Source organism: Saccharopolyspora sp. NPDC050389 (assembly GCF_040655595.1).
In the GTDB taxonomy this organism is placed as follows: Bacteria; Actinomycetota; Actinomycetes; order Mycobacteriales; family Pseudonocardiaceae; genus Saccharopolyspora.
Window position 1 is genome coordinate 1 of the sequence record NZ_JBFAKG010000005.1, and the last position, 192,373, is coordinate 192,373.

General features: G+C 70.2%; 180 protein-coding genes and 7 pseudogenes. 80 read left to right on the forward strand and 107 right to left on the reverse strand.

Annotated elements, in window-relative coordinates:
• Positions 1-411: 411 nt before the first annotated feature.
• Positions 412-603 carry a hypothetical protein gene (locus AB0I53_RS04360; protein ID WP_358596261.1) on the forward strand — a complete coding sequence of 64 codons (192 nt, stop codon included), beginning with the start codon at positions 412-414 and terminating at the stop codon, positions 601-603.
• Between the two features lie 11 nt (positions 604-614).
• On the opposite strand, the gene AB0I53_RS04365 is transcribed toward AB0I53_RS04360, so the two are convergent.
• Positions 615-1,166 carry a helix-turn-helix domain-containing protein gene (locus AB0I53_RS04365; RefSeq protein ID WP_358596264.1) on the reverse strand — a complete coding sequence of 184 codons (552 nt, stop codon included), beginning with the start codon at positions 1,164-1,166 and terminating at the stop codon, positions 615-617.
• 119 nt (positions 1,167-1,285) lie between these two features.
• On the opposite strand from AB0I53_RS04365, the gene AB0I53_RS04370 reads away from it, so the two are divergent.
• Positions 1,286-2,068: an oxidoreductase gene (locus AB0I53_RS04370; protein ID WP_358596267.1), complete on the forward strand. Its 783-nt coding sequence runs from the start codon at positions 1,286-1,288 to the stop codon at positions 2,066-2,068.
• Positions 2,069-2,190: 122 nt separating this feature from the next.
• Here the strand turns inward: AB0I53_RS04370 and AB0I53_RS04375 are convergent.
• Both AB0I53_RS04375 and AB0I53_RS04380 read right to left on the reverse strand, forming a co-directional pair.
• Positions 2,191-2,400: pseudogene (locus AB0I53_RS04375) on the reverse strand (endonuclease NucS domain-containing protein); the annotation flags it as partial.
• Positions 2,401-2,692: 292 nt separating this feature from the next.
• Positions 2,693-3,862, reverse strand: a complete 1,170-nt coding sequence (locus AB0I53_RS04380) for an epoxide hydrolase family protein (RefSeq protein WP_358596270.1) — start codon at positions 3,860-3,862, stop codon at positions 2,693-2,695.
• Positions 3,863-3,965: 103 nt separating this feature from the next.
• Between AB0I53_RS04380 and AB0I53_RS04385 the strand changes: the two genes are divergently transcribed.
• From AB0I53_RS04385 to AB0I53_RS04410, 6 genes and pseudogenes are all read left to right on the forward strand, one after another.
• Positions 3,966-4,541 carry a CGNR zinc finger domain-containing protein gene (locus AB0I53_RS04385; protein ID WP_358596273.1) on the forward strand — a complete coding sequence of 192 codons (576 nt, stop codon included), beginning with the start codon at positions 3,966-3,968 and terminating at the stop codon, positions 4,539-4,541.
• A gap of 148 nt (positions 4,542-4,689) precedes the next feature.
• Positions 4,690-4,800: pseudogene (locus AB0I53_RS04390) on the forward strand (sigma factor-like helix-turn-helix DNA-binding protein); the annotation flags it as partial.
• A gap of 511 nt (positions 4,801-5,311) precedes the next feature.
• Positions 5,312-5,932 (forward strand): hypothetical protein, encoded by a 621-nt coding sequence (locus AB0I53_RS04395; RefSeq protein WP_358596276.1) that lies wholly within the window; start codon positions 5,312-5,314, stop codon positions 5,930-5,932.
• A 119-nt stretch (positions 5,933-6,051) separates the two neighbouring features.
• A pseudogene (locus tag AB0I53_RS04400) lies at positions 6,052-6,135 on the forward strand (transposase family protein); the annotation flags it as partial.
• Between the two features lie 22 nt (positions 6,136-6,157).
• Positions 6,158-6,742 (forward strand): annotated as a pseudogene (locus AB0I53_RS04405) (ISL3 family transposase); the annotation flags it as partial.
• Between the two features lie 391 nt (positions 6,743-7,133).
• Entirely contained in the window at positions 7,134-7,301 is a 168-nt protein-coding gene (locus AB0I53_RS04410) for a transposase (protein WP_358596766.1), read from the forward strand.
• Between the two features lie 111 nt (positions 7,302-7,412).
• Here AB0I53_RS04410 and nucS read toward each other — a convergent pair whose 3' ends face one another.
• Together nucS and AB0I53_RS04420 are read right to left on the reverse strand one after the other, a co-directional pair.
• A complete protein-coding gene (gene nucS, locus AB0I53_RS04415; RefSeq protein WP_358596279.1) occupies positions 7,413-8,072 on the reverse strand; it encodes an endonuclease NucS in 660 nt (219 codons plus the stop codon).
• 104 nt (positions 8,073-8,176) lie between these two features.
• Positions 8,177-8,311, reverse strand: a pseudogene (locus AB0I53_RS04420) (endonuclease); the annotation flags it as partial.
• A 99-nt stretch (positions 8,312-8,410) separates the two neighbouring features.
• Here AB0I53_RS04420 and AB0I53_RS04425 point away from each other — a divergent pair.
• A complete protein-coding gene (locus AB0I53_RS04425; protein ID WP_358596282.1) occupies positions 8,411-9,823 on the forward strand; it encodes an amino acid permease in 1,413 nt (470 codons plus the stop codon).
• 74 nt (positions 9,824-9,897) lie between these two features.
• Here AB0I53_RS04425 and AB0I53_RS04430 read toward each other — a convergent pair whose 3' ends face one another.
• Positions 9,898-11,529, reverse strand: coding sequence for an alpha-amylase family glycosyl hydrolase (locus tag AB0I53_RS04430; protein ID WP_358596285.1), 1,632 nt, complete (start codon positions 11,527-11,529; stop codon positions 9,898-9,900).
• 336 nt (positions 11,530-11,865) lie between these two features.
• On the opposite strand from AB0I53_RS04430, the gene AB0I53_RS04435 reads away from it, so the two are divergent.
• A complete protein-coding gene (locus AB0I53_RS04435; RefSeq protein WP_358596288.1) occupies positions 11,866-13,215 on the forward strand; it encodes a DUF222 domain-containing protein in 1,350 nt (449 codons plus the stop codon).
• A 178-nt stretch (positions 13,216-13,393) separates the two neighbouring features.
• The gene (locus tag AB0I53_RS04440; RefSeq protein ID WP_358596291.1) at positions 13,394-13,543 is read left to right on the forward strand and encodes a hypothetical protein; all 150 of its coding nucleotides are present in this window, start codon (positions 13,394-13,396) and stop codon (positions 13,541-13,543) included.
• A 57-nt stretch (positions 13,544-13,600) separates the two neighbouring features.
• Here the strand turns inward: AB0I53_RS04440 and AB0I53_RS04445 are convergent, their stop codons facing one another.
• A complete protein-coding gene (locus tag AB0I53_RS04445; RefSeq protein ID WP_358596294.1) occupies positions 13,601-14,005 on the reverse strand; it encodes a hypothetical protein in 405 nt (134 codons plus the stop codon).
• Positions 14,006-14,116: 111 nt separating this feature from the next.
• Here AB0I53_RS04445 and AB0I53_RS04450 point away from each other — a divergent pair, with 111 nt between their 5' ends.
• Positions 14,117-14,698: a peroxidase-related enzyme gene (locus AB0I53_RS04450; RefSeq protein ID WP_358596297.1), complete on the forward strand. Its 582-nt coding sequence runs from the start codon at positions 14,117-14,119 to the stop codon at positions 14,696-14,698.
• 29 nt (positions 14,699-14,727) lie between these two features.
• Here AB0I53_RS04450 and AB0I53_RS04455 read toward each other — a convergent pair.
• A pseudogene (locus tag AB0I53_RS04455) lies at positions 14,728-15,003 on the reverse strand (hypothetical protein); the annotation flags it as partial.
• A 26-nt stretch (positions 15,004-15,029) separates the two neighbouring features.
• On the opposite strand from AB0I53_RS04455, the gene AB0I53_RS04460 reads away from it, so the two are divergent.
• The 3 genes from AB0I53_RS04460 (at position 15,030) to AB0I53_RS04470 (ending at position 18,358) form a co-directional block, all read left to right on the forward strand.
• Positions 15,030-15,431, forward strand: a complete 402-nt coding sequence (locus tag AB0I53_RS04460; RefSeq protein WP_358596300.1) for an SDR family oxidoreductase — start codon at positions 15,030-15,032, stop codon at positions 15,429-15,431.
• A 506-nt stretch (positions 15,432-15,937) separates the two neighbouring features.
• On the forward strand, positions 15,938-16,948 hold the full coding sequence (locus AB0I53_RS04465) for a tryptophan dimethylallyltransferase family protein (protein ID WP_358596303.1): 1,011 nt from the start codon (positions 15,938-15,940) through the stop codon (positions 16,946-16,948).
• Between the two features lie 33 nt (positions 16,949-16,981).
• Positions 16,982-18,358: a tryptophanase gene (locus AB0I53_RS04470; RefSeq protein ID WP_358596306.1), complete on the forward strand. Its 1,377-nt coding sequence runs from the start codon at positions 16,982-16,984 to the stop codon at positions 18,356-18,358.
• Between the two features lie 62 nt (positions 18,359-18,420).
• On the opposite strand, the gene AB0I53_RS04475 is transcribed toward AB0I53_RS04470, so the two are convergent.
• The 5 genes from AB0I53_RS04475 to AB0I53_RS04495 all read right to left on the reverse strand — a co-directional run bounded on the left by AB0I53_RS04475 (position 18,421) and on the right by AB0I53_RS04495 (position 23,761).
• Positions 18,421-18,969, reverse strand: coding sequence for an ATP/GTP-binding protein (locus AB0I53_RS04475; RefSeq protein ID WP_358596769.1), 549 nt, complete (start codon positions 18,967-18,969; stop codon positions 18,421-18,423).
• Between the two features lie 79 nt (positions 18,970-19,048).
• Positions 19,049-19,408, reverse strand: a complete 360-nt coding sequence (locus AB0I53_RS04480; RefSeq protein ID WP_358596309.1) for a DUF742 domain-containing protein — start codon at positions 19,406-19,408, stop codon at positions 19,049-19,051.
• Positions 19,409-19,410: 2 nt separating this feature from the next.
• Positions 19,411-19,827, reverse strand: a complete 417-nt coding sequence (locus tag AB0I53_RS04485) for a roadblock/LC7 domain-containing protein (protein ID WP_358596312.1) — start codon at positions 19,825-19,827, stop codon at positions 19,411-19,413.
• A gap of 37 nt (positions 19,828-19,864) precedes the next feature.
• The gene (locus tag AB0I53_RS04490) at positions 19,865-22,396 is read right to left on the reverse strand and encodes a nitrate- and nitrite sensing domain-containing protein (RefSeq protein WP_358596314.1); all 2,532 of its coding nucleotides are present in this window, start codon (positions 22,394-22,396) and stop codon (positions 19,865-19,867) included.
• 324 nt (positions 22,397-22,720) lie between these two features.
• Positions 22,721-23,761, reverse strand: coding sequence for a right-handed parallel beta-helix repeat-containing protein (locus AB0I53_RS04495; RefSeq protein ID WP_358596317.1), 1,041 nt, complete (start codon positions 23,759-23,761; stop codon positions 22,721-22,723).
• 292 nt (positions 23,762-24,053) lie between these two features.
• Between AB0I53_RS04495 and AB0I53_RS04500 the strand changes: the two genes are divergently transcribed.
• A complete protein-coding gene (locus AB0I53_RS04500) occupies positions 24,054-24,890 on the forward strand; it encodes a polysaccharide lyase (protein WP_358596320.1) in 837 nt (278 codons plus the stop codon).
• Positions 24,891-24,990: 100 nt separating this feature from the next.
• Here the strand turns inward: AB0I53_RS04500 and AB0I53_RS04505 are convergent, their stop codons facing one another.
• Genes AB0I53_RS04505 through AB0I53_RS04520 form a run of 4 tightly spaced genes read right to left on the reverse strand, consistent with a single transcriptional unit; the run spans position 24,991 to position 30,901 of the window.
• Positions 24,991-27,306, reverse strand: coding sequence for a polysaccharide lyase 8 family protein (locus AB0I53_RS04505; RefSeq protein ID WP_358596323.1), 2,316 nt, complete (start codon positions 27,304-27,306; stop codon positions 24,991-24,993).
• Between the two features lie 16 nt (positions 27,307-27,322).
• Positions 27,323-28,462, reverse strand: coding sequence for a hypothetical protein (locus AB0I53_RS04510; protein ID WP_358596326.1), 1,140 nt, complete (start codon positions 28,460-28,462; stop codon positions 27,323-27,325).
• A 1-nt stretch (position 28,463) separates the two neighbouring features.
• Positions 28,464-29,375 (reverse strand): 5-dehydro-4-deoxyglucarate dehydratase, encoded by a 912-nt coding sequence (locus tag AB0I53_RS04515; protein WP_358596329.1) that lies wholly within the window; start codon positions 29,373-29,375, stop codon positions 28,464-28,466.
• 32 nt (positions 29,376-29,407) lie between these two features.
• Positions 29,408-30,901, reverse strand: a complete 1,494-nt coding sequence (locus AB0I53_RS04520) for a sodium:solute symporter family protein (protein WP_358596332.1) — start codon at positions 30,899-30,901, stop codon at positions 29,408-29,410.
• Between the two features lie 144 nt (positions 30,902-31,045).
• Here AB0I53_RS04520 and AB0I53_RS04525 point away from each other — a divergent pair, with 144 nt between their 5' ends.
• The 3 genes from AB0I53_RS04525 (at position 31,046) to AB0I53_RS04535 (ending at position 33,550) form a co-directional block, all read left to right on the forward strand.
• Complete coding sequence (locus tag AB0I53_RS04525; protein WP_358596772.1) at positions 31,046-31,834, forward strand: IclR family transcriptional regulator; 789 nt, start codon at positions 31,046-31,048, stop codon at positions 31,832-31,834.
• 20 nt (positions 31,835-31,854) lie between these two features.
• On the forward strand, positions 31,855-32,652 hold the full coding sequence (locus tag AB0I53_RS04530) for an NAD(P)-dependent oxidoreductase (protein ID WP_358596335.1): 798 nt from the start codon (positions 31,855-31,857) through the stop codon (positions 32,650-32,652).
• 94 nt (positions 32,653-32,746) lie between these two features.
• Entirely contained in the window at positions 32,747-33,550 is an 804-nt protein-coding gene (locus AB0I53_RS04535) for an IclR family transcriptional regulator (RefSeq protein WP_358596338.1), read from the forward strand.
• Positions 33,551-33,566: 16 nt separating this feature from the next.
• Here AB0I53_RS04535 and AB0I53_RS04540 read toward each other — a convergent pair whose 3' ends face one another.
• Complete coding sequence (locus AB0I53_RS04540) at positions 33,567-34,514, reverse strand: AraC family transcriptional regulator (RefSeq protein ID WP_358596341.1); 948 nt, start codon at positions 34,512-34,514, stop codon at positions 33,567-33,569.
• Between AB0I53_RS04540 and AB0I53_RS04545 the strand changes: the two genes are divergently transcribed.
• Positions 34,479-36,056, forward strand: a complete 1,578-nt coding sequence (locus tag AB0I53_RS04545) for an MFS transporter (protein ID WP_358596344.1) — start codon at positions 34,479-34,481, stop codon at positions 36,054-36,056. The two genes, AB0I53_RS04540 and AB0I53_RS04545, sit on opposite strands and share 36 nt — an antisense overlap.
• A gap of 53 nt (positions 36,057-36,109) precedes the next feature.
• On the opposite strand, the gene AB0I53_RS04550 is transcribed toward AB0I53_RS04545, so the two are convergent.
• Genes AB0I53_RS04550 through AB0I53_RS04560 form a run of 3 tightly spaced genes read right to left on the reverse strand, consistent with a single transcriptional unit; the run spans position 36,110 to position 40,609 of the window.
• Positions 36,110-37,663 (reverse strand): hypothetical protein, encoded by a 1,554-nt coding sequence (locus AB0I53_RS04550; protein ID WP_358596347.1) that lies wholly within the window; start codon positions 37,661-37,663, stop codon positions 36,110-36,112.
• On the reverse strand, positions 37,660-39,273 hold the full coding sequence (locus tag AB0I53_RS04555) for an amidohydrolase (RefSeq protein ID WP_358596350.1): 1,614 nt from the start codon (positions 39,271-39,273) through the stop codon (positions 37,660-37,662). The genes AB0I53_RS04550 and AB0I53_RS04555 overlap by 4 nt, the downstream gene beginning before the upstream one ends.
• 28 nt (positions 39,274-39,301) lie before the next feature.
• Entirely contained in the window at positions 39,302-40,609 is a 1,308-nt protein-coding gene (locus AB0I53_RS04560) for an MFS transporter (RefSeq protein ID WP_358596353.1), read from the reverse strand.
• Positions 40,610-40,730: 121 nt separating this feature from the next.
• On the opposite strand from AB0I53_RS04560, the gene AB0I53_RS04565 reads away from it, so the two are divergent.
• A complete protein-coding gene (locus tag AB0I53_RS04565) occupies positions 40,731-42,281 on the forward strand; it encodes a PucR family transcriptional regulator ligand-binding domain-containing protein (protein WP_358596356.1) in 1,551 nt (516 codons plus the stop codon).
• 60 nt (positions 42,282-42,341) lie between these two features.
• Complete coding sequence (locus AB0I53_RS04570) at positions 42,342-43,106, forward strand: glucose 1-dehydrogenase (RefSeq protein ID WP_358596359.1); 765 nt, start codon at positions 42,342-42,344, stop codon at positions 43,104-43,106.
• Between the two features lie 52 nt (positions 43,107-43,158).
• Here AB0I53_RS04570 and AB0I53_RS04575 read toward each other — a convergent pair whose 3' ends face one another.
• From AB0I53_RS04575 to AB0I53_RS04585, 3 genes are all read right to left on the reverse strand, one after another.
• A complete protein-coding gene (locus tag AB0I53_RS04575) occupies positions 43,159-43,485 on the reverse strand; it encodes a LapA family protein (protein ID WP_358596362.1) in 327 nt (108 codons plus the stop codon).
• Positions 43,478-43,765 (reverse strand): hypothetical protein, encoded by a 288-nt coding sequence (locus tag AB0I53_RS04580; protein WP_358596365.1) that lies wholly within the window; start codon positions 43,763-43,765, stop codon positions 43,478-43,480. The genes AB0I53_RS04575 and AB0I53_RS04580 overlap by 8 nt, the downstream gene beginning before the upstream one ends.
• 119 nt (positions 43,766-43,884) lie before the next feature.
• On the reverse strand, positions 43,885-44,187 hold the full coding sequence (locus tag AB0I53_RS04585; RefSeq protein ID WP_358596368.1) for a hypothetical protein: 303 nt from the start codon (positions 44,185-44,187) through the stop codon (positions 43,885-43,887).
• Positions 44,188-44,293: 106 nt separating this feature from the next.
• Between AB0I53_RS04585 and AB0I53_RS04590 the strand changes: the two genes are divergently transcribed.
• Both AB0I53_RS04590 and AB0I53_RS04595 read left to right on the forward strand, forming a co-directional pair.
• Entirely contained in the window at positions 44,294-45,124 is an 831-nt protein-coding gene (locus AB0I53_RS04590) for a helix-turn-helix transcriptional regulator (RefSeq protein ID WP_358596371.1), read from the forward strand.
• Positions 45,125-45,142: 18 nt separating this feature from the next.
• Positions 45,143-45,337, forward strand: coding sequence for a DUF397 domain-containing protein (locus AB0I53_RS04595; protein WP_132480966.1), 195 nt, complete (start codon positions 45,143-45,145; stop codon positions 45,335-45,337).
• Between the two features lie 59 nt (positions 45,338-45,396).
• On the opposite strand, the gene AB0I53_RS04600 is transcribed toward AB0I53_RS04595, so the two are convergent.
• Positions 45,397-46,056 (reverse strand): hypothetical protein, encoded by a 660-nt coding sequence (locus tag AB0I53_RS04600; protein ID WP_358596374.1) that lies wholly within the window; start codon positions 46,054-46,056, stop codon positions 45,397-45,399.
• A 180-nt stretch (positions 46,057-46,236) separates the two neighbouring features.
• On the reverse strand, positions 46,237-48,402 hold the full coding sequence (locus AB0I53_RS04605; protein ID WP_358596377.1) for a tetratricopeptide repeat protein: 2,166 nt from the start codon (positions 48,400-48,402) through the stop codon (positions 46,237-46,239).
• A 595-nt stretch (positions 48,403-48,997) separates the two neighbouring features.
• Here AB0I53_RS04605 and AB0I53_RS04610 point away from each other — a divergent pair.
• On the forward strand, positions 48,998-51,253 hold the full coding sequence (locus tag AB0I53_RS04610; protein WP_358596774.1) for a LuxR C-terminal-related transcriptional regulator: 2,256 nt from the start codon (positions 48,998-49,000) through the stop codon (positions 51,251-51,253).
• An 84-nt stretch (positions 51,254-51,337) separates the two neighbouring features.
• Here the strand turns inward: AB0I53_RS04610 and AB0I53_RS04615 are convergent, their stop codons facing one another.
• Complete coding sequence (locus AB0I53_RS04615; RefSeq protein ID WP_358596380.1) at positions 51,338-52,357, reverse strand: Lrp/AsnC family transcriptional regulator; 1,020 nt, start codon at positions 52,355-52,357, stop codon at positions 51,338-51,340.
• Positions 52,358-52,515: 158 nt separating this feature from the next.
• Here AB0I53_RS04615 and AB0I53_RS04620 point away from each other — a divergent pair, with 158 nt between their 5' ends.
• Positions 52,516-54,018, forward strand: coding sequence for an AbgT family transporter (locus tag AB0I53_RS04620; RefSeq protein WP_358596776.1), 1,503 nt, complete (start codon positions 52,516-52,518; stop codon positions 54,016-54,018).
• Between the two features lie 29 nt (positions 54,019-54,047).
• Entirely contained in the window at positions 54,048-55,196 is a 1,149-nt protein-coding gene (locus AB0I53_RS04625) for a M20 family metallopeptidase (protein ID WP_358596383.1), read from the forward strand.
• Between the two features lie 42 nt (positions 55,197-55,238).
• Here AB0I53_RS04625 and AB0I53_RS04630 read toward each other — a convergent pair whose 3' ends face one another.
• From AB0I53_RS04630 to AB0I53_RS04640, 3 genes are read right to left on the reverse strand one after another with little or no spacing between them, the layout of a single operon-like run.
• Positions 55,239-56,030, reverse strand: coding sequence for a TIM barrel protein (locus AB0I53_RS04630; protein ID WP_358596385.1), 792 nt, complete (start codon positions 56,028-56,030; stop codon positions 55,239-55,241).
• A 7-nt stretch (positions 56,031-56,037) separates the two neighbouring features.
• Positions 56,038-56,958 carry a sugar phosphate isomerase/epimerase gene (locus AB0I53_RS04635; protein ID WP_358596388.1) on the reverse strand — a complete coding sequence of 307 codons (921 nt, stop codon included), beginning with the start codon at positions 56,956-56,958 and terminating at the stop codon, positions 56,038-56,040.
• A 2-nt stretch (positions 56,959-56,960) separates the two neighbouring features.
• Positions 56,961-58,091, reverse strand: a complete 1,131-nt coding sequence (locus tag AB0I53_RS04640; RefSeq protein WP_358596391.1) for a Gfo/Idh/MocA family oxidoreductase — start codon at positions 58,089-58,091, stop codon at positions 56,961-56,963.
• A 161-nt stretch (positions 58,092-58,252) separates the two neighbouring features.
• Between AB0I53_RS04640 and AB0I53_RS04645 the strand changes: the two genes are divergently transcribed.
• The 6 genes from AB0I53_RS04645 to AB0I53_RS04670 all read left to right on the forward strand — a co-directional run bounded on the left by AB0I53_RS04645 (position 58,253) and on the right by AB0I53_RS04670 (position 64,534).
• Entirely contained in the window at positions 58,253-59,488 is a 1,236-nt protein-coding gene (locus tag AB0I53_RS04645) for an ROK family transcriptional regulator (protein WP_358596394.1), read from the forward strand.
• Between the two features lie 130 nt (positions 59,489-59,618).
• Positions 59,619-60,866 (forward strand): ABC transporter substrate-binding protein, encoded by a 1,248-nt coding sequence (locus AB0I53_RS04650; RefSeq protein WP_358596397.1) that lies wholly within the window; start codon positions 59,619-59,621, stop codon positions 60,864-60,866.
• Positions 60,867-61,787: a sugar ABC transporter permease gene (locus AB0I53_RS04655; protein ID WP_358596400.1), complete on the forward strand. Its 921-nt coding sequence runs from the start codon at positions 60,867-60,869 to the stop codon at positions 61,785-61,787.
• The gene (locus AB0I53_RS04660) at positions 61,787-62,680 is read left to right on the forward strand and encodes a carbohydrate ABC transporter permease (RefSeq protein ID WP_358596403.1); all 894 of its coding nucleotides are present in this window, start codon (positions 61,787-61,789) and stop codon (positions 62,678-62,680) included. The genes AB0I53_RS04655 and AB0I53_RS04660 overlap by 1 nt, the downstream gene beginning before the upstream one ends.
• Positions 62,681-62,708: 28 nt before the next feature.
• A complete protein-coding gene (locus AB0I53_RS04665; protein WP_358596406.1) occupies positions 62,709-63,794 on the forward strand; it encodes a Gfo/Idh/MocA family oxidoreductase in 1,086 nt (361 codons plus the stop codon).
• Positions 63,791-64,534 carry a ThuA domain-containing protein gene (locus AB0I53_RS04670; protein ID WP_358596409.1) on the forward strand — a complete coding sequence of 248 codons (744 nt, stop codon included), beginning with the start codon at positions 63,791-63,793 and terminating at the stop codon, positions 64,532-64,534. The genes AB0I53_RS04665 and AB0I53_RS04670 overlap by 4 nt, the downstream gene beginning before the upstream one ends.
• 84 nt (positions 64,535-64,618) lie before the next feature.
• Here AB0I53_RS04670 and AB0I53_RS04675 read toward each other — a convergent pair whose 3' ends face one another.
• On the reverse strand, positions 64,619-65,818 hold the full coding sequence (locus AB0I53_RS04675; RefSeq protein ID WP_358596412.1) for a helix-turn-helix transcriptional regulator: 1,200 nt from the start codon (positions 65,816-65,818) through the stop codon (positions 64,619-64,621).
• 83 nt (positions 65,819-65,901) lie between these two features.
• Between AB0I53_RS04675 and AB0I53_RS04680 the strand changes: the two genes are divergently transcribed.
• Together AB0I53_RS04680 and AB0I53_RS04685 are read left to right on the forward strand one after the other, a co-directional pair.
• A complete protein-coding gene (locus AB0I53_RS04680) occupies positions 65,902-66,141 on the forward strand; it encodes a zinc finger protein (RefSeq protein WP_358596415.1) in 240 nt (79 codons plus the stop codon).
• Positions 66,128-66,598 (forward strand): hypothetical protein, encoded by a 471-nt coding sequence (locus tag AB0I53_RS04685; protein WP_358596418.1) that lies wholly within the window; start codon positions 66,128-66,130, stop codon positions 66,596-66,598. The genes AB0I53_RS04680 and AB0I53_RS04685 overlap by 14 nt, the downstream gene beginning before the upstream one ends.
• Positions 66,599-66,741: 143 nt before the next feature.
• On the opposite strand, the gene AB0I53_RS04690 is transcribed toward AB0I53_RS04685, so the two are convergent.
• The 11 genes and pseudogenes from AB0I53_RS04690 to AB0I53_RS04740 all read right to left on the reverse strand — a co-directional run bounded on the left by AB0I53_RS04690 (position 66,742) and on the right by AB0I53_RS04740 (position 79,744).
• Positions 66,742-67,764, reverse strand: a complete 1,023-nt coding sequence (locus AB0I53_RS04690) for a PQQ-dependent sugar dehydrogenase (RefSeq protein WP_358596420.1) — start codon at positions 67,762-67,764, stop codon at positions 66,742-66,744.
• 92 nt (positions 67,765-67,856) lie between these two features.
• Entirely contained in the window at positions 67,857-68,780 is a 924-nt protein-coding gene (locus AB0I53_RS04695; RefSeq protein ID WP_358596423.1) for an oxygenase MpaB family protein, read from the reverse strand.
• A gap of 174 nt (positions 68,781-68,954) precedes the next feature.
• A complete protein-coding gene (locus tag AB0I53_RS04700) occupies positions 68,955-70,268 on the reverse strand; it encodes a hypothetical protein (protein WP_358596426.1) in 1,314 nt (437 codons plus the stop codon).
• Positions 70,269-70,298: 30 nt separating this feature from the next.
• On the reverse strand, positions 70,299-70,568 hold the full coding sequence (locus AB0I53_RS04705) for a hypothetical protein (RefSeq protein WP_358596429.1): 270 nt from the start codon (positions 70,566-70,568) through the stop codon (positions 70,299-70,301).
• Positions 70,568-70,921, reverse strand: a complete 354-nt coding sequence (locus AB0I53_RS04710; RefSeq protein WP_358596432.1) for an SAV_915 family protein — start codon at positions 70,919-70,921, stop codon at positions 70,568-70,570. Before AB0I53_RS04710 ends, AB0I53_RS04705 begins: the two co-directional genes overlap by 1 nt.
• Positions 70,922-71,091: 170 nt before the next feature.
• The gene (locus tag AB0I53_RS04715) at positions 71,092-72,315 is read right to left on the reverse strand and encodes a TIGR02679 family protein (RefSeq protein WP_358596435.1); all 1,224 of its coding nucleotides are present in this window, start codon (positions 72,313-72,315) and stop codon (positions 71,092-71,094) included.
• Positions 72,308-76,330 (reverse strand): TIGR02680 family protein, encoded by a 4,023-nt coding sequence (locus tag AB0I53_RS04720; RefSeq protein ID WP_358596438.1) that lies wholly within the window; start codon positions 76,328-76,330, stop codon positions 72,308-72,310. The genes AB0I53_RS04715 and AB0I53_RS04720 overlap by 8 nt, the downstream gene beginning before the upstream one ends.
• On the reverse strand, positions 76,327-77,538 hold the full coding sequence (locus tag AB0I53_RS04725; RefSeq protein WP_358596441.1) for a TIGR02678 family protein: 1,212 nt from the start codon (positions 77,536-77,538) through the stop codon (positions 76,327-76,329). The genes AB0I53_RS04720 and AB0I53_RS04725 overlap by 4 nt, the downstream gene beginning before the upstream one ends.
• Positions 77,535-79,043, reverse strand: a complete 1,509-nt coding sequence (locus tag AB0I53_RS04730; protein ID WP_358596444.1) for a TIGR02677 family protein — start codon at positions 79,041-79,043, stop codon at positions 77,535-77,537. Before AB0I53_RS04730 ends, AB0I53_RS04725 begins: the two co-directional genes overlap by 4 nt.
• 193 nt (positions 79,044-79,236) lie before the next feature.
• A pseudogene (locus AB0I53_RS04735) lies at positions 79,237-79,500 on the reverse strand (HepT-like ribonuclease domain-containing protein); the annotation flags it as partial.
• 28 nt (positions 79,501-79,528) lie between these two features.
• On the reverse strand, positions 79,529-79,744 hold the full coding sequence (locus AB0I53_RS04740) for a nucleotidyltransferase domain-containing protein (protein ID WP_358596447.1): 216 nt from the start codon (positions 79,742-79,744) through the stop codon (positions 79,529-79,531).
• 126 nt (positions 79,745-79,870) lie between these two features.
• On the opposite strand from AB0I53_RS04740, the gene AB0I53_RS04745 reads away from it, so the two are divergent.
• From AB0I53_RS04745 to AB0I53_RS04760, 4 genes are all read left to right on the forward strand, one after another.
• Positions 79,871-80,101 carry a hypothetical protein gene (locus tag AB0I53_RS04745; RefSeq protein ID WP_358596450.1) on the forward strand — a complete coding sequence of 77 codons (231 nt, stop codon included), beginning with the start codon at positions 79,871-79,873 and terminating at the stop codon, positions 80,099-80,101.
• A gap of 69 nt (positions 80,102-80,170) precedes the next feature.
• Entirely contained in the window at positions 80,171-80,452 is a 282-nt protein-coding gene (locus AB0I53_RS04750) for a metal-sensitive transcriptional regulator (RefSeq protein ID WP_358596453.1), read from the forward strand.
• Between the two features lie 26 nt (positions 80,453-80,478).
• Positions 80,479-80,838: a hypothetical protein gene (locus AB0I53_RS04755; RefSeq protein ID WP_358596456.1), complete on the forward strand. Its 360-nt coding sequence runs from the start codon at positions 80,479-80,481 to the stop codon at positions 80,836-80,838.
• A 79-nt stretch (positions 80,839-80,917) separates the two neighbouring features.
• On the forward strand, positions 80,918-81,538 hold the full coding sequence (locus tag AB0I53_RS04760; RefSeq protein ID WP_358596459.1) for a DUF305 domain-containing protein: 621 nt from the start codon (positions 80,918-80,920) through the stop codon (positions 81,536-81,538).
• Positions 81,539-81,620: 82 nt separating this feature from the next.
• Here the strand turns inward: AB0I53_RS04760 and AB0I53_RS04765 are convergent, their stop codons facing one another.
• The gene (locus AB0I53_RS04765) at positions 81,621-81,902 is read right to left on the reverse strand and encodes a metal-sensitive transcriptional regulator (RefSeq protein WP_358596462.1); all 282 of its coding nucleotides are present in this window, start codon (positions 81,900-81,902) and stop codon (positions 81,621-81,623) included.
• 240 nt (positions 81,903-82,142) lie between these two features.
• Here AB0I53_RS04765 and AB0I53_RS04770 point away from each other — a divergent pair, with 240 nt between their 5' ends.
• The 3 genes from AB0I53_RS04770 (at position 82,143) to AB0I53_RS04780 (ending at position 84,953) form a co-directional block, all read left to right on the forward strand.
• Positions 82,143-82,433, forward strand: a complete 291-nt coding sequence (locus tag AB0I53_RS04770) for a WhiB family transcriptional regulator (protein WP_358596465.1) — start codon at positions 82,143-82,145, stop codon at positions 82,431-82,433.
• A gap of 354 nt (positions 82,434-82,787) precedes the next feature.
• Positions 82,788-84,050, forward strand: coding sequence for a multidrug effflux MFS transporter (locus AB0I53_RS04775; RefSeq protein ID WP_358596468.1), 1,263 nt, complete (start codon positions 82,788-82,790; stop codon positions 84,048-84,050).
• A gap of 93 nt (positions 84,051-84,143) precedes the next feature.
• Positions 84,144-84,953, forward strand: a complete 810-nt coding sequence (locus AB0I53_RS04780; protein WP_358596471.1) for an SAM-dependent methyltransferase — start codon at positions 84,144-84,146, stop codon at positions 84,951-84,953.
• On the opposite strand, the gene AB0I53_RS04785 is transcribed toward AB0I53_RS04780, so the two are convergent.
• The 5 genes from AB0I53_RS04785 to AB0I53_RS04805 are packed head-to-tail and all read right to left on the reverse strand — an operon-like array spanning position 84,954 to position 90,535.
• Positions 84,954-86,519: a D-aminoacylase gene (locus AB0I53_RS04785; RefSeq protein WP_358596474.1), complete on the reverse strand. Its 1,566-nt coding sequence runs from the start codon at positions 86,517-86,519 to the stop codon at positions 84,954-84,956.
• 14 nt (positions 86,520-86,533) lie between these two features.
• Positions 86,534-87,967, reverse strand: a complete 1,434-nt coding sequence (locus AB0I53_RS04790) for a Na+/H+ antiporter NhaC family protein (RefSeq protein ID WP_358596477.1) — start codon at positions 87,965-87,967, stop codon at positions 86,534-86,536.
• Complete coding sequence (gene menC / locus AB0I53_RS04795) at positions 87,964-89,082, reverse strand: o-succinylbenzoate synthase (protein WP_358596480.1); 1,119 nt, start codon at positions 89,080-89,082, stop codon at positions 87,964-87,966. The genes AB0I53_RS04790 and menC overlap by 4 nt, the downstream gene beginning before the upstream one ends.
• Positions 89,079-89,753, reverse strand: coding sequence for an SIS domain-containing protein (locus AB0I53_RS04800; RefSeq protein ID WP_358596483.1), 675 nt, complete (start codon positions 89,751-89,753; stop codon positions 89,079-89,081). Before AB0I53_RS04800 ends, menC begins: the two co-directional genes overlap by 4 nt.
• Positions 89,750-90,535 (reverse strand): hypothetical protein, encoded by a 786-nt coding sequence (locus AB0I53_RS04805; protein WP_358596486.1) that lies wholly within the window; start codon positions 90,533-90,535, stop codon positions 89,750-89,752. The genes AB0I53_RS04800 and AB0I53_RS04805 overlap by 4 nt, the downstream gene beginning before the upstream one ends.
• Before the next feature lie 140 nt (positions 90,536-90,675).
• Between AB0I53_RS04805 and AB0I53_RS04810 the strand changes: the two genes are divergently transcribed.
• Complete coding sequence (locus AB0I53_RS04810; RefSeq protein WP_358596489.1) at positions 90,676-91,809, forward strand: M20/M25/M40 family metallo-hydrolase; 1,134 nt, start codon at positions 90,676-90,678, stop codon at positions 91,807-91,809.
• A 307-nt stretch (positions 91,810-92,116) separates the two neighbouring features.
• On the opposite strand, the gene AB0I53_RS04815 is transcribed toward AB0I53_RS04810, so the two are convergent.
• The 7 genes from AB0I53_RS04815 to AB0I53_RS04845 are packed head-to-tail and all read right to left on the reverse strand — an operon-like array spanning position 92,117 to position 99,709.
• Positions 92,117-92,893: an SDR family NAD(P)-dependent oxidoreductase gene (locus tag AB0I53_RS04815; protein ID WP_358596492.1), complete on the reverse strand. Its 777-nt coding sequence runs from the start codon at positions 92,891-92,893 to the stop codon at positions 92,117-92,119.
• Positions 92,890-93,864, reverse strand: a complete 975-nt coding sequence (locus AB0I53_RS04820) for a DUF4432 family protein (protein WP_358596494.1) — start codon at positions 93,862-93,864, stop codon at positions 92,890-92,892. Before AB0I53_RS04820 ends, AB0I53_RS04815 begins: the two co-directional genes overlap by 4 nt.
• Positions 93,854-94,636, reverse strand: a complete 783-nt coding sequence (locus AB0I53_RS04825) for an enoyl-CoA hydratase/isomerase family protein (RefSeq protein ID WP_358596497.1) — start codon at positions 94,634-94,636, stop codon at positions 93,854-93,856. The genes AB0I53_RS04820 and AB0I53_RS04825 overlap by 11 nt, the downstream gene beginning before the upstream one ends.
• Positions 94,633-95,811: a CoA transferase gene (locus AB0I53_RS04830; protein WP_358596500.1), complete on the reverse strand. Its 1,179-nt coding sequence runs from the start codon at positions 95,809-95,811 to the stop codon at positions 94,633-94,635. Before AB0I53_RS04830 ends, AB0I53_RS04825 begins: the two co-directional genes overlap by 4 nt.
• A gap of 30 nt (positions 95,812-95,841) precedes the next feature.
• Positions 95,842-97,221 carry an AMP-binding protein gene (locus AB0I53_RS04835; RefSeq protein ID WP_358596503.1) on the reverse strand — a complete coding sequence of 460 codons (1,380 nt, stop codon included), beginning with the start codon at positions 97,219-97,221 and terminating at the stop codon, positions 95,842-95,844.
• Positions 97,218-98,345: an extracellular solute-binding protein gene (locus AB0I53_RS04840; protein WP_358596506.1), complete on the reverse strand. Its 1,128-nt coding sequence runs from the start codon at positions 98,343-98,345 to the stop codon at positions 97,218-97,220. Before AB0I53_RS04840 ends, AB0I53_RS04835 begins: the two co-directional genes overlap by 4 nt.
• Entirely contained in the window at positions 98,342-99,709 is a 1,368-nt protein-coding gene (locus AB0I53_RS04845; protein ID WP_358596509.1) for a sugar porter family MFS transporter, read from the reverse strand. The genes AB0I53_RS04840 and AB0I53_RS04845 overlap by 4 nt, the downstream gene beginning before the upstream one ends.
• A gap of 70 nt (positions 99,710-99,779) precedes the next feature.
• Here AB0I53_RS04845 and AB0I53_RS04850 point away from each other — a divergent pair, with 70 nt between their 5' ends.
• Complete coding sequence (locus AB0I53_RS04850) at positions 99,780-100,832, forward strand: LacI family DNA-binding transcriptional regulator (protein ID WP_358596512.1); 1,053 nt, start codon at positions 99,780-99,782, stop codon at positions 100,830-100,832.
• The gene (locus AB0I53_RS04855) at positions 100,829-101,239 is read left to right on the forward strand and encodes a RidA family protein (protein ID WP_358596515.1); all 411 of its coding nucleotides are present in this window, start codon (positions 100,829-100,831) and stop codon (positions 101,237-101,239) included. The genes AB0I53_RS04850 and AB0I53_RS04855 overlap by 4 nt, the downstream gene beginning before the upstream one ends.
• A gap of 118 nt (positions 101,240-101,357) precedes the next feature.
• On the opposite strand, the gene AB0I53_RS04860 is transcribed toward AB0I53_RS04855, so the two are convergent.
• Complete coding sequence (locus AB0I53_RS04860; protein ID WP_358596518.1) at positions 101,358-101,573, reverse strand: DUF397 domain-containing protein; 216 nt, start codon at positions 101,571-101,573, stop codon at positions 101,358-101,360.
• Between the two features lie 122 nt (positions 101,574-101,695).
• On the opposite strand from AB0I53_RS04860, the gene AB0I53_RS04865 reads away from it, so the two are divergent.
• Positions 101,696-101,923 carry a zinc finger protein gene (locus AB0I53_RS04865; protein ID WP_358596521.1) on the forward strand — a complete coding sequence of 76 codons (228 nt, stop codon included), beginning with the start codon at positions 101,696-101,698 and terminating at the stop codon, positions 101,921-101,923.
• A gap of 616 nt (positions 101,924-102,539) precedes the next feature.
• Positions 102,540-103,736: a cytochrome P450 gene (locus AB0I53_RS04870; protein ID WP_358596524.1), complete on the forward strand. Its 1,197-nt coding sequence runs from the start codon at positions 102,540-102,542 to the stop codon at positions 103,734-103,736.
• Here AB0I53_RS04870 and AB0I53_RS04875 read toward each other — a convergent pair.
• The 5 genes from AB0I53_RS04875 to AB0I53_RS04895 are packed head-to-tail and all read right to left on the reverse strand — an operon-like array spanning position 103,714 to position 108,979.
• The gene (locus tag AB0I53_RS04875; RefSeq protein ID WP_358596527.1) at positions 103,714-104,598 is read right to left on the reverse strand and encodes an NAD-dependent epimerase/dehydratase family protein; all 885 of its coding nucleotides are present in this window, start codon (positions 104,596-104,598) and stop codon (positions 103,714-103,716) included. The genes AB0I53_RS04870 and AB0I53_RS04875 overlap by 23 nt on opposite strands.
• Positions 104,595-106,097, reverse strand: a complete 1,503-nt coding sequence (locus AB0I53_RS04880) for a class I adenylate-forming enzyme family protein (RefSeq protein WP_358596530.1) — start codon at positions 106,095-106,097, stop codon at positions 104,595-104,597. The genes AB0I53_RS04875 and AB0I53_RS04880 overlap by 4 nt, the downstream gene beginning before the upstream one ends.
• Positions 106,090-107,241: a cytochrome P450 gene (locus AB0I53_RS04885; protein ID WP_358596533.1), complete on the reverse strand. Its 1,152-nt coding sequence runs from the start codon at positions 107,239-107,241 to the stop codon at positions 106,090-106,092. Before AB0I53_RS04885 ends, AB0I53_RS04880 begins: the two co-directional genes overlap by 8 nt.
• A complete protein-coding gene (locus AB0I53_RS04890; protein WP_358596536.1) occupies positions 107,238-107,984 on the reverse strand; it encodes a glycosyltransferase family 2 protein in 747 nt (248 codons plus the stop codon). Before AB0I53_RS04890 ends, AB0I53_RS04885 begins: the two co-directional genes overlap by 4 nt.
• A complete protein-coding gene (locus tag AB0I53_RS04895; protein WP_358596538.1) occupies positions 107,981-108,979 on the reverse strand; it encodes a ketoacyl-ACP synthase III in 999 nt (332 codons plus the stop codon). Before AB0I53_RS04895 ends, AB0I53_RS04890 begins: the two co-directional genes overlap by 4 nt.
• A 392-nt stretch (positions 108,980-109,371) precedes the next feature.
• On the opposite strand from AB0I53_RS04895, the gene AB0I53_RS04900 reads away from it, so the two are divergent.
• Entirely contained in the window at positions 109,372-110,187 is an 816-nt protein-coding gene (locus tag AB0I53_RS04900) for an alpha/beta hydrolase (protein WP_358596541.1), read from the forward strand.
• Positions 110,188-110,261: 74 nt separating this feature from the next.
• Positions 110,262-110,990: a FadR/GntR family transcriptional regulator gene (locus AB0I53_RS04905; protein ID WP_358596544.1), complete on the forward strand. Its 729-nt coding sequence runs from the start codon at positions 110,262-110,264 to the stop codon at positions 110,988-110,990.
• A gap of 33 nt (positions 110,991-111,023) precedes the next feature.
• Here the strand turns inward: AB0I53_RS04905 and AB0I53_RS04910 are convergent, their stop codons facing one another.
• Positions 111,024-111,341, reverse strand: a complete 318-nt coding sequence (locus AB0I53_RS04910) for a hypothetical protein (protein WP_358596547.1) — start codon at positions 111,339-111,341, stop codon at positions 111,024-111,026.
• Positions 111,342-111,605: 264 nt separating this feature from the next.
• On the opposite strand from AB0I53_RS04910, the gene AB0I53_RS04915 reads away from it, so the two are divergent.
• Both AB0I53_RS04915 and AB0I53_RS04920 read left to right on the forward strand, forming a co-directional pair.
• On the forward strand, positions 111,606-111,911 hold the full coding sequence (locus AB0I53_RS04915; RefSeq protein WP_358596550.1) for a hypothetical protein: 306 nt from the start codon (positions 111,606-111,608) through the stop codon (positions 111,909-111,911).
• Positions 111,912-112,021: 110 nt separating this feature from the next.
• A complete protein-coding gene (locus AB0I53_RS04920) occupies positions 112,022-112,918 on the forward strand; it encodes a nitroreductase (protein WP_358596553.1) in 897 nt (298 codons plus the stop codon).
• On the opposite strand, the gene AB0I53_RS04925 is transcribed toward AB0I53_RS04920, so the two are convergent.
• Positions 112,863-113,084, reverse strand: a complete 222-nt coding sequence (locus AB0I53_RS04925; RefSeq protein WP_358596556.1) for a hypothetical protein — start codon at positions 113,082-113,084, stop codon at positions 112,863-112,865. The genes AB0I53_RS04920 and AB0I53_RS04925 overlap by 56 nt on opposite strands.
• Positions 113,085-113,424: 340 nt before the next feature.
• Between AB0I53_RS04925 and AB0I53_RS04930 the strand changes: the two genes are divergently transcribed.
• On the forward strand, positions 113,425-114,609 hold the full coding sequence (locus AB0I53_RS04930) for an acyl-CoA dehydrogenase family protein (RefSeq protein WP_358596558.1): 1,185 nt from the start codon (positions 113,425-113,427) through the stop codon (positions 114,607-114,609).
• A 519-nt stretch (positions 114,610-115,128) separates the two neighbouring features.
• Here the strand turns inward: AB0I53_RS04930 and AB0I53_RS04935 are convergent.
• The 8 genes from AB0I53_RS04935 to AB0I53_RS04970 form a co-directional block, all read right to left on the reverse strand.
• Positions 115,129-115,650 carry a flavin reductase family protein gene (locus AB0I53_RS04935; protein WP_358596561.1) on the reverse strand — a complete coding sequence of 174 codons (522 nt, stop codon included), beginning with the start codon at positions 115,648-115,650 and terminating at the stop codon, positions 115,129-115,131.
• A gap of 7 nt (positions 115,651-115,657) precedes the next feature.
• A complete protein-coding gene (locus AB0I53_RS04940; RefSeq protein ID WP_358571369.1) occupies positions 115,658-116,005 on the reverse strand; it encodes a cupin domain-containing protein in 348 nt (115 codons plus the stop codon).
• A gap of 9 nt (positions 116,006-116,014) precedes the next feature.
• Positions 116,015-117,466 (reverse strand): 4-hydroxyphenylacetate 3-hydroxylase N-terminal domain-containing protein, encoded by a 1,452-nt coding sequence (locus tag AB0I53_RS04945; protein ID WP_358596564.1) that lies wholly within the window; start codon positions 117,464-117,466, stop codon positions 116,015-116,017.
• A gap of 2 nt (positions 117,467-117,468) precedes the next feature.
• Complete coding sequence (locus AB0I53_RS04950) at positions 117,469-118,149, reverse strand: DUF2848 domain-containing protein (protein ID WP_358596567.1); 681 nt, start codon at positions 118,147-118,149, stop codon at positions 117,469-117,471.
• Between the two features lie 58 nt (positions 118,150-118,207).
• Complete coding sequence (locus AB0I53_RS04955; protein WP_358596570.1) at positions 118,208-118,852, reverse strand: GntR family transcriptional regulator; 645 nt, start codon at positions 118,850-118,852, stop codon at positions 118,208-118,210.
• Between the two features lie 19 nt (positions 118,853-118,871).
• Entirely contained in the window at positions 118,872-120,179 is a 1,308-nt protein-coding gene (locus AB0I53_RS04960) for an MFS transporter (protein ID WP_358596573.1), read from the reverse strand.
• Positions 120,180-120,486: 307 nt separating this feature from the next.
• Positions 120,487-121,233: a UbiD family decarboxylase gene (locus tag AB0I53_RS04965; protein WP_358596576.1), complete on the reverse strand. Its 747-nt coding sequence runs from the start codon at positions 121,231-121,233 to the stop codon at positions 120,487-120,489.
• Between the two features lie 36 nt (positions 121,234-121,269).
• Complete coding sequence (locus AB0I53_RS04970) at positions 121,270-121,854, reverse strand: UbiX family flavin prenyltransferase (RefSeq protein ID WP_358596579.1); 585 nt, start codon at positions 121,852-121,854, stop codon at positions 121,270-121,272.
• Between the two features lie 104 nt (positions 121,855-121,958).
• Between AB0I53_RS04970 and AB0I53_RS04975 the strand changes: the two genes are divergently transcribed.
• Complete coding sequence (locus AB0I53_RS04975) at positions 121,959-122,417, forward strand: MarR family transcriptional regulator (protein WP_358596582.1); 459 nt, start codon at positions 121,959-121,961, stop codon at positions 122,415-122,417.
• 8 nt (positions 122,418-122,425) lie between these two features.
• Here the strand turns inward: AB0I53_RS04975 and AB0I53_RS04980 are convergent, their stop codons facing one another.
• From AB0I53_RS04980 to AB0I53_RS05005, 6 genes are read right to left on the reverse strand one after another with little or no spacing between them, the layout of a single operon-like run.
• Positions 122,426-124,372 carry a hypothetical protein gene (locus AB0I53_RS04980; protein ID WP_358596585.1) on the reverse strand — a complete coding sequence of 649 codons (1,947 nt, stop codon included), beginning with the start codon at positions 124,370-124,372 and terminating at the stop codon, positions 122,426-122,428.
• Positions 124,369-126,546, reverse strand: a complete 2,178-nt coding sequence (locus AB0I53_RS04985) for a hypothetical protein (RefSeq protein ID WP_358596588.1) — start codon at positions 126,544-126,546, stop codon at positions 124,369-124,371. Before AB0I53_RS04985 ends, AB0I53_RS04980 begins: the two co-directional genes overlap by 4 nt.
• Positions 126,543-129,665, reverse strand: coding sequence for a tubulin-like doman-containing protein (locus tag AB0I53_RS04990; protein ID WP_358596591.1), 3,123 nt, complete (start codon positions 129,663-129,665; stop codon positions 126,543-126,545). The genes AB0I53_RS04985 and AB0I53_RS04990 overlap by 4 nt, the downstream gene beginning before the upstream one ends.
• 15 nt (positions 129,666-129,680) lie before the next feature.
• Positions 129,681-131,930, reverse strand: coding sequence for a vWA domain-containing protein (locus AB0I53_RS04995; protein WP_358596594.1), 2,250 nt, complete (start codon positions 131,928-131,930; stop codon positions 129,681-129,683).
• Positions 131,923-134,679 (reverse strand): CHAT domain-containing protein, encoded by a 2,757-nt coding sequence (locus tag AB0I53_RS05000; RefSeq protein WP_358596597.1) that lies wholly within the window; start codon positions 134,677-134,679, stop codon positions 131,923-131,925. Before AB0I53_RS05000 ends, AB0I53_RS04995 begins: the two co-directional genes overlap by 8 nt.
• Complete coding sequence (locus AB0I53_RS05005; protein WP_358596600.1) at positions 134,676-137,429, reverse strand: hypothetical protein; 2,754 nt, start codon at positions 137,427-137,429, stop codon at positions 134,676-134,678. Before AB0I53_RS05005 ends, AB0I53_RS05000 begins: the two co-directional genes overlap by 4 nt.
• A 308-nt stretch (positions 137,430-137,737) precedes the next feature.
• Between AB0I53_RS05005 and AB0I53_RS05010 the strand changes: the two genes are divergently transcribed.
• Together AB0I53_RS05010 and AB0I53_RS05015 are read left to right on the forward strand one after the other, a co-directional pair.
• Positions 137,738-138,517, forward strand: a complete 780-nt coding sequence (locus tag AB0I53_RS05010; protein WP_358596603.1) for a hypothetical protein — start codon at positions 137,738-137,740, stop codon at positions 138,515-138,517.
• Positions 138,514-140,253 carry a hypothetical protein gene (locus AB0I53_RS05015; protein WP_358596605.1) on the forward strand — a complete coding sequence of 580 codons (1,740 nt, stop codon included), beginning with the start codon at positions 138,514-138,516 and terminating at the stop codon, positions 140,251-140,253. Before AB0I53_RS05010 ends, AB0I53_RS05015 begins: the two co-directional genes overlap by 4 nt.
• Positions 140,254-140,274: 21 nt before the next feature.
• Here the strand turns inward: AB0I53_RS05015 and AB0I53_RS05020 are convergent, their stop codons facing one another.
• Complete coding sequence (locus AB0I53_RS05020) at positions 140,275-142,248, reverse strand: hypothetical protein (protein WP_358596608.1); 1,974 nt, start codon at positions 142,246-142,248, stop codon at positions 140,275-140,277.
• Positions 142,249-142,350: 102 nt separating this feature from the next.
• On the opposite strand from AB0I53_RS05020, the gene AB0I53_RS05025 reads away from it, so the two are divergent.
• Both AB0I53_RS05025 and AB0I53_RS05030 read left to right on the forward strand, forming a co-directional pair.
• Entirely contained in the window at positions 142,351-143,331 is a 981-nt protein-coding gene (locus tag AB0I53_RS05025; RefSeq protein WP_358596611.1) for a hypothetical protein, read from the forward strand.
• A gap of 147 nt (positions 143,332-143,478) precedes the next feature.
• Positions 143,479-143,715, forward strand: a complete 237-nt coding sequence (locus AB0I53_RS05030; RefSeq protein WP_358596614.1) for a hypothetical protein — start codon at positions 143,479-143,481, stop codon at positions 143,713-143,715.
• A gap of 63 nt (positions 143,716-143,778) precedes the next feature.
• Here the strand turns inward: AB0I53_RS05030 and AB0I53_RS05035 are convergent, their stop codons facing one another.
• Complete coding sequence (locus AB0I53_RS05035; RefSeq protein WP_358596617.1) at positions 143,779-144,096, reverse strand: DUF6191 domain-containing protein; 318 nt, start codon at positions 144,094-144,096, stop codon at positions 143,779-143,781.
• A gap of 44 nt (positions 144,097-144,140) precedes the next feature.
• The gene (locus AB0I53_RS05040) at positions 144,141-145,241 is read right to left on the reverse strand and encodes a hypothetical protein (RefSeq protein ID WP_358596620.1); all 1,101 of its coding nucleotides are present in this window, start codon (positions 145,239-145,241) and stop codon (positions 144,141-144,143) included.
• 378 nt (positions 145,242-145,619) lie between these two features.
• Between AB0I53_RS05040 and AB0I53_RS05045 the strand changes: the two genes are divergently transcribed.
• The gene (locus AB0I53_RS05045; RefSeq protein ID WP_358596623.1) at positions 145,620-146,483 is read left to right on the forward strand and encodes an NAD(+)/NADH kinase; all 864 of its coding nucleotides are present in this window, start codon (positions 145,620-145,622) and stop codon (positions 146,481-146,483) included.
• A gap of 8 nt (positions 146,484-146,491) precedes the next feature.
• Here AB0I53_RS05045 and AB0I53_RS05050 read toward each other — a convergent pair whose 3' ends face one another.
• Together AB0I53_RS05050 and AB0I53_RS05055 are read right to left on the reverse strand one after the other, a co-directional pair.
• Positions 146,492-147,385 carry a phosphotransferase gene (locus AB0I53_RS05050; protein ID WP_358596626.1) on the reverse strand — a complete coding sequence of 298 codons (894 nt, stop codon included), beginning with the start codon at positions 147,383-147,385 and terminating at the stop codon, positions 146,492-146,494.
• 42 nt (positions 147,386-147,427) lie between these two features.
• Positions 147,428-147,895: a DUF6194 family protein gene (locus AB0I53_RS05055; RefSeq protein ID WP_358596629.1), complete on the reverse strand. Its 468-nt coding sequence runs from the start codon at positions 147,893-147,895 to the stop codon at positions 147,428-147,430.
• A 181-nt stretch (positions 147,896-148,076) separates the two neighbouring features.
• On the opposite strand from AB0I53_RS05055, the gene AB0I53_RS05060 reads away from it, so the two are divergent.
• Together AB0I53_RS05060 and AB0I53_RS05065 are read left to right on the forward strand one after the other, a co-directional pair.
• Positions 148,077-149,540 (forward strand): FGGY-family carbohydrate kinase, encoded by a 1,464-nt coding sequence (locus AB0I53_RS05060; RefSeq protein WP_358596632.1) that lies wholly within the window; start codon positions 148,077-148,079, stop codon positions 149,538-149,540.
• An 81-nt stretch (positions 149,541-149,621) separates the two neighbouring features.
• Positions 149,622-149,972, forward strand: coding sequence for a DoxX family protein (locus AB0I53_RS05065; protein ID WP_358596635.1), 351 nt, complete (start codon positions 149,622-149,624; stop codon positions 149,970-149,972).
• 88 nt (positions 149,973-150,060) lie between these two features.
• Here the strand turns inward: AB0I53_RS05065 and AB0I53_RS05070 are convergent, their stop codons facing one another.
• The gene (locus tag AB0I53_RS05070) at positions 150,061-150,495 is read right to left on the reverse strand and encodes a hypothetical protein (protein ID WP_358596638.1); all 435 of its coding nucleotides are present in this window, start codon (positions 150,493-150,495) and stop codon (positions 150,061-150,063) included.
• Between the two features lie 111 nt (positions 150,496-150,606).
• On the opposite strand from AB0I53_RS05070, the gene AB0I53_RS05075 reads away from it, so the two are divergent.
• From AB0I53_RS05075 to AB0I53_RS05085, 3 genes are all read left to right on the forward strand, one after another.
• Positions 150,607-151,779, forward strand: a complete 1,173-nt coding sequence (locus AB0I53_RS05075; RefSeq protein ID WP_358596641.1) for an AI-2E family transporter — start codon at positions 150,607-150,609, stop codon at positions 151,777-151,779.
• Between the two features lie 72 nt (positions 151,780-151,851).
• The gene (locus AB0I53_RS05080) at positions 151,852-152,262 is read left to right on the forward strand and encodes a phage holin family protein (RefSeq protein WP_358596644.1); all 411 of its coding nucleotides are present in this window, start codon (positions 151,852-151,854) and stop codon (positions 152,260-152,262) included.
• Positions 152,259-152,543, forward strand: coding sequence for a hypothetical protein (locus AB0I53_RS05085; RefSeq protein WP_358596647.1), 285 nt, complete (start codon positions 152,259-152,261; stop codon positions 152,541-152,543). The genes AB0I53_RS05080 and AB0I53_RS05085 overlap by 4 nt, the downstream gene beginning before the upstream one ends.
• Before the next feature lie 7 nt (positions 152,544-152,550).
• Here AB0I53_RS05085 and AB0I53_RS05090 read toward each other — a convergent pair whose 3' ends face one another.
• Positions 152,551-152,736, reverse strand: a complete 186-nt coding sequence (locus tag AB0I53_RS05090; protein WP_358499564.1) for a hypothetical protein — start codon at positions 152,734-152,736, stop codon at positions 152,551-152,553.
• A 168-nt stretch (positions 152,737-152,904) separates the two neighbouring features.
• On the opposite strand from AB0I53_RS05090, the gene dgoD reads away from it, so the two are divergent.
• Both dgoD and AB0I53_RS05100 read left to right on the forward strand, forming a co-directional pair.
• Positions 152,905-154,050, forward strand: a complete 1,146-nt coding sequence (dgoD, locus tag AB0I53_RS05095; protein ID WP_358596649.1) for a galactonate dehydratase — start codon at positions 152,905-152,907, stop codon at positions 154,048-154,050.
• A gap of 279 nt (positions 154,051-154,329) precedes the next feature.
• Complete coding sequence (locus tag AB0I53_RS05100; protein ID WP_358596652.1) at positions 154,330-154,560, forward strand: hypothetical protein; 231 nt, start codon at positions 154,330-154,332, stop codon at positions 154,558-154,560.
• A 112-nt stretch (positions 154,561-154,672) separates the two neighbouring features.
• On the opposite strand, the gene AB0I53_RS05105 is transcribed toward AB0I53_RS05100, so the two are convergent.
• From AB0I53_RS05105 to AB0I53_RS05130, 6 genes are all read right to left on the reverse strand, one after another.
• Positions 154,673-155,731 (reverse strand): LLM class flavin-dependent oxidoreductase, encoded by a 1,059-nt coding sequence (locus AB0I53_RS05105; RefSeq protein ID WP_358596655.1) that lies wholly within the window; start codon positions 155,729-155,731, stop codon positions 154,673-154,675.
• On the reverse strand, positions 155,731-156,249 hold the full coding sequence (locus AB0I53_RS05110) for an SRPBCC family protein (protein WP_358596658.1): 519 nt from the start codon (positions 156,247-156,249) through the stop codon (positions 155,731-155,733). The genes AB0I53_RS05105 and AB0I53_RS05110 overlap by 1 nt, the downstream gene beginning before the upstream one ends.
• A gap of 106 nt (positions 156,250-156,355) precedes the next feature.
• Complete coding sequence (locus AB0I53_RS05115) at positions 156,356-156,853, reverse strand: helix-turn-helix domain-containing protein (protein ID WP_358596661.1); 498 nt, start codon at positions 156,851-156,853, stop codon at positions 156,356-156,358.
• Positions 156,854-156,940: 87 nt separating this feature from the next.
• Entirely contained in the window at positions 156,941-158,353 is a 1,413-nt protein-coding gene (locus AB0I53_RS05120) for a cytochrome P450 (protein ID WP_358596664.1), read from the reverse strand.
• Positions 158,354-158,783: 430 nt separating this feature from the next.
• Positions 158,784-160,403 (reverse strand): amidohydrolase, encoded by a 1,620-nt coding sequence (locus tag AB0I53_RS05125; RefSeq protein ID WP_358596667.1) that lies wholly within the window; start codon positions 160,401-160,403, stop codon positions 158,784-158,786.
• Positions 160,404-160,550: 147 nt separating this feature from the next.
• Positions 160,551-161,105: an FxsA family protein gene (locus tag AB0I53_RS05130; protein WP_358596670.1), complete on the reverse strand. Its 555-nt coding sequence runs from the start codon at positions 161,103-161,105 to the stop codon at positions 160,551-160,553.
• Positions 161,106-161,226: 121 nt separating this feature from the next.
• Between AB0I53_RS05130 and AB0I53_RS05135 the strand changes: the two genes are divergently transcribed.
• Positions 161,227-162,306, forward strand: a complete 1,080-nt coding sequence (locus tag AB0I53_RS05135; RefSeq protein WP_358596673.1) for a GDSL-type esterase/lipase family protein — start codon at positions 161,227-161,229, stop codon at positions 162,304-162,306.
• A gap of 259 nt (positions 162,307-162,565) precedes the next feature.
• Here the strand turns inward: AB0I53_RS05135 and AB0I53_RS05140 are convergent, their stop codons facing one another.
• From AB0I53_RS05140 to AB0I53_RS05170, 7 genes are all read right to left on the reverse strand, one after another.
• Entirely contained in the window at positions 162,566-163,036 is a 471-nt protein-coding gene (locus AB0I53_RS05140) for an Lrp/AsnC family transcriptional regulator (RefSeq protein ID WP_358596676.1), read from the reverse strand.
• Positions 163,033-164,175 carry a Xaa-Pro peptidase family protein gene (locus AB0I53_RS05145; protein WP_358596679.1) on the reverse strand — a complete coding sequence of 381 codons (1,143 nt, stop codon included), beginning with the start codon at positions 164,173-164,175 and terminating at the stop codon, positions 163,033-163,035. The genes AB0I53_RS05140 and AB0I53_RS05145 overlap by 4 nt, the downstream gene beginning before the upstream one ends.
• A gap of 238 nt (positions 164,176-164,413) precedes the next feature.
• Positions 164,414-164,686 carry an HPr family phosphocarrier protein gene (locus AB0I53_RS05150; protein ID WP_358596682.1) on the reverse strand — a complete coding sequence of 91 codons (273 nt, stop codon included), beginning with the start codon at positions 164,684-164,686 and terminating at the stop codon, positions 164,414-164,416.
• Between the two features lie 46 nt (positions 164,687-164,732).
• Positions 164,733-166,190, reverse strand: a complete 1,458-nt coding sequence (locus AB0I53_RS05155) for a fructose-specific PTS transporter subunit EIIC (protein WP_358596685.1) — start codon at positions 166,188-166,190, stop codon at positions 164,733-164,735.
• Positions 166,187-166,639 (reverse strand): fructose PTS transporter subunit IIA, encoded by a 453-nt coding sequence (locus AB0I53_RS05160; RefSeq protein ID WP_358596688.1) that lies wholly within the window; start codon positions 166,637-166,639, stop codon positions 166,187-166,189. Before AB0I53_RS05160 ends, AB0I53_RS05155 begins: the two co-directional genes overlap by 4 nt.
• Complete coding sequence (gene pfkB / locus AB0I53_RS05165) at positions 166,636-167,580, reverse strand: 1-phosphofructokinase (protein ID WP_358596691.1); 945 nt, start codon at positions 167,578-167,580, stop codon at positions 166,636-166,638. The genes AB0I53_RS05160 and pfkB overlap by 4 nt, the downstream gene beginning before the upstream one ends.
• A complete protein-coding gene (locus tag AB0I53_RS05170; protein WP_358596694.1) occupies positions 167,577-168,338 on the reverse strand; it encodes a DeoR/GlpR family DNA-binding transcription regulator in 762 nt (253 codons plus the stop codon). The genes pfkB and AB0I53_RS05170 overlap by 4 nt, the downstream gene beginning before the upstream one ends.
• A 111-nt stretch (positions 168,339-168,449) precedes the next feature.
• On the opposite strand from AB0I53_RS05170, the gene AB0I53_RS05175 reads away from it, so the two are divergent.
• The 4 genes from AB0I53_RS05175 (at position 168,450) to AB0I53_RS05190 (ending at position 173,081) form a co-directional block, all read left to right on the forward strand.
• Positions 168,450-170,087: a putative PEP-binding protein gene (locus AB0I53_RS05175; RefSeq protein WP_358596697.1), complete on the forward strand. Its 1,638-nt coding sequence runs from the start codon at positions 168,450-168,452 to the stop codon at positions 170,085-170,087.
• Between the two features lie 255 nt (positions 170,088-170,342).
• Positions 170,343-171,182 carry an NAD(P)H-binding protein gene (locus AB0I53_RS05180; protein WP_358596700.1) on the forward strand — a complete coding sequence of 280 codons (840 nt, stop codon included), beginning with the start codon at positions 170,343-170,345 and terminating at the stop codon, positions 171,180-171,182.
• Between the two features lie 25 nt (positions 171,183-171,207).
• Positions 171,208-172,131 (forward strand): alpha/beta fold hydrolase, encoded by a 924-nt coding sequence (locus AB0I53_RS05185; RefSeq protein ID WP_358596703.1) that lies wholly within the window; start codon positions 171,208-171,210, stop codon positions 172,129-172,131.
• Between the two features lie 29 nt (positions 172,132-172,160).
• Positions 172,161-173,081, forward strand: a complete 921-nt coding sequence (locus AB0I53_RS05190) for a 5'-3' exonuclease (RefSeq protein ID WP_358596779.1) — start codon at positions 172,161-172,163, stop codon at positions 173,079-173,081.
• 121 nt (positions 173,082-173,202) lie between these two features.
• Here the strand turns inward: AB0I53_RS05190 and AB0I53_RS05195 are convergent, their stop codons facing one another.
• From AB0I53_RS05195 to AB0I53_RS05240, 10 genes are all read right to left on the reverse strand, one after another.
• Positions 173,203-173,790 carry a TetR/AcrR family transcriptional regulator gene (locus AB0I53_RS05195; RefSeq protein ID WP_358596706.1) on the reverse strand — a complete coding sequence of 196 codons (588 nt, stop codon included), beginning with the start codon at positions 173,788-173,790 and terminating at the stop codon, positions 173,203-173,205.
• Positions 173,791-173,887: 97 nt separating this feature from the next.
• Positions 173,888-175,081, reverse strand: a complete 1,194-nt coding sequence (locus AB0I53_RS05200) for a GNAT family N-acetyltransferase (RefSeq protein ID WP_358596709.1) — start codon at positions 175,079-175,081, stop codon at positions 173,888-173,890.
• Positions 175,082-175,124: 43 nt separating this feature from the next.
• Positions 175,125-175,712, reverse strand: coding sequence for a DUF4333 domain-containing protein (locus tag AB0I53_RS05205; protein ID WP_358596715.1), 588 nt, complete (start codon positions 175,710-175,712; stop codon positions 175,125-175,127).
• A gap of 163 nt (positions 175,713-175,875) precedes the next feature.
• Positions 175,876-178,653: a DEAD/DEAH box helicase gene (locus tag AB0I53_RS05210; protein WP_358596718.1), complete on the reverse strand. Its 2,778-nt coding sequence runs from the start codon at positions 178,651-178,653 to the stop codon at positions 175,876-175,878.
• 189 nt (positions 178,654-178,842) lie between these two features.
• Complete coding sequence (locus tag AB0I53_RS05215; protein WP_358596721.1) at positions 178,843-179,724, reverse strand: YegS/Rv2252/BmrU family lipid kinase; 882 nt, start codon at positions 179,722-179,724, stop codon at positions 178,843-178,845.
• A gap of 43 nt (positions 179,725-179,767) precedes the next feature.
• Complete coding sequence (tatC, locus tag AB0I53_RS05220; RefSeq protein WP_358596724.1) at positions 179,768-180,724, reverse strand: twin-arginine translocase subunit TatC; 957 nt, start codon at positions 180,722-180,724, stop codon at positions 179,768-179,770.
• A gap of 19 nt (positions 180,725-180,743) precedes the next feature.
• On the reverse strand, positions 180,744-181,016 hold the full coding sequence (gene tatA / locus AB0I53_RS05225) for a Sec-independent protein translocase subunit TatA (protein ID WP_358596727.1): 273 nt from the start codon (positions 181,014-181,016) through the stop codon (positions 180,744-180,746).
• A gap of 78 nt (positions 181,017-181,094) precedes the next feature.
• Positions 181,095-181,295 carry a bacteriophage holin gene (locus AB0I53_RS05230; protein WP_358596730.1) on the reverse strand — a complete coding sequence of 67 codons (201 nt, stop codon included), beginning with the start codon at positions 181,293-181,295 and terminating at the stop codon, positions 181,095-181,097.
• 18 nt (positions 181,296-181,313) lie between these two features.
• Positions 181,314-182,285 (reverse strand): WYL domain-containing protein, encoded by a 972-nt coding sequence (locus AB0I53_RS05235; protein WP_358596733.1) that lies wholly within the window; start codon positions 182,283-182,285, stop codon positions 181,314-181,316.
• On the reverse strand, positions 182,282-183,265 hold the full coding sequence (locus AB0I53_RS05240) for a WYL domain-containing protein (protein ID WP_358596736.1): 984 nt from the start codon (positions 183,263-183,265) through the stop codon (positions 182,282-182,284). The genes AB0I53_RS05235 and AB0I53_RS05240 overlap by 4 nt, the downstream gene beginning before the upstream one ends.
• 145 nt (positions 183,266-183,410) lie before the next feature.
• Between AB0I53_RS05240 and AB0I53_RS05245 the strand changes: the two genes are divergently transcribed.
• From AB0I53_RS05245 to AB0I53_RS05290, 10 genes are all read left to right on the forward strand, one after another.
• Positions 183,411-185,045: an SMI1/KNR4 family protein gene (locus AB0I53_RS05245; protein ID WP_358596739.1), complete on the forward strand. Its 1,635-nt coding sequence runs from the start codon at positions 183,411-183,413 to the stop codon at positions 185,043-185,045.
• Positions 185,046-185,323: 278 nt separating this feature from the next.
• The gene (locus AB0I53_RS05250; RefSeq protein WP_358596742.1) at positions 185,324-185,701 is read left to right on the forward strand and encodes a VOC family protein; all 378 of its coding nucleotides are present in this window, start codon (positions 185,324-185,326) and stop codon (positions 185,699-185,701) included.
• Positions 185,702-185,856: 155 nt separating this feature from the next.
• The gene (locus tag AB0I53_RS05255) at positions 185,857-186,303 is read left to right on the forward strand and encodes an ester cyclase (protein WP_358596745.1); all 447 of its coding nucleotides are present in this window, start codon (positions 185,857-185,859) and stop codon (positions 186,301-186,303) included.
• 19 nt (positions 186,304-186,322) lie between these two features.
• The gene (locus AB0I53_RS05260) at positions 186,323-187,168 is read left to right on the forward strand and encodes a methyltransferase domain-containing protein (RefSeq protein WP_358596748.1); all 846 of its coding nucleotides are present in this window, start codon (positions 186,323-186,325) and stop codon (positions 187,166-187,168) included.
• A 93-nt stretch (positions 187,169-187,261) separates the two neighbouring features.
• A complete protein-coding gene (locus tag AB0I53_RS05265) occupies positions 187,262-187,708 on the forward strand; it encodes an ester cyclase (protein ID WP_358596750.1) in 447 nt (148 codons plus the stop codon).
• Between the two features lie 36 nt (positions 187,709-187,744).
• On the forward strand, positions 187,745-188,212 hold the full coding sequence (locus AB0I53_RS05270) for an ester cyclase (protein WP_358596752.1): 468 nt from the start codon (positions 187,745-187,747) through the stop codon (positions 188,210-188,212).
• A 103-nt stretch (positions 188,213-188,315) separates the two neighbouring features.
• Positions 188,316-188,915 (forward strand): flavoprotein, encoded by a 600-nt coding sequence (locus tag AB0I53_RS05275; protein ID WP_358596755.1) that lies wholly within the window; start codon positions 188,316-188,318, stop codon positions 188,913-188,915.
• Positions 188,908-189,882, forward strand: a complete 975-nt coding sequence (locus tag AB0I53_RS05280) for an ATP-binding cassette domain-containing protein (RefSeq protein ID WP_358596757.1) — start codon at positions 188,908-188,910, stop codon at positions 189,880-189,882. Before AB0I53_RS05275 ends, AB0I53_RS05280 begins: the two co-directional genes overlap by 8 nt.
• Positions 189,879-190,679 carry an ABC transporter permease gene (locus AB0I53_RS05285; RefSeq protein ID WP_358596760.1) on the forward strand — a complete coding sequence of 267 codons (801 nt, stop codon included), beginning with the start codon at positions 189,879-189,881 and terminating at the stop codon, positions 190,677-190,679. Before AB0I53_RS05280 ends, AB0I53_RS05285 begins: the two co-directional genes overlap by 4 nt.
• Positions 190,680-190,809: 130 nt before the next feature.
• Positions 190,810-192,081, forward strand: a complete 1,272-nt coding sequence (locus tag AB0I53_RS05290) for a cytochrome P450 (protein ID WP_358596763.1) — start codon at positions 190,810-190,812, stop codon at positions 192,079-192,081.
• Positions 192,082-192,373: the final 292 nt, after the last annotated feature.

Consider the following 192,373-nt stretch of genomic DNA (forward strand, 5'->3'; position numbering starts at 1 on the left):
CGCCGCGCCAGATAACCAATACCCAGCACAAAAACGAAATACAACGCCAACAACGCAAAATCCACCGCGTTGGCATCCAGCAGCTGACCCTGAGCTAGCAGCACCGCCACGCCACCTCCAGACCCAACAAAGTCGAACGACAACCACCACACTCGCGACAGCAGCCGGACAGTACCGCACAGTGGAGCGGATCACATCGCGCCGATATCATTTCGTTGGATCTCGACACTAAATCGATCAGGCGATTTCCGCCGGGCGGACTGCCCGTTCGTGCGCCTCGCGGCACACGGGGCGTAACGAGCCGCGCGATCCGGCAGGGCCATGCGAGTGATATGCGAAAATCCGCTCCCCGCAACGGAATGTGACCGGTACCGTCACTGTTGGCACATGCGCAGCGACGGGGGTGGAGCTGTGAACGCCCGGATCGATCTGGCGATCATCGACGGACTGGCGACGGACCCGAACGACCAGACCAAGAACGACGTGCAACGCGTCCGCGACCGGTCGGACCAGTTCTGGCGACACCTCGCCCTGCTGCTGACTCCGTGGACCTCCGTGCGGCTGCGGCCGTGCGGCTGCCACGGCAAGCCCGACCGCGGCTGACGGCGCTCCCGCTACGCGCCAACGCCTTTCAGCAGGGTGTCCACGACGCGCGCGGCCATCTCGTCGGTGTCGGCGCCCGCCTTGCTCTCCTCGGCGGCCTCGTGGATCAGGGCGTAGTAGACCCGCCTCACCCACTCCAGGTCGGCGTCGGCGCGCAGCGCACCGGCGTCCCGGGCGCGGCGGATGAGCCGAACGCACGCCTGCTGCACCTCGCCGTGGATGCGCTCGACCTCGCCGCCGATCGCGCGACTCATCGCGAATCCCCAGCCGGCCTTCACCCGCAACACGTTCGCGGTGGCCTGGTGCAGCGCGACCAGCGGCGGAGCGACGTCCGGGCGAGCGGCCCAGACCGCGTCGCGGAACTGCTCGGCCGCCCAGACCGCCATCGCCTCAACCAGCGCTTCCCGGCTGGCGAAGCGCCGGTGCACCGTCGTGCGCGCAACCCCGGCCGCCTTGGCGATCTGCTCCATCGGCGCCGCCGGGTCCTCGCGGAGCACCCGTTCGGCCGCCTCCAGGATCAACCGCGCGGTCCGCTCGGAGTCCGCTCGCATCGCTCGTGCCACAGCCACCTCCCAGCCGCCGGAAGACTACACCGCAGTCCCATCTACCCACTTACTTGCAACATTGATGTTGCATCTATATCTTCTGTTGCATCACCACAGATGCAACAAGGAGTCGGGACATGGACCTGGTGTTAGCCGGCAAGACCGCACTCGTGACCGGCGCCAGCCGCGGCATCGGACTCGCGGTCGCATCCGCGCTCGCCGCCGAAGGCATGCGGGTCGTCGCCGCGGCACGCACGATCACTCCGGAACTCGCGGAAACCGGCGCGACCGGCATCACCGCCGACCTGTCCACACCGGACGGACCGGCGGCCCTCGTCGAGCAGGCCGTCGCCGCAGCAGGTGAACTCGACCTGCTCGTCAACAACGTCGGCGGCGGCGACGGCGGGCTGCTCGCCGGATTCGCCGACCTCACCGAAGAGCACTGGCAGCAGACCTTCGACCTGAACTTCTTCAGCGCGGTCCGCACCACCCGCGCCGCGCTGCCGAGCCTGCTGCGCAACCGGGGCGCGATCATCAACATCTCGTCGATCGGCGCCCGCGCACCGCACTCCGGGCCGATGCCCTACACCACCGCCAAGGCCGCGCTCACCGCGTTCAGCAAGGCGCTCGCCACGGAGGTCGGGCCGCAGGGCGTGCGGGTCAACACCGTCTCCCCCGGGCCGGTGCGCACGTCGCTCTGGGAGGCCGAGGACGGGCACGGCGCGGCGATCGCCGATTCGCTCGGAGTGCGGCTCGACGAACTGCTCGCCCAGCTCCCCGCCGAGGCGGGCATGACCACCGGGCGGCTCGTCGAACCGGCGGAAGTCGCCGCCCTGGTCGCCTTCCTCGCCTCGCCGCACGCGGCGAGCACCGCGGGAACCGACCACCTGATCGACGGCAACGCGATCAAAACCGCCTGATCAGAGCCGTTCCCAGGCTCATCCCGCACGGCGGCGCCGCAGCGGTTCGCGCCGGGTGAGCATGGGAACCTTCCTGTCACCCCCGAGCCGACGAAGCCCGGAGGCTGACCGGAAAGGATGAATCAGAACAGCCGGTACTCGTCCGGCTCGATGCCGCGCAGCTGGTCGTAGTCCAGCACCACGCAGCGGATCCCGCGGTCCTCCGCCAGGGTGCGGGCCTGCGGCTTGATCTGCTGCGCCGCGAACACCCCGGTCACCGGCGCCAGCAGCGGATCCCGGTTCAGCAGCTCCAGGTAGCGGGTCAGCTGCTCGACGCCGTCGATCTCGCCGCGCATCTGCGCCTGGCCTCAACACCGAGATCGCTGCGTTCTGCGAACGCTCACTGGCCTTTGAGGATTGGGAGGTTGGAGCGCAAGCTGCCGCAGGTTGACATGCCTATCTCCGCCGTCTCGAGCCAATGCTCAACAGAGCGCCTATGTCAGAAGACCGGGCACACAACGACTGGGAAGAAACCCACGAACGCTACGCAAAGGTTTTTAACCTAGCCCCCTCGCCGGGCCGAGCATTCGGCGCGCAGCTCAGATCCTCGGGCTAATTGCGAATCCCGGCACCCAGCCGCGTTCATCAATTAGCGGCCAGCACTGCCGCGAGGCCTTCTTGCAGATCCTTGACGAAATACTCGGGAACCTCCAACGACGGGAAATGTCCCCCGTTTTCGGGCGCCCTCCATCGGACGATCTGTCGGTACCGCTCCTGCGCCCAGGGGCGCGGACACTTCTCGACGTCGCGGGGATACATAGTGAGTGCTGACGGGACGTCGACCCGAAGTTCGGGATCGAGCGAGTTGTGGCTTTCGTAGTAAATGCGGGCCGCCGATGCGCCGGTCCGCGTCAGCCAATACAGGGTGACGTCGTCAAGAATGCGGTCTCTGGAAATCGTCTCGAACGGGCTGTCTTCGGTGTCTGACCACTCAGCGAACTTGTCAAGGATCCAGGCAAGAAGCCCGACCGGTGAGTCGACGAGCGAGTAGCCGATGGTCTGCGGTCGGGTCGCCTGCTGCTTCGCGTACGCCGCGCGGTGGCGCCAGAAATCGCGGGTTTCCTCGGTCCACTTGCGCTCGACCGCCGTCAGCCCGTCCGTTGTCAACCCGGGCGGTCCCTCCGCGAACGTTGTGTGGATGCCGAGAACGTGCGCCGGGAACCTGCCGCCGAGAACCGTGGTGATATTGCCTCCCCAGTCGCCGCCGTGGGCTGCGAACTTGCTGTAGCCGAGCCTTCCCATCAGTTCCACCCATGCGGCCGCGATCTTTTCGGTTCCCCACCCGGTGGTGGCCGGCTTGTCGCTGTAACCAAAGCCTGGTAGCGACGGAACCACGACGTGGAACGCTGGCGCGTCTGCGTCTTTCGGATCGGCCAGCTCGTCTACTACATCGATGAACCGAGCAATGCTGTCTGGCCAGCCGTGCGTCAAGATCAGAGGAGTGGCATCTGCGCGCGCGGATCGGCGGTGCAGGAAGTGGATTCCCAGATCATCAATGGTCGTGCGGAACTGGCCGATCCGGTTGAGGCGCGCTTCGAACGACCGCCAGTTGTACCCGGTGCGCCAGTAGTTCACGACATCGACGAGGTCGGCGAGAGGAACGCCCTGTTCCCATCGGCGAGGGTCGGGCGCGGCGCGATAGACCGTCTCGGCCTCCGGTAGCCGCGCGGCGGCTAGTCGCGCGCGCAGGTCGTCGAGGTCAGCGTCAGTTGCGTGGGCTTCAAATGCTTGCACGTCGCTGGTTGGACGGGGCATGAGACCTCCTGGCCATCGCGGAACCGGCTTGGGCCTGTCTCGAACCGGCTAAGACGGTTCTAACATGTCTCGATGTCAGCGTGCAACCTGCTAAGGTGGTTCCATGCGTGCTGGGTTCCCTGACTTTCGCCTCGGTAACGTGCTAGCGACCAGCTTCACGGGGACTCTGACGGAGCGTCGTGGCAACGCTGTGGAACGCATTCCCACGCCGCAGCGACTCGTCGACTGGCTGGTAGTGAATGGCCTCGCCGTGGACTCCTGCACTACCGCCCAGCTCGAACTCGCTCGGGAACTGAGGGAATCAATTCACGCCGCCGCGACAGCGGCCGCGATCCAAGACGCTCTCCCTGCGTCTGCTGTCCAAATCATCAATGACTGCAGCATTCAGGGTCGGGCCGCGGCTATCCTGACGCCCGAGGGCAATCGGCGATGGCGACTCAGCTCGGCTTCCGGCGTAGAAGATGCCCTAGGCGTGATCGCCGCCGACGCGATCAGCATCATCGCAGGCGAACGAGACGGAAAATTAGCCTTGTGCGCTTCGCCAACCTGCCAAGCCGCCTTCTTCGACACCAGCCAAAGTCGTACCCGCAGATGGTGTGAAATGAACACGTGCGGGAATCGTCAGAAGAAAGCGCGCTTCAATGCCAACCAGAGCAAAAACCCCAACTCAGCAAAGTAATCGTTACCCTCGGTACATCCAGGTGGGCCCCACGTCTGCGACACATCCGTCGCGTTGGGTGCACCCCAACGGCACCACTAAGCGCCATCCGTCGCCTTCCACCAACGTGCTCAATCAGTACGTCTACGTGTACTGATCGGGGACGTTTATCAAGCCCTTGCATCGTGGTGAGGGCGTTCCGATCAGGGAGATCGCCCGCCGGTTGGGTGTGTCTCGGAATACGGTGCGCGCGGCGTTGGCGTCGGATCGGCCACCGCGGTTGTTGATGCGATCCGCACACACGGAGCACGCTGGCTCAGCTTCGAAGGACGCGGAGTCGCACCGGGGAATGCCGAACCCACGCAGCCCGCTACCGCCAACATCCTGTTCACCGCCGCACTAGACGGGCCATCCCTTCGCCCGCGCCGACGGACACAGCACCCACCTCACGATCCTCTAGACCCACCTCAGCCGCGCCATCCGACGTGAAACGGTGGCCCCAAACTCTGTGCATATGCTGGGTCCAAAAGACTTGACGACGCTCACACCCGAGGGCATCGGAATATAGGCGCCTCTGGCGCGACCGGCACAGACACAGTCGGGCGACTGACTCCGAGCAGTTCCCAAGCCCGCTCATGAGATTCGCCGCGTTCAACCAAAGCCCCAATCACGCCCATCGGCGCTATGGTGCGAACCTGCTTGAGGTGGAGCCGTTGGCCGTCATCAAGAACCACGCCTTCCCTGTCAGTGTTCTCTAAGCCGGACGGCCCCCTGCCCTATCGTAGGCCGGCATGGGGGCGGCCGAGGGCCGTTCCTGCCCCGGCCGTCAGGAGGTCGACGCCACTGTGACCGATGCCAGCATCCCTTCCCTGCCTGTACTCCGGCCCCGCATCGCCGCCTCGGGTCTCGTCTTCGTCGAGCGGCACCTTTTCCGGCTCTCCGACCCCGAGGCGCCAGCATTACGCAGGGCACCGCTCCCCGCCGCGGACTCTCCCGTCACCACCGGAGCCGGCCCGGACTTGGTGCTGTTTAGTAGCGTCCTGGAAGATGGCCTCGTACACGCGGATCTGGAGCTTTGGGAGCATCCCGTGCCTGAGCCGTCCGGTCCGTGGGATCTGACGGCCCTCCGCGAGTTGGAGATCGCTGGTCCGCACATCGTCCTCGCCTCGTTCGTCTCCGGCCTCGTTGGGGACTGCGTCATCCCGGTGCCGGCCGGCATCTACACCCTCAGGGCCTGCTGCCGTGGACGAGCCGCAGCACACGCGGCCTTCCTCACCTGGCTGGACGCGGAGGAGGAAGAGGAAGAAGCGGAGGAGGGGGCAGAGCCGGCGGCCGAGCTTGGGCCATCTGACGGCATCGAGCGCTGGCTCCTACAGCTGTGGCCCACGCCTCCAGCACCGACCATCACTTGACGCAGCAAACCCTCCTGCCCCAACGCCTGCTGCCGCACTTGGCGGGCGTGCTGATCGAGCGGGTCGAGCAGATCCGCGACGCGGTGTGGTTGTGGGCGCGTCCTCATGCTGAGTTGGCGGTGTGCGCTGGTTGTGGCCAGGAGACGGCGCGGGTGCACAGCCGTTATGAGCGTCGGGTGGCCGACGCTGCGGTAGTTGGCCAGCGGGTGATGCTGTGTTCTGCGGGTGCGCCGGTTTGTCTGTCGTACCACCAATTGCTCGGTCAAGACGTTTGTCGAGCAGGTCAAGGGCCTGACCACGCGCTATGGTCGGCGGACCGTGCTGCTGGCGGAGATGGTGACTGCGATCGGGGTGGCGTTGGCCGGTCGCGCCGGCGCGCGGCTTGCCGCTCGGTTGGGTCTGGCCACCGGCCGTAATGCGTTGCTGCGCCTGGTGCGTCGCCTGCCCGATCCCGAGGTCGGCCCGGTGGCGGTGTTGGGCGTGGATGACTTCGCGTTGCGCCGCAACCGGCGCTACGGCACGGTCCTGATCGACATGGACACCCGCCTCCCGGTCGACGTGCTGGCCGACCGGGAGGCCAACACGTTCGCCGCCTGGTTGCGCGAACATTCCGGCACCGAGGTGATCTGCCGGGACCGCGCCGGCGCTTACGCCGAAGGCGCCCGCGCGGGTGCACCAGAGGCGACCCAGGTCGCGGACCGGTGGCACTTGTGGCACAACCTGGCCGAGCAGGTCGAGAAGACCGTCGCCGCTCACCATGGTTGCCTGCGCAAGGAGGAGACACAGCCCGAGGCATCGGCGGATGCACCAGTCGAGTCGGAGACCGCGGATTTGATCGCGGCGGCCGAGGCGCTCCACGCCGACCGCCGAAACAACTCCAGCCTGGGCACTCGCTCTACGGCCCGGTTCGAGCAGATCCAAGCGCTCAAGGCTCAGGGCAAGGGCATCAAGCCGATCATGCGAGAACTCGGGCTGGCCAAGGAGACCGTCCGCAAGTTCTACCGCGCAACCAGCGTGGAGGAGGTGACCGCGACCTCTCGCGTCGGCCGGCCCAGCCTGCTCGATCCCTTCAAGCCCTACCTGCACGAACGGTTCAACGCCGGGATCACCAACGTCAGCGCACTGTTCCGCGAGATCCGCGAACGGGGCTACCGAGGCAGCCGCGGTCGAAGCCGACGACCTGCCCCACCTCCACCGGTTCGTGCGCGGAATCCACCGCGACTACGACGCGGTCCTCAATGGACTCACGCTGCCGCACAACTCCGGTGCGGTGGAGGGCAACGTCAACCGCATCAAAATGATCAAGCGACAGATGTACGGACGTGCCAACTTCGACTTGCTACGCAAGCGCATCCTGCACGCCGTCTGACCAGCGAGGGGTCGATTCGATCACGAAATACGGGCCAGAATCACCTCTAGTTGACATGGACATGCGGGGCCGAACATGATCGCCGACACGAGTACACCCTGGCGGCGATCGTCAGAAGAGCCGCAGATCGTCCGATTCGGTGCCGCGAAGTGCGTCGTAGTCCAGCACCACACATCTGATGCCACGGTCCTCGGCCAGCGTCTTGGCCTGCGGCCTGATCTGCTGAGCGGCGAAAATCCCCTTCACCGGTTTCAACAACGGATCACGGTTGAGCAGTTCCAGGTACCTGGTCAGCTGCTCAACGCCGTCAATCTCGCCCCTCCGCTTGATCTCCACAGCCACCGTCACGCCAGCATCGTCGCGACACAAGATGTCCACCGGACCAATAGCGGTCGGGTACTCGCGACGGATCAGCGAATACCCATCGCCCAGCGTCGCGATGTGCTCAGCGAGAAGTTTTTGCAGGTGCGCCTCGACTCCATCCTTCACCAAGCCGGGGTCAACACCGAGTTCGTACTTGAAATCGTGCACAACTTCGTCGATCGCGATAACGAGCTTTTCCCCCGCCTTGTTTTCCACGATCCACCTGTCGGGTTCTTCAATCAACCAACAGGGAGGCGACATCCAATTCAAAGGCTTATAGGAGCCGCCATCCGAATGCACCAGCACGGAGCCGTCCGCTTTCACCAGCAGCAACCGTTCGGCCATCGGCAGATGCGCGGTCAGCCGGCCGACGTAGTCCACCTGGCAGCGGGCGATCACGAGCCTCATCGGCGATGTCCTCCAACGACAATCGAGCATCCAACGGCCATGCGGACGACGGTCCGTGCCCACCTCGCGAACCGAGACAGTTGTCTCGACCCCGGATAGAACAACTTGTAGGCGCGGTCGTCGGAGTGCACCGACACCGACCCATCGGCCTTGACCAGCAGCAGGCGCTGCGCCATGGGCAGGTGCGCGGTGAGCCGGCCGACGTAGTCCACCTGGCAGCGGGCAATGACAAGTCGCACCCGGCACAGAGTACGGGCGTCGATCCAGAAGTCGAGCACCCCTGCGGCGAACCGGGTCGGACCTCGATCTTCCCGCTGACCGAGATACCGTTACGCCTCGTGTCCTTCGCCCGAACCCTGCTGCGCGTCAAACCCGCCGAGCAACTCGCCGACGACGGCTCGCACTCCCAACTGCGCCGGACCCTCGGCCTGGTGCCGCTCGTGGCGCTGTCGGTCGGCGCGACCCTCGGCACCGGGATCTTCGTGGTGCTCGCCGAGGCCGCGCCCGCCGCCGGTCCCGCCGTGGTCGTCTCGTTCGTGCTGGCCGGCGTGGCCGCGCTCTGCTCCGCGCTGTCCTACGCCGAGCTCGCGGGCAGCGTGCCGGTGTCCGGCTCGGCCTACTCCTACACCTACGCCACGCTCGGCGAGCTCGTCGCCTGGATCTGCGGCTGGTGCCTGCTGCTGGAGTACGGGGTGTCGGTCGCCGCGGTCGCGGTCGGCTGGGGCGGCTACCTGAACGAGTTCCTGCAGGGCACCATCGGCGTCACCATCCCCGAGATCTTCGCCGCGCCGCCCGGCGACGGCGGCGTGTTCAACTTCCCCGCCGCGCTGATCGTGCTGCTCGCCACGGGCGTCCTGCTGCTCGGCGTGCGGGAGAGCGCCAGAGCCACCACGATCACCACCCTGCTCAAGATCGCGGTGCTGGTGTTCTTCTTCGCCGTGGCGATCACGGCGTTCCGCTCCGAGAACATGACTCCGTTCGCCCCGGCCGGATTCGCCGGCATCTCGGTGGGCGCCTCGGCGGTGTTCTTCTCGTTCATCGGCTTCGACGCGGCATCCACCGCCGGCGAGGAAGCCCGCAACCCGGCCCGCGACCTGCCCCGCGCGATCATCCTGTCGCTGGCCATCGTCACCGCCATCTACGTGCTGGTCGCCTTCGCCGCGGTCGGCGCGGTCGGCGTCGACGTCCTCGGCGGATCCGACGCCTCGCTGGCCGCCGCGCTGCGCATCGTGACCGGCCAGGGCTGGCCCTCGGTGGTGCTCGCGTTCGGCGCGGTGATCGCCATCGCCTCGGTCGTGCTGACCGTGCTGTACGGGCAGACGCGGATCCTGGTGTCGATGTCCCGCGACGGCCTGATGCCGGGAATGCTGTCCAAGGTGAACCGGCGCGCGGTGCCCGCCCGGAACACCGTGGTGGTCGGCGCCGTGGTGGCGGTGCTCGCCGCCGTCGTGCCGCTCAACCAGCTCGCCGAGGCCACCAGCATCGGCACCCTGGTCGCGTTCGGGCTGGTCAACATCGGCGTCCTGGTGCTCCGCCGCACCCGGCCCGACCTGCCGCGCAGCTTCCGCACCCCGCTGATGCCGGTGGTGCCGCTGCTCGGCCTCGCCCTGTGCGTGTACCTGATCTTCGGCCTCGACGCGGTCACCTGGGTGACCTTCGCGATCTGGTCGGCGGTCGGCCTGGTCGTGTACTTCGGCTACGGCCGCCGCAAGTCCCGGCTCAACGAGAGCCGCACCGAACCCGCGAAGTGAGCATGGGAACCTTCCTGTCACTTCCGGCGCGCTGAAGGCGGCCCGGCGGTGACAGGAAAGTCCCCATGCTTTCGTCAGGGCTGGCGTAGCCAGACCGTGGTGTCGGCCGGGAGGAAGCCTGCTTCGAGCGGGGCGCTCGACAGCAGGAGTTCCCCTGGTGGGAGCGGGACGGCCGCAGGGCCGGTGTTGACCAGGACCAAGACGTCGTTCCCCCGCCGGAACGCCAAGACGTCGCCGACGTCGTGGCAGTCGTCCCAGCCGAACCTCTCGTCGCCGCTGAACCCGCGCCGAAGTCGCAGCGCGGCGCGGTAGAGCTCCAGCATCGAGCCGGGGTCACCGCGCTGCGCCTCCACCGAGTACCTGCCCCAGTCGGCGGGTTGCGGAAGCCACGGCAGCACGTCGCCGAAGCCGAAGGACACCCCGTCCCGGGTCCACGGCAACGGCACCCGGCAGCCGTCGCGCCCCTTCACCTTGTGCTGGGAATGCACCCACTTCGGGTCCCGCAGGACCTCCGCGGGCAAGTCCGCGACCTCCGGCAGCCCGAGTTCCTCGCCTTGGTACAGGTACGCGGAACCGGGCAATGCCAGCGCGAACAGGATCGCCGCCCGCGCCCGCCGGGTGCCCACCTGCAGGTCCACGGGCGGTTCGGTGCCGCCCGACGCCAGCCAGACCCGCGGGTCGACGCCGGCGGGCAGCCCCAGCGCCGACACCTGCCGCACCACGTCGTGGTTGGCCAGCACCCAGGTCGCCACGGTCCCCACCGAAGACGCCCCCGCGATTGACTCCGACACGATCCGCCGGTACTCCGACGCCTGCCAACGCACCCGCAGGAACTCGAAGTCGAACGCCTGCTGCAGCTCGCCCGGCCGGATGTAGCGGACGCGCCGGTCACCGCGCGCCCACACCTCGGCCACCCCGACCAGCGGCGGATCGAACTCGTGGAACACCCGGTTCCACTCGCGGTACACGTCGTGCACTTCGGGCCGGTCCAGGAACGGGTGGTCGGGGTTGGCAGCGAAATCGTCCAGCCCGGTGCTGCCCTCCCCGCCGACGACCTCGCGCAACGGCTCGCGCAGGTCCTTGACCAGCGCCGCGGCCACGTCCACCCGGAAACCGTCGACACCGCGGCGCCCCCAGAACCGCAGGATGTCCAGGAACTCGGCGCGCACCTCCGGGTTCGCCCAGTTGAGGTCGGGCTGCTCGGGGGCGAACAGGTGCAGGTACCACTGGCCGTCCGCCACCCGGGTCCAAGCGCTGCCGCCGAAACGCGACTCCCAGCCGCTCGGCGGGCGCGTTCCGCCCGGCCCCTTGCCGTCGTGGAAGACGTAGCGGTCGCGATCCGGGGAACCGGGGCCCGCGGCCAGGGCCCGCCGGAACCATTCGTGCCGGTCCGAGGTGTGGTTGGGCACGAGGTCGATCAGCACCCGGATGCCGAGCTCGTGCGCGACGGCCACCATCCGGTCGAAGTCCCGCAGGGTCCCCAGGCTCGGGTCGATGCCGCGGTGGTCGGTGATGTCGTAGCCGCCGTCGACCCACCGCGACGGGTAGCAGGGTGTCAGCCAGATCGCGTCCACGCCCAGCCAGGCCAGGTAGTCCAACTTGGACGTCAGCCCCGGGAGGTCGCCGACGCCGTCGGCGTTCGAGTCGGCGAAGCTGCGGGGATAGATCTGGTAGGTCACCGCGTTTCGCCACCAGGGGTGGGGCACTCGGGCTCCTTTGGGCTTGGGTCGTGGTGTTGAGGTTCTCAGCTTCCTGTTGGGTTCGCCTGGTTTGGTCGGGGTTTTGGGTGGTTGGGCACTGGTTGAGTGGTTGGGACTTGTAGAGGTTCCGCATCGCATCTTTTGGGGCCATCCCCGCGATGGGTGGAGGGTGGGGGTTCGGTTTTGGGTTGATCCGTCGCAGGGGTTTGTGTCGCCTTCGGCGTGTCGTGAAACTTTTCCGTTGCCATGGCGGGGTTTTCATGGGCTGCGATCGGTGTTTCACCTGATCAAGCGACTCTAAAAAACGTGCGAACGCGTGTTCGAGTCAGGGAGAATGGAGGCATGACACCGCTGACGCACACCCAGGATGCGACCGGGGACCTCGCAGGTCCGTGGTCGGCGGTGTCCTGCACCGACACCGAACTCGCCACCCGCATCCAAAGCTTGGAACAAGAGATGCGGGTGTTGATGTGGGAGCAGTTGCAATACATCGCCGAAGCCGACCACCGGGGCATCCACGCCGAGACCGGCGCACGATCACTGCAAGTCTGGTTGCAAGGGCTGCTCAACATCGATGCTCGTGACGCGAAAACCCGCGTGACAGTGGCCCGCACTGTTGAGGACCGGCACACCCTGCACGGCGAGCTCATGCCCGCCGACCTGCCTCACACCGCTGCCGCTTTGTCCGAGGGTGCGATCGGGCTGGAACACGCACGCGTCATCGTCAACGGAATCCGCCGGTTGCCCGAATACGCCCGCTGCCACCAAGCCGGCGAGGTCGAAGCGACGCTCGCGGGGTATGCGCGCACGATGTCGCCGCGCGAGCTGGAGAAACTCGCCGAACGCATCCGCTACCTGCTGGACCAAGACGGAGCCTACGACGACGAAGAAACCCAACACGAAGCACGGGAACTCCACTACGCGACCACCCGGGATGGCATGACCATCATCAAAGCGAGGCTGGACCGGGAAACCGGCGCGAAGTTCGCCGCGTTGATCGAGCCCCTCGCCGCGCCCCGCCCCGAGATCGACGGGGAGAAAGACCCCCGCACCGTCGGGCAGCGCAACGCCGACGGATTCTCCGCGTTGCTGGATTTGGCGTTGGATCATGACGGCATGCCGCGCACGGGTGGGCAGCGGCCGCAGATGACCATCGCCATCGACTTCGACGACCTGAAGCGGAACTTGGGGTTCGTCGACGAGTACGGCATGCCTGGCACCTTGAACACCGAACGCGCCATCACCGCACAGAACGCACGCAGGATCGCCTGCGACGCCGAAATCCTCCCGATCGTCCTCGGCGGTGACAGCCTTCCGTTGGATGTGGGTCGGGCGAAGCGGACCGCGCCCACGCATATTCGTGCGGCGTTGCTGCGTAGGGACGGGGTGTGCGCGTTCCCCGGATGCGACCGGCCGCCGGGAACACCCGAAGCACACCACATCCAACACTGGGTCGACGGCGGCGCAACCAACCTGAACAACATGGTCATGCTCTGCGGCCACCACCACCGCACACTCCACAACCAACGATGGGACATCACCATGCACAACGGACGACCCGAGTTCATCCCACCGCCCACAGTGGACCCCAGACGAACACCCAGACCAGGCGGCACAGCACTACCCGCCCAACACCGCGAACACCTCCGGGAGCTCATCCCCACACCACGGGACCCGGCGGGCGAATCGTGACGCCCGAATGCAGGTTGGGTCGCTCTGGTCGGCGTTCGGAGATTGGTGCGTCGCCCGCCGCAATGGCGCGGGAAGGCGGCGACGGATCGTTCAGCAGGCCTTAACTCTCCGTAATTCGAACACAGTGACGACAAGATCGGATCAGCGCCATGATGAATCCAAACCGCCGCAGCCCTGCTTGATCGGCACTGTCGTCGCGGCGATCTGGCTGCTCGTGATCTTTCTCTTGATCGACGGTCAGCCGTTCGCCGCCGCGATAGGGAAAATGATCTCGGCGGCCACCCACGCCCTGATTTGCGGGCCACCGGCGGCAAGGTCGCACTGCTGAGGTTAAGGCGCTCAAGCTGCCGCTCGTCGCGGCCCCGTTACGACCGGAGGGCGTTGGTCAGCGGCGCGCGCCGGGACGCCCGCCGGAGGGGCGCTGCTGCGGCCTGGATCCCTGTGCCGGGTTGCGACGCGGCTGGTTCGCGACGCGCGTTGCGCCGTTTCGGGGCGCGCCTCCGCGCGGGGCTGCCGCGCGCTGGGGCGGGGCCTGGCGCGCCGGCCTGCGGGCGGGCTCGCGGCGGGGCGGTTCCGGCTGGCGGCGCGGCTGGGACTTGCGGCGGCTGTTCACCCACAGGTCGAAGCCCACGAGCACCAGTGCGCCGATCAGCAGCATCAGGCCCAGGAGCGGCACTCCCATGAGCACCGTCACCAGCGCCAGGACCAGCATCGGCACCACGGGGATCCAGACGAAACGATCGATCCGGCTCAGGACCCCGGAGCCATTGCGGTCCCCATCACGTGCCATCAAGACTCTCGCTTCCACTCTTCGCCCCTGGCCGAAGAAGTCTACCGGAGTCCGTCCGACACCAGCCCCGACACCATCGACTGCGCGCCGCCGCGGTAATACCGTACCCGCATGGGCGAAGAGATCAGCAGGTTCGGGTCGGTGCGGTTGGCGGACCTCCCCGAGGACCTCCGGGAACGGATCGGCGCCATCGCGGAGAAGTCCGGGTTCGTGCCCAACGTGTTCCTCGCGCTCGGCCACCGGCCCGCCGAGCTCCGCGCGTTCTGCGACTACCACGACGCGCTGATGGAACGCGACTCCGACCTGTCGAAGGCCGAGCGGGAGCTCGTCGTGGTGGCCACCTCGGCGGCCAACCACTGCACCTACTGCATCGTCGCGCACGGCGCGATCCTTCGGGTGCGGGCCAAGGACGAGCAGCTCGCGGACCTGGTGGCCGCGAACCCGTGGGGCGCGCCGCTGAGCGACCGGCAGCGAGCCATCGTCGACCTGGCGCTGTCGGTGGCCCAGGATTCGGCGCGCTTCGGCGAGCGCGAGCTGGCCGCGGCCCGCTCTGCGGGGTTGTCGGACGACGAGATCTGGGACATCGGCGCGATCACCGCGTTCTTCGCCATGTCCAACCGGCTGGCGCACCTGATGGCGCTGCGGCCGAACGACGAGTTCTTCCTGATGGGGCGCGTGCCGCGGGAGAAGTGAGCCCGCCCCAGTCCCGGCTCAGTCCCGGCTCATCTGGGCCAGCAGGTCGCGCAGGAGGCCCTCCAGCTGCCGCTGATCGTCAGCTGGCATCCCGGCGAGCAACTGCCGCTCCCGCCGAGCAGCACCTCGATGTTCCGTTCGATGACCTGGTGCCCTCGCGGCGTCAGCTCGACGGTCACCGTCCGCTTGCCGGACGCCGACCGCTGCGAGTGCACCAGGCCCGACTCCTCCGCCCTGGTCACGCGCTGCGTGATCGCCCCGCCGCTGACCAGGCAGTTCTCCGCGATCTCGGCCGGGCTCAGCCGGTACGGCGGCCCGGCGCGGCGCGAACGTGCTCAGCGCGGTGCTGATCACGCACGCGCTACTGCCCCGGCTTGCCGACAACGCCCGCATCGTCAACCTGGGCTCGGTGACCGCGCGATCCGGGCAGGGCAGCTACGGCGCCGTCAAGGCCACGTTGGAACCCTGGACGTCCGAACTGGCCTTCCAGCTCGGCGCCCGTGGCATCACCGCCAACGTCGTCTCCCCCGGCCCGACCGAGGGCACCGACTTCCTCCGCGGCGGCGACTTCCCCGCCGCACGCCGAGAGTTCGTCGCCTCGCGGTCCGCCGACGGCCGACTCGGCCGCGTCGAGGAGGTCGCCGCGCTCGTCGCGTTCCTGGCCTCGCCCGAGGCCTCGCACATCACCGGTCAGGTCCTGCACGTCAGCGGCGGCATGCACCTCGGCCGGTGAGCCCGGCGGCCCCGGCGGGCCGGGCCGGCCGCCCGCCGGGGCCGGATTCCGGACGTTGTCATCGTCGAGGTAGTCGACATTACGCCGAGTCCATTGTTGACCCGGCCAACCAATCGGCCGTGAACATGACCTACCGGAACAGTCAAGTCGCGATGAACTTCGAATATAGTTACCGGCCGTGATTAACGAAAACTCCAATTGGAGTCCCTAGCAGTTTCAATCCGCGTAGTGAACCTTAGTTTCATTACAAGTTGATCTCGGAGACGTGTCTGCAAGCTGCCGTAACGCAGCGTATTCACACTGAGTTCCATCAGGCGGATTAAGAGATGCGAAAGATCACCCCATGAGGGGTGGCGGCCTCGGAACGCGCGTATTATCGTGACCCGCCGTCACGTGAATCCGACTTGTCTCATGACGAAATCACACGGATCGGGGTTCCAATGCGCGCTATCGGTGCCACGCTGGGTGAAGTAGCCAAAAACCAGTTACACAACCTCTGTCGTGTAGTGGGCATCGACGAGACCGATCCCGTCCGCTTGCTCGGGGACGTCCTCGCGGCCGCCGATTCCAGGCCGCTGTCCCAGCCTCCCCTGTGGCCGTCCGATGTGGCCGACGACGGCACCCCGCTCGAGTTCTCCGTCCAGTTCGAGGACAACGGCTCGCGGCATCTCCGGATCCTCGCCGAGACCATCCCCGCCGCCCCCGGCCCCGCCGCCAACCTGCAGGCCGCCCGCGACCTGATCGACGCCATGGCCGACCGGTACGACTTGTCCCTGGACCGGCTGCGCTCCGTTCAGGACCTCTTCTCCAGCGCCGAGCCGCAGGGCAAGTTCTCCTGGTGGTTCTCGCTGATCTTCACGCCCGACGGCGCGCCGAAGTTCAAGGTGTACTTCAACCCCGGGGTGTGCGGCGCGGAGTCGGCTCCGCACCTGGTGGAAGAGGCGTTCGCCCGCCTCGGCCTGCCCGAGGCCTACCCGACGATCAACAAGTACGCGCTGCGGCGCGGCGGGCTCGACCGCCTGACGTTCTTCGCCGTCGACCTGGACCACAGCCCGCAGTCGCGGGTGAAGCTCTACGTCAGCCAGCACGACGCGCGGCCCACCGATGCCGAGTTCGCCGCCTCCGGGGTGCCCGGCATCGACCCCGGGCTGGTGCGCGACCTGTGCTCGGTGCTCGCCCCTGGCACCGAGGTCTTCGCCGGGCGGCCGCTGATCTCCAGCTACTCCTTCGTCGAAGGCGACCAGGAGAAGCCCAGCAACTACAGCCTCTACCTGCCGATCCGCGACTACGTGCCGAACGACGCCGTCGCGCGGGACCGGGTGCAGCAGCACCTCCGCATGCACCGCATCGACCCGGCCGTGGTCGACGAGGTGATCGACGCGGTCACGGATCGGCGGCTGGAGGACAACGCGGGCCTGCTCGCGCACGTGTCGCTGCGGCTGAGCCCGAACCGGACCGGGACCACCGTGTACGTCTCATCCGAGGCGTACGGCGGGACGCCCCGGCAGGCCCGGTAATCCACTCCGAATCCACTTAGGAGCAACGCCAAGATGCCGCACCTCCGCCCATTCGTCGCCGCCGTCGTGCGGCCGATCCCGATCACCACTCGGGAACAGCGGATCCAGGAACTGGACCGCGCCGGGCACAACCCGTTCAACATCCGGGCCGACCGGGTCAGCATCGACCTGCTGTCCGACTCCGGCACCGGCGCGGTGTCCATCGACCAGCAGGCCTGGGCGCAGCGGGCGGACGAGCGGTACGCGGGCGCGGAGTCGTTCTACCGGTTCCACGAATCGGTGCGCGACATCGTGCCGTACCGGCACGTGCTGCCGGTGCACCAGGGCCGGGCCGCCGAGCGAGTGCTGTTCACCGCGCTGCTCGGCCCCGGCAAGATCAGCCTCAGCAACACCCACTTCGACACCACCCGGGCCAATGTGGAGCGGCTGGGCTCCGCGGCCTGGGACCTGCCCTGCCCGGAGGCGCAGGACCTCGACGCCGACCTGCCGTTCAAGGGCAACATCGACGTCGAAGCGGTGCAGAGCATCCTCGCCGGCCCGGACGGCCACCGCGTCGGGCAGATCCTGGTCACCATCACCAACAACGGCGGCGGCGGGCAGCCGGTGTCGATGGCCAACCTGGAGGCGATCAGCGCGATCGCCCGCGCGCACGGCGTGCCGCTGATCCTGGACGCCGCCCGCTTCGCCGAGAACGCTTGGCTGGTCACCCAGCGGGAGCCCGGCTACGAGCAGTGGAGCCCGCGGGCCGTGGCGCGGCGCGCGTTCGAGCTCGCCGACGGCGCGGTGGCGAGCCTGAAGAAGGACGGCCTGTCGCCGGAAGGCGCGTTCATCGGCGTGCACGACACCGAGCTGGCCGACCGCTGCGAGGTGGACATCATCGCCACCGAAGGCTTCCGCACCTACGGCGGCCTCACCGGCCACACCCTGGAGCAGCTCGCCCAGGGCCTGCGCGAGGTGCTGGACCCGCACTACCTCGCCGACCGCGAGCGGGAGGCGGCGTTCCTGGCCGACCGCGCGCGCGACGCCGGGGTGGACACGGTGCGCCCGTCGGGCTTGCACGGCATCTACCTCAACGCGGGCCGCCTGCTGCCGCACCTGCAACCGCGCCACTTCCCCGGCCACTCGCTGGCCAGCGCGCTGTACCGGGAGGGCGGGATCCGCGCCGCCGAGCTGGGTTCGCTGTACCTCGGCGAGCTCGACGCGAACAACGAGCTGGTCACGCCGGCGCCGTTCGAACTCGTCCGGCTGGCGCTGCCGCGCCGCGTCTACGACCACAGCCACCTGGAGTACGTGGCCGAAATCCTGGCCGGTATCGCCAAGAACCCCGAGCGGGTGCCGGGCTACCGCATCAGCCACGCGCCGCCGGTGCTGCGGCACTTCCGCTGCCGGACCGAACCGATCGCGGTCTGAACCATCGAAAAAAGGGGCGTGGCCGGGAAGATCCCGGCCACGCCCCTTTTCACGTGCACGCCTCAGCCGACGTCCGCCGGCGTTCGGTCGATCGCGTGGCGCACCAACGTGATCAGCGCGTTCTTCGCGAGCTCGCGGTCCCGGGCGTCGCAGATCACGATCGGCACCTCCGGCGGGATCACCAGCGCCTCGCGCACCTCCTCCGGCTCGTAGTGGTACGCGTCGTCGAAGATGTTGACCGCCACCACGAACGGGATGCCGCGCCGCTCGAAGAAGTCCACTGAGGCGAACGCCTCTTCCAGCTTCCGCGTGTCGACCAGCACGACGGCGCCGACCGCACCGAGCGCCAGGTCGTTCCACAGCGGCCAGAACCGGTTCTGGCCCGGCGCGCCGAACAGGTACAGCACGATCTCTTCCGAGATGGTGATGCGCCCGAAGTCCAGCGCGACCGTGGTGGTCTCCTTGCGTTCGACGCCCGTGAGGTCGTCGACGCCTTCGCTGGCGACGGTCATCTCCTCTTCGGTGGTCAGCGGCGGAATCTCGCTCACCGCACCGACGAGGGTCGTCTTCCCCACCCCGAAACCGCCCGCGACGACCAGCTTCACGGGGATCGGCGCCGCATTGGACTCGCCGCCGCGGTCGGACGGCGAGCCGCCGTCTCTGTCCTGGGGTGACCGGCCTCCGGCCAATCTAGAGTCTGCAAAGCCCACGGTAAACCTGCTCCAAGATGTCTCGGCTGACTTCTGTACGAGGCGAGCGCACGAAGACGACGCCGTGGTCGAGCAGGTCGCTGCACAGGACCCGGACCACGCCCAGCGGCTGGGTCAGCACGACGCTCAGCTCCGCCAGCGACACCGGACGCATGCACGCGTCCAGGATCAGCCGGTGCTCAGGGGTCAGCTCCAGCCTCGGTGCCTCCGGACGCGGCTCGGCGGTGATCACCTGCGTCGCCGTGTCGAGCCGCGTGTGCTTTCCGGGGGTGCGACCGCGCGTGATCGTGTATGGGCGGACTATCGGTCCCGCTTCATCGTCATACCACGCCTCGTCCACGGTCAGGCCCTTTCCGCCGCCACGCCACGAAGTTCCCGCGGAGCGGCCGACAAGAAGGTGCCGACCCGGGTGATCAGCCGGCCCATCTCGTAGGCCACCAGCTCGATGTCCGCCTCGGACGCGCTGAGCACGGCCAGACAGGCACCGTTGCCGGCGGCGGAGATGAACAGGAAGCCTCGCTCCATCTCGACGTGCGTCTGCGCCACCACGCCGCGACCGAAGTCCTTGCTGACGCCCTTGCCGATGCTGCGCATGCTCGACGAGGCGGCCGCCAGCTTGTCGGCGGAGTCCCGGTCCAGCCCGGCGGACTTGGCGATCACGAGGCCGTCGTTGGACAACACCACGGCGTGGTCCGCGCCGTGCACGCCCTGCACGAAGTCGTCCAGCAACCAACTCAGTTTCGAAGCTGTTTCGGTCATGCCCACCTCACACACACTTGCTTTTCATCTGGTCTGCTCACGAGCGGTCGTCGGGCGTGTCGCCGAAGCCGCCTCGGAACGCCCGCCGGAAGCCCGCCAGCTTGCTCGGAGAGGCGACGATGGCCTGCTCCTCCTGGTCCGGGTCGTCCCGCAGCCCATCCGCGAGGTGGGTCTGCGGCACGCGCTTCGGCAGCGGCGGACGGCCGCCCGCGGCCCGCCGCCGCTCCGACGAAGGCATCGGTGCCGGGGCCGGGGCTGCTGGGGCCGGGGCCGGGGCCGGCTCCGGTGGCAGGGGCTCGAACTGCGTCGTGGCTGGGTTCGCTTGCGGGCTCGGCTCCGACACGGGCCACTCGTAAGTGGTTTCAGCCGGTTTCGGCTCCGGTGCCGAGGGCGTTTGGGTGGGCTGGTCGGTCATGACACCATTCCAGCTCAACTCCCGCGGCCGCGGCACCATCGTCGGTTCGGCGAGTTGGTGTTTGCCGCCACTGTTGGCGTGCCCGTTGTTGCTCCCGTTGCCGTTCACCGGGGCGTTGCCGCCGGTGCTGGGCGGGAACGCGCCGCCGGCGTTGCCGCCGCCGTTGCTGGTGGTGACCGACGTGTCGGCCTCCAGGATGCGGTCCGGGAACAGCACGGTGGCGCGGGTGCCGCCGTAGGCCGAGACGCCGAACTCCACGGCGATCTCGCGGCGCTGCGCCAGCCGCGCGGCGGTGAACAGGCCCAGCTGCTCGGCCTTGTTGTTCTCCAGCACCAGCCGGTCGAACTCCGGCGGCTCGGACATCATCGAGTTGGCCCGGTCGCGGATCGCCGCGTCCATGCCGAGGCCCTGGTCGGCGATGTCGACGGCGACACCGCGCGCCACCGCGGTGGCGTCGACGTGCACCTGGGTGTTCGGCGGGGAGAACGCGGTGGCGTTGTCGATCAGCTCGGAGATCAGGTGGATCGCGTCGCCGACGGCGGCGCCGTTGACCATCACCTCCGGGACGTGCCCGATGACCACGCGCGAGTACTGGTCGATCTCGGAGACCGACGAGCGCAGCACGTCCATCAGCGCGACCGGCCGGCTCCACCGGCGACCCGGCTGCTGGTCACCGAGCACCAGCAGGTTCTCCACCGTGCGCCGGGCGCGGGTGGTGGAGTTGTCCAGGTCGAACAGCTTCGCCAGCTGCGCGGAGTTCTCCTCGTTGCGCTCCAGCTGGTCGATGGTGCCGTGCATGTGCCGCAGCAGCCGCTGGATTCGGTGCGCCATGCCGACGAACACCACACGCGCGCCCTGCCGGGCCCGGGTCTCGCCGACGGCCGCGTGGACGGCTTCCTCCTGGAACAGCTGGATGGCTTGCGCCACCTGGCCGACCTCGTCGGTGCCGTAGTGCGCCAGCGGGACCATCTCGGATTCCACGTTGACGGACTCGCCGTCGCGCAGCCGACTCACGACGTCGGGCAGCTTCTCGGCCATCGCCAGCGATTCGGTGCGCAGGTCCTGCAGCCGGGTCAGCAGCGCCTCGTCGACGACCGTGCGGTAGACGCGGCGGGCGAAGATGAACGATACGACCGCGACGCCGAGGGCGGCGAGGCTGCCCCACAGCACGTTCCACAGCGTGTCCGTACCGCTGGCGACACCGCTCTGCGAAACCTCGTCGGCCTGCTTGAACACCAGGCCGGACATGCCGGCGCCGACCTCGTTGGTGATGCGCTGCCAGTCGTCCGGCCGCACCGGCGGCGCGCCGCCCTTGAACGAGCCCTGGGCGATGAGCCGGTTCTCGGCGTCGACCAGCTGCTGCCAGGCCGGGTTGTCCAGCAACCGCTGGTAGTCGGCCTGCACGCTCGGCAGGAGGCTGTCGCCGTTGACCGCCATCGTCGTGTGGTGGGCGTCGATGTAGTTCACCAGCAGGCGGTACTGCTCGGGCGTCAGCTCACCGCTGGTCAGCGCGGTGCCGACCAGCGCCGCCTCCCGGGAGAACATGTCCGAGGCCCGGAACAACGAGGTCGCGGCGAGGCCGCCCTGCAGCGTTTCGGGATCCGGGACGATCCGGGACTGGACGTCGAACAGCCTGGTGGCGGTGTCGAAAAGCCCGTTGTAGAACTCGTTGATCTCGTTGGTCGACGCCTGCCCGCTGGTGATCCGGGCACGAAGGTTGGGCAGCCGCTCGAAGTAGCCGGTCAGCTCGCGCATCGGCTGCTGGACTTCCGCCGGGGCGGAGTCGATCAGCGAGCCGGCTTCCTTCTGCATGGCGGCCAGCGCCTCGTCGGTTTCCCGCTGCTGCGCCGTGAGTTCGGCGCCGCCGATGCCGGGCCGGGCGATCAATTCGAGGCTGCGCAGACGTTCCCGCTGCACGTGGTCCAGGGCCGTCACCGCGGGCAGCGACATCTGCCGGACGCTGGCGGCGACCTGCTGGGTGTAGATGGCCTCGAAGGCGAACAGCGAACAGCCGACGACCCACAGGACGCCGACGACGACCCACGGGATGGCGACCGCCCACGTGAGCCGGGATCTGATCGAGGTGTCGGAGCGTTTCGCCCGGCGTCTCCTCGCGTTTCCAGGGGGTGCGAAAGACTCGTTTTGGGTAGTCACTTCCAAGCACTTTCCATCGTTTTGCCTCGCCCGCGCCCGGGCGAGCCGATCTGAACGTCGTGCGGACGCGTGTCATGGCACAGTGATGTCGGCGGGGCGCTCCTTTCCACTTACACGTCCGTGTCCCCCTGGTGCGAACGCACTGTATCGGATCAAGATCACTCGATCGAGATCGGAGTCACGCGTTCTAGTCGTTACTCCGGGCACATCGCGTACGGAACGTTAAAGTTCACCGAACCAGCCCTGTTCTGTAACCGGATCGGTGGTCTACAGACGCAGAGGGCGGCCCCGGGACGCACCCGGGACCGCCCGCGAAGCCGTCGGTCAGCCGATCGGCTCCACATCGGAGAAGCCCGCCCCTGCGTTGAGCACCGTGTTGTCCCGGTAGACCTCGTTGCGCTGGTCGCCGCACCGCTTGTCGTGCGGCAGCTGGAAGCCGTAGCCGGCCGCCTGCACGTCGGCGTGGTTGTTGTGGAACACGTTGCGGCAGCCCCAGCCGTCGAGCCGCTGGATCACCTTGAACCCGTGCTCGAAGGACTTCACCCCGCGGTTGTCGGAGATCTGGTAGTTGTTGCCCTTCGCGCTGACCCAGCTCTCCGCCGAGTTCTCCCCCGTCATGCCCTGCCCGTCGAAGGAGTTGCGCAGCACCTGGCCGTCGGTGGTGCCCTCCTTGATGTCCACGTGCTCGGCCCGGACGTTCGGTCCCAGCCGGTTGTCCAGCGCCTGGTTGCGGTCGCTGCGGTCCGGTTGCCCCGGGGTGTCGCCGTACTTGTCCCAGTTGCTCTCCGCCGAGCCGAAGTAGACGCCTTCGCCGTACTGCGGCTGCTCGGTGCCGGTGTCGTGGACGAACGAGTGCTGGATGACGTTGTCGGAGCTGGTGGCCCGGAAGTGCACGCCCTCGTCGCGGGTGTTGCGCACCTCCACGTCGTCGATCACGTTGTTGCTGGATCGGTCGAGCACGATGCCCTTCGCCGAGTTCTCCACCGTGAAGCCCTTGAGGTTCCAGTGGTTCGCGCCGTTGAGGTGCAGGCCGTAGCCGCAGTACGTGACGTCGCGGCCGTCCGGGATGTTGGGATCGCAGCCGTCCTGTGTGTTGGACAGCAGCGCCTCCTTCGGGCCGGTCAGGGTGATCGGCGCGGATTCGGTGCCGCTGGCCGTGGTGAAGAACGCGCCGTCGTAGCCGCCGGGCGCCAGTTCGATCGTGTCGCCGGGCTTTGCCTGCGCGAGCGCCTGGGTGAGCTCCTCGGCGTTGGTCACCGGGATCGCCTGGCGCTCGGCCGCCGAGGCGGCGCCCGTGACGGCTCCTGCCGCGAGGGCCAGCCCGGCCGTGACCGCCGAGATCCGCCGCAGTCTGCTGGTCGACATCCGTCCTCCTGGGGTGCTGGGAATCGACGTCGGAACCGGTCGTGCGGCGGGGGTGGCGGCGGTCGGCCCACTGCCGGAGAAATCCGGCCGACGCCGAATACGATGGCGCAGCGCGGAAAAATCGTCAATGCCGCGATCACATTCTTGAACGGCACCGAAATTCGGGGCGGAAACCGTTGCCGGGGTTGACCGATCGCCCGTTTCTGGTGTCTGCTTTGCGATTGCCGGGATTCTCCCGGCGCAGACCGTCCCGCCGCCCGGTCGACGTCGAATCGGATGCGAGGTGTACGACGTGAGGAAACGACGTGGCTTCCGGCGGATGAGCGGTCTCGCCGGGTTGTCGATGGCCGCCGTGCTGGCGCTGGCCGCCCTGCCCGCGGCCGCGGCTCCCGGTGCCGATGCGCCGGCCGCCGAGCCGTGGACCGGCGGATTCGCCGATTTTCCCGGCGATTCCTGGAAGCAGCAGTGGGGTTTCGTCGCCGAGGGCGACTGGGGCTTCGACCGGATGAAGCCGCAGGGCGAGGAGCTCGACGTGTTCTACGGCAAGGGCTCGTCGGCGCCGTCGTGCGGCGACTGCCCGAGCGAAGGCGGCGGGCAGTTCTACACGGACTTCCGCTCGATCGGCCGCGACGACCTGGCCGACGCTTCGGTACTGAACCTCAGCTACCAGGTGCGATTCCCCAGCGACTGGGATTTCGGCGAGCGCGGCGGCAAGCTGCCCGGCCTCTACGGCGGGCCGCCCGGGCAGGCCAGCGGCGGCCAGCACGGCGACGCGTGGTCGACCCGCTACATGTGGCGGATCCGCAGTGACGAGCCCAAGGCGACGGTGTACGTCTACGACCCGTCGCAGGGCGACGGCTACGGCAAGGACGTCGGGCTGGGCTCGTGGTCGTGGCAGGCCGACGGGCAGTGGCACACCGTGGAGCAGTCGGTGGACCGCAACGGCGGCACCATCACGATCCGGTACGACGGCCAGGAGGTGCTGCGCGAGCAGGGCATCCAAGACGTCGGCGGAATCCCGTTCTCGGGAATCTTCTTCTCCACATTCTTCGGCGGCCACGACACTTCTTGGGGCCCGAGCCGGGACGTGCACGCGCAGTTCCGCGACTTCCGGGTCAGTGCGGGTTAAGCGCGGTTGATATCGCAAGCCGTGAGTCTTTTGGGCGGCTATGGCAGCCCAAAAGACTCACGGCCGGATAACGCAATTCGACCGCCAATTCGCGGGGTGTTCAGCCGATGGTCAGGACCTGGGTGGCGCCACGCGCACCGGCCACCGAGACGTCGACGACCACGCCGCCGGGCAGCGTCACCTGGATCACCTCCTGCCGCTGCGTCGGATCGGCGATCGCCAGCCGGCGGCTGCCCCGGTAGGAGCCGAGGACCAGCGACGCCGGGCCGGACACCGCGACCTCGTCCACGGCGCCCGCGGCGTAGAAGTTCGCCATCAAGAGGTTCTCGCGCCGCGACCGGATCGCTTGCAACACCGGGTCGTTCGCCCGCAGCTGCCAACGGGCGCGCGCGGCGACGGTGTCAGTGCTGGAAGCGCCTGGCAGCACCGCGTAGGCATAGCTCGCGTCGGTCGGCCGGGCGCCGTGCTCGACCAGGATCTTCTGGTAGCGCCGCGTGTGCGGCGTGGTCGTGCCGCCGGTGTTGGCGCCCTGGTCGACGTCGCGCCAGGAGCCGGTGCGGTCTTCCCGCACCGCGGTCACCGCCGCGTCCGCCAGGAAGACGTAGCCGCCCACGCCTTCCAGGTGCAGCCAGCCGGGATTGCGCAGCTCGGCGCGCTCCGGCACCGGAATCCCATCGGCCAGCAGCACGCCTCGGCCGCCTTCTCCCAGGTTCCGGTTCTCCACGGTCGTGCGGACCGCTGCCCCGGTGCCGTCGGTGATCCCGGCGCCCAGGCACACCACGCCGTCCGGGGTGAAGAACCAGGACTTCCGCGCGGCCAGCGTGCCGTCCTGCGACGCGAAGTCGAGGCCCTGCGCGCCGAACCGGTCGTCGTAGCGGGCGCCACCGGCGAAGTCGTGCGGCGCCAGCGGGGTGTCCGCCAGCTCCGGCGGCGCCGCGTCCTTGGTCGTGGTGCCCGGCAGCAGCGTCGCGTCGACGGTCGGCCAGTAGGCGTCGCTGTAGTGGCCCTGGTCGGTCGGCAGGAACACGTACAGCACGCCGTCGCCGGTGTACCAGCCGTGCAGGTTCATCTGGTTGATCGACTCGTAGCGGCAGAGCCGGCTGGAGCCGGTGCCCAGCGACGCCGACCAGCCGGGCGTGGCGTGGACCATCCGGTCCTGCTGGCCGAAGACCCGGTGCAGCGCGGCGGTTTCCGGCCGCTCGGGGCCGGTGTCCAGCAGTTCCTGGGCGTATTCGACCTCCGCGACGCCCACCGGGTGCAGGCCGCCGGAGAACCGGGCCAGGCCGGACACCTCCAGGTACGGCGCCCAGGTGCCGGCGTCGATCCAGCTCGCCGCCAGCCCGGCCAACCGCGACCGCACGGGCTCGGGAGCGGTGCGCGCGAACAGCACGGCGGCGGCGGTCAGCTGGTGTCCGGCGTCGTGCGCGGTCTCGCCCTGCCGGGACAGGAACCTGCCGCGCACCGACTCCACCATCGAGCCGGCGAACACGAACGGCGCGCAGCCGTCGATCAGCGCTGCACAGCCCTCCTCGCGCACTTCCCGGGAGAACTCCCACTCGGTGCCCTGGGTCAGCGCCATCAGGCCGGCCAGCGACGTCAGCAGCACCAGCGCGTAATGCCCGGCGTAGGGCACCACCTCGTGCTGCAGGAACGACCCGTCGGTGTGGAAGCCGTCGCCTTCGGTCACCCGCCGCACGAGGCTCGCCGCGCCGCCGCCTGCGACGTCGGTGACGGCGTCGATGCCGAGCCGGATCCGGTCGGTGTCGCCGAGCATCGCCCCCGACACGACCGCGATCAGCGCCTTGTCCGAGCGGTTCGCGCCGGTCTCCACGACGGACGGGTCCTTGGCGCGCCGGTTGGGGTCGGCGACGAAGCGCAGCACCGGCCGCAGGTAGCGCTGCCGCTCCTCTGGCGTCAGCACCTCGCCCAGCGCCGCGATGATCTGCAGCAGCCAAAGCGGGACGCCGATCTCGTAGACGTACCAGTTGCCTTCTTCGGCGGTGTTCTCGTCGTACTGCATGCGGTAGAGCGTGCCGAGCGCGGTGCGCAGGCGTTCCGGCAGCTCGGGCCGGGTGGACAGCGCCGATCCAGGGGTGGCCCAGGCGACCGCGATGCACCGCAGCCGGTAGTACATCTTCGGAAAGTAGGTGCTGCCGGGGCCGGTCGGGAGGTCTTCCCAGAGCTGGTCGGCTGCCGTGTTCATGGCGGCCTCGTAGGCCTCGGCGAGCTCGTCGAGCGCGGCCACCGCCTGGTCCCGCTCCGGCGTCCGGCGCCCTCGGCCCACCTGGAGTTCCCGGTACCTCGCGACGATCTCGGCGGGCCCGGCGCTTGCCGCGGCGGGCAGCGCAGCGCCGGTCGACAGCAATCCGACCGCCAGCACGCCGCCGAGCACGAAGCCCCTGCGGTTCAACGACATCGTTGCTCCTCCCGGCTCATGCCGGCCGGTCGTGGGCCTGCTCGACGGCTCGGCGCAGGTCCGGCCAGCGGGCGGGCCCGGCCAGCCCGAGGTGGTAGAGGTGCAGTTCGCCGGCGCCCGCCCGCCCGAGCTCCCGGACGTATTCGGCGATCTCGGGCACTTCTGGTCCGGCCGCCGTCACGTAGACGCCGATGTCCACTGTGGACGGAAGCGATCCGGCCGCGGCGGCGACGTTCGCGATCGTCGTCGCGCCGGGCGCCCAGCAGGGCAGCACGACGGCGTCGACGTCGTCGGCGGCCTGCGGGGTGAGCCCCGGCAGCGCTCCCGTCACCCACGGGTCGACGGCGGCGTGCAGCACCACGCGGCGGTCGCCGCCGATCTCCTTGAGCACGTCCTGCCGCAGCCGGTCGGTCGCCCGCTGCCGGGTCGACAGGAAGGCAGCGCGGAGTTCGCCGGGCAGCCTGTCCTCGGTGGAGGTGAGGTCACCTTCGGCGACGAGCCGCCGGACCTCCTCCCGCAGCAGCGCGCGGGCGTCCTCCGGCAGCACACCGTGCTCCGCCCAGCCAGCGGCGCACGCGGCGCAGCAGCACACCGAGAGCAGCCTGGCAGCGGCGGGCGACCACACCGCGTCGGTCTTCTCGTGCTGGTGCTGGTGGATCGCCCCGAGCTGCCCGCACGCCTCCAGCACGACGGACCGGACATCCAGCTCCGCCAGGGATTCCGCGGTCAGCCGAGCGGCGAACGCCCGCACCTCCTCCTGCGCCGGGCACAACGCCCAGGGATAGGTCTCCCCGAAGCAGTTCTGCACCGCGAACTCGGGAAACTCCGTGCCCAGCAGGGAGTTGTGCGTCAGCACCAGCCACGCGGCCGCCGGGATCCCGGCGGCCGCCAGCGCGCGGATCGCGTCTCCGGCGCTGTCGGCCGAGCCGACCCAGTCGGCGGGTGCGGGCCTCAGCCTGCCCCACCCGTCGCGGATCGGCCGGTAGAGCGCCGCGTGCCGGGCGGTGACGCTGGTGCCCTGCTTCGACCACGGCGTCGCGGCCCGCGCGCTGTGGTACGACACCGCGACCGCGACTTCGTCGACGCCGAGATCCCGCACCCGGTCGGCGAATTCCGGCCCCACGTCCCACGGGTAGGCGTAACCCGTCACGTGCATGTCAGCCCACCTCGGCCAGCGCGTCCAGGCCGCCGGCGACGATCCGCTCCAGCCGTTCGAGCTGCGACGCGCTCGGCTCCCCCAGCGGCGGCCGGACCCCGCCGACCTTCTGCCCGCGCAGCCGCGCCCCGGCCTTGACCAGCGAGACCGCGAATCCCGGTGTTTCGTCGCGCAGCGCCACCAGCGGCAGGTAGAAGTCGGCCAGCAACCGGTCGACCACCGCGTCCTCGCCGTCGCGCAGCGCCCGGTGGAACCGCCCGGCGATCTCCGGCACGAAGCAGTGCACCGCCGAGGAGTAGCGCGCCACGCCGATCGCCCGGTAGGCCCGCGCGGAGATCTCGGCGGTCGGCAATCCGTTGAAGAACAGGAAATCCCCGCCTCCGGCGGCGCGGATCGCGGTGACGATCCGCGTCATCACGTCGACGTCGCCGAACCCGTCCTTGATGCCCACCACCGACGGGATGCCCAGCAGCCGCACGGCGGCGTCCGGGCCGAACACGCCGGGCGTCCGGTGGTAGACGATGACCGGAATGCCGTTGTCGCGCAACGCGAACCGCACGTGGTCCACCAAGCCGCTCTGCGGCCCGGTGACCAGATACGGCGGCAGGAGCAGCACGCCGTCGGCGCCTTCGGCCTGCGCCATCGCGACGCCGCTGCGCGCCTGCGCCGGCCCGCCGCCCGCGCCGACCCAGATCGGCACCCGCCCGGCCACGACCTCCCGGGCGCGCCGCAGCACCGCGCGCAGTTCGTCCGGCGACAACGCGCTGAACTCGCCGGTGCCGCACCCGACGAACAGCGCCCCGACGTCCGCCGCGAGGTGCGACTCCAGGTGGTCGGCGTAGGCGTCGAGGTCGAGCTCCAGGTCGGCGGTGAAGGTGGTCAGCGGAAAGGCCAGCAAACCTTCCAGGGACATGCGCGGGCTCGCTTTCTGTTGCGGTGACCGGGTCATCGAGCGGTCACCGGTGCAGCGGCATTCGGCTCCTGGTCCAGGATTTCGAGCATCTCGTCGACCTGCTCGGTGCGCTCCGAGGCGACCAGGCCCAGGCCGACGTACAGCGCCAGCGACACCAGGATCGGCGTGGCGACGGTGGCCGTCGGGCTGGCGTCGAGGCCGTAGTAGAGGACGCCGTAGGTGAGCAGTCCGCCGGCCCAGGACACGATGGCCGCCCGCGAGCCGCACCGCCGGAACCACGGCAGCATGCCCAGCAGCAGCGGCACCGAGATCGGGCCCATCAGCGCGGCGACCCAGGAGACCACGATGGACAGCACGCCGCCGAGGTGCTCGGCCTGGGTGGCCACGACCATGCTCAGCGCGATGAAGCCGAAGGTGGCGATGCGGCCGGTGCGCAGCCGCTGGAACTCGTTGAACTCGCGCGCCTTCCGCCACAGCACCGGCAGCATGTCGCGGGTGATCACCGAGGAGATCGCGTTGGCGTCCGAGGCGACCATGGCCATGGTGTGGGAGAACATCCCGGCCAGCACCAGCCCGATCATGCCCGGCGGCAGCAGCGCCTGGGTCATCGCCGCGTACGAGGTGGTCGGGTCGGCGAGGTCCGGCACGAACAGCGGCGCGGCGAACATCGGGAACATCAGCACCAGCGGCCAGACCAGGTACAGCGAGGCGGAGAGCACCGCGCCGCGCCGGGCGGCGTGGGAGTCGGGCGCGGCCATGTAGCGCTGCGCCAGGTTCCACATCCCGCCGTTGTACTCCAGGGTCTTCACCAGCACGTACACCAGCAGGAACACCGTGGTGTACTGCCCGGTGACCGGCGAGGTGTGCCCCGCGGGCAGCCGGTCCCAGAGCGTCCACAGCCCGGAGACGCCGCCGAGTTCGGCCAGCACCGCCCAGATCATCACGATTCCGGCCGCCGCCTGGATGACGAACTGGCCGAAGTCGGTGAGCGCGTCGGCCCACAGCCCGCCGGCCGTGCAGTACAGCAGCGTGACGGTGCCGGTGATGACGATGCCCCAGATCAGCGGCAGCCCGGCGAAGGAGTGCAGCAGCACCGCCACCGCGAACCACTTGGCCGCGACGTCGAAGACCTTCAGCGACGAGCCGCTCCAGGCCAGCACCTGCTGGGCGGGGATGTTGTAGCGGCGGGCCAGGAACTCCAGCGGCGACGCCACGCCGAAGCGGGCCCGCAGCCGGTTCCAGCGGGCCGCGAACAGCCACGATCCGATGGCCACGCCGATGCCGATGCTGGCGAATCCCCAGAAGTACACCGTGATGCCGTCGGTGTAGGCCACGCCCGCGTAGGCGACGAACAGCACCGCGCTGTAGCCGGACATGTGGTGCGAGATCCCGGCCAGCCACCAGGGCATTCGGCCGCCGGCGATGAAGAAGTCCTTGTCGGTCTTGACCCTGCGGTGCGACCACCAGCCGATGACCAGCATCAGACCGAAGTAACCGCACACCATTGTCCAGTCGAGAGCATGCACTGGCCGACCCTCCGGCGTTCACATACTTGAATGAATACTTGGTTTGTGAATAGATTCGACTATCGGAAATCTGCCGGAGGACGCTAGTATGACCGCGATCACATGTCAACCGGCGTCTGGGCGCTGCCCGGAGAGGAGGTCGGCATGCCGGCCCGCATCGCCACCGCGACGGACTCGGCCGGGGTGAAGTCGGCGCGACGCACCATCGAGCTGCTGGAAACCTTCGCCGGGCACGAATCCTGGCTGTCGCTGGCCGAACTGCACGCCCGCACCGGCATCCCGCGCTCCAGCCTGCACGGTCTGCTGCGCACCCTGCTGGAAACCGGCTGGCTGCAGGCCGACCGCACGGAAACCCGCTACCGGCTGGGAATCCGCACGCTGATCTGCGGCACCGCCTACCTGGACCGCGACCCGGTGGTGCCCTACGCGACCGAGGCGATGGAGCAGGTCCGCGAGCAGACCGGCTTCACCACGCATTACGCGCGCCGCAACGGAAACGAGGTCGTCTACCTGGAAAGCCGGGAGTCGCGGCGCTCGGTGCACCTGATCTCCCGCGTCGGCCGCACGCTGCCCGCGCACGCCACCGCCCTGGGCAAGGCGCTGCTGGCGGAGCTGACCCGCGACGAGGTCGCCGCGCTCTGCGCCGGCCCGCTGCACGCGCTCACCGCCAACACCATCGTCGAACTCCCCACCCTGCACGCGGAATGCGCGTTGATCCGCGATCGCGGCTTCGCCGCGGAGCTGGAGGAGGGCACCACGGGCATCCGCTGCGTGGCGGCGGTGGTGCCCTACCGCATCCCCGGCACCGACGCGATGAGCTGCTCGATGCCCACCGACCAGGCCACCGACGCCGACGCCCGGCACGCCGCCGAACTGCTGGTGCGCACCACCGCCGAGCTCGGCCAGCGCCTGCGCCGAGCCGGAATCCGCTGAACCCAGAAGGGAAAGCCACGTTGCAGCAACGCATTCTGATCACCGGCGCGGCCGGGATCGTCGGCACCATGATGCGGTCCCGGCTGCGCCGCGAGGGCCGCGTCCTGCGGCTGCTCGACCGCGCGCCGCTGCCGCCCGCCGAGCCCGGCGAAGCCGTCGAGGCGATCACCGGCACGCTGACCGATCCGGACGTGATGGCCGCCGCCTGCGAAGGCGTCGACGCAATCCTGCACCTCGGCGGTCACAGCCGGGAGAACTCGTGGGCGGAGACGCTCGCGGTCAACATCGACGGCACGCACACCGTGCTGGAAGCGGCCCGGAAAACCGGTGTCGGCCGGGTGATCCTGGCCTCCAGCAATCACGCCGCCGGCTTCCGCCAGGTCGCCGACGCGGGGCCGGACGGCCTGCCCGCGGATTCGCCCGCGCGGCCGGACACCTACTACGGCGTGAGCAAGGCCGCGATCGAAGCGCTGGGCAGCCTGTACCACTCCCGGTTCGGCATCGACGTGATCTGCATCCGCATCGGCGCCTGCTTCGAGCGCCCGTCGGACGTGCGCGCCCTGTCGTTGTGGCTCTCCCCCGACGACGCGGCCCGCCTCTTCGAGGCGTGCCTTGGCCACCCGTCGCCGGGCTACCGCGTGATCTGGGGAGTCTCGGGCAACACCCGCCGGGTGTGTTCCCTGGCCGAGGCGGAAGAACTCGGCTACCGCCCGCAGGACGACTCCGAGGCGTTCGCCGCGGAGGCCGCCGCGTCCGGCTCCTCGTCCCGCTACCTGGGCGGCCCGTTCACCACCGCCCCGCTCGGCGAGCCGAACTGAGTTCGCCAGTGGGTTGAATGCGATTCATGTATGCGAACGCGAGGCGCGGCTGGCTAGGATCGGTGCACTGCCGTCTGCGAAGGAGGATGCCGCGATGCCTCAGCCGGCCGATGTTTCCAGCGCGGTGGGCGGTGCCGACGCCGCCGGCGTGAAATCCGCCCGCCGCGCGATCGACCTGGTCGAGACCTTCGCCGCGCACCCGTCCTGGCTGTCGCTGTCCGACCTGCACGTCCAAACCGGATTCCCGCGCTCCAGCCTGCACGGGCTGCTGCGCACGCTGCTGGACGCGGGCTGGCTGGAGGCGGATTCCAGCAACACCCGGTACCGGCTCGGCGTCCGCGCGCTGATCTGCGGCACGGCCTACCTCGACCGCGACCCGGCGATCCGCTACGCCACCGAGGCGCTGGAGGAGCTGCGCGAGCGGACGGGCTTCACCACGCATTACGCCCGCCTGATCGGCAACCAGGTGATCTACCTGGAAACCCGCGAGTCGGCGAACTCGACGTACCGGACGTCGAAGATCGGCCGCACGCTGCCCGCGCACGCGACCGCGCTGGGCAAGGCGCTGCTGGCCGAGCTGACCCGCGAGGAGGTCGCCGAGCTCCTCCCCGACCCGCTGCCCGCGCTCACGCCGAACACGCTGGTGTCGCTGGACGAGGTCTACGAGGCGTGCGCGACGGCGCAGGAACGCGGCTACGCGGCGGAATTCGAGGAGGGCACGCTCGGCATCCGCTGCGTGGCCGCGGTGGTGCCATACCGGATTCCCGGCACCGACGCGATCAGCTGCTCGATGCCGATCGAGCAGACGACGGACGCCAAGGCGAGGAAGGTGGGCGAACTCCTGGTGAAGGTCACCACGCAGCTCGCCCAACGCCTCCGCCGCGAAGGCATCCGCTGAGGCGGCCGGCTCGCGTTCAGCAGGAGGATTCGTTCGCCCGGCGCCACATCGAGGGGCTGAGACCGCGGACGCGCTTGAACGCCACGCTGAAGGCGAAGGCGTCTTCGTACCCGACTTGGCGCGCAACGGTGGCGACGGTCGCCTCGGTGTCCCGGAGCACGTCTGCGGCCAAGGTCATCCGCCAGCTGGTGAGGTAGGTGAGCGGGGGTTCTCCGACGAGATCGGTGAAACGCGCGGCAAAGGCGGCACGAGACATCCCGATCTTGGCGGCCAGTTCGGCGATCGTCCACCGGCGGGCGGGGTCGTCGTGCAAGAGGCGCAGCGCGTCGCCGATCGCGGGATCGGCCAGCGCCCGGCACCAGGCGGGCAGCGCCGCTTCCGGCCTGGCACACCACGCCCGCAGGGCCAGCACCAGAACGAGATCCAGGAGCCGGTGCAGAACGGCGTCTTGGCCAGGTTCGTCGCGGGACACCTCGGCGGCGAGCAGATCCAACGCCGCCTCGGTCCGCGGCCCGGCCGATACCACCGCCAGCGGCGGGAGCATGTCCAGCAGCCGGTCGCCCATCTCTCCACGTAGCTCGTAGGCGCCGCGGAGCATGATCGTGGCCCCGGGCAGGCCATCACCGTAGGTGCGGGGCGCCAGGCTCTGGTGGTCGCCTGCCACCTCACCTCCGCCGACGACGTACTTCTTCCCTCCTCGGATCACGAACTCAGGCGGCGTGGTCGGGCTGTCGGCGATGGTGTAGCCGCCTGTCCTGCCGATCAGCGCGATGTCACCGGCACCGATGCGCACCGGTTCGGCGGCGCCGTCGAGCCGGATCGAGGCCGGGCCGGCGAGGGCGGCCACGACCGTGAGCGGAGGAGCGTCGGCGTAGGTCATCGACCACGGCGGCCGCCGGATGAGCTGTTTGACCAGTGCATCTTTGGCGTGGGCGCGGTGCAGCAGATCGCTCAGGACATCCATGAACCCGACTGTAGGAGACGATGGCAAATGCATCGTCGACGTTCGCCCATGGATGGTCGTGCCTGCCAGGAGTTCTTTGAGTGCATGACAAATTCCCTCGATCCCGGCGCCGGCGCCAAGATCGGTCGTCCCGATGCGACCGGCGCGGCGGGACGCTGGCTCGTGCTGGTCCTGACATGCGCTGCGCAGTTCATGTGCGTGCTCGACGACACGATCGTCAACGTCGCACTGCCGTCCATCCAGCACGACCTCGGCTTCTCCAACGCGAGCTTGGCGTGGGTGGTGAACGGCTATCTGGTGACCTTCGGCGGATTGCTGCTGCTGGCTGGGCGCGCCTCCGATCTCTTCGTCCGCCGCACCGTGTTCATGACCGGGCTGGTCGTTTTCGGCGCGGCCTCCATGACGTGCGGGCTGTCGAATACCCCGGCGATGCTGGTCGCATCCCGAGTCGCGCAGGGCGTGGGGGCGGCGTTGATGTCGGCGGCGGCGCTGGCGATCCTGGCCGTGACGTTCACCGGTGCCGAACGCGATCGCGCCTTTGGCGTGTGGGGAGCCCTCTCGGGCGTGGCCGGGGTGGCGGGCATGCTCCTCGGCGGCACGCTGACCAGCTGGCTGAGCTGGCGGTGGGTGTTTCTGATCAACGTGCCGATCGTCCTCGCGGTCGCCGTGCTGAGCCCACGATTCGTTCCCGCCGGACGCGCAGCCCGGAGACCGGCGCTCGACCCGCTCGGGGCGATCACGGTCACGGCGGGGTTGGGCCTGCTCATCTTCGCGATCGTCCAAACCGAGCGAGTGGGCTGGGCTTCGGTCGTCACGCTGACCTGCATGGCGGGGGCGGCGGCGCTGCTCGCCCTCTTCGTCGTCGTCGAGGCGCGGCACCGGGCACCGATGCTGCGGTTGGCGGTGTTTCGCCTGCGCAACGTCAGCGGCGGCGTGGTCTGCGGGATTCTGCTGGCCAGCGCGATGCTCGCCCTGTTCTTCTTCCTCACGCTGTACATGCAGCGGGTTCTCGGCTACAACGCGTTCGAGACCGGCCTGGCCTACCTACCGATGTCCCTCGCGGTGATCCTGGTCGCGGGAGGCTTGGCCTCCCGCCTGATCAGCCGTTTCGGCTTCAAGCCACTGCTGGTTCTGGGATTCGCCCTGATCGCCGGCGCCTTGGTGTGGTTCGCCCAGATCGATGTCGGCAGCAGCTACGTCTCCGACCTGCTCTGGCCGGCCTTGATCGCTGGAACGGGGCTCGGGACGACGCTGGTCAGCGTTGTCACCACGGTTATGCACGCACTCAGCGGTGAAGGTGAGTTGGGGCTCGCCTCGGGCCTGGTCAGCACAACCCAGCAAATGGGTGGGGCGCTCGGCATCGCGGTGCTCTCCGCCATCGCCTTCTCCCGGGCCGACGCTGCCAACGGCGGAGCACCCGCCGAACCTTCCGACCTCACCGAAGGGTTCCAAGTTGCGTTCTACGCAGCAGCAGCGCTCGCCCTTGCCGGAATCGTCGTCGCTCTAGTCGTCACTACATCGGGCAGAGCACGGCAACGGTAATCGACGGCGAGGACGCCCACTCGGTCAACGGGCCTGGTGGGCGTCCTCCTCGCCTAGGCTCCCTGCCAGCCCGAACCTCGGGCGGTGGTCACGTACTCCGGCCACGGGAAGTCGTGTGGGGCCTCGAAGTCCTGCGGTAGCAGCGGTTTCGGGCCGTTCGCGCGGCGTTCGTCGAACTCCGCCCGGGCCGCCGCCAGGACCTCCGGGCTGCGGGCCAGGTCCAGGATGGTTCCGGCGATCGTCTTGGCCGCGCAGACGATCGTGGGGTCGATCGTCGCCGGGATGCCGCCGAGGGCGTTCATCGCCCAGCCCGGCGTGGGGCGGCCGTCGATCGGGGCCAGCGCCGGACGGGCGATGTAGAGGCGGGCCGTCGGCGCGTAGTGAGTCATCTCGACGTAGTCGTCGGACGTCCAATTCCGTTGCGACGGCGGGATGTTCTCGCGCAGCCGCCGTTCCGCCTCGACCGGCTCGATCAGCTGGGAGCACTCGCCGAGCAGCGGGTTCTCGGTCGGCTCGACGCCGAGCGAGCGCTGCACCTCGCGCGCCACCTCGACCGCCTCCGGGCCATACTCCGGCGGCCCGACCTGCGCCAGGTTGCGGTAGGTCACCTCCGCCATCGCATGGTTGGCCAGGCCCGGCCGGTTCCGCGACACCCAGCGGGTTTCCAGGCCGCAGTGCGCGGTGCGGGCGGCGGCCTCCGCGTTCGCGTCGAGCACCCGCAGCACCTGCTCTGCCGTGGCGATGTCCGGGCAGCGCCAGGAGTACTGGATCTGGGCGATCCCGGCCGGGAGGTTGTCCGCGGTGGCGTTGCCCGCGCTCAGGATCGCCTCGGAGAGCGACCAGCCGCCGAACGCCGGGGCCATCGAGTCCTGTGTGGACTTCGTCAGCGAGTACATCGTCATCAGCGCGGCGTTCGCGCCGGGCGCGCGGGCCGCCGAGTGGGAGGCCGGGATCGGGCTGCCCGGATCGGCGACGCCCCAGGTTTCCGGCTCGTCGCAGCGGAAGCTGTAGATGCGGCTGTAGTACGCGCCGCAATGCGTGTCCCACCGGACGGTGTTGCACAGCGGCAGCATGTAGAACGGGTGGAAGCTGATGATCGCGTCCACGCCGTCGTAGTAGCCGCGCAGCCCGTGCACGACCTTGGAGCCCTGCACCTTCTCGGCCGGCTCGCCGGTGTACCGGATCGTGCCGCCGATCCCGTTGCGCTGCATCGCTTCCTTCGCCGCCAGAACGGCGCCCAGGGTGCTGATGCCCAATGCCGAGTGCGGGTCGGTGTGCCCGGGCGCGTGCAGGCTGACGCCGGGCCGCGGTTCGGGGCGCGGCGTCCCGGCCTGGCAGTTACCCGGCACCGCGTCGTACTCGGCGTAGGTCAGCAGCGTCGGCCCGGGACCGTTGCGCCAGGTCGCGGAGAACGCGGTGGGCATTCCGCCGCTGCCTTCCTCGACCTCGAAGCCTTCGCTCCGCAGCAGGTCCACGTACCAGGCCGCCGAGCGGTATTCCCGCCACGCGGGCTCGGCCAGCTCCCAGATCCGGCTGTGCCATGTGGACAGTCGGGATCGGTTGCGCTCCACCCAGTCCCACGCGGCGGTCTTCGCGGTGTCGCTCATGCCCGGTATGCCACCTCTCCGTTGAGGATCGTGCAGTGCGCGTCGACCTTCCGCAGGTCCTCGTCCGCCGTGGTGCGCAGGTCGTGGTCGAGCACCACGAGGTCGGCGAGCTTGCCGGGCGCGAGCGAGCCGAGCCGGTCCTCCAGCCGCAGCGCGTAAGCGGCGTCCAGGGTGTGCGCGCGCAGCGCCTCGTCCAGGCTCATCGCTTGCGCAGCGCCGATCTCGCCGCCCTCCCGGGTGCGGCGGCACACCGCGTTGGCGATCGTCTCCATCGGGCGCAGGCTGGAGACGAACGAGTCGCTGGACAGCACCGGCACCACGCCCGCGTCGAGCTCCTCGCGGATCGGCTGCAGCCGGTGCGCTCGCTCGGGGCCGAGGCGGCGCACGAAGTCGGTGCCGCTGTCGTAGAGGAAGTTCGGCTGGTTCACCGCCACCGCGCCGAGATCGGCGAGCATCCGCACCTGTTCCCGGGTCGGGTAGCCGCAGTGCTCGATGCGCGGCCGCGGGTCGTCGCCGGCCACCCGCACGGCCTCGACGAGCCCGTCGATGGTGTTCTGCATCGCGAGGTCGCCCTGCGTGTGCACCGCGACCTGCCAGCCCGCTGCCGACGCCCGGCGCAGCAGGTCGGTGAGCTGCTCGGGCTGCCAGTAGGAGCTGCCGGTGAACTCGCCGCGCTCCCCGTACGGCTCGCGGAACAGCGCGGTGCCGCCGAGCAGGCTGCCGTCGGAGTAGAACTTCATCGCCCCGAGCCGCAGCCAGTCGTCGCCGAACGGGCCCGCGAGGCCCAGCGCGGTGAGCCCGTCGAGCTGGTGCGACAGCGGCATGCAGACGGTGCGCAGCGGCAGCGTGCCCGCCGCCTTCGCCGCCCGGTAGACCAGCATCTCGCGCCGGGACACCTGCGGGTCGCACACCGTGGTGACGCCGGCGGACAGGTAGCTGTCGCGGGCGTCGGCGAGCCAGCCGATCAGCTGCTCGTGCGGCAGGTCGGTGTGGAAGTTGGGGCCGTGGCAGCCGATGTCGGCGGCCAGCGGCAGCAGCAGCTCCATCGCGGTGTCCAGCACCATCCCGGTCAGCCGGCCGCCCGCGTCGCGGACGAACGCGCCACCCGCCGGGTCGGCCACGTCGGAGGCGATGCCGCGCCACTTCAGCGCGGCGCTGTTGACGACCGCCTGGTGGCCGGAGACGTGGTAGATGATCACCGGGTGCTCGGTGGTCGCGCCGTCCAGCTGGGCCCGGGTGACCCGGCCCTCCGGGTACTTCGCGTCATCCATGCCGAACGCCCTGATCCACTGGCCCGCCGGGGTGCTCGCGGCCGCCTTCGCGATCGCCGCCACCAGATCGGCCGCGCTGGACACGCCTGGGCTGCGCACGTTCACCGCCGCCAGCGACTCCGCGGTGGACAGCAGGTGGTTGTGCGGGTCGATGAACCCGGGCACCACGGTCCGGCCGCCGGCGTCGAGCTCCACCGCGTCGGGGCCCGCCGCGGCGCGGGCCTCGGATTCCGCGCCGCAGAGCAGGATCTTGCCGTCGCGGATCGCAACGGCCTCCGCGCGCGGCCGGCGCTCGTCCACGGTGCGGACGTCGGCGTGCGTGATGACCAAAGTGGACACGGTTGACCTTTCGAATCGTTCGGGAACTTCAGGCGCGCTGGGCGATGGCCGTCGGCTCGTCGCTGACCTGCCGCGCCTTCGCCGTGCAGGCGATCGCGACCAGGCACATCACCACCAGCAGCACCACCACCGGGGTCGGGGTGCCGAACGCCGCCAGCAGCGCGGTGCAGGCGATCGGCGCCAAGCCGCCGAAGATCGCCCCGGCGATCTGGTAGGACAGCGAGATGCCGGTGTAGCGGACGCGCGGTTCGAACATCTCCGACAGGATCTTGGGCAGCGGGCCGTAGGTGCCGGACATGCCGACGCGCATCACCAGCAGCAGCGCGACGATCAGCGCGACGTTTCCGCTGGGCACCACCAGGAACTGCGGCGCGGCGAGCACCGCCACCGCGATCAGCCCGCCGATCACGATCCGACGCGCGCCGACGCGGTCGCCGAACCAGGAGGTGATCAGCGTCGCGACGATCTCCAGGAACGCCGCCGCGCTCAGCGCGTTGAGCATCGTCGTCTCGGAGACGCCGATCTCCGGCGTGGTGGCGTAGGCGAGCAGGAACGTCGTGACGATGTAGTAGCCGCCGACGGCGACCGGCAGCGCGCCGATGCCCATCAGCACCGTCCGCCACGAGGTCCGCAGCACTTCCTTCACCGGAGCTTCCTGCGAGGTGTCGTGCGCGCTCAGGGCCTCGACGAACACCGGGGACTCCTCCACCCGCAGCCGGATCACCAGCCCCACCAGCACCAGCACCGCCGACGCCAGGAACGGGATCCGCCACGCCCAGCTCAGCAGCGCCTCCTCGCCGAAGGCCGACACGATGCTGAACGCGCCGGTGGCCAGCAGCGCCCCGGCGGAGTTGCCGATCTGCGGGAAGGAACCGAAGAAGGTCTTGCGGTGCTCCGGCGCGTGCTCGACCGCGATCAGCGCCGCGCCGCCCCACTCGCCGCCGACCGCGAGGCCCTGGATGAACCGCAGCACCACGAGCGCGATCGGCGCGAACGGCCCGATGGCGTCGTAGGTGGGCATCAGGCCGACGAGGAAGGTCACCCCGCCCATGATCAGCAGCGTCGTGACCAGCGCGGACTTGCGACCGACCCGGTCGCCGAAGTGCCCGAACACGATGCCGCCCAGCGGCCGGGCGAAGAACCCGACGGCCAGCACCGCGAACGAGGCCATCATGCCCACGAACGGGTCGGCGGTGGTCGGGAAGAACAGCTTGCCGAGCACCAGCGAGGCGGCGGTGGCGTAGACGTAGAAGTCGTACCACTCGATGGTCGTGCCCACGAACGATGCGAACGCGGCTCTGACGGCCATTCGCGGTGAAGCGGTCGAATCGCTCATGAAGTCCTCCGTCGGCGCTGGGAGCGAGTGCAGCGACTGTAGGACCACGGGCGAAAAAACACCCTGGGCGAACCGTACACTTTCGCCATCTGAGTTGGGCGATTCGCACAAGGGTTGATCAATGGCGCTGCGGATGGCGGACGTGCTGGGCCTGCCGGGACTGGATCTGCGCCTGCTGGCCGGGTCGGGCGGGCTGCACCGGGAGGTGCGCTGGGCGCACGTCATCGAGCTGACCGACCCGGTGCCGTGGCTGCGCGGCGGCGAGCTCGTGCTGACCGTCGGCCTCGGCCTGCCGGAAGACCCGGAGGGGCAGCGCGCATACGTGCGGCGGCTGGCCGACGCGGGCTGCGCGGGCCTCGGATTCCCGCCCGGCGAGATCCGCACCGAACTGCCGCCCGCGGTCCTGCGGGCCGCCGACGAATGCGACTTCCCGGTGGTGGCGGCCATCGAGAGCACGCCGTTCATCGCGATCACCGAGGCGGTCGCCCAGTGGTACGCGGACCACCGCTCCCACCAGGAACGGCAGGCACTCAAAGCACAGGACGCGATGGCGCGGGCGGCGCTGCGCTCCGGGCCCGCCGGGATCGTGCGCGAGCTCGCCGCCGGCACCGGTGGCGAGGTGCTGCTGCTCGACTCCGCCGACCACGTGCGCGCGGCGGAGCCGCCGGAGCGCCGCGACTGGCACGAGGCGGTGCGCGCGGCCGTGCGGCGCGACACGCGCGGAGCGCTCGGAATGACGTTCGGCGACCTGGAGATCCACGTGGCGAGCACCGGCATTTCGGGCAGTCCGAGCGGCTGGCTCGCGGTGGCGTCCGCGCCGCCGGTGGCCGCGCACGTGCGGATCCTCGCCAACCACGCGGCCAACCTCGTCGGAGTCGGAGTCGAGGGCGTGCGCGCGGCGCGCGCGAAAACCCACCAGCAGCGCGCCGCGATCTTCGCCGCTGCGCTGGAGGAGAACTCGGCGACGCTCTGGAACCGCCTGGAGGACGCCTGCCCGCTGCCGACTCCGCCCTACGAGGTCGTGGCGCTGCGCGCGGACGACGCCGAGCCGCCGAAGCTGGCGCGCATCGTGCTCGACACCCTCACCGAGGTCATCGACGACACGGCACTGGAAGAACGACTGGTCGTCTGCCCGCTGCCGGAAGCACTGGTCGTCGTCCTCCCTGACACGAACCCCAGGACGGGCCGCGCACTCGCCGAGCGGCTGAGCACACGAGCCGGGCAGGTTCACGCGGGAGCGGCGACCGCCCGCGATCGGGCCGAGCTGCCCGCGACGATCTACCGTGCCACGAGCGCGCTTTCCCGTTCCGGAGACGTCTACCGGCACGCCGACGAGCTCGCCGCGAGCGCCCTGTTCCAAGGTGTCTTCGACGGCCCGGCGGTCGACCGCTTCGTCGACTCCGTGCTGGAACCACTGCGCCGCCAGGACGAACGCCGCCGCGCGGGCACCCCGAGTCTCGTGGAGTGCGTGCGAACGTTCCTCGACGAAGGCCAGAACCTTGAGGCAGCGGCGCGAAAACTCGACATCCACCGCAACACGCTGCGAACCCGCCTGCGGACCGCCGAACGCGTCACGAACCGGTCTCTCGACGAACCCCAGGACCGCCTGGAACTCTGGCTCGCGACCACCCTGGAACGTCGGGACGCGACGGCTGATTACCGCCAGACTTGATCCGCGTTCGCCGGAAGTATTGGACTCGTCCGAGAAAACGGCGAAGCGATCGAGGAAGAAATGAACACGGCACGTTTCGAGTCCAAAGTGGTCGTGGTGACCGGGGCGACCTCCGGGATCGGCGAGGCGACGAGCCGGCGGCTGGCCGCCGAAGGCGCGGCGGTGGTCCTGGGCGCGCGGGGCAAGGAGGCCGGCGACCAGCTGGCGGCCGACATCCGCGCCGCCGGGGGCCGGGCGCTGTTCGTGCCCACCGACGTGACGGTGGAGAGCGAGGTCGCGGCGCTGGTGCGCGCGGCGATGGACGAGTTCGGCCGGCTGGACGGCGCGTTCAACAACGCGGGCGCCGTCAGCGCGTTCGGCGCGGTGCAGGACATCGACGACAACAGCTGGCACGCGGAGATCGACCTCAACCTGAGCGGCGTGTTCTACGGGATGAAGCATCAGGTTCCGGCGATCCTCTCCTCGGGCGGCGGCGCGATCCTCAACAACGCCTCGAACCTCGGCGTGGTCGGCATGGGCAGCGTTTCGCCTTACGTCGCGGCGAAGCACGGCGTCGTCGGTCTGACCAAGGCGGTGGCACTGGAGAACGCGGCGCAGGGCATCCGTGTCAACGCGATCGCCTCCGGCGCGGTGGACACCCCGGCGTTCCGCAGCAGCATGGGCGCGACTCCGGAAGGAGAGGCGCAGATCGTCGGTCTCCACCCGGTGGGCCGGGTCTCCAAGCCCGAGGAGATCGCCGCGTTCGCGGCGTTCCTGCTCAGCGACGAGGCCAGCTTCATCACCGGCGCGAACCTGTCGATCGACGGCGGCTTCACCGCGCAGTGAGCAGACGTCCGTGGTCGGCGGCGACCCCCCGCGCCGCCGACCACGGCATCCGTCATTCCGGCTTGCGCAACCGGTGCTTGGCGGAGCGCCGGAGCTGCAGGATCCGCGCCGTGCCGACGAGTGCGATCAGCAACGCCCCGGCGAGCACGGCGAAGATCATCGCCACGCCCAGCGGCAAACTGCCCGCGGTCCACAGGAAACGCACGGTCACGCTCTCGAAGTTCTGCACGATGAAGACGAGCACGAACACGAGCACGACCACCGCGATGACGGCGGAAACCCAGATCCCACCGGTCCGGGTCCGCTCCAGCCGCTCTTCCTCCAACCCGTGCCCGGCACCACCGGCTCGCTCGGCCTTGCCAACTCCGTTCTCAACCATGCGGATCATCATCAACGCCGGTCGGCCCGAAATACCCCACGCGCGCCGCCCCATCCCCCGATCGAGTAAGCACGAAAGCCGACCGTCGCAGCGCGTGACGCCCGTAGGCTTCGGCTTCCATCTCCCGCTGCCGCTCCGCAGCAACCTGCGCACACAGCTGCCAAACGCCTGTCGCGCCGTCACCTGATCCACCGTGCTGGCCGGATTTCCCTCTGCGCCAGCAGACGATTCCCGTTGCGAACAGGAAGGCGGTGATGGCGGATCCGAGGAGAGCGGCCATGCCGAGAGTCCCTTCTGGAGTGTCCGGCGGGGGCGAGGACGGGGGAGGGAGCCCGCCCCCGCCGGACGGGCCTCGCCGCGCCGGGGCGAACACTGCGGCGAGGCCGGACTGGGGGTTGATCAGAAGTCCCAGACGGTGGAGGGCGAGCCGCGCAGCCGGTATTCCGCGACGCAGCCGTCGCACTGGATCGTGACGCTGGCGGTTCTCGGTGTCGCGGGATACGGAGTGGCGAGCGGGATCTTCACGCCTTCTCCGCACAGCGCAACGACTTCCGTACCGGCGGGCCAGCGACCGGGCTTGTCGGTGATGCCGTGCCGAACCTTCGCACCGGACGGCACGATCCAGTAAACGATGTCATCCCGCCGAGCCAACAGAGAAGCCGCATCGAACTCCGCCCACCACGCCACGCCAATCAGCTCCAATCAGCCCATGATTCTGACACTGTCAAAGATATTGTTGATAGTGTCAGATCAACAGTCGATGGATCGGGTGAATGATCAACGGTTCGTTCGCGCATAAGGTGGCGGCATGTCAACTGCACGGCGGCGGCAGCTGGGATCTTGGCTGACCAAACTTCGAAACCAAGCAGGCTGCAGCGTCGAAGACTCAGCCGAGCGCCTCGGCTGCTCGACATCGAAAATTCGCCATCTTGAGGCGGGGCGAAGCAAGATCAAAAAGATCGAGCTCACGAAGCTGCTCAACCTGTACGAGGCCAGTGACGAGGTCAGGGCCCAACTTGACGAGACGCGCAAGCAGGCCGAGGAACGCGGCTGGTGGTCGAGCTACCGTTTGCCCGAGTGGTTCGAGCCCTATGTCGAATTCGAGTCGACGGCCGTGGAGGTCGCAAACTTCGAACTCGACCTGATTCCTGGTTTGCTTCAGACAGAGGAATACGCGCGCGAGATCCACCGAGCTGGGCGCTACGACACCGATCCCCGCGACATCGATCGACGTGTCAAAGCGCGGATGACTCGGCAGAACCGCCTCTCATCTGATCCGCCTCTGCAGCTGCGCGCAGTCGTCAGCGAGGCCGCCTTTCATCGTCAGGTCGGCGGCCTTGACGTGATGAAGGAACAGATCACGCACATCATCGAGCAATGCCAACGCCCGAACGTGATTCTCCAGCTGCTGCCCTACGAAGCTGGCGCACATGCGTCGCCGAGTGGGACATTCGTCATCTTGTCCTTCCCTGACCAGGAAGAAAGCATCGGCTTCCTCGACACCCCACTTGGCGGGAACACGGTCGACGACGAGGACGAGGTGTCGGCCCTGCGCTACCTGTTCGACGAGCTGAGATCTGTAGCTCTGTCTGGCCCCGCATCGCTCGACCGGCTACGTAGGCTGGTCCAAGCTGATTAGCAGGCGCGGGAGGACCAAATGGAGCTCTTACCAACAAACTGGCGGACATCGTCGCGTTCGAAGAGCGGTGGCCAGTGCGTCGAGGTCGGACGGGTGGCGTTAGACGCGGCGGTGCGGGACAGCAAGGACCGCGCCGCCGGGTACTTCACCGCGACTCGCGCGCAGTGGTCGGCGTTCATCGCCGCAGTGAAGGACGACCGCTTCCCTCGTTGACCCCGATCGTGCCTGGGTGAGGGGCACCCTTAGCCAAGTAACTTGGTTAAGAGTGCCCCTCACTTGTTGAACAGCACCGAGCGGATCAGGTTCCAGAGTTCGAAGAGGACCATCAGGTCGACGATCGCCAGCGTCAGGTGGGCTCGAACCCAGTTCCGGCGGTCGCTTTCCTTGAGGAGCTTGAAGATGCGGATGCTCTGGATCACGCTGCGCGGCGCGCAGGATGCGAGCCCGACGAGTGCGCCGACCGTGGCAAGGTCGCTGATCAGGCTCGTCACCTTGACTCCCGCCGCTTCCGCTCGGCCGGCGACCATCAGGGCCAGGAAGGTTCCGGCCAGGGTGCAGATCGCGGTTCGCGACAGCATCAGTTCGGTCAGCTGGCGGGTCGAACGCACTTCCGCCGTCTGTTGAACGCGGGACGCGCCGAGCCACTGCGTGGCGCACAGGCCGCGCAGGATCAGCCAGATCGCGAAGAGACCGACTGCGAGCGCGCCGGTTTGGGCCCATTCAGGTGCTTGGTCTCGCGACCACGTCAGCCAGATGTCGGGCTTGATGACGGCGAAACAACCCAACGCCAGAACAAGAACGAGCCACGGCGGCTTGGGGCTGGACGAACGCTCTTCGGAAACCTCTTCAGGCTCCGGAATCGGCCGGGTCGGAGCTGTGGTCGTCCTGCCGGCAGGGCCGCGTTTTTGCTTCTTCCGCTTGTTGTTCGCCACGTGCCCCGCTATTCACCAGCCCCGATCTTTCCGTCGACCGAAACTACCAGCCGCGAGTGCTTGTTCTGGCGAGATTCGGGCACTCACTCACAACCGGTTTACCCAGTGCTGCAACCGTACTTCGCCAATCGGGCATCGGTCAGGTGCGCGGCTGGTCGGAGCAGAAGGTTTCAGAACACGCTAACCGGTCGCGCTTGGTCCTGGTGTGCCGGCGTCCAAGTCGTCGAGTTGGGCGCGGACGGTTTCGGCGTCGGGGTGCCCGAGCTCGTCAAGAAGGACGAGTGCCGCCTGCCAGGCTTCCCGAACTCCTTCCACATCACCAGTGGCGTGTAGGGCCTCGCCGAGCTTGTTGAGGCTGGTCACCTCGCCCAACCGGTGGCCGATGGCGCGACAGTGCTCCACGGCCCGGCGGTAGGTGCGCACCGCGTTGTCGATATCTCCGGCGCGGAGGTAGGCGGATCCGAGGTAGCCCAGCGTGTAGCCCTGCAAGAACTGATCAGAACTCGTTTCGAGGGAGCGGTGCAGGTGGGTGAACGCTTCGGTGAAGTCACCGAGGCAGGCCAATGCGTGTCCGAGAACTGCATCGGCTGCTCCTGGGTCAATGATGACCTGGGCGTCAGAGTTGTCCTGCATTCGTAGCGCGGCCCGCGCGGAGGCGGCCGCGTCCGCGTAGCGCTCCAAGCCGAGGAAGGTCTCTCCAAGGATGACGTGCATCAAGGCTTCCCAGTGGTGTTCGCCTAGCTCGGCGAACAGCTCGACGGCAGATTGGTGGTAGCGGACAGCTGAATCAAGTTCACCGCGAAAGTGGTGCGCTGTGCCGAGGTCCATGAGTATCCGCGCCTGTGCGGGGCGGTCTGCGTTTTCCTGTGCACCGTTGAGCCCGTCGGTACTGCTGGCCTTCAATTCGTCGATCAGTCCGCGCAGTTTGAACAGGTAGGTGGCTACGTGTGCCAGCCAGGGGCCTCGGGGCAACCGGAGTGTCATCGCCTGCCGGATAGTGGCGAGCACGCTGTTGTGCTCAGCGTCCCACCAGGCCAGGGCCTCTTCGTTGGTGGCGAAGTCGCGCCTTAGCTGCTTGTCGGTGTAGTCCAGGTCGGGCAGGAGCCGGGTGGGTGCTAATCGTTGGTTGGCGGTATAGGTGGTGTAGAGGTGGTGGTCGAGCAGGCGTTGTAACGCCGTGGTGCGTTCCTGTTCGCTGTCGTCGGTGTGTGCGCGCTCGCGCGCATAAGCACGCAGCAAGTCATGGAAAACGTAGCGGTCTCCCGCGCGTCGGGTGAGCAGGTGTGCCCGGGAGAGCTCGGCCAGCACCCGGCGAACGCGGTGCTGGTCCACCCCGGCCAGAGCGGCAGCCGCCCCGGAACTGATGTCCGGCGAGTTGGGTAGTCCGAGCAAGCGGAACAGCCGAGCGGCTTGCGGGGAAAGCGAGCGGTAGGACCACGAGAACACCGCCCGGATACCGGTTCTTCCGCCCACATCGAGAGCATCGAGCCGGTCGCGCTCGTCGCGCAGGTCGGCGGCGAGGTCGTCCAGTGGCACGTCGGGCTCGGCGGCGGCCTGTACAGCGACCAGCGTCAGCGCCAGCGGCAGCCCCGCACAATGCTCCAGCAGAGCCGCAGCCGCCTCCGGCTCATTGGCCAGGCGCTCGGCACCGAGAAAGCGCGCCAGCAACTGGCGACCTTCGTCGCGGGTGAACGTAGTCAGCGAGAGCCGCTGCGCCCCGTGGTGGGCGACGAGCCCGTCCAGTCGCTGGCGGCTGGTGACGACTACAAGGCACCCGGACGAGCCTGGCAGCAGCGGCAGCACCTGCTCGGCATCGCGGGCGTTGTCCAGCACGAGCAGCATCCGCCGCCCATGCAACAGCGTGCGAAACTGCGCCGCGCGGGCATCTTCTGCGACGGGCACCGCCTCCGGAGCCATTCCCAGAGCGGTAAGAAACCCCGCCAAGGCCTCAGCTGGAGCCATCGGCTCGGCGGCCGGATCGAAGCCCCGCAGGTTGACGTAAAGCTCCCCGTCGGCGAACTGCTCCCGCACCTGGTGAGCCCACTGCACCACCAATGTCGACTTACCCACCCCAGCGAGCCCATCAACAGTCGACACCAGGACCGTGTGGTCACTGCCAGCGCCCTTGAGCAACGTGGTCAACGCGTCTTGTTCAACGGCGCGGTTGATGAAATACCGCACCGTCGCGGGCAACTGACGCGGCACCACACGTGAACCCGACGAACCAGCCGAGCCGTGAATGTGCACATCTCCATGCACGTTCTGGGCCTGGACGACGTTCTCAGCGGCCGACGCGTTGTTTTGTGTGCCCTCGTGCGGAGATCCCACGCTGACCCTCTCGTGCATGCGGTTCCGGCGACCGAACTTACCAGCCAGGAGTGCTCGCTCTGGCGAGGATCAGGCACACACTCACGACCGGTTTCCCCAGTGACGCGGCCAGCAAAGAAAAACGAATTCATTGGATTGTTGCATGTATCGTCTCGGGCGGAGACGGAGGCGACTAACTTAAAAGTACCACCGAAATCGGAGGGGGCGCGTCAGTCCATGCCTGCCGGTTATTGGTGACGGCCATCGGGACTCCCGATTACGGAAGTGCCCCTGATGTCTGACGTTGCGAACGACACCGTGGTCGGCGAGCTGGACGAGCAGACCGATGGGGCAGGCTGTGGGGCTTGCCCCACAGCCTCGTAGAGACCGTGACCGGCCGAGGTACCGGCCGCCGCGCACCGCTGCCGGTCCTCAGTCCCGCAGGACGGATTACACCGCTCCTGACGTTGTGTCTCCACCGGAGCGAACCGGGCCGCTATCCCAGCCGCCGAGAGGGAGCGGTATATACTGAGAGCAGTCTCTGAATCGAATGAGCCTGATGATTAGGATGGCAAGTCAACGGGTCGGTGACTTCGCTGGCGACCTGAGCAGTTTTGTTGGGCGCTGTCGAGCAATGGCCGAAGTCAAGGGGCTACTGTCGAGGGCCCGGCTAGTGACACTGACCGGGCCCGGCGGTGTAGGGAAGTCGCGTTTGGCGTTGCGTCTTGCGGAGGACCTGCGGCGGGCTTTCCCGGACGGTGTCTGGCTGGTCAAGCTTGCAGAGCTGGACGACGACTCGCTAGTGGCTCGCGCAGTGGCATCGAGCCTCCAGTTGCGCGATCGCACGGCTCGTGCACCTGAAGATGTGCTTGTTGACCACCTCGCAGACAAGCAATTGCTACTGGTGTTGGACAACTGCGAGCACTTGCGTGATGCCTGCGGCTATCTCGTCGCCACCCTGCTCGAAGCCGCACCGAAACTGCATGTTCTTGCAACCAGCCGCGAACCGCTAATGATCGGCGGCGAGCACATCTGGCAGGTACCGCCGATGTCCGTGCCGACCGACAACACCCTGGTACAGGGTACTGCTCGGGAGTACGAGGCGCTGAAATTGTTTGAAGATCGCGCCTCGGCGGTAAATCCAGAATTCACGCTCGGTCCGGACAATGAGCAGACGGTGGCTCGGTTGTGCGGCCGATTGGATGGTCTTCCACTCGCGATCGAGCTGGCCGCAGTCCTCATGCGAGCACTGTCGGTGGAGCAAATCCTTGCCCGGTTAAAGGACCGGTACCGACTGTTGACGGAGGGAAAACGTGCCGGCTTGCCGCGCCACCAGACGCTGCGGGCCGCCATGGAGTGGAGTTTCGACCTGTGCACCCAGCAAGAACAGGTGCTGTGGTCACGACTATCCGTTTTCCCGGGCGAGTTCGACATCGAGGCCGCACAACAGGTGTGCACGGATGACGGCCTGTCGCCTGACGAAGTGTTCATGGGTGTCGTGGGGTTGGTGGAAAAGTCAATTCTGATCCGAGAACAGCACCATGTTGGCTCCCGGTATCGGTTTCTCTCCACGATCCGCGATTTCGGGCATGAGCAGCTCGGCACAGACGGTGCTCTGGCCGCGCTGCGCCGTAAGCACCGGGACTACTACCTCGACCTGGCCGAACAGGCCGACGCCAACTGGTTCGGTCCTCACCAGCTGCAGTGGTTCTCCCGCTTGCAACTCGACCAGGCCAGCCTGTGGGCAGCGCTGGAATACTGCCTCACCGAACCAGGGGAAGCCAGAGCCGGGCTGCGGATGGCCGGCGCCCTGTGGTTTTACTGGGTTGCCTGCAGCTCGCCCCAGGAAGGCCGCGAGTGGCTCGACCGGGCACTCACCCTCGACTTGCAGCCGAGCCAAGAGCGCACCAAGGCGCTGTGGGTCAATGGCTATCTCGCCATCCGACAAGGCGACACGGACGCTGCCTTGAGCATGCTGAACGAATGCTCACGCCTGGCGCGTGCACTGGATGACCAGGCGGCACTGGCTCACGCAGCGCAGCTTTTGGGACATGCTGAACTCGTATCAAACAATCTGACCAAAGCGGTGCCCTTGCTGGAGCAGGCATTGTCTCAGGAGCGGGCACTCGGCAGGCCGAGCACCCACCTGGCCACGGCTCTCTTCCGGCTCGCGCTCGCCCGGTGTCTGACTGGGGATGCTGATCGCGGTCTCTCCCTCTGTCAGGAATGCGAGAAGCTCTGCCGGGCACACGGCGAACAGTGGAGCCGGTCGTGGATGCTGTGGATCCTGGCGGTCATCCGGTGGACGCAGGGCGATCTGCAGCACATGACCGCCCACCTGCGAGAGTGCCTGCGAATCGAACGGCCTCTCAGCGATCCGCTCAACATCGCACTCTGCGTCGAGGCCCTAGCTTGGGTGGAGGCCAGGAACGGAAATGGCGAACGCGCCGCCGAGCTGCTGGCCGCGAGTCACAAGCTCTGGCGGCCGCTCGGTGAGTACCTCCTGGGCTTCCACCACTATATGGACTGGCACAATCAGTGCGAGGCGCATGCTCGTCGGGCCGTCGGAGACAAAGCATTCGAAGCCTCCTACCAACACGGCGCAGGCCACACGGTTGACGAGATCGTCGTTCGTGCGCTGAATGAGAAGACAGTAGCGGTGTCCGGTTCTCAGGCAGAGAGCGCGGCGGGAATCCACGCGCTTCTGACGCCGCGAGAACGAGAAGTCGCCCAGCTCGTCGCCCAGGGGTTGTCAAACAAGGAAATCGCAGCGCATTTGGCGATTAAGCGACGGACGGCGGAAAGCCACATCGAGCACATCCTCACGAAATTGGGCTTCACATCGCGCGGCCGAATCGCCGCATTGTTCTGGGAGCAGCAACGGGGATGAGGGACCACGTCGCTCCTGCCCGGGGCGACTGACGGTTACTTGAGACGCGGTTGCCACGGCGATCGCGGCCATCTCGGGCATAGATCAGGGGCGCGACAGGACGTCGTGCACTCGGTCTCCGATGAGTACGTCGTTGTCGCGGTCGATCCACTGGCGGCGCAGGACCGCGAGCGCCGTCGACATGTTCAGGCCGTTGATGCCGGGGAGCGCCCCGATGTCTTCCGTGACGAACCGGGACAGGTGGTCTTCGCCGCGGAACACGGCGTGGTGGGTGATCGATGACGGCCCGGCCGTCATCACGGTGAACCGTCCGGACGGATGCGCGCCCAGTTCGGCCAGCACCGCCGGGATGTGCTGCGGTTGGACGTCGAGGGTGATCAGCGCCGTGAGCGGGAAGCCGAGGACCGCGGGTTCGATCTCCACCCGGGGGCGGGCGGCACCCGCTTCCAGCACCGATTGGATCAGCCGGTACGCGGTCGACCGGCTGACGTCGAGCTCGCGGGCGGCTTGTGCCGCGGAGATCCGGCCGTCGTCGACGAGCAGGCGCAGCGTGTTGAACTCGGCTTCGTTGAGCGGCCCGACGCGCTCCGGCGGCGAGCTGGGGTCGGCGTCGGCGTGCTCGCGCAGCGCAGCGGTTTGCTCGCCGGTGAGCCGGTCCAGGTGCCACGCCACGGCCTGGCGCGCCGTGCGCAGCACGAGGTGCGACTCGATGGACGCGATGCCCGGTATGCCGGGCAACGTGTGGGTCAGCAGGCGGCGCAGGTCGGTTTCCGCCAGCGGATAGATGGTGCAGTAGATATCCGCGTCACCACTGATGATCATGATGGACTGGGCCTCCGGTACCTCCTGGATCGCTGCCGCGACGCCGGAGGCCATGCCTGGCTCGCACTTGATCCACACCACGTAGGGGTTGGCGGTGAGGATCAGCGACCAGTGCACGGTGGAGATGAAGCGCAGGAGCCGACTCTCCTGCAGCCGCTGGATTCGCCGGCCGACCGTGCTGGCCGAGGTGCCCAGGATCTCCGCAACGGCGTTCAGCGGCGCCCGGGGCGTGAGCTGCAGCGCGGCCACCAGATCAAGGTCCGCGTCATCCAGTGTTTGCAAAACCTCACCTCAAGTTGAACGGTTCTCCCGCTGACATAGCTTACTTGACACAAGCCTGCATCTGAAGTTTGGATGCTGGATCAAATCACCGTTTGATGGAAGCGGAGGGGTCCTTGACTGAGGTGACGACGAGACGACGTTCGGTGACGTCGTTGGTGATGCGCGTGCTCGACGTGGTGGATCGGGTCGGGAACAAGCTGCCGCATCCCTTCTGGCTCTTCGTGATCCTGAGCGCGGCGGTGGTGCTGGCGAGCTGGTTGCTGGCCGCGCTCGGCGTCTCCGCGATCTCCCCGGTGGACGGCAAGGAGGTCGGGGTCAAGAGCCTCGTCTCCGGCGCCGGGGTCCAGATGATGCTCGGCGATCTGATCAAGAACTTCGTGAACTTCCCGCCGCTCGGGATGATCGTGGTGGTCATGCTCGGCGTGGCCATCGCGGACAAGACCGGCCTGCTGGCGGCGATGATGCGGGCCGCGCTGGCCAAGGTGCCCGCCGGCCTCGTCACCTTCTCCGTGGCGCTGACCTCGATGTTCGCCCACCTGGCGTCGGATGCCGCGTTCGTGGTGATGATCCCGCTCGGCATGATCGTGTTCCGGGCCGTCGGCCGCAGCCCGATCATCGGCGCGGTCGTCGCCTACGTCGCAGTCGGCGGCGCGAGCAGCATCAGCCCGGTGATCGAGGCGTCGGACGCGGTCTTCGCCGGCCTGACCACGTCGGCCGCGCACACCATCGACCCGGACTACCTGGTCACCCCGGTGTCCAACTACTACTTCTCGGCGGCGTCCTCGCTGCTGCTGGCGGTCTCGATCACCGTGGTGACCGAGCTCGTCGTCTCCCGCCGGGTCGCCGCGATGAACGCCGTCGAGCCGGAGCTGACCGATGTCGACGAGCTGCCCGACATGTCCCTGTCCGCCGCCGAGCGCACCGGGGTGCGGCGGGCGCTGATCGCCGCGGCCCTCTTCCTCGCCGCGGTGGTGCTCGCCGTGCTGCCGAGCGGTTCGCCGCTGCGCGGCGAAGGCGGGTCCATCGTGGACTCCCCGCTGATGGAGAACGTCGCGGTGATCATGATGCTGTTCTTCATGGTCATCGGCACCGTCTACGGCGTGACGGTGAAGACCATCAGCTCCGCCAAGGACTTCCCGGAGCTGATGGGCCAGGGGCTGCGCGAACTGGTCCCGGTGCTGGTGCTGTTCTTCGCCGTCTCGCAGTTCCTCGCGTACTTCAAGTGGACCAACATCGGCCAGGTCATCGCGATCTCCGGCGCCGGCGTGCTGGACTCGATCGACGCGCCGCCCGTGGTGATCTTCGTGAGCGCGGTGCTGCTGATCAGCGCGCTGAACCTGCTGCTCACCAGCGGATCGGCCATGTGGGCACTGGTCGCCCCGGTGCTGGTGCCGATGCTGATGCTGCTGGACATCCATCCGGAGACCACCCAGGCCCTGTTCCGCGTCGCCGACGCGCCGACCAACAGCCTCACGCCGATGAGCCCGTACTTCGTCATCGCGCTCGGCTTCATCCGCCGCTACCGCCCGTCCGCCGGGATCGGCACCCTGATGTCGCTCGTGCTGCCGCTGGCGATCGTCAACCTGTGCGTCTGGGTCCTGATGTTCCTGGCCTGGTACGCGCTCGGCATCCCGCTCGGCCCCGGCGTTCCCGTCCGATGAACCATCCCCAACGCAGGAAGGCGCACGATTTGTCCACGAAGCCGTTGTCCACGTGGTGCCGAGACCGGCTCGACGAGCTGCTCGGCGATGTGTCGACGCTGGTGCACCACGAGTCGCCGAGCAGCGAGAAAGCGTTGCTGGACAAGGCAGCCGACTCGATCACGGCGTGGCTGCGGGACAGGCTCGGCACGCCGACCCAGTGCACGCGGCACGAACACGCGGAGCACGGCGATCTGCTGGAGGTGACCTACGCCGGCTCCACCGAAGCGCCCGTGCTCATGATCGGCCACTACGACACCGTCTGGCCCGCGGGAACCGCGGACGGGTGGCCGTTCGCCGTGCGGGAGGACGGGACGGCGACCGGGCCGGGCGTCTACGACATGAAAACCGGTCTGGTCACCGGAGTTTGGGCGCTGCTGGCGCTGCGCGCGTTCGACCTGCCGTGCCCGACAGTCCGGTTCATGTTCAACGGCGACGAAGAACTCGGCAGCCCGATGTCCCGGCCCCACATCGAACGCGCTGCGCCGGACTGCCTGGCGACGCTGGTGCTCGAACCGGGCGTCGGCTGGGACGTCAAGGCGGAGCGCAAGGGCGTCGGGATCTTCACCATCACCGCGCACGGCGTGGAGGCCCACTCCGGGAACAACGCCACCGACGGTGCCAGCGCGATCCACGCGCTCGCCGAGATCATCCACCGGATCGCCGGGGAAGCCGACCACGAGCGCGGCACCACGATCAACGTCGGCACGATGAGCGGCGGCACCGCCCGAAACGTCATCGCGGGCAAGGCCAGCTGCCTCATCGACATCCGGATCAGCGACCAAGCCGAGGCCGACCGCATCGACGCGGTCTTCGCCGGGCTCCGCGCCGGCGACCCGCGCGTGCGGGTGGAGGTCGAAGGAAGGTGGAGCCGCCCGCCCATGCGGCTCACGCCGGAGAGCAGGCGGCTGTTCGACCTCGCCGACGAGGTCGCCGCGTCACTGCGCGCGCCGCTCGAACCGATCAGCGTCGGCGGCGGCAGTGACGCGAACTTCGTTTCCGCGCTTGGCCTTCCGGTGCTCGACGGGCTCGGAGCCAGCGGCGACGGCGCACACGCCCTGCACGAGCACGTGATCGTCGACGACATCCCCGATCGCGTCGCGCTCGTCGCCGGATTGCTGCGCCGGATCGCCGAGTGAGCCGGTGCGGGCTTGGCTCCAGTGCGAAGCCCGCACCGGCCGCTACCGGGACCAGCTGGAATGCCCCGCGTCCACCAGCGCGTTGGCGTTGGTGGCGAGGAGCTCGAACGGATCGAGTTCGGTGGTGTCGATTTCGGCTACGTGCCAACGGATCCCCGATGCGCCGCGGAGCGCTTCGGCGATGTCGACCTTGCCGGTGCCGATCGGCGTCTGGGGCGCTCCGGGCAGGGCCGGGCCGTCCTTGAGGTGGACCGCGACGGCCCGGGAGCCCAGGGACGCCAGGACCGACGCCGGGTCGGCACCCGCCGCGACCGCCCAGTAGACGTCGAGTTCCGCGAGGAGGTCGTCGCCCGCGCGGGACCAGAAGCGGTCGTAGCCCGTGGTGCCGTCCGGGAGTTCGGCCCATTCGAACCAGTGGTTGTGGTAGCCCAGGCGCAGCTCGGCGGTCGCCGATTCGGCCGCCGAGCCCAGGGTTTCCGCGAAGGCGTCGACCTGGGCCGGGTCGGCGAAGGTCTCCTCACCGAAGCCCGGGACCAGGCGCGGGTGCGGGACGAACGCCACGTCGGCGCCCAGGATCGCGCACTCCTCCACCAGTTCTGTCACGTCGCCGGGCAGCCCGGCGTGCACCGCCGACACCGCCAGACCGGCCGCGTCCAGGTCGGACCGCAGGGCGCGGGCTGCGGCCAGGCGATCGGAAAGGGGCTTGTCCGGGGAGCCGAGGCCGAACGGCTCGACGTAGCGGAAACCGATCTCCGCCAGCCGCGCCAAGGTCGCCTGCTGATCGGTCGCCAGTTGTTCACGGACGCTGTAGAGCTGCACGGAAAGCAAGGCCACCTCCGGCTCAGCCGACGATCAGCGGGCGCAGGGTCCGGTGCGCGATGTTCAGGCCCTGGGTGATGCGCTCGTCGTCGCCGCCCCACACCGGGTCCTCGTGCTCCACCGACAGCGTGCCCGTGAAGCCGTGCTCGTAGAGCCGGTCCACCACGCGCGCCCAGTCGACCTGGCCCAGGCCCGGCACCCGGTAGCGCCACCAGCCCATGTCCCAGGGATTGCCGCCCTTGTCCACCTTGCCGAAGAAGCCGTAGCGCTGCCGCGCCGCCGGATCCAGCTCCACGTCCTTGGCCTGGGCGTGGACGATTCGGTCGATGTAGGGCGCGATGGTCTCGACCGCGTCGATGCCGATCCACGTCAGGTGCGACGGATCCCAGTTCAGGTACAGGCCGAGGCCGAACATCCACTCCCACAGCTCCGGCGAGTACGCCAGGTTCCCGGGATATCCGTCCGGGTGCCAGCCCTCCATCACGCAGTTCTCGACGATGATCTTCACGTCGCGCTCGCCCGCGTACTCGACGAGCTCCGGGAACACCCGCTCCGCTTCGGCGAGGTTGTCGGCCACCGGCTTCGTCCAGTCCCGGCCCACGAACGTGCCGACGTAGGGCACGCCGAGCGCCTGCGCCGCGTCGATCGCGTGTTTCAGGTGCGTGCGGATCTCCTCGCGCCGCGCCAGATCCGGGTGAAGGTTGTTCTCGTAGTAGGCGAACGCCGACAGCGTCAGATCGTGCTTGTCGAACAATGCGAGGGTTTCGTCGACCTCGCGCGGGCCGAAGTCGGCCACCGGCAGGTGCGCGGCCTCGAAGTCGCGGCCGCCGGTGCCGGGCCACACGGCCACTTCCAGCGCCTCGTACCCGGCCTGCGCGGCCCAGCCGGCGATCCGGTCCAGCGTCCACTGTGGAAGACACGCGGTGAGCATTCCGAGCTGCATGTTCACACCTTCGTCCAGGAACCGTTGTGGGCGGAGCGGAGGACGGCGTCGACCAGCCGGGCCGATCGCAGGCCGTCCTCGAACGTGGGCAGCCCCTCCGGGCTGCCGCCGTCGATCGCGGCGTAGGTGTCCGCGACGAACGCTTCGAAGCACTGCGCGTATCCCTGCGCGTGCCCGGCGGGCAGCTTCGACAACCGGCGCTGCTCGGGCGAACCGTGCTCGGGATCGCGGACCAGGATGCGGTTGCCGTCCGCGCCGCCGAGCCAGATCCGCTCGGGCTCCTCCTGGTCGAACACCGCGCTGCCCAGCGCGCCGTCCAGCTCGAACCACAGCCGGTTCTTCCGGCCCGCGGCGACCTGCGAGATCGTCGCCGAGCCGAGCACGCCGGCGGCGGTGCGCAGCAGCAGCGCGGCCGAATCCTCGGTGCGGACCTCGACCCGATCGCCCGCGACCTCGGTGGGGCCGGCGAAGGTCGGCCCGGCCGCCGCCGGCCGAGTCGGGACCACAATGGACAGTTCGGCGAGCACATCCGTGAACATCTCGCCGGAAACCCACTGGACCAGATCGCACCAGTGCGAGCCGATGTCGGCGAACGCCCGCGACGGCCCGCCGAGCTCCGGGTCGACCCGCCAGCTCGAAGCGTCCGGCGAGAGCATCCAGTCCTGCAGATAGCTGCCGTGCAGCAGGTTCCAGGCGCCGAACTCGCCTGCCTGCCGCCGGGCGCGAATCTCCCGCACCACCGGGTGGTAGCGGTAGACGAACGGAACCGCCGCCACCAGGCCGCTTTCCGCCGCCGCGGCGGTCATCCGCTCGGCTTCCGCCGTCGAAATGCCCAGCGGCTTCTCGCAGATCACGTGCTTTCCGGCGCGCAGGGCGGCTTCCGCGAACGGCGCGTGCGTGGCGTTCGGCGTGCAGACGTGGACCACGTCGACGCGTTCGTCGGCCACCACCTCGGCGAGGTCCTGGTACGCGGCCACGCCCCAGCCCTCCGCCACCTGCTGCGAACGCTGCGGGGACGACGCCAGGACGCCGACCACCTCGGCGCCCGCGAGGATCGCCGCGCGGCGGTGCACGTCGCCGATCATCCCGGCGCCCAGGATCGCCACGCCTCGCCCGGAAGGTGCAGGGCTCACGAGGAGCCTCCTTCGGTTGGAACTGTTGACAACTACGGGTGTCTCACGCCCGAATTTCGTCGCGGTTAAAACTAGATCGCCGGTTTAAAGTCGGCAAGATCTGTGATTTATTTTCTTTTCGGTCATTAATCGAGCGGCATTGCACGACGGGAGCAGCGACGATGGGGTGGGAACCGGTCCGGTTGGCGGTGCCGAGGACGTCCGGGCGGGCCGACGGCAACCTGGTGCACAGCGGGCTGGCCCGGCTGATCGCGTCGGGAGCGGCGGAAACCCGGGTCGAGCTGGTGCGCGCCACCGGGCTCGCGCGGTCCACGGTCAACAGCCATCTCGACGCGTTGATCGCGGCCGGCGTGGTCGTCGAACGCGGCCCGATGGGCAGCGGCGGGCGCGGTCGGCCCGCGCACCGGCTGGCCATCGCGCCGCGTGCCGGCGTCGTGCTGGCCGCCGACGTCGGCGTGCACAGCACCCGTCTGGCGGTCGCCGACCTGGGTCAGGACGTGCTCGCCGAGCGGCAGGTGGCGCTGGACATCGCCGACGGCCCGGAGCATTCGCTGGACGTGGTCACCAAGCACCTGCACGACCTGCTGGGCGACTCCGGTGTCGCGCGGGACGAGGTGAAGGCGCTGGTGATGGGCCTGCCGGGGCCGGTCGATCCGCGGCTGGGCATGCCGGTGCGACCGCCGATCATGCCCGGCTGGGACGGCTTCCCGGTCGGCGACACGATGGCCGAGCGGTTCGCCTGCACGGCGTCGGTGGACAACGACGTGAACCTGATGGCGCTAGGCGAGGCCCGCGCGCTCCCGCCGGAGGAATCTCCCCTGCTGTTCCTGAAGATCGGCACCGGCATCGGCGGCGGAATCGTGTCCGCCGGCGGCGAGCTGCACCGGGGTTCCGACGGCGCGGCGGGCGACATCGGGCACATCCGGGTGCCCGGCGCGGACGAGGTGGTCTGCCAGTGCGGCAACGTCGGCTGCGTGGAGGCGGTCGCGTCGGCCGACGCGGTGCTCCGGGCGCTGCGCACCGAGGCAGGCGGCCCGCAGACCACCGAGGATCTCGCACGGCTGCTGCGCGACGGCGATGCGACGGCCGTGCGCCAGGTCCGCTCCGCGGCCGCGACGATCGGCGAGGTGGTGGCGATGCTGGTGCACTTCTACAACCCGAAGCGGATCGTCCTCGGTGGACTCGTCACCGCCGCCGGCGACGACATGCTCGCCGGCATCCGCAGCGTCGTCTACCGGCGCGCGCTGCCGCTGGCCACCCGGAACTTGTCGCTGGTCAACAGCGCTTTAGGCCGCTCCGCCGGGCTGGCGGGCGCAGTGGTCGCCGCGATCGAGGACGTGCTGTCGCCGGACGGGATCTGCCGGCTCATGCTTGACACGCCGCATCCGCGCGGCTAACTATTTGAGCCGTCTCACGCCGCAGTTCTGACCCGGATCCGGGACGCCGTCGCGCGATCCCGATGCCCGAACCGCGAAGCGGAGATGATCATCGATGAGGCTGAGAAGCGCCGCGTCCCAAGCAATCGCCGTGACCACCGTTCTCGCGCTCGCGGGCTGCGCGGGCGGAACGCCCGAAGGCCCGAGCGCCGAGCAGGCGCCCGAGGCGAAGGTCGTCGAACCCGGCTCCGCGCAGGGCGCCACGGGCGAGGTGACCGCCTGCGGCATCCGGGACACCGGGGTGTTCAAGACGCTGACGGATTCCTTCAACGCCAAGGGAACCGGCGTCACCGCCCGCTACGTCGAGCTCGGCCAGGACACCGACGCCGCGCGGGCGCAGGCCATCCAGCGCCTCGAAGGCGGCTCGTCCGAGTGCGACGTCTACCTGATGGACGTGACCTGGGTCAGCGAGTGGGCGGCACAGGGCTGGGTGCAGGACCAGACCAAGCTGGTCGAGCAGCGCAAGGCCGGCTTCATCCCGTCCACATTGGAAACCTCGCACTACGCGAACCGCTACTGGGCCACGCCCTTCTACACCAACGCGGGCCTGGTGTTCTACCGCAACGACCGCGTGCAGCCGCCGACCACCTGGAAGCAGGTGTACGAGCAGGCGAAGCAGGACCCGCAGAACAAGGTCGAGATCCAGGCCAAGCAGTACGAGGGCCTCACGGTGAACTTCCTCGAAATGCTGTACTCCGCGGGCGGTTCCGTGCTCGACGAGAACGGCAACATCACCATCGACTCGCCGCAGACGCGCGCGGTGCTGAACCTGATGGCAGACGGCGTTAAGTCCGGCGCCGTCGACCGCGCCTCGCTGACCTACGACGAGGACGCCTCGCGGCGCGCCTACGAATCCGGTGCCGCCGGGCACCTCCGCCAGTGGCCCAGCGCGTACAAGCTGATCCAGCAGACCGCCTCCGGACCAGCCACCGCCGTCGCACCGCTGCCCGCGTTCGACGAGAACAGCAAGCCGGCGGCCGTGCTGGGCGGCTGGAACTGGGCCATCGCCGCCGCCTCCGACAACGTCGGCGGGGCCGTGGCGTTCATCGACCACGCCACCAGCCCGGAGTTCCAGAAGACGATGGCCGTCAAGCACGCGCAGGCGCCCGTGGCGTCGGCGGCCTACGACGACGCCGAGGTCCAGGCCAAGATCCCGTTCATCACGCAGCTGAAGCAGTCCGTGATCAGCGCCAAGCCGCGGCCGAAGTCGCCGGTGTACGCGCAGATCTCGAAGGCCATCAACAGCAACGTCTACCCGGTGCTGGCCGGCCAGGTCGACGTGGAGACCGCCGTGCAGAAGATGGCCGCGGACATCAAGACCGCGCAGGAAACCTTCTAGATGACCACCCTGACGAAGCCGAAGAAGCAGCGCGTCGACCACCAGCAGCGGCGCACCGCCGCGCTGATGGTCGCACCCGCGCTCATCGTCATGTTCCTGGTGGCCGCGGTCCCGATCGGCTACGCGATCTGGCTGTCGCTGAACGTCTACAGCGTGCGGCAGGCTGGCCTGTCGAAGTTCGTCGGCCTGGCCAACTACCTGGAGGCGCTGGTCTCCCCGGCCTGGTGGCACGCCTTCGGGCAGACGTTCCTCTTCGCGTTCGTCTCGGTGGGCCTGGAAGTGGTGCTCGGGGTCGCGATGGCGCTGCTGCTCAACATGGCCTTCCGCGGCCGGGGCCTGCTCCGCTCCACGCTGCTCATCCCCTACGCCGTGCTCACCGTGGTCAGCGCGATCACCTGGCAGGCGATGTTCGAGTCGAACCTCGGCCTGGTGACCGGGATCCTGCGGGGGCTGGGGCTGCCCGGCGGCGACACGGTGTGGCTGGCCGAGCCGGGCTACGCGATGGCGGTGATCATCGTCGCCGACGTCTGGAAGACCGCCCCGTTCGTGGCGCTGCTCGTGCTGGCCGGCCTGCAGGTCATCCCCGCCGACGTCTACGAGGCCGCCGACCTCGACGGCGCCGGCCGGTGGCAGACGTTCTGGCACGTCACGCTGCCGCTGCTGCGCCCGGCGATCGCGCTCGCCGCGATCTTCCGGCTGCTGGACGCGCTGCGGATCTTCGACCTGCCGTTCGTGCTCACCAAGGGCGCCAACGGGACGCAGACGATGTCCATGCTCGCCTACCAGGAACTCCGCGAGGGCAGGCTGATCGGGCAGGGTTCGGCGCTATCCATCCTGACCTTCTGCACCGTGATGGTGGTGTCGCTGGTGTACATCCGCTTCGCCGGGGGCAACATCCGCGACGTCTCCAGGGAGAGCTGATGGCGATGGTCCTCGAAACCGCCAAACCCGCCCCGCCGCGGCCCGCGCCCCGGCAGCGCAAGCGGCCGGACCGGAACCGGTTGCGGCCGTTGACGATGGCGTTCGTCGTGCTGGTCATGCTGGGCTCGCTGGTGCCGTTCTACTGGCTGATCAACACGTCGCTGAAGACCGGCGCCGACCTGTCCTCCGGCAGCCTCTACCCCACCGATCCGTCGCTGCAGAACTACCTCGACGTCATCCACAACGGCAACTTCCTCACCGCGCTGGGGAATTCGGTGCTGGTCGGCGTCATCACCACGGGCCTGGCGCTGCTGCTCGCGTCGTTCGCCGCCTACGCGCTGGCGCGCCTGAAGCTGTCGCGCAAGGGCCTGATCCTCGGCCTCGTCCTGTCCGTCACCACGTTCCCGGTCATCGCCATCGCCGCCCCGATGTTCAAGATCTGGAGCGACATCGGCCTCTACGACACGCTGCCCGGGCTGATCATCCCGAAGCTCACCTTCGCACTGCCGATGGCGATCTTCGTGCTCACCTCGTTCTTCCGCGAAATCCCCTTCGAACTGGAGGAATCCGCGCTGATCGACGGGGCCACGCCGTTCCAGGCCTTCCGCAAGATCATCCTCCCGCTGGCGGTGCCGGGCCTGGCGACCACTGCGATCCTGGTGTTCATCTCGGTGTGGAACGAGTTCCTGCTCGCCGTCACCCTCACCTCGACCCCGGCGGCGCGGACCGTCCCGGTCGCCATCGCGTTCTTCGCCGGCACCAACGAGTTCGAGCAGCCGATCGGCACCATCAGCGCGGCCTCGGTGCTGGTCACCATCCCGCTGCTGGTCGTGGTGCTGATCTTCCAGAAGCGCATCGTCGCCGGGCTCACCGCCGGCGCCATCAAGGGCTGAATCCACCTCTCACGAAGGAGTCCCGTTCATGAGTGACCCCACGCTTCGGGTCGGAGTCATCGGCATCGGCTGGGCCGGCCAGCAGGCGCTCGCCGCCTACCAGGCGCTCCCGGACGTCGAGATCGTGGCGATCGCCGGGCAGGAGACGGACGTGCTCGCCTCGCTGGGCGAGCAGTACGGCGCGAAGCACCTGCTCGAGAGCTGGGAGAAGCTCATCGAGCTGCCGGGTCTGGACGCGGTCAGCATCGCCGTCCCGACCTTCCTGCACGCGCCGATCGCCATCGCCGCACTGAAGCGCGGCCTGCACGTGCTCAGCGAGAAACCGCTGGCGCGCAACGGCGTCGAGGGCCAGCAGATGGTGGACGCCGCGCGCTCGGCCGGTCGCGTGCTGGACATCGTGTTCAACCACCGGCTGCGCGGCGACATCCAGGCCCTCGGCGAGATCATCCACCGCGGCGACCTGGGCCGCCCGTACTACGCGAAGGCGTCCTGGATGCGGCGGCGCGGCATCCCGAAGCTGGGCAGCTGGTTCACCAACCAGGAGATGTCCGGCGGCGGCCCGCTGGCCGACATCGGCGTGCACGTGCTCGACTACTCGCTGTTCCTGCTCGGCGAGCCGCGCGTCACCTCGGTCAGCGCCGTCACCTACGCCGAGCTCGGGCACCGCGACATCGGCGAGATGAAGTGGAGCGCCAAGAGCGAGGCCGCCTCGAAGTTCGAGGTCGAGGACTTCGCGGCGGCGTTCCTCCGCCTGGAGGGCGGCGGCACGCTCGTGCTGGAGACCTCGTGGGCGGCGTTCCGGGATCCGCTCGACCTGATCGACTTCAGCGTCCTGGGCACCGACGGCGGCGCCGAGCTGCGGGCCGTCGGCGCGACGAAGGCCAAGGTCGGCGACCTCCGCGTGTACCGGGACGTCGACGGCGAGATCGCGGACTACACCCCGCCCGCCGAGCCAGGCCACGCGCACGCCGGGGTCGTGGAGAACTTCGTCCGTGTGCTGCGGAACCCGGAAGAGTGGGCCGCCAACGACGGTTCCACCGCCCTGAAGCGCGCCCGGGTGATCGACGCCTGCTACCAGTCCGCAGCCGAGAAGAAGGAGATCGTGGTCGAATGAGCCCGCTTCGCATCACCGTGTGGAACGAAGGCGTCCACGAGTCCACAAAGGACCCCGCTGGGATGGCGGAGTACTACCCCGGCGGCATCCACGGCGCCCTCGCCGCCGGGATCGGCGAGCAGCTGCCGGACGCGACCGTGCGCACCGCGCTGCTCAGCGACCCGGAGCACGGGCTGCCCGAGGAAGTGCTGGCCGACACCGACGTGCTGCTGTGGTGGGGTCACAAGGCGCACGGGCAGGTCGACGACGAGGTGGTCGACCGGGTGCAGCAGCACGTGCTCGGCGGGATGGGCCTGCTGGTGTTGCACTCCGGGCACTTCTCCAAGATCTTCACCCGGCTGCTCGGCACCACCTGCTCGCTGAGCTGGCGCAACGCCGCCGAACGCGAGGTGGTGTGGACGGTCGACCCGACGCACCCGATCGCCGAAGGCGTGCCGAACCCGCTGGTGATCCCCGAGCAGGAGACCTACGGCGAGTTCTTCGACATCCCAGCGCCGGACGAGCTGATCTTCATCAGCTCGTTCACCGGCGGCGAGGTGTTCCGCTCCGGCGTGACGTTCAACCGGGGCCGCGGCCGGATCTTCTACTTCAGCCCCGGCGACGAGCGCTACCCGGTGTACAACCAGCCGGAGATCCGGCGCGTCCTGGCCAACGGCATCCGCTGGGCGGCCCAACCCGAGATCCCGCGCACGGCACCCAGCGTCTCCAACCCACCCCGCGACTGGTACCTCGCGGAGTAGATCGAGCACGAAAGGCACCTTTCACCAACGTATTTGGTGAAAGGTGCCTTCTACCTTGCTTCCGAACCCCTCGCTTGGCGTTGCTCAGATCTGGATCCTGGCCCAGCGCGCAAATCCGGCGAGGGAAGTCGTGGCGCGTCGGTCGGCGGTCGCGAGCGCACGAACGGTCTCGCGCACGGACGGGTGCATGCGGGTGTGGTGGGGTGAGACCCGGCGCGCCATGTTGAGTTCGCCGAGGGCTTTTTCCCGGTCGCCGTGCAGCATCCACGCACGTGCTTGGTCGATGTGGTGATGCCCCACGCGTTCCGGGCGTGTCGCGTCCGCGACTGCTACGCGACTGGCGCGGGTCACGGCCTCGGTACCGTCGTTGCGCTCCACCGGAACCGCGCACCAGTGGATCACGACATTGAGCTCGCTGGCATCGGTGTTGTAGTACGGGGCCGTCACCGCGCCCAGGGAGACCCTTGTTCGTGCTTCCCGGATGTGGTCGTCGGCGCGTTCGCCGTCACCGTGGCGCGCCGCCATGACCGCTGCGCGGAGATGCAGTTGTGCCGCGACGCCATGAGCTGCGGCGTCGGGCCGTTGATCCTCGACGTGTCGCAGGGCGCGATCGAGCAACCGCAGCCCAGCCGCGTAGTGGCCGTTGTGCAGGAAGTGCGTCGACCGGTGCCAGTCGGACACCGCACTCCGAAGCGGGTCACCGGTCGCGGTCGCGAGCACCACATGCCGCTCGGAGGCGGTTGCGGCGATGTCGGGGTGATCAAATCGCCCTCCAACGGTCGCGGCGAGCCGATACGCGTCGTGCAGCAGAGCACGGTTCCGCTCACCCTGCCACGTCGTCGGTGATGTCTCGGCGACGTGCACGAAGAGATGGTGAAGCACCTGCGGGAGAACCATCGCCAGTTCGGCGTACTTCTGAGCCCTGCGAAAGGACTCGGCTCGATCGAGTTGCTTCCGGATGCTCTCCGGGTTCAGGGCCGGTTCCGCTGGTTGCGGGTCGTTGAAGCACTGAAGTGCTTCCCGCAGTTCGGAAATCCCCGAAGCTTCGCCGTGGAACCCGGAAATGTTGTCGGCGACCTGCGCGCCGTAGAGTTCGCGGACCTCTACGCCGAACACCGACGCACAAGCGGCGACGAAGGCCGGGCTCGGCGACGTCCTTCCTTGTTCGACCTTCTTGACCAAGCTGGTCGAGACGAAGATGCGCCCCGCCAGCTGCGCCTGGGTCCACCCGGCCAGCTTGCGGAGCCGACCAATCCTGGCCCCCGCTCCCGCATCCGCGTTCATACCGGCATTGCCCCTTCCTTGTCCCTCCAGATCACTAGTAACTCATAGTGTCGATGATGTCACAGGAGGTGATCACATTGTCGATGTCCCGATCGCATCGGTTCAGCTGGCAACCGGGTGACGGCGCGCGGCACGCGACCGCTGACGAGCGCCCCGATCGAGGCCGGCCGGTGGGCACGCGGATCAGCACGTTGTGCGGCACGCAGGTTCTCTCCGACGAATCGGTCGAGGCGTGGCTGTGGGTTACCTGCCCTCGCTGCAACGTCGAGGCGCACGAGCTCGCGGGGATTCCAATGCCGGGAGCGGCCGATGAACCGCGCTGAAGTTGATGAGCTGCTGCGCGAGCTGCGCCGTCGTGGTGGAGTGTTCTACGCGTTCGGCCCGAAGGATGACCCCGAAGTGGTCGTCCATGCGCACTTGTGGCCCACCTGCGCGGATGTTGTGATCCTGCGCGGAGAGGACGATGCGACGGCCTACCGGACGCCGACGATGCCGGGAGCTGATGTGTTCGCTCCTGTGCTGGTGTCGTGGCAGTACCACGCTACCGCCGCGTGGACGCTGCGTGCGGTGCTGACGCTGCCGACTCCGGGCGACGTTCATGCACCGATCGCGATGCTGAAACCTGATCCGCTGTGCTTCCTGGCTCTTGATCTACGGCGGCCGGTCACCATTCGCTCGACGCCGCCCACCGAGCCGCCACTGCCGCGCCGTGCCGACGACGTCGAGCGATTGCTGCCGACGTCGGAACCGTCGTGCCCACCAACAATCAGGGCGCGCTGACGCTAAGCCAAATCCTGCTCGGCTTGCAGCAGCTCTAGACGCGGTGGGGGCACCTTGGCCGACTCCCCTCCAAGGCCCGTGCCCCCACCGACACCAACCTGCTGCTCATAGACCTTGCCGAGGTCAGGCTCCTCGTCTCGTTATCACGGGGTGACGCTGAGGATCTGGTCGTCGTCCGGGCCGGGCTCTCCGTTGTTGTCCTGGTTGGACGTGGTCACCCAGAGGGTGCCGTCCGGGGCCGGGACGGGCGTGCGCAGGCGGCCGTACTCGCCCTGGAACAGCGCCTTCGGCTCGCCCAGCGTGCCGTCGTCGGCGAGCGGGATCTGCCACAGGCGCTGGCCGCGCAGCGCCGCGACGTAGACGTTGCCCTGGTGGATGGCCAGGCCGCTGGGCGATGCCTCCGACGTCTTCCAGGTGACCAGCGGGTCCACGTACTCGTCGTTGCCGCAGGTGCCCTCGCACACCGGCCAGCCGTAGTTCTTGCCGCCCTCGATGCGGTTGACCTCGTCCCAGGTGTTCTGGCCCAGCTCCGCCGAGAACAGACGGCCAGCCGAATCCCACGCGAGGCCCTGCGGGTTGCGGTGGCCCATCGAGTAGACCACCGAGTCGCCGAACGGGTTGTCCGGCGCGGGTTTCCCGTCGGTCGTCATGCGGAGGATCTTGCCGTTGAGCGAGTTCACGTCCTGCGCGTTGTCCGGGTCCTGGGCGTCGCCGGTGGTGGCGTAGAGCATCCCGTCCGGGCCGAAGGCCAGCCGGCCGCCGTTGTGGAACCGGTTCTTCTTGATGCCGGTCAGGATCGGCTGCGGTGCCTCGCCGAGGCGCAGCTTGGCGATCCGGTTGTCCTCGCTGGTGCTGTAGAAGACGAAGACCGTCTGGTCCGAGGCGAAGTCCGGCGACGCGGCGATGCCCATCAGGCCGCCCTCGCCGTCGGTCGGCTGGGAGTCCTCGATGCGCTGCACCTCGGTGACCTGTCCGTCCTTCAAGGACATGATCTGGCCGGTGTCGCGTTGGGTGAACAGCGCCGAGTTGTCGGGCAGGAACGCCAGGCCCCAGGGGATGTCGAGCCCGGTGGCGACCGGGGTGGCCTCGGCCGCCGAGGCGGTCGGCGGGAACACCAGCACCACTGCTGCGGCGCAGGCGATTAGCGCACTGGCACGACGGATCATCGCGCGGCCTCCTTCTGTCGGGGTGAGGCGGCGGATCACCAACAGCGATCCAAGCAAACCGCGACCACGCGCAATACCGCCGTGAGGAGGCATCAACCAATCGCCGGCGAATAGTGCTTCGGGTCGTCGCGCCGGTCAGGCGGCGGGAGGTTGTGGGGCGGCGTTTCGACAAGCGGTGCGTCGGCCGGGATCTCGCCGCGCTCGCGGCGCCATCCCGCGCGGGCGCGCGGGTGGTAGCGGCGGTCGAACGGAACCAGCCGCCAGGCGAGGCCCAGCGCGCGGCCGAGCACGCGCAGCAGCCGTTCGTCGCGGGAAGTCCAGCGGTAGCCGAGCTTTTCGCGGATGGCGGGGTCGTAGACGCCGACGGTGAGCCAGACGAAGCCGCGGCTGATCGGGATGCGGGCCAGCCGCCACAGCGGGTCCGGCAGCCACCGCATGGTGGGCGGCTTGCCGATGCGCGCGATGTCGAGCACGTCGCGGGTGGCCTTGTTGTCCTCCAACACGTTTCGGCACATGTGGTCCCAATAGCGCTGGAAGCTCGCCCAATCCGGCGGCACCGGGCGCATGCTCATGCCGTAGAGCCGGTACCACTGCACGCCTTCGGCGTAGACCTGTTCCTTCTGCGCATCGGTGAGGGGCTTGCCGAAGTGCTCGTTGATCAGGATCGGCATCACCAGGAACGTCGAGTGCGCCCAGAAGTAGGTGTCCGGGTTCAGCGCGTGGTAGGGCCGGCCGTGCTTGTCGACGCCCTTGATCGTGTCGTGGTAGCCGCGCACCTGGCGTGCCGTTTCCCGGGCGCGCGGGCCGTCGTAGAGCACGCCGCCGATCGGGTACAGCGACCGGTAGAGGCGTTCCCAACGCTCGTCGAAGAACTGCGAGTGCTCCTCGACTCCGGCACCGAGCTGCGGGTGCATGTTCTGCATCGACCCGGCCCACAGCGCCAGCAGCAACCCGCGCCAGTCGCCGAAATAGCGCCACATCAGGGAATCGGGCCCCAGCGGGGTCGGCTCGGACATGGTGCTCCCTTCAAAACTGAGGACACCTGTATTCAAAATATGGCGACCCCGGCAGGCCGTCAATCGTCCCTTCCGGTCCTCGACGGCGGCGCCAGCGCCTGACACGGCAAGGGCCCGTGAGCACTTTGGGTCGCTATAGCAACACAAAGTACTCACGGGCCCTTCGCGATCAGCTCACAGGCCGAACACGCCCTTGGCCCCGTTCCAGGCGTCCTTGGCCTTGTTCTTGGCGCCGTCCACTGCGTCGCCCGCCATATCCTTGGCGCCGTTCCACAGGTCGCCGGCAGCGTCCTTGGCGTGATCCGCGGCGTCGCCGACGTACGGGGCGGCCCACTTGATCCCGGCGTCGACCACGAACGCCGTGACCCCGCCCAGCACGATCGGCGTCACCACCCAGGTCGGCGGAAACGCCATCGCCACCGCCGTCGCGGCGAGCAGGCTGCCGCCGCCGGCCACCACGCTGGTGGTCACGTGCCCCGGGTCCGTCGGGTCCTGGGCGATGTCCAACCCGGTGAACACCGTGGTCACCGCAAGGCCCAGCAGTGGCACGGACTTGACGACCTTGGGTGCGAAGTTGAGCGCGCTCGTCGGGGTGGCGAGATCTCCGACGGTCGTGGTCAGGATGAACCGGGTGTCTCGCAAGAACACCGCGAACCTGCTCTGGTTCTTGGCCAGATCACCGCCGAAGAGCTCATGCAATCGCCGCTTTTCGAGCACATTTGCCAGCCCGGTGTCGACTTTGGCCAGCAACGCCGAAGTCCGGGCAGCCTGCGAGGCCGCCGGGTTCGCAGCGACCAGCGCAGCCCGCATCTCGGCCGAATCCGCCGCAGGGCCGAGACGCTCCAGCGCCTCCTCCATCCGGAACCTGGTTCCGGCGAGCCATGTCGCGTATGCGCCGGAGGCGAAGTCCGCCCAGGTCATCCAGCTCTGGGCCTTCGCCTTCAGCTCGCCGAGCAACGTCGCCTGCGAGTCGTTCTCGGTCTGCCGTGCCTCGGCGGCGGTGCGCGCGCATTCCTCGTACGCCGCGCACTTGCCCGCGTAATCGGTAATCGCCTGGTTGCCCGCGTCGAACGCCTGCTGTTCCGCCGTGCTCGGGCATCGCCCCTTCGGCAGCGGTGCGGGCGCCGACGGCGGCGGGCCGGGCGGCTCGCAGATGGTGGTCTCGGTCACCGGCAGGCCCGCCGCCAACGCCACCCCGCGCGCCTGGTCCATCCGCGCCCGAACGGTGTCCAGGTCCGTCGCGTGCGCCTCCATCGCCCGTGCGGCGCCTTCGAAGTTCCCCGACAATCCGTCGACCTGGGGAGCGGCCTGCGCCATCAGGCCGCGGAACGCGTCGGCGGCCGGGCCCGTCCAGCCCGACTCCGACTGCCCGCCGGCCTTGCGGATGTCGGTGCCCGAGTTGTGCGCGGCCGCGGCCATCGCGCGGAGCCATTGCGCGCTCGCCCGGACGCTGCCGGGATCGCCCAACACATGCGTGTCGATCGGCATCTTCGCCGACCTCCCTTCCGTTCCGGCCGGTCAGGGCCGCTCGTCGACGAACTGACCCTGATCGATCCCCACGTACTCGACGCCGCTGTGCGCGACCTGCTCCCCCGCGGCGACGAGCCCGCGCACAGCCCCGAGGGCGGACTCGCACAGCAGCGCCATCGCCGCGCACACCGCTTCACCGCAGTCCCCGACCTGCGGAATCGGTGGCGCCGCGCCTGCCGTGTCCAATGCGTCCGCGCTGGTCCGCAGCACGTTCGCGACCTGGTCCAAGGTGGCCGGGTCGGCGGTGAATCCGCTCATCAGGCCGCCCTCCGTTCCCGGAGCTCGGCGGGCAGTGGCGCGTCCCAGATGACGAGGTCCGCGGCGCACCGGTGCCGGACCTCGTGCAGGTCCCCGGTCCGGATGGCGATCCACGACTGGTGCTCGCCGCAGCATTCGGCGAGCAGCTCGGCCGAGGAGTAGACCAGCAGCGCGAGCCGACCGTCGGGGAGTCGGCGCAGCGCCACTCCCGCCTCGGAGCGGTCGGCCGCGACCTGCTGCACCGGGACGTAGAGCCGTTCCGGTCCGTCCCCTGATTCCTGGCCGCTGTACTCCGGCCCGAGCACCGGTGGCGCGACCTGTGGTTGGTAGCTGTCCGTGCGACTGAACGACATGACGATCTCCTGTTCACGACATGCGAGATCACACCTGGAAAAGTGGAACCGGCCGAATTCCCCACGCATCTCGGCCGCAAGGCAAAGGACGGTTCCGGTTCCCCGGCGGTTCCCGCCCCGCGCGGAGACTTCGCATTCGCGACGGCCGCCTACCCTCGCAGGGGCGAACGTCAGCAGGGCAGTCCGCGGAACGCGGCCAGATCTGTCAGGAGCTGTTCGGCGACATGCTCTTCCGATACCGTTGCGCGGTGCTCACGCATGGCTTCTGACAACTCCGGGTCCCAGGGGGCGTCGGTGATGTTGCCGGGACCCGGGCGGCCGGGGCGGACCGCCGCGAGGTAGTCGGCCGCGGACATGGCCCACGTTTGCGCACCGGTGCGGGCGACGACGTGCGCGGCGATGCGGAGTCCTTCGCCGTCGAAGTCGCCGTGATAGCGCACCCGCGCGCCCGATTCGGTCAACTGGCGCAGCAGATGGGTGGCAGCGCTGTTCGGCCAGCCCGACGTCGTGACCAGCGGTGGGCACTGCGACCGGAAGTGGGCGGTCGCCATCGCGACTATCGCCGGGTTCTCCACCGCGTGCACCACTGTCGCGCCTCTCAGCGGGCCGAAGTCGCGGAGCTGGGCCAGCGTCACGACCGCGGCGTGCCCCGCGTCGGTCCACGTTCGCAGCGTGACCGAGAGCGGATCGGTCCCGCTGGGCCGGAAACCGGCGGTGAGCACCGAGGTGGAAAGCGCGTCGCATTCCACTCCCGCGCGCTCCCAGCACGCTCGTCGCTCCTCTGCGTTCTGCGGCGGCTCCTCGTCGTGGATCGCCGCCAACGCCTTGAGGACCAGTGCGGACGCCCGGGTTCCGTCGTCGAGCGCATGCGTGTCACCGCACACATCTCCGGCCAATGTGGACAGTGGACGCCCGTCCGAGGGCAACGCCGCCAGCACGGACAATGCTTGCGCGATCACCTTCCGGGTCCGATCCGTCGACCCGTCCATCAAGCCACCGCGCCTGATTCCCGCAGCCCACCCGGCCAGCGCGGGCTCGACACGGACAACGGGGTGCTCATCGAGCCACGCCCAGAGCTCGGCCCGGGCGTTGGTTGCTGCGAGGCGCGTTTCCGCCCGGTTCTCCAATCGGCCGACGACGAGTTCGACGACATCCCGGGCCGTCAACCCGGTGGCTGATCCAAGCACCTCGTCCAACGCCCGCACCGACACCGACGCATCCGCTCCCGGCAGCCGGTCCAGGCCGAGCAGATCGGCGAGCGCCGCGCACTGGTCCGGATCCAGACCGCGCAACCGCACGCTGCTGACCGCACGTCCCGAGGAGAACCGTTCCCACAGCACACGCCACAACGGCGCGAGTTCCGGGATGTCGTAGCGGGCCCGCGCATCAGGCATCGAGCGGCTCCTCGGCAGCGCGCAACTCACGGCCGTCCCAGGTGAATCGGACCGTCGTCACCGCGTCGTCGTCGGCGCCGGTGACGAGCTGGTGGATCGCGATGCCGGTCAGCTCCCGGTAGTCGCACCACTCGTGGTCGGAGGTCAGCACCAGGTCCAGGTCGAAGCCCACCAACAGCTCCAGGAGTTGTCCGCGGTTGGTGCTGTCGACCCCGACGAACACCTCGTCCAGCAGGATCAGCCGTGGCGCGACCGGCGTGGACTGGTAGTGCGCGGCAGCCGCCGCGAACAGCGGCAGGTGTAGCACGATCGCCTTCTCCCCGCCGGAGAGAGCGCCGTGCAGGCGCTTGGTGACAGGCTGCCAGCCCTCGCCCCGGCCGCGCTCCACTTTCACCACGAACTGGTGCCAGGCCGTGTAGTCCAGCACCTGGAGTAGCTGTTGCTCCCAGCCCGTAGCGGTGTCGGCGGAGCGAGCTTCGTCCACGCGCTCGCGGAAGAACCGGTGCAGCGCATCGCGTTCCGGCTCCGCCAGTGTCGCCGGGTTGCGCAGCAGCAGCTCGCGCGCCTCGCGGGTGCCCGCTGGCAGCTGCGGATCGACCTGCCAGACCAGGCGAACCCGAATATTGGACGCGGTGCGAACGCGTTCCAGCCGGTGGTTCATCGTGTCGACGAGCTCGTTGGCGGCCCGGATGCGTTCGGCGATGTGCCTCCTGGTGTCCCCGGTCAACGTCTGGTCGAACAGCTTCCGCTCATCGGTGGTGATCTGCTCGGCGGTACGCTCCCGGTCGGCCCGCAGCAGCTTCAGCAGCGCCACCGCGCCGTGCCGGACGCCGTCCACTGTCGCGATGAACAGGCTGATCGCCTCGCCCTGCTCCAGGTCCAGATCGGCGCGGCCGGCCAACAACGGCTGGGCATCGTGCACGGCCTGGGCAAGCCGTCCTTCAGCGTCGCGGACGTTCTTCGGCTCGTGGAGCACGCCGGAGAGCTGCTCAGCGAGCTTGCGCGCCGCATCCAGCGCGGACCGCTTGCCGTTGAGCGGCCCGGGGTCGAGCTCGACGCGCGCGTCTTCCGGCAGGCTCCCCGCGACCTGTTCGCGGAACCGCTCCTCCGCGCCGTCTCGAGCCTCGGTCGCATCCGACATCCTCGACTCGTCTTCGCGCTGCCGTTCGGCCAGCGTGCCAATCAGCTCCACCAGCCGCCGCTCGGCTTTGCGCAACCGCTGCTGTTCCTCGACGATTTCCTTGCTCTGTACCCGAAGGGCGGCGAGGTCTTCGTCCAGCTTCCGGAACTCGGTTCCAACCGATTCCTCGACGGTGCGCAGCTTGATCGCGGCGTTCTCAGCTTCCTGGCCGCGCTCGTCGGCGGTTTCCTGTGCAGCCGCAGTGTTGCCCGAAGATTCGTCCGCCCGATGCCTGGCGTCCCGCGCCCGTTCGACCGCGGTTTTCGATTCCGCGCGGCTGTCCAGCCAAAGGTCGGCCGCGGCGCGCAGGTTCCGCACCGCGGCGTCGACATCGTCGAGCTTGTCCTCGCCGGTCGGCAAGCCATGCGTAGCCGCTTCGCCGGTCAGTTCGTGCCACGCCGCCGCGGCCTCGGTCTCCCGGGACCGCCGGCCCTGCTCGGCGGCCGAAACAGCATCGGCGCGGGCCGCACAAAGCAATTCCGCTTTGGCGAGCTCGTCCTCGGCGGCATCGACTCCGTCGAAACCGGGCCGCCGCACGAGCTCGGCAGCGAGCGCTTCGCGTTGTTGCGCGATGCTCCGCAGCCGGCCGTCGACGTCGTCGACGCTGCTCTGGAGGACCTCGATCAGCTCGTCCAGCTCCGCGATGCGCCGACGGCGGGCGCGTTCCCGAGCGGCGGCGCCGATGAATTCCGCTTCCGGCTTGTGCCAGCGACCGTGCACGCTGGCCAGCCGCCAGGTGCCGTCGCCGCCGATGGCGGCGGGATGGTTCGGTGCGGTGTCGCCGAAGGCGATCCCGGCCAGCAACCGCTGCACCCGATCCGTGCTCACCGGGGAGTTCTCGTCCACGACAAGCAGATCAGCCAGGCAACGGCCGGGCGCGGACACCGAGAACAGCGTCTCGACGAAGGTGTCCCGGTCGGGGGCGCTGAGCGTGCCCTTCGGCAGCACCCACGCGTCGAGCACCCCGGCGGCCTCCAGCCCGGCCTCCACTGCCGTGCGCACCTCATCCGGCACATCTGCCCGGAACTCCAGCAGCCGCCACAGCGGGGCACCGTCCGCGCTCGCCCGGTCCATGCCGCGAGTGCGCGGAGCGGGCGGTGGGCGATCAACGCGCCGCTCCAGCTCACCGCGCTCCGCCGCGTGCCCGGCGATCTCGGCCAACAGCCCGTCCCGGGTGGCGCGCAACTCGGTCTCGGCAATGGAACATCGTTCGCGCACAACGGTTTCCGCGTCGCGAACGATGCTGAGCACAACGGCGCGATCGATGACCAGTTCGGCGAGCCGTTCGGGGTCACGCACCACCAGCTGCCGACACGCCTGCGCCCATCGCACCAGATCCGCCGCCAGCTCCCCCAATCGCCGCTCCCGCGCCTGCCGCGCCGCTGCCGCGTCGCTCTCCGCCGCGGCGAGCTGCTCTCGCGTCGCCTCAACCCACCGCTCCGCGTCGGCACGGCGTTCCACCTCTGCGCGGTGCGCGTCCGCTGCGCGCCGCACCTGCGTGACTTGATCCGCCTTGCTGTCCACGGCGGCTCGCAGCAGCCTCCGGCCGCTCGCGGTGTCCGCGCTTCGCGCGATCTCGTCGAACACCGCCGGCATGCCGGCTCGCTCCGTGGCTTGCCGGGCGTCGCCGGACCTCCGGTCCGTCTCCTGCTCCGCCTGTTGCGCCTCGTGCGCGAGCTCCGCCGCGCGCTCGGCGTCCCGCTTGGCCTGCTCACGCAGCTTCGCCGCGTGTCTTGCGGCCTCAGCGGCGCGACGCTCGGCTGCGTCGACCGACTGCCGCAGTTGGGGCAGTCGGCTGCCTTCGCGGTAGGCGGGCGAGTCGACGATTCCTTCGATGCGGGTGTCAGTGCGGTTTTTCTGCTCCGCCAGACTCTTGTCCCGCTCGGTCACCTCCGCGAGTTCGGCCTGTGCCTTGGTGTGTTCTTCGCGGCTCTCCCGGGCCTTGCGGGTGACCTCGGACATCTGTGACGTGGCGGTGATCAGCCCGGCCGCCGTGGACCGCAGGACGCGCTGGGCGTAGGTCTTCTGCCTGGCGGCGAGTTTTCCGGCCTCGGTTACTTCGTCGTCGAGGGCCTTGAGTTCTTCGCGTTGCCGGTCGAGTCGTTCGAATCCTTCGGCGATTTCGGCGATGTCGGTGTGGTCCAGCGGCGGCAGGGCCTTGGACAGCAGCGTGGACAGCACACCGGGGTCGAGCCGCTCCGACAGCTTCGGCGTGCGCAGCTGCAGCAGCGCGGTGATCAGTGCGTCATAGCGCTGTTCGTTCACGCCGGGAAACAGCGTCTGCCGGATCGCGCGCCGGTAGTCGGCCGGCGAGCTGTACACCTCGCCGTTATCGCCGATCTCGGCCACAAGATCGTTCTTGATCAGCGGCCTGCCGGCGTCGTTGACCAGTCGCACGCCGCCTGGCAAGCCGATGCGCCGCGTGGTGGTGAAGTACGTGGGCGTCACGTTCTTGGTGTTGGCGGTGGCCTGCAGCCGGGCACCGCAGCCGAACCAGGTCTGTTCGCCGTCGACGACGCGGCCGAATTCCAGCCACACGTAGCCGACCCTGGTGCTGCCGGTGTTGCCCTCTCCCATCAGGTTCCAGTGCATCGTCCGGTCGCCGCTGCCGAAGGTGGACAGCCGGTGCGGCCGCAGGCTGGCGTCGAACAGGTACGGCAGCAGCAGTTCGAGCGCTTTGGACTTGCCGGTGCCGTTGGGGCCGCGCAGCAGCAGCCGCCCCTGGTGGAACTCGAAGGTTTCCCCGTAGTAGCGCCAGATGTTGACGATCCCGGCGCGGGTCGGCCGCCAGCGCTGCTGGTGGTTTCGCTCGGGGTTGAGTTCGGTGACGGTCATCGGTGTCCTGCTTCGTCGGTCCGGATGCGCTCGACGGCGTAGCGGGCCGCTGCCGGTAGCGTGCGAACGGCTCCGTCGGCACGCCGCTCGGCCAGGCCGAAGGCGCGGAGGATCTCCACCGCGTCATGGGCGAGCCGCTGGGCGCCACCGTCGGAGCGATATGCCTTGCCCCAGGAGCGAAACCGGTCGAGCAGTTCGGCGGCGGCAAGTCCCAGTTCGCCGGCCGGCAGCCAGTCCCCGGCCTCGTTGAGCTTGTCCAGCACCAGCAGCGCCGCGATCTTGGGGTGCGAGCCGTCGTCCGGGAACTTCGTGTCAGTCGCGATCGCATCCGGGTCGATCACCAGGTAACCGTCGGAGCGTTCCTCCAGCACGCAGCCCGCCTGTTGGACGCCGCGGGCGATGATCCGCCGGCCGGTCGGCGAGGCGAGGTAGCCGAGCTGCGCCGGGGTCAGGTCCGCGCGGTACACCACCGGATCGTCGATCAGGCGCCGCATGATCGAATGCCGCAGCCACAGGTTGCGCTGGTTTTCCGACACGGCTGCGTCTGGGTCCGCCGCGTCGCCGTAGCGGCTTTCGACCAGCAGTGCGGCAATTTCCGGTTCGTCCAATCTGGACGGCGGCACTGGCGCGGCCAACAACCGCACCAGCAGCGTGGTATCGATCTGGTACAGCACCTTGGCATCGGCGTGGTCCAGGTAGCTCTCGGTGCTGCCGTCCACCGGGCGGATCGCGCTGCGGCGCTCCAGCCACTTCAGCGAGTCCACATAGGCCGATCGCTCGTCGCGGCGGGTGGGGTCGAAGGTCGGCAGCTCCGGTTCCGCGGCGGTGGCCTGCACTATCCGGTCCGCGAGCAGCCCGATCGTGGTCACCGGGGCGGCCAGCAGTTCTGCGGCGGCGACGCACAACAGCGTGTAGCGGCGGCGGTCGAACGGCGCCCGCGAGGAGCGCAACCTGCGGGCCGGGCGGCTCGGGTCCGGGAGGTCGGTGACCTTGCCGAGCCGCGCATAGCCGAGCCGGGGCTCGATGTGCGCCCGCCAGCCGCAGTAGTAGTCGAACCACTTCGCGATCGGATCGCGCCGCCGCCGCACCAGGTCGAAGCCGTCCTCGTCGTCGGCGGCGGTGAGCAGCGGTTTGGCCAGCAGCAGGCGGATACCTCGGGCGACTTCCTCGGTTTCCTGCTTGACGAGCTGGTTGCTGAGGTTGCTCACTGCGCCTCCTCGGCCGGCGACCGCGAGCCGGTGGTGCGAATGTCGACGACGAAGTCCGGCCCGTTGAACACCCCGCGCGGCGTGCGCACCGTGGCGGTGGCCGCGTCATGCGGGCCGCGCAGCAGGATCTCCACCCGCCCGTCGGAGGTCATCGCCCGCCGCACGCCGGTGCTGTCCTCGCGGGCGGCCAGGGCACGGCCGATCAGCTCCAGCAGCCGGTGGAAGCTGTCGTGGTCCAGCTCACCGATGCCGGACAGCCGCATCGGGCCCGGGGTCGCCAGCTGCCGCCAGGCGGCCTCCAGCTCGGCGCGCTCCTGCCAGGCCTGCTCACGCCGGAGCCGACGCACCTCTTCGACGTCGCGGACCTGGCCGGTGCGAGCGATCCTCTCGGTGCGGCCGCTGCTGCGCAGCAACGGCGAGACCGGCACCGGGGGCGCCTGTGCCCAGCTTTCGCCGCTGGAGATCAGCTCGCCGTCGTCGTGCGCGAGGTGCGCGTGCCTGGCTGGCCACATCCCGAATGCGGCGTTGAACAACCGGTGCGCCTCGTCTTCGCTGCCGCTGGCGGCGAACCATCTCGCCAGCGCGCGGAAATCGGCGGTCGCGCTGGTGGACCGGCGGCGCACATCGCTCATCCGGTCCAGTGCGCGCAGCAGCTGCACGATCGCGCGCCGCGCGATGTCCTGCAGTTCATCCACCCGCGGCGCGGCACCATCCACGGGCCGGAACCAGCCACGCAGCCCGGCCCACTTCGCGGCGCGGTGCCGCAACCATTCCACTTCGGGATCCGAGGCGCCCAGCTTCGGCAGCTCGGCGCCCGCCACCGCGCGCCGGTGCAGCGCGTCGACGCCCAGCTCCTCAACCAGGCCGACCGCCTCGCGTATGGTGTGGCGCCGCTGGTCCAGGTTCGTCACGAACTCCTGCAGGTAGCCAACGGTGGCCCGCTTGACCTCCTGGAAGGTCGTCAGGTCCGGCTGATCCGCACGCAGCAGCCGCTGCAGTTCGCTGTTGAACTGCTTGGTGTTGGTGCGTAGCGCGTCGAGATGGCCTTCGAGCTCCATCAGCGTGGTGTAGATGCGACGGTCCGACGCGACCTCCGCGCCCATGAGGCTGTGCAACTCGCCGAGCCGCTCGGCGATCGCATCCAGCACAGCAGTCTGCAACGCTCCGCTCGAAGCAAGCACGGACAGCGCGTGCTGCACGCCTTCGTACGCCGCCTCACCGCGTTTGGTGAGCAGGTACTGGAGGTTCTTGCGCTCGTAGTCCTCAGCTGTGGTGTAGTGCGCGGCGTGGTTCTGCACCACGTCGACCAGGCCCCACTGCCGCAGCCGGGACAGCGTCGTATCGAGTTCCTCGTCGGAAACCGGCTCAAACCAGCCGACCGATCGCAGCCGGGAGTGCACATCGTCGAAGGTCAGCGCGGTTTCCAACCGTTCGTTGGCGTCGCCGAACGCATAAAGCGCGGCGGTATGCAGGTCGGCGCGTTCGGTGGTGGTGAAAACGAACATCTCCCGCGGAATCCGCGGAAACACAACCAATGCCCACCCCCGGCCTGACCGAATATCCCCGACCACGGTAGCGGGAGGCGCAACCGCCGGGTGGGGATTCCCAACGGTCAAGATCGAGCCGCTGACTCGCGGCCTGGAGCCTCACCCAGGACGGTCCCCGCGCCTTGACATGAGTGAGAAGCCGATCAACGGCTGCTACCAGGGGCGGCAGATCTTCCTCGATCGTCGACCGCAGGATCGCGTGGGCGGTGTCGAAGTAGCGGTGGGCAAGGTGGTTCCGCATACCGGCCACATCGGCCCACGGAATACCGGGTTCGCGCTTCAGCAGATCGGAATCGATCGCCTTGACCGCTTCGCCGATCTCAATCAAGCGGATCCGGACGGCATCGAACACAAGACCGTCATCCAGGCCGCCTCGGCGAGGGTGATCGGCGATGGCGGCCGCAGCTGCCAGGATGTCTTCGAGGCGTTTGTCGTTCGGCGGCTCACAGTTCGATCGCCTCCGCGAGGACCTCGTGGCGAATCGCTGATTTCAGCGATGAAGCCGGCACCACATCCACGTCCACGCCGAGCAACTCCGCGAGCTCCCTCTGCAGTCCTGCCAGCGACACCAGACCGACCCCGTCCTCCAGATCGACGAGCAGGTCGATATCACTGGTCATGTCGTCCTGGCCGCGCGCGACGCTGCCGAACACCCGCACATTGTGCGCTCCTCGCCGATCTTCATCGGGACCGGCGAGCCCTTCTTGATCTAGCGCAGGGCACGGCCGGGCCGTTCGCGCCGCCTACACTCGCAGGGGCGAGCATCTGCAGGAAGGGACCCCGGAGTGATCAACAAGAGTCGGCTCACTGTGCTGCTGGTGCGCACGGCACTGTTCTTCGTCGCCGCCGTGGTGCTGGGCTTCATCTACGACTGGCCGTCGTTCGCGGTCATCGCGGCGGTGCTGACCGGCGCCGCCACGCTGGTGCAGCTCGGCGGGGTGCTGTGGCTGCGGCGCACCGAGCGCCGCGACCCGGAGTCGGCGAAGGAGCCGGTCAGGACGGACGGCTTCCTCTGAGGCCACCTTGCCAGCGCTACCCCCTGGGGGTATAACGGAGGTATCGCCGAGTACCCCGAGGAGGTCGCGATGCACGGCTACACGCAGAACAAGGACGACTACGCCAAGCGACTGCGCCGCATCGAGGGCCAGGTGCGCGGCCTGGCCCGGATGATCGACAACGACGAGTACTGCATCGACGTGCTGACCCAGGTCTCGGCGACCACCAAGGCCCTGCAGGCGGTGGCCCTCGGGCTGCTGGACGAGCACCTCCAGCACTGCGTGTCCGAAGCGGTGGCCGAGGGCGGCGAGCAGGCCGACGAGAAGATCCGCGAGGCCAGCGACGCGATCGCCCGGCTCGTCAGGTCCTGAAACCCAGCCCCGGTATGGTTGGTGTCGTGCAGGCGCGTTCGAGGCTCGTGCGTTGGGGACTGTTGATAGTCCTCGCGCTCGGTGTGGTGCTGATGCACCACGTGCCCGCGCAACACCACCAGCCCCATCCGCCCGCCGCGGTAGCCATGCACACCGCGATGCCGGCCGAGCACAACGAACCGCCCGCAGCGCCGGATCACGGCCTGCTGCACCTGTGCCTGGCGATCGCCGCCGGGTTCATCGCGCTCCTCCTCCCCCTTCTGCGCCGCATCGCCAGCGCCTCGGCAGAGACTCCGAAGCCGCTCGCGATAACGGCGTTCACCCGCTTCCGGCCGCCCACTCCGGTACCTCGGCGGTTAGCGGTGTTGTGCGTGCTTCGGCGCTGATCGGCAGCTGAGCGGCCACGGATCACCGTGGCCTGCTTCCGCACGCCTTTCTCAGCTCACGAAAGACGAGGACAACACCATGAAGCGCACGCGCGTGCTCACCGCTGCCATCGGCGCGGTCGCGGCGGCGGCCGTCCTGGCCGGCTGCGGCGGCGGTGACGACATGAACAACATGCCCGGCCACGGGGCGCCGACCAGCGCCACCCAGCCCGGGGCCAACCCGCAGGCGGCGAACAACGCGGCCGACGTCACCTTCGCGCAGGGCATGATCCCGCACCACGAGCAGGCGATCGAGATGTCCCGGCTGGCTCCGGAGCGGGCGCAGTCCGAGGAGGTCAAGAACCTGGCCCGGCAGATCGAAGCCGCGCAAGGCCCGGAGATCCAGACGCTCACCGGCTGGCTGCGCGACTGGGGCGCCCCGGCGTCCATGCCCGGCATGGACCACGGCGCCATGGGCCACGGCGACATGGGCGGCATGATGTCGGGCACCGAGATGCAGCAGCTCGAACAGGCCCGCGGCGCGGAGTTCGACCGGCAGTTCCTGACGCTGATGATCAAGCACCACGAGGGCGCGGTCGCCATGGCGCGCACCGAGCTCGGCAGCGGCCAGTTCCCGGCCGCGAAGCAGATGGCGCAGCAGATCATCGACAGCCAGCAAGCCGAGATCGACACCATGCAAGGCCTGCTCCCCCAGGGCTGACCGCCCGAAGCGAGGGGCACCCGCGACCAGGTCGCGGGTGCCCCTCACCAACCACTCGGCTTCGGCGCGGCGGCGGCGCGGGTCAGGACTTGACCAGCCGCGCGATCGCCTCGCTCGCCTCGCGCACCTTCTCGTCGGCGTTCTTCCCGCCCTCGGCCAGCGCCTCGGCGACGCAGTGCTTGAGGTGCTCGTCCAGCAGCCGCAGCGACACCGCCTGCAGGCCCTTGGTGGCCGCGGAGATCTGGGTCAGGATGTCGATGCAGTACTTGTCCTCCTCGATCATCCGGGCCAACCCGCGGACCTGTCCCTCGATGCGCGCCAAGCGCTTCAGGTAGTTGTCCTTGTCTCCGGTGTATCCGTGCATCGCCGCTCCCATCGCCGCCGGTCCGGCCTAGAGAGTACCCCCGACCGGTAGTGGGGCGGCCGGATCGAGGACGAGCACCGTCCGCTGTGGACACCCGACCCGTTGGCCGGGTACGCGACCGGACAGGTGAGTCTTTCTCGATCAACCCGGCCGCGTTTCCCGGCGACACGTGTAGCGGGGCGCCGCGGCGGGTAGATCGACTGGGCGTCGGCGAAAGCGAGATCACCGGAGGTGGTAGCAGTGGCCGCAACAGCTCGGTTGCCCAAACCGGTCAGCGAAACCTGGCGCTGGCAGCTCCAGGCGGCCTGCCGCGACGCCAGCACAAGCCGGTTCTTCCACCCGGAGAACGAACGCGGCAGCGCCCGCGACAACCGCGAACGCCGGGCGAAGAGCATCTGCCGGAAGTGCCCGGTCATGTGGCAGTGCCGCGCCCACGCGCTGAAGGCCCGCGAACCCTACGGAGTCTGGGGCGGCCTGGGCGAGCGCGAGCGGCGGGACCTCATCGCCGCCGGCGGGCGAGCCGCCGCCTAGTGCCCGCGCGCCGCAAGGGCGATTTCGCGCGAAATCGGTGGCCCGCGCACGAGAGGATTGTCGATTTCGCGCGAAATCGCCGCCGGAGCGAACCGGTGTTGCGGCACCGTTTCGCCCCTGGAAATTCATTTGACATTTTTCCCAACAGTATTTCAGTCCACAATGGATATTTAGCGACGTTAACTTAAATCGGTCGAAATCCGGCGCAGCTCAAAGAGTTCCAGCCCAATCACGACCGATGTAGCCCGCATCACAGCGAATTCGCCGCGACACCGGGAACAAAAAGATCCACCCGGTCGCTGAAGCCCGCGTCAGATTCCACAAATCTTCCCGTGGTGAATTCGAAAGGTAACGATGGACAACGTTGCGGTGCAGAGCCCACCGGAGGCACACCGTGCGCAACCGGTGACCGAAGAGCCGACCGGATTCGACCGATTCCGGGTAATCCTCGTGCTGGGGGCGCTGATCGCCCTCGGACCCCTGACCATCGACATGTACCTGCCGGCGCTGCCGGCGATCGGCAACGACCTGCAGGCCTCCGCGTCCACCGTGCAGCTGACCCTCACCGGCACGCTGCTCGGACTCGGCTTCGGCCAGCTGCTGATCGGCCCGTTCTCCGACATCGTCGGCCGGCGGATCCCGCTGATCGCGGGCACCGCGGTGCACATCGTGGCGTCGGTGGCCTGCCTCATCGCGCCGAACGTCGCGGTGCTGGGCGTCCTGCGCGCGCTCCAGGGCGTCGGTGCGGCCGCCACGATGGTCGTCGCGCTGGCCGTCGTGCGCGACCTGTTCAGCGGGCGGACCGCCGCCACCGCGATGTCCCGCCTGATGCTGGTGATGGGCGTGGCACCGATCCTCGCGCCGACGCTGGGCGGCGCCATCCTGCTGGCCGGATCGTGGCGCGGCGTGTTCGGCGCGCTGGCGATCATCGGCGCGGGCCTGCTGGTCGTCGCCATCTTCGCGCTGAAGGAGACGCTGCCGCCGGAGCGCCGCCAGGTCGCGGAGTTCCGGCCGGTGCTGCGCACCTACCGGACGCTGCTCACCGACCGCGACTTCGTGCTGCTGGCGATCGTGGCGGCGCTGGCGATGTCGGCGCTGTTCTCCTACATCTCCGGTTCGTCGTTCGTGCTGCAGGAGCAGTTCGGCCTCAACCAGCAGGCGTTCGGGCTGGTCTTCGGCATCGGCGCGGTGGCGCTCATCGGGGCGTCGCAGTTCAACGTCGTGCTGCTCAACCGGTACACACCGAAGCAGATCGTCACCGGCGCGCTGGTGGCCGCGACCGCCGCAGGCCTGGTGCTGACGGCGCTGACCACCACCGGAACCGGCGGGCTGTACGGGTTCATCGTGCCGCTGTGGCTGGTGCTGGGCGCGATGGGCTTCGTGCTGCCGAACGCCCCGGCGCTCGCGCTGTCCCGGCACGGCGAGGCCGCCGGGACCGCCGCCGCGCTGCTCGGTGCCGGGCAGTTCGGCCTCGGGGCGCTGATCGCGCCGCTGGTCGGCGTCCTCGGCAACGACGGCCCGGCGATGGCGATCACCATGACCGGCGGCGCGGCGGTCGCCCTGCTGGCCCTCGGCGTGGTGGTCAAGCTCGACCGGCGAGCCGAAACCGCGGTGTGATCCGGCAGCCGTCCTCGGAGACAGGACATAACGGGCGGGGTTAGCATCACGGCTGGGTGGCGGAAAACGTCGCCCAGCCGTGAGGAGGACCGGATGCCGCAGCTGCCGACCGAGCCGGAGAGCATCGATCTCGAGAAGCCCAACGCGGCCCGGGTCTACGACTACTACCTCGGCGGCAACCACAACTTCGCGATCGACCGCCAGATGGCCGAGGAGGCCATCCGGATGTGGCCGGAGCTGCCGCTGATCATGCAGGCCAACCGCGCCTTCCTGCGGCGGGCCGTGCAGTACTGCGCCGACCAGGGCATCCACCAGTTCCTCGACCTCGGCTCGGGCATCCCGACGGTCGGCAACGTGCACGAGGTCGCCCAGCAGGAGGCGCCCGGCGCCCGCGTGGTCTACGTGGACACCGATCCGGTCGCGGTGGCCTACAGCAAGAACCTGCTGCGGAACAACCCGAACGCCTCGATCATCCGCGCGGACCTGCGCGAACCGGACGGGGTGCTCGACTCGCCGGAGGTCGCCGACCTGCTCGACCTCAGCCAGCCGGTGGCGCTGATGATGGTCGCGGTGCTGCACTTCGTCGGCGACGAGGCCCGGCCCTACGAGATCGTCGCCAAGTACCGGGACGCGCTCGCGCCCGGCAGCTTCCTGGTCCTCTCGCACGCGGCCCCCGAGGGCCGGCCCGACGTGGCGTCGTCCCACGCCGACCTCTACCGCCAGCGCACGGCGACCCCGATGACCATGCGCCACAAGGCGGAGGTCAAGGCGTTCTTCGAAGGCTTCGAACTGCTGGAGCCGGGCGTGGTGCCCCTGCCGCTGTGGCGCCCGGCGGCCGAGGCGGACGTCGACGCCCACCCGGAACGCTTCACCGGCCTCGCCGGAGTCGGCCGCAAATCCTGATCACGCCGCCGGGGTCAGCACCGCTCCCCCGCGGCGGTCCGTGGCGCTGCCGTCGAGCAGCACCGGCACGCCGTTGACCAGCACCGTCGAGCAGCCCGTCGCCAGCTGCCACGGCTGCTCGAAGGTCGAGTTGTCGATGATCTCGTCGGGATCGAACACGGCGATGTCGGCGGCCTTGCCCGCCGCCAGCACCCCCCGGTCGGTCAGCCGGGCGCGGGCGGCGGGCAGCGCGGCCATCTTCCGCACCGCGTCCTCGATCGAAAGCACCCCGCGCTCGCGCACGTAGCGCCCGAGCACCCGCGCGTACGTGCCGAAGCTGCGCGGGTGCGGGCGGCCCTCGCCCCGCTCGGTCAGGGTCCAGCCGTCGCTGGCCACCGACACCCACGGGTGCCGGAGCACCGTTTCGACATCCGCCTCACTCATCGCGTGGTTCACGATCGCCACGTTCGCCGCGTGCTCCTCCAGCACCCGCAGCGCCGCCTCGGCGGGATCGGTGCCCGCGCGGCGGCCGATCTCGGCGATCGACAAGCCCATGTGCGGGCTTTCCGCGCCGATCGGCAGGTCGGCGATGATCACGCCTTCCGGGTCGACGTCGCGGCCGAACCTCGCTCGCAACCCGGCGGCGATGCGCTCCCGGGTGGCGGAGTCGGCGAGCCGCGCCAGGAGCGCATCCTTGCCGCCGTCGACCGCCCACGCCGGCAGCCGGGACACCAGCGAGGTGCTGGATGCGGTGTACGGGTAGACGTCGGCGGCGACGTCCACACCCCTTTCCCGGGCCGCGTCGATGAGTGCGAGCGCCTCGACGACCTTGCCGTGGTTCTCCGGCCCCATCGCCTTGAGGTGCGAGAGCTCCAGCCGCGCACCGGAAAGCTCCGCGGCCTCGATCGCTTCGCGCACCGCGTCGAGCAACGTCGCCGCCTCGTTGCGCATGTGCGTCGAGTACAGCAGCCCGGCCGACGCCGCCGCGGCGACCAGCGCGCGCACCTCGGCGGCGTCCGCGAACACGCCCGGCGCGTAGATCAGGCCGGTGGAGAAGCCCACGACTCCTTGCTGCGCGGCGGTTTTCACCAGCGCGCACATCCGCGCCAGCTCGTCCTCATCCGGTGCGCGGTCGACGTCTCCGAGCACCGCGAGGCGCACCGCGTTGTGCCCGACCTGGAGCCCGACGTTCAGGGCCGCGCCGTCGACGATCTCGCGGAAACCCGCCGCGTCGCGCCAGTTCCAGCTCAGCGCGCGGTCGTCGATGATGCTCGCCCGGCGGATCAGGCCCAGGTCGGTGAACGGGAACGGCGAATGCCCGCAGTTGCCGGTGATCAGCGTCGTGACGCCCTGGTGGATCTGCGTGCTCGCGCCGGGATTTCCTTCCAGGGTGTAGTCGGCGTGCGAGTGCAGATCGATGAAGCCCGGCGCGACGACCTGCCCGGTGGCGTCGATCTCCCGCCTCCCGGCCAGCTTCTCGGTGCTGACCTCGGCGATCCGGTCGCCGACGACGCCGACGTTGCCGCGCCGTCGCGGCGAGCCGGTCCCGTCGACGACGTCGCCGCCGTTGATCACGATGTCGAACATGGAGCCTCTCCCGGTCAGCTGGTTTCGAAGAACAGGATCGCGGCGTACATCAGGCAGCACGGCACGAGCAGCGCGAAGCCGGTCAGCAGCGTGTTCTTCAGGTTGGTGGAACGCGCCAGGCTCATCGCGCTGACCATGTTGGCGTTCGGGAACGGCCCGTAGGTGTCCGCCTTGGACGCGAACAGCAGCACCACGACCCAAGCTCCGGTGGTGACCCCGACGCTCGCCGCGAGCTCGCCGAAGACCTTGTCCAGCAACACCACCTGCGCGGCGGTGGCGCCGGGCACGCCGACCCAGCCGAGCGCGGCGATCACCAGCGCGAACACGAACGGCGGCAGGCCCTGCAGGTCGGCGCCGTAGGTGTCGAGTACGACCTGGAACGGCTGCAGCTCGTCGATCGCGGCGAACAGCACCGCCAGCAGCCAGAACAGCAGGAACACGTTCACCAGCCCCGCCGCGCCGCGGTACATCTGGGCGGCGATCTGCGTCGGGCCGAGCCCGCCGGCCAGCCCGGCCACGATGCCCAGCACCGGCAGCGCGAGCAGCGGGAAGGTGGTGCCGGCACCCGAGACGATCGCGTACGCGACGCTGGCGACGAGGGCGATGCCGAACGCCGCGGTCGCACGGCCGCTGCCGCGCACTGGTTCCTCGTCGGTGGCGCCGAGATCGGCCGGGTCGTACTCGTCGCCGGTGCCCGCAGTGCGCCGCTGCATCCACGGCACGATCAGCAGCCCGGCGACCAGCGACAGCACCGCCAGCGGCCCCGCCCCGTACAGCAGGTACTGCAGGTAGCCGACCTCGGCGGCGCTCATGATGGCGACGTTGGAGCCGGCGAACGGCGCGAGTGCGAGACCGGCGCAGCCGCCGATGAACATCATCGAGGCGGTCGCGGAGCGGGTGAAGCCGAGCCGGGCGACGATCGGCAGCAGCAGCGGAGCGGCGATGGCCAGCGCGCCGGCGAGGGTGCCGAGGCTGGCGACGAGGATGAGGCAGGAGACCATCACGCCCAGCGTCGCGGCGGTGCGGCTGCGGTCGCCGACCACGCGCATCACGCCGCGCACGATGGTCGCCGCGATGCCGGTGGTGCGCAGGATCTCGCCGACACCGGCGCCGAGCATGATCACCAGGCCGATCACGGTGACCTGTTCGCCGAGCGATTCGCCGAGCAGCTCGCCGACCGCGGCGGGCGTCGGCAGCATGATCAGCAACGCGGAGATCACCGCCACGACGGTGGCCACGATGATGTCCATGCCGAGGAGCGCGAGCACGGCGTAGAGCACGATCGGCACCAGGCCCCACAGCGTCGGCGCCTGCGCGAACGGTCCGACGGCCGCGGACAGCACGAGTCCCGTGATGGCGCTGGAGGTGATGGTCAGGGTTCGGACGCGGGACCGTCCGGCGGGGGCATCCGCGCCCGGCGAGGCGTCGGCACTGTCCACATTGCTCATGAGGAGTGCTTTCTGTGGGTCTGGTGGCTGTGCTGGGCGATGAAGTCCTCGTCGACCTCGACGCCTAGCCCCGGGGTGGTGGGCACGGCGACCGCCCCGTGCTGCGCGACCAGCGGCGGGATCACCACGTCGCGGGCGTAGTACTTGTCGGACGCCGAAACGTCCGACGGCAGGGTGAAACCGGGCAGGCTGGACAGCGCGACGTTGGCGATGCGGCCGATGCCGAACTCGTGCATCCCGCCGCACCACACCGGCCAGCCCGCGTCGCGGGCCAGGTCGTGCGCGGCGACCGCGGCGGTCAGCCCGCCCATCCGGGAAGCCTTGATGTTGAGGATCCGCCCGGCCCGCAGCGCGATCGCGGTGCGCAGATCGTCCAGGGTGTCGACGGATTCGTCAAGGCACACAGGGGTTTCGATGCTCTCCTGCAGCTGCGCGGACGGCAGCAGCGCGCGCGGCGCGAACGGCTGCTCGATCATGGCCAGCTCGAAGTTGTCCAGTTCCCGCAGCGCCGCCCGGTGCTCCGGGATGTCGAGGTAGGCACCGTTGGCGTCGACGTGCAGGTTCAGCGCCGGGAACGCGGCGCGGACCTGCTTCACCGGTTCGACGTCCCAGCCCGGCGCGATCTTCAGCTTCACCCGCGGATACCCGGCGTCGACCTGCCGCCGCACCTGTTCGAGCAGCTCGTCGATGGTGCGCTCGATGCCCAGCGACACCCCGGCCACGACGGTTTCCCGGTCGCCGCCAAGCGCTTTCGCCAGCGGCACGCCGTTCAGCCCGCTCCACAGCGCCCATCCTGCGGCGTCGACGCCGGCGGCGGCGAAGCGGTTCCCACGCACCTTCCCGTAGAGCTCGGCGAGCCGACTCGGGTGCTCGACCTCGCGGCCGAGGATGGCGGGCAGCAGGTACTCGGTGGCGATCAGCCAGCTGGTCTCGACGGTGTCCGGCGCGTAGAACGGGTCGGACGGCGAGGCGATCTCGCCCCAGCCCACCGCGCCGGTCTCGTCGACGAGCCGCACCAGGATGTGCTCCAGGTGGTTCTTGCGGTGCGAGCTGGTCTGGAAGCTGTGCTTCAGCGGAAGCCGAACGCGGTGCAGCGTCGCACTGTCGATCTTCACGGGTTCTCCGATTCGGGGTTGTCGGCCTCGTCCAGGTAGATCCCCAGGGAGCGGGAGAAGCGGTCCCGCTCGCCGAGGCGGCGTTGGGCGCCCTTGGCGCTCGCGGTGGTCAGGGTGGCCAGCACGTGGGCGACGGCGGCGACGGCGGTCGGCGAGTCCGAATAGGACGCGCTCTCGGTCGGCACGACGATCATCGCGTCGGCGACCGCGGCCAGCGGCGCGTCCTCGGCGTCGGTGACCACCACCAGCGCGCCGCCTGCGGCGGCGAACTGGCGGGCCACCTCGACGCTTTCGCGGCGGTAGCGGCGCAGCGAGAAGACGACCAGCACGTCGCTGGAGCGCACCTCGGTCAGCACGTCGATGGCCTGCACGATCCGGCCGTCGATGGTGGTCACGTTCGACAGCGACGCGCCCAGATCGGCGGCCAGCAGGCACGCGTAGCCGAAGGACTTGCCCGCGCCCAGGATGAACCGGCGGCGGGCGCCCACCACCAGTGCGGCGGCCCGCTCCACCGATCCGTCGTGGCCGATCGACGCCATCACCGCGTCCAGCGACCGGATCTCCTGCTCGACGACGCGTTGTTGCAGGACGGCCGCCGAGCGGCGCTGCACCCGCGCGTCGAAGCGCTGGCGGGGGCTGGCGAGGTCGCGGTTGGCGTTGCGGGCGGTCACGTTCGGCTCCGATCGTCGGCCGGTGGGGCGAACCAGTAAACCGAGGTCTCCGCCGAGACCTGGCGGCAGGACCGGGCGACGAGCCCCCGTGCCAGGAACTCGTGGAAACCCGCGCGCACCGCGGCACGCACCTCGGCGTCCTCGGCCGGGTCCAGCAGCGTCGGATCGGTCGGCAGCGCGAGCCAGCCGTGCGCGCCCCGGTGCCGGCATCGGCCCCAGTCGGCGCGGGTGGCGGGCGGGTTCGGGCCGGTCGTCGCGGCCGGGCTGGGCGGCCGTTCGAGATCCCACTCGACGACCACCCGGTCCGAGCGCTCGTGCAGGTAGAAGTCGTCGACGTACCAGCGGCCCCGGGCACCGAGGACGTCCAGGTTGAAATGCGCGTTGCGGGAGATCAGCGGGTCGTAGGACCAGCGCATGAAGCGCATGCCGGTTTCGCGCGCGACGACCGCCTGCGCCAGCTTCAGCCTGCGGCCCAGCCCGAGGCCCTGGCTCTCCGGCGCGACGACCGCTGCCTGCGAGTAGTGGTACATGCCTTCGCCGTCACCGCCTCGCATCCCGTAGGCGAAGCCGAGCAAGGTGCCGTCGGCGGCGACAGCGCCGACGGCGGAGCCGCCGTTGCGCAGCAGCCCGGTCAGCAGCGGCGGGCTCAGCCCGACGTCGGGATTCTGGTAACCGAAGACGCGCCGGTACAGCGCGGCGGCCTGCCGCTGCAGCTCGGCGGTGTCCAGGTCCTGCACGACGAAGTCGCCGGCCAGGACAGCCGATTCCGGTCCGCGCCCCACGACTCCTCCTCGCCCGGCGCATCGGGATGAACACCCGCTGCAACCGAACATATGAAACGTAACTTCGACAAGATGATTCGACAGTTCCATTTTGTCAACAGGGTTGCCGCACGAAACTTCGCGTTATACGTTCCGTATCTGTGACTGATGCGTTGATCGATGCCCCGGCCGCCGACGCCGCGCGGATGCGTGACCGGCTGCACCGCTACGTCCGGCTGGAGACGCCGAGCGGGGACGCGCCCGCGCTCGACGCCCTGCTCGACCTGCTGGAGCAGCGCTACGCCGAGCTCGGCGCCCGCACCGAACGACGCGCGCACGCCACCGGCGCGAACCTGCTCGCGCACTTCCCCGGCACCGGGGGCCGGCAAGGCGAGCGGCCGATCCTGTGCCTGGGGCATCACGACACGGTGTGGCCGGCCGGCACGCTCGACGGCGCGGTGCCGTGGCTGGAGCGGGACGGCCGCATCCACGGGCCGGGTGTCTACGACATGAAGGGTGGGCTCGTCGTCTTCGAAACCGCGCTGGAACTGCTCACCCGGGCCGAGCACCGGCCGATCACGATGATCGTGGTGGCCGACGAGGAGGTCGGGTCGCCATCGGCGCGCGAACTGGTCGCCGAGCACTGTGCGAACGCGGTTGCGGCGCTCGGCTTCGAGCCGCCGCACCCGGACGGCGCGGTGAAGACCGCCCGCTGGGGCAGCACCCGCGCGCGCATCCACGTGACCGGCCGGGAATCGCACGCGGCGCTGGCGCCGGAGGACGGCGCGTCGGCGATCGAGGAGCTGATCGACCAGTTGCTGGCCGTGCGCCGGATCGCCGCCGCTCACCCGGACATGCTGTGCAACGTCGGCACCATCGCGGGCGGCGGCCGGACCAACGTGGTCCCGGGCGAGGCGTGGTGCGAGATCGGCATGCGATTCACCGACACCTCGACCGAACGCTCCGTGCTGGCCGCCCTGCAAGCCCTGAGCCCGATCCGCCCCGGCACCACCGTCGCTGCGGACATCCTCACCAGCCGTCCGGTGTGGACGGAGCCGGAGTCGGGCGAGCTCATCGAGGCGCTGACCCGCGCGGCACGGGCGGTCGGGCAGGAGGTCTCGGGCCGGCCGGCCTCGGGGGCGGCGGACACCAATCTGACGGGATCCCTCGGGGTCCCCAGCCTCGACGGCCTCGGTCCGGTCGGCCGCGGCGCGCACGCCCCGGACGAGCAGATCGTCGCGGCCTCCCTACCCGAGCGAGCGGCCCTCGTCGCCTCGCTGCTCGCCCACCTGTGACCCGTGCGTGTTTTTAGTGGCTATCAAGCCTGTTTTGGAACTCGTTCTACCTGGCGGTTCCGGTGGCTACCCCAGCGGAGTGGCCTGGTTCTACCTCGCCAACTGGTGTGAAGTGAACGGACTGTTCACCTCGCTAGACGAGACGAACAGTCCGTTCACTCCATTCACCTGACGTGGGCCCCGGGCTGCCGATGTGAAGCGAACGGACCGTTCGCCTCGGTAGGCGAGACGAACGGTCCGTTCGCTTCAAACACCACGTTCCAAAACAGCAACTAAACACTCACGGGCCCCGCGATGTCCCCGGCGGTCAGACCGCGAGGCGGGCCGTCAGGCCTCCGTCTACGAGGAGGGTCGTGCCGGTGATCGCGCTGGCGTCCGGGGATGCCAGGAAGGCGATCGCCGAGGCCACCTCCTCCGGTTCGATCACCCGGCCGATCAGGTGCTGGCCGCCCCACTCCGCGAACGCGCGCTCCGTGTCGCCGCCGGCGAACTGGCGGGCGCTGTCCTCCAGCATCGCCGTGCGCACCGAGCCCGGCGCCACGCAGTTGACCCGGATGCCGTCCGGGCCGTGGTCGATCGCCATCGTCTTCGTCAGCGCCACCAGCCCCGCCTTGCTCGCCGAGTAGCTCGCCACCAGCGGCTGGCTCGCGAACGCCTGCGCCGAGGAGACCGACATGATCGCTCCGCCGCCGCGCGTGCGCATCACCGGGATCACGTGCTTGGCCAGCAGGAAAAGGCCCCGAACGTTGGTTTCCACGACCGCGTCCCAGTCGGCTTCCGGGGAATCCACCACCTGGCCGTACTTCACGATTCCCGCGCACTGCACGAGCACGTCGATCCCGCCGAGTTCGCCGGCCACCGCGCGCACCGCAGACTCCACCGAGCCCGCGTCGCGAATGTCGCAGGCCGCCGCCGTCGCGGTGCCGCCTGCGGCGGTGATCTCCTTCGCCACCCAGGCCGCCGCGTCGCCGTCGAGGTCGGTCACGCCGACCGCCGCGCCGCGTTCGGCCAGCAGCCGCGCCGTCGCCGCGCCGATTCCGCTGCCCGCGCCCGAAACCAGTGCGGTCTTGCCGTCGAACGTCATTGGTCGTCTCCTTCGAACGTGATCCGGCCGGCCAGGTCCATGCCGGTGACCGGGCGGGGATCGTGGTGCACCGCCAGGCACACCGCGGTGGACACCGAATCGCGCGGGCCGATCTCGACGAGGTTCCCGCCGCTCGCCTTCGCGCGCTCGACGCCGCCCGCCGGGATCGTCGAGGCGGGCTCGGCCGCGAAGACGTATTCCGTGCGGTACCAGGGCAATCCGGGTGTCGCGTTGCCCTCGAACCACAGCCAGGCGTTGGGCAGCACGTCGCCGTTCCACGCCATGGCCACGCCGAGGTCGCCGTCGGCGCTGGTGATCGACACCCAGTGCTCGGTGAAGTCCTCGAAGTAGGCGAGCGCGGCCTGCCCCGGGCCGCCGGGTGGCAGCGTCGAGAGCGCCTGGACGGGCCACGCGAGCGTCGCGCCGGGTTCCAGGCCGGACGTCGGATCCACCGTGAGCTTCTGCGCGCCCGACGCGATCCGCGTCCCCGGCGTCACCAGGGGCGCGCCGAAGGCCGGGTGGTGCACGATCGCCACCGAAACCGGATCGGGGCTTTCGTTGTGGAACGTGTCCTCCACCCGCAGCACCGATGCGGCCAGCTCGACGCGGCGGCGAATCCGCAGCGGCGCCTGGCTCAACCGCACCGAAAGCACCGCGGAGTCCGAAGTGGACTCCTCGACCTCCCAGCGCAGCAAGCACGCCTCGCCGTGGAATCCCCAGGTGCCGCCCGCGACGTTCGACGCGTCGCCTGCGTTGGGGCACAACAGCTGCCAACCGCCCTGGTACAACGCCTGCCACGACTGGCGGGATTCCGGCGCCCACGGCCCGGGTCGGGCCGAATCCGCCCACGGCGTGCGGTAGAGCAGCTGCGCGCCGGTGCGGGCATCGGTCAGCGCGGTGATGTCCGCGCCCCGGTCGGGCGTCAACCGCACCGCCAGGTGGTCGTTTCGCAGTTTGAGGTCAGTGGCCACGGAACACCGCCGATCGCTTCTCCAGGAACGCCGCTACGCCTTCCCGTGCATCATCGGTGGTGTAGAGCCAGGACAACACCTGCTGTTCGCGGGTCAGCGCGGCGGCCAGCCCGGTTTCCAGCCCGTCGTCGACCAGCCGCTTGCCCTCCCGCACCGCCAGCGGCGCCTGCCCGGCGATCGTCGTCGCCAGCTCCACCGCGCGCGGGACCAGCTCGTCCGGCTCCACCAGCGCCGTGAGCAGCCCGAGGCGCTGCGCCTCGTCGGGCTTCATCCGGCGACCGGTGAGAACCAGTTCCTTCGCGACCCGCGCGCCGACCGCGCGGGGCAACCGCACCGTGCCGCCACCGCCGGGCAGCAGGCCGAGCGACACCTCCGGCAATCCGAACCGGGCCGCGGCGGAGGCGACGATGAAGTCGCAGCACAGCGCCACCTCGAAGCCGCCGCCGAGCGCGTAGCCGTTGACCGCCGCGATCGTCGGCTGTGGCAGCGCGGCGAGCTGGTCGAACACGCCGCGCGAGAGCTTCTGGTAGTCGTCGAAGGCGGTGCGGCTGACGCCGGAGTACTCGTTGATGTCCGCCCCGGCGATGAACCCTCGCCCGGTGCCGGTGAGCACCAGCACCCGCACCTCGTCGTCCGAACGCAGGCGCACGAGGTACTCGCCCAGCGCCTCGACCATGCCGCGCGACAGCGCGCCGAGCGCGCTTTCCCGGTCGATGCGCAACACGGCCACGCCGTCCTGCCGCGTTTCCACCAGGTTCTCGTGCACCTTCATGCCACGGCTCCGTCCGTGCGCAGCTGCTCGATCTGCTCGGCGCTGAGCACCTCGCCGAGGACGTCGCTGGTGTGCTCCCCCACCGCCGGCGGCGCGTAGCGCAGCTGCCACGGCGTTTCCGACAGCCGGATCGGGCAGCCGATCAGCTCGATGTCCCCGGCCTTCGCGTGCCGGGTGCGCACGATCAGGTCCGAGCCGTCCGCCCGCAGCTCGTCCACCGCTTCCTTCGTGCTGCGCACCCGCGCGCACCACACGCCCGCGGGCAGCAGCGCGTCCAGCCAGTCCTGCGTGGGCCGCTGCGCGGTGCTGGCTTCCAGGATCCGCTTGACCTCGTCGCGATCCGCCCAGGCGTCCAGCTCCGCGACCTGCGGCGCGCCGAACAGCGGGCCGACCACGTCCAGCGGCGCCATCGCCACGGCCAGCCAGCCGTCCGCGGTGCGGTAGATCCCGAACGGCGCGTCCAGCCACGCCTGGCCGACGCCTTCGGCCGAGCGCGAGAACTCCGCGCGCTGGTTGACCATCGACGAGATCTCCTGGCACTGCAACGAGATCGCCGTCGAGTACAGGTCCACCTCGACGCGCTGGCCGACGCCGTGGCGCAGCCGGGCCACCAGGGCGGCGAGAATGCCGTTGGCCAGGTTCAGCGCCGTGGCCGCGTCCACGATCGCGGTGCCGGCCGGGGTCGGCGGGTCGCCCGCCCGGCCGCCGTTGGCGGCGAGGCCGGACATCGACTGGATCAGCAGGTCCTGGCCGGGCCGGTTCTCCCTGGCGTAGCGGGTGTCCTGGCCCCAGCCCGAGCCGGAGCAGTAGATGATGTCCGGCTTGACGCGGCGGAAGTCCTCGAATCCCAGGCCGCGGCGGGCCAGCACGCCGGGCCGGAAGTTCTCCACCACCACGTCGCAGGTCTTGCCGATCTCCAGCAGCGCGTCGCGCACCGCTTCGGAGCGCAGGTCCACGGCCACCGACCGCTTGTTGCGGTTCATCGCCAGGAACGCCGCCGAGTCGCCGCCGACGAGGTCGCCCTGCAGCTGCAGGCCGCGCTCCCATTCGCCGTCGAGCCGCTCCACCTTGATGACGTCGGCGCCGAGATCGGCCAGCAGCTGGGTGCCGTAGGGGCCGAGCATCATCTGGGTGAAGTCGAGGATGCGGATCCCCTGCAATGCCTGCTCCGGCATGACTTCGCACCTGCCTTTCGGGTTTCGGGGTCAGCTGAAGGCGGCGCGGAGCCGCTTGCGGTCGGGCTTTCCGATGCTGATTTGCGGCAGCTCGGGCAGGAACACGACGCGCCGGGGTTTCTTGTACCCGGCGAGCCGCTGCGCACAGGCCCGCCGAACGTCCTCTTCGGACACTTCGGCGCCGGGCCTGCGGACGACGGCGGCGGAAACCGCCTCGCCCCAGCGCGCGTCCGGCACGCCGAGCACTGCGACCTCGGCGACGCCGTCGAGGGCGGCGATGGCCTGCTCGACCTCCGCCGGGTAGACGTTGAAGCCGCCGGTCACGATCAGCTCGCTGCGCCGCCCGGCCAGGTGGACGTATCCGGCGTCGTCGACGCGACCGAGGTCGCCGGTGCGGAACCAGCCGTCCCACAGCGGCTCGCCGCCCCAGTAGCCGGGCATGATCTGCGGCCCGCGAACGGCGATCTCACCGTCCAAGATGGACAGTTCCACCGAATCGACCGGCCGCCCTATGGAGGAGAGCACCTGACCGGCAGCGTGGTCGGCGGCGGAGAGCACGGTGAGCGGCGCGAGTGCTTCGCTGAGGCCGTAGAACTGGTACAGCACGGTCCCGAGCGCCCGCTGCGCGCGTCGCATCGCCGGGACCGAGATCGGGGCCGCGCCGTAGACGACGGCGCGCAGGCTCGTCGGCCGGTCGACCACCTCGGCGAGCCGTTCGAGCATGGTCGGCACGAGCGTCACGGCGGTCACCCGGTGCCGGTCGATGGCCGCGAGCGCCTCGACGGGATCGAACCTGGTCAGCGGCACCGCCGCCGCGCCCGCCAGGGTGTAGGCGGAGCCGACGGAGCCGCTGAAGTGGCTCATCGGCGCGACGTGCAGCACGACGTCGTCCGGCCCGATCGGCGGCAGCTCCTGCCACATCGCCTCCACCATGGCGACCCACGCGCCGCTGGTCACCTGGGCGCCCTTCGGCCGTCCCGTGCTGCCCGAGGTGTACATCAGCGCGACGAGCTCGTCCGGGTCGCGGCGCGGTTCGAAGTCGTCGGCCGGGCCGGTGAACAAATCCGCGCCCGGCGCGATCACCCGGCGCCCCGGCACGTCGAGCTCGGTCACGATCGCAGCGGCCCCGCAGTCGTCGGCGATCGCGGCGATCTCAGCCGGGTGCAACCGGGTGCTCACCGCGACGCGCACGAATCCGCCCAGCCACAGCGCGTGTTCCAGCGCCAGCACCTCCGGCCGGTTGTCCAGCGCGATCAGCACCCGATCGCCCGGCCGCAGGCCCAGCCGCCGCAACGCCGTCGCCGCCGCCCGAGCCTGCGCGCCCAGTTCGCCGAAGGTCAGCGCGCCGACGGCCGGGCGCGCGGCGAAGGTCCGGTGCGCTGCGGCGACCAGCTCGGCGAGCGTCGTCATGGCTCCAGCTCCGCGTACGTCGCCGCGCAGACCTCGTTGAACCGGCGCACGATCTCCCCGGCCGTCGTCCCGCGCCGGACCAGCGGGTGGATCTCCTCGCCTACCCGGCGGTGCACCACCGGGTAGGCGATGTGCCGGGGCCGCACGAAGGCCCGGTCCAGCGTCCGCAGCGTCGCGGAGTAGAAGCCGCCCGATGCCGCGTCCACCGCCGGATCGGTCCACGCCGCCCGGTTGCCCGGCTGGCCACCGGCCGCCGCGTACTCGTCGCGCTGACACTCCGCGCTCACGACGTGCGACAGGAACCGCGCTGCCGCAACGGGTTCCGCGCACTTCGCCGAGATCGCCAGGCCGACGCCGCCGAGCAGCGAACCAGCGGGCGCACGATCCGGCGACGGGATGTCGGCGAAGCGGACCGCGTGGTCGCGCGCGTAGTTCACGTAGCCGAACACCACCGGCGAGTAGGCCACTTCACCGGCGGACATCGCGGTCAGCGTGTCGATCGGGTCGATGTCGAGCGACCGCGCGTCGACCAGCTCCAGCAGGCCCAGCAGCCGCTCGGCCGCGGGCACCGCCACCTCCGGATCGAGCCCGGAGCGGTCCAGCCAGCCGCTCTCCCCGATCTGCGAGCACAGCGTCAGCAGGCTGCAGACCAGATGCGTCGGGTTCGCGGGCAGCACCGTCCGATGTCGCGGCAGTTCCTCGAGACAAGCCGTCACGTCGTCCCAGGTCGCCGGCGCCTCGTCGAGCGCCTCGGGGAGGTAGGCCGAGACCTGCGCCGCGGCATCCATCGCCACCGCCCACTGACTGCCCGCCCAGGTGTAGCTCGCGAAGCTCGGGCCGGTGCTGTTCTCCCACTGCTGCGCCAAGAACGGCGCCGGCAGCAGCTCTTCCAGCGGCATCAAGGCGGAATTGGCGTGCGCCTGGCCGACGTACGGGTGATCCATCGCGATCAGGTCGTACCGGGCGGCCAGCTCGACGATCGGCACGTCCTCGAACTCCCGCAGCGACCGCGAATCCCAGCTGATCCGCACCTCCGGATGCCGCCGCGCGTACTCGGCCGAAACCTCCCGCAGGCAGCCGACTCCGCGCTGGTGGCCCCACGCCATGCCGTGCAACACCGTCATCGGGTGGCCTCCTCGCGAGTCTCGGAGATCTCCTCCAGCGAACGCCCCTTCGTCTCCGGCACCACCCGCACGCAGAACACCGTCGCCACCGCGCAGACCACGCCGAAGATCCAGAACGTGGCGGTGGCGCCGGCGCTCTCGATGAGCAGCGGGAAGGTCAGCGCCACCACGAAGTTCGCCAGCCAGTGCGCCATCGTGGCCATGCCGACCGCCGCGCCGCGCACCTTCAGCGGGTAGATCTCGGCGATCAGCACCCACAGGATCGCGCCGACGCCGAAGGCGAAGCAGCCGATGTAGGCGGCCATGCAGATCAGCGCGAACCAGCCGACCAGGCCGCTCTGGCTCGGCAGCAGGTAGACCAGGCCGAGCGCCGCCATGCTCACGCCCATCCCGGCGAACGCGCTGATCACCATCGGCCGCCGCCCGAGCCGGTCGATCAGCAGCATCGCGACCACCGTCATCAGCACGTTGATCAGGCCGACGCCGACCTGCGCGAGGATCGAACCGGACGCGCCGAAACCGGAGGTCTCCAGCACCGACGGCGCGAAGTAGATGATCGTGTTCACGCCGGCGATCTGCGAGAACACGGCCAGCCCGAGGCCCACCACCAGCATCGGCCGCAGCGCCGGATCGCGCAGCACGCCGCGCGCCGAACGGCTCTGCCGGTCCCGCTCGTCGGCGGCAGCGATCTCGGCGAGTTCGGCGGAAACGTCGGCCTTGCCGTGGATGGATCGCAGCACGTCCTCGGCCCGCGCGGCGAACCCTCGGCTGACGAGGTTGCGCGGCGTCTCCGGCAGCACCGCCATGCCGGCGGCGAGCAGCACCGCCGGCACGACGGCCAGCCCGAGCATCCACCGCCAGCCCTCGATCGGCGCGAACAGGAAACCGACGGCGTAGGACACCACGATGCCGATGGTGATCATCAGCTGGTTGCTGTTGACCAGCGCACCGCGCCGGTCGGCGGGAACCATCTCGGCGATGTAGAGCGGGACGACCGCGGAGGCCGGGCCGATGGCCAGGCCGAGCACGAAGCGGCCGAGCACCAACGCGGTCGCGTCCGGGGCGAGGCCGGCGAGCAGGGCGCCGACGGCGAAGACGCCCGCGGTCACCAGCAGCACGGTCCGCCGCCCGAACCGGTCGGCCAGCCGCCCGGACACCAGCGCGCCGATGGTCGCGCCCACCAGCAGCGAGCTGACCACCACGCCCTCCATCAGGGCGGACAGGCCGAACTCGGTGCGGATGAACAGCAGCCCACCGGAGATGACGCCGGTGTCGTAGCCGAACAGCAAGCCGCCGATCGCGGCCACCGCCGCGACGGTGCCGACGGATCTCGACCGCACGGCGGGATCGCTCGAGGACCTCATCGTCCCGATCTCCTTGGGTTGTTCGGAAATGATCGGTAAATCGTTTTACCTTGCCGGTATGCTTACCTCCGTGTCCGAGAGCTGTCAACCCGCCGATCCGGTCACCGGCCGGGCCAAGATGAGCGATGTGGCCCGGATCGCCGGCGTCAGCCAGGCGGTGGTCTCACGCCTGTTGCGCGGCGACGAAACGCTGCGGATCAGGGAGGAGACGCGCAACCGCGTGCTGGAGGTGGCGGCGCAACTGCGGTACACGCCCAACGAGGTCGCGCGGGCGCTGCGCCGCGCGGAGTCGGGCATCCTCGGGATGGCGGTGCACGACACCAGCAACCCGGTGTACAGCGAGATCATGGCGGGCGCGCAAGAAGAGGCCAGCGCCTCCGGCTATGCCCTGCTGCTCGCCGACGCCGACGAGCTGGCGCGCAGCGACCGGGCCTTCGAGCGCATCGTGCGGGGCAACCGCATCGACGGTCTGCTGCTGCAGCGCGGCAGCAGCACGGCGGACGAGACGATCGCCAAGATCGCGGCCACCCGGCTCCCGTTGCTGCTGGTCAATGACCGCACGCGCGGCGAGATCGGCAGCGTGGCGCTGGACGACGACGATGCGACGTACCTGGCGACGCGGCACCTCATCGAGCTCGGGCACACCGCGATCGCACACCTCAAGCTGGGCAACCCGAAGGCCCGCTCCGAAGCGCGCACGCGAGGCTGGCGGCGCGCACTGCAAGAGGCCGGACTACCAGACGGCCCGCAGTTGCGAGGCGGCCACACGCCCGAAGAAGGTGCGGCAGCGCTACCTCGCCTGCTGGCGAGCGGAACCGTGCCGACGGGCGTCGTAGTCAGCAACGTGCTCGCGGCAGTGGGCGCTATGACAGCGGCGCGCGAAGCGGGCCTGCGAATCCCGGAAGATCTGTCCATTGTGGCCGTGCACGACGTGTTCTTCGCCAAGCACCTGTCACCGCCGCTGACGGTGGTCCGCCTCCCACTGCGCGAACTGGGCCGCCGTTCGGTCGCGGCGATCCTCCGCCAACTCGAAGGCAGCCCGGCCCGCCACGAGATCATCACGGAACCCGCCCCGGAACTCATCGTCCGCGGCTCGACGGCTCCGAGGAGGAAACAACGATGATCCAGCGCTGGAGCCCGGAAGGCATGGCCCCGCCGATCGGGAAGTACAGCCACCTGGCCCGGGTACCGGCCGGGCACGAGTTCCTGATCATCTCGGGCCAGGTGGGCACGTCACCGAACGGCGAGCTGGCGGGCCCCGACGCGGAATCGCAAACCCGCGCGGCCTTGACCAACATCGAAAACCTGCTGAAAGCGGCAAGTGCGGAACCGAAACACCTGGTGAAGCTGTTCGCGATGCTGTCGAGCACGGACCACCTCGCGGGCTACCGCAAGGCCCTGCAAGAAGCGCTGACCAGGTGGTATCCAAGGGAAGACTGGCCAACGCACTCGCTGATAGTCGTGTCAGCGCTGGCCACCCCAGAACTAGCGGTAGAAGTCGAAGCCACAGCAGCGGTCCCGAACCACTGACCGGCCCACGGCCTGGCTCCAGTGCCCGTGTGTACTTTGTGCTGCTATAGCAACACAAAGTACACACGGTCGTTGATCTGCCCAAACAAGGCGGAGCAGCAAATCTTGGGTAGAACGGTCAGGCCTGGTCGAACCGGCCGACCTTGATCGCCTGAACCATCGCGGCGTAGGCACCAGGCGCGATCAGCAATGCGGGTCCTGCGAGATTCTTCGAATCCCGGATGGCGGCGAACGCCGCGGTGGCGCCTACCTCAACGCACTCCGAGCCCTGCGCGCTGCGGCTGCTCTTGCGCCACCGGATTGCTAAGTCGGACGCCCGGTCAACGTGGCTCACGTCAACTCCTTCTGCACCTTGCGGATGAACGACAGCGACTTTATCGCGGGCAGCGCCGAACTCGTCAGGTGATGAATGACGGTGATTGAGCTTGGAATTTCCAACTCGAGGTGGTGGTGGCGATGTACCGGCCGCATCCGTTCAGCTGGGTACCGGCCGCTGGACAGCGGCACGCGAGCACCGAATCGCGTCCGCCCGGTCGATTCCCCACCGGAATGGCGGTCACCGTGCTCTGCGGCGAACACCTCCGCGCGGACAACAGTGAGCTCGCCTGGCTTTGGAGCACGTGTCCGCTGTGCAACGAAAAAGCTCACCTGCTTGCCGGAATTCCGCTGGTGATACGGCGATGAAGCGCGGCCGGAGAACCGAAGGGATCAGCTGACCAATGCTCACCGTCTCAATCACATTGGCAGTACTGGTAATCCTCGTTGGTATGGCGGCAGCTTCGCGTAGCCGTGCGCATCTGCCGCAACATGCCGGCGCCAGTGCGGGCGCTACCTCCGTGTGGCAACTGAAGGCCCAGATAGAAGCCGAAACCGCTCGTAGCAACCGAGGCGGAAAGCATCGACTTCGTGAGACCGCCCCGGAGCCCACGCCAGAGCGACAAGCGGACGATCCAGGCGACGATCTACCCGTTCCGCCGCTGGAACTTCAGCGGCGCGTCCTCGAAGGACTGCGCCGCTGGTAGAAGCCCGCTCGGTGCCTCACCCCGATCCCTCGACAGGCACCGAGCCATGTGGCTGGGAGGCGCTTGGCCCCCGAAGCACCTCCCGGCCACCCTCCCGGTTCGACGCGCCTCCCTCCACCGCGTCGGACCGCCCGGTGGCCGGGCGCACTCCCCCCGGTCAGCGCCCGGCCACCGGTCTCGGCATCGCGTGGGGCTGCTGAGGTCCCGGTCCGGGGCCGTGAGTGTTTTGGGCTGCTATAGCGACCCAAAGTGCTCACGACTCTGCGATAGTCGGCCTCGTGATCGAACTGCTCGGCCATCGGGATCCCGCTCAGCGGCATGAGGCTCGGCTGCTTTGGGCCAGCCGGCCCGCTCTTTACCTGCTGCTTCGGCTCTCCGCTCGTGGTGGTCCCATCCGGCGGGTTCCCAAGCTTGGTTGGCTGGTCAACGATCCCGTGGTCGCTCGCCGGATTCTCAACGACGGCGCGCACTTCACGCTGCTCGGCGAGGGCGGCGTCGGGCACCTCTGGGCTCAGGTGCTCGGCGACTACGTCTACCGCATCTTCGACGGGCCCGGGCACGCCGATCTACGCTCGCGGGCTCGCGACCTGTTCACCGATGCCACCGCCCGTCCGCTGGTTCGCCGGGTTTTCGATCCGGCGTTGCTGCCTGCCGTGGAGCGGTTGCGGGCCGGTGGCGTGGTCGATCTCGCCGATCTCTCGCGGGTGCTGGTCGGGCGGATGATGGCGGATCTGCTCGGGCTCGACCTGCCGCCGGAGGACGAGCACTACCGGGCCGTGTTCGGCACCGGCGAGCGGCTGGCGAAGCTGGCGCTGGGCAGCGCCGCGTCGACCGAGCTGCCGCCCGAGGTCGTCGCGCAGGCCAAGCCGATCATCGCCGACCTCACCCGCAACGTGCCCACGGCGTTCGCCGAGGCTCCCGCCGAGACGCTGTTGGGCCGCTGCCGGGAGCTGGGTCTGTCGTTGGAGGAGACCTCGGGGATCGCCGCGCTGCTCATGGTGGCTGGCACCGAAACCGCCGCCACCGCGATGGCCCGCACCGTCGCGCTGCTGCACGACACCGGCCAGCAGCACCAGCTGCGCGAGTCGCCCGAGCTGCTGCCCGACGCCGTGCGGGAGGGCCTGCGGGTGACCACGCCCGCGCCGCTGATCGGGCGCAGCGTCAGCAGCGATGTGACCGTGGACAAGGCCCGGCTGCGGGCCGGTGAGCGCGTGATGCTGTTGACCTACGTCGCCAACAATCGGGTCGGGGGCTTCGACATCAACCGGCCCTACGTGCCCGAAACCCGGCAGCTGTGGTTCGGCGCCGGCAGGCACCTCTGCCTCGGCGCCGCGCTGGCCCGGGCGGAGATTTCCCATCTGCTGCAAGCGATCCTGGAAACCGGGCCGATCCGGGTGGTGTCCCGGCGGCCGGCTCGCGGCGTGCTGATCCCGTCTTACGCCGAGCTTCGCATCACCACCGGGCCGCCCCGGTGAACGACGTCGGTGCCGGCCGGTAGCCGAGGTCGCGGCGCGCCGCAGTGATGTCCAGGGTGCGCTCGAACCCGAGGTGGCTCACGGCGTAGCGGCTCAGCTGGGCCAGCCTCGGCGGCCGCCAGGTGTTCTCGGCCACCGCCGCGAGGTTCCAGGCCAGCCGCACCGGGAGGTGGCGGATGCGCACCTGGAGGCCGCGCTCGCGGAACATCTCGCGCAGTGCGTCCTCCAGGGCCACCGGCTCGGCATCGGCGAGGTTGTAGGTGCCGGGTTTTCCCGTGCAGGCGAGCAGAACCGCGTTGGTGAGGTTGTCGATCGACGTCAGCGAATGCCGGGTGCGGCCGTCGCCGACGATCACCAGGTTCCGACCCCGGACCGCGTCGAGCAGCCGCGGCAGCAACGTCGTGTCGCCCGGCCCGTACACGGCGTGCGGGCGCAGCACGACGGTGTTGGGCCGATAGGTCAGCAGTCGTTCGGCCGCGGCCTTGGATTCGCCGTAGGCGTTGAGGTATCGGGCGACGGGAGCCGCCGTCTCGTCGGCATCGACCGTCGCGGTGAACGGGTCGTAGACGCTCGCGGTCGAGATGTGCACCAGGCGCGCGCCGGGGAAGGTGTCCGCCACGTGCCGCGTACCGTCCACATTGGTCCGCCACATCGTCGCCGACGCCGTCTCGTCGGCGACCGCCGCGGCCGCGTGCACGACCGCGTCGACCTCGGGCGGATCCGCGAGCGGGCCGCTAGCGATGTCCCAGTGGCGAACGCCCGTCCGCCTGCCGAAGGCGTGCACCTCCCAGCCTTCGGCTTCGGCCGCACGGCGCACCGCGTTGCCGACGAAGCCGGTCGCGCCGGTCACCGCGATCCTCATCCCGCCAGCATCTTCCGCAGCGCGTCCCGGTCCAGCTTCCGGGTTCGCCCGGACACCGGGAGCTCCGCCACCACGACGACTTCGTCCGGCAGCGCCGCCGCGTCGATGAGCTGCGGCAGCTCCGCGCGCACCGATTCCGCGAGTCCCGGCCGCGTTCCGGCCACGACGAGCACGATCCGCTCGTCGCCGATCTCGTCCGGCACGCCGATCATCGCCGCGCCCTCGACGCCCGGCAGCGCGGCGATCGACGGCTCGTAAAGGCCCGGGTACACGTTGGTCTTGCCGCGCAGGATCATGTCCTTCTTCCGGCCGACCAGCACGATCGAACCGTCCTCGATGCGCGCCAGGTCGCCCGTCGCGTGCTCGGTCAACGGCGGCCGGCCGAGGTATCCGCGGCACATGTTCGGCCCGGAAACCAGCAGCTCACCGTCGTCGGCGACGCGCGCGCGGACCCCGGGCAGCGGTTTCCCGAGCAGGTCGCCGTCGTGGGCGAGTTTCTCCTCGGCGGAGGCCACCGCGATGGGCAGGATCTCGGTCATGCCGTAGATCGCCAGGAACTCGACGCCGGGAAGCGCCGCCTCGGCCCGACGCAGCAGCGGAGGCAGCACCGGAGCGGCACCGAGCCACACCTGGCGCAGCGAACTCGGCAGGGCCACCTCCCCGCGCTCGGCGGCGTCGAGCAGCGCGGCCAGATCCGCCGGCACGAAGAAGGTGTGGGATGCCTCGGAAAGCCCGTTCGCCACCGAGGAAAGGTCCGCGGTGGGCGAGAATCCGAAGCGCGGCATCGTCCAGTGCGCACCGGCCACGAGGCTCGGCAGGCCGAGCAGGAACTGATCCGTGTGCACTCGCGCGCCGGGCGCGAGCGCGCACCTGGCCGCGAGCACCTCCAGCGCCGCGCCGAGCGAACCCCGGGTGTGCACGACGGCTTTCGGCTCGCTCGTGGTGCCCGCGGTGAACACCACGACCGCGTCCTGGTCCGGCGCCGACGACCATTTCTGCCACGGCTCGGTCGGTTTGGCCAGCGCTTTCGCCGAGACGGCGCGCAGCGGGACGCCCGGCAGCCACGGCCCGGACCGCACGTGCCGGACCGGCAGCGACGAGTAGTCCGGCAGCAGCACACCTCGACGCCGGGCCAGCGCACGGCCGGGGCCGGGCGCGCTCGCCGCGTACAGCAGCGACTCCGCGGCCGCCCACGCGGGCCGGGCCAGGTCGAGGCGGCTGGCGAACAGCTCCGGGCCGGAGCCCGGATCGATGAACACCACGGTGCCGCCCGCCGCGACCGTGCCCAGGGCCAGCACGACGGCCTCCGGCCCGGGCCGAACCGAGAAGAGCATCCGGTCGCCGGGACGAAAACCCTTGTCACGCAATCGATCCGCGGTAGCCGTGACGCGCCGGGAGAGATCCGCGTAGGTCAGCGTGCGTCCCGCCGGTCCGGTCAGCGCGGGCGCGTCGCCGTGCCGCCGGCCGGCGTCAAGGACTTGCGCGAGAAGATCAGCCACGGCGCACCACCAGGCTCCGGTAGGCGGGAATCAGCACCCCTCGGGCGACCTTCCGGTCCACGACGGCCGCGCCTCCCGCGGCGAGCACGGTGTCCAGCACCGTCCGGATTTCCGCGGCGGCCAACGGCATTCCGAGGCAGAAGTGCGGGCCTGCCCCGAACCAGAGCCGCTGCACCGCCGGCGGATGCGGGCGATCCGGGTCGAAGCCGCCGAGGCTCTTCGCGGCGGAGATCGTCGCGATCACCACCCGATCCCCCGGCCGCACCCGCACCGCACCGACCGTGCGCTCGGCGGCGACGCTGCGCAGCATCACCGGCGACGGCACGGTGAACCGCAGGGCCTCCGACACCACGTCGTCGGCGCGCTCGGGCTCGGCGACCAGCCGCGGAAGCCAGCCGGTGTCGTGCGCCAGGGCGATCAGCCGCGGCACGTAGGAGACGAGCGTTTCGGTGCCGGTGAGCACGAACGCCGCCACCGCGCCCAGTGCCTCCTGCTCGGACAGGCCGAGCTCGCGCATCCGTCCCGGAACCGACTCCGGGTCGCCGTGCGCGAACGCCTCGGCGGCGGGTCCGGTCAACTCCGACAACGCTTTCCGCCCGCGCGCCACCTGCGCCGGAGCGAGCCGCGAACGCCCCAGCCGCACCATCGAAGTCACCGCCGTCGCCGCGGCGAAGGCCCGGGCGAAGCCCGCCCGGTCGGCCGGCAGGCCGACGAGTTCGCAGATCACCGCGCCGGCCAGATCTCGCACCACCGGCACGAGATCCACGGCGCGCCCCGCGGTCAGCTCCGCGCGCAGTGCCGCCATCGGCTCCGCCGCCACGCGCGTGCACAGCTGCTCGACGAAGCGCGGCGTGAACAGCCCGGACAGCTTCCGGCGCAGCCGGGCATGGTCGCCGCCTTCCATGTTCAGCAGCACCGACGGCCCCACCACCGGCGTCCACAGGTCAGCCGGCGAACCCGGCCCGGTCTTGGTGAAGCCCTCGGTGTCGGTGAGCACCTCGCGGGCCAGCGCGGCTTCGCTGACCACCACGCCGACGCGCGGCACCCGCACCACCGGCCCGATCCGGCCGATGCCGCGCACCAGCGGATACGCGAGCGGGTGCGCGCCGAGCTGCACCCGCCGCTCCCACTTCGCAGCGGTCACCTGATGTCCACCAGCTCGGGCCGGTAGCGGTGATCCGCGTACCAGGCAAGGGTTTTCAGCAGTCCCCAGGCGCGCACCCGCCGCACCGAGCCGCGCACCACGACGTCCCGCCGCAGCCCGTAGTCGGCGGTGAGCAGCCGCACGGCGTTGACCAGGGCGCGGTCCTCGTGCACGTCTTCGATCTTGGTGCGCGGGAATCCGCCCGCCTGCGCGTAGAGCTCGCTGGTGATGGCCATGTTGCAGCCCGGCGCCATCACGTACGGGCCCCGGTAGCGCGGATCGCGGTTGCCGGGCCGGATCTTGCCGAACGCGCTGGCCACCTCGACGGCGCCGACCAGCAGCGACCGCTGCCAGGCGGGCACGCCCTCGTCGGTGCGCGGCAGCAATTGCCCGGCCACCATGCGCAATCCCGACGCGAACGCCGCGTTGATCCGCCGGGTCCAGTCCGGCGCGGGCAGGCAGTCGGCGTCGGTGCGGGCCAAATGGACCGCGCCCTGCTCCGCGGCGAAGCGCATGCCGGTGTCCGCGGCCGCGCCGGTGCCCTTCTCCGGCTCGTGCACCAGGTGGACCCACGGGCGCGTCCGGCCGAAGCCCGCGACGACGTCCGCCGTCGCATCCGTCGAATCGTTGTCCACCACGACGAGGTTGAAGTCAGAATCTCGTTGCGCGTCAAGCGCTTCCAGCGTCGCGGTGATGCCGGTCGCCTCGTTGTAGGCGGGCACCACCACCCACAGCCCGCTCACAGCCGGATCACCACGATTCCCAGGCTGACCCCGCCGGCCATGCCCACCAGCGCCACCAGGTCGCCCGGCCCGCAGCGGCCGAGCTGCTGCGCGACGGCCAGCTGCAGCGGCAGGCTGGCGGAGGCCACGTTGCCGTGCTCCCGGATCGTCACCACCAGCTTGTCGGCGGGAACTCCGGCCCGCTCGGCGAAAACATCCAGGTACGGCAGGGAAACCTGGTGCACGCACACGACGGCGAAGTCCTGCCAGCCGAGCCCGAGCCGCGCCAGCGTCTCGTCCAGCACGCCGGTGCCCAACCGCAGGAACGCCGACTTCAGCCGCCCGCCGTCCATCGCGAAGTAGCTGTACTCGGGATCGCGCGGATGCGCCGATCCCCCGCACGGCAGCGTGCCGACGTCCCACTGCGACGAATCGGCGCTGAACCCGCTGCCGAGCACTCCGGCGGGCCCCGCCGTCAGCAGCATCGCCGCGCCCGCGTCGGAGAGCGTGTAGCCGGGGAAGGCGCGCAGGAACGTCCCGATGTCGGGCACGTTCCACCGGATCGCCCGCGACGGCGACTCGCCGCTGACCAGCAGCACCCGCCGGTACCGGCCCGCGCCGATCAGCGCGTCGGCGACCTCGATGCCGTTGAGCACGCTGTTGCAGGCGTTCTTGACGTCCATCACCGGGCAGCGCAGGCCCAGCTTGGCGGCCACGATGTGCGCGGTGGCGGGCTCGACCATGTCCTGGCTGGCCGAGGCGAACAGCAGCAGATCGACGTCGTCGGCCGAGGTGCCGGTCTCGGCGAGCAGCTTGCGCGCGGCGGCCGCGGCCAGGTCGGAGGCCTGCTCCTCGTCGCCGAGCACGTGCCGCGACTCGATTCCGGTCAGCCGCCGGATGATCCCGGCCGGGGGCTGGAACGCCGCGCTCTCCGCCGCGATCCGCCGCTCCACCTCCGCGGTGCCGACCTCCCGCTCCGGCAGGTGCACGGCAACCCCGGCCAAGTGCGCGCTCATGTAGTCGGCCCTCCCTGAGGACGGTTGCAAACTCGTTTTGCGTAGCGGTGCGGGTAGCGGCCCCCCGGCGGGAGTTACGGCCGCCGCCTGGCTGTGGGATCCCCGACTTACGTATGACCAATACGCGGCATCGGGGCTGTCCTCGCCAGACGACGTCTGAGAACCCGCGGCGGTGCGAGCTGAGTCCCACACCGCATGCGGCTAACGCCGCATTCTGAAAGGACCCCCTAAACCCGAGCGACCGTATAACGCCGAGCGCACAGCGATCCTGAGTAGGGTTACTCAACTCCGTCGAGTGACGCCTCGACTACGACGTGGAGATCGGGATCGTCGGTGCCCGCTGGCAGGGTGCGCATCCGAAGCGCAGTCTCCAGATCACCGAGGACCCAACTATGCCCGAACGCACGTCCGTGCGCCTCAACCACGTCGAGCGGGGCGCCGGAACCCCGGTGCTGGCCCTGCACGGCTGGGGGCCCGACCACCGCCTGGTGCTCGGCTGCCTGGAGCCGGTCTTCGCCGACCGCACGGGATACCGGCGGCTGTACCCGGACCTGCCCGGCATGGGCAAAACGCCCGCACCAGCCTCCTTCTCGAGCTCCGACGATCTACTCGCCGCCGTGCGGGACTTCGTGGACGACACCATCGGCGACGTGCCGTTCCTGCTGGTCGGCGAGTCCTACGGCGGCTACCTCGCCCGCGCGCTCACCCGGTCCCGCCCCGGGCAGGTGCTCGGCCTGGCGTTGATCTGCCCGGTGGGCACCAAGCTGGAGCACGCCGAACGCACGGTGCCCGAACACCAGGTGCTCCGCCCAGATCCGGCACTGCTCGACTCGCTGGACGACAGGCTCGCCGAGCTGGTCAGGGACAACGTGGTCGTGCACACGCCGGAAACGGTGCGCCGGTTCCGCGAGGAGATCCTGACCGGCGTCGACCTCGCCGACGCCGAAGCGATCAGCCGCATCCGGCTGCGCTGGGAGCTCACCGAAGACCCCGAGGGCGGCGCGCCGTTCGACCGCCCGACGCTGGTCCTCACCGGACGACAGGACGGCGCGGTCGGCTATCTCGATCAGTTCGCGCTGCTCCCGCATTACCCGCGCGCGACGTTCGCCGCGGTCGACGTGGCCGGGCACAACCTTCAGATCGACCAGCCCGGGCTGTTCAACGCGCTGATGTGGAACTGGCTCGACCGCGTCACCGCCGAATCCTGAGCAGCTTCACCGGCTGGGAAGAACGCCGAACGTAGACTCGTGGCCAGGAATGGTTTCGCGGAGGTGGATTGGGCATGTGGGAGCGGCTGTCGCCGGGGTCGGTCGCCAACCAGGTCGAGCAGCAGATCACGCAGGCGATCGAATCGGGCCGGTACAGCCCTGGCGACCGGCTCCCGCCGGAGCGCGAGTTCGCCGAACTGCTCGGGGTGAGCCGGCCGACGGTGCGCGAGGCGATCGGCGCGCTGAAGGCCAGGGGCGTGCTGCGGGTGGTGCACGGCCGCGGCGTCTTCATCGCCGAGCCCGAGACCGCCCGGGAGCTCCGCGAGGCCCTGGCCACGCAACGCCATTCGATCAGCGAGCTGTTCGCGATGCGCGAGGTGCTCGAGGTTCCCGCCGCGGGCTGGGCCGCAGAACGGCAGGATGCCGAGGCGCTGCAACGGGTTTCGAGCGTTCTGCAGAGCATGATCGAAGCCACCGAGCAGGTGCCGCGCGACTTCGAGCGACTGCAGCAGCTCGACGAGGCGTTCCACCTGGCCATCGTGGAGGCCGCCGGAAACAAGTTCCTGCAGCAGACTCTCGGCGTCCTGCAGCAGATCCTGCACCAGGGCATGCAAACCACGCTGATGGTGCCCGGCCGGGTGGAGGCGGCCCGCGAAGACCACCAGCGGATCCTCGACGCGCTGCTCGCGGGCGACTCCGAAGCGGCCCGCCAAGCCGCCCTGCACCACGTGCACTCCGCTCGCGCGACCGCCATGCGGCGCTTGGAAGAACGCGCCGAAAGCGAAGCATCGACGGCGTCCTAGCTCACGAGCGGTCGTGGTAGGCGGATTCGGCCGCTAACGCATCGGCTCCGTTCCCGCGTCGGGAACTGGTGGGGCCGCTCGGGCGCGATCCAGCAGGCTGTGCACGCCCGCCACTATGTCGGCGTCGCGATCGGCGAGCCAGGTCAGCATCGCGTGGTCCGTGCTGTCCAGGTCCACGCCGTTGAGCGGGGCGCGCAACAGCGCCAGGTTCACCGCGGTCCTGCGGGACCGGGCATCCCGCAGGCCTTGCACTTCGTCGCGCACCCACGGCCGATCGGCGACCTTGACCAGTCGGCGCCCGCCCGCACCGGTCGGCCACGCATCCAGCGAATTGTTCACGACACCGTCCATGACAGACTCCCCCGCGCGGTTCGATGCGGCCACATTTCCGTGAGTACCACCGCTTCCGGAGGGTTCAAGGGGCGAAAGTCCCACCGTCCGGGTGCAACTCCAGGTCGCGGTGATGCTGCCGTTTTCGCGCGCCGCTGACCACACCCGGCCCGGCAAGATCCGGAACGCTCCTGTTCATGGCGCGGCCCCGACACCCAAGGACCACCCATGTGGGTGATGTTGGAGGGTGCTGAACATCCATTGCAGCGCTTAGACTTCCGCCCCGTGACTGCAGTACCGCACACCTCGACCGAGGCAGCCCTGCGCGACGCGGTGGACACAGCACTGATCGACTTACTCACCGCGCAGCACAATCCCGCCGACCGAGCCCACCGCGAGCTGACCCGCGCGGTCGGCCTCCTCGACCAGCACCCGCAGATCGAAATCCCCGCCGACGCCGCGAACGCGGTCCGCACCGCCGCCGACCTCCTCGCCCAGGGAGCCCGCGACGACGCCCGCACCGCCCTGGTGACCGCCCGCAGCCAACTCGCCGCTCCTGGTTCCCGCCTGAACTCGCGCCACACCGCCTGAAGCACCGCGACTCCGCCGATCCGGCCCGGCATCCCTCGTGATCCCGCGCAGGTCGTTCGACTCTGCCCGCCTCCGGCGGTCCCTGGCACCGTTGCCTTCGAGGAGTCGACATGCGACGGTTTCCCGCTGTTTTCGATCTCGTACCGGACCAGGTCGCACAGGTCATCCAGCTGGCCGGGCTGGCCCCGTCGCCGAACAACGGCCAGCCGTGGCGGTTCCGGCTGCTGCCGCACGCCATCGAGGTGCACGTGGACCCCGCCCGGCGGCTGCCGGCCACCGATCCCGACGACCACGAGCTGCGCCTGGCCTGCGGCGCGGCGCTGCTGAACCTCCGGCTCGCGTTGACGCACGCCGGCGTCCGGCCGGTCGTGACCTTGCTTCCGCACCTGTCTCCCCCCACGGTGCTGGCGGAGGTCCGCAGCGGCGGCCACCAGCGCCCCGACGCCGAGCAAATCGCGCTGTACGAAGCGATTCCGGAACGCCGCACGCAGCGGCGGCCGCTCCAGCCGACCTCCGTTCCGGCCGCGATCCAGCACGAGCTGCGGGTCGCGGCACGCGCCGAGGGCGCCTGGCTGCACCTCGTCCAGCCCGCCGAGCACGACGCGCTGGCGGGCTTGGTGCGCCGCACCCGGCTGGTCGACGCCGAACCGGCGCCGCTGCTGGCCGTGCTGTGCACGGCGGGCAGCGATCCCGAGAACGACCTCGAAGCCGGGCAGGCCTGGCAGCGGGTGTGGCTGACCGCCACCGCGCGCGGGTTGGCCGCCACGCCGCTGCCGCTACTGGCGGAAGCCAACGGCATCCGTGACGACCTGCGCCGGCTGCTCGGCGATGTGCCCCACCCGCAGGCCTGGCTGCTGATCGGCTACGGCGAGCCGTCTCCGGCGATGCCGCGCCGGGACCCCGGCGAACTGCTCATCGACGCGGTCCCGAGCACCGACCACGAATGGCCGGTCACTGCGGAACCGGTTCGGCCCGCGGCCATTCGTCGCGGCGTACCCCCTGTCTGAGCCGGTCGGCCAGTTCGTCCAGGAACCAGTCCAGCACCGACTCCGCCGCCTGCACGTCGGCGGTCGCGCCCCGGCCCAATGCCTCCTTGCGCGCCCGCCCTGCTATCCGGATCTCCTCGCACAACTGCTCGTACGGGAGGTCGCTACACCTCGTAAGCAGATCCATTTCAGACCACTCCCGTGGCCATCGAGCAACCGGGAACCCGCGCGTTGGCGGATTCCCGATCCCTCGCCCCCATTTTTTTTAATCCTCGATTCGGATCGAGGAAGTCTGCCGATCAGCATCTTCGTGCGCACCTGCCCAAACCATATCGCCAGGTGCCAAGATTTGCCTCACCCATTCGGGGATTATGTTGGAAATTTACCAGCTTGCCGCAGATCGCGGTCACAAATTGACGACGTTCGGCCGTCTCCCGCCGAAGCCGGCACCACGGGCCGGGCCGGCAGCATAGGCTGCCAAACCGGAACTTGATCATGGCAGGCAAACTCGGCAAGGAGTCACGAGGATGGCCACCGAAACCTCCGAGCTCTACATCAGCGACGAGTTCACCCCGCTCCGGCAGCGGTTGGCCGCCCTCGGCCCGCTGCTGGCCGACAACGCCGACCGCAGCGACGAATCCGGCCGCCTCACCGACGAGGTCGTGCGGGCGGTGCACGACTCCGGCGTGCTGAAGATCGGCATCCCGCGCGAACTCGGCGGCTACGAGTTCTCGCCCCGCCAGCAACTGGAAACGGTCGCCCAACTGTCCTACCTGGACGCATCGGTCGCCTGGACGTGCATGGCGCTGCAACTGGTGACCGGCACGACCGCCGCCTACGTCGGCCCCGCCGCCGCGGCGGAGCTGTTCCCCGACGTCGCGGGCGGCCGCTTCGCGCTGATGGCCGGGCAGGGCACCAGGTTCGGCACCGCGAAGCGGGTCGACGGCGGCTTCCGCGTCAGCGGCCGCTGGCAGTTCGCCTCCGGCATCGCGCTGGCCAGCCACGTCCACGCGGCGGCCTGGTGCGCGGAGACCGAGCAGGCGCTGATCTGCACCTTCCCGAAGGAGCAGGCGACGCTGATCGACAACTGGGACGTGCTGGGGCTGCGCTCCACCGGCAGCATCGACTACACCGGCGAGGACGTGTTCGTGCCCGAGACGCACGCCTTCGACCCCGCCACCAGGCGGGCCCACCGCGGCGGCGCGATCTACCGCATCGGCCTGGCCACCCTGGCCGGGATCTCGCACACCGGCTGGGCGATCGGCGTCGGCCGCCGGCTGCTGGACGAGCTCAAGGCCCTGGCAGCCGAGAAGACCGGGACCCCGAACGCCGCGGTCGACACCCAGCAGTTCTACGCGCAGTACGCGAACGCGGAGAGCAGGCTGCGTTCCGCGCAGGCCTGGGCGATGCAGGTCTGGGCCGACTTCGAGGAGACCCTGGGACGCGGCGAAATGCCCGGCACGGAACAGGAAACCCTGGCCCGGCTGGCGCTGAACAACGCGACCTGGTCCGCGCAGGCGGTCGGGCAGACGGTCCACAAGTGGGCGGGCACCGCGGCGCTGCGGCGCGGCCCGATCCAGCGGTTCCACCGGGACCTGAACACCGGCACCCAGCACGTCACCTCCGGCGCCGGGGTTCTGCAGAACTGCGGCAAGTCGCTCAGCGGCCTTGCCCCGGGAGCCCGCTGGAACTTCCTGGCCCTGGAGTCCTGAGCCGCAGCGGTGGGGTGACGGCCAGGCCGCGAACGGTTGCGGACTCAACTTGTCCGGGCAACCATCGCCGGTGGGGCCGGGGAAAGTGGTGGTGGCCTGCTCCTCCGGAGGGATTTGGGGAGGTCGAAGGAGCAGGCCACCGGCGGGCAATCGCGGTACCGCGGCTTCATTTGGGGGAGGACCGCGATCACTCCGGGCACAAGGTATGCCCGCACGACGCGTGCGGCCCGCCAGGCGTGCGGCCGTGCGTGGTGCCGACCGGAGAACGCCCCCTCGCTCGTGCGGGACGTTCGCCGGTCGGCTGAGGTCTCGTACGCTCCCCCGCGCAGAGCGCTGAGCTGCTCGAATTGATCGAGCGCCGCCCAGCGCACCGCGCCGGATCCCGTTCTGGCCGGCCGCCACCGCCGATTGCCCGCCCGGCGGCGGTGAACCGCGTTGGCCCAGCGCAGCCCGGCCCTGTCACTCGACCGGGTAGTTCTTGTCCTCAGTAGCCCGATCGGACTAGCAGGCAGGGCGGGATCAGAACATCCAGGGCATCTCTTCGTGACCGAAGTCGTGGAAGTCGCCGAACCGCCCGGAGTAGAACGCCAGACCGGCGCCCTCCCGGCAGCGGAGGTTCTGCACGAGCCCGTAGAACACCCGGTGATCGCCGACGTCGTGCGCGCTGTGGACGTCGCACTCGGCCTGCACCAGGGCGTCCTTGATCATCGGCAGGCCGTAATCGCCGTGCTCGCAGTCCATTCCCTCGAACCGCGCGCCACCGCGGGTGGCGAAGCGGCGGGCGATGGCCTCCTGGCGGGCCCCGAGGATCGAGACGGCGAACCGCCCGGTCCCGGTGACCATGTCGGTTGTCCGAGAGCCCTCGGTGAGTGAGATCAGCAGGATCGCCGGGTCCAGGCAGATCGACGTCAGCGAGCTGATCGTCATGCCACAGGCCTGGTCCCCGGCCCCGCTGGTCACGATCGCCACCCCGGTGGTGAAGCGGCCCATGCTGGTGCGCATGTCGACCGCGTTCGCCGCTTGGAAAGCTGGAAGCGACATGGCGGGCCTACTTGTCGTAGTAGCGGACTTCGAAGGTGACGACGCCCTCGTCGGTGCGCCAGGGGCCGTGCGGCATCCCCGGCGGGCGGCAGGCGTACTGGCCCGCGGAGAACGTCTCACCGAGCGTCAGGTCGGTGAACGAGCCCTCCAGGATGTACACCTCCTCCCAGAAGTCGTGCTTCTGCACGCCCATCGGCGTCGAGTCGGCACCGGGCTCGTAGCGCAGGATCCGGGTGGCCACGCCGGACTCGGGGTCCTTGGCGAGGATCCGCTCGGTGATCTTCGGGTCGTCGCCGGGGCAGACCGTGAAATCGACGTCGCTGACGGGGAAGAACTCGTACTCGGGCTTAGCCATGATGACCTCTCAAACCGCTTCGATCTTGTAGGAACCCAGGAACTGCTCGACGTCCTCCAGCGCCTGCTCGTAGCCGTAATTCCGGTAGCTGTAAACGCCTTTGACCACGAACGGCGCCCCGGCGTAGAACATCTCGTACTGCTGGTGCCGCCCGGCGAACTCGGATCCGACGATGTCCCAAGCCAGCTTGAAGAGCTTCACGCGCTCTTCCGAGGCCACGCCCGGGGATTGCACGTAGTGCTCGATGTCGCCGGCGGTCACCGGGCTCGTGAGGTCGCGGACGCTGGACGGCAGCTGCAGCACGCCGCCGCCGACGAGATCGCGGAGGATCGCCAGCACCCGCGGGTAGATCTCGGACTGCAACCCCATCGACCCGTAGAGCGCGCGCTTGCCCGGAAGCCACTGCCCGGCGTCGTCGGGAGCGGCGGTGTATTCGGCGGCGAGCACGGCGGATTCGACCCCGGAGACGAGTGCGCCCAGCTCGCCCAGCTTCTCCTGCACGCTGGGGATCTTGTCCACGCCGTTGACCTGCGTGACCCGGCGCGCGACGCCGGCGATGAACTTCAGCTTGGTGGCGAAGCGGATCTGGGCCTGCCAGTTGCCGAGCGCGTGCGCGCCGGTGTCGAAGAACTGGCGACGCACCCCGGCGGTGTCCCGGTTGACGAAGACGCGTTCCCACGGGATCAGCACGTCGTCGAACACGACGAGCGCGTCCGGTTCGTCGTAGCGGCTGGTGAGCGGGTAGTCGAACGCGCTGGTCGCGGCGGGCGCGTACGGGCGCCGGCAGTACAGCTTGAGGCCCGGCGCCGCGGTGGGAACCACGAAGCCGACGGCGAAGTCCTGGTCATCGGGCCCGAGCGGCTTGATGCACGACACGAAGATCTCGTCGGCGATCGCCGCACCCGTGGCGAGCATCTGCGAGCCGCGGACGACGATGCCCTCTTCGGTTTCCCGCACGACGCCGACCTGCAGGTACTCGCCGTCCCAGCCCGATGCCGTGGTAGCGCGGGAGACCTGCGGCGGGATGATCGCGTAGGAGACGTAGAGGTTCTCCTCCAGCAGCCGCCGGTGGAAGGCGGCGACGTTGGCGGAGAAGTCGCGGTCGCCGGCGGCGAAGATCTCCGGGTGGGCGGCGAAGGAGGCGAGGAAGGTCCCGACGTGGTCGGGGCTGCGCCCGACCCAGCCGTGGGTGTGCTTCGCCCAGGTCTCGATCGCTTCCCGGCGCAGGCGAAGTTCCTCCTGGCTGCGGGGAATCCCGAAGGCCCGGTTGGCCGTCGCGCCCGTTTCCGGTGCGGTGTACTGCATTCCGCTGGCCGGATCGGCAGCGATGTCGAAGAGTTCGGCGACGGTGCGGGCCACCGGCACGAAGGCCGGGTGGGTGGCGACGTCGACCTGCTCGCCGTCGACGAGCACCACGCGCCCGTCGCGCAGCGATGCCAGGTAGTCGGCTCCGGTGCGCATGATCAGTTCCTTCCGGTCGTGCGGTAGGTGTGGGTTAGCTTGCGGCCGTCGGACAGCACGAGTTCGAGGTCCCATCGGGCACCGGGGGTGAATTCGCCGTGCAGCAGCGGCAGGGTGCCGGCGAAGCAGATCAGGTCGCCGTCGTCGTCCCCGTGCCGTTCGGCGAAGATGCCGAGCAGCTCGCGCGGGGTGCGCAGATTCGCCAGCGTGCCGTCCTGGTAGAGCTCGCCGTCGACCCAGCTGCGGGCCCGGCAGGCGTCCCAGTCGAAGTCCGCCCAGTCCGGGATCTCGACGACGACCGGCCCGATCGGTTTGGGGCAGGCGCGCTTGGAGTCGCCGATGTCGACGGTCTCCAGCGCCCGGTCCGTGTGGTCGGATCCGATGCCGAGGAAGTACTTCCCGCCGTGCCGCAGAATCACGGGCTCCACCTCGCCGGAGGTGTTGGTGGCGGTGACCGGCGTGCTCTCGGCGGTCGAGATGGTGTCGGCCGCGACGCGGTAGAACATGGGGACCTGTTCGGGCGGCGCGACGCCGATCGCGGCGAGCTCGTCGATGTGGTGCCGCACGGCCTTCTCGTCCCGTCCGGTGTACCCGGCGACCAGGGCGTGGAAGTTCCGGAATCGCAGCGGTTCGCCGGATTCCAGCCGGTCGAGGACCAGGACGTCCGTGGTGGCGTCAAGCATTGGATGACCTTTCCCGTTGCATTGCAAGCGTTCTGGTGATCGGCCCGGTGCCGGGCGATCAGGGCGTGGGCTGCTTCATCGAGTGCAGCGTCGTTCGCAGGTGGTCGCGCACCGCCTGGATCGCCGACTCGGGATCCTGGGCCGCCAGCGCGTCGGCGATGGCCCGGTGTTCGATCAGCACCTGCTTCTTGCGGGCCTGGTCGGCCATGACGATGCGCACGCCCATGCGCATCTGCCGTTCGCGCAGCGAGTTGTAGAAGTCGTTCATCAAGGCGTTTCCCGCCGCGCGGATGATCGTCGTGTGGAACTCCAGGTCGTGCGCGATGAAGTCGACGGGATCGGCGTCCTGCCCCTGGTCCTGCAGGATCCGGTACAGCTTGCCCGGGATCGCCCCCGGTTTCGGCGCGACCTCGTTGACCGACCACTCCTCGACGACGCGGCGGGCCTGCATGACCGCCTCGACATCGCGATCCGACAGCGCCGGGATGAAGGCTCCCTTGTTCGGCACCCGCCGGATGAAACCCTCCGCCTGCAGCCGGAGCAGGGCCTCCCGGACGGGCGTGCGCGAGATGCCGGAGGCCGTCGCCACCTGCGCCTCGGTCAGGAACATCTCCTCGTCGCGGGGCAGCGTGATGATGGTGTTCTTCAGCCACTCGTAGGCCAGCTCAGGTGCCGTGGCCGAGGTGGTTCTCGTTGTGCTCATGAGATTTCCTCCGCCTGGTTCAGCGAACGCGTGCCGCCGAATCTCCTTGCGCCGGCTCGGCCGCGCCGATCTCCGCCAGGTCGACCGACCTGGTTTCGGTGGCGATCAGCGACGCGCCGAGCGAGATAGCACCCATCACCGCCAGGTAGACGCCGATCGCGTAGCCGGTGCCGAACGCCGAGTAGAGGGCGATCGCGATGATCGGCGCCAGGGAGCCCGCCAGGACCGACGCGAGGTTGTAGGCCAGCGAGACTCCCGAGTACCGGACCTCGGTCGGGAAGAGTTCCGAGAAGAACGCGCCGATGACCGCGCTGTAGGCGCTGAAGATCAGCAGCCCGCCGACGACGGCGGCGATGACGGCCGCCGGATTCCTGGTGTCCAGCAAGGCGAAGAAGGCGAACGCCCAGCCGACGGTGGCGATCGACGCTCCGATGTAGATCGGGCGGCGGCCGACGCGGTCGGCGAGGATCGCGAACAGCGGAATCGCCGGCAGGGCGACGACCATGCCCACCATCACGGCGTTCAGCCCGATGCTGCGGTTCAGCCCCTGGATCTGCGTGACGTAGGTGATGACGAACAGCGAGAAGATGTAGAAGCCGGCGTTCTCCCCGAACCTGGTGAAGGCGGCCAGGAGGATCTGCCGCCAGTAGCCGCGCACGGCCAGGCCCAGAGGCATGGGCTTGGATTCATCCGCCGCCGCCTCGCGTTTCTGCTCGAACAGCGGGGTCTCGGCGACGTAGAGCCGCAGCACCAGGCCGATCACCACCAGCAGGGCCGACAGCCCGAACGCGATGCGCCAGCCCCAGGCCAGGAACGCGTCCTCCGGCAGGATCCCGCTGAGCACGGCGAGAACGCCTGCGGCGAGGAGATTTCCCAGCGGCGGGCCGAGGTTCGGCCACGCGGACCAGAAGGCCCGGCGCGTCGAATCCCCGTGCTCGGACACGAGGAGCACCGCCCCGCCCCATTCGCCGCCGAGCGCGACGCCCTGCACCAGGCGGAGGACGACGAGGATGATCGGCGCGGCGACGCCGATCGACTCGTACGACGGCAGGAACGCGATGAGGAACGTCGAGACGCCCATCAGCATCAGGCTGGCGATCAGCGTCGCGCGACGCCCCTTCACGTCGCCGTAGTGCCCGAGGATCGCCGCCCCGAGCGGGCGGGCGACGAACCCGACGGCGTACGTCGCGAACGCCAGCAGCGTGCCGACCATCGGGTCGTCCGCGGGGAAGAAGAGCTTGTTGAAGACCAGTGCGGCAGCCGTGCCGTAGAGGAAGAAGTCGTACCACTCCACCGCCGTGCCGGCGAGGCTCGATCCGGCGATCACGGGGAGGCTGGTGTGAGTTCTTCGGCTGCTAGAATTTTGGCTGGCAGTTGCCATAGTCGACTCCTGGGTCGAACCGTCGCGATCTGACGTGCTGCGCATCGCCCGTCTACCTGGCCGTAGACGAACACGACGAGTGCGCAGATGGTGCTGCCCGGCTCGGTGGTTGTTGGCGCAACCGCCGAGCCTTCTTGCTTCACGCCTCGATTTCCGGCTGTGAAGCCCCTCACTCGAACGAGCGGTGTACTAGTTGTATACGACGGTTTCGCGGTCCGCAAGGCTCGTCGGCGACTTTTATTCCGTGTGCGTCCTATGACCTCCGAGAGGGTATAGTCCGCACACGTCCTTGTTCAAGACTTGGGGCGGCCAGCGCACTTCCCGCGGGCAGCGGCATCCCGGCCGCGGCCAGCGCGGCCGGCGGGGCGCCGAGCACCATCGCCCAGGGCGTCGGCTCGCCCTTCTCCCGCCACATCTCGTGGATCATGCCGATGTGCTGTTGCGGCATGGCCGGCCCGACCAGTGTGTTGCGCCCGTGCAGCATCGTGCGGCTGACGGACCAGCTCGTCCACTCTCCGTCGGGCGACCGCACCACGTGGAATCCGTAGGTGCCGAAGTACCGGCCGCCGTCTTGCTGGTGCAGCAGCGGGACCGGGAACCGCTCCAGGTCGACTTCGTCGCCGCGCCAGACGTTCTCCTTGCACGGCCCGGTTTCCACGACGACCGGCGCGACCGGCTCCTGGCACATCGCGGAGATCAGCTTCTCCAGCACCTCCTGCGGCGAACTCCGCCGCGGCAGGCCAAAGTGGGCGGCGAGCCTGCCGTACGCCGTCTCGCCGACGCCGAGGCCGGCCGGAGCGCCGAGGATGCGGAATCCGGGCTCGGTGCCGGCGAGGTTCGCGAAAAGCGGTGCCGGGCTCCGGGTTTCGTACACGCGGCGGGTGATGGCCCCGACCTCCAGCTCCGGGTCCACCGTCGCGCGGATGTCCACCGCGTCGCCGGCGAGGAGCAGTTCCGCCACGAAGTCGCGGAAGTTGATCGCGCTACCGCGCTGTGCCATGGGATTTCCTTCCAGTTCGGACTGCGGTCATCGGGTTCAGGCGGTCCGCCGTCGCCCCGCGATCTCCATGCCTTGCCAGCGCTTCGCCGAGGGCATGTCCAGATCGAACTGGTCGAGGACGCGGGCGACGATGTGCTCGACGAGTTCGCCGATGCTGCTCGGCCGGTTGTAGAAGGCGGGCACCGGCGGCATGATCACCGCGCCCATCCGGGTCAGCTCGAGCATGTTCTCCAGGTGCGCGGCCGACAGCGGCGTTTCCCGCGCGACGAGGACGAGCCTGCGCCGTTCCTTCAGCATCACGTCGGCCGCCCGGCCGATCAGGCCCTCGCCGTATCCGATGCGCACGCCGGCCAGGGTCTTCATGCTGCACGGCGCGATCACCATGCCGTCGACGCGGAACGATCCGCTGGAGATCGCCGCGCCCTGATCGTCGGGCTGGTAGCACACCGAGGCCATCTCCTTCACCTCGCGCACCGACAGCCCGGTCTCCTGCGTGAGCGTGGCCCGCGCCCACCGGCTGATGACCAGGTGGGTCTCCACGCCCAGTTCACCCAGCACCTCCAGCAGCCGCACTCCCAGGGGCGCGCCGGTGGCGCCGGTCAGCGCAACCACGAGCTTCATGTCACCCTCAAACCCAATTGGTCACGGACAGTTATTCCGTGTACGTCCTATTTTGGCCAGGATATAGTTTGTACACGTCCTTGTTCAAGTGGAGGAGACGAACGGTGCCATCCGAGGGAGTCCTCGCCGAAACCCTGGCCACCGCCATCGGCGGGCTCGGCCCCCTGGCCCGCCGGCTGAACCAGGTGCACACCCGGCTGTGGCACGAGCAGGTGGATAGCGACCTCACCGGCCCCCAGTTCACCGTGCTCAGCCTGCTGCACATGCACGGCGACCTGGACCAGGGAGCGCTGGGCGGCCTGGCCCACCTGGACAAGTCCACGGCGGCGCCCCTCCTGGACCGGCTGCAACGGCGAGGCCTGGTGGAAACCGCCAAGGACGACGCCGACAAGCGGCGCAAGCTGGTGCGCCTCACCGACAGCGGCCGGGAACTGGCGGACCGGCTGGCCCCGGCGGTCATCTCGATCAGCGACCAGATGCTGTCGTCACTGACGCCCGAGGAACGCGAGCAGTTCCTCGCCCTCCTGCACCGCCTGGTCCAGCCCCCGGCCGATCAGTCCTAGGGCGCCGCTCAGGTCCCGACTCGGCCGGCCGGGGTGCCCTCGATCATCCCGGCCATCGCGAGGACGGCGACCAGCGGCTCCAGCACCCGGACCGGCTCGAACCCGCGGGGAAACCGCTCCTCCCCCGGCACGGCTTCGCTGCCGCTCGCCGACACGAAGTGCAGGGTGCACCGGTCGAAGACGCTGAACGGCGCGAGCGCGGCGTGGTCACCGCGGCCGTGGAGGAACGCGAAGACCGAGCTGCTCTCCATGTGCAGCAGCACGGGATCGACCGCCGCCATGGCGCCGTTGCGGTGCCGCAGCCAGTGGTCGATCGGCGGGAGGTAGCGCAGCCGGTCCGACTTGGTCGCGACGACCGCCGCGGGCAGCCGCTCGAAGTCCGGCACCGCCCGGAGCCGGGCCAGCGACATCTCGAACGCCTGGTTGCCGACGCGCTCGGGCGCGGGCTCCAGGCCGTGCGCGAAGATCAGGGCACCGGTGCCGATCAGGAACCGCGCGAGCCGGGAGTCGCCGACCGCCTGCAGGTCCTCGCCCGCCACGTCGAAGAACACCAGCGGCCGGCTGCCTCCCGGCCCGCTGATCAGCAGGATCTCCGCCGGATCGGTGAGGCCCTCCGGCGTGCCCGGGAGCCGCTCGCCGCGTTCGGCCGGTTCGAGCGTCTGCCGCCGGTAGCGGTCGTGGCGATGCAGGTCCAACGCGGTCGCCGTCAGCCCGTAGGGCGTCAGGCCGCCGCGGTCGACCACCTCCCGGAGCATCGCGGCGAGCAGGTGGGTCTTCCCCGCCGATGGGCGACCGATCAGCGCCACGACCAGCGGCGGGCCATGGTCGTAGTACGTGGCGGGCAGGAAGTGCTCGTCGGCGTCGTCCGACGGATTGGGGCAGCGGCGGTAGCCGCTGAGGTTGCGGAACTGCCGCTTCTGCGGGTCGAGCGAGGACGAGTCGTCCTTGACGAACTCGCCGTCCTCGTGACGCCACAGCTCGTCGTCGGGCAGCGGCCGCGGATAGGAGTCGAGGCACACCGGGCAGCGGACGAGCACCGGCTGGTGGTCCACTTCGGACTTCGAGGCGCGCCGCCAGGGCAGCCAGGACCGGGAGGGGGCATCCTGGGCAGCCTGCGCCGCGGCCTGTTCTCGCTTGCGCCGCAACAGGTTCTTGTACGCCTCAACGCCCGGAACCAGGGCGCTGCCGGGCATCAGGACCGGCACGTCCGTGGGCTCGCGAAGCCTGGTGAGCAGGTCTGCGGGAGTCGGGCGGACCTCCGGCGGGTTGACGAAAACCCCGTCGAGCAGCGTGCTCAACGCGCCGCCGTCCACCGTGAGATCCGGGGCCCCGCGCCCGGTGTGCGGGTGCACGGTGCGCCAGAGCGTCAGCCCGGCGTCCCAGACGTCGTCGCGGACGTCGACGCATCGGCCGTCGGCCGACCCGCGCTGCTCGCCGATCCCGGCGGCCCGCTCGAAGTCGACGAGTTGCACCGTCCTGGTCTCGGAATCCCACCGCAGCGCTTCGAGATCCACTCGCCCATGGGTCATCCCGGCCACGGCGGCGAGGTGCAGCGCGCGCAGCAGGCCGACCTGGAGCCGGTAGCGGTGCTGCGCCCCGAGCTCCGGCAGCAGCCCCTCGACGGGCTTGCCCCGGTAGGGCTCGACGAGGACGAACGGCTCGTCGCCGTCCACGTCGTAGTACCACAGCCTCGGCAACTCGGGCGGGTAGCCGTCGTGCGGGAACGTCAGGGCGAAGCGGTGCAGCGCCCGGATCTCGCGATCCAGCGGCCGGAGCCGGCCCGGATCGCCGGATTCGTTGCGGGGAACCCACTTCTGCAGCAGCCGCGGGCCGCCGTCCACGGACACCACGCGGGTCGGCAGGCCGCCGCCGGAGACGCCGGCATCGCCGATGACCTCCAGCCGGAGAGTGCGCGGCGTGCCGTCGACGGCACGGCACCTGACCTCGGTCGTCACTGGAACACCCCCTGCCTGAGCGGGACGAGTCGCAGGGTGCCCGCGATCTCGGCTTCGCCGGTCCAGGTGACGGCGAGCCCCGGATCCCCATGCCTGCCACCGCGAACCGCCGCGGGCGCGAACCGCACGAGTTGCGCGCGGTCGGCCATCGCGCTGACCGCGCCGAGCTGCCGGGCGTGGCACAGCTGCGTCATCTCGGCGTCGACGTCGCACCGGAGCGCGTCGCCGACCAGCGAGCCGTCCCACAACCGGGCGGCGAGTTCCGCGCGATGGGCGCGGTCGCGGGCGAAGGGCGGCGGCACGAGCAACCCGTACCGCCCGAGGTGTTCGCGGTAGGCGGCGAGCAGCCGCTCGACCTCCCGCTCGTGTTCCTCGCGCGCCGCGGGCCGATCGGCCTCGATCCCGGCCCAGCACGGGCGGAGGGCGGCGATCGTCAGGTCGACCAGGTCGGTGACGACGACCTCGCACGCCTCCTGGTGGACGTCGCGATCCGGTGGCCGGTCCGAGCCGTTTTCGCCGGGCTGCCCGGGAGAACCGAGCAGGTCGGCCGCGCGCTCGGCGAGGACGTCCCGGACCGCGGTCAGGCCGATCGAAACCTGGCGCAGCCCTTCCGCGAACAGCGCGCGCCGGGCCGAGGGCCGCCACTCCGCCCGGATCACCTCGTCCACCAGCTGAGCGGTCCGGGCCACCCGGTCCCGGGCGTCGTCGAAGTCGAGCTCGCGCCGCCAATGCCGCACCGACCGCCGCCAGCCGACCCCGATCGTCCAGGCCGACAGCAACACCGAGAGCAGGACCGCGACCGCGCCCAACACGTCCGGGATTCCCGTGCCGGCAACGAGGAAGACCAACAGCCAGCCGCCGAGCACCGGCAACGCCCAGAACAACGCGGCGGGCGGTGCTGCGTCGGCGAAGCCTTGCTCGCCGGTCGTGGTCGGCTGCCGCGCCTGCAGCAGCAGGCCAGCGGCGAACCAGGCCATGGCCAGCACCGGGACGAAGAACGCGGCGACGATGCCCAGCGCGAAGGTTCCCAGCGCCGCCAGGCCACCGGCCACTGCGGCCAGCGGTGCCGCGAGCGCCGGCGACGGCCAGGATGCGAGCCGCGGTGCCGATCCCGCGGGCGCTGCTAGGTCCGCCAGCTCGGCGATGGCCGCCGCGCAGCCCTGCGGCTCCTGGCCGACCCGCCCCGCGTCGAGGTCCGGGAGCAGGCACGCCACCGACCGGTACCGCCCGAGCCACTCCTCGACGAGCCGCCGCGAGCGGTCGCGGATGTCCCGCGGCCGCGCCGGAGCCGGGCCGCGCACGCCGAGCCGAGTGACGACGTCCCTGCCGACGCGTTGTCCCCGCAGGTTCTCGTCGATGCGGTGCAACTGCTGGGTGGCCTTGTCGTGGAAGTCCTGCGCCGCCGCCCGCGCCTCGGCGAGGACCGGCCCCACGGCCGGCCTCGGGCGCCGCTTCGGGAACGGGGCGAGGAAGTGGTCGACGCGGGTCAGCGCGTGGTCGGCCGCGTTGAGCGCCGTGACGGCGCGGGCGTGGGCTTCGGCCAGCTCGGCGCCGGGAGCCAGGACGTCCTCGGAGGAGTCGACCTCGATGGTTTCGCCGACCGCGGCCCGGAATTCCTCCCGAGGCAGCTCCCGGGAGCCGACCCGGCCCGCGTCCGGATCGGTGAACCAGGCGATGGCCTCCTCCTGCGCCCGGCGCAGCTCGGCGTCGTGCAGGCTGGTCCGCTCCAGGGCCATGCCCGCGCTGGCCGTGCTGTAGGGCAGGGTGTTGACGGCCTTCACGACGGCGGCGAAGACCGCCGGATCGACGAGGGCGTCGATCAGCTGCCCCAGGCCGGAGTGATCGGTTCGCGCGACCGCTCGCACGAGCGGATCCGCCGGCCGCCACCTGATCCCGTCGGAATGGCCGATCCAGACGGTGGCCGCGCGCTCGACGGGAGCCAGCGACGGCGCGGGCCGGATCCGCACCGCGCCGTCGAAACTCCCGCCGTCGACGGCGACGCAGAGCACACCCGAAACCGCGGGATTCCCAAGCAGCGCCTGGAAGAAGTGGTCGTGCTCGGCGGCTTTCTCCGCGTCGTCGAGCACCAGGATCGCGCCTTCGGCCTGCTCCGCGTCGTATTCGCCGTCGCGCAGGTCGACGACGAGGACGGAGTCGTCGTGGCGGGCGGTCACCGGTCGCCCGCCGGGGACTGGTAGTCGAAGTAGTCGGTCATGTCCCGCAGGTTCGCGAACGGCGCCTGCACGCCCCGGAACGGCATTCCCATCGCGGCGGGCAGGGTCTGGGTCCAGAACTCCTCGATCAGGTCGAGCTGTTCGCCCGCGCCGATCCCGGGCCGGTTGCGGATCTCGTCGAGCAGCTGCGCCTCCTTCTCCGGAAGCTGTTGGAACGCGGTGAAAAGCGGCGACGGCGGCGACGGGTCGCGGTCCACGTTGCGCGGCTTGATCGCGATCAGCGCGGCGGCGAGAGCGCGATTGGTGCCGCTGCCGTTGCCGAGCACCCACTCCTCGTAGGCCTGCAGCAGGCTCCCCCACGACGACAGCTCCCGGAACGGCGTCAGCTCCAAGGCCAGCGGCGGGGCGTCGGCGTGTCCGGTGTGGACCCGGATCCGCTGCGGGCTGCGGTCCTGACCGGGCGGATCCACCGCCACGTTGCCGCTCCACATCGCGTTGAGGAAGCTCTGCAGGATCAGCGCGCGGTCGGTCGGGGTGGAGATCACGTAGCCCGGGGCCCGGCCGAGCCGTTGCCGCCAGGACAACCGGTCGTCGGCCCGCTCGTAACGCCGGGCCTCGGCGGCGAGCTGGACCGACTCGCGCACCTCGGGCACCTCGGTGATGCCCATGCAGGTGCGGAAGAAGAAGACGACGAGCGAATCGGACTCGTTCGGCCGGAACACGATCGACGGGGCGTGCTCGGCCGGCAGCAGATTGGTCCGCAGGAACGTCTCCACGTCGCTGTCGGGCGCGCTGCCCGGATAGGAGATGAGCACCTTCAGCGTGCCCTCACCGGCCGGCGCGTACCCGCCGGGAACCAGTCCGGCGAGCTGCTTGCGGAAGTGCGCGACGGCGGTGTCGTCGATGGCCCGGTCGGCCCGGCCGACCGTCGCCATCAGCAGGTCCCGGATCGACGGGACGAGGGCCCGCTCCCCACCGCCGGGCCGGAAGCACTCCGAGACGGCGCCACGAATCCGTTGGCGCACCAGGTGAAGCGCCGCGTCCGGCCGCTCCCGGCCGATGCGGAAAGCGGCGGACCAGCCGTCCTCGCCGAGGATCAGCCCGACGATGTCGGCCGCCGTGGGGTTCGCATCGAGCCGATCGCGGAAGCGGTCTTTCAGGGCGGCGCAAACCCGGCCGTAGAAGCCCTCCAGCCCATCTTCTCCCGGAGGCATCAGGTAGGACACTCCGAGCCGGGGCGCGTCGAGCTGCGCTGCGCGCTCGGAGAACTGCCGGTCGTCCACGGCGATGTGCTCCGCGAACTCGTCCGTGATGGCGGCGAGCTGATCGCAGAACGACCGCCAGCGCGGCTCCCAGACCCGCTCGTTCTTGCGCCACGCATCGTGCCACTGCTGCCGGACCCGCCACCGGTACCAGGCGTCCTGGTCCTCGACCGCCTCCTGGACGGCCGGGTCCGTCCAGCGCAGCCGCCGCAGCGCACGCCGCCGCTGCACGCTCTCGGGCTGCGGCGGGTGCAGCCCGAACTCGCCCGGCGAACGCCGGGATTCCTTGCGGTCGTTGAGGATCTTCTCGAAGCCGCCCCGGTCGAGCTTCTCCGGGTAACCCGGATCGCCGCGCACGACGCGCCGCAGCCGGAACGGGTCGACCGTGCGCGACAGCTCCTCCGCGGCCTTGGCCGGGTCGAAGTCGCGGGCCATGCGGCCGAGGTGCGGGCCGAGCAGGCGCTCGTTGCGATCGAGGCTCTCCTGCATGGCCCGGGCCCGGGCGCTCAGCGCCTGGATGATCGCGTCGTAGCCGACCGGGACGTCCTCGACGTCGGCGAAGGGCTCCAGCGGCGCACAGGTCAGGAAGCCCGCCAAACCGGCGGCGACGTCGAGGCGCTCGATGAGGTCGCGGTTGTGCACCCCGGCCCCGGTGGGCGGCTGCCGCATCGCCCGCACCGCCTCGGCGAGCAGCCGGGAGCTGACCACGTCCGCCAGCACCGCGAGCGGGATGTTCAGCGAGGCGACCGCGGACGTCGACACGCCGCGCCGCCCGATGCCGGTCTCGGCGAACGCCGAGCGGCCGACCGTGTCGTTGATGAAGCGGTCGGCGAAGGACTGATCGCCTTCGGAGCCGGCGCCGATCAAGGTGGTGACCAGCGATACCATCGACCGGACCAGGTCTTCGCCGCTCACCCCGTCCTTCGGCCGGCCGAACAGGAAAGCGGTCTGCACGGTGGCGGGCTGCAGGTTGACCGGGCGGGGCTCGCCCGGGTACCAGATCGACAGCGGGCCCCGGTCCTGCGCGCCGCTGACGTCGTCCCCGGCCCCCTGCGCGTTCTGGTCGTCGATCAGGCGGAACAGGTCGACGAGCGCGGTGGCCGAGTTGAGCACGGCGGCCCGGCCGCCGCCCATGCCCTCCTTGAAGGCGGAAGGCATCAGCACCAACGGGTAGATCCGGGCCTCGGTCCCGGCCTGCCGCAGGTGTTCGCCGATCAGGTGCAGGTAGTCGTAGAAGATGCCGCTGCCGGTGCCGCCGGCCACCGAGAAGGCGACGAACACGTCGACCTTGTTGGTCATCTTCCCGCCCAGCTCGTACAGCACCGCGCCGGAGGACTTGATCCGCTGCATCGCCTCGGTCACGCCGTGCAGCACGGCGGCGGGCCCGTGGCCCTGGCGCATCGTCTCGTACAGCACCGCCCGGCCGACCGTCGGCAGCTGGCCGGCGCCCGCGCTCAGCGGCGCCACCCGGGGGTCGGTCTCCGGTCCGGGCAGCCAGTCGATCCGCCCGTCCAGGGTGATCCGCATGGCCTGGGCGAGTTGCGCGCTGTTGTGGTGGTTCGGCGGCACGAGGTTCGCGATGAGGTGCGTGGTGTGCTGCGCGGCGGCGTGGTGGTCGGCGCTGGGCACCACGTTCGGCAGCACCTTGCTCAGCTCGTCGATGCTGAGGTCCGCGTAGGCGAACTGAAGGCATGACGGCAGCTGGTAGGGCAGGTAGTCGTGCCCGCGCATGCGCGCGACGAGCTCGGTGCCGTCGGGGCCGCAGAGCGACTCGCGCAGCACCCGCTCCAGTTCGCGGCCGACACGACATCCGGTGCCCCCGAGGCCGAGGAACAGCATCGGCTGGTGGATCTTCATGGTGAGGTCCTCACTTCAGGAGTCATACGGGTCGTACGTCCGCTTCGGCTTCGCCGATGGTCCACTTTGGATTCCTCTGCCACGTCGGGGTTTATCCGCGCGGCGCCGGGCGGGCCGGTCGTGGACGACCAGTTCCACGCCGTCGGCCAGTTCGAGCACATCGCCCGAGAGGCCGAGCGGTTCGCCGGACGGCCCGGTCAACACCGGCCCGCCCGCGGCCCGCCGCACCCGGTAGCGATCACCGCCGGAACCGCCGGTGATGCGGGTATCGGCGGCGCTTTCGCCGCGGTGGACGCCGAAGCGGAACTCCGCCCCGTGCTGGTGCGCCTTGACCGAGCTGCCGGTGGGCTGCCCGTGGCGGCGCAGCTCGACCCGGATGCCGCGGACGTCACGCTCGGCGTTGCGCCGCCGCCTCCGCAGCAGAACCGCGCCGACCGCCGCGACGACCGCCGCGAGGAGCAGGATCCAAAGCCACCAAAGGGTTTCGATCAGCGTCGGCGGTGCCACGACCTCGCGCTCGAACACCGGATCGCGCAGCACCAAGCCGGTGGTCTCGTCCACCAGCCGGATGCGGCCCTGGTTCGAGCCCAGCGCCGTCGCCGGATCGAAGGTGAGGGTGAAGCCCAGCCGCTGCGAGCCCGCCGCGGGCGGCACCACCAGCTTCTCCGGCGAGGCCCGCACCAGCGCGCCCTGGCTGAGGTCGGTCACCTCGACCCGGATCGTCCTCGGCTGGCCGGTCGCGTTGTTGACGTCGATGCTGCCGTTCAACGAGGTTCCGGCGACGACTTCGACGTCCGTGTCATCGAGGTTCAGCACGCTCTGCACTCCTCCCGCTCCGGACGAGATCCGGGTGGGCAAGATCTGGTGGTCGCCGCTCACGCCGACGCCGGTGATGCCGCCGACGAAGTCCAGCCGCCCCGTCGCGGTCGCGGGCACGACGATCCGGCCCTGGTACTCGCCGTCGCCGTCCTCATCGGAGAGTTCGACCGGCGGGAGCGGCGCGAACCCCTCGCCGCGCAGTTCCGCGGTCAACGTCAGGCCCGCCAACTGCGCCGGGTCCTTGATCGCCGTCCTGGCGCCACGCACCTGCATGAAGAACTGCACCGCCGATCCCGGGGCCGGCGTCTGCGGCGTGATGTACGGCAGCGCTCGGACCGCCCCCTGGAACACCGTCATGGCCCCGACTTCCTGCGGCGGCACGCCCGGCCGGGACTCCAGCCGCACGGTCCAGCGGCCCGGCGTCGGGTTGAGGATCCGCATCGCCTCGGCCTCGGTGTCCTGGCCGCTCAACTCGAAGTGGGAGCCACCGAAGTCGCCGGTGGCCGGCACCGTCTCGCCGTTGGGATCCAGGTAGCCGACCAGGACTCGCCGGTCACGCTTGAACACCAGGATCGAACCTTCGCTGGCGATCGCCGGCACGTCCACGGGCAGCTCGACCGTTCCGCCGGGGGACAACTGGCCGGGCACCGGCTCCCCGACGCTCGTGCAGCGGGCCGCGCTGGACGCCCGCCCGATGGCGCCCCACAGGTCGGCGGATTCCTTGATCACCGTCGCGCTCGGCGGCGCGGTGCGTAGCCCGCAGCGGGCTTGCGCGGCGCCGGTGGCGAACTGGTCGAGCTGTTTCTGGTCGGCCTGGCCGAATCCCAGCGGCCACACGCTGACACCGGCCTGTTTCAGCTCGTCCAGCACGCCGGGCAGCCGGAACCGAGCGGCGGCGTTGCGCTCGTCGTCGGTCGTGCCGTAATACGGGCTGTCGCGCACGTCCAGCACGCCGTCCGTCAACAGGAAAACGATCTTGGGCTGGCCGTCCGCGCCCGGCGCGCTGAGGTAGCTCAGCGCCTTCTGCATGGCCCGGACGTGGTCCGTGCCGTCGCCCTCGGCCGGGGTGCGCCGGTGGATCCCGCCGACGCAGTCGCCGAGGGCCTGGCGGTTCTGCGACGAATCCGGTTTCATCGGCGGGCAGATCGGGTCGACCACCGACTGGCCGGGCGTGTTCTCGCTGCCGAATCCCAGCACCGACACGGTGGAATCCCGGGCGGGCTCGCCCTGGACGATCACCCGCGCCGCGTCGCGCTCGGCCGCGATGTCCTGCTCGGTCAGGCTCCCGGACTGGTCGACCAGCAGCACGATCTGCACCGGCTGCAACGCGGGCGGCGCGTCCTGCGCCGACGCCGGCGGCAGCGCGGTCAGCGGCATCGCGCCGGCCAGCAGCAGTGCCGCTGCCCTGGCGTTCCACCGCCCGGTCGCCGATCGCAATTCACGCATCCTTTCTCCCCAGGAGTCGGAGTGCCGCGTCCCACCAGCGGGAAACCGGCTCATGCCAAACCTTTTGGTGTCCGACGTCGCCGTAGAGCGTCCACACCGCCCAGCGCGCCGGATGACCGCCCGGCCCCGCGTGGTGCTTTCCGTGTTCCTCTTGCAGCGCCAGGAAAAGCGCCACATCGCGCGGGTGGCGGCGCAGGTTCTTCTCGAAGCTGTTCAGCACTCGGGCGGCCACGTCGTCGAGCGCGTCCCACCGCGCTGCCACCACCGATGAGGCTCCGGCGAGGAAAGCGGCGCGGACGAAGCCGGTGCGCTCGTCGCGGCCGATGCGCTCGGCCATCCCGGACTCGCACGAGCCCAGCGCCAGCGTGCCGGTGCCGCTGAGGTTCATGGCCTGGAACTCGCGGGCGCTCAGCTGCCCGGATTCTCCCTCGGGCGCCAGGAAGAGGATCGATTCCGGGGCGGAATCCGGCTGGAACACGCCGTGACCGTCGATGCGGACCTGGCGGTACCGCCCGGAAACCAACGCCTCGCGCAGGGCCGCAGGGGTCGCCGCGGCGCGGTCCAGCACCTTGCGGCCCGGCACCTCCTCGGCCGGTTCGAGCGCCTGCTCATCGACGGTGCCGGAGTCGTGCGGCGCTGCAGCATTCGGTTGCACCAGCAGCATCTGCCCGCCTCGCGTGCCCCGCTGCCCGCGAGCACGCCGGCGCAGCGGCCGCCTGATGGACAGGCACGGGAGGTCGGACAACGCGTACTCGCCGCCGAGCAGCTTCCCGGACGGCCCCGGGCAGGGCAGCAGCGCGAACGGGAGCTCCGCGAGATCACCGCCGGCGACCACCGCGATCCGCTCGACGTGTCCGGGCAACTTCCCGAGCAGACCGATCCCCAGCAGGCTCACGACCTCGTTCAACTTCTCGTCGAAGAAGCACGTCCCGGTGCTCCTGGACTTGCGCAGCCGCCCTTCGAGCCGGACGCCGTTGAGCCAGCAGTCCTTCAGCTCGTCGATCGCCTTCGCGAGGTCGATCTTGGTGGAGCCGGGCGCGCCACGCACGAATGCGTGCCGCACGTGCACCCCGAACGGCCGCCTGCGCCAGATGAACGCGTGGTGGACGCCGTCCGGGGTGGCGTGCAGCATCCAGATCAGCTGCTTGCGGGGAAGCCCGCGCGCGGCCCGGCGAATCCAGCGCCGCGCAACGGCGAGGTCACCGGGGCCGGGCAGGTCGCGCACCAGCGGCTGCTCGCCGGGCAGGATCCGAGGCAGGATCGCCGAACCCCTGGCGGCCTCCATCGCGATGACCGCTGCGGCCACCGCGTGCTTCTCGCCGCGCTCGATCGCCCGGTCCGCCGCATCGATCCGCTTGTCGAACTCCGTCGGATTCGCCAGCAGCATCCGGATGCGGTTCTCGTCGACCTCCTGCCGCGCCGCCAGCTTCTCCTCCAGCCGGTGCGCCTCGGCCCAGGATTCCGCCGCCCTCGCCAGGTGTTCCTCCCGACCGGCGGCGTCCAACTCGCGAAGCTGATCGTGGGCGTCGCCGAGACGGCGCAGCGCGGCGATCCGGTTCACCTCCGGCGAATCCTCGGTCGCGGCGCTCTCCTGGAAGTGGCGGACCGCCTGCGCGGCGGTGGTCGGATCGTGTTCGAGCTTGGCGGTCGCCAAGGCGACTTCGCCCGCGGCGAGGTGCCATTCGGCGACGTGCCAAGCGGCCGGTTCGAGCGGGGCTTTTTCGGCGAGCAGCAGCTCTTCCGCTTCGCCGACCCGCTGCTTCGCAAGGACTCGGCGTTCTGCTTCGGTGAGCCCGCTTTCGTCGGGTTGCTTGGGCCCGATGAGCCTCACTGCCGCTTCGGCATACGCGCGGACGGCTTGCAGCAGATGCCCGCCCATGCCCACCACGCTGTAGCTGTCGGCCCTCGGATCGAGCCGCTGCGCGGCGAGCCGGTTCTCCTCCGGATGCGCGGACTGCTTCGCCGCCGCCTCGAGCTCCGACATCAGCTCGTCGTCCACGGGCGAGTGCAGCAGGCGCAGCAGGCGGACCTTCGCGAAGAGGAAGTGGAACCGGATCGCCGGATCCAGCCGGTCGTCTTCGAGCGCGGGTGCCAGTTCGGCGAGCGCCTTCTCGTACCACCCGCCCGTTCGCAGCTCTTCCGCGCGAACCATCCTGGCCTGCGGCGAATCGTCGTCGCTGCGCACCGGCTCCGACGTATCGCCACGTTGCCGTTCGACCGCCCTGATGTCGAGGTCCACCGCGGCCACAGCCGCTTCGTCGCCCAGCGCGGCGAACACCGCGCGAGCCTCTCGGAGGTGGCGCAGTGCGCTGCTGAAGTCCCCGCGGTGCGCGGCGGCAAAGCCCCTCAGGCGGTGCAGCTGGGCTTCGTCCACGTCGCGCATCGGCTTCCCAGCGGCGATCCGCTCGATTTCGTCGACCTCCGCGCCGATCCAGGAGTCGTCACCCAGCACCAGTCGCGTCTCGGCGCACAGCAGCCGCAAGTGGAGGTTTTCCCCGTCCTTACCTAGATATTCCTCGCAGCGCTCCAACGCGGTCGTGCTGTCGCCGAGGATGCGGAGCCGGCTGACGTGCTGCATGGCGAGCGTGGTGATCAATTCCGACGGCAGGCCGGAGGCGAGCCGGGCCAGCTTCCGGTACGACCGGTCCATCGCTCGCGCATCCCGCTGTTCGAACGCCTCCCACGCCGCGTCGATCTCCAGGGCCAACGGCGACCCGTGGTCCACTGTGTACTTTGCCGGTTCGGTCATGAGGCGCATTCCTCCGCACGCTTCGGCGGAATCCCGTCGTCCTGCTGGCACTGCGTGACGAGCACGACCTGGCTACCGGGGCCGATGGGATACCCGAACGGTCCGAACGGCCCGAATCCCCAGTCACCGCCACCGGGCGGCAGACCGATCACGATGGCCCGATCGAGGTCGGGGGGAGCGCTGACGGAGCCCGCGTTGAGCAACGACCAGGCCCGCTCATCCCCGGAAATGGGCACGAAGCCGGTTTGAGCGACCGCATCCGCCTGCGGGACCGGCGTCGCGATGCGAACGCTCACCAGATCGTCGGGCGCGATCGGCCGGGTCAGGTGCGTCGGCCGATCGGTCGCGACGTAGACAGTCGCGGTGGCGGGCACCTGTCGCTGCAGGTCGCCGTATGTCATGGTGAATGGATCCGGCGCGGCCACCAGTCTCGACATGTCGAGGCCGGACAGCTGCGCGGGCCGGTCGACGCGGAGGTAGGAGTGGCCGGGCAACTCCACGACGAAACCCGACTGCGCCGGCTCGGTGGTCTTCGTGACCCAGCCCTCGTTGAAGCGGTACCCGGTCCCGCCCGGCTCGGGGTACGTGTAGAGGAAGCCGGGCGCATTCTCCAGCCCGTGCTCCGGGTTCTCGCTATCGCGCTTGACCAGATCCCGGAAACGCCCTAGCAGGCCGACGTTCACGACGACGTCGGTCTGCCGCACCCGGCCGGCCTCGGAATGCAGCGCGGCCACCGACGCGACCGGCTGCCCCTGGACCTCGACGCCGGTGGAGGCGCCGTGCTCGTCGGTCCGGTACCGGGCCTCGAAACTGCGCGGGCCGCCCTCGCCCCGGAAGCGCGCCTCACCGAACGGGATCTCCCGGCGAGGCGCGCCTTCGGTCGCCACCGACGCGCCGTCCGGACCGCGCAGGACGACCCGCGTCAGCCCCTCCGGCGATCCCTCGTCGCCGAGCTGCCTGATCCGGGCCGTTCCGGTGGCCGGGTCGACGTTGGTGGCGACCGGGTCGATCGGCTTGGCCCGCCGCACCCCGGGCGGCAGCGGGTTGTCGGCAGGCATCCCGTGCCGCTTCAAGGCACCGCCGAGCGACACTCCGCCGTACACATTGGACAAACCGCAGTCGGCGAACGCGGCCGACGGAACGGTCAGCACCGACTCCGGCCGATCGGGCAGCGACACGGAGGCGGGCTGCGCGCGCTCGCGCAGTTCGTCGTTCTGCGCGTGCCACTCCGCGAACCGAAGGTCGGAGCGGATCTCGTCGTCCGCCAGCCCCGGCAGTTCGTGCCCGCTCTCAGAAAGCCAATCGAGCGCCCCGGACCAGCGCATCAACTCTTCGAGCCGCCAGAACTCGGGCTCGTAGTCGGCGACGTCCGCGTAGTGGCGATCCCACCAGGCCGAGGCGCGGCCCATGCGGTAGGTGGGCTCGACCTCCCGCCCATCGGGCCCCTGCGACCGCACGAACAGCCGGGTCGCCTGGGCGCCGACGTCAACGCTGCCGGGGCGGTAGCCGAAAGCACCGTCGGCCTGCCCCAGCCACAGCCGGGCCGATTCCCCGGGTGGCGCCCGCTCCCCCGCCGGCGGGCAAAGCCCGGGCGGAGTGGGCACATCCGGTTGCGGCACGAACCCGGGAACCTTCCCGGCGGGCACTCCCGTGCCCACGCCGGCCACCCAGTCCTTCATGACCAGGTCGGAGTAGAAGGTCGTCATGCCGACCTCGGTGCCGGCGATTCCCCCTTCATAGCGGGCCTCGTTGACCACCGGGTTGCCGTGCAGCAGGTTGTACAACGCCCAAAGCTGGGTCCGGTCCGCGGGCAAGCCTCGCGCGCGCAACTCATCGGCGGACGGATCACCGCCGAATAAGTGCCCCTTGATGAGCTCGGTCAGCCCGGCATCCCAGTTCCCACCCGCGAGGCGGCCGACCAGTTCGGGCGCCAGATCGGGAATCGCGGCATGAATCTCGTCGACGCCCGAAATCTCCTTGGGGTCCAAGGAGAATCCCGGCCCGGCACCGCCCTGCTGGTGGTAGCCGCGCTGGAGCACGGAGACGTCCTCCAGGCTGACGTCGCCACCGGGCAGGTCCGGCCAGTCCCAGCCGGCCGCCCAGACCTGGCCGGCCCGCACCTCCAGCCGCGAGAGGTGGTTGGTGTCGGCGAGAAACGCTTCCAGGCCCGCCCGCTGGTCGACCTGAGCCTCGCGGTAGCCGTTGGCGGCGCGGAACTCCCCGGTGGGGCTCTTGGCCTGGGCGCGCAGCTCGACCTTCTGGTTCTCTGGGCGCATCCGGTAGCTGTGCACCTGCAGGTCGACCGGATCGGAGCCCGCGTCGACGCGGTGCTGGTCGAGAAGCCGGCCGAGGGTGCGGATCAGGTGCGGATCGTCCTCCGGGACGAGCAGGTGCAGCGTCTGACCGTCGAACAGCGACCGACCGGGGCCCGCGGGCTGCTCGACGAGCCCGTCGAACAACGGATCCCGCAGCGGCGTCGTGTCGTGCATGGCATCGACGATGCGGTCCTGGTCCATGCCCAGCGACGACGCCAGCGCGAGCCTGGCCCAGTCGCGGATCTGCTCGTCGGCCTCGGCCGGGTCGAGCCCGGCCAGCCAGGACGCGGCCTTCGAGTACGAGACGAGGTGGACGTCCTCCTCGCCCGGTTTTCCCGATCCCGCCGAGGAACAGGCGTCGGCCACCAGCAGCGTGAGCACCATCAGCCACCCGGTGGCGGCCGTGCGCCACCGTCGGCGGGTCGGGTCGGTCATGGCTGCCTTCCATGGTCAGCGATCCACATCTGCAACGGCCTGTGATCGTGCACTGACGGACGAGGGAGGGGTCCCGGCGTCGCGTCGCAAGATGAACACCGCTCGGGGGCGCGTCCGCCGCGGTCGAAGGCACCGCCCGATCCGGTCGTCCGTCAGGGGTTGTCGTCAGAGCCACCACGCATGGCGTCTCTCCTTCCGATCGGTCCGGCACGGTCCGCGGGCGGGCCGGGATCGGCCTTCCTGGGCCGGACAACCGAATGGCGAGCCGTCGCGGCGCGGCGGACACCCGGCGAGCGCGGAGGCAGCTCATGAGCGTCGTCACCTGGGACGGTCACCTGCGGATCGACCACCTCCCGGAGCGCGGCACGGTCGCCGTGACGCTGCTGACCGCGGAACCCGCCATGGAGGTGCGGTTGCGCAGCGGACTCGTCGCCGGATTCGCGACCTCCGATCCGGAAGGGCCGCCGACGTTCGTCTCGGTCGCGCTGCGGGACGACGGGATTCCGGACGACGTGGCGGAATTGCTGGGGCCGCGCGTCTCGGCGGCGGTCGCCGACGCGGTCGCCACGGGCGGTCGCGGAGGCTGGCTCGAACTCGACCTCGGCGAGGTCGACGGCCTCGCCGAGGCCTGGGCGCCGTACCGGGCGGCGGCGCTGGATTCGGCGATCCCGGCGCCCCGGGGCACGTTGGGCGCCTGGGCTGGTGAGCTGTGGACGCGGCTCGACCTGGCGGGCTGGGCCGATGCCCTGCGGGGCGGGGAACTGCAGTTCAGATCGGGGCGAACCGACGAACTCGAACCGGATCAGGAGATCTGGCGGTTGCCCGGCGAGCTCGCCGCCGCGGTCGGGGTGGATCCCGAGGTCACGTGGACGATTCGACCGCGCGCTGGGGGTGCGATCGAACTCGACCTGAGCGTTCGTCCTACCGGAGACGAGGCGAACGCCGTGCTCCAGGCGGGCCCGGACGACGGCTCGCAGCACTGGCAGACGTTCGAGCCGGATCCCTCCGGCGTCCTGCGCGCCCGGCTGGTCACGCCGGGCGATCCGATGGGCGTGCGGTTCCGCTCCGAGAGCCGGAGGTCGGCATGATTTCACGCGATGAGCTGGTGGCGGCCGCCGTCGAGGTGCTCCGCACGATCTACGCGAGCGACCTGCACGCGCTGGTGCACAAGTTCGGATCGCTGTCGGCGCTGCTCGACACCGTCGTCGAACGGGCCTGGAAAGTGGCTGCGAAGCTGGAGAAGACCGCTGCTCCGGTCGGCCCGGACGAGTGCGGCGTGCTCGCCGCGGCGTGCCTGACATGGGGCCGCTGGCACTCCGGTGTGCACGGCAACACCAGCAACGCGGCGGCGAAGTTCCGCCGCTACCGCCGCTTTCCCGTTCTGCCGTACGACATTCTGGTGCGGGTCGGCCGGGTCGACTCCGATGACGACGACCGCACCATCGCCCTGCTGGCCCGCACCGTGCGCATCCGACGGCTGATGACCGACGCCCGCCCGGTCGGCGAGCCGGAGCTACTGCTCAACGTGGTCGTACCGGCGATCGTCGAGGCGCTCGTGGAAATCCCCGGGCGGCAAGAGGTTTCCGACGCCGACGCGACGGACATCGTCCTCGACGTGCTGGAGCACGGGGCCCGGCTCACGGCCGAGTACCGGGTGGCGGGGCTGCCGGCCCCGAGCGCCGGCAATCCGCTCCCGGTCGCGGGAAACGCCGACTTCCTGGTCCGCCTCGCCGCCTACCGGATCGCCATCGCGGCGCGCCGGGGCCTGGTCGGGGACGATCCGCTCGGCGAGTTGGCGAAGCGGGTGCCCGAGCTGGCGGGCATCCTGAACAAGGCGATGACGCGGCCCGCGGGCTCCGCGATGCGACGCGGGCCCGACGAATCCGATGTGGCGGTGGCGATCGACCAGTTCGCGGTGCACCTCGGCAGCTCCGGGCCCGGCGGCCGCGCGGCGGGCAAGCGCGTCAACGCCGTGCACCGCGTGCTCAACCACCGGCTCCACCTCGACGAGAACTCCGACCAGGTGCCGGTCGACGACCTCGACCAGCGGCCGTCACCCGGCGCGCCGGATCACGGCGAACGGCTCTCCGACGTCGAGCAGCTGGCAGCCTGGTTCATCGCGAACCTGTTCGCGGGCGCGGAATCCGCCGCCCGAGACCCGCTGCTGGCGTGGCTGCGCAGCAAGCAGGACGAACGCCCGAAGACCCGCGATCTGCTGGTGCTCGTGCGCAGGCTGCGGATCGCCACCGACCGGCTCAGCCGCCTGGCGCAGGAGAAACCCGACGAGCTCGCGACCGCCGGGCCTCCCTGGCCGCAGGGAATCACCCAGGGCCAGTTCAAGGACCTGATCGCCCAACTGGCCGCGGCCACCGACCCTTCCGCCGTCGACGGCTGCACCCTGACCGGCGTCCACCAGTTCGCACTGGCCGCGCTCAATCCGCTGTGGTCGGAAAGGGCGCCCGTCGTCAAAGCGCTCACCGGCCAGCTGATGGCGAAGCTGACGCCGGACGCCAGGAACGACGACACCGCCAAAGCCCGGGCCAAAGCCGCGATCATCGTCCGGCACGGGGCACGGGCCCCAATGCAGTTCGTGGAGCGATCGACGCGGCCACGGCACGAACCGTGCTGCCCGGGCACCGGCCGAACGGGTTCGCCCAGAGAACCCGTTGCGGCGGACGAGATCTGCCCGCACCGGCAGTGGGGCGAGACCGGCCTGGTGGAAAACTACAGCTCGCTCGGCGAGTCCGCGGGCATCGCGCCGGACGCGGCACGCCGGCAGCTGGAGCGTTACCAGGGTCCCTGGCCCGAACTGCTGCGCCCGTAACGCCCTGCCGGGCAACGGCTTTCAGCCGATCGCGTCGAGGCGGCGCCGGAGGTCGGCCAGCAGCTCGTAGTGGCTGTAGCTGGCCTCGCTGCCGTCGGTGACCCGCCGCACCCAGTCCTCGGCCACCGCGAGCAACCGCCCGGCCCGCTCGACCTCGCCGGCATCCGCCAGCCCGGACTCGACGGCCGCGAGCAGCGCGGGCACGGCGAGCAGGCAGAAGTGCGCCGCAGGTTCGGTCGGCCGGGCCAGGAGCTCGGCGGTCTCCCGGTCGTCGAGCGCCTGGCGGATCCAGGCATACCCGCGCTCCGCCCAGTCCACGGCCTGCCCGTGCTGCCCGGCTTCGGCGGCGCGCCTGCTCAGGGTCGTCGTCGCCCGGGTCGCGACCTGCAACGACTGCCGCAGCGGCAGGAAGCTCTGCGTCCGCTTCCAGTACAGCTCGCGGGCGGGGATGACGGTGTCGGCGAACAGCTCGACGGCGGCGAGCAGATCGCTCTCGTCGTCGGGGTGGGACGCCAGGTAGGACGCGTAGTTGTGCAGGTGATGCCCGACGGCCAGCCGGGAGTCCTGGTCCCAATCGCGGGTGATCTGCAGGATGCGCCGGTAGGCGGCCCAGGTGCGGCGCAGCCAGTCGTCGAGTTCCGCGGGCGGCGGCAGCTTGGCCTCGGCGTCGGCGGCATTGGTCCGCCGCACGATGTTGATCTCGACGTTGGCCGACGAGATCGCCTCGGCCGCGGCGCCCCGGTCCACGACGCCTTCCTCGGCCAGCTCGATGCACCGCTCGACCTGCGCCATCAACTCCTCGACCGCGCCGGCCAGTTCGTTGCGGCGGTCGTGGCGCATCGTGTGCACGGTCATGTCGGCCGCGCGGCAGCGCGCGAGGACCGTCAGCGGATCGCCGGGGCCCAGGCACTCGGTCGCGAGCGCCGCCACCGCCGCGAGCAGCGGCACGATCGCCGCCCTGGTCCGCTCCCGCTCCTCGGCATCGAACTGCACCTGCCGCAGCACGGTGAGCAGGCCGATTAGCACCGCCCGCCGCGCGAGCACCGGAAGCTCGGCCAGCTCGGCCGCAGCCGGGATGCGCGGCAGCACTCCCGGCCCGGTGTCCTGGTCGAGCAGGTGTCCCGCCCGCTCGACGTAGCGGTCGACCTGCTCGGTGGGCGGCACGAGCGCCTCGACGACGAGCTGGCCGGGCCGGCGCTCGTTCAGCCACAGGTGGCTGGAACTGCGCTGCGTTCCGATGGCCATGAGCTCGCGCAGCAGCCGGTCCACCACCTCGCCCGGCACGTCCGCCCCGAGCAGCCGGGCCGTGCGATCGGCCAGTTCGAGATCGCGGGGCCGCGACGAGGTGCCCTCGCCGCCGTCGACGTGCGGCCCGCCGACCTCGCAGCGGGTGAGCGGCAGCTCGGCGGAACCACCGGCGAGCGGCAGGTACCAGTCGACGAGCAGCTCGCGCTGGATGGTGCGGGCCCGGATCGCGGCGGCGACCAGGGCGGGCTGCGTCCGGAAGGCTTCGAGGACCAGCGCGGCCCACGCGGCGAGGCGCGATCGGGCCGGCAGCTCCGACCCGTCGGCGGCGACGAGCAGCCCCATCCCGGACTCGACCGCGCGGACGACCGGCTCCAGCAGCCGGTTCGTCGCGGTCAGCACGACCGCGGCCTTCGTGTCGGGCCCGAAGCGGTTCAGCGTGGCGTTCGGGATCTCGTTGGGCAGCGACCCGCCCGGGCCGGTCACGGCGACGCGGTCGACGATGGCCCACGAGCCGGGCTCCGCGACCGGAGCCGCCTTGGCCGCCCGGCCGCGGGTCCGCAGCGGGGCTCCGCGCGCGATCTCCGACAACGTGATCTTGTTGTAGTCGGAGACCCAGGTCAGCGGGCCGAACGGGCCGCTCTCCCACGGCACGCCGAACAGCGGCGCGAGCTTGCGCGCCAGTCTCGCCGGGACGATCTCAGACCTGGCCTCCGGGATATCCGGCACCTCGGCGGGCAGCAGGCCCATTCACCCTCCTCCACTTCATGCGACACGCGCATCGTATGTCGGCCCATTTTAATCGAAAAAAACCGTGACGAGACTTTTTGCGTTCTCGTAAAATTTCGCGCCATGACGACAGTGCTTCCAGGTCTTCGCCCCACCGGCGACCGGCCGCAGCAGGCGGTCGGCATGCCCGAGCTGTTGGAGGTGATCTGGCACGAGACGCGCGCGAGCCGCGCGGCGATCCACCGTGCCCGGCCCAATACCCGCTGTGACCTGCGAATCAGCGCTTCCACCCCGAACCGGGAGTTGATCGGCACGATCCTGCTGGACGGCGACTGCGCCTGCCGCGATCTCCTCATCGACATGCTCGTGGAATGCCACCGGCACCTGGCCGACCGAGCGGGCCGGCTCGGGAACCCGCTGGGCGCCGCGCGCGTGCACGTGCGCAAGAAGGCCGTGCACGACTGGATCCGGCGGCGCCGGACCGAGGTCGGCGCGCAGGCCCGGGTCGACCGGCTCCGCAAGTCGGCGATGGCGCTGGGCCTGCCCGACGAATTCCACCGCGCCCTGCTGGAGTACCTGGCGGACGAGGCGGGCGTGATGGCCCCGCTGGACAGCCAGGAAGCCCTGCTCCGCAGGCTCGCCACCCGCTGCGCCGCCGAGTTCGGCGGCGCGGCGGAGCACTACCGCGCGCGGGTCGCGGCCGGCGTCACCGTCGTCGAGCGGCACTGCCGCTCCGGCACCCGGGTCAACGCCGGCACCACCGCGGAGCCGGAGAAGGTGACCTGGTGGGAGCGCTACATCGAGCGACCGATGGGCCGCAGACCGCGACGCACCGACAAGCCGATCGCCGCCCCGGAGTGCGGCGACGGAACGCACCAGCTACCCGAGCAGGACGGCACCGACACCGCGGAATTCGACGCCCGCGTCGTCGCCGTCCTGGTCGCCGCCCTCCGCCGCCAGCCCATCGCTCCCGACGCGGCCCTCCGGGCCGGGCTCGCCGACCTGGTCTCGCAGGGCCTGCTGCCGCAGCGGTGGGCCGTCGACCTGTGCTCCGACTGCAACCGCTTCGCCCGGGCGGCGAAGGAGCTGTCCGCGCTGCGCTGACGCTTCGCCCCCTTCCTGAACGAACTCGAACAGCGGCGCCACGGATTCGGACCGGCGGCGCCGCGCAGGAAAGGGGCGAAGATGCACCGAGGTCTGCCGCGGCTCTCCCGGCGGGACGGCCGAAAGACCGATCAGAGGCGGAGGGCGGTGGTCGTCCTGACGTTCACCGGGAACATCGGCACGATCTCCGCGACGCTCAGCGCGGCCGCGAATGCACCGATGCTGGTGCAGGTACTGCTGACGCTGGCATTCGGCACGGCCGTGGGCTTACTCGCCTACGAGGCGGGCCGCAACCGGCACCGCGACGAACCGGAAACGGGCGACACCGGACGTCGCGTCCTGCACCTGCGCATCGGGCGCAGCCGCGACGACCTGCCCGAATGACCATCAGAACCCTTGCCCGGCAACACGATTCATCCCACCGCGAGGCCGGTGCGGCCCGGCGGGCTACGCGCGCTCGCCCGGGCCGGCACCCGGAACATCGCGCCGCAGGATCACGATCCCGCGATCCAGATCGACGTCCTGGCCCGGCGGAGCGCCCTGGGCCTCTTCGTCCCGCATCATCGACATCGAGTCCCGGTGGTCCAGCTCCATCCGCTTCGTTCCGTAGAGGAAGGCCGTGACCTCGTCGACGTACGCGCCGGACAACGGAGTTCCGGCGCGCTTCCGGCGCCGCTTCTGCAGCAGCTCGTATCCCCCGACCGCCACCACCAAGAGCACGCTGCCCGGAATGGTCCACAACAGCGCTGCTTCCACCGAGTCCACACAGCGCGAACGATCCGGCAGCAGCGCGGGTTCCCGCCGGACGATCAGCTGCCCGCGATCTGCGCTGCCAGTTCGAGGTTCTGCACCGCCTCGGCGGGAGTGCGCCGACCGTGCCCGCAGGCGGCCGCGACTCCGGCGACGCGCTGGCCGAGCGTGGCCTCCGCGAGCGACAGCGCCTTCGCCGACAACTCGGGTTGCCGCTCGTCCACGCATCCGGCGATCACATCGATACCGCGAACGAGCCCGCGGAGCGGGGCGTAGGAGGTGACGTCCACCAGCGGAGGCTGGTCGCCGTGGGCCATCGGGATGTGGACGGCCGGCATCCGGCGGCCGAAGGCCCGCAGGCGCGCGGCCAGCGCGTTGATCACCAGAACCGCCGGCGCGAGGTCCTCCGGGCCGAACAGCGACACGTGCCCGAGATCGCCGTGGCAGAGGTGCAGCGTCCACCGCGTGCTGCTCGGCGCCGAAACGATCACGCGCGCGAGCTGGAACGCCAGCAGGTGCGCGATCACCGGCCGCGCCGGCTCCGGCACGCGATGCAGGGCGTAGAGAACCGCCGGGGATTCCAGCTGGAGCGCCACCTCGTCCGGCCCGTGGCGGTGCGTGATGGCGGCCACCTCGGCGGAGATCATCCGCTCGAACACCGGGAAGTACCGCAGCGCCCGAGCCGAAGCGCCCAGCGTGAACAGCGCGAGATCCAGCGGCGACGGCACGCTGACCTGCACCGGCGGCAGCGGCCCGAAACCGGCGCCCAGCTCCCGCCAGGAAGCGACCGCCGGGGAGACCTCCGCCAGGCGGCCCAGTTCGACGTCCTCGACCGTGAGCCGGTGTCCCCGCCGCACCCGGTAGACCGGCATGTCCGCGTAGCTTTCGCATTCGCCGGACCGCACCATCTCGAGCGCGGGCACCTGCGCCCGCGACATCAGGAAGTCGACGATCCAGCGCGGATCGACGTCGCACGGCACCGCGCTCAACCGAGCACCGGTGGTGTGGTCGAGCACCCACCGCATCCGCGTATGCAGGTCGGAGTCGAGGCCGCTCGGCAGCGAGCCCACCAGGTGCACGAAGCGCGGCGAGGCGGTTCGCGGGCCGGCCGCGGCGCGGGCCTGCGGTACCGGTGTTGCGGGATAGAGTCGCGAAGTCATCTGAGACCTCCGTGTGTTTCTGCGCGGCGAGCGGCCGGCTCGGAATGGCGATCAGGGCGATTGGGCCGTTGCGGCTGCGGCATGCCACCCGGTTCGTTGCCGGGGAATGCCTCGAAGGTCGGCGGGAACGTCCGGTCCGGTGCCGCTTGCGGCCGGCCGGCTTCCGGCGAATCGTTGTGGTGGAACGATTCGATGATCGCATTCCGCCGCCCCGGATGTCGGGCGCCGCCGGGGGAACCGGCCGCAAACCATCCGGTCCAGTGACGGACGCATCGGCATCGAGCACCCGACGAGCGGGCAACACGCCACAGTGGACCGACGGGCACCGCCGCCGCCTCCGCAGTGGATGCCTTCTCCCGGACCGAAAGGCGGCTGACGATGGGACTGATCGAGGCGGTCGGCCTGGTGCTGCACCCCGCGCGGCACCGCCCCGAGGTGATCGAGACGATCGCGACCTGGGCGCGCTCCAGGGACATCGAAGTGCTCGGCACGCCGGCGGAAGTCGCCGGCTTCGACCGGCCGATCACTGCCCTGCCGCCCGCGCAGCTGGCCCGGCGCGCAAACCTGCTAGTCAGCCTCGGCGGCGACGGCACCATGCTCCGGGCGCTGCGGCTCGGCTGCGAACACCAGATCCCGGTGCTCGGCGTGAACCTCGGGCGGCTGGGCTTCCTCGCCGAGATCGACGTGCCCGAACTGGATGAGGCGCTGTGCGCCATCGACGAGGACCGGTTCACCGTCGAGACCCGCTCCGGGCTGCGGATCAGCACCGCGGACCGCGAGGTCGTCGCGTTCAACGACGTCGCGCTGGTGCGAGTGCCCGGCCACGGCATGGCCCTGGTCGAGGTGCAGGTCGAGGGGCATCCCTTCGTCAGCTACGCCGCGGACGCCGTCGTCGTCGCCACGCCCACCGGCTCGACCGCCTACAGCTTCTCGGCCGGCGGCCCGATCGTCTCACCCGACGTCGAGGGCCTGCTGGTCACGCCGGTGGCACCGCACTCGGTCTTCAACCGCGCGCTCTTCCTGTCGCACAGGGAGAAACTCGCGCTGCGCATCCTGCCCACGAGCAGCGAGCTCGGCGTGGAGGTGGACGGACAGCTCGTCGCGCACCGATCGGCGGGCACGGCCCTCGACATCACGGTCGAACCGGCCGCCGCCCGGGTGGTGCGGCTCGGCCGCACCACCTACTACCAACGCGTGCAGCGCAAGCTCCACCTCACCGGATCAGCAGCCGAAACCACCTGAACCGGCGATCACGGCCGCGTCACACGGGCGAGAATCTCGCGCGCGAGGTCGCGGTAGCGGGCGGGGTGCTGGTGCGCCATGCCCGCCGCCCACACCGCGGCCTCCAGCTCCCGCGCCCGCAGGAACGGAGCCAGCTCCGCGCGCGTGCGCTCGGGCTCCCCGGCCGTCGTGGCATAAGCGCGCAGGGCGGCGGTCGCGTCGATGCCGACGCTGTCGATCATGACGGCGAGGTCCCATTCCCGCGGCCCCACGCAGGTTTCCTCGAGATCCGTCCACCACCAGGCGCCGTCGGTGAGCAGCAGGTTGCCCGCGTGGGAATCGCCGTGCAGCACGGCGTTCGAACCACCGAAGTCATCCAGTTCCGCCTTCACCGCCTCGTGCCTGGCGCGCAGGACACCGACTTCGCCCGGTTCCAGAACGTTTTCACGTTCCAGGGCGGCGAGCCCGTCCTCGATCTGATCGCGGACCGGGGTCAGGAACGGCAGCGTGCCGGGATAGTCGTCCAGCGCGAGGTGCAATCGCGCCAACGACTCTCCCAGCACCGCCGCGTCCGGGCGCTGCGGGGAGCACGGCCGGTACGCCCACAGGCTCACCCCGAAACCGTTGTGCCGGTGCGGGCCGGGATCGACCAGCTCGGCGGGCGGGATCACCGCGGCGCCCCGCCGCGCGGCGAAGCCCGCGACGGCGACTTCCCGGGCCAACCAGGCCAGGGGTTCGCGGCGGGTCCACGCGGTCAGCGTGGCCACCCGTGCGACGACCGGCGCCGGCGCGAAGTGCACCAGCAGGTTGCCCCGGTTGGAGAGGACCCGCAGATCCTCCAGCGGAAGCCCGTGCACTCGCCCGACCGCCATCGCCGCGTCCAGTCCGCCTCGAACACGCACTTCGAGCAGGTCAGATCCCATGCCGATCAGTATTGCCGCCGCAGCAAGCGAATTCCGCGCCGGTCAGGACTTGGCCTTGCGCGCCTTCTGGTTCGCGTGCTTGCGGGCCGCGAAGTCGTGCGCCTCGTCGAGCAATCGCCTTACCTCGCCGGTGGTTTCCGGCCCCGGGTTCACTACGCACACCCAGTACTGGGAGGCGTAATGCGGGTGCGGCAGCACCTGATCTCGCGCCGCGTAGTCGAATTCCGTGGCGAGCACGCCGCGCTCGTCGCGGGCCGTGGGCGCCGGCCCGAACCTCGCCGTGAAGGAGTCCTTGGTCAGGCCGATGTTGATCCGGTAGGCGCCCGGGTGGTCGAGGTCGGAGACCGTGTCGTAGTTGTCGCCGGTCACGATCGTCGCGAACGGCATCCAGCGGTCATCGGGGAGATCGCCGTCCGGGTCGTGGACGAAGAACGTGTCCCCGGCGTTCTCGACGGCTCGGACCCCGTCGAAGGTCTCCTCGATGTATCGCGTCATGGCGGTGGCGTCCACCCGGCTGCCTCCTCGATTTCGCCGGTCTCGGTCCTTCAAGTTTCTCATTGAAGTTGCTTTTGAGGCTTTTCCGAGATCGAGCTGGAGAAACCAGGCTTTGATGGTCGAGAATCCTCAAATCGCAGTTCATAACCGTCGAGTGCCGGAACCGGCCAGCGCGGGCTCCTGGTAGTTGTTGCTCATGCGCGCACCGGAGCTGATGCTGGGGATCGACGTCGGGACGACGGCCGTCAAGGTCGCCGCCTTCGGCTTGGACGGGACACCGGTCGCCGCGCACACCACGGGCTACCCGATCGCCCGGCCGCGGCCCGGCTGGGCCGAGCAGGACCCGCTCGACTGGTGGCGCGGTTGTGAGGACGGCATCCGCGCCGTCCTCACCGGACTCCCGGCGAGCGCGGTGCGGTCCGTCGGCGTCGTCAGCCAGGTGAACACCCACGTCTTCGTCGACGAGCAGCTGCGCCCGCTGGCGCCGGCGATCATCTGGCAGGACCAGCGCTGCGCCGAGATCGCCCGCGAGCTCGACGCGCGGTTCACCCCGCAGGAGAAGACCCGGGTCTGGGGCGGGCCGATCGTGCTCGACGCGTCGTTCGTCGGGGCCCGCGCGGAGTGGTTCGCGCGCGCCGAACCGGCGAAGTGGGCCCGCACCCGGTGGGTGCTGAGCCCCAAGGACTTCGTGATCGCCAAGCTCACCGGCAGGCTGGCGACCGACCAGCTCTCCGGAGTCCGCGTGGCCGGCTCCGCCGGATACCTCCCGGAAGCCGTCGGCGTCGTCGACGGCCTCGCCGAGAAGTTGCCGGAGATCCTCGAACCCGAGACTCCGGTCGGGCGCGCGACGGATCCCGCGCTGGGCGCCGCCGAGGTCGCGGTCGCGACGATGGACGCGTTCAGCGCCGTCTTCGGCAGCCGCACGACCGAGGCCGGGCGCGGCATGGTGTCGTGCGGGACGTCGCTGGTGGTCGCGGGCGCCTCGCACGAGTCGGTACCCGTCGGGGAAGTCGTCACGTTTCCGCCGCGGAACGGGCTTTTCGTGCACGCGGGGCCGACGCAGGCCGCGGGCGACGCGCTGCGCTGGTGGGGCGAAGTCGCGGGCCTGAGCACCGAGGAGGTGCTCGCCGCCGCGGCGACCGGCGCCCCGGGAGTGATCTTCACGCCGCACCTGATGGGCGAGCGCGCCCCGCTGTGGGATTCCGACGTGCGCGGCAGCTTCTTCGGGCTGAGCTCCGCGACTTCGACGGCCGACATGTCCCTCGCGGTCCTGCAGGGCGTGGCGATGTCCGGTCGGCACGTGCTCGACGCGGTGGAGCGTGCGTGCGGAATGCCGCTGCCGTCCCTGACCTTCTCCGGCGGCGGCGCGCGAAGCGACCTGTGGACGCAGATCCACGCGGACATCCTCCAGCGCCCCATCGAACGGCTGCGGGTGCACGACAGCGCCGTGCTCGGCGCGGCCCTGCTGGGCGCCGTCGGCGCGGGCACCTACCCGGACATCGAGACCGCGGCCGCCACCACCGTCGCGGTGGACCGCGTCTTCGCTCCCGCACCCGACGCCGACCGCCTGACGCCCCTGTACGAGGCGTACCGCGGCTCGCACGCGGCCCTGCGCGATCTCCACGGCCACCTCGCGAAATGGCGAGCCGCGAACGCCTGAGAGCCGGGCCTGTCACAACCCGGCGCGCTCCCCCGTCCTAGTGGCGAAAGCTCGAATCGCCCGACCGAACAGGGAGCGAACATGATCGAACCGTGGTGGCCGCTGGCCGTGCTGGCCGTCGTCCAGTTCGGCGATGCAATCATGTGCATCAAGCCCATGGCCTTCATCCGCCAGTGCCTCGAAGACGTCGGCTTCCCCGAGCAGTACTGGTGGCTGCTCCCGGCGCTGAAGATCGCGGCCACCGCGGGTCTGATCATCGGCATCTGGTTCCGCCCGCTGGCGATCCTGACCTGCGCGGCCCTGGTGCTGTACTTCCTGATCGCGTTCGCTTCGCACGTCCGCATGAAGGACTTCGGCCGGAACCTGTTCCTCAACTGCACCGGCATGCTCGCCGCCTGCATCGCGGCCCTGGTTTTCAGCATCGTCGCGTGACTGGCTCCCGGAATCCGACTGCGCCGGCACGGATCGATCCGCGCCGGCGCGCGGTTTCGCGAACTCGGTGCCGCGCGACCAGGTCACTTCAGGCCTTTCGCAGAGCCTGCGCTTCCTCGAAGGTGAGCGCCTGGTAGATCGCGGAGAGGAGCTTGAAGGCTTCGCCGTCGTACGACGCGCCCTTCTCCTCGTGATCAGCGCTGGGGAAAGGGCGAACCGACGTGGCCACGGACGCGATGATGCTGTTGCACAACGTCGCGAGCCTCCTGTGCTGCTCCTCCGGAGCAAGGGAAGCGAGCGCGCCGAAGAGCGCCTTGGTCGCTTCTCCGACGCCGAGGCCGCTTCCGTGCTCGGGGAACCGGATGTTGAACAGCGGAACGTCCTCGCCGGTCTTGAGCTTCGCCGGGTCCGGCTCCACCCGGAGCTGGCCGACGAGCTCGGTGAGCGTGATGCTCCCCGCCTCCACCGTCTCCCCCACGCTCGTTCGCAGAGCTTCCTCCAGATTCGGAAGCTTGGGTGCCATCTCTGCTCCTCGGTAACGGTTTTCGCGGATCGGGTGCGCACACCCGGTCCGACCGTACGAACGCGGCACCGGCCACGCCCGCCGAAAGCGGACGCATTCCCTCCTCTATAGGTGGAGATCAACCGCGGCCGCGCGGCACGTTTGTTGATCAGCACCGCGGGCCAACCACGGGAGGTGGACGGTTCGGGGCGGGGCGGTGTCGCAGGGTCGGTTCCGCGCGGCCTGCGCATCGCCGCCGCCGTGGGGTGGCGGCTGCTGGTGCTCGTCGCCGTTGCCTGGGTGCTGTGGCAGGTTTTCAGCCTGCTCTACGGCGAAGTCATGTCGGTGGCGGTGGCGGCGCTGCTGGCCGCGTTGATGTCGCCGGCGGTGCGCTGGCTGGTCCGCAGAGGCCTCAACCGCACGCTCGCGACCACCGTGGTGCTCATCGGCGGGCTCGCCGCGCTCGGCGCCGTGCTGGCCGTGGTGATCAACACGCTGGTCGCGGGGCTGGCCGGGCTGAGCGAGCAGCTGGTGGCGAGCTTCGAGCAGATCCACACCTGGCTGATCCGCGGGCCGCTGAGCCTGAGCCAGCAGGAGCTCAACCAGGTCTTCCAACAGCTTTCGGAGGCCCTGCGGATCGACCGCGGCGGCCTGCCGACGACCGCGCTGGCGACCACCGGCACCCTGCTGCGGTTCCTCGCCGGCGTGCTGCTCGGCCTGTTCACCTTGTTCTTCTTCCTCCGCGACGGCGACTCGATCTGGCGGTTCCTGGTGCGCGTCACGATGCCGCGCACGATCCGGTTCCGGGTGCGGACCGCGGGCCGGGACGGGTTCACCACGCTCGGGGCCTACGTCCGCGCGACCGCGACGGTGGCGTTCATCGATGCCGCCATGATCGGCATCGGCGCCACCGCGCTCGGCGTGCCGCTGCCGTTCGTGCTCGCCGTGCTGATCTTCCTCGGCGCCTTCGTGCCCTACATCGGCGCGGTCGTCACCGGCGGCCTGGCGGTGCTGGTCGCGCTGGCCGCCAACGGCGCGATCACCGCGCTGATCCTGCTCGCCGTGGTCATCTGCGTGATGCAGCTGGAGGGGCACGTGCTGCAGCCGCTGCTGCTCGGGCACGCCGTGCGGCTGCACCCGCTGGCCGTCGTGCTCAGCGTGACCGCCGGTTTCACCCTCGCCGGCGTCGGCGGCGCGGTCCTGGCGGTGCCGCTGGTCGCCACGGCGAACACCGTCATCCGCACTCTGCACGAACAGGCTCGCCCCGTCCCGGAACACGGCGGAAACGGCCACCACCAGCCGTGACGCAGGAATGACCACCACGCGGAACGGGTACTGCCGGAACACGCCCGAAGTTGTGTGGAGGGACGCCGAACGATGCATACCGAACCCGTGCACGCGCCGGACCTGTCGCAACGATCCACCGCGCAACTCATCCGCGACCTCGGCGACCAGCTCGCGCGCCTCGTCCGCACCGAGGTGCGGCTGGCGCAGATCGAGCTGCGCAGCAAGGGCAAGCAGGCAGGCGTGGGAGCGGCGCTGATCAGCGTCGGAGGCGTGCTGGGGCTGCTCGGCGGCGCCACGCTCGTCGCGACCGTGGTGCTCGCGCTGGACATCGTGCTCCCGGCATGGCTCGCCGCCCTCGTCGTGGCGGTCGCGCTGCTGGCGGTCGCGGGTGTCGCGGCGCTGCTGGGCCGATCGCGGCTGAAGCGCTCGGCCGCGCTGCCGGAGTCCCTGGAGTCGATCAAGCAGGACTACCGCGATCTCGGCAAGGCGCTCAAGCGATGACCGGACGTCACCGAGGAGAGCAGGAACGCGCCGGGCTCCGGGCCGAGCACGACCTGACCCTCCACGAACTGAGCAACACGCTCGACGAACTCATGCACCGCGCGCACTTCCGAGCCCGGTCGAAGCGGGCCCTCCGCGATGCCGTTGCGCGCACGGGTAGCCGCGCGGCCCGAATCACTCGCCGAGCCACGACGCCCGCGCTCGTGCTAGCGATCGCATTCGCCATAGGCGGCGTGATCGCCTACGCGATGACCAGGATGCTCCGCAGGCCGGGGCGTTAGTGCCGGGTCAGATCCGGACGACGTCGGCGGTGACGATGCCGGTCGAGCCGAGCTGCCGCCGCGGCCGCCGGGTTCCCCACGGGCCGCGCACCGCGATCCGGTCGCTCGGGACCGGGCAGGCACGTCGGCCCTCGACCGGCCGGTGAAGCACGACGTCGTTGCCGGACGTGGCGTGACTGGGCACAATCCTCACCCCGAGAATGGTGGTTGCGGCTCAAGAACGCAGCGGTCGGACAGGCGCTGCCTTAACCATTGTGCAACACGAGGTCGTTGTGGTAGCGCTCGGCCCGCACACCCGACGCCATCAGGTGTTTTGGACACGGAGAGCTACCGCGCGCAGCGGTTGCCGGAAGGCGGTTCGATGAAGATCGTTTCGTTGGAGACCTTTTCCGTCGCGCCCCGCTGGCTGTTCCTGGCCGTGCGCACCGACGAGGGCATCACCGGCTGGGGCGAGCCGGTCGTGGAGGGCCGCTCCGCGACGGTCGCCACCGCCGTCGAGGAGCTCTCCGACTACCTCCTCGGCCAGGATCCGTTCCGCATCGAGGACCACTGGCAGGTCATGACCAGGGGCGGCTTCTACCGGGGCGGGCCCATCCTCTCCAGCGCGGTGGCCGGCATCGACCAGGCGCTCTGGGACATCAAGGGCAAGGCGCTCGGCGTGCCCGTCCACGAGCTGCTCGGCGGCGCGGTGCGCGACCGCGTCCGCACCTACTCGTGGATCGCCGGCGACGAGCCGGACCGGGTCGCCGACCACGCGCGGGAACGCATGCAGGAGGGCTTCGACGCGGTCAAGATGAACGGCACCGGCAAGGTGCGCGCGCTGGAGTCCAAGGCCGAGCTCGACCTCCTGGTGGGGCGCGTCGCCGCGGTGCGCGAGGCGATCGGCGACCGCGCCGACATCGCCATCGACTTCCACGGCCGGGTCTCCCCCGCGCTCGCCCGCGAGGCCTGCCGCCTGCTGGAACCGCTGCACCCGCTGTTCGTGGAAGAACCGATCGTGCCGGAACTGACCGCCGACTTCGGGCGGATCTGCGCGTCCACCACCGTGCCGATCGCCACCGGGGAACGGCTGTACTCGCGGTGGGACTTCCGCGACGTGCTCGGTTCCGGCATCGCGGTCGCGCAGCCGGATCCGTCGCACGCGGGCGGGATCTCCGAGGTCCGCCGGATCGCGGCGATGGCGGAGGCGCACGGCGTATCCCTGGCCCCGCACTGCCCGCTGGGGCCGATCGCGTTCGCGGCGTCGCTGCAGATCGACTTCGCCTGCCCGAACGCGCTGATCCAGGAGACGAGCCTCGGCATCCACTACAACACCGGCTCGGATCTGCTGGACTACCTCGTCGACGCGAGCGTCTTCGACTTCGGCGACAGCCACGTCGACCGGCTCACCGGCCCGGGCCTGGGCATCGAGGTCGACGAGGCGGCGGTGCGCCGAGCCGCGGAGATCGGCCAGCGCTGGCGAAACCCGTTGTGGCGCAACGCCGACGGCTCCCTGGCGGAGTGGTGATCGACCGGCTTCGACAGTTTTCACCTGCCACGACGAGCGAAAGCCGAATCATCCTCAGTGGACTGGACAACTCACGCGGAGTGGGGTGCGATGCCCCGACCGCGACCTCTTCAGCGTCTGGGGGACACCGCACGCAGCCCGAACGGGGCACGATCGACCACAGCCCGAAGCACGGCGGCCGGGGGTGACACACATTGGGGGCGCAGGCCCTGCTGGATGCCGGCAGGCAAGGCAAGTTCCCAGTCGCACCACCCCTTTTCGAGCAGTAGGAGATGAGAAATGCACACGACTGCCAAGCTCGTCCTCGCCGCCGCCGCGGCCACCGGCCTCATGCTGGGCGCCCAGGGCCTCGCCAGCGCCGACGAATCCCCCTTCTGGCAGCCCCAGCAGGAGCAACAGCAGCAGCAGCCGCAGCAGGAGCAGCAGCCGCAGGAGCAGCAGCAGCCGCAACAGGAGTCCAGCCCCTCGAGCTGGGCCCTCTGGGGCGCCTGGACCAACTTGGGTCAGTGACCTCGGCGTGATCACGACCTGATCGCACCGGAAAACCTTCGAGGGGCGCCGCGCACCGGCGCCCCTCGAAGGCTGTCGCGGGAAGAACGCGCTTGCATGGCCGAAACCGTTGTCAGGCGGCCGATTCCACCTCGCGGACCAGGTCGATCGCGCGGCCCAGCGTGGCCAGTCGTTCGTCGAGGGTTTCGCCCGCCGGGTAGAGCCGGACGGTGTCCACGCCGGCGTCCTGCCAGACGCGCAGCCGGTCGCGGACCATCTCCTCGGTGCCGATCAGCGTCGTGCCGAGCACCATCTCGTCGGTGACCAGCGCCGCCGCGCCGTCGCGGTCACCGGCCTGCCACCGCTCCCGGACCTGCGCCGCCACCTCGGCCCAGCCCTGGCGGCTGTAGGCGTTGTTGTAGAAGTTCGTGCTGGCCGAGCCCATCCCGCCCAGGGAGAAGGCCAGCTTCTTCTTGCGGTCGACCAGCATCCCGCGCAGTTCGTCCGCGTCGGCGGCGAAGGCGACCTCCGCGCCCTGGCAGACGTCGAGATCGGCCCGGGTCCGCCCGGCCTCGGCCAAGCCCGCGTCCAGGTGCGCGAAGTAGGCATCGGCCGCGCCTTCTGGCACGAAGCTGGTGCCCAGCCAGCCGTCGGCGATCCTGCCGGTCAGCCGGAGCATCCCGGGCGACAGCGTCGCCAGGTAGATCGGGATGTCGTGCTCCGCCCGCGCCGACAGGCGCATCGGCAACGCATCGCCGCCGGGCAGCGGGATCTGGAACCTGCTGCCGGAGTAGGAGATCTTCTCGCCGGAAAGCGCCGCCCGGATGATCTCCACGGTCTCGCGCATCCTGGCCATCGGCTTCGCGAACGGCACTCCGTGCAGGCCCTCGATCACCTGCGGACCCGACGGCCCCAGGCCCAGCAGGAACCGGCCCTCCGACAGCTGCGACAGGGTGATCGCCGCCTGCGCGACGGCCACCGGCGTCCGGGTGCCTAGCTGGATGATCCCGGAACCGAGCAGCAGGTGTTCGGTGCGCGCCGCCAGGTAGCCCAGCGTCGACGGCGCGTCGGAACCCCACGCCTCGGCGACCCAGACGATGTCCAGGCCGAGCTTCTCCGCCTCCACCGCGAACTCGACCGGCTCCGACCAGTTGGCGCCGCCGGATGCCTCGATCGACGTGGCCGTGCGCATCAGGCGTTCACCTCGCCCTCGGCGAGTTCCTTGATCGCGGCGAGGTTCGCGGCGATGGCGGCCTCGAATTCCCGCAGCCGCACGAACACGATCTTCTGCTCCTTCTCCGGCATCCGGTCGATCGCCATCGACAGCCCGGAGCGGCCGGGGCCCAGCCGCACCCACTGCCGCAGCACCGCGCCGCCGTCGGCGGGCTCGACGGTGAACCGCCAGGTCGCGCTCGGGGTGTCCGGATCCGTCACGGCCCAGGCGAAGACCCGCGCCGGCTCGAACTCGACGATGTGGGAGGTCGTCGACCACTCCCCGAGCGCATCGTGCGCGTTGTGGCCGACGAACCTGGCGCCCAGCGCCGGGCCGGTGGCCCCGTCCGCCCACTCCACCGACTGCAACTCCGAGCTCAGCCGCGGCATCAGCTCGATGTCGGACACCAGCTCCCACACCCGGCCCGGCGGGGCGTCGATGCGGGTCCGCACCTCCACCGTCGGTCCGTCCGCATATCTCGCGCCCGTCCACTCCACCGGCCGACCTCCTCGTCGCTTCGCCCCATGCAGGGCGTTGACCACGAGAGTTGCTTAACAAGACTCGCATGTCAAGAATCATCGGCGCGCAACCCGGCGACTCGGTTCAGCGCGCGAACCGGCGCTGGACGTCCGGCCGTTCGGCGAGTTTGGGCGGATATCCCGGCCCCAGGCGCTTGCTCGTCTCCGCGGACTTCAACTGCTCGCCGCACACCGAGCACACCACCTCGGCGTGGCAGTCGTGGCCGCAACGGTCGTGGTGCATGGTCACCGGCGGGCCTTCCTCGCCCGCGAGCCACTTGTCGCCCCACCGCGACATCGCGGCGAGGACGCCGAAGAAATCGCGCCCCTTCTCGGTCAGCACGTAGTCGTAGCGCGCCGGGAAGCTGTCGTACTGCCGCTTCTCCAGCAGCCCTTCGTCCACCAGCCGCCGCAACCGCTCCGAAAGCGTGTTCCGGGCGATGCCCAGTTCCTGCTGGAACTCCTCGAACCGCTTGATCCCGTAGAACGCCTCGCGCAGCACCAGCGGAGTCCACCAGTCACCCAGCAGATCCATCGTCCGCGCGATCGAGCACGGCCACCGTGCGAAGGAGGTGCGCCTCATGCCGGCGAGACTACAAGTCCCACGACGCAACCCACCTGCTGAGCACACCGGAGCGCACGCGGGGCCCGGCAACCCGGGCGCCGCGGATCACGAGATGCGTTCCAGGCGGATCGGCAGGCCGTCGGTCGGCATCGGGCCGGTCCCGTAGCGCATCCGCGGCTCGTAGCCGGCCGGGACGCTCCACCGGTACCGCAGCAGCAGCTGGTGCATGATCGCTTTGAGCTCCATGCCGCCGAAATGCATCCCGATGCACTTGTGCACACCGCCGCCGAACGGCGCCCACGCGTAGCGGTGCACCTTGTCCTCCCGGCGGTGCTCGGCGAAGCGCTCGGGATCGAACTCGTCCGGGTCGGGCCACCACTGCGGCATCCGCTGCGTCGCGTACAGCTGGGCGACCACCCTGGTGCCGGCCGGGATGTAGTGGCCGAGTATCTCGGTGTCTTCGACCGCCTGCCGGAACAACCCACCCACCGGCGCGTTGAGCCGCATGGCCTCCTTCAGCACCATGTCCAGGAGCGGAAGCCCGTCCGGATCCGGCCGGTCGATGGCCGGTTTTCCAAGCGCCCGGGCCTCGGCGCGGAGCCGGTCCTGCCACTCGGGATGCTTGCCGAGGTAGTAGGCCGTCATCGCGAGCGTGATCGTGCTGGTGTCGTGCGCCGCCATCAGCACGAAGATCATGTGGTTGACGATGTCGTCGTCGGAATACCGCTCGCCGTCCTCGGTCTCGGCCCGGCACAGCACGCTGAACAGGTCGCTGCCCGTTCCGGCGCGCTTAGCCGGAATGCGATCCCGGAAGTAATCCTCCAGCATTCGCCGCCCGCGCAGCCCTCGCGCCCAGGTGCCGCCCGGCACGTCGGCGCGCACGATCGCCTGACCGCCGTGCACGGCCGCCACGAACGCCTTGCCGATCCGGTCCGCGTCGGTGCCGGGGCGTTCGCCGACGAAGACCTCGGTGGCCTGGTCGAGGGTGAGCCGCTTCGCCGCGGTGTACATCGGGAACCGGTCGCCCGGCCGCCACCGCGCCAAGCCGCGCTCGATGGCCGGCGTCATCGCGTCGAGGTACCCGGCGAGGCGTTCGCGGGTGAACGCCTGCTGCATGATCCGGCGGTGGTGCAGATGCTCCTCGAAGTCCATGAGCATGACGCCGCGGCGGAAGAACGGGCCGATCAGGTAGTCGTAGAAACCCTCGTTGCCGAACGCCTTCTCGCGATTGGCCGCCACGACCTCGACCGCGTCCGGCCCCATCACGGTGACGACTTCGGTGCCGAGCATCCCGCCCCACGACACCGGACCGAACTCCGCGTAGCGCCGGCGCGAGGCCTCCAGCAGATCGGTCAGCACGCTGATGGTGTGCCCGATGACGGGCAGCCCGTAGTCGCCGAGCACCGGCTTCAGCCCTGAGCCGGGCGGCGGCGCGGCCAGCGGGCGAACCGCGGAGGCGGCGCGCTCGGTGCGGGAAATAGCGGACTGCAGCTGCCTTTTGAGCGCGTGAGCGATCACCGGCGCACCTCCCGACGGCGCGAAGCACCTCCACTCCACGGAAGCACGACGTCGCCGGAAAACTCATCCGCCACGAGCCCGAACCCGCTACGCCGAACGGACCCGGCCGCAGGTGGAAGCAGCCGCGTGTACTTTTAGTCGCTATAGAGCCTGTTTTGGATGTTGTTGGGTGGGGTTGCAGTAGGGCGGCTTGTGCGTTCGGGGTGGTGGAGCGAACGGCCTGCTCGCCTCGTCTATCGGGACGAACGGCCCATTCGCTCCACACCAACGGTGCCCACCAACGTCGGGTGGGATGAAGCGAACGGACCGTTTACCTCGTCTATCGAGGCGAACAGGCCGTTCGCTCCACACCAGCCAGCGGGGATGCACGACTGCACGGAACGAGTTCTCAAACAGGCTCCATAGCAGCAAAAAGCACGCACGGGTCGCGTCAGACGAGTTCGTCGTCCTCGGCGGCTCGGGTGAAGATGGTTTCGCCGCGCAGGACCGTGCGCAGGCAGCGCGGCAACGGGGCTTTCGAGGAAAGATCGGGCAGGCCCGGCACTCCCGCTCGCGGATCGGTGGACCACCGCTGCACGCGCGAATCCGGCGCCGCCACAACGAGTTCTCCGGCATCCCACACCGCGTAGGTCGCGGGCGCGCCGGGCACCAATGTGCCCGTGACGCCGTCGTCGACGCCGGCGGCCCGCCAGCCGCCCCTGGTGTGCGCCGTGAACGCCGCCCGCGGCGAGATGCCGAAACCGGCGGTGCGGTGGTGCACCGCGGCCTGCACCGCGCGCCACGGATCGACCGGCGTCACCGGCGCGTCCGAGCCGAAAGCCAGCAGCACGCCGCTGGCGGCGAGCTTCGAGAACGGGTTGAGCCGGGTGCCGCGCTCGACGCCGAGGCGGCGCGCGTACATGTCACCGGAGCCGCCCCAGGCGGCGTCGAAGCACGGCTGGACGGACGCCACCACGCCGAATCTGCCCAGCTCGGCGGCCTGCTGCTCGTCGACCATCTCCAGGTGTTCCAGACGGTGGCGCAGGCTCGCCAGCGTGGGCCCGCCCACGATCTCCGCCGCCTTGCGGAAGCCGTCGCAGACCTCGGCCACCCCGGCGTCGCCGATCACGTGGAATCCGGCCTGAATCCCGGCCTTCGTGCACTCCACCAGGTGCTCGGCCACCGCGTGCGCGTCGAGGTAGAGCACGCCCGCCGTCGTCCGGTCGTCCACGTAGGGCTCGCGCAGCGCCGCGGTGCGCGAACCGACCGCACCGTCGACGAACAGGTCACCGGCCAGGCCGCGGACGCCGAGCTCGCGGGCCCGCTCCACCGCGCCCAGCTCGCCCCAGTAACCGACGACCTCGGGCACCCCGCCCTGCGCGGAAAGCGCCAGCAGGTCGGCCAGGTCATCGGCTCCGGAGATGTCCGGCCCACCACATTCGTGCACGCACGCCACGCCCTGCGAAGCGGCGTGCCGCAGGAAGGCCAGCTGCGCTTCTTTGCGCTGCTCGGCGCCGAGAGCTTCCCGCGCGGCACGGCGCACGTGGTGATGCGCGACGCGCGTCAGCGGGCCGCGCTCGCTCCAGCCTTCGGCGTCGCGGGTCAGCGGCGCCTGGTCCACCAGTGCCGTGGAAACCAGAGCGGAGTGCACGTCGATCCGGGACAGGTACACCGGCGCGCCCGCCGCGGCGCGGTCGATCTCGTCGCGCGTCGGCGGCCGCCGCTCCGGCCACCACGTCTCGTCCCAGCCGTGGCCCCACACCAGCGTGCCCGGGTACTCGGCGACGTGATCCCGCAGGGCGTGCAGGAATTCCGTCAGCGACGCGCAACCGGTCAGGTCGAGGCCGTTGAGCAGCAGGCCGGTGGAGGTCGCGTGCACGTGCGCGTCGACGAAGGCAGGCGCCACGAACGCGCCTTCGAGGTCGATGACCTCGGCGTCGGGATGCAGCGCACGGCCGACCTCGTCGGCGCCGACCCACGCGATGGTGCCATCGGTCACGGCCATCGCGGTGGCACCGGCGTCGGCGGGCGAGTAGATCCGCCCGCCGAGCAACAACGTGGTCTCGGACATGTCTTTCGTGCTTCCCCGTTCCGGGTTTCCAACTGCGCAGGTCGAGATCGGCGAAGCGGGTCGTCGCACGCCCCCGGCGAACCCGGCCGCGATCGTTCTGGCGAGCTTACCCGTCGCCCGGGACCCGCCGACGGCACGCCGACCCGATCACCTGCGCGGGCTCTCGTCCGACCGGTCTGCCTGCGCAGACCGTTGCGGCGGCAGCAACTCCGGGCCGGCGGAGGCAGGCTCGTCGTCCTCCGTGACCGAAACCACCTCGCCGTCGATGACGTCGTCGCCGGGCGCGGTCGCGCCCTGTCGGCGGTAGGCCTGCTGGGTGTGCAGCCACATCTGGTCCTGCATCGCCTTCGACCGCCGCTCCGCCGCGCGCAGCATCCGGTTGCGCAGCAGGGCGCGGGTCGGCGGGAACAGGCACAGCAGCCCGGCGATGTCGCTGACGAAACCGGGCATGATGATCAGGATTCCGGCGGCGGCGATGAGCACGCCGTCGGTGAGCTCCTTCTCCGGAGGCCGGCGCTGGCGCGCGGCCTCGCGGAACTCCTGCAGGGTCCGGCGGCCCTGCCAGCGCACCAGCCAGGTCCCCAGCACGGCGGCGGCGATCAGCAGGCCGATGGTGGGCAGCACCCCGATGGCCTGACCGATGGCGACCAGCACGGCGATTTCGACCACACCGGCAACTAGGAGAAGAACGAGGATCGGCACGGTGCGAAGACCTCCTGTCGGTGGCAGTCACCCGGTTCAACGAACGAGGCCCCGCAAATGCTCCCAAAGCCCGCAGAGGTGATGAACGCCCCCAGCCGCGGGCCCCATAGACTTCCACCCGATGCGGGCGCACAAGTCGAAACCACTAATCCTCCTGCTGGTCACCACCGTGCTGGCGCTCGCGGTGTTGATCAGCGACCAGTACCTGCCGGGATTGCCGCTGCAGCCGAAGCAGCTCCCGGCCGCGGTGGTGACCCTCGGCGACAGCACGCTGTCCGGCGAGGGCGGCGGCCGGTACGAGGCCGGGACCAACGGCGAGCGGGACAACTGGTGCCACCGGTCGGCGGCCGCGCCGATCAACCAGCTCCGGCTCCCGCCCGAGGTGACCCGCATCAACCTGGCCTGCTCCGGCGCGCGGACCGACCTGGTCGGCGCGAACCCGGATCCCGGCCACGCCGAGGGCTCCCAGGCCCAGCGGCTCGCGGAGCTGGCGCAGCAGTACCGGATCACCGACGTCGTGGTGCAGATCGGCGCCAACGACGACCCGGGCTTCACCGAGGTCGTCAACCAGTGCGTGGAAGCCTGGGTGCGGCAGACGCCGGAAGGTTGCGCGGCGCCGCTGCGTAACGCGTGGCCGCAGCGGGTGGAGCGGATGAAGCCGAAGGTTCTGGGCGCGCTGAACGACATCCGGGCGGCGATGGACAGCGCGGGCTACACGCCGAGCAGCTACTCGCTGATCGTGCAGTCCTACGCCTCGCCGGTGGGCCCCGGCGTCAAGCCCGAGCTGCAAGACCTGTCCGGCTGCCCGTTCCTGACCGGTGACCTGGAGTGGATCCGGGACACCGGGGTGCCGCAGCTGTCCGCCGGGCTGCAGGACGTCGCGCAGCAGGCGAACGCCCGGTTCCTGGACCTGTCCCGGGCGGGCATCGGGCACGAGGCGTGCACCGGGAACCCGAGGACCGCCGACGGCGAGTGGTTCACCAGGCTGACGGTCGACTGGGCGAGCCTCAAGGACGAGCAGCGCGCGGCGCACGCGATGCAGGAGTCCTTCCACGCCAACGCCGCCGGGCACGCACAGCTCGGCCGCTGCCTCGGCGAGTTCATGGCCGCGGAAGACCCGAAGTCGCTGTGCTTACCGGACGAGCTCGGCAACCTCCACGCGGTCTCGGAGCACGCCGCGGCCGCACAAGCCCATCCTTGATCACCGCAAGTAGAGCCGGTGAGCACTTCGGGCGTTATAGAGCGTTTTTGAGAAGTCGGCTTGGTTTTTGTCTTTGAAGCGGCGCAGCCGCTTAGCCCACCCTCGCAACTCGCACCGCCGCGGGTTCTCAGAGGCCTTCTCGCGAGGACAGCCCCGATGCCGCGTATTGGTCATACACAAATCGGGGATCCCACAGCCGAGAAGGCCTCTGAGGTTCCGCTACCCGCACCGCTACGCAGAACGAGCCTGGAATTCCGTATTAAATCGCCGGAGGGCGGTGTTCGAACGGGGTCGACAGGACCACCGTCGTCCGGGTGGAAACCTTCGCCGCTTCCCGGATCTGCCTGAGCAGTTCTTCCAGGCCCAGCGGCGAAGTCACCCGCACCTGCAGGATGTAGGACTCGTCGCCCGCCACCGAATAGCACGATTCGATCTGCGGCAGGTGTTCCAGGCGCTGCGGGTAGTCGTCGGGCGCGGCCGGGTCGATCGGCGTCAGCGAGATGAACGCGGTCAGCGGCAACCCGATCTGGTCACCGTCCACTTTGGCCGTGTAGCCCTGCAGGGCGCCGCGCTGCTCCAGCCGGCGAACCCGTTGGTGCACCGCGGAAACGCTCAACCCGACGCGCTCGGCCAGGTCGGTGAAGCTGCACCGGCCGTCCCGCGCCAGCTCGCGCAGGATGGCGCGGTCGGTGGCCTCCAGCCCGCCCGGGGTTGCGGATCTGTCGCTCACGCCGGCAGCACCACCAACTCGTGCGGCTGGTTGTTCACGCTCTCCACGCCGTCCTCGGTGACGATGACGATGTCCTCGATCCGCGCGCCCCAGCGTCCCGGCAGGTAGATGCCCGGCTCGACGCTGAAGGCGATGCCCGGCTCCAGCGGCACGGCGTTGCCGCCGACGATGTAGGGCTCCTCGTGCACGTCCAGGCCGATGCCGTGCCCGGTGCGGTGCACGAAGTACTCGCCGAACCCGGCGGCGGCGATCGGCTCGCGGGCCGCGGCGTCGATCGACTCGGCGGTCGCGCCCGGCCGCACCGCCTCGACGGCGGCGCGCTGCGCGGCCTCCAGCACGGCGTAGGTTTCGCGGACGTCCGACTGGGCGGGCTCGCCCACGGCGTAGGTGCGAGTGCAGTCGGAGTTGTAGCCCTCGGCGATCGGGCCGCCGATGTCGATGACGACCACGTCGCCGCGCTCGATCACCCGGTCCGACACGTCGTGGTGCGGGCTGGCTCCGTTCGGCCCCGAGCCGACGATGACGAACGCCACCTCGGTGTGGCCCTCTTCGAGGATCGCGGCCGAGAGGTCGGCGCCGACCTCGGCCTCGGTCCGGCCCGCCTTGAGGAACTCCGCCATCCGGGCGTGCACCCGGTCAATGGCGGCACCGGCCTTGCGCAGCGCCTCGATCTCGGCGGCGTCCTTGCGCATCCGCAGCTCGCGCAGCACGGCCCCGGCCAGCACCTGCTCGGTGCCGGGCAGGGCGGCGCGCAGCGGGATCGTGTGCAGCGCGGGCATCACGTCGGCGACGGCCAGCCGGGACGGCGCGCCGCCGCGGCCGGCCAGGTCGGCCACCATCGCGTGCGGGTCCTGGCCGTCGACCCAGGTCACGACGTCGATTCCGAGCTCTGCCAGCGGGATGTCGGCGAAGCCGGGCTCCTCCAGCTTCGGCACGACCAGCGCGGGTCGGCCGTCGGCCGGCAGCACCAGGCAGGTCAGCCGCTCGTGCGACTCCCCGCCCGCGCCGAGGAGGTAGCGCAGATCGGAACCGGGCGAGATCAGCAGCGCGTCGAGTTTCGCCGCGGCAGCGGTTTCGGCGGCCTTGGTGAGGCGGGCCGCGAGCACGGATGGATCCTGCTTGATCGAGACGGTGGCCATAGCTCCCAAGCCTAATCCCGGGCAGGCGACCCGACGCCTGGCCGGTCCAGTTCACGCCACTCCGGGACCGCCCGGAACGGCTCGGCGCGCGAACGGGGCCGTGAGTCTTTTGGGCTGCTATAGCGACCCAAAAGACTCACGGCGGGGGCGCGGCCTGGGGGTGGTTTTTTTTCGGTTGGAACTCCCACACCAAAACCAACACCGGCCCCGTGAGCGGCGGAAACCGTGCGCCGACGGCTCAGGCCGGAGCCTTGTCCAGGTCCTGTTCGAGCAGGGCGACGAACTCGTCCAGGGCGGCCTCGTCGCCGGTCAGCTCGACCTCCTCGCCGTGCTGGGCGCCCAGCGACATCAGGCCGAGCATGCTGCCGGCGTCGACCGGGTCACCGGCCACTCCGTCGACGACCTTGGCGATCGTGACGGGCGTGTCCTGCGCTGCCGCCGCCTTGGCGAGCAGCGCGGCGGGGCGGGCGTGCAGGCCGACCGAGGCGGCGATGCGGACTCGACGTTGCATTGCTGTTCCTCTCGGATCTGGGGTTGGGGAAAGCCTGTTGGCAGGCTCAGGCCGGGACGGCGGCGGCTTCGGGAGCCGGTTCCTCGACGGCCCGGCGACCGAGCTGCTTGGCGAACAGCACCGCCGCCGCCGCGACCACGACGCCGATGACGATCGCGGCCAGGTACAGGAACGGATTGCCCACCAGCGGTGTCACGAAGATCCCGCCGTGCGGCGCGCGCAGCGTGGCGCCGAAGGTCATCGACAGCGCGCCCGTGGTCGCCGAACCGACCACGATGGACGGGATCACCCGCAGCGGGTCGCCCGCCGCGAACGGGATCGCCCCCTCGGTGATGAACGACGCGCCGAGCAGCCAGGCGGCGCGGCCGCTGGCCCGCTCGGCCGGGCTGAACAGCTTGCCGCGCACCGCCGAGGCCAGGGCCAGCGCCAGCGGCGGGACCATTCCCGCGGCCATCACGGCGGCCATGATCTCCAGCGACGCCGTCGTGCCGATGCTCAGGCCGCCGACGGCGAAGGTGTAGGCGACCTTGTTGATCGGCCCGCCCATGTCGAAGGCGATCATCGCGCCGAGCAGGGCGCCCAGCAGCGCCGCGTTGGCGCCGGACAGGCCGGTCAGCCAGCCGGTGAGCGCCGCCATCGCCAGCGCGATCGGCTTGCCGAGCACCACGAACATCAGCCCGCCGACCACCAGCGAACCCAGCAGCGGCAGCACCACCACCGGCATGATCCCGGCGATCCCGCGCGGCACCCTCACCTGCTTCAGCCCGGCGATCACCGCACCGGCCAGCAGGCCGGCGACGAGGCCGCCGAGGAAGCCCGCGCCGACGGTCACGGCCACCGCGCCGCCAACGAAGCCGGGCGCGATCGCGGGCCGGTCGGCGATGGCGAAGGCGATGAACCCGGCCAGCACCGGCACCAGGAACTCGAACGCCGTCGAGCCGATCTGGTTCGCCAGCGCAGCCCAGCTGAGCAGGCTCGCCGGGTCGAACACCTCGGTGACCGGCGGCGCGTCGGTGATCTGGTAGCCGCCGAGCGCGAAGCTCAGCGCGATCAGCAGACCGCCGGCGGCCACGAACGGGATCATGTAGCTCACGCCGGTCATCAGCCACTGCCGCAGCCGGGTGCCGAACCCGGCGCCCGCGGCGACCTTGCTGGCCAGTTCCGGCTCCGCGGCGGGTTCCGGCGCGGCGGCCGGTTCTTGCTGCACGGCGTTGGCGGCCTGGGTCAGCAGGCCCGCCGCGTCGTTGATGGCCTGCTTCACGGGGGCCTCGACGACCGGCTTTCCCGCGAAGCGCTCCCGGTCGCGAACTCCCACGTCGGCGGCGAAGATCACCGCGTCGGCTGCGGCGATGTCCGCCGCGGACAGCGGCGTCGAGCCCGCCGAGCCCTGCGTCTCGACCAGCATCTCGTCCCCGGCGGCCTTCGCGGCCTGCTCCAGGGCTTCGGCCGCCATGTAGGTGTGCGCGATGCCGGTCGGACAGGCGGTGACGGCTACGTACTTCACGGCGTGACCTCCTCACGCACGTACTTGGCGAGCTCCGCCGCGTCGGTGGCGTCCAGCAACGTCTGCTTGAACTCGGCGCGCACCAGGCGCCGGGCCAGCGCGGCGAGCACGGTCATGTGGTCGGCGCCGCCGCCTTCCGGCGCGGCGATGAGGAAGATGAGCTTCGCCGGGCCGTCTTCAGCGCCGAAGTCGACGCCGGCGCTGCTGCGGCCGAAGGCCAGCGACGGCGCGGTCACCGCCGCCGAGCGGCAGTGCGGGATGCCGATGCCGCCTTCCAGCCCGGTCGGCATCTGCTGTTCGCGGGCTTCGATGTCGGCCAGGAACCGGTCGATGTCCGTGACCCGGCCGGCGGCCACCAGCCGCTCGGCGAGGTCGCGCACCACGGCCCGCCGGTCGGTGCCGGCCAGGTTCAGTTCGACGAGGTCCGAGGTGATCAGTTCGGTTGTCATGCCGCCACTCCGCTGAGGCTCACTGATTTGTCCACTGCATCCATCCGCACCCGCAGCGGGTGGATGTCGTCCGGGCCGGGCATCCGGCTGCCCGCCAGCCCGACCGCCGCCGTCCCGTAGGCGACGGCGGTGCGCAGCGCGGCCGGCCCGATGCCGCCCGCCCGCAGGAATCCGGCGAGCATCGCGTCGCCCGCGCCGACGGTGCTGCGCACCTCGGTCGCGATGCTCGTGGCGTGCCAGGCGCCGGTCTCCGCGATCAGCACCGCACCCAGCTGCCCGAGGCTCACCAGGACGGTCGCCACGCCGCCGGCCCGCAGCCGGTGCGCGACGTCCAACACGTCGCCGAGATCGCGCAGCGGGCCACCGGCCAGCTCAGCGAGTTCGGCGAGATTGGGTTTGACCAGGTCAGGCGCGGCCTGACAGGCCAGTTCGAGGGGGCGTCCCGAGGTGTCCACGGCGACTCGCGCCCCGGCTCGGCGCGCGGCGGCGGCGATCCGGGCGTGCAGGTCGTCCGGGCAACCGGCGGGCAGGCTGCCGCAGGTCACCACCCAGTCCGCCCGGCCGGCCTGCTCGGCGGCGGCGCGCTCCAGCGCCGCGACCTCGGCCGAGGTGAGTTCCGGGCCGGGCTCGTTGAACTTGCTCGTGGTGCCGTCGGCTTCCACCACCGCGATGTTGCTGCGGGTCGGGGCCACCACCGGCACCTCCACCACCGGCACTTCCTCCGGCGCGAGCAGCTCGGCCAGCTGCGCGCCCGCTGCGCCGCCGGAGGGCAGCACGGCGAGCGTCGGCACCGCCGCCGCGGCCAGCGCGCGGGCCACGTTCACGCCCTTGCCGCCCGGGTCCAGGCGCGTCCGGATGGTGCGGTGCACCGCACCTGGCACCAGCCGGTCCACCTGGACGGTGCGGTCCAGGCTCGGGTTCGGCGTCACGGTCACGATCACGCCAGCACCACTTCCGCTTCGATCTCCTTCAGCTCATCGAGCGCCGCCTCGTCGAGGCCCTCGTCGGTCACCACGACGTCGATCTCGGACAGCTCGGCGAACCGGCTGAACTGGTCGTCGCCGTACTTGCTGTGGTCGGCGAGCAGCACCCGCTTGCGGCAGGCGCCCACCATCGCCGCCTTCACCGCGGATTCCGCCGGATCCGGGGTGGTGCAGCCGCGCGCGGCCGAGAAGCCGTTGGTGCCGAAGAAGCCCACGTCGATGGTGAGGCCGCGCAGCACGTCGAGCGCCCAGGACTCCACCGTCGCCAGCGTGGTGCCGCGGATCCGGCCGCCGAGCAGGTGCAGGTTGTAGTTGTTGCGGGTGGCGAGCTGGTTGGCCACCGGCAGCGAATTCGTGACGACGGTCAGTTCGCGGTCGGCGGGCAGCAGGCCGGCCAGCCGCGCGGTCGTGGTGCCCGCGTCGAACAGCACGGTGCCGCGGCTGGGCACCCGCTCCAGCGCGGCCCGCGCGATGCGTTCCTTCTCCCCCGCGTTGGTCTGGTCGCGCAGCGAGACGCCGGGTTCGAAGTCGAGCCGCTCGACCGGGATCGCGCCGCCGTAGACGCGCCGCACCAGGCCTTGGCGTTCGAGCGCGGCGAGGTCACGGCGGATGGTCTCGGGTGCGACCTCGAACTCGGCCGCCGCGGCCGTGACGTCGATGCGCCCGTCGCGTCGTGCCCGCTGCGCCAGCAGCTGCTGGCGCTCCGCCCCGTACATGCCCGTTGTCCTCCGATTAATGTTTGGTGTTGCCTGATTGTGCCCCTTGTTGCCATATTGTCAAGACTTCGAGAACGCGAGGGAAACCTCCAGCACGGTTGGGAGTGGTCGATGTCCACGCTGCAGGGGGTCGGGGTCAGCCCCGGCAAGGCGGCAGGCCCGGTCCTGTGGGTTCGTGACCGGTTGCCCGATCCGGCGCCCGGTCCGGAACCGGGCGATCCGGCGGCCGAGGCGGCGCGGATCCGCCCGGCCGCGGAAGCGGTGGCGCAGCGGCTGCTGGCCCGCTCGGAAGCCGCGACCGGCGAAGCGCGGGCGGTGCTGGAGATGACCGCCGCGATGGCCGCCGACCCGGCGCTGCTCGGCAACGCCGAGAAGGCGGTCGCGCAGCGGGGCCTGCCCGCGCCGCGCGCGGTGTTCGAGGCGGCCGGGGAGTTCGCGGAGCTGCTGGCCGCCTCCGGCGGATACCTCGCCGAGCGGGTGCGGGACGTGCACGACGTTCGCGACCGGCTGGTCGCCGAGCTCACCGGCACCGCCTCGCCGGGCGTGCCCGAGCTGACCGGGCCAGCCGTGCTGGTGGCCCGCGATCTGGCCCCGGCCGACACCGCCGATCTGGATCCTGGGCTCGTGCTGGCACTGGTGACCGAGGAGGGCGGCCCGACCAGCCACACCGCGATTCTCGCGCGGGCACTGGGAATTCCGGCCGTGGTCGCCGCGCGCGGCGCGCTCTCGGCATCGGCGGCCGGGGCGCGCGTGGACGGCGCGGCGGGCACCGTCGAGCTGCTGGAGCACGCCGTCGAGCCCGAGTCGGCCGACCGCACCAGCGCCCAGTGGAACGGCTCGGGCAGCACCGCCGACGGGCACCGGATCAAGCTGCTGGCCAACATCGGTTCCGCCGCCGACGCCCGGGCCGGCGTCGAAGCGGGCGCCGAAGGATCGGGGCTGTTCCGCACCGAGTTCTGCTTCCTGGACGCCGCGGTCGAGCCCGACTCCGAAACCCAGCGGCAGGCCTACGCCGCCGCGTTGCGGCCGTTCGCGGGCAAGCCGGTCGTGGTGCGCACGCTGGATGCCGGAGCGGACAAACCCTTGCCGTTCCTCGACATCGCCGGCGAGCCCAACCCCGCGCTCGGCGTGCGAGGGCTCCGGGTCGCCTTCGACCGGCCCGAACTGCTGGACCGGCAACTCACCGCCATCGTCGCCGCGGCCGCCGAGACCGGGGCCGTGGTGTCGGTGATGGCGCCGATGGTCGCGACCGCAGGCGAGGCGGCGTGGTTCGCCGAGCGTGCCCGGGACGCGGGCGTCGAGCGCGTCGGCGTCATGGTCGAAACGCCTGCCGCCGCGCTCTGCGCCGACGAGATCCTGGACGTCGTGGACTTCGTCAGCATCGGCACCAACGACCTGGCGCAGTACACGTGCGCGGCCGACCGCATGACCGGCGCGCTGGCCGCCCTGAACGACCCGTGGCAGCCCGCGTTGTTGCGTCTGATCGCCGGGCTCGGCCGGGCGGGCCGGGAGCGCGGCAAGCCGGTCGGCGTGTGCGGCGAAGCGGCAGCGGATCCGCTGCTGGCGGGCGTGCTGGTGGGCCTCGGCGCCACCAGCCTGTCGATGACCTCGACCGCACTGGCAGCCGTGGGCGCCGCGCTGGCCGAACACACCCTGTCCGACTTGCAGAAGGCCGCCCAGCAGGCCCGCACCGCACCGGATCCGGCCGAGGCGCGCGGCCGGGCCGGTCGCAGCCTCGAAAGGGGCTGACGGTTTGCGGCGAACGGCCTGTTCACGCCACTGGACGGCGCGAACGGGCCGTTCGCTTCAGCTCGATCACACATTTCCGCCAATTCGCTTGACAAAAACGAATAATGCTATCTGGTCGAATGCATATCGCCACAGAACAACAATTCGGAGATTTGTCAAATTTCCCCAATTGGCGATTTGTGGTGTAGCTTGCTCGCGCCACCGAGAAGTGGATTCGATTTGTGCCGCACGGGCGCGAAACCATTTGGAGCAGCCATGACATTTCTGGTGACCGGGGCGACCGGCAGCGTCGGCCGGCACGTCGTCGAGCACCTGCGCGACGCGGGCGAACGGGTGCGGATCATGACCAGGAATCCCGACAGCGCCGGGTTTTCGCCGGATGTGGAGGTGGCGCGCGGAGACCTCGGCGAGCCCGGAACGCTGGCACCGGCGCTGGACGGCATCGAACGCGCATACCTCTTCCCGCACGAGGGCGCGGCGGATTTCGCGGAATTGGCCAAAAGCGCCGGAGTGCGGCGGATAGTCGTGTTGTCGTCGGCTTCCGCGGCGGCGGAGAACAAGCGCGCGCACAACGCCGACAGCCACACCTGGCACCGTTCGGTCGAACGCGCGGTGGAGGATTCCGGCATCGACTGCACCGCCATTCGGCCGGGCGCATTCGCGGCCAACTCGTTGATCTGGGCGGGCGCCATCCAGGCCGGGACCGCGGTGCGCTCTGCGCACGGCAGCGCCGCGCAAGCGCCGGTCCACGAAGCCGACATCGCCGCGGTGGCCGCGACCGCGCTGCTCGACGACGGCCACGTCGGCGCGAAGTACGAGCTCAGCGGCCCGGCCGCGATCTCCATCGCCGACCAGGTGCGCACCATCGGCGAGGTGCTCGGCCGGGACATCCCGTTCGAGGCGGTGACTTCCGAGCAGGAACGCGCGGAGCTGGCCGAGTTCATCCCCGAGGAGGTGGTCGACATGCTGCTCGGGTACTGGGCCGAAGCGGTCGACCGCCCGGACCAGGTGCTGCCGACGGTCGAGCAGGTCACCGGCCGCCCGGCGCGCTCCTTCGCGCAGTGGGCGGCCGAGCACGCCGCCGACTTCCGCTGATCCCGCGACACCGAGGAGGTTCACCGTGACCGAACGCCTGATCCGGGCGGGCGACGTGCGGCTGTGGAGCGAGGACCGCGGTGATCCCGCCGCCCCGCCGGTGCTGCTGATCGCGGGCGACTGCCAGTCCGCGCTGTTCTGGCCCGAGGAGTTCATCGCGGCGCTGGTCGCCGACGGGCTCCGCGTGATCCGCTACGACCACCGCGACACCGGGCGGTCCACCCACCTGGATTTCGCCTCCCACCCCTACACCTTCGACGACCTCGCCGCCGACGCCCGCGCGGTGCTGGACGGCTGGAACGTCGGCGCCGCGCACGTCGTCGCCTTCTCGATGGGCGCCGGGCTCGCCCAGCTGATCGCCCTGGACCACCCGCAGCGCCTGCTGAGCCAGACGCTGATCTGCACGCACGCGCTGGGCGTCGACCTGGCGCGCAACGTCGCCCGCGCCGCCGCGGGCGAGCCCTCCCCCGACGGCCTCCCGGTTCCCACCCAGCGCCTGTTCGACGTGCTGGACCTCCAGGAACCCACGACCGACCCGGCGGCGGAGCTCGAACTGCGGGTGGCTTCCTGGCGGATCTTCGCCGGCGACGAACTCCCCTTCGACCCGGCGGAGTTCCGGCTGCGCGAGCAACGCGCCATGGACCACGCCGGAACCTGGCATCCGAGCACCAACCACGGCCTGGTGTCGGAAGGAGTGGTGACGCGCGGCCCGGAGCTCGCGCGCATCAGCACGCCGACGCTCGTCGTCCAGGCGCCGCTGGATCCGATCAGCCCGCCGCCGCACGGCCGCCACCTCGCCGGGGCGATTCCCGGCGCGCGGCTGGCTGAGATACCCGGCATGGGGCACGCGTTGCCGGGTGCCGTCCTGGCTCCGCTGGCGGCGGAGGCGCTCGCGCACATCCGTGCGTCGCACCCGGCAGGTCGTGCACATCCACGGGCGCGGACGTGACAAGCTGACCCACTGTGACTGGTCCCCTGATGCTCGTGGATTCGGCCGGGTTGTGGTTCCGCTCGTACTACGCCCTGCCCGACTCGCTGACCGCGCCGGACGGCACGCCGGTGAACTCGGTGCGCGGTTTCTGCGACATGCTCGCCAAGCTGATCACCGACCGGCGCCCGTCCCGGCTGGTGGCCTGCCTGGACAACGACTGGCGGCCGCAGTTCCGGGTCGACGCGCTGCCGTCCTACAAGGCGCACCGCGTCGCCGAGGACGATCCCGACGCCGAAGAGGTCCCGGATTCGCTTTCCCCGCAGGTCCCGGTGATCCTCGAAGTGCTCGACGCGGCGGGCATCGCCACCGCCGAGGCGGAGGGCTACGAGGCCGACGACGTCATCGGCGCGCTCGCCGACCGCGAGGAGCGGGACGCGGTGGAGGTCGTCACCGGCGACCGGGACCTGTTCCAGCTGGTGCGCGACCAGCCCACCTCGGTGCGGGTGATCTACGTCGGCGCGGGCCTGGCGAAGGCGCAGGACTACGGCCCGGTCGAGCTCGCCGAGAAGTACGCCCTGTCGGCCGGCCGCGCCGGGGACGACTACGCGGAAATGGCCGTGCTGCGCGGAGATCCGTCGGACGGGCTGCCCGGGGTGGCGGGCATCGGCGAGAAGACGGCGGCGAAGCTGATCACCCAGTTCGGCTCGCTCGAAGCGCTGCTGGCGGCGGCCGACAGCGGCGACTCCCGCCTGACGCCGCGAGTCCGCGGCAAGCTCGCGGAAGCCGCCGACTACCTCGCGGCGGCCCCGTCGGTGGTCCGGGTGGCGCGCGACGCCCCGGTGGTCATGGACCGCGCGGACGACGCGCTCCCGCAGTCCCCTGTGGACACCGACCGGCTGCGCGCGCTCCAGCAGACCTGGGGCCTGGGAGCCAGCATCGACCGCCTCATCGCAGCACTCACCGCATAGGTTCAGGCGGCCGAAGGGCGCCTTCTCCGGGCATAGCCGAGAGAAGGTGCCCTTCACCGCATCTCGGTCGTCCACAGTGGATTCCTGCCGGTGGTCCACCCTCGCTGCGGAAGAACCCGCATCAAACTTCTTCCGCCCGAACGCGTTCCAGCAGGTCGGCCAGCTGATCGCCCACCGTCCGCAACGCCGTGACGTCCCGCTGGACCTTGCAGAGCAGCAGCGCGCCTTCGAGCATCGACAACGCGATCACCGCGAGCTCCTCCGCCCGCGCCGCCGGAATCCCCCAGCCGGTGAACGCCGCCGCCAGCCCCGCCAGCCAGGTCCCGTACGCGCCGTCGCACGCCGACCTGACCTCCGGGCTGTCCGCGCTAGCCTCCAGCGCGACGGTGGCCACCGGGCATCCCCTGCTGAAGTCCGATTCCTCCAGCGCCTGCGCGAAGTGCGCCATCACCGCCGCGACCGCTTCACGCGGCCCGCTCACCTCCGCCAGCACCGCGGCCAGCAGCTCGGCCACCTGCCGCCCGGACGCCTCGACCGCCTCGGCGGCGAGCTGCTGCTTGCCGCCCGGGAAGTGGAAGTACAGCGAGCCCCGCGGAGCTTCGGCCTCCGCGAGCACCTGGTTGACGCCGGTGGCGTGGTAGCCCTGCCGCCGGAACAGCTCCATGGCGGTGCCGAGCATCTGCTGCTTCGTCTGCGCGCCTTTCCTCATGCAGAAAATATGACATCCGGTCTACATATTTTCAAGGCGAACGCGCGCACCGCGAGTGCTTCGGGCCGCCGCAGCAGTCCGAAGCACTCGCGAACGGTCAGAAATTGGTGCCACACCAGGGCGTTTCGACCGTGGTGAACAGCCGGTCCGCCGCCGCGACCGCCGCCGGGTCGCGCACCTCGATCCGACCGCCTGCCACCAGCGCCGACGCCGTCTGGTCGCCCAGGTACAGCGCCGCGAGCACCGCAACGTCCAGGACGAGCTGGGATTCGTCGGAACACCGGTCCACGCCGTCCGGGCCGACCCGGTAACGGCCGTCGTTGTCCGGCAGGAACTCGTCCCGGACCTCGATCACCACCGGATCGGCCGGGCCGAAGGTCCGCGCCCGCAGCGCTTCGAGCACGTCCACCAGGCGCAGCCACAGGTCGTCGTCGACGCTGGTGACCCGGCACTGGCGACGATCCGCCAGCCACCACTCCAGCGGCTCGTCCAGCGGCCGGTGGTGGCCCACCACCCGGTCCACGAGGTCGACGCCCAGCAGGAACCGCCACAGCTGGACCGCCGCCGTCGTGTTCGCCGACTTCAGGTCGTGGACCTGCAGCGTGCTGGCGTCGTTGGCGTTCTTCGCCTCGTACAGGGCGAAACCGTCGTCCAGGCCGTCGCCATCGGCGTGCACCGCGATCAGGACGCCGTCGCCGAGCCACGACCGCTGCCCCGCCCACCAGGCGTCATCGCGGCCGATCTGCCCCGCCCGGTCCTGGGCGCAGCGCTGGTAGATCGCAGGCAGGATCGGCGCCGCCTCGTCCTGGTCCAGCACCCGCACCCGGCCGCCGACCGGCGCGCCCACGCGCAGCGCCGCCCGGCGGCGGTCGAGTTCCACCGTGCGGGACCGGCTGGCCACGCCGTAGCCGTACCGCTCGTAGATCACCGCTTCCGAGGCGTGCAGCATCGCCACCGCCTCGCCGCGCCGCCGCGCGTCGTCGAGCTGCTCCCGCATCAACGACGTGAGCAGTCCACGCCGGGTCTGGTCGGCGCGAACGCCGACCCCGGTCACCGCGCCGACCGGGAGCCTTCGCCCGCCGGGCACCGCGACGACGTTCGTCGTCGCCATCGCCGTGCCCGCAAGCGCGCCGTCGACGAACGCGCCCAGCACCCGCCCAGGCTCGTAACGCCCGGAGTTCCGCTCCCACTCCTCGTCCTTCGACGGGTGCCACAGCAGGGCGCGGCGGAACAGATCGTGGGCTTCGCGGAATTCGGATTCGGCCAGGGGCCGCACTTGATGACCGGTCACGCCATCGATCTTCCCGGTCGAATCCTCCCGGGTCGACCGATTTTCACTTGGGGTGGCCGACCTCGTAGACGCCCTTCTCGTTCTTCACCGTCACCGTCACGGTCTTGGGCTGCGAATCGACCGTGACCTTGCAGTCGAAGCGGTGCGCGACGGTCACCGGCTGCCCGCCGGGGCAGCTGACCTGGCCGACCCCGGCCAGGCCGTAGGAACTCCGCAACGTCTGCGAGACGCCCTTCTCGACGCTGGCCGAGTCGAAGACCGGCCGCAGGAACCAGCCCGGCGTGACGAACCCGAGGACCAGCACCACACCGACGACGATCACCAGGCCGATACCGCCGGACACCCACGGCAGCGCCGAGCGCTTCTTCTTCGGCCCGAACTCGTCGAACTGGCCGAAGCCGCCCGGCGACGGGAACTGACCGCCGCCGCCCTGCGGGTACTGCTGGCCGTAGCCGTACTGCGGCTGCTGCTGCGGCGGCGGCTGTGGCGGCGGCTGCTGCGGCGGCTGCTGCGGCGGCTGCTGCGGCGGCTGTGGCGGCGGCTGCTGCGGCGGCTGTGGCGGCGGCTGCTGCGGCGGTCGCTGCGGCGCGAACCCACCCGGTTGCGGGTAGCCCGGCGCCGCCGGCTGCATCCCAGGGCCCTGGGGTTGCTGCCCCCACTGGGGATAGCCCCCCGGCGGACCGTAAGGGGACGACATCTGTACCTCCGGACGATTCTTCACCTGACCGACGTTCCCGACGCCAGGAAATCCAACCACAACCCACGCGCCGCCCGAATCGGCCGGGCGGCCGCCGTCACACGGCGCCGGCGGCGACCACACCGCGCCGGATCGCGGTGACCGCCTTGGCCGCCGCCGAACCCACCGGATCCGCCACGCCGACGACCTCGCGGATCTGGTCGAGCAGGTCGATGACCTGGCGGCACCAGCGCACGAAGTCGCCGGCCGACAGCTCGTGCCCGCTGGATTCGGCGGCGGTGAGCACCTTCTCCAGCGACTCGCCGCGCGCCCAGCGGAACACCGGCCAGGCGAAACCGGCATCCGGCTCGCGCGTGCGATCCAGCTTGTGCCGCCGCTCGTCGTCCTCCAGCTCCGCCCACAGCCGCCAGGTGGCGGCCAGCGCGTCGCTGACCGGGCCGGACGGCACCTGCGGCGCCAGCCCCTCCCGCCGCGACTCGTAGACCAGCGACGACACCACGGCCGCCAGCTCGGCGGGCCCCAGCCCGCGCCACGTCTCGACCCGCAGGCACTCGGCCGCCAGCAAGTCCGACTCGCTGTAGAGCCGGGACAGCCGCCGCCCGTGCTGGGTGACCTGGCCCTCCGACGAGCCCTCCACCGGCAGGTAGTCCCGTTCGGTCAGCAGCGCGACGATCCGGTCGAAGGAGCGGGCCAGCGAGTGCGTGGTCGCGGCGACCTTGCGCCGCAGGTTCTCGTTCTCGCCGCGCAGCCGCTCGTAGCGCTCGGCCCACCGGGCGTGGCCCTCCCGCTCGTCGCAGCCGTGGCACGGATGCGCCTTCAGCGCCCGCCGCAGCGTCGCCAGCTCCGCGTCGTCGGTCGCGTCGGAGCGCCGCTTGCTGCGCCCGCTGGAGGGCGCGAGGCCGGTGTTGCGCAGCGTCGCCGCCAGGTCCCGGCGCGACTTCGGCGAGCGGGTGTCGACCTGCTTCGGCAGCTTCATCTTGCCCAGCGGCTCCACCGGCGAGGTGAAGTCGGCGACCGACAGCCGCCCCGACCAGCGGTCCTCGGTGACCACCAGCGGCCGCGGCTCGCCCATCGGCTCCAGGCCCGGGTCGATGACCACCGCCAGCCCCGAGCGCCGCCCGGCGGGCACCGAGATCACGTCGCCCTTGCGCAGCTTCTCCAGCGACTTGGCCGCCTCCGCGCGCCGCGACTGCCGGTTCTGCCGGGCCAGGTTCTTCTCCCGCTCGGAAATCCGGCGGCGCAGGTCGAAGTACTCCTCGAAGTCGCCCAGGTGGCAGCGCATCGCCTCGGCGTAGCCGGTGAGCGCCTCGCTGTTGCGATCCACGCGCCGGGACAGCCCGACCACCGACCGGTCGGCCTGGAACTGCGCGAACGACTGCTCCAGCAGTTCCCGCGCGGCGTCCTGGCCGACGCGCTGCACGAGGTTGACGGCCATGTTGTAGCCGGGCCGGAACGACGAGCGCAGCGGGTACGTGCGGGTGGAGGCGAGCCCAGCGACCTGCTTCGGGTCGACGCCGGGCTGCCAGACGACCACCGCGTGGCCCTCGATGTCGATGCCGCGGCGCCCGGCCCTGCCGGTGAGCTGCGTGTACTCGCCGGGGCTGAGGTCCACGTGCGATTCGCCGTTGAACTTCACCAGCCGCTCCAGCACCACCGTGCGGGCGGGCATGTTGATGCCCAGCGCCAGCGTCTCGGTGGCGAACACGGCCTTGACCAGGCCGCGGACGAACAGCTCCTCGACGGTTTCCTTGAACGCCGGCAGCAGCCCGGCGTGGTGCGCGGCCAGCCCGCGCTCCAGCGCCTCCCGCCACTCCCAGAAGCCCAGCACTGCCAGGTCGCTCTCCGGCAGGTTGGTGGTGTGCTCGTCGATCACCTCGCGGATCTCGTCGATCTCCGCCTCGGTGGTCAGCCGCAGACCCGCCCGCATGCACTGGGCGACGGCCTGGTCGCAGCCGTTGCGGCTGAAGATGAACACGATCGCCGGCAGCAGCCCGGCCGCATCCAGGCTGGTCAGCATCTCCACCCGCGACGGCGGGGCGAACCGGGGCGGGCGCGGGCCCTTGCGCTTGGCGTTCGGCCCGCCGCGCCGGCCGCCGTAGGGCAGGTGCACGCGGGCGAGCTCCTGGGTGTGCCGCAGCAGGTTCGGGTTGATCTGCAGTTCCCGGTCCGCGGTCTCGCCACCGAAGAGGTCGAACATCCGGGGGCCGACCTGCATGTGCTGCCACAGCGGCACCGGCCGGTGCTCGTCGACGACCACCGTGGTGTCGCCGCGCACCTCCTGCAACCACTCGCCGAACTCCTCGGCGTTGCTCACCGTCGCCGACAGGCTCGCGACCTGCACGTACTCCGGCAGGTGCAGGATCACTTCCTCCCACACCGCGCCGCGGAAGCGGTCGGCGAGGTAGTGCACCTCGTCCATCACGACGTAGCCGAGCTGGTCGAGGCTGCGGGAACCCGCGTAGAGCATGTTGCGCAGCACCTCGGTGGTCATCACGACCACCTGCGCCTCGCCGTTGATCGAGGTGTCGCCGGTCAGCAGCCCGACCGCGTCGCTACCGTGCCGCTCGCACAGGTCGGCGTACTTCTGGTTGGACAACGCCTTGATCGGCGTGGTGTAGAAGCACTTCCGGCCCTCCTTGAGCGCGAGGTGCACGGCGAACTCGCCGACCACGGTCTTGCCGGCACCGGTGGGCGCGCACACCAGGACGCCGTGTCCGGCCTCGAGGGCCTGGCAGGAGGTGCGCTGGAACGGGTCGAGTTCGAACGACAGCCCCCCGGCGAACTCCGCCAGCGCGGGATGCGCGCTGCGGCGGGTGTGCGCCGTGAAGGCGTCGGCCGGGGACAGCTTGGTGGGGTTGGAACGGCTGGCAGCCACACCCCAAGGCTTTCACATCACCCCGACCGCCGTCGCGAATACCTGTTTCCTCGCTGTTTCCAGGCTCGTTTTGTGTGGCGGTGCAGGTGGCGGAACCTCAGAACCCGCGGCGGTGCCGGTTGCGTAGGTGGGCTAAGCGGCTGCGCCGCTTCAAAAACAAACACAAAGCCGATCTCTGAAACGTGCAGATCACGAGCCCACCACGGTGAGCGCGCCGGGCACGCAGCGCATGCTCAGCGGCAGGCGGGCCTGCGGTTCGCCGTCGGCGTAGGCCGTCCAGCCGTTCTCGCCGCCCAGCCGCACGCGCTGCGCGCGCAGCGTGCACACCGCCGGGTGCTCGATGTGCCGTCCGGTCCGCAGCGACGGCAGGATCCGCACCAGGTCGCGCCGGGCGACCTCGCCGACCACCGTCAGGTCGAGGAGCCCGTCGCCCGCGTCGGCGTCCGGGCAGACCGGGATGCCGCCGCCGTAGCAGGCGGTGTTCCCGACCGCGACGAGCGTGGCGGTCAGCTCCGTCGTGCCCGCATCGGTCTCCACCCGCAGCGGCCTCGGCCGCAGGCTCAGCAGCTCGCGCACCACCGCCAGGTCGTACCGGCGCTGCCCCCGCGGCCAGCGCATCCGGTTCGCCCGCGCGTTGACCCGCGAGTCGAATCCCGCACACAGCACCGTCGCGAACCAGCCGCCGCCCGCGACCTTGCCGAGATCGATGCGGCGCCGCTCCTCCGCGCGGATGGCCTCCGCCACCGCCCGCGCCGCCACCGCCGGGTCGCGCGGCACGCCGAGCCCGCGCGCCAGGTCGTTGCCGGTCCCGGCCGGTATCAGGGCTAACGCCGTCGCCGACTCGGCGCACGCCTGCACCGCGAGGTGCGCGACTCCGTCGCCGCCCACCACCGCCAGCACATCGGCCCCGTCGGCCACCGCCCGCTTCGCGGCATCGGCGGTGCCGCGCGCATCCGCGGCGAGCACGGTTTTCACGTCACAGACGCTGCGAAGGTGGCCGACGAGTTCGCCGACCACCTTCGCGGAAAGTCCACCACCGGCAGCAGGGTTGATCACCAGGACGCAGCGCACGAAGGAGCATCCTCGCCCACCGGGCCCCGGATTGGCCAGCGGGTCAGGTCACGTCGTCGTGCTGCTTCGGGCTCGCGGACGGCGTGGTGTCCAGCTCGGAGGCCCGGAAGTCGACCTCCGACGCCTCGTCCGGGCTGAGCCCCTCCAGGCCCTGTCCCTCGAGCTTCTTGGCCCGGCGCTTGTCGTTGAACCGGCAGATCACCATCGCGATGGTGAACAGCACGCACAGCGCGGCCGCCAGCGCCAGCATCGAGAACGGGTCCTGCCCCGGCGTCGCGATCGCGGCGAACACGAACAGCGCGAAGACCAGGCCCCGCCACCAGCTCTTCAGCTTGGCGTAGCTGACGAGCCCGGCCAGGTTGAGCATCACCAGGATCAGCGGCAGCTCGAAGCTCACGCCGAAGATCACCAGCAGGAGCAGCATGAAGCTGATGTACTTGCCACCGGTGAGCGCGGTGAAGAACGCGTCCCCGCCGAACCCGGACATGAACGACAGCGCCGTCGGCAGGATGTAGTAGGCGAGCACCGCGCCGCCGACGAACAGCAGGCTCGCGCAGGCGACGAACAGCCGGGCGAAACTGCGCTCCTTGGCGTACAGCCCCGGCGTGATGAACGCCCACAGCTGGTAGAGCCACACCGGGCTGAACAGCACCGCGCCGACCGACACGCCGACCTTCAGGGTCAGCATGAAGATCTCGAACGGCTCGGTCTGCAACAGCTGACACGTCCCGTTCGGGCTCAGCCGTTGAGTGACGGGGAGCTGGCAGTACGGTTCGAGCAGCACGTCACTAAGCGTGGGCAGCCCGTAAATCGAGTTGGAGAACCACCAGATCCCGAAGATCGCGCCGACCGTCACCGCCACTACGGCCACGCCCAACCGGTACCGCAGCTCGTAGAGGTGATCGACGAGCGTCATGGTGCCGTCGGGGTTGTGCCTGCGGCCCCACCGACGGCGACCCTTGCGGAACGGGTTCAGGCGGCCCAGTGCACTGGCACCCACCTTGTTGTCCCGCCTTCAGTCAGTTCTTGGTGTCGTTGCGCTGCTTCTCGTCGACCGCGGACGTGGCCGGCGACGCGCTCGGCTCACCGGCGGTCAACTCCGGCTTCGGCTCCCGCTCGGCCTTCTCCTTCTTGGCCGCTTCCTCGTCCGCCTTCATGCCGCGCGCCTCCGCCTTGAAAACGCGGGCGGACTGGCCGAGCGAACGGGCCATCTTCGGAAGCTTGGTGGCACCGAAGAGAAGCACCAAGACCAAGACGATCAGGATCAGTTCCCAGCCACCTGGCAAACCCATTCGTGTCCAACCTTTCGTGATGTCCCTGCAGGCGCAATGGTACGCATGGCAGGGGTCGACAAATAGGGCCGTTGCGCGTCACCGGTTGCGACGTTGCGCGAACGCCACCTTCAAACCGGCCACGCGCGCCTTCACCAGGCCGCTACGGTCGTCGAGGTCGTGGAACACCTGCCGCTGCACGGATTTGAACCTGCGCAGCTCCCGGAACAACCGAACCAGCAGCAGCGCGAGCAGGACCAGGCCCACGACCAGCAGGACGAGACTCCACACGTACGGCACGCGATTACGGTATCCCGCTCAGGTGGACGGAAGGTGACGCGCCCGCGTCAACGCGTCTTCCGCACGTTGACGCACGTCACAGGCCAGCTCGGGCGGGTTGAGCACCCGCGCCTGGCCGCCCAGACCCAGCAGCAGCCGGGTCATCCACGACCGGTCCGAGTAGCGCATCCGCACCCGGGCCCGGCCCCGCGGCAGTTCGACGAGCTCGTCGACCGGGTAGTACTCGGCCACCCAGCGCGCGTCGGGCTCCAGCTCCACCTCGGCGACGAGCTGGTCCGGCGCCGGCCGGAACAGCCCTTCCGAAACGTCGGTCGGTTCGGCCTCCGACGGCGGCTGCGCGGCCTCGGCCAGCACCTCGACGTCGTCGATGCGGTCCAGCCGGAACATCCGCACCCCGGACGCGCTGCGGCACCAGGCCTCCAGGTAGCTGCGCCCATCGATGAGCAGCAGCCGCATCGGGTCGACGGTCCGCTCGCTGATCTCGTCGCGGGACGCCGTGTAGTAGCGCATCCGCAGCGCGCGGCGGCGCGTCGTCGCGTCCTGCACCGCCGACCGCACGCCCGGCCGCACCGCGCCTTCCCGGCCTTCCAGGCCGACCACCACGCCCGCCGGGCGTGCCTGCCCGACCGCGTTCTCCACCTTCGCCAGGGCGCGCTGCACCGCGTCGGTGTCGGCGATGCCCGGGGTGTCGGCCAGCGCCCGCAGCGCCACCAGCAGCGCCGTCGCCTCGGACGCGGTGAGCCGCAGCGGCCGCCGCATGCCCGCGTCGTAGGTGACGGTGATCGAGTCGCTCTCGAAGGACAGGTCGATCAGGTCGCCGGGGCCGTAGCCCGGCAGCCCGCACATCCACAGCAGTTCCAGGTCCTTGCGCAGCTGCTGCTCGGTCACCCCGAAGTCGGCCGCGGCGTCGGCGATCGGGATGCCCGGCCGGCTCAGCAGGTACGGCACCAGCGCCAGCAGCCTGGGCAGCCGTTGGGTCGCGCTCGTCATCGGCCCTCCCCCACCTGGTCGACGACGTCCAGGTGGATCTCGTGCACCGTCTTGCGCAGCGTGTCCGGCTCCAGCACCACGACGTCCGGCCCGTAGCCGGCGAGCCAGCTCGCCGCCGACTCCGGGTAGTTCAGGTCGATCTCCAGCACGTCGCCCGCGTCGCCGCCGACCTCCATCTGGTCCACGACGGTCGCCCGGCGCCGCAGCCCCTGCGCCCGGCCGGCCGCGGCCCACACCCGGGCCAGCGTGGCCGGCGGCGGCTCGCGGTGCTCTCCGGCGACGAACCGCAGCAGGTCGGTGTCCGGCGGGCGCTGCACCTGACCGGTCGGCCCCACCGCCTTGGCCTGCCCCTGGATCCGGGACAGCCGGAAGCAGCGCGGCGCCTGCCGGTCGCGGTCGTGCCCGACCAGGTACCAGCGGCCGCGCCAGGACACCACGCCCCACGGTTCGACGGTGCGGCGGTGCACATCGGGGCTGCTCGGGCGCCGGTAGTCGAACTCCACCACCCGGCCCGCCTGCACCGCGGCCAGCAGCGGCGCGAACGCCGGATCGCTGGTGCGCACCTTCGGCTCGACCGCCGCCGAGGAGCGCTCGTCGACGTCGACCCCGGCGGCGCGCAGCTTCAGCAGCGCGCCCCGGGCCGCCGAGGTGAACTCCGGGGAGTCCCACAGCCGCACCGCGAGGGCGACCGCGGCCGCCTCGTCGGGCTCCAGGTCGACGTCGCCGAGCTCGTAGTCGCGGCGGGCGATCCGGTAGCCGTCGGCGGCGTCGAAGGCCGAGTTCCGCCCGGTCTCCAGCGGGATGCCCAGGTCGCGCAGCTCGGCCTTGTCGCGTTCGAAGGTCCGGAAGAAGGCCTCGTCGGAGGGCGCGCCGGCATAACCCGGCACGATCGCCCGGATCCGCTCAGCGGTGAGGTACTGGCGCGTCGACAGCAGGCACAGCACCAGGTTCACCAAGCGTTCAGCACGCACAGTGGCCACTTCGAAAGCCTAGCTCCGCAGTATTCGATCATGTGTTTGGGTCCGGTGCGCAGTGCGTCCAGCGGTGCAGCCGGGACCGATGTGGCGGCGGTGCGGTAAGAAGACTTGCCCCCGCACGCACCCCGACCGGAAGGCGGAGCCGTCCTTGCCGACCGAGCACGATGCCGAGACGCTCGCGGTGCTGCGCGCGCTCGCCGAACAGATCGCCGCCGCCGCACCCAAGGAATGGCGGCGCGCGGTGCTGCGCGGATTCGCCACGGGCGGAAATGGCTCCGGTCATCACGGGTTCTGGTACGAGCCGAAGTCGCTCGGCGAGGCCGGCGACGACGTCGACCTGCACGAGGCGCTGTGCCGGGTGCACGAGCTGGAACGGGCCGGGGACCGGCTCACCATCGAGCTGGTCGTCCGCCCGGACGGCAGGTTCGAGGCGCTCACCAGTGAGTCGCTGCGGCGCCCGACGCGGTCCGACCGCACGGGCTTCACCTATCTGCTGCGGCCGGACGAGCTGCCCGCCGAGCCCGCGGACTTCCAGCCGGGGCCCGCGGACTCCACGCAGGCCGGCGACCCGCTGACGGCGCTGGAGCTGCTGGACGGGTATCTCGCGCGGCGCGCCGAGATCCTCGCCCGGCCCGAACGGCTGCCGCAGCCGCTGGACGCCGACGAGCGGGAGTTCCTCGAAGACCGGTTGCCGGTGCCGCTGCCCGCGGATCTCCGGGCGCTGTACGGCCGGATCAACGGCGACCGCCGCATCGGCCTGCTGCACGGGCACGAATGGCTCGGGCTGAACCAGGTCGTCACGTTGAGCGACCCGGCGGACCGCTGGTGGGCGGTGCGCGACTGGGAGCGGCTGCTGTTCCGGGAGCTCCGCTACGACGCCCGGCCGGCCGGGGCCGTGCGCCGGGCGGTGGACCGCCCCGGCTGGATCCCGTTCGCGCACGACACCGGCGGCGCCTTCCTGGCGGTGGACATGGACCCCGGCCCCAACGGCCGGCCCGGGCAGGTGATCCGCGTCGGCATGCGCCACGACGACGGCCCGGTCTACGTCGCCGATTCCGTGACGAGCCTGCTCCAGCGCCACGTCGACGCGCTGGCGGACTTCTCCTACCAGTACCGCGGCGGCGAGCTGCGGTTGTTCATGGCGGACGAGCCGGAGCCCGCCGAAGGCCGTGAGCTGCGGGTGGAGGGCGATTCGGCCCGGCTGCGGGAGATCCACCCGGAGGTCCAGCGCCTCGTCGTCGCCAACTCCGACCGGGTCGACCTGGCCCCGCTGCGTGGCGCGTTGGCGCTGCTCGAGGTGGAGCTGACCAACTGCCCGACCGCGGACTTCACCGCGCTGCGCACGACTCCGGTGGAGGTGCTGACCGCCGAGCTCGACAGCATCGATCTCGCGCCGCTGGCCGCGCACCCGACGCTGCGCGTGCTGCGGCTGACCACCGGCCGGCCGGTGGACCTGAGCCCGCTGCGCGACTGCCCGCGGCTGTACGGCCTGGACCTGGCGCGGGCCGAGATCGGCGACGTCGCCGTGCTGACCGAGCTGGACGGCGTGCGCCACCTCAGGCTCAACGAGCGGCAGTGGGACACCCTGCGGGAGACGACCTCCCACCCGGCGGGCCTCGCCGCCGCCGAGCTGAGCGGATCGCCGACGTTGCGCGACGCCGCCGAGTGGGCGGGCACCCTCGTCGGCGAACTCGATCTCCGCTACACCCGGGGCCGGTTCGAGCCGCCCGCGGGATCGCGCACCTCGCTTTGGCAGCGGCTGCGGAGGCTGTGGCGGTCCTGACGGCGACCTACAGAGCTTGTTTCCAGGCTCGTCCTGCTTAGCGGTGCAAGTGGCGGCCCCCTGCGGGAGTCACTGCGTCCTTCTCGCTGTGGGATCCCCGACACACGTATGACCATATTTTAAAGGCCGGGCGCGCGGATGGCGATGACGTCGTTTATTCCAGATTGCTCAGCTAATCGGCGTGCTGGCGGGACATCTGCGCGATGTGGAAAGCTGCGAGGTGGGGCGGTCGGTGCCGAACGCCCGGAATTCATCTGCGTCAATTGCCCGGAGGACACGTGATCTCCCACATTTCTCAGATCGGCGTTTACGTCACCGACCAGGACGCGGCGCTGAGCTTCTACACCGAGAAGCTCGGCTTCGAGGTGCGGGAACTGCAGGACGGCGGCGATTTCAAGTGGATCGAGGTCGCCCCGCCGGGCTCGCCGACCACCATCTCGCTGGCCACCAAGGACTTCCCGGTCGGCACCGAATCCAAAATCGGCGGCTTCACCGATATCGCCTTCGAAACAGCGGACATCAAAGCGCTGCACGAAACGCTGAGCGGGCGCGGCGTGCGCTTCACCGTCGAACCGGAGCTGCAGCCCTACGGCAAGTGGTTCGCGGCGTTCGTCGACCAGGACGACAACGAGTTCTTCGTATTCCAGCCCGCCTGAAAGGCGGCCGCGGTCGGCTGATCGCGCCCAAGCGGGCAATGCGGAAGAAGAACCGGGCGGCGGCCGGTGCCTACCTTGGCGGCAGGGGCCGGCTCCACGGCATCGCCGCCGGGTCGGCGCCGTGAGTCAACTCCAGCTCACGAGGAGGCCGGTGCATGACCACCGCAGCGAAGAGCATCCCGGAACGCAACATGGAACTGGTCCGCGACTTCCAGCGCGACTGCATGCACGCCCAGCGCGTGGATCTGATGGACCGGTACCTGGCCCCCGACCTCGTGATCCACCTGCCCAGCGGCGCCGTCCAGCAGGGCCGGGAGAACGCGTTCTCCTGGTTCCTGGAGTGCACCACCTGGTTCACCAGCCTCGGCATCGAAGTCAAGATGATGCTCGCCGACGACGACACCGTGTTCCAGCTCATCGAGCTGCACTTCGAGCACACCGGGGAATTCCAGGGTATTCCGGCCACCGGCAAGCGGATCTCCATCCCCGGCCTGGCCGCGTTCAAGATCCGCGGCGGCCTGATCTCCGAGCACTGGGGACTGTACGAAATGGACACCATCCCGAGCCAGCTGGGCATCGAGGTTCCGACCGCGCAGTGGTAACCGCTGGGAGGCCACGCAGATGACCGCTCAGTTCGTGCCGACGCAACAGGACGTGACCGCTTTCTACGACCAGTCGATCCCGCTGATCAGCCAGGTGGCCGGGCACAATTCGCACAGCGGCTACTGGAGTTCCGCGCAGGACGCCAGCAACCTGCGGCAGGCCTCCGACGCCCTGACCGACGCGCTGATCGAACGCCTGCCGGTCGGCCCCGCCGACCGGGTGCTCGACGTCGGCAGCGGCCTCGGCGGCCCAGCCCTGCGGTTGGCCCGGGCGACCGGCGCCGCGGTCGACGGCATCGACGCCAGCTCGGCGCTGATCGCCGAGTCCCGCCGACTCGCCGACGAAGCCGGCCTGGCCGACCGGGTCCGCTTCACCCAGGCCGACGCGATGGCCGAACTCCCTTTCGTCTCAGACACTTTCGACGCCGCCTGGGTCGTCGAGTCGTTCGTGCACATGGCCGACCGGCAGGCGGCCATCCAGCAGATCGCACGCGTGCTCAAGCCCGGGGGCCGCCTGGTCCTGACCGACTTCTACGAGCGGTTCCCGTTCACCGGCGATCGGCTGGAGATGAACGAGATGTTCCGCCGGATGACGCTCAACAGCCCGTTCCCCACGCTCGCCGGGCTCGCGGACATGGTGCGCGCCGCAGGGCTGTACCCGGTCGAGATCACCGACCTCAGCGAGCGGGTTTCCCGGCACTACCCGGAAATGGTGAAGGTGCTCCGGGAGAAGGCGGCGAAGCTGTCCGGTGACTACGGCGCCGAGGCCATCGCGGCGCTGGAAGCGGTGTGCCAGAACTGCATCGCAACCGGCGAACCGAACTACCTGGTGATGACCGCGCTGCGACCGGAAGCCGCGGCCTGACGCCGCATGCGGCAAGGTCGGAGAAGCCCGCCGGGCCCGCTGCCGCGCACGATGGAACCGCCACTTGCCCGCCAGCGACCGAGGTGAGCCGACGTGGACACGACCGATGCGGACCTGACCGAGCAGACCAAGCGCGTCGCGCGCGCTTTCTTCGACGCCTGCAACAGCCACGACCTGGACCGGATCATGGACTTCTTCCACCAGGACCTGGTGCACCACGCGCGTCTTTCGGACTACCCGAAGGAAGGCGTCGCGTTCGTCTACGACCTGACCCTGAAGGCATTTCCCGACCTGCGCTGGAACATCGTGGAAATGGTGACCGAAGGCGACCGGGTCTGCACTCTCATCCGCTACGAGGGCACCCACCGCGGCGACTACCTCGGCCAGGTCAACACCGGCAAGCAGGTGAGCTTCTACTCCATCAACATCGCCCGGGTGCGCGACGGCCGGTTCATCGAACACCGCGGCGTCCTGGACGAGCTCCACCTGCTCGCCCAGATCGGCGCGTTGCCAGAACCGTTCCTGGCGCAGATGTCCTGAGAGCCCGGGTGAGCAACATCGGACGGGAGTTACGTGATGTCACAGATCCTGTTAACGAGCAACGACAAGTCGGCCACCGAGGAGCTGACCGCCCCGGTCCGCGAGTTCATCGCCGCGGTCAACGCCGGTGACCTGCCGGCCGCGGTCAACCACCTGGCCGCGGATTCGGTGCACCACGGGCGGATTTCGAACTACCGCCCGGAAGGCGTGCAGGTGCTGTTCCGCCTGCTGCGCGGGGTGTTGCCGGACCTGAGGTTCGAGATCCGCGACATGCGCGTCGAAGGCGACCGGGTGGTGTCGCGCATCGTCGGTACCGGCACGCACACCGGTTCCTACCTCAACAAGCCGCCGACGAACCGCCCGATCGCCTGGGAGAGCGTCGACATCGCCACCGTGGGTCGCGACCAGCGCGGCGACGTGGTGATCCTGGAGAGGTTCTGGGACGTCTTCGCCGACGCCCGGGCCTGGCAGGAGATCGGCTTCATCCCCGCGATCATGTGCTGACCGGGAGCGAGGATTGTTCGAAGTCCGAAGGTGGTTCGCGCGGGCGACGGCGGCGACGCCGGGCCCGCGCGAACCCGTGCCGCGACTTGGGTAGGAGCCGACGATGGCCACGAACACCGCGCTGCTGTGCGACCGGATGCTGCTGGCGGTGACCGGCTCACCGGCGCTGCTGACGATGCCGCAGACGGTGCTGCTGATGCGCCAGTCGCTGGTGCGGGAACTGCGCGTGATGATGTCCCGGTCGGCGTGCCGGTTCCTGCCGCCCTACACGATGCGGCTGTTCGCCGGCGACTGGGTGCACACCGAGACGCACCGGGCTCGCGACGACGCGCCCATCCCGCACCTGGACCTGACCGACGGCATCGACCTGATGCTGGTCATGCCGGCCACCGCGAACGCGATCGCGAAGGCCGCGCACGGCATCTGCGACGACCTGGTGTCCACCGCCATGGTCGCCAGCACCGCGCCGGTGGTCCTGGTGCCTGCGATGAACGAGGCGATGTGGCGCAGCCGAGCGGTGCAGCGCAACGTGGCGCAGGCCGGGGAACTCGGCTACTCGGTGATCGACCCCACCATCGGCGTCCAGCTCGCCGACCGCCGACCGGCGCTGGGCGTGATGCCGCCGCTGGAGCACATCCTGGACCAGCTCATCGACGTCGTCACCGCGGCGAAGGAACGAGGAGGAATCGCGACCGGTGCCTGATGCGCTTCGCGCCGAAGACCTGCACAAGAGCTTCGGCGACGTGAAATCGCTGGACGGCCTGGACCTGGCGGCCGCCGAGGGATCGGTGCTGGGCCTGCTCGGGCCCAACGGCGCGGGCAAGACCACCGCGGTGCGGGTGCTGGCCACGCTGCTCGAACCGGATTCCGGGCACGCCCGGATCTGCGGGCTGGACGTGGTCGGTCAAGCCCGGCAGGTCCGCCGGATGATCGGCCTGACCGGCCAGTTCGCCGCCGTGGACGGCATGCTGACCGGACTGGAGAACCTGGAGCTGATCGGACGCCTCGGCCGCCTCGGCCGCCGCGAAACCCGCCGTCGGGCCCGAGAACTGCTCGACCGGCTCGACCTCGCCGAAGTCGCCGACCGGCCGGTGCGGACCTACTCCGGTGGCACGCAACGCCGCCTCGACCTGGCCGCCAGCATCATCGGCCGCCCCCGCGTGCTGTTCCTGGACGAACCGACCACCGGCCTGGACCTACCGTCCCGCCGAGCACTGTGGACGGTCATCGACGAACTCGTCGCCGACGGCACCACCATCCTGCTGACCACCCAGTACCTGGAGGAAGCCGACCGGCTCAGCGACCGGATCGTGGTGCTCGACCGCGGCCGCGCCATCACCTCCGGCACTCCAGGTGAGCTGAAGGCCGGCCTCGGCGGCCCGCGCATCGAACTGCGGCTGACCGATCCCGCCGCGCTGCCCGCCGCCTTGCAAGCCCTGCCCGAGCAGGCCGTGCAAGGCAGCCCGCAGTCCGACGAATCGACCGGCACCCTGGTGGTGCCCGTCCGCGCCGACGACGACGCGGTGATCCCGACGCTGCTGGCCGCACTGCAGGAGAACGGCAGCGCGGTCGCCGAGCTGGTGTTCCGCCAGCCCACGCTCGACGACGTCTTCCTGGCCGTCACCGGCGCCGGAACCACTGCCGCGCCAACGAAAGGACCCACCCCGTGACCCCGGCCGACCGCGAGCTCACCTGGTGGTGGGTGGACGCCTGGCTGCTGACGAGCCGGAGCGTGCGCCGCACCTTCCGCGCACCGGACACCATCTTCACGATGACCGCGATGCCGGTCATCTTCTTCGTCTTCTTCGGCTACGTGCTCGGCGGCATGATGCGGCCACCGGGCCAGGACTACCCGACCTACCTGTTCCCGGGCCTGCTGGTCGCCACGATCACCTTCAGCACGATCCCAGCGGTGATCGCGGCCGTCTCGGCGGACCTGCGCAGCGGGATCACCGACCGGTTCCGGGCCCTGCCGGTCAGCCCGTCGGCCGTGCTGACCGGGCGCACCGCGGCCGACAGCGCGCGCAACGTCATCGGCATCGTGGTGCTGGTGCTGCTCGGCGCGATCACCGGCATCGACCTGACCTCGCTGGGCCTCGGGCGGGCGATCGCCGCGCTCGGCCTGCTGCTGCTCTACGGGTTCGCGATGGCCTGGATCGCCGCGTTCCTCGCGGTCGCGACGCGCGGCGGCGAGGTCGCGCAGATGATCGGCACCGCCGTGTCCGGGCCGCTCGGATTCGTCAGTTCCCTTTACGCCACACCGGAATCCATGCCGTCCTGGCTGCGGATCTTCGCCGAGCACAACCCGGCTTCGCACACCGGCGACGCGCTGCGCGCCTGGCTGGCCGGACAGCCCGCCGGTGCTTCGCCGTGGTACAGCGCGGCTTGGCTGGTCGGCATCATCGTGGTCCTGGGCTGGCTCACCGCGCGCCGCTTCCGGCGCACCACGGCCCGCCCCGTGGAATGAACCCGCACCGCAATTCGTGAGAAGAAAACACCCGCACCCGCTCGGTAATGTCGCGGTCACTGGTTCCCTTCCGCGAAAGCCGTCGTGCCGCACGACGGCAGTTCCGCATCCGCCGAACGCAGGGAGCGCCATGACTGTCCACGACGCCGTCGAATTCGATCCGTTCGCCGCCGAAATGGTCACCGACCCGCATTCCTTCTACCACCGAATGCGGCGCAGCTGCCCCGTTTTCCTCAGCTCCATGTCATCGGACATGTGGATGGTCAGCGACGACGCGAGCCAGGTCTTCGTGGTGACCACCTACGAAGACCTGGCCTTCGTGCTGGAACACCCGGATCTGTTCCCCTCCGGCAACAAGACCGGCCCCGAAGACCCGCCCGAGGTCCAGGCCGAACTCGCCCACGGCCTGCCGAAGGCCAAGACTCTCTACGAGTCCGACCAGCCCGGGCACACCCGGCTGCGCTCGCTCATCCAGTCCGCGTGGACACCCGGCCGCATCGCCCGCTGGGAACCCCGGATCCGGGAAGCCGCCAGGGAACTCGTCGACGAACTCGCGCCGCGCGGTTCCGCCGAACTGGTCGAGGACTACGCCGACCGGCTGATGAACACGGCGATCCTGGACTTCATGGGCATCCCGCGCGAGGACCACGAACGCATCAAGCACTGGGACAAGCTCTGGGTGAAGGTCTTCATCCCCGGCCACCCGCTGGAGGACCAGCGCGCCGCGGCCGCCGAAATCGTGACCTACCAACGGTATCTGGAAGCCCTGTTCGAGGAGCGCCGCAGCGATCCGCAGGACGATCTCGCCTCCGCCCTGGTGCACGCCGAGACCGAAGACGGCGAGTCGCTGACCATGCCGGAACTGGTGTGGGGCCTGATGGAGCTCTACGGCGCCGGCTACGGCAACACCACCGAGGGCCTGGCGAACATCCTCAACCTGCTGCTCGAACAGCGCGAACTGTGGGACGGCCTGCTCGCCGACCCGAGCGCGGTGGAGCACGCCGTCGAAGAAGGACTGCGGCTCGACGGCCCGGTGCAATGGCTGTCCCGGGAGGCCGCCGCGGACGTCGAACTGGGCGGCACGAAGATCCCGAAGGGCTCGACGGTGCTGGTCTCCTACGTGGCGGCCAACCGGGACCCGAAGGACTTCCCGGAACCCGACGAGTTCCGCATCCAGCGCCGCGGCGTGAGCAACACCGGCGCCCGGCACGTCGCGCACGGCCGCGGCATCCACTACTGCGTCGGTGCCGGCTGGTCGCGGACCGCGATCCGCATCGGACTCGAAGCGCTGCTGCAAAGGATTCCGGACCTGCGGCTGCAGGACGGCTTCCAGGCCGAATACCACCTGCCCGCACCGATGATCCGCTGCGTGCAGACGCTACCAGCAGTGTGGTCGTCGTGAGACTGAAGAGCTGTTCGAGAACTCGTTTTGCGTGGCGGTGCGGGTAGCGGCCCCCCTGCGGGAATTACGGTCGCCTTCTCGCTGTGGGATCCCCGACATCATGAATGCCAATTCATGATGTCGGGGCTGTCCCCGCGAGAAGACACCTGAGAACCTGCGGCGGTGCGAGCTGCGAGGGTGGGCTAAGAGCGTGTCTCGTTTGGATCTTGGTGGGGTTTGCGGGCATGATCTTGGTTCGTGGTTGATGAGTTGTCGCGACGGTTGGTGCCCGATGAGCTGTGGGCGTTGGTCG

Bases quoted from the DNA above. Each gene is read 5' to 3' on its own strand.
- AB0I53_RS04370 (WP_358596267.1), top strand. From the start codon at position 1,286: ATGGACCTGGTGTTAGCCGGCAAGACCGCACTCGTGACCGGCGCCAGC.
- AB0I53_RS04380 (WP_358596270.1), bottom strand. From the start codon at position 3,862: ATGCCCCGTCCAACCAGCGACGTGCAAGCATTTGAAGCCCACGCAACT.
- AB0I53_RS04385 (WP_358596273.1), top strand. From the start codon at position 3,966: ATGCGTGCTGGGTTCCCTGACTTTCGCCTCGGTAACGTGCTAGCGACC.
- AB0I53_RS04395 (WP_358596276.1), top strand. From the start codon at position 5,312: ATGGGGGCGGCCGAGGGCCGTTCCTGCCCCGGCCGTCAGGAGGTCGAC.
- nucS (WP_358596279.1), bottom strand. From the start codon at position 8,072: ATGAGGCTCGTGATCGCCCGCTGCCAGGTGGACTACGTCGGCCGGCTG.
- AB0I53_RS04435 (WP_358596288.1), top strand. From the start codon at position 11,866: ATGACACCGCTGACGCACACCCAGGATGCGACCGGGGACCTCGCAGGT.
- AB0I53_RS04445 (WP_358596294.1), bottom strand. From the start codon at position 14,005: ATGGCACGTGATGGGGACCGCAATGGCTCCGGGGTCCTGAGCCGGATC.
- AB0I53_RS04450 (WP_358596297.1), top strand. From the start codon at position 14,117: ATGGGCGAAGAGATCAGCAGGTTCGGGTCGGTGCGGTTGGCGGACCTC.
- AB0I53_RS04470 (WP_358596306.1), top strand. From the start codon at position 16,982: ATGCCGCACCTCCGCCCATTCGTCGCCGCCGTCGTGCGGCCGATCCCG.
- AB0I53_RS04485 (WP_358596312.1), bottom strand. From the start codon at position 19,827: ATGACCGAAACAGCTTCGAAACTGAGTTGGTTGCTGGACGACTTCGTG.
- AB0I53_RS04495 (WP_358596317.1), bottom strand. From the start codon at position 23,761: ATGTCGACCAGCAGACTGCGGCGGATCTCGGCGGTCACGGCCGGGCTG.
- AB0I53_RS04505 (WP_358596323.1), bottom strand. From the start codon at position 27,306: ATGTCGTTGAACCGCAGGGGCTTCGTGCTCGGCGGCGTGCTGGCGGTC.
- AB0I53_RS04510 (WP_358596326.1), bottom strand. From the start codon at position 28,462: ATGCACGTGACGGGTTACGCCTACCCGTGGGACGTGGGGCCGGAATTC.
- AB0I53_RS04515 (WP_358596329.1), bottom strand. From the start codon at position 29,375: ATGTCCCTGGAAGGTTTGCTGGCCTTTCCGCTGACCACCTTCACCGCC.
- AB0I53_RS04525 (WP_358596772.1), top strand. From the start codon at position 31,046: ATGCCGGCCCGCATCGCCACCGCGACGGACTCGGCCGGGGTGAAGTCG.
- AB0I53_RS04535 (WP_358596338.1), top strand. From the start codon at position 32,747: ATGCCTCAGCCGGCCGATGTTTCCAGCGCGGTGGGCGGTGCCGACGCC.
- AB0I53_RS04540 (WP_358596341.1), bottom strand. From the start codon at position 34,514: ATGGATGTCCTGAGCGATCTGCTGCACCGCGCCCACGCCAAAGATGCA.
- AB0I53_RS04550 (WP_358596347.1), bottom strand. From the start codon at position 37,663: ATGAGCGACACCGCGAAGACCGCCGCGTGGGACTGGGTGGAGCGCAAC.
- AB0I53_RS04560 (WP_358596353.1), bottom strand. From the start codon at position 40,609: ATGAGCGATTCGACCGCTTCACCGCGAATGGCCGTCAGAGCCGCGTTC.
- AB0I53_RS04565 (WP_358596356.1), top strand. From the start codon at position 40,731: ATGGCGCTGCGGATGGCGGACGTGCTGGGCCTGCCGGGACTGGATCTG.
- AB0I53_RS04570 (WP_358596359.1), top strand. From the start codon at position 42,342: ATGAACACGGCACGTTTCGAGTCCAAAGTGGTCGTGGTGACCGGGGCG.
- AB0I53_RS04575 (WP_358596362.1), bottom strand. From the start codon at position 43,485: ATGGTTGAGAACGGAGTTGGCAAGGCCGAGCGAGCCGGTGGTGCCGGG.
- AB0I53_RS04580 (WP_358596365.1), bottom strand. From the start codon at position 43,765: ATGGCCGCTCTCCTCGGATCCGCCATCACCGCCTTCCTGTTCGCAACG.
- AB0I53_RS04590 (WP_358596371.1), top strand. From the start codon at position 44,294: ATGTCAACTGCACGGCGGCGGCAGCTGGGATCTTGGCTGACCAAACTT.
- AB0I53_RS04595 (WP_132480966.1), top strand. From the start codon at position 45,143: ATGGAGCTCTTACCAACAAACTGGCGGACATCGTCGCGTTCGAAGAGC.
- AB0I53_RS04605 (WP_358596377.1), bottom strand. From the start codon at position 48,402: ATGCACGAGAGGGTCAGCGTGGGATCTCCGCACGAGGGCACACAAAAC.
- AB0I53_RS04610 (WP_358596774.1), top strand. From the start codon at position 48,998: ATGGCCGAAGTCAAGGGGCTACTGTCGAGGGCCCGGCTAGTGACACTG.
- AB0I53_RS04620 (WP_358596776.1), top strand. From the start codon at position 52,516: ATGCGCGTGCTCGACGTGGTGGATCGGGTCGGGAACAAGCTGCCGCAT.
- AB0I53_RS04635 (WP_358596388.1), bottom strand. From the start codon at position 56,958: ATGCAGCTCGGAATGCTCACCGCGTGTCTTCCACAGTGGACGCTGGAC.
- AB0I53_RS04645 (WP_358596394.1), top strand. From the start codon at position 58,253: ATGGGGTGGGAACCGGTCCGGTTGGCGGTGCCGAGGACGTCCGGGCGG.
- AB0I53_RS04655 (WP_358596400.1), top strand. From the start codon at position 60,867: ATGACCACCCTGACGAAGCCGAAGAAGCAGCGCGTCGACCACCAGCAG.
- AB0I53_RS04660 (WP_358596403.1), top strand. From the start codon at position 61,787: ATGGCGATGGTCCTCGAAACCGCCAAACCCGCCCCGCCGCGGCCCGCG.
- AB0I53_RS04665 (WP_358596406.1), top strand. From the start codon at position 62,709: ATGAGTGACCCCACGCTTCGGGTCGGAGTCATCGGCATCGGCTGGGCC.
- AB0I53_RS04670 (WP_358596409.1), top strand. From the start codon at position 63,791: ATGAGCCCGCTTCGCATCACCGTGTGGAACGAAGGCGTCCACGAGTCC.
- AB0I53_RS04675 (WP_358596412.1), bottom strand. From the start codon at position 65,818: ATGAACGCGGATGCGGGAGCGGGGGCCAGGATTGGTCGGCTCCGCAAG.
- AB0I53_RS04680 (WP_358596415.1), top strand. From the start codon at position 65,902: ATGTCCCGATCGCATCGGTTCAGCTGGCAACCGGGTGACGGCGCGCGG.
- AB0I53_RS04685 (WP_358596418.1), top strand. From the start codon at position 66,128: ATGAACCGCGCTGAAGTTGATGAGCTGCTGCGCGAGCTGCGCCGTCGT.
- AB0I53_RS04690 (WP_358596420.1), bottom strand. From the start codon at position 67,764: ATGATCCGTCGTGCCAGTGCGCTAATCGCCTGCGCCGCAGCAGTGGTG.
- AB0I53_RS04695 (WP_358596423.1), bottom strand. From the start codon at position 68,780: ATGTCCGAGCCGACCCCGCTGGGGCCCGATTCCCTGATGTGGCGCTAT.
- AB0I53_RS04700 (WP_358596426.1), bottom strand. From the start codon at position 70,268: ATGCCGATCGACACGCATGTGTTGGGCGATCCCGGCAGCGTCCGGGCG.
- AB0I53_RS04705 (WP_358596429.1), bottom strand. From the start codon at position 70,568: ATGAGCGGATTCACCGCCGACCCGGCCACCTTGGACCAGGTCGCGAAC.
- AB0I53_RS04710 (WP_358596432.1), bottom strand. From the start codon at position 70,921: ATGTCGTTCAGTCGCACGGACAGCTACCAACCACAGGTCGCGCCACCG.
- AB0I53_RS04715 (WP_358596435.1), bottom strand. From the start codon at position 72,315: ATGCCTGATGCGCGGGCCCGCTACGACATCCCGGAACTCGCGCCGTTG.
- AB0I53_RS04720 (WP_358596438.1), bottom strand. From the start codon at position 76,330: ATGACCGTCACCGAACTCAACCCCGAGCGAAACCACCAGCAGCGCTGG.
- AB0I53_RS04730 (WP_358596444.1), bottom strand. From the start codon at position 79,043: ATGTTCGTTTTCACCACCACCGAACGCGCCGACCTGCATACCGCCGCG.
- AB0I53_RS04750 (WP_358596453.1), top strand. From the start codon at position 80,171: ATGCACGGCTACACGCAGAACAAGGACGACTACGCCAAGCGACTGCGC.
- AB0I53_RS04760 (WP_358596459.1), top strand. From the start codon at position 80,918: ATGAAGCGCACGCGCGTGCTCACCGCTGCCATCGGCGCGGTCGCGGCG.
- AB0I53_RS04765 (WP_358596462.1), bottom strand. From the start codon at position 81,902: ATGCACGGATACACCGGAGACAAGGACAACTACCTGAAGCGCTTGGCG.
- AB0I53_RS04775 (WP_358596468.1), top strand. From the start codon at position 82,788: ATGGACAACGTTGCGGTGCAGAGCCCACCGGAGGCACACCGTGCGCAA.
- AB0I53_RS04780 (WP_358596471.1), top strand. From the start codon at position 84,144: ATGCCGCAGCTGCCGACCGAGCCGGAGAGCATCGATCTCGAGAAGCCC.
- AB0I53_RS04785 (WP_358596474.1), bottom strand. From the start codon at position 86,519: ATGTTCGACATCGTGATCAACGGCGGCGACGTCGTCGACGGGACCGGC.
- AB0I53_RS04790 (WP_358596477.1), bottom strand. From the start codon at position 87,967: ATGAGCAATGTGGACAGTGCCGACGCCTCGCCGGGCGCGGATGCCCCC.
- AB0I53_RS04815 (WP_358596492.1), bottom strand. From the start codon at position 92,893: ATGACGTTCGACGGCAAGACCGCACTGGTTTCGGGCGCGGGCAGCGGA.
- AB0I53_RS04825 (WP_358596497.1), bottom strand. From the start codon at position 94,636: ATGAAGGTGCACGAGAACCTGGTGGAAACGCGGCAGGACGGCGTGGCC.
- AB0I53_RS04830 (WP_358596500.1), bottom strand. From the start codon at position 95,811: ATGCCGGAGCAGGCATTGCAGGGGATCCGCATCCTCGACTTCACCCAG.
- AB0I53_RS04835 (WP_358596503.1), bottom strand. From the start codon at position 97,221: ATGACGACGCTCGCCGAGCTGGTCGCCGCAGCGCACCGGACCTTCGCC.
- AB0I53_RS04840 (WP_358596506.1), bottom strand. From the start codon at position 98,345: ATGACGGTGTTGCACGGCATGGCGTGGGGCCACCAGCGCGGAGTCGGC.
- AB0I53_RS04845 (WP_358596509.1), bottom strand. From the start codon at position 99,709: ATGAGGTCCTCGAGCGATCCCGCCGTGCGGTCGAGATCCGTCGGCACC.
- AB0I53_RS04855 (WP_358596515.1), top strand. From the start codon at position 100,829: ATGATCCAGCGCTGGAGCCCGGAAGGCATGGCCCCGCCGATCGGGAAG.
- AB0I53_RS04865 (WP_358596521.1), top strand. From the start codon at position 101,696: ATGTACCGGCCGCATCCGTTCAGCTGGGTACCGGCCGCTGGACAGCGG.
- AB0I53_RS04875 (WP_358596527.1), bottom strand. From the start codon at position 104,598: ATGAGGATCGCGGTGACCGGCGCGACCGGCTTCGTCGGCAACGCGGTG.
- AB0I53_RS04895 (WP_358596538.1), bottom strand. From the start codon at position 108,979: ATGAGCGCGCACTTGGCCGGGGTTGCCGTGCACCTGCCGGAGCGGGAG.
- AB0I53_RS04900 (WP_358596541.1), top strand. From the start codon at position 109,372: ATGCCCGAACGCACGTCCGTGCGCCTCAACCACGTCGAGCGGGGCGCC.
- AB0I53_RS04905 (WP_358596544.1), top strand. From the start codon at position 110,262: ATGTGGGAGCGGCTGTCGCCGGGGTCGGTCGCCAACCAGGTCGAGCAG.
- AB0I53_RS04910 (WP_358596547.1), bottom strand. From the start codon at position 111,341: ATGGACGGTGTCGTGAACAATTCGCTGGATGCGTGGCCGACCGGTGCG.
- AB0I53_RS04920 (WP_358596553.1), top strand. From the start codon at position 112,022: ATGCGACGGTTTCCCGCTGTTTTCGATCTCGTACCGGACCAGGTCGCA.
- AB0I53_RS04925 (WP_358596556.1), bottom strand. From the start codon at position 113,084: ATGGATCTGCTTACGAGGTGTAGCGACCTCCCGTACGAGCAGTTGTGC.
- AB0I53_RS04930 (WP_358596558.1), top strand. From the start codon at position 113,425: ATGGCCACCGAAACCTCCGAGCTCTACATCAGCGACGAGTTCACCCCG.
- AB0I53_RS04935 (WP_358596561.1), bottom strand. From the start codon at position 115,650: ATGTCGCTTCCAGCTTTCCAAGCGGCGAACGCGGTCGACATGCGCACC.
- AB0I53_RS04940 (WP_358571369.1), bottom strand. From the start codon at position 116,005: ATGGCTAAGCCCGAGTACGAGTTCTTCCCCGTCAGCGACGTCGATTTC.
- AB0I53_RS04945 (WP_358596564.1), bottom strand. From the start codon at position 117,466: ATGCGCACCGGAGCCGACTACCTGGCATCGCTGCGCGACGGGCGCGTG.
- AB0I53_RS04950 (WP_358596567.1), bottom strand. From the start codon at position 118,149: ATGCTTGACGCCACCACGGACGTCCTGGTCCTCGACCGGCTGGAATCC.
- AB0I53_RS04955 (WP_358596570.1), bottom strand. From the start codon at position 118,852: ATGAGCACAACGAGAACCACCTCGGCCACGGCACCTGAGCTGGCCTAC.
- AB0I53_RS04965 (WP_358596576.1), bottom strand. From the start codon at position 121,233: ATGGCACAGCGCGGTAGCGCGATCAACTTCCGCGACTTCGTGGCGGAA.
- AB0I53_RS04970 (WP_358596579.1), bottom strand. From the start codon at position 121,854: ATGAAGCTCGTGGTTGCGCTGACCGGCGCCACCGGCGCGCCCCTGGGA.
- AB0I53_RS04990 (WP_358596591.1), bottom strand. From the start codon at position 129,665: ATGAAGATCCACCAGCCGATGCTGTTCCTCGGCCTCGGGGGCACCGGA.
- AB0I53_RS04995 (WP_358596594.1), bottom strand. From the start codon at position 131,930: ATGCGTGAATTGCGATCGGCGACCGGGCGGTGGAACGCCAGGGCAGCG.
- AB0I53_RS05000 (WP_358596597.1), bottom strand. From the start codon at position 134,679: ATGACCGAACCGGCAAAGTACACAGTGGACCACGGGTCGCCGTTGGCC.
- AB0I53_RS05005 (WP_358596600.1), bottom strand. From the start codon at position 137,429: ATGACCGACCCGACCCGCCGACGGTGGCGCACGGCCGCCACCGGGTGG.
- AB0I53_RS05010 (WP_358596603.1), top strand. From the start codon at position 137,738: ATGAGCGTCGTCACCTGGGACGGTCACCTGCGGATCGACCACCTCCCG.
- AB0I53_RS05015 (WP_358596605.1), top strand. From the start codon at position 138,514: ATGATTTCACGCGATGAGCTGGTGGCGGCCGCCGTCGAGGTGCTCCGC.
- AB0I53_RS05020 (WP_358596608.1), bottom strand. From the start codon at position 142,248: ATGGGCCTGCTGCCCGCCGAGGTGCCGGATATCCCGGAGGCCAGGTCT.
- AB0I53_RS05025 (WP_358596611.1), top strand. From the start codon at position 142,351: ATGACGACAGTGCTTCCAGGTCTTCGCCCCACCGGCGACCGGCCGCAG.
- AB0I53_RS05040 (WP_358596620.1), bottom strand. From the start codon at position 145,241: ATGACTTCGCGACTCTATCCCGCAACACCGGTACCGCAGGCCCGCGCC.
- AB0I53_RS05045 (WP_358596623.1), top strand. From the start codon at position 145,620: ATGGGACTGATCGAGGCGGTCGGCCTGGTGCTGCACCCCGCGCGGCAC.
- AB0I53_RS05050 (WP_358596626.1), bottom strand. From the start codon at position 147,385: ATGGGATCTGACCTGCTCGAAGTGCGTGTTCGAGGCGGACTGGACGCG.
- AB0I53_RS05060 (WP_358596632.1), top strand. From the start codon at position 148,077: ATGCGCGCACCGGAGCTGATGCTGGGGATCGACGTCGGGACGACGGCC.
- AB0I53_RS05065 (WP_358596635.1), top strand. From the start codon at position 149,622: ATGATCGAACCGTGGTGGCCGCTGGCCGTGCTGGCCGTCGTCCAGTTC.
- AB0I53_RS05070 (WP_358596638.1), bottom strand. From the start codon at position 150,495: ATGGCACCCAAGCTTCCGAATCTGGAGGAAGCTCTGCGAACGAGCGTG.
- AB0I53_RS05080 (WP_358596644.1), top strand. From the start codon at position 151,852: ATGCATACCGAACCCGTGCACGCGCCGGACCTGTCGCAACGATCCACC.
- AB0I53_RS05085 (WP_358596647.1), top strand. From the start codon at position 152,259: ATGACCGGACGTCACCGAGGAGAGCAGGAACGCGCCGGGCTCCGGGCC.
- dgoD (WP_358596649.1), top strand. From the start codon at position 152,905: ATGAAGATCGTTTCGTTGGAGACCTTTTCCGTCGCGCCCCGCTGGCTG.
- AB0I53_RS05100 (WP_358596652.1), top strand. From the start codon at position 154,330: ATGCACACGACTGCCAAGCTCGTCCTCGCCGCCGCCGCGGCCACCGGC.
- AB0I53_RS05105 (WP_358596655.1), bottom strand. From the start codon at position 155,731: ATGCGCACGGCCACGTCGATCGAGGCATCCGGCGGCGCCAACTGGTCG.
- AB0I53_RS05115 (WP_358596661.1), bottom strand. From the start codon at position 156,853: ATGAGGCGCACCTCCTTCGCACGGTGGCCGTGCTCGATCGCGCGGACG.
- AB0I53_RS05125 (WP_358596667.1), bottom strand. From the start codon at position 160,403: ATGTCCGAGACCACGTTGTTGCTCGGCGGGCGGATCTACTCGCCCGCC.
- AB0I53_RS05135 (WP_358596673.1), top strand. From the start codon at position 161,227: ATGCGGGCGCACAAGTCGAAACCACTAATCCTCCTGCTGGTCACCACC.
- AB0I53_RS05145 (WP_358596679.1), bottom strand. From the start codon at position 164,175: ATGGCCACCGTCTCGATCAAGCAGGATCCATCCGTGCTCGCGGCCCGC.
- AB0I53_RS05150 (WP_358596682.1), bottom strand. From the start codon at position 164,686: ATGCAACGTCGAGTCCGCATCGCCGCCTCGGTCGGCCTGCACGCCCGC.
- AB0I53_RS05160 (WP_358596688.1), bottom strand. From the start codon at position 166,639: ATGACAACCGAACTGATCACCTCGGACCTCGTCGAACTGAACCTGGCC.
- AB0I53_RS05170 (WP_358596694.1), bottom strand. From the start codon at position 168,338: ATGTACGGGGCGGAGCGCCAGCAGCTGCTGGCGCAGCGGGCACGACGC.
- AB0I53_RS05175 (WP_358596697.1), top strand. From the start codon at position 168,450: ATGTCCACGCTGCAGGGGGTCGGGGTCAGCCCCGGCAAGGCGGCAGGC.
- AB0I53_RS05180 (WP_358596700.1), top strand. From the start codon at position 170,343: ATGACATTTCTGGTGACCGGGGCGACCGGCAGCGTCGGCCGGCACGTC.
- AB0I53_RS05190 (WP_358596779.1), top strand. From the start codon at position 172,161: ATGCTCGTGGATTCGGCCGGGTTGTGGTTCCGCTCGTACTACGCCCTG.
- AB0I53_RS05195 (WP_358596706.1), bottom strand. From the start codon at position 173,790: ATGAGGAAAGGCGCGCAGACGAAGCAGCAGATGCTCGGCACCGCCATG.
- AB0I53_RS05205 (WP_358596715.1), bottom strand. From the start codon at position 175,712: ATGCAGCCGGCGGCGCCGGGCTACCCGCAACCGGGTGGGTTCGCGCCG.
- tatA (WP_358596727.1), bottom strand. From the start codon at position 181,016: ATGGGTTTGCCAGGTGGCTGGGAACTGATCCTGATCGTCTTGGTCTTG.
- AB0I53_RS05235 (WP_358596733.1), bottom strand. From the start codon at position 182,285: ATGACGAGCGCGACCCAACGGCTGCCCAGGCTGCTGGCGCTGGTGCCG.
- AB0I53_RS05255 (WP_358596745.1), top strand. From the start codon at position 185,857: ATGACCACCGCAGCGAAGAGCATCCCGGAACGCAACATGGAACTGGTC.
- AB0I53_RS05260 (WP_358596748.1), top strand. From the start codon at position 186,323: ATGACCGCTCAGTTCGTGCCGACGCAACAGGACGTGACCGCTTTCTAC.
- AB0I53_RS05270 (WP_358596752.1), top strand. From the start codon at position 187,745: ATGTCACAGATCCTGTTAACGAGCAACGACAAGTCGGCCACCGAGGAG.
- AB0I53_RS05275 (WP_358596755.1), top strand. From the start codon at position 188,316: ATGGCCACGAACACCGCGCTGCTGTGCGACCGGATGCTGCTGGCGGTG.
- AB0I53_RS05290 (WP_358596763.1), top strand. From the start codon at position 190,810: ATGACTGTCCACGACGCCGTCGAATTCGATCCGTTCGCCGCCGAAATG.